This is a genomic window from Pseudomonas sp. LW8, assembly GCF_041956865.1.
GTDB lineage: Bacteria > Pseudomonadota > Gammaproteobacteria > Pseudomonadales > Pseudomonadaceae > Aquipseudomonas > Aquipseudomonas siliginis.
Map to the genome: position 1 here is coordinate 1,141,720 of NZ_CP168138.1, position 224,952 is coordinate 1,366,671.

The window sequence follows — 224,952 nt, forward strand, 5'->3', positions numbered from 1 at the left end:
CATGGTGCTGTTCGGCGGCATGAACGTGCTGGAAAGCCGTGACATGGCCATGCAGGTTTGCGAAGAGTACGTGAAGGTCACCGAAAAACTCGGTATCCCTTACGTGTTCAAGGCCAGCTTCGACAAGGCCAACCGTTCTTCTGTGACCTCGTATCGCGGTCCTGGCCTGGAAGAGGGCATGCGCATCTTCCAGGACATCAAGCAAGCGTTCGGCGTGCCGATCATCACCGATGTCCACGAGCCGGATCAGGCTGCGGTCGTCGCTGAAGTCTGCGACATCATTCAGCTGCCGGCCTTCCTGTCGCGCCAGACCGATCTGGTTGTCGCGATGGCCAAGACCAATGCCGTGATCAACATCAAGAAAGCCCAGTTCCTCGCGCCTCAGGAAATGAAACACATCCTGAACAAGTGCGTGGAAGCCGGTAACGATCAGTTGATCCTCTGCGAGCGTGGTTCGAGCTTCGGCTACAACAACCTCGTGGTCGACATGCTCGGCTTCGGCATCATGAAGCAGTTTGAATACCCGGTGTTCTTCGACGTGACCCACTCGTTGCAAATGCCTGGCGGTCGTTCCGACTCCGCCGGCGGTCGCCGCGCGCAGGTCACCGATCTGGCCAAGGCCGGCATGAGCCAGTCGCTGGCGGGTCTGTTCCTCGAAGCGCATCCGGATCCGGACAACGCCAAATGCGACGGCCCTTGCGCCTTGCGTCTGGACAAACTGGAGCCATTCCTGGCCCAGCTCAAAGCTCTGGACGAACTGGTGAAGAGTTTTCCGACGGTAGAAACCGCGTAACGCTCGATTCTCCGGTAAAGTACCGCACGATTTGTCGCTCATGCCCTCGGGCGTGAGCGTTGTCGTCTGCAAGTCTGCCCGCTGTACTTCGCTTGCCGACGATAAAGATTTCCTCTAGCTGCGTCGTTTTCGTCAACTTTGGAGTGTTTACAACAATGGCAAAAATCGTCGACATCAAAGGTCGTGAAGTTCTCGACTCCCGTGGCAATCCCACCGTGGAAGCGGACGTGCTTCTCGACAACGGCATCATCGGCAGCGCTTGCGCGCCGTCCGGTGCATCCACTGGCTCGCGTGAAGCGCTCGAGCTGCGTGATGGCGACAAGAGCCGTTACCTGGGCAAGGGCGTGCTCAAGGCGGTAGCCAACATCAACGGTCCGATCCGCGATCTGCTGCTGGGCACCGACCCGAGCGACCAGAAAGCCCTCGACCAAGCGATGATCAAGCTCGACGGTACCGAAAACAAAGCGACCCTGGGCGCCAACGCCATCCTCGCCGTGTCCCTGGCTGCGGCCAAGGCAGCTGCGCAGGATCAGGATCTGCCGCTGTACGCACACATCGCCAACCTCAATGGCACCCCGGGTGTGTACTCGATGCCGGTACCGATGATGAACATCATCAACGGTGGCGAGCACGCCGATAACAACGTCGACATCCAGGAATTCATGGTCCAGCCAGTTGGCGCCAAGTCTTTCTCGGAAGGTCTGCGCATGGGCACCGAGATTTTCCATCACCTGAAAGCTGTGCTGAAGGCTCGTGGTCTGAGCACTGCCGTTGGCGACGAAGGCGGTTTCGCGCCGAATCTGGCGTCCAACGAAGATGCGCTGAAAGTGATCTCCGAAGCCGTGGCCAATGCCGGTTACAAGCTGGGCACCGACGTGACCCTGGCGCTGGACTGCGCGGCCAGCGAATTCTACGAAGACGGCAAGTACAACCTGTCCGGCGAAGGCCAGGTGTTCACCGCCGAAGGTTTCGCTGACTACCTCAAAGGTCTGACTGAACGTTACCCGATCATCTCGATCGAAGACGGTCTGGACGAGTCCGACTGGGCTGGCTGGAAGATCCTCACCGACAAGATCGGCGAGAAGACCCAGCTGGTGGGCGACGACCTGTTCGTGACCAACACCAAGATCCTGAAAGAAGGCATCGATAAAAAGATCGCCAACTCGATCCTGATCAAGTTCAACCAGATCGGCACCCTGACCGAAACCCTGGAAGCCATCCAGATGGCCAAGGCTGCCGGCTACACCGCCGTGATCTCGCACCGCTCCGGCGAAACCGAAGATTCGACCATTGCCGACCTGGCTGTGGGCACCTCGGCTGGCCAGATCAAGACCGGTTCGCTGTGCCGCTCCGACCGCGTTTCCAAGTACAACCAACTGCTGCGTATCGAAGAGCAGTTGAACGGCAAGGCCAAGTACAACGGCCGTGCCGAGTTCCGCGGTTAAGCGCAACCTGATCAAAGGACACCGGATTGTGTCGGAAAAGTCGTGACAGCGATGGATTTGCCACTAATCTGATGCCTTAAGCACAAGCCTGGATCTTTCCAGGCTTCGTGCTATCAGATGCTGCAACATTATGCGTGGCTGTCTTTTTTCACTGGATACCTGATATTCGATGCGCAGTCCTTACTGGTTGTTTCTCGTTTTGCTCTTGCTCCTGGCCGGTCTGCAGTACCGCCTGTGGGTGGGCAATGGCAGTCTGGCGCAGGTCGCCGAGCTGAAACAGCAGATCGCCGAACAACATGCCGAGAACGAAGGCCTGTTGGAGCGCAACCGGGTGATGGACGCGGAAGTCAGCGAATTGAAAAAAGGCATGGAGACCGTTGAAGAGCGGGCTCGTCACGAACTGGGCATGGTCAAGGACGGCGAAACCCTTTACCAGTTGGCCCAATGATCGATTCCCTGCCGGCCTTCTGGGCCGTGATTCCTGCCGCGGGCGTCGGTGCCCGAATGGCCGCGGACCGTCCCAAGCAATATCTGCAACTGGGCGGGCGCACAATTCTCGAACACAGCCTCGGCTGTTTCCTCGATCACCCTAGCCTTAAGGGCCTGGTGGTCAGTCTTGCTGTTGACGATCCCTATTGGCCGAATCTGGCATGCGTCAACGATCCGCGCATTCAGCGGGTTGATGGCGGGGCGGAGCGTTCCGCTTCGGTGCTAAACGCCTTGCTGCATCTGCATGCGCAAGGTGCCGACGATGACGACTGGGTGCTGGTGCACGATGCGGCCCGGCCGAATCTGAGTCGCGATGATCTCGACAAGTTGCTTGCCGAACTCGCGGATGACCCGGTCGGTGGTCTGTTGGCGGTGCCCGCTCGCGACACGCTCAAACGCGTTGATAAAAACGGTCGTGTGGTTGAAACGGTGGATCGCAGTGTGATCTGGCAGGCGTATACGCCGCAGATGTTCCGCCTCGGTGCGTTGCATCGGGCGTTGGCCGACAGCCTGGTTGCGGATGCCGTGATTACCGATGAAGCTTCTGCGATGGAATGGGCCGGTCTGGCACCGCGTCTGATCGAAGGGCGGGCGGATAACCTCAAGGTGACCCGGCCGGAAGATCTGGAGTGGTTGCGCCAGCGTTGGGCGAATCGCCGCTGAGATTTGTGGTCGCTGTGGCATTACCTTCGCGAGCAGGCTCGCTCCCACAGAGGGAATGCATTCAGCTGTCGAACTCGGTCAATTGTGGGAGCGAGCCTGCTCGCGAAAGCGGTCGCACGGGCAATCAATAACTCAAAGCTTGTACTCCGGCCTTTCAGCCAGTCCCACCTTCAAAAAATCCACCAACTTGCGCACCTTCGGCGACAGATGCCGCTGCTGCGGATACAGCGCCCACACCGCCGTATTCGGCGGCTGATGCGCCTCCAGCAAGGAAATCAGCGCGCCGCTGTGCAGATGCTCGAGCACGTAATAGTCCGGCAACTGACACAACCCGACACCCTGAAGCGCCGCGTCCAGCACCGCCTGCCCACTGTTGCAACGCCAGTTGCCCTGCACCCGTTGGGAAAATTCCCGCCCGTTCTGTTCCAGTTGCCAGATATCCGAACTGCCAATCAGGCAATTGTGCCGACTCAATTCCGACAAGCTGTGTGGGCGCCCATACCGTTCCAGGTAGGAAGGCGACGCGCACAGGTACATTCTCCGTGGTGCCAGACGTGTCGCGACCAAGCGCGAATCCTGTAACCGACCCAGACGGATCGCCAGATCCAGCCCTTCATGCACCAGATCCAGTTGGCGATTGCTCAGCTCGATATCGATACGCAGCTGCGGGTAAAGCCCCATGAAACGAGTCACCAGCGGCACGATAAAGCGTTCGCCATAGGCCACCGCGCAGGTCATGCGCAGCATGCCTTTCGGTTCACTGGTCAGATCGCCCACCGCGCGCAACGCTTCTTCGCGGCCGTCCTGCAGGCGCTGGCAATGTTGCAGGAAAGTCTGCCCGGCCTCTGTCAGCGTCACCCGCCGGGTGCTGCGGTAGAGCAGCCGCGTCTGCAAACGCTCTTCGAGCCGTACGATTTGTCGACTGATGTGTGAGGAAGAAACCCCAAGACGCTCGGCAGCGGCGGTGAATTGATTGCATTCGGCGACGGCAACGAACTCATCGATGCCTTCCCAGCGGTTTTCCGACACTTGGATTATCCCTGTATGGCAATAATGTTTTGCTTTGGTCCGGATTATTCCTCAGGAAGCGCTGAACTACACTGTCTGTCTGCTTTTTTATTTATTGGGTTCACTGGAGAGTCAGCATGATCAAGTCGCGCGCCGCCGTTGCCTTCGAGGCCAAGAAGCCGCTGGAAATCGTAGAAGTCGATGTCGCCATGCCCAAGGCCGGTGAAGTATTGCTGCGCGTCGTCGCTTCCGGGGTTTGCCACACCGATGCCTACACCTTGTCCGGCGCAGACCCGGAAGGCATCTTCCCGTCGATCCTCGGCCATGAAGGTGGCGCCATCGTTGAAGCGATCGGCGAAGGCGTGACTTCGGTCGCCGTCGGCGATCACGTCATTCCGCTGTACACCCCGGAATGCGGCCAGTGCAAATTCTGCAAGTCGGGCAAGACCAACCTCTGCCAGGCGATTCGCGCCACCCAAGGCAAGGGCCTGATGCCGGATGGCACTTCGCGCTTTTCCTACAAGGGCGAAACGATTTTCCACTACATGGGCACTTCGACGTTTTCGGAGTACACCGTACTGCCGGAAATTTCCGTAGCGAAGATCTCCAAAGACGCGCCGCTGGAAAAGGTCTGCCTGCTCGGTTGCGGCGTCACCACCGGTATCGGCGCCGTGCTCAACACCGCCAAGGTCAAGCCGGGTGACACCGTGGCCATCTTCGGTCTCGGCGGTATCGGCTTGTCGGCCGTGATCGGCGCGGTGAAAGCCAAGGCTGCGCGGATCATCGCCATCGACATCAATCCAGCCAAGTTCGAAATCGCCAAACAACTCGGTGCCACCGATTGCGTGAATCCGAAAGACTTTGATCGTCCGATCCAGGAAGTAATCGTCGACATGACCGATGGCGGCGTCGACTTCTCCTTCGAGTGCATCGGCAATGTGCAACTGATGCGCGCCGCGCTTGAGTGCTGCCACAAAGGCTGGGGCGAGTCGGTCATCATCGGTGTCGCCGGTGCCGGCCAGGAAATCGCTACCCGTCCGTTCCAGTTGGTCACCGGTCGCGTCTGGCGCGGTTCGGCGTTCGGCGGCGTGCGTGGCCGCAGCGAATTGCCAAGCTATGTCGACATGGCCCAGAGCGGCGAAATCCCGCTGGATACCTTCATCACCCACACCATGGGCCTGGAAGATATCAACAAGGCGTTCGACCTGATGCACGAAGGCAAGAGCATCCGCACAGTCATTCATTTCTAAGGAGCAGCGGCAAGCTACAAGCCACAAGCTGCAAGCAGGCGCAATTCCCTCTTGCAGCTTGAAGCTCGCATCTTGCGGCTGAAGTGCTATGAATCTGGAAAACATTTCCTGTCAGAAGAGTTTTGGTGGCTGGCACAAGCGTTATCGCCATCGCTCCGAAGTGCTTGATTGCGACATGGTCTTTGCCGTGTACCTGCCGCCACAAGCGGAGCAGGGCGGCAAGCTGCCGGTGTTGTACTGGTTGTCAGGCCTGACCTGCACCGATGAGAACTTCATGCAGAAGGCCGGTGCGATGCGCATGGCTGCCGAGCTCGGGTTGATCATCGTCGCCCCGGATACCAGTCCGCGTGGCGCGGATGTCCCGGATGATGCCGACAAAGCTTGGGATTTCGGTCTCGGCGCCGGGTTTTATCTGAACGCCACGCAGGAACCGTGGGCGCGGCACTATCAGATGCATGACTATGTCGTGCAGGAACTGCCTGCTCTGGTCGAAGCGCATTTCCCCGCTTCCGACAAACGCAGTATCAGCGGTCACTCCATGGGCGGCCACGGCGCATTGGTCTGCGCGCTGCGCAATCCCGGGCGTTATCAGTCAGTGTCGGCGTTCTCGCCGATTACCCATCCAATCGATTGCCCGTGGGGTCAGAAGGCCTTTTCCAACTATTTGGGCGAAGACCGTTCGAAGTGGAAGGAGTGGGACGCCTGTGTGCTGATCGCAGAGGCGACGGAGAAGTTGCCGTTGTTGGTCGATCAAGGTGATCGTGACGATTTCCTCGCCACCCAGCTGAAACCCGAAGCCCTGCAACACGCCGCAAAACAAGCGGGGCATCCGCTGGAGCTGCGCCTGCAACCGGGCTACGACCACAGCTATTTCTTCATCTCAAGCTTCATTGACGACCACTTGCAGCATCACGCACGCGCTCTGCGCGGTTAATGCAGGTAGAATCACGCCCTGACAAAAATCGGGGCGTTTTTTTATGCGTATTGGCCACGGCTACGATGTGCACCGTTTCGCTGAAGGCGATTTCATTACTCTGGGCGGCGCGCAAATTGCACACAGCTTCGGGCTGCTCGCTCATTCCGACGGTGACGTCCTGCTGCACGCCTTGAGCGATGCCTTGCTCGGCGCGGCGGCGCTGGGTGATATCGGCAAACACTTCCCGGACACCGATCCGCAATTCAAGGGCGCCGACAGCCGTGTGCTGTTGCGTCATGTGGTCAGTCTGATCCACGCCAAGGGCTGGAAAGTCGGCAACGTCGACAACACCATCGTTGCCCAGGCGCCAAAAATGGCGCCGCATATCGAATCGATGCGCGCGCTGATCGCGGCGGATCTTCAAGTTGAGTTGGATCAAGTGAACGTCAAAGCTACCACCACCGAAAAGCTTGGCTTTGTCGGTCGCGAAGAAGGCATCGCCGTGCACTCCGTTGCCTTGTTGCTGCGCGCATGAATGAACTGCAATTACTCGGCTCACGGGCCTATGGCGAACCCCTCGGCACAGCGGTACTGAAAGCCATCGCCGAAGATTTCCAGGTCGATGAAGTGCTGGATATTCCGTTCAGCGGTGACGGCGAACACCTGTGGATCTGGGTGGAAAAGCGCGGCCTCAATACCGAAGAAGCGGCGCGGCGTATTGCCAAGGCAGCCGGCGTGCCGTTGCGTACCGTCAGCTATGCCGGGCTGAAGGACCGTCAGGCCCTGACCCGACAGTGGTTCAGCGTGCAGTTGCCGGGCAAGGCCGATCCGGATCTGTCGGCCGCGGAAAACGACACGCTGAAGATCCTCAAGACCACGCGCCACAAGCGCAAGCTGCAACGCGGTGCGCATTCGGCCAACGGTTTCACCCTGCGCCTGACGCAATTCAATGGCGACAAAGATGCGATTGAACAGCGGCTGCAACTGATCGCCAAACAAGGCATCCCCAATTATTTCGGCGCCCAGCGCTTCGGCCATGACGGCGGCAACGTTGTCGATGCCCGGGCGTGGGCGGCGCGCAAGGCTTTGCCGGAACAGCGCAATGTGCGTTCGCGGTTGCTGTCGACGGCGCGTAGCTTTCTGTTCAACCAAGTGCTCGCGGCGCGCGTCGCCGAAGGCACCTGGAACACCGCACTGGTGGGCGATCTGTTGGCCTTTACTGACAGCCGCAGCTTTTTCCCGGCCGGCGAAGCCGAATGCAGCGACCCTCGTCTGGCGATTCTCGACCTGCACCCGACCGGTCCGCAGTGGGGCGAAGGTGACTCGCCCACCGCTGGCGCAGTCCATGAACTGGAGCAGGCGATCGCCGCCCGCGAAGCGGATCTGCGCGACTGGTTGATCCACGCCGGCATGAGCCATGAACGTCGCATCCTGCGGCTGCCCATTGGCGGGTTGACGTGGCATTATCCCCAACCTGACATTCTGCAACTGGAATTCGTCCTCCCGGCCGGATGCTTTGCCACCGTATTGGTGCGCGAGCTCGTTGATCTGGTGCCGGTGGGGCAGACGGACAGCCCATGCGTATTCTGATTTCTAACGACGATGGGGTAACCGCGCCCGGTCTCGCCGCGCTTTATGCTGCGCTGGCGGATTACACCGAATGCGTGGTTATCGCCCCGGAGCAGGACAAAAGCGGCGCCAGCAGTTCGCTGACGCTCGACCGTCCGCTGCACCCGCAATACCTGGCGAACGGCTTTATCAGCCTCAACGGCACACCGACCGATTGCATTCACCTGGGCCTTAACGGCTTGCTTGAGCGCGAAGCGGACATGGTGGTATCCGGCATTAATCTGGGCGCCAATCTTGGTGACGACGTGCTGTATTCCGGAACCGTGGCGGCAGCGCTGGAAGGACGATTTCTCGAGCGCCCATCTTTTGCCTTCTCACTGGTTTCGCGTCAGGTGGACAATCTGCCGACTGCGGCCTACTTTGCGCGCAAACTGGTCGAGGCCCACGCCGGGCTGGATCTGCCACCGCGCACGGTGCTCAACGTGAACATCCCCAATCTGCCCATCGATCACATCCGTGGCATTCAGTTGACCCGCCTCGGTCATCGCGCCCGCGCGGCGGCGCCGATGAAAGTGGTCGATCCGCGCGGCAAGGCCGGTTACTGGATTGCCGCTGCCGGCGACGCTGAAGACGGCGGCCCGGGCACCGATTTTCATGCCGTGATGCAGGGCTATGTGTCCATCACGCCGTTGCAGCTCGATCGCACTTTCAATGATGCCTTCAGAAGTCTGGATGGCTGGCTTGGAGGGCTGAGCTGATGCGCGAACACGACGACCGCCTGCGCAGCGGCATAGGCATGACCTCCCAACGTACACGTGAGCGACTGATCCAGCGGCTGTATGAAGAAGGCGTGTCGAACGCCAAGGTGCTGGAAGTGATCCGCCGCACGCCGCGTCATCTGTTTGTCGACGAGGCGCTGGCACATCGCGCTTATGAAGACACCGCGCTGCCGATCGGCAACAACCAGACCATTTCCCAGCCTTATATGGTGGCGCGCATGAGCGAGCTGCTGCTGGAGGCCGGCCCGCTGGATAAGGTGTTGGAGATCGGCACCGGTTCCGGCTACCAGACGGCGGTGTTGTCGCAGCTGGTCGAACGGGTGTTTTCGGTCGAACGCATCAAGGTGCTGCAGGACCGCGCCAAGGAGCGTCTGGTCGAGTTGAACCTGCGCAACGTGGTGTTTCGCTGGGGCGATGGCTGGGAAGGCTGGCCGGCGCTGGCCCCATACAACGGCATCATCGTCACCGCCGTTGCCACCGATGTACCGCAGGCTTTGCTCGATCAACTGGCCCCTGGTGGGCGCATGGTAATTCCGGTTGGCTCGGGTGAAGTGCAACAACTGATGCTGATCGTGCGCGAAGAAAATGGCTTTTCCCGACACGTTCTGGGCGCTGTGCGTTTCGTGCCGTTGCTCAACGGGCCACTGGCCTGAGCATTTGCGAGCAGGCGCTGAATTCCTTTCAACGGCGCCGGTCTTACACCGGCAGCCAGAGTTTAAACGCAGCGTACTTGCCCCTGGCAAACGTGTGCGTCCGGTGATTTCGCTTCATTAAAGGTAAAGCCGGTTCGGCCCGTTATACTTGCGACACCTCATGCCGCAATGCGGCATTCAGAATTTTTCAGCCACCACAAAGGGAGCGGCGGGTGAGTCTCACAGTCATTGCGCAGCGTATGGGTAACACGAGCTTTCAGCGCCTGGTGACTGGCCTTGTCTTGAGCACCTTGCTGGTCGGTTGCTCCAGCACCAAATCGAGCAACGTGCGCGTTGTTGATCGCAACAATGCGGTGGCGCAACGTCCTACCGTTACCACCGGGCAGTATGTAGTCCGTCCCGGCGATACCTTGTTTTCGATCGCCTTTCGTTACGGCTGGGACTACAAAACCCTCGCCGCCCGGAACAATATTCCTACGCCGTATACGATCCATCCGGGTCAGACAATTCGCTTTGACGGGCGCAGCGGTTCAACGCCGACAGCCGTGGTGAGCAACTCCAGTTCCTCACCTTCTTCGTCGAGTAAAACCACAGTAATCCGGCGCCAGGCGAATGGCACCACAACCACTACAACCACCGGTTCCAAAGGGGTTGTACCGTCCGTCGCGAGCAAACCTGCACCCGCTCCACTGCCTCCGGCAGGCCCGGCCCCGACCGGCTGGGGATGGCCATCTAATGGCGTTCTGATTGGAAAATTCTCTTCAAACGGTAGTTTGAATAAAGGAATTGATATCGCCGGAGATTTGGGACAGCCTGTTTTAGCTGCGTCTGATGGGACGGTCGTATACGCCGGGAGTGGCTTAAGGGGCTACGGCGAATTGGTCATCATCAAACACAGCGAAACCTACGTCAGTGCTTACGGACATAACCGCAGGCTGTTGGTTCGGGAGGGGCAGCAGGTCAAGGTCGGACAGACAATTGCCGAAATGGGGTCAACGGGTACAGACCGGGTGAAACTGCATTTTGAGATTCGCCGCCAAGGTAAACCTGTGGATCCGCTGCAGTTCCTGCCAAGACGTTGATTTGAAGGCCAGCCTGTTCCGTCGCGTAGAGGGGACAGGCTCCAGCGTTGCCAAGGATAAAGGCGTCGCTTGAGCTTGGGGTCGAACTCACCAAAGGACTATAACAATGGCTCTCAGTAAAGAAGTGCCGGAGTTTGACATCGACGATGAGGTTCTCCTTATGGAGACCGGCATCGATTCGGATTCGATGTTGAATGATGAAGGGGCTGCTCCACCTTCCGTTCGTTCCAAATCCAGACACTCCGCCACACTCAAACAACATAAATACATCGACTACACTCGGGCACTTGATGCCACGCAGCTGTATCTCAACGAAATCGGCTTTTCCCCTCTGCTCTCCCCGGAAGAAGAAGTTCATTTTGCGCGCTTGTCGCAAAGTGGCGATCCTGCCGGGCGCAAGCGCATGATCGAAAGTAACCTGCGGCTGGTCGTCAAGATCGCCCGGCGTTACGTCAATCGGGGGCTGTCGCTGCTGGATCTGATCGAAGAGGGCAACCTCGGCCTGATCCGCGCGGTGGAAAAGTTCGATCCCGAGCGCGGCTTCCGCTTCTCGACCTACGCAACCTGGTGGATCCGTCAGACCATCGAGCGCGCGATCATGAATCAGACCCGGACCATCCGGTTGCCGATACATGTGGTCAAGGAGCTCAACGTCTACCTGCGCGCCGCACGTGAGCTGACGCAAAAACTCGACCACGAACCTTCACCCGAAGAAATCGCCAACCTGCTGGAGAAACCGGTGGGGGAGGTCAAGCGCATGCTGGGCCTCAACGAAAGGGTTTCTTCGGTCGACGTCTCGCTGGGTCCGGATTCGGATAAAACCCTGCTGGACACACTCACTGACGATCGTCCGACCGATCCGTGCGAACTGCTGCAGGACGATGATCTGTCGCAGAGCATCGATCAATGGCTGTCGGAGCTGACCGACAAGCAGCGCGAGGTGGTGATTCGCCGCTTCGGCCTGCGTGGTCACGAAAGCAGCACGCTGGAAGATGTCGGCCTGGAGATCGGCCTGACCCGCGAGCGGGTACGGCAGATTCAGGTGGAAGGGCTCAAGCGCCTTCGCGAGATCCTTGAAAAGAACGGCCTGTCGAGCGAGTCGCTGTTTCAATAAGCGCCTTATCCTCCGCCCGCAAAAGCCCCGGCTGATTCGATCAGTCGGGGCTTTTTTGTTTTTCGCGTGCGGCAAATCGGGCTTTCGGCAGCCACCAGACAAGCGGTCGTCAATTTCTGAATTTGTAGTCTCGCGCTGTAAGCCTTTGCTTACTGTGTCGTAAGTGTTCGTTATTTTTACACTTCGGTGGAAGGCGATCGCGCTCACTCTCAGTGAGCAACCTTCTGATTTTGTTAATTATTTCGTAAATGTTATGTCCTTGTGACAGAGCGCGCGTACGCCGAGGGCCAATTGCTCGTCTCCAGAAACTCTCTAATATCTCAACTGTGTCGACGGACAGACACACCCTTCACGGAAGAGGGGGAACGGACATCGCAGGAGGCGATTCATCAGGACGATGAAAAGGAATACAGGGAATAGGGAAAAAATGTGGGCGGGTCATACCGCCCCTTTTTTCGTCTGCAGAAAAGCAGAATCTGCAAAAGCAAAAAGGCCCGCAAGGGGCCTTTCAGTCGAGCGCGGGGTAGATCAGCGTTCGAGGTGTTTGATCTTGTTCGGCTGGCCATCCCACTCTTCGGCATCCGGCAGCGATTCTTTTTTCTCGGTGATGTTCGGCCAGATATCCGCCAGCTCGGCATTGAGCTCGATGAAGTTTTCCATGCCGCTTGGGATCTCGTCTTCCGAGAAGATCGCCACAGCCGGGCATTCTGGTTCACACAGCGCGCAGTCGATGCACTCGTCCGGGTGAATCACCAGGAAGTTCGGGCCTTCGTAAAAGCAGTCCACCGGACAGACTTCTACGCAGTCGGTGTACTTGCACTTGATGCAGTTGTCGGTGACGACGAAGGTCATTTCTAATTTTCTCCTCAGGCGGCGGCAGCGTTGCCCCTTCACGGTTGGGGTCGCCAGGTTCGGGAGCGATACCTGCTGACCAGGCTATGAGCCAGCAGCATCCCGAACCGCGCGAGATTCTAACAGCTTGAAGCGAATTGCGTTATATCCGCTTCTTCAGTGCTTATATCCGGTTCTTCAGTGCATAGAGCATTTCCAGCGCTCGACGTGGCGTCATGTCGTCCAGATCCACTTTCGCCAATTCGTCCAGCACCGGATGTGGCAGTGAGGCGAACATGTCGCTTTGCTGCGGTGTCGACGGCTTGCCCTTGGCCGCCGGTTTCGGCGCCTCGTGGGGCAGGGCAGTGTCTTCCAGGCGACTCAGATGCTCGCGCGCTCGCAGAATCACCTCGCTCGGCACGCCGGCCAGTTGTGCGACTGCCAAGCCATAGCTCTGACTGGCAGGCCCAGGCAGAACATGGTGCAGGAACACGATCCGTTCGTTGTGCTCGGTGGCATTGAGATGCACGTTAGCGACAAGAGGTTCGGCTTCCGGCAGCACGGTCAGCTCAAAATAGTGCGTAGCAAACAGGGTGTAGGCGCGCAAATGGGCCAAGCGCTCGGCCGCCGCCCACGCCAGCGACAGACCGTCAAAGGTGCTGGTACCGCGCCCGACTTCGTCCATCAGCACCAGACTGCGCTCGGTCGCGTTATGCAGGATGTTGGCGGTTTCGCTCATCTCGACCATGAAGGTCGAGCGACCGCCGGCCAGATCATCGCTTGAGCCGATACGGGTGAAGATGCGGTCGACCAGCGACAGCTCGCAACTGGCGGCCGGCACGAAACTGCCAATATGCGCTAGCAACACGATCAACGCGGTTTGCCGCATGTAAGTGGATTTACCGCCCATGTTCGGGCCGGTGATGACCAGCATGCGCGTATTGTCGTCCAGGCTCAGATCGTTGGCCACGAACGGCGTGGTCAGCACTTGCTCGACCACAGGGTGACGACCCTGGGTGATGCGCATGCACGGCTCGCTGACGAAACGCGGGCAATTGAGGTCGAGATTCAGCGCACGCTCGGCAAGGTTGCTCAGCACATCCAGCTCGGCCAAGGCGCCGGCGGTGTCCTGCAATGGTGGTAACTGGCTGATCAAGTCTTCGAGCAGCGCTTCGTAAAGCATTTTTTCCCGGGCCAGCGCGCGACTCTTGGCCGACAGTGCCTTGTCTTCGAATTCTTTCAGCTCGGGCGTGATGAAGCGCTCGGCGCCTTTGAGCGTCTGCCGGCGGATATAGTCGGCCGGCGCCGATTCGGCCTGCTTGCTCGGCAGTTCGATGAAGTAGCCGTGGATACGGTTGTAGCCGACTTTGAGGTTGGCCAGACCAGTACGGGCTTTCTCCCGGGCTTCGAGATCGATGAGGAACTGGCCGGCGTTTTCGCTCAGTGATTGCAGTTCGTCGAGTTCGCTGTCGTAACCGGTTTTCAGCACGCCGCCGTCACGGATCACCGCTGGCGGATTGTCGATGATGGCTTTTTCCAGCAATGCGGCCAGTTCCGGATAGGTGCTGGTGGTGGCCGCCAGATGCTGCAGGTGCGGCGCTTCCAGATCGGTCATCGCCACTTGCAGTTCGGGCAGTGCGCCGAGAGCATCACGCAGACGCGCAAGGTCACGCGGCCGCGCATTGCGCAGACCGATACGCGCCAGAATCCGTTCGATATCGCCGATTTCCTTGAGCTGGGGTTGCAGCTTTTCGAAGCGGTAGCCGTCGAGCAGGCAGCGGATCGAGGTCTGACGCGCCAGCAACACGGTGAGATCGCGCAACGGTCGGTTCAACCAACGAGTGAGCAAGCGACTGCCCATGGCGGTCTGGCAGCGATCGACCACCGATTGCAGCGTGTTGTCGCGGCCACCGGCCAGATTGGTGTCGAGTTCCAGATTGCGCCGGCTGGCGCCGTCGAGCACCACGGTGTCATCGAGACGTTCGTGACGCAGGCTGCGCAAGTGGGGCAGGGCGGTGCGCTGGGTTTCCTTGGCGTAGGCCAGCAGGCAGCCGGCAGCGCCGATGGCCAGGGTCAGGTTTTCGCAGCCGAAGCCTTTCAGGTCTTGGGTGGAAAACTGCTGGCAGAGACTTTTCAGCGCCGAATCACGCTCGAAATCCCACGGCGCGCGACGGCGTACGCCACGGCGTTTTTCCGCCGGCAGGTCTTTTGGCCAGTCATCCGGAATCAGCAATTCCACCGGGTTGACCCGCTCCAGTTCCGCCAGCAGGTTTTCCCAGCCTTTGATCTCGAGCACGGTGAAGTTGCCGCTGGTGATGTCCAGCACCGCCAGACCGAATAGACGCTCGTCGCCCAATACCGCTGCGATCAGGTTATCGCGGCGTTCATCCAGCAGCGCCTCGTCACTGACTGTCCCCGGCGTGATGATCCGTACGACCTGGCGCTCCACCGGGCCTTTGCTGGTGGCCGGGTCACCGACCTGCTCACATATCACCACCGACTCGCCGAGCTTGACCAGTTTCGCCAGGTACCCTTCCGCCGCGTGGTAAGGAATCCCACACATCGGAATCGCCTGACCCGCCGACTGCCCGCGCGCGGTCAGGGTGATGTCCAGCAACTTGGCGGCTTTCTTCGCATCTTCGTAGAAGATTTCGTAGAAATCGCCCATGCGATAGAACATCAGCTGGTCTGGGTGCTGATTCTTCAGGCGCCAGTATTGCTGCATCATCGGAGTGTGGGAGGACAGGTCGGAGACGGCTTTATTCATCGGATTGTCGGGCAACTCGTTAAAAGATGTAGGGCAAAGCGCGGGCAGTGGCCGGGCTTTTCCGCGATGGGCGCAAGGTTACCATGGCCAGTCTGCCCGACGCAGGCGCTGCGGTCGGGTGAGCATTTATTGACAGGGAAAAGTTGATCTATGCACGATCTATGCAAATCAGCATTTGTCTTCGCGAAAAACTTCAAGCAATATGCGCGTTATGCAAAAACGCAACGTTTCCTCCGTCTTAAGAGCACTGCTCGACCAGCACGGGATCTCCCCCACGGAGCTCCACCGTCGCACCGGCGTGCCTCAATCAACGCTCTCGCGGATTCTCAGCGGGAAGATTGTCGATCCTTCGGATAAACACATCTCGAAGATCGCTGAATATTTCAACGTCAGCACCGATCAGTTGCGCGGGCGCGCGGATGTCGCGCCAACGGCGGCCGGCACGCGCGCTGACGTGCATGCGGAACTCAAGGATATAAGCCTGTGGGACGACGACACCCCTGTCGATGACGACGAGGTGTCGGTGCCCTTTCTACGTGAGGTTGAATTGGCTGCTGGATCAGGAAGATTCGTCATCGAAGAGAGCGAGCGCTCAAGCCTGCGCTTCGGCAAGCGCAGCCTGCGCCACAATGGTGTGCAGTTCGACCAGGCCAAGTGTGTGACAGTACGCGGCAACAGCATGTTGCCGGTTCTGCGCGATGGCGCCACCGTCGGCGTCAATGCCGGCAAGTGCGGCATCGGCGACATCATTGATGGCGACCTGTATGCGATCAATCACAATGGCCAGCTGCGCGTGAAGCAACTCTATCGTTTGCCCACCGGTATCCGTCTGCGCAGCTTCAATCGCGACGAGCATCCGGACGAGGACTACAGCTTCCAGGAAATCCAGGAAGAGCAGATCGTTATCCTTGGTCACGTCTTCTGGTGGGGCATGTACGCCCGCTAGCCCCTTTCGATTCAACTGAAACCTGCCCCTCGGCAGGTTTTTTTACGCCTGCAGAAATCTCCCCACCCCTTGGCCCGCTTGGGTTTCATGCATATGCGCAAATTTAATGCATAAATAAATGCATTTACGCATTGACTGTATATGCATCCATGCATATTCTTGCCACCAAGCCGCTCGACAAAGCGGCTGGCAAGACAAGCTCTTTAGTTCCACAAGAACAGGCAGCGATGAACCGGCCTCAACGGTTCAGAGGGTTGGCAACTGACCCGGGTGTGCAGCGTAAAGCACCAGAAGCAGTTATCCGGCGGGCAGGGACCGCGGTCGGAAAAACAATCTGAATGGACTCGTACCGCGCCAGTAGCGCCGAAAAGTCAGCTTCCTTCTCGAACACAGGATTTGAAGGAAGGCGAAGGAGCGCATTACTGAAAAGCCCGGTGTGCAAGCGCCGGGCTTTTTGGAATGCCTGCCTCAAGAGAAACCGTTGAACCCAGCCCATCACTCATCAATCACCCACGGAGGCGTGACATGACAAACGAGCAACAAGCGTTGGCGGACATGCCGATCTGGCTGGTCATCCTCCTGGCCGTCGTTGGCGGGGTGTCCGGCGAAATGTGGCGCGCCGACAAGGAGGGCGCCCGCGGCTGGTCACTGGTGCGGCGTCTGGCTCTGCGTTCCGGCGCCTGCATGATCTGCGGGGTGTCGGCAATCATGCTGCTGTACGCCGCCGGCATGTCGATCTGGGCCGCTGGCGCGTTTGGCTGCCTGACGGCGATGGCCGGCGCTGATGTCGCCATAGGCCTTTACGAACGCTGGGCGGCCAAGCGTATCGGCGTCTGCGAAGTACCGCCGCGCGACCAGCCTTAACTCTTTACGCATAGCCCTATGCGAGCGAGCCTGCTCGCGAAAGGGACGTCAGCTTCAGTATCGATGTGACTGATCGACCGCTTTCGCGAGCAGGCTCGCTCCCACAGGGATTGCGGCGTTCACTGTAATTTCTCTTACTTCGGAACACCCCCATGAAGATCACCCCGATCCTCACGCAACTGCGTGGGCAATGCCCTGGGCTTGCCAATCATATTTCGGTGGGCCTCGATCTGGCGTTGCTGCAAGGCAACCCCGATCTACCGACACCCTCGGCGCACGTTCTGCTGCTGGCCGATCTGGCCAGTCCTGGCACCACCCAAAACCTCACCACCCAACCAATCCGCGACCGCTTTGAAATCGTCCTCGTACTTGACGCTACCGACGCGACAAAAGCGCTGGATGGGTTGCACGACCTGCGCGCCGAACTGTGGCGCGCGCTGGTGGGGTTCAAGCCCGATGCCGACTACAGCGCCATCGTTTACGACGGCGGCGAGATGGTCTCGATCAACAGCAGCCGTGCCTTCTATCGGCTGCGCTTTTATGCCGAGTTCCAGCTCGGCCGCAATCTGCCAAGTCAGCCTGCGGAGAGTTGGCACGAGCGCGAACTGGACGCTTTGTCGTCCTTTACCGGGATGACGGTGCGGGTCGATGCGATCGATCCGGCCGACCCCAATCTGCAACGCCCGGGTCCGGATGGCCGGGTGGAAATGACTTTCTCTGGAGACGTAACCCCATGAGCAACCGCATCACCGTAGTGCCGGCCGCTGGCCGTGTCGTACCTGACCCGGAGGCCGGCGACTTGCTGCCGGCCGCAGGCCGTGAAGTGCTGGACAGCGCCTGGTGGCGCCGGCGTCTGGCCGACGGCGATATCACACTCAAAACCGCAAAAGCGGCTAAACCACAGGGAGCCAAATAATGGCGATCGGATTCAGTAACATCCCGGCGGACATTCGTGTGCCGCTGTTCTATGCCGAAATGGACAACTCGGCCGCCAACAGCGCGACTTCGGCCATGCGCCGTTTGATCGTCGCGCAGGTCAACGACAATATTACCCCGACTGAAGTCGGCAAACTGGTGCTGGTTTCCAGCGTGGCGCTGGCAAAAAGCATCGGCGGCCAGGGCTCGATGCTCGCTTCGATGTACGAGACTTTCCGCAAGGCCGACCCGATCGGCGAGATCTGGTGCCTGCCGCTGCACAACACTGAAGGCGCTATCGCCAAAGGTGTGTTGACCCTGACCGGCACCGCAACTCAGGCGGGCATGCTCAACCTGTATGTCGGCGGCGTGCGTGTGCAAGCCACCGTGGTCAACGGCGCCACCGCCGCTCAAGCGGCAACCGCACTGGCGCAGAAAATCAACGCCACTGCCGACCTGCCAGTCAGCGCAGCCACTGCCGAAGGCGTGGTCACCCTGACCGCCAAATGGACCGGCGACAGCGGCAACGACATCAGTCTGCAATTCAATCGCCTGGGCAAGAGCAACGGCGAAGAAACTCCGGCCGGCCTGACCAGCGCAATTACCGCCATGGCCGGCGGCGCCGGTGTACCGGATCAGATCGCTGCCGTCGCAGCATTGGGCGATGAGCCTTTCGAATTCATCGCCTTGCCGTGGTCCGATCTGGCCACTCTCAACACCTGGCAAGCGGTCATGGACGACAGCACCGGGCGCTGGTCGTGGGCCAAGCAATTGTTTGGTCACGTCTACAGCGCCAAGCGCGGCACCGTCGGTACGCTGGTTGCCGCAGGCCAGGCGCGCAACGATCAGCACATGACCATCCAGGCGCTGGAACCGGGCGTACCGCAACCGTTTTGGGTACAGGCCGCCGCGCTGGCTGCACGCACGGCGGTGTTCATCTCCGCCGATGCCAGCCGTCCGACCCAAAGCGGCAGCCTGCCGGGCGTCGACCCGGCGCCGGCGAGCGAGCGTTTCACCCTGACCGAGCGTCAGTCGCTGCTCAACTACGGCATCGCCACCGCGTACTACGAAGGCGGTTACGTGCGCATCCAGCGCTCGATCACCACCTACCAGAAGAACGCCTACGGCCAGGCCGACAACTCCTATCTGGACAGCGAAACCATGCACCAGTCGGCGTTCATCGTGCGTCGTCTGCAAAGCGTGATCACCAGCAAATACGGACGCCACAAACTGGCCTCCGACGGTACCCGTTTCGGCGCCGGTCAGCCGATCGTCACGCCTGCGACCATTCGCGGCGAGCTGATTGCGCAGTACGCCAAGCTAGAGCTGGAAGGCCATGTGGAGAACGCCGAGCTGTTCGCCGAGCACCTGATCGTCGAGCGCGACGTGCAGGACCCGAGCCGCGTGAACGTGCTGTTCCCGCCGGATTACATCAACGGCCTGCGCGTGTTCGCACTGCTCAACCAGTTCCGTCTGCAGTACGACGACGCGGCCTGATCCGCGCAGTCGGCGCTAAGCATTCAGCCCACCTCGCGTGGGCTTTTTATTTGAAGGGAGAAACACCATGGGTCAACTGATTGCAGGCACCTGCTACGTCAAGGTCGACGGCGCACAACTGACCATCAATGGCGGCTGCGAAGCCCCGCTGATGGCCGTCAAACGTGAAACCGTCGTGCCCGGTTTCTACAAGGAAACCGACATCGCACCGTCGTTCAAAGTGACCGCGCTGCACACCGCCGACTTCCCGCTGAAGAAGCTGATCGAAGGCACTGATATCACCGTCACCTGCGAATTCAGCAACGGCAAAGTCTACGTGCTGGCCGGCGCCTATCTGGTCGAGGAGCCAGTTTCCAAGGGCGACGACGCTACCATCGAACTGAAATTCGAAGGCATCAAGGGGACTTGGCAATGAGCGGCGCCGTGAAGCTTCAAGTAGCAATCGAAGCCCACGGCGAGCCTCTGACCGAACTCGTTCTGCGCCGCCCGACGGTGCAGGAAGTGCGAGCGATCAAGGCACTGCCGTACAAGATCGACAAGAGTGAAGAAGTCAGCCTGGACATGGACGTGGCGGCCAAATACATCGCCGTGTGCGCCGGCATTCCGCCGTCGTCGGTCAACCAGTTGGATCTGGCTGACCTCAATGCGCTGAGCTGGGCCGTCGCGAGTTTTTTCATGAGTGCGGCGTCGGCGCCATCACCGACCTGATCGCCGTCGCCTATGACCTGGCCTGGTTCTGGAAGGTTGACCCCGAACAGATGATGGCCAGGCCACTGGATGTGCTCCGCGAATCGCTGGAGCACGCGCAACGGATCAATGCGATGCAGCAGGTGCAGTGATGGCAGACGAAGAGAAGAAAACCCCGAAACCGGTGCTGATCACCGGCATCGATGAACTCTCGCCCAAACTGGGCGCCCTGCGCATGAAGGTTGAGAGTTTTAAAAACAATCTCGAGCAGACCGGCCTCGGCAAGCTGGACATCAGTGGTCTGTTCAACGGCGGCAGCGTGATCACGCCGTTTGTAGACGGCATCAAATCGGCCGCAGCGTTCCAGGGCAAATTGAGCGAAGTCAGCGACACGGCGAAAACCGTCGACCTGCCCGCCGCGCCGACAGCAGCGACACAGAACATGAACGTGTTCAGCGCGTCGATGCAAAAGGTTTCGGCGGCGGTGGACGCCGCGCTGGTGCCGGCGGTGGGGGCCTTGGTGGTCGGGCTGGAACCGATGCTGACGCAGGTCGGCAGCCTGCTCGCCGACAACCCGAAACTGGTTGAAGGCCTGGCGGCGGGGGCAATTGCCTTCTCCGCTATGCAAACCGCGGTCACCGGTATGACGCAGGTGATGGACGTCATGAGCATGGTGCTCAAGACCAACCCGATCATGCTGATCGCCATGGGCATTGCCGTGGCGGCCGGTTTGATCGTGGCCAACTGGACGCCGATCAGCGCGTTCTTCACAGGGATGTGGGAGGGCGTGAAAAACATCGGGGCGAGTGCGATGGCGACGTTGCGCTCGGTACTCGACTGGCGACCGCTGGCGGCACTGGCTGCGCTGTGGGAACCGGTCACGGCATTTTTCTCCGGAGTCTGGGACAAGGTGATGGCCGTGACGGCGCCAGTGATCGACTTCTTCAAGTCGGTTTTCTCGTGGTCGCCTGCGGGGATGATCATTGAAAACTGGGGGCCGCTGACCGGCCTGTTCTCGGCGATCTGGGAATTGCTCAAGGCCTTGAGTGTGCCGGTGATGGCATTTCTTAGAAACCTGTTCGATTTCTCGCCGATGCAGATGCTTACCGATGCGTGGGGTGGTGTTGTCGCGTTCTTCGAACCGATGTTCAGCGGCCTGCGAGAAGTCGCGCTACCGGCTAAAGAACTCCTCGTGTCGCTGTTCGACTTCTCGCCAATGCAGATGATCACCAGCGCCTGGGGAGGCATTGTTGCGTATTTCCAGCCGATATTGACGACGCTGCAATCGGCTGTGCAAAGCACCCGGGATACTTTGCGGGCACTGTTCGATTTTTTCCCGATGCAAATGCTCACCAGCGCCTGGGGTGGGATTGTCGGGTTCTTCGAACCGATCTGGATGGCGCTGCAAACGTCTGTGCAGCGGGTCAGAGGCTTTTTCACCAGCCTGTTCGAGTGGTCGCCGCTGGAGCAGATTACTCAGTATTGGCAGCCGATCGGTGAGGTCTTTTCGGCGATCTGGGGCGTCGTGTTGGCGCTTTCCGCGCCGGTCGTGGATTTTCTGCACAGCCTGTTCGAATGGAAACCGCTGGATCAGATCATCGAGAGTTGGGGGCCGATCACCGAGTGGTTCGGCGAGTTGTGGCAAAAGCTGCAAACCGTCATTGCGCCGATCAAGGAGTTGTTCGACGGTGGCTTCGCCGGACTGATCGCCAAGGTCACCGGCAAGGTTGAAACGCTGACCCAAGCGCAACGCGAGACCAATGCCGAAGGCAAGGGTGAGCTCGCACCGGCGTTCTTCGGCGCGAGCGCAGCGACTGCCGGCAACGGCACGCTGCAAAGCGGTTCGTTGCCACACACCTCCAGCGCGCTGATCCAGCAAAGCGCCGCCAACAACCGTACGCAACTTGAAGGCGGCCTGACCGTGCGCTTCGAAAATGCACCGGCAGGCCTGCGTACCGAACAACCGCAAACCAATCAACCGGGCCTGGCCGTGTCTTCACGCATCGGCTATCGCTCGCTGTCGATGGGAGGTTCCCAATGAACTGGCGTGACCGTTTATTGCCGGCATCCTTTCGCGGTGTCGGTTTCTGGATCGACCAGGCGAAAACCCCGGTCGGTCGCAAAGGGCAGTTGCATGAATACCCGCAACGCGACCTGCCGTTTTTCGAGGACCTCGGCCAGCAGGCCAAGACTCACGATCTGACCGCGTTCATCATCGGCCCCGATTGCCTTGAGCAGCGCGACAAGCTGCTCAAGGCGCTGGAGCAGGGCCGTGGCGAACTGGTGCATCCGTGGCTTGGACGCCTGCAGGTCAAGGTCGGCGAATGCGACATGACTCACACCCGCCAGGACGGTGGGCTGGTGACGTTCGCCTTGAAGTTCTATCCCGACCAACCCCTGCCGTTTCCGACCGCCACGGTCAGCACGCAGAAAGTGCTGCTGGCCAAGGCCGACGGGCTGCTGGGTTCGGCGGTGGCGCGTTTCGAACAGGCGATGACGCTGATCAAGGCCGCGCGGATCGGCATCACCAACCTGCGCAACAGCCTTACCGGCGTATATGAAGTGATCAAGGAGCAACTGAAACCTTTGATCGAGCAGTACCGGCAGATCACTGAACTGGTCAAGGCCGTGAAGGAGTTGCCCAAGGAAGTGGCGGCGGAATTCAAGGGTTTGCTCGGCGATATCAAGGAGCTGAAGGCGTTCGCCAAGGAAGGCTACCGGGGCGTGATCGCCGACGTGTCGCAGCAACTCGAAGCGATTCGCAAGGCCGATGCGCCGAAGATCACTACCGGCAAGGACACCAATGCCGCAGCGCAGGCGATGGCCGATCTGGTGCAAGACACGATGCTGGTCAAAGTCGCGCAGTGGGTCGCGTCGATGCCAGTGGCGACCACGCCGGTGAAACTGGCGTCGACACCGTCGCTGGCTCAACAGTCGACGTCGCCGGTGAGTCGTCAGGAAGTCCCCGTCAGCGATGACATGCAAGCGCTGCGCACGGCGGTGACTGCAGCCATCGACCCGATGCTGGCGAAAGCCGGACCTGCGCACTTCCAGGCCATCAACGATGTAAAGGAAGCGCTGGTGGCTCATCTCAAAGCGGTGGCGTCTTCTGGCGTGCGGCAAGTCAGCAAATCGTTTCAGGAAAGCTTTCCGGCAGTGGTCGTGGCCTACAAGCAGTTCGGCGACGCCACGCGAGTCGAAGAAGTGACTCAGCGCAACGCGATTACCCATCCCGGTTTCTCGCCCAACGATGTGAAAGTCTCGCGGGAGTGACGCCATGAACGAGATGGACAATCACGTCACGCTGACGGTCAACAACATGGAATACGGCGGCTGGAAAAGCGTCGAAATCACCGCCGATCTCGAGCGTCAGTTCCGCACCTTCAAGCTCGACATTACCTGGCAATGGCCGGGGCAGGCGGTGAGCAAACCGATTAAACCCGGTGACCCCTGTGAAGTGAAAATCGGCAAGGATCTGGTGCTTACCGGCTACGTGTTCAAGGCGCCGATCCGCTATGACGGGCGGCAGGTCAGCCTGACCATCGAAGGCAGTTCGAAAACCCAGGATCTGGTCGATTGCGCCGCCCGTAATCTGCCCAGCCAATGGCAGCAACAACCCTTGCTGACTATCGTCCGCGATCTGGCGAGCGAATATGGACTGTGGGTCGTCAATGAAATCAGCGACACCACACGCCTGACCAAACACACCATCGTGCCGGGTGAAACGGCATTCCAGTCGATCGACCGATTGCTGTCGCTGCTGCGGGTGTTTTCCACCGACAACGAGCTGGGCCAGTTGGTGTTGGCCAAACCCGGCAGCGGTGGCCGCGCCAGCGATGCGCTGGAGTTGGGCAAGAACATCCTGTCGGCCAATGCGCCAATGGATTTCAGCCAGGTGTTCTCCGAGTATCGGGTGATCGGCCAGCAGAAAGGCTCGGATGCGAAAAGCGGCGCGGCGGTCAGCGAAGTCGAGTCGACGGCGGCCGACCTGAGTTTCAAACGGCGGCGCACCACGGTGATCAACGAAGGCACGCAACTGACCTTTGAGTTGGCGCAGCAGCGTGCCCAATGGGAAAGCGCGACTCGCATGGGCCGTGCGCAGACCACCACCTATCAGGTGCAGGGCTGGCGGCAGAGCAATGGCGATTTGTGGCGCCATAACACGCTGGTCAAGGTCAAGGACCCGGTGCTGGATTTCGATGGCGACATGCTGATTTCCAAGGTCACTTATTCGTTGTCGGCGCAGGGTTCGGTGACCACGCTGCAAGTGGCGCCGCCGCATACCTTTGATCCTGATCCGACGCCCCCGAAGCAATCCCAGGCCTGACGCAGGATCCTGCTGGCGACAATGGCCCCTGTGGGAGCGGGCTTGCCCGCGATAGCGGTCGTGACAACAAATACATTTTTTCCCTGACACACCGCCATCGCGGGCAAGCCCGCTCCCACAGGGTTTGTGTCGACAAAGTCTAAGGAAACCCATGAGCCTACTGACACGCCTGCTGGCGCGCGGCACTGTCGTGCTCGCCAATTCGGCAACCAAGCTGCAATCGCTGCAAATGCGCCTCACCGCCGGTGAAGTCAACGACGACCTCGAACACTTCGAACCCTACGGTTTCACCAGCCATCCGTTGGCTGGCGCTGAAGGGGTCGTCACCTTCATCGGCGGCGACCGTTCCCACGCCATCGCCCTGGTCATCGCCGACCGTCGCTATCGCCTGCAAGCGCTCGCTGCCGGTGAAGTGGCGATCTACACCGACGAGGGCGACAAAATTCATTTCAAGCGCGGGCGGATCATCGACATCGAAACCGCCACGCTGAACATCCGCGCCAGCAGCGCGGTGAACTTCGACACGCCGGTGATAAACCAGACCGGCAAGATCGTTTCCACCGGTGATCAACTGGCTGGCGGCATCAGCCAGATCAAACACGTGCATGTTGGCGTGCAGGCCGGTAACGGTCAGACCGGCGCGCCGGCAGGAGGCCAGTGATGTTCATCAGCCAGAACCTCCACGCCGCGCTGACCCGCGCCGTGCTCATCAGTCTGTTCACCTGGCGTCGCGCCGCTGATGACGACGCCCTCGATGATGAAGAACGCTTCGGCTGGTGGGGCGACAGTTTTCCCACGGTTGCCGACGATCGCATCGGCTCGCGGCTGTGGCTGCTGCGCCGGGTCAAGCTGACCCGGCAGACGCAAATGGACGCCGAATTTTATGCCCGCGAAGCCCTGCAATGGCTGCTCGACGACGGCCACTGCAGCGCCATCGACATCATCAGCGAACGCCTCGACGCCCAGCGCCTCAACCTGCGCACGATCCTCACGCTGGCCGACGGCGAACGTCTGGACATCAACCCCGATAACAGTTGGCAGGTGATCTATGCCGTTTGAAACTCCTTCGCTGCCGGTGCTGATCAAACGCACCCAAAGCGACCTGGCCGGCGATTCGCTGCGCCAGTCCGATGCGCAAGTGCTCGCCCGCACCCTCGGCGGCGCCGCTTATGGCTTGTACGGTTATCTCGACTGGATTGCCGAGCAGATCCTGCCCGACAAAGCCGATGAGTCAACCCTGGAACGCATCGCCGCGCTGCGCCTGAATCAACCGCGCAAAGCCGCGCAAGTGGCTACCGGCAGCGTCAGTTTTACCGCCACTCCCGGCGCCGTGCTCGACGTCGACACTCTGCTGCAAGCGAACGATGGCCGCACCTACAAAGTCACCATGGCGCGCACCACGGTCAATGGCAGCAACAGCACCACGATTGCGGCGCTGGAGGCCGGCAGTCTGGGCAACGCTGATGCGGGTCTGACGCTGACCCCGGTGCAGCCGATTGCCGGGATTGTCGGCAACAGCTTCGTGGTGCTGGCGCCGGGCCTCAGCGGCGGTGTGGCGCGGGAAAGCCTCGAATCGCTGCGCTCGCGGGTCATCCGTTCCTACCGCGTGATTCCCCATGGTGGCGCGGCCAGCGACTACGAAACCTGGGCGCTGGAAGTGCCGGGTGTGACGCGGGCGTGGTGCCGGGGCGGCCTGCTCGGGCCGGGCACGGTGACGGTGTTCATCATGCGTGATGAAGACCCGCAACCGGTGCCGAACGATGAGCAGTTGGCGGAGGTTCAGGAGTACATCGAACCGCTGCGTCCGGTGACCGCGGAAGTGCACGTGCAGCGACCGGTTCAGGTGCCGGTAGTGTATCGCTTCAAGAGCGTCAATCCGGACACCACCGCCGTGCGTGCCGCCGTTGAAGCGCAGTTGCGCGATCTGCACAACCGCGAGGCTGACCTCGGCGTGCCGTTGCTGATCAGCCATATCCGCGAAGCGATCAGCAGCGCCGGCGGCGAATACGATCACACGCTCACTGCTCCAGCCGCTGACGTGCCGGCCGGGCAGAGCGAACTGCTCACCTTCGGAGGCTGCGTATGGGGGGCATAAGAACCGCCGCGCAATACCGGGCGCAGTTGCGCGCCTTGCTGCCCAGTGGCCCGGCATGGGATCCGGAACGGGTGCCGGAACTCGAAGAAGTGTTGCAAGGCGTCGCCGTCGAACTGGCCCGCCTCGACGCCCGCGCCGCCGACCTGCTCAACGAGATGGACCCGGCCGGCGTCAGCGAACTGGTGCCGGACTGGGAGCGGGTGATGAACCTGCCCGACCCGTGCCTGGGCGCCACGCCGTTGTTCGACGACCGCCGCCTCGCCGTCCGCCGCCGCTTGCTCGCGGTCGGCAGCCAGGCGGTCGGTTACTACCTCGACATCGCCAAAAGCCAGGGTTACCCCAACGCCAGCATCACCGAACACGAAGCCCCACGCATGGGCCGCGCCCGGTTTGGTTCGGCGCATTGGGGCACCTGGGAAGCGCAGTTCATGTGGACGCTCAACACCGGCGGCCGCCTGCTGCTCGGCCGCCGTTACGGCGCGAGCTACTGGGGCGAGCGCTTCGGCGTCAACCCAGGCTCGGCGCTGGAATGCCTGATCCACCGCAGCGCGCCGGCGCATACCAAGGTGCACATCAATTATGACTAGGGAGGGATGAGGGATGGATTATCCGAAGAGTGTGCCCAGTGCCGGCTTGGTGAATGGGAAGTTTGTTGATGAGAACCCTATGACGGGGACGCCGGGATCGTTGATTCCGGCGGATTGGGGTAACGGAGTTACCCAGGAAATTCTTAACGTGATCAAGGCGGCGGACCTGACGCCGGACGAGAAGAAATACGATCAGTTGTTGCAGGCGATTCAATCGGTGACGGCCAAGGGCTGGAACCAGGATTTGGCGCTGCCGCTGGCTGCTTTGCCTTTGCCTACAGTTGCCACCGCCGATGCACGTCTGCCGGTCAGTCCGGCTGCGGCCTCAACCAGTGGTGGCCGGGTTTCGATCGCAGCGGGAACCTTTATTAGCCTTGGCCAGGAAGTAGTGGCCGGCCAACTCGGGCGTGCGCGCACCTTCGTGACGACGGCGTGGAGCAGCGCCGACTTGCTGCCCAGCAGCCATTACTTTCTGCGAGCGCAAGTTATCGCCGGGGTACTCACGTTCTACACCCAACGCGGTGGCATTCATGACGTCGTGCCTGACTCACTCAAAGGGACCGTCAACGGCGCTGCCGGCGGCGGTTTTCAGTCCACGTCTCTGGACATGTGTCTGGCGTGGGTGATAACCGGAGCACCCGGTTCGGTGCCGGTTGTGCGGACCCTATACAACCGCGCACGTTTGACCTGGACGCAAACGGTAAACGGCACAGGCGCAATATTTTTACCGCTCGATCCCCACGCGCGTGCGGCACGACTCGTCGCCGGTAACCCAACGCCATCCTCGACGGCGGTCACCTCAGTCGCCTTTCCGTCCACCGGGTGGGCAGGGGGCAACTATTGCTTCCTGTCGCCGATCCTGACAGGCAGTTCGAACAACCCGGGGGGGTGGAACCCGGCAACGGTTTCACCGTGTGTATTGTTCACCAACAACATCGTCAATGACGTCACGGTTTCGACGTTGGCGGCGAGTTTCGATCATGCCAATTTGCGCTCACTGTGGCAGTGCTATCAGGCCGAACACAACTTGGGCCAATCGAATGCCGACAGCGATGAGCTATTGCTGAGCATGGGCATCAAAACCCATCCAATCACCGATTACAGCGTGGGCATTGCCATCAACTTTTCCGACGCGGTGAACGTGCAATTCTCGTGGGAGCTTATTCGATGATCGTCATTCAGGAACTTCATCAGTGCGACGGTGAGTTGCGCCTGCCGCAACCGTCGGCTGCGCACGAGTGGGATGGGCAGAACTGGGTTTTCAATGCAGATATGCAGATTGCTCTGGATCTGCAGGAAGCCGAACGCCTTTGCGCCAAGGTCGACGCCACCGCCGACAACGCTCGCATCGCACTGGCAGGCGACCCGCTCAAGGCCATGGAGTACGCACAGGCAGCCGCAGACGCTCGAGCTTTCAGCGACGCCGGATACCCGAAAAAGGAAGTGCCGCTTTCAGTCGCCGCGTGGGTCGCGAAAGGCCGTACGGCCAAACAGGCCGCCGAGCAGATTCTGAGTAAGGCCGATCAACTGACCGACCATCTGTTGGCGCTGCGTACGTTGCGACTGAAGGCCAAAACGCAGATTCGCGCCCAGGCAGCCAAGGGCAACATGGATCTGGCGCGCAGCTCTGCTGACGAAGCATTTGTCGCCATTCGCGAACTGGTCAACGGTCCATCCAGCTAAATCAAAAACCTCAGTTCTGCGTCACCCAAGCCCACTTCGAAGTGGGCTTTTTTATTTCTGAAAACAGACCGTGAACAGGTAGGCGAAGAACGTTTTGCCGATGCCGATGCCGGTCATTTGTCATTTCAAAGGAGCGAACATCTTATGGATTATCCAAAAAGCGTACCCAGCGTCGGACTGGTCGATGGCCGCTTCGTCGATGAAAACCCGGTGGCGGGGACACCGGGTTCGTTGATTCCGGCGGTGTGGGGCAACAGCGTTACACAAGAGATTCTCAACGTGATCAAGGCGGCCCGGTTGACACCCGATGAGGCCAGAACGGATCAACTCGCCAGTGCGATCGGTGCACTGGTCGATTTCACCAAACTGAAAAATACCCCGACCACATTGGCCGGTTACGGCATCACCGATGCGGTGGGGCGGCTGTTGGCGGTCAGGCAGTTCGAGAAGGTCGGGATTACGCTTTACAAGCCAAACCCCAAAGCCAAGAGGATCCATGTGCGGCTGGTCGGCGCGGGGGGGAGCGGTGGTGGGTGTTCGCCCGTTGCCGCCGGTTATCAGGGTATTGGTGGTGGCGGAGGCTCTGGGGCCTTTGCTCAAAGCCTGTACGACGTGACCCCGGAAATACTTGCAGGCGTGCCCGTTACGCTGGGTGGCGGTGGCGCTGCGAGTAATGTGATGGGGCTGGCCGGCGGAGGTGCTTCGTTCGGCACCTACATGAGCGCTGCGGGCGGTGGAGGCGGGCAGGTCCTTACCGTCGCCGTAACAGCCACAACAGTTGGTTTCGTTCAGGGCGGTGCAGGAGGGCAAGCAGTCACAGGCGGCAATCTTGCGAATGCTCGGGGCGCACCCGGCGAATACGCAATGTACAACGCCAATTGGGGCGTCCTCTCGGGTGCGGGCGGTGCCAGCCCGTATGACGGCGGTGGTACCCGAGTGGGGGTCAACGGGATTGGCATCACCGGCGGACGCGGTTCCGGCGGCAGCGGCTCCTGTTCGACCAACGCTTCGGCTGCCGTACTCAGTGGCGCCGGCGGCAACGCATTCTGTGAAATCTGGGAGTATGAATAATGGCCATTTATGCACGGGTCGAGAACGGCGTGGTCGTCGAACGGATCGACGCCGGTGAGTACGCCATCTGCGAGCTGTTTGCTCCATCCTTCGTCGAGACGATGGTTCGCGTGCCGGAGGGTCAAGAGATCGAGATCGGTGCGCCGATCACCGGGCTTCCGACAGGCGCCGAAGAACTGCCTGCACAGCAGAGCCGTGTGGTAGCTCAGGCTCCCATTGTTGCGGAAGAGGAACCTGCGGCCGCACTTGTCTGGCGCCAAGCCTCTCTGGCCACGACCGAATGGTTAGTCACGCGGCATCGCGATGAACAGGATATGGGACGCGGCACATCGCTCAAGCCCACGCAGTATCTGGAACTGCTTGAGTACCGACAGGCATTGCGCGACTGGCCTGACGCAGCGCTTTTCCCGGCGTTGAATGCCCGCCCTCTGGCACCCGCATGGCTCGCTATCAAAACAGGAGAACAGTAATGGATTACCCAAAAAGCGTCCCCAGCGCAGGGTTGGTGGACGGTAGCTTTGTTGATGAAGACCCGCTGAACGGCAGACCGGGATCGCTGATTCCGGCGAGTTGGGGCAATGGTGTTACCCAGGAAATCCTGAGCGTCGTTCAAGCCGGCGGGTTGACGCCGAGTGAGGCGTCCAACGCGCAATTGCTAGGCGCACTGCGCGGCGCTCAGTTGTTCAAGACCGCAGCACCTTTTGATGTCAGCCGTTCGGCGGCGACTTGCGAGTTTGTTCAGCGAGCTCTTGGCAGCTACGCGGGGGCGCGTGACATCCTTGCTACTACGCAACTGACGCTCGCTGACTTGGGCTGGTCGTTAGGTCTGGGTGGTAACTCGCCTTACACCGTGACCCTGCCGGAAATTGACAAGGTTCCTATGGGCGCCGCCATCGTCTTTCACTGCCGCAGCAATGCTCCTGTCACGATTGCTCACCCGGGTGCCGCAAAAATAAGCCCGCAAGGCGTCTTGTTGAGCTCGATCGTGATCAACAGTGGCGAGAGCGCCACCATCGTGAGGGAAAGTGGAGCCTGGGCGGTACACGGGACGGCGAGTCTGAAATATGCCTCGCTTTTTTCCGGATTGACGAGTGCCCAGGGATATCAAAAACATGCCAGCGGCAATATCGATCAATGGGGCTCAGGTCTGTCGAATGCTGCGGGACTGGTCTACGTGACATTCCCAATCTCGTTTCCGAGGGCCTATTTCTCGCTCGTGGCCACACATGCGGGAGGTGACACCGCAATGATCGTGCTGAATGCCGCCAATCAGCAGGGCTGCACCTTGAAAATTCGCGACGCGAATGCGCAGTTGGCTGCCAATTGCACCGTCAACTATTTTGTAAAGGGCTATTGAATGGACAACTTCAACGTTTTATTCAGCGCCACCACCCGGGGTGTTTACGTACCCGGCATCAACTCGACGGACATCCCCGACGACGTCATCGAAATTCCTCAGGGCTACTGGATCTCGCTGCTGCAGCAACTGGCGGTCAGCGCGAAAATGATCGGGGTGCGTGCGGACAACGGCTACCCGATTCTGGTTGATCCACCTCCACCCTCGGCAAAAGAAGTCGAGGACATGGAGCGTCTATGGCGTGATGCGCAATTGGCAGCCACCGATGGCATGGTTGCACGCGATCGCGATGAACTGGAGGATGGCGGTGGCACGACGCTGACTACTGAACAATATGCTGAACTGCAAGCCTATCGACGTGAATTACGCGATTGGCCGCAAGGGTCCTCTTTTCCCTTCAGCGAACATCGCCCGGTGGCGCCGCGCTGGTTGGTAGCGGCGCTCTGACCCAGCGTCACTTCACGAATACTTTCGCGGAAAACTCCGGAAAACAATGGCTGGCAAGCATCAACCGCCAGCCGTGATTCAATCGGGACAACATCCAGGGAGGATCAAGCATCATGCAATTAACTGAAAAACACCTTGTGGACATCATGCCCAACGCCCGCTCCCAAGCGGGCGTTTTTGTTTCGCCACTCAACACCGCGATGGCCAGGCATCGCATCGATACGCCAAAACGTATCGCGGCTTTTCTGGCACAGGTCGGTCACGAGTCGGGCCAATTGCGTTACGTGCGCGAACTGGGCAACAACCAGTACCTGAGCAAATACGACACCGGCACGCTGGCGCTGCGTCTGGGCAACACGCCCGAGGCGGATGGCGACGGGCAAAAATACAGAGGGCGTGGGCTCATACAAATCACCGGTCGCGCCAACTATCGCCAATGCAGCCTCGGCTTGTTTGGCGATGAGCGTCTGTTGGCATTGCCCGAATTGCTCGAGCAACCGCAATGGGCGGCCGAATCGGCGGCGTGGTTCTGGGCGCAGAAGGGCCTGAACGAACTGGCCGACGCGGACCAGTTCAACACCATCACCCGCCGGATCAACGGCGGGTTGAATGGCTTGCAGGATCGACTCGAGATCTGGGCACGGGCGAGGGCGGTGCTATGTCCGGCTCCTGGCGCGTGATGGGTCTGTTGCTGCTGGTGGCCGGGGCGTTTGCAGCGGCATGGCAGTTTCAGGACTGGCGCTACGGGCGGCAATTGGCCGAGCAGGCGCGGTTAAACGCCGAAACCCTCAATCAACTGACGCAGACCGCCGCCACCGCGCAACAGGCCGAGCAGGATAAACGCCTGGCGCTGGAGCAGCGGCTCGCGGCCAGTGAACAAACCCATTATCGAGCGCTGAGCGATGCCCAACGTGATCAGGATCGCTTGCGCGATCGCCTTGCTACTGCCGATGTGCGGCTGTCAGTCCTTCTCGATGCCGGCGACGTTGCCCACGGCTGTACGGTGCCAGCCGCCGCCGGCACCGGCGGCGTGGATCCTGCAACCGTACGCGCCCGACTTGACCCGGCGCATGCTCAACGAATTATCGCCATCACCGACACCGGCGACCGTGGATTGATTGCGTTGCAGGCCTGTCAGGCCTATGTCAGAGCGCTGGCGCCCGAACATCTTGAATGATTCTGTGTATTGAAAGCGCGTCCGGCTCGTGTACGGTGGAGGCATTCCACACGATCCGGAGCTCGCCGTGAAAGAGACCACCCAACTGGCCGCAGAACTGGGCCGACGTCTGCAAGTGCTCAATGCTCATGTCACTACCGCCGAGTCCTGTACCGGTGGCGGTATCGCCGAAGCGATTACGCGGATTCCGGGCAGTTCGGCCTGGTTTGAAGCGGGGTACGTGACGTATTCCAATCGGCAGAAAACCCGGCAGCTGGATGTGCCGGCTGATTTGTTCGAAACGGTAGGGGCGGTCAGTCGCGAGGTGGTCGAGGCCATGGTGCGTGGTGCGCAGCATCACAGCCTGGCGCATTTTGCCGTGGCGGTCAGCGGTGTCGCCGGCCCCGACGGTGGCACGCCGAACAAACCGGTGGGCACAGTGTGGCTGGCATGGGGTGTGGGCGACGAGGTTTACAGTGAGGTTCAGCACTTCCCCGGCGGCCGTGATGAAGTCCGCCGACAAACGGTGAAGGCCGCGCTAGAGGGGCTTGTGCGACTAGCGGCACGAGAAATCGAAAATCAGGGGTAGGCGATCTTCGAACGCTGTGGAATAATACTGGCTACTTATACAGGTGTTGGCCGTCAGGCCTTATTGATTACGTGAGGACTTTAATGGACGACAACAAGAAGAAAGCCTTGGCTGCGGCCCTGGGTCAGATCGAACGTCAATTCGGCAAGGGTGCCGTAATGCGTATGGGCGATCAGGACCGTCAGGCGATCCCGGCCATCTCTACTGGCTCTCTGGGTCTGGACATTGCACTCGGCATCGGCGGTCTGCCAAAAGGCCGTATTGTTGAAATCTACGGTCCTGAATCCTCCGGTAAAACCACACTGACCTTGTCCGTGATCGCCCAGGCGCAAAAAGCCGGCGCGACCTGCGCATTCGTCGACGCCGAGCACGCCCTCGATCCAGAGTACGCCGGCAAGCTGGGCGTCAACGTTGACGACCTGCTGGTTTCCCAGCCGGACACCGGCGAACAGGCCCTCGAAATCACCGACATGCTGGTGCGCTCCAACGCCGTTGACGTGATCATCGTCGACTCCGTGGCCGCACTGGTACCGAAGGCTGAAATCGAAGGTGAAATGGGCGACATGCACGTCGGCCTGCAAGCACGTCTGATGTCTCAGGCGCTGCGTAAAATCACCGGTAACATCAAGAACGCCAACTGCCTGGTCATTTTCATCAACCAGATCCGTATGAAAATCGGCGTGATGTTCGGCAGCCCGGAAACCACCACCGGTGGTAACGCGTTGAAGTTCTACGCTTCGGTTCGTCTCGACATCCGCCGTACCGGTGCGGTGAAGGAAGGCGACGAAGTGGTCGGCAGCGAAACCCGCGTCAAGGTTGTGAAGAACAAGGTGGCTTCGCCGTTCCGTCAGGCCGAGTTCCAGATTCTTTACGGCAAAGGCATCTACCTCAACGGCGAGATGATCGACCTGGGTGTGCTGCACGGTTTCGTCGAGAAGTCCGGCGCCTGGTACGCCTACGAAGGCACCAAGATCGGTCAGGGCAAGGCCAACTCGGCCAAGTTCCTGGCGGACAACCCGGAAATCGCCGCGAAGCTCGAGAAGCAGCTGCGTGACAAGCTGCTGTCGCCAGCGGTGATCGCGGATTCCAAGGCCTCGGCGGTCAAAGAGACCGAAGACGACCTGGCCGACGCTGATCTCTGATACCAGCGATGACCACCGCCGTACTGGATACCCTCGTCGCGGTGCGGCGAACCGCCATGGACCTGCTCGCACGTCGCGAGCATGGTCGAGTCGAGTTGACGCGTAAGCTGCGTCAGCGCGGCGCCGAGGCGGAGCTGATCGAAACAGCCCTCGACCGTTTGACGGAAGAGGGGCTGCTTTCCGAAGCCCGTTACCTTGAAAGTTTTGTCTCCTACCGCGCCCGTTCCGGCTATGGCCCTCTGCGAATTCGCGAGGAGCTCAGCCAGCGGGGTTTGCAACGTACCGATATCGAAATCGCCCTGCGCGAAAGTGGTATCAATTGGCAGGCGCAGCTTCAGGATACGTGGCAACGTAAGTTCTCCGGACATTTACCGATTGATGCGAAAGAACGGGCCAGGCAAGGCCGGTTTCTGGCGTATCGGGGGTTCTCGATGGAGATGATCAACCGCTTGTTCAGCGGTCGAGGGATGGACGATTAGACCGATTCAACAAAAAAGGCCCGCTATTTTTTAGAAAATAGCGGGCCTTTTTTTTGCCTTCAAATTACGTTGAAAGGCTCGCGTGAGCGTTGTGCAGTGGGCGGTTTTGAATCGGCCCAGTTTTCCGGCAGATTGATAAAGTCCACCAACTCCCTCAGACGACCATGGGTACGGCCATTGAAGGCAAAGGCCAGCCGTGCCAGATGGCTGAACTGCGCATCGTCGTGTTCTTCGCCGCTGTAGGCATGTTGGTGGAACTGGTCGCTCAGGCACAGATCAGCAAACTCCTCCTGCATCCGCGCCAGTGCGTGGTCGCTGAGCTTGTGGTTCATGCGAATCACAAATTGCCGCTTGAGCCAGCGGCTGGAGTGGAAGTTGCTGTAGAACTGATTGATCTCTTCCACCGCTTCTTCAACGCTGTAGACCAGTCGCATCAGCTTCATATCGGTCGGCAGGATGTAGCGGTTTTCTTCCAGCTGATTGCGGATGAAGTCCAGCGCGCCTTGCCAGAACGTCCCGCCCGGAACATCCAGCAACACCACCGGCACCAATGGGCTTTTGCCGGTCTGAATCAGCGTCAGCACTTCCAGCGCTTCATCAAGGGTGCCAAACCCGCCCGGGCACAGCACCAGCGCATCGGCCTCTTTGACGAAGAACAGTTTGCGGGTGAAGAAAAAGTGGAATGGCAACAGATTGTCGGTGCCGTCGACAGTAGGGTTGGCATGTTGTTCGAAGGGCAGGGTGATATTGAAACCCAAACTGTGGTCACGCCCGGCTCCTTCGTGGGCGGCGGCCATGATGCCGCCGCCGGCGCCGGTGATGACCATCATGTCTGCACGCGTCAGCGCTGCGCCGAGTTCGCGGGCCATTGCATACAGCGGATGTTCCACTGGCGTGCGTGCCGAGCCGAACACGGTAACCTTGCGCCGGCCTTTGAATTGTTCGAGCACGCGGAACGCTTGTTCCAGCTCACGCAGGGCTTGCAGGGTGATCTTGGCGTTCCAGCGGTTGTGGTCTTCCTGAGCCATGCGCAGCACGGTCAGGATCATGTCACGGTAGATGGGGATGTTCGGGCTGTTGGTGGAAATATGACTGAGTTGGGCTTCGACCTGGCTGACAAGGTCGCCGCTTTCCTGAAAATGACGGCTCAAGAGGTCGTTCGGTTGATAAGGCATTCAACGTCTCCTTCTGTACAGGGCGGGTAGCCCGGACAACCAGCGTCCGGGTCGCACTGCAAAAACACACAGGGCCGGCAGTTCCATTTCTGCCGTTAACGAATGATCGGGAATACTCTCAATCTAGACCCTCGCACGCATTCGCGCTGACTTGAACAGTGCGCTGTAACGTTTTGTCTGGCAACCGCTTACTGATTTGCGCCAAAGCCCCGCCGCTCGTCTGAACGTATCGCAAAGGGCCATCACTCTGATTTACTCAAATACAGACGTCGCAAGACAACCTTGCGTTTGCGCAAGGCAAGCAATTCAAGGATTCGTGGGTGGCAAGGAGGCGGGATGCATGGTCAGAGTGGTTCTGGAGATCGATACGCAGTTGTATCGAATGTTGCAGGAGTCGGCCGAGACGCATCAATTGAGTCTCGAAGAAGAGTGCTGCCGACGATTGGCCGGCGGCGAGCGTCGCTCGCGCTATCTGCAGGCGCTAGTGGCGGAATTGCGCGCCGAGGATGAGCAGCGGCGCGCCAAGGCTTCGCGCTGATTACTTCTTCTTCGCTGGCGCGGCTTTCGGGCAATCGGATTCCTGGTAACTGGCCGAGCCGATCGCTTTGTTGGTTTTCACTTCGGTGAAGTCGTAACGCATGATCGCGCCCTTGGCCATCAGCTTGCGGTACGACGGGTTGTTGCACACCGACGCGCCCAACTGGAAATACACAGCCTTGGGATCGGCGCGCATCTTGTCGGCGTGGCTCTTTTGCACGCTCAGATGGTTGATCAGCTGCGTGCCTTCGACGGTGTAGCCTTGATCAAGAATGTCTTCATTGATCGCCCGTGGCGTGCCGACGCTGCTTTGGGCGGCGACGTTGCGCAGCTCTCGGTTCAGATTCTGCTCACTCAGGGACGCAGCCTGAGCGGTAAAGGACGACGCCAGCAGAATGGCAGCGGTGGGAACGATAAGGCGCAGCATGAAACTCTCCTGATTCGGTGACTGGTGGTTCGACCCGTCACGGGGCGGTGCGTTCAGTGGCGGCGAATTATAGGGGAGCCGGTCTGGACGGTACAGGCTTGTGGCCGTCGCTCTGGTAAACTGCCGGCCTTTATTGCCCTGCCGAGTGTCGTTCGTGTCGAGTTTCCCTGTCTGCCGGTGTTGCCTGCGATGAACCATGCCCCCAACGCCGTGGCCCGCCTGCGCGATCAGCGCGAAGACGAAGGCATCAAGCCGATTCAGGCGCGCGGCTTTCGCTCCGAGCGTTGCCGCGATTGCCGGGTCATCATCAGTCATTGCCTGTGCGCGTGGCGGCCAAGCGTCGACACCCGCTCCGGCGTGTGCCTGATCATGACCGGCAAGGAAGTGTTCAAGCCAAGCAACACCGGTTGGCTGATTGCCGATGTGGTGCGCGACAACCATGCGTTCATCTGGTCACGCACCGAGCCCGACCCGCAGATGCTTGCACTGCTCAACGATCCGCAATGGCAGCCGTACCTGGTGTTTCCGGGCGAGTATGTCGAACCGTCGCGGGTGACCAACACGGTGACAGTCGATAGCAGCAAGCGCCCGCTGTTCATTCTGCTCGATGCGACCTGGACGGAGGCGCGCAAGATCTTTCGCAAGAGTCCGTATTTCGACCGCTTGCCGATCCTCAGCCTGCTGCCCGACAAACTCTCGCGCTATCGCTTGCGCCGTTCGACCCGCAGCGAGCACCTGTGCACCGCCGAAGTCGCGGCGTTGTGCCTGGAACTGGCCGGTGACAGCGAAGCCGCTTCGGCGCTGGACGCCTATTTCGATGTGTTCAGCCAGCATTACCTCGGTGCCAAGCAGCAACTGGACATGAATGAATCGACGCCCGCCCATGCCGAGCTGCTGCCCTATATACGAAAGCCGCAGCCGGCGTTGGCCCGATAGTGGCCCATACTGTCGACAGCGCTGGCCATCTTGCTTGACCACCCCGGCTGCGCTGGGCATGCTTGGCGCCGATTAGGGTGCGGCCAAGGTTTGAGACGCCGTGTTTGCTGTTGATTGGCGTCGAACGTGCCCCTGTGGATATCGCTTCCAAGCGTTGTCTCGAGTTGCTTTGGCCAGACCGGAATCTACCGCGTCTGCCATCAAAAACAGGATCATTTGAAAAATGGCCACATACGACATCCTGATTGCCGATGATCACCCCCTGTTTCGCAGCGCCCTGCACCAAGCGGTGACGCTGGGCCTTGGCCCGGACGTGCGACTGGTGGAGGTGGCGAGCATTGCCGAACTGGAAGCTCGCCTGACTGAAAAGGCTGACTGGGATCTGGTCCTGCTGGACCTGAACATGCCCGGCGCCTACGGTTTTTCCGGGCTGGTGCTGCTGCGCGGGCAGTATCCGCAGATTCCGGTGGTGATGGTCTCTGCCCAGGAAGAAGCCTCGGTGATGGTCAAATCCCGCGAGTTCGGCGCCAGTGGTTTCATTCCCAAGTCCAGCGATCTGAGCGTGATTCAGGAAGCGGTGCGCAAGGTGCTCGATGGCGACGTGTTCTGGCCGCCGCAAGCGTTCGAAGCAGTCAGCGTGTCGGATGAGGCCAAAGCTGCCAGTGATGGCCTCGCCAGCCTGACGCCGCAACAGTTCCGGGTGCTGACCATGGTCTGCGAAGGTCTGCTGAACAAGCAGATCGCTTATGAGCTGAGCGTGTCGGAAGCGACCATCAAGGCCCACGTCACGGCGATCTTTCGCAAATTGAACGTGCGCACTCGCACGCAAGCGGCTTTACTGCTGCAACAACTTGAGTCAATTCCGAGCCAGTGATGGCTGGCGGTTTCACGCTTTTTTGACTTTCGTTGATCTAGCTTCCCCACACCTTTTTGGCTGGTTTCTTTCTTATGTCACCTTTCAAGGGCCAGACCGGCCTGAAACGCATCCTCAACGCGTCCGGCTATTCGCTCGATGGCCTGCGCGCCGCCTTCACTGGCGAAGCGGCATTCCGCCAACTGGTGCTGCTCAACGTGGTGCTGATTCCGCTGACATTCTTCCTCAATGTCAGCCGGGTCGAGCAGGCGGTGTTGATCGCGGTTTGCTTGCTGGCGCTGATTGTCGAGCTGCTCAATTCGGCGGTGGAAGCGGCCATTGACCGCATCTCGCTGGAATTGCACCCGCTGTCGAAGAACGCCAAGGACATGGGCAGCGCCGCGCAGTTCGTGGCGCTGAGCATGATCGGACTGGTGTGGGCGGTGATTCTGCTTTAAGCGATGGTCGGCAAGACGATCTCGTCGCTGCGCTGCACCCCGGCGGTGAACGCGCGACACAGCTCGAGAAACTCGCGCATGGCCGAGGTCTGGTATTTCTGTTTGTGCCAGATGAAATAGAACTGCCGGGCCAGGTCCAGATCCGGCGTCTCCACCGGCACCAGACTGCCGCGCCGGAAGGCATCGCGCAGCGCCAGCCGCGAAATGCAGCCAATCCCCAGCCCTGATTCCACTGCGCGCTTGATCGCTTCGGTGTGTTCCAGCTCGAGACGAATATTCAGCGCGCTGCGATGGTGACGCATAGCCTGGTCGAAGGTCAGCCGCGTGCCGGAACCCTGTTCCCGCAGAATCCATGCCTCATGGGTCAGCTCTTCCATTGTCGCACTGCCGCGTTTGGCCAACGGATGCTGCGGCGCGCAAAACACCACCAACTCATCCTCGACCCAACTCTGCACTTCGATGTCCGGGTGGCCGCAATCGCCTTCGATTAGACCCAGATCAATTTCGTAGTGGGCGACCTGTTGCACGATATTGGCAGTGTTCTGCACGTGCAGCTTGACCTGACTTTCCGGGTGGCGCTGCATGAAGCTGCCGATCAGCAGGGTGGCCAGATAGTTGCCTATGGTCAGCGTCGCCCCCACTGATAGAGAGCCGAAACCGGATTTGCCATTGAGCAGGTCTTCGATTTCCTTGGCCTGGTCGAGCAGGGCCACCGCTTGCGGCAACAGTTGTTTGCCGAGGGCGTTGAGGCTCAGGCGTTTGCCGGCGCGGTCGAACAGCTGGCAGCTGGACTGGCGCTCGAGCTCGGTGATCGAAGTGCTGGCCGCCGATTGCGAGAGGTTGAGCAGACCCGCAGCACGGGATACGCTTTCCTGCTGGGCGACGGCAACGAAGACTTGCAGTTGACGGAGAGTAAATCGCATATCGATATAACCGATAACCCTTATCTTAATAATCCAGTTAACAGATATTGTCGTCGCTATTAGAATGCGATGCAATTGCGCACGTTAAGCCTCATTGAGCCGCGCAGACCAATCTCCAGGAGTCAAACGTACATGAGCAACATGAACCACGAGCGTGTCCTCAGTGTTCATCACTGGAACGACACTCTGTTCAGCTTCAAGTGCACCCGCGATCCGGGCCTGCGCTTCGAGAACGGTCAGTTCGTGATGATCGGCCTGCAACAGCCCAACGGCCGCCCGCTTATGCGCGCTTACTCGATCGCCAGCCCGAACTGGGAAGAGCATCTCGAGTTCTTCAGCATCAAAGTGCAGGACGGTCCGCTGACCTCCCAGCTGCAGCACTTGAAGGAAGGCGACGAGATCATCATCTCGAAGAAGCCTACCGGTACGCTGGTTCTTGATGACCTGAACCCGGGCAAGCACCTTTACCTGCTGAGCACCGGCACCGGTCTGGCGCCGTTCATGAGCGTCATTCAGGACCCGGAAACCTACGAGCGCTTTGAGAAAGTGATCCTGGTTCACGGTGTGCGTTACGTCAACGAAGTCGCCTACCGCGAATTTATCACCGAGCATTTGCCACAGAACGAATTCTTCGGCGAGGCGCTGCGTGACAAGCTGATCTACTACCCGACCGTGACCCGCGAGCCGTTCGAGAATCAGGGCCGCCTGACTGACCTGATGCGCAGCGGCAAGCTGTTCAGCGACATCGGCCTGCCACCGATCAACCCGCAGGACGACCGCGCGATGATCTGCGGCAGCCCGAGCATGCTCGACGAGACCAGCGAAGTGCTCGACAGCTTCGGCCTGAAGATCTCGGCGCGGATGCGCGAGCCGGGTGATTACCTGATCGAGCGTGCATTCGTCGAGAAGTAAACGCCACAAAAAGCCCCCATTGCCTTGGCAGGCAATGGGGGCTTTTTTATGCCCGAAGCATTTCCTTCATGCCTGCCACGATCCAAGGAGCTGCCGAAGGCTGCGATCTTTTGATCTTGCTTTTTAAAATCAAGATCAAAAGATCGCAGCCTTCGGCAGCTCATACACTGGGCGTGGTTTCAGGCTGTGGCCGGGATGACTTCCAGCACGCGGATCTGTTCGGGCGTCGGGTAATGCCAGCGCACGTCCAGATCCCAGAACTGCGCACCATATTCACGTTCCGGCGCCGGTGTCTGATACGCCGGACGCGGATCCTGAGCTAGGCACTGTTCAATCAGCTCAACCAATGGCTCTTCAAGCCGCTGAGCGTGGGTGTGCGCTTGTTTCAAGGCTGAATCCGCCCACTGCACGTCGATCAAGTGCGGCGCCGCGCTGGCGATGTCATTGGTCGCCCCAGGGATGATGTCGGCGTACGGCACGTACGGTTTGATATCCAGCACCGGTGTGCCGTCGAGAAGATCGATCCCGGAGATAAACAGCCGATTACCTTCGACCCTGTCCAGCTTCACCACCGACTGGCCAATGCCGTTCGGCCGGTGCGTGGCGCGGGTGGCGAACACGCCCATCGACTTGTTGCCGCCCAGGCGTGGCGGGCGCACTTTCAGTCGCGGTTTGTCTTCCAGGGCTTGGTGGAACAGAAACAACAGCCACACATGGCTGACCTGCTCCAGCCCCTGCACGGCGTCACCCTGGTCGAACGGCGCGACCAGTTCCAGCACGCCACGGGCGGCCGGGGCCAGTTGTGGCTGGCGGGGGATGGCGAACTTCTCCTTGAAGCAGGAGCGCACGAAGCCGATGGGAGAGACGCTGTAAGTCATGGTCTGGGATCGAAGCGGGGTAGGGCGGGCATGATAACCCGGCTCGCTTCAAGTCTGGTGGTGACAGGGCGGACGCCATCGCTGGCAAGCCAGCTCCCACAGGTTTTTGAGTGAACCTGGATTGTTCAAACACCCAAGAACCCTGTGGGAGCTGGCTTGCCAGCGATAGTCACAACACCGATGTCAGAGGCTGAACCCACCATCAAGAGGAATGATATTCCCGGTCATATAAGCCCCCGCCGTACTCGCCAGGCTGATCGCCAGCGCCGCCATCTCTTCCTCACGCCCCCAGCGCTTCATCGGAATCAGCGCAGTATCCTCAGCCAATGCCTGTTCATCATTACCAATATGGTGGGTCATCTTGCTCGGAAAGCGACCCGGCGCAATCACGTTGACGTTGATGTGCTGGCTCACCAGTTCTCGCGCCAGAATGCGCGACAACTGATGCAGAGCGGCCTTGCTCGGCCCATAGGCATATGCCTGCTCGCCAAACGAAGAAATCCCCGCCACCGAACCGATATTGATGATCCGCGCCGGATTCGCCGCCGAACCAGCCTTGCGCAGTAACGGCAGAAACTGCTGGATGCAACTGAACACCGACGTCACGTTGAGCTGCATGACCTTTTCCCAGCCCTTGACCGGATAGCTCTCCAGCGGCGCGCCCCACGTGGTGCCGGCATTGTTCACCAGAATGTCCAGATGAGTGATCTGCTCACCCAGGCGCGCGGCCAGTTCCTGCACGCCTTCTTCAGTGGCCAGATTCGCCGCCACGCCGTGGCAAGTGCCGAAGGCACTGAGTTCTTGCGCCGTTTGATGACAGGCTTCGGCGTCGCGGGAGCAGACGAACACTCGGGCGCCAGCCTCGACAAAGGCCTTGGCGATCATTTTGCCGATACCACGGGTGCCGCCGGTCACCAGAGCGGTGCGGCCTTGCAGGGAAAAGTACGGGTGCATGGCGAATCCTGAGGGCTAGGGGTCAATACACCCTAGTCGCCAGCCGCAAAAAACGGAGCCACTATTTTCGAAGGGAATGAACGGTCATGCGCTGCGGTGGCGACCATCAGTCGCCACCGCAGAAGGGCATCAGGCCGGGCGAACGCGCAGGGTCAGACCCTTGAGGAAGTTACGCAGCAACTGATCGCCACACGGCCGATAGTTGGTGTGGCCGACCTTGCGGAACAGCGCGCTCAGTTCAGGCTTGGATACCGGAAACTCGGCGGCCTTGAGGATCGCGTGCATGTCGTCTTCTTTCAGTTCGAAGGCCACACGCAGTTTTTTCAGGATGATGTTGTTGGTCACCGGCACTTCGATCGGCTGCGGCGGACGGCTTTCGTCCTTGCCGCGTTTGAAGATCACCAGACCGTCGAGGAAGTGCGCGATGACTTCGTCCGGGCAGCGTACGAAGCCTTCTTCGTCTTCTTCTTTCTTGTCGAGCCAGGTGATGACATCGGCGAGCGTGACGTCCATGCCGCCCAGTTTGATGATCTCGACAACTTTCTTGTCGCTGATGTCGAGCATGTAGCGCACGCTGCGCAGTACGTCGTTATGAACCATGTCGGTATTCCTGATGCGTTGTGGGCAGCGCTCGCGGGCGCTGCCGGAATGTGTGGCGGCAGTGGAAGTTCTAGAACTTCTCTTTGCCGGACAGGTAGCGCCATTGGCCAACCGGGACCTTGCCGATCGACACGCCGCCGATGCGGATACGGCGGATGCCGATGACCTTCAGGCCGACCGCTTCGCAGAACTGCGCGATGATTCCCGGCTGCGGGTTTTTCATGGCGAAGCGCAGGCGGTTTTCGTTCTGCCAGCTGGCCTTGACCGGCGGCAGCTCCTTGCCCTTGTGCGTCAGGCCATGTTGCAGGCGGTTGAGGCCGTGGGCAGCCATCTCACCTTCGACTTCGACGATGTATTCCTGCTCGATCTTCGCCGCGTCGGCGGTGAGTTTGCGCAGGATTTTCCAGTCCTGGGTGAACACCAGCAGGCCGCTGGCCTTGGGCTGCAGGTCGGCGCTGGCGGTCAGGCGCAGGAAATGTCCGCGCAACGGACGCTTGCCGTAGCGATGCTCTTCGCTGAGGGTTTCGGCGCTGAGCGATTGCATGGCGCTGTCGACATCCATGCCGGCGGGCGCGTTAAGCAGGATGGTCACCGGCTCCGGCGCGGTGGCCTTGGCGTCCTCGTCGAGCTCGACCTTTTGCTCGCCGACCTTGAATTGCGGCTCATCGATGACTTCGCCGTCCACAGTGACCCAGCCGCCCTCGATGAACAGCTCGGCCTCCCGGCGGGAGCAACCGACCAGTTCGATGAGGCGTTTGGAGAGGCGGATCGGGTCAGTCATGACGGGGCCGTAACAAAAAAGGGGTGGGCATTGTACCTGTGTGGAAGCGGTTAAGCCCGGTTCCATTTGCAGGGTGTTGGTATTCCCTGTGGGAGCTGGCTTGCCTGCGATGGTATCAACTCGGTATTTCTCGTACACCGCGGCGTCTGCATCGCTGGCAAGCCAGCTCCCACAGGGTTCCAGGTTGTGTCAGGCATGGTTCGCGCGCTGTTGGGACTGCCGCAAGCGCATATGCAGCAACGGATACGGCTGGCCCATGCCGTCGACCTCGGAGCGGCCGATCACCTCGAAGCCCTGTTTCTCGTAAAAACCCAAGGCTTGCGGATTTTGTTCGTTGACGTCGAGTTCATCGGCGTTGAGCCGTTCGATCGCATAGCGCAGCAACTGCTTGCCCAAGCCTTGACCACGATGATCAGGATCGATGAACAGCATTTCAATCTTGCCCGCCGCCACACCGGCAAACCCGGTGATGCGCTGCTGGCGGTCCTTGGTGCAGATCAGCATTACCGCGTCGAGATAGCGGGTGAGCACCAGATTGCGCAGCAGCTCGATATAGCTGTCCGGCAGGAACTGGTGAGTCGCACGGACCGAGGCCTCCCAGACCCGGGTCAGTTCTTCGTAATCGCTGATTTTCGGTGTGTGGATGACCGAATGCTGACGCATGTGCGTGTGCCTCTTGTGCGGTTCAAGGGAGTCCGTCCCCCGCTAAACGATAGCCGCAAAAAAGCCCCGTATCTCGGAAAAGAGCGGGGCTTTTTGGATTTGTTGCGGTGTCTGGCTGGCTATTTCTGTCGCCAGCAAGATCTCTCCCCTCACCCCAACCCTCTCCCCCAGAGGGGGCGAGGGGGAAGGGAGCTGAACTTCGTGCTTTTCAAACCTGAGTTCGACCGGATAGCTCAGGTCGATGTACCTAGAAAGAACAACACGGTCAGCCCCCTCTCCCTCTGGGAGAGGGCTGGGGTGAGGGGCTTTTGATCTTCAGATCAGATCTGCTCAGCCCACAGATCATATTCGTCAGCGTCAGTCACCTTGCACCAGACCTTGTCGCCCGGCTTCAGGTTGCTGCCGTTGTCGATAAACACGTTGCCATCGATTTCCGGGGCGTCGAAGAAGCAACGGCCGACCGCGCCTTGCTCGTCCACCTCGTCCACCAGCACTTCGATCTCACGACCAATGCGCATCTGCAGACGTGCCGAGCTGATCGCCTGCTGGTGCGCCATGAAGCGCTCCCAACGATCCTGCTTGACGTCGTCCGGGACCACTTCCAGATCCAGATCGTTGGCCGGTGCGCCATCCACCGGCGAGTACTGGAAGCAGCCGACGCGGTCGAGCTGGGCTTCGGTGAGCCAGTTGAGCAGGTACTGGAAGTCTTCTTCGGTTTCGCCCGGGAAGCCGACGATGAAGGTCGAACGGATGATCAGGTCCGGGCAGATTTCGCGCCAGTTCTTGATGCGGGCCAGGGTCTTGTCTTCGAACGCCGGGCGTTTCATCGACTTCAGGACTTTCGGGCTGGCGTGCTGGAACGGGATGTCCAGGTACGGCAGGATCTTGCCGGCGGCCATCAGCGGGATCAGCTCGTCGACGTGCGGGTACGGATAAACGTAGTGCAGGCGCACCCAGACGCCCAGCGTGCTCAGTGCTTCGCACAGTTCGGTCATGCGGGTTTTCACCGGCGCGCCGTTCCAGAAGCCGGTGCGGTATTTCACGTCGACGCCGTAGGCGCTGGTGTCTTGCGAGATCACCAGCAGCTCTTTGACTCCGGATTTGACCAGGCGCTGCGCCTCGTCGAGCACATCACCGACCGGACGGCTGACCAGTTTGCCGCGCATCGACGGGATGATGCAGAACGAGCAGCTGTGGTTGCAGCCTTCGGAAATCTTCAGGTACGCGTAGTGGCGCGGGGTCAGTTTGATGCCTTGCGGCGGCACCAGGTCGATCAGCGGGTTGTGATCCTGACGCGGCGGCACCACTTCGTGCACGGCGTTGACCACTTGCTCGTACTGCTGCGGGCCGGTCACGGCCAGCACGCTCGGGTGTACGTCGCGGATGTTGCCTTCTTCCACGCCCATGCAGCCGGTAACGATGACCTTGCCGTTTTCCTTGATCGCTTCGCCGATCACTTCCAGCGACTCAGCCTTGGCCGAATCGATGAAACCGCAGGTGTTGACCACCACGACGTCGGCGTCCTGATAGGTGGACACCACGTCATAGCCTTCCATGCGCAGCTGGGTCAGGATGCGCTCGGAGTCGACCAGTGCTTTCGGGCAACCCAGAGATACAAAGCCAACCTTTGGATTGGCCGGCGCAGGAGTGGTGGACATGTCTAACCTCGGTGTTTTGTGACGTCACTTGCTTGGTGCGCAAGCCGACGGATGGGCGCTTAGGGCGCGCCTCTGATCAAAAAGTGCGCAATTCTAGCGGCGGGCAACGCACTTGACCAGCTTTATACGGGGAAATACGACGAGTGCTGCGCTATGCTTCGCGCCGTTGAGCTTTACCGATTTCGTGCAGTCAATCATTGGTCTGTAACAACAGGTAAAACAGCGCATGCTGCAACTCAAAGCATAGTGCTTCCTTCAAAGAAGCCGGTATCGAGATCAGGAGTGTTGGATGGGTCAGGCAAGTAGTCATGCGGCGGGCGCCGAGGGTTCGGCAAGCAGACCGCTGAGCATGCTGGTCGCGGCGGTCGGGGTGGTTTATGGCGACATCGGTACGAGCCCGTTGTACACCCTCAAGGAAGTGTTTTCCGGCGGTTACGGCGTGCCGGTCAATCACGACGGCGTGCTCGGCATTCTGTCGTTGATCTTCTGGTCGCTGATCTGGGTGGTCTCGATCAAGTACATGATGTTCGTCCTGCGCGCCGACAACCAGGGCGAGGGCGGCATCATGGCCCTGACCGCACTGGCTCGGCGGGCAGCGGCTGGGCGCAAGCGCCTGCGCACGCTGTTGGTGGTGTGCGGGCTGATCGGCGCGGCGCTGTTCTATGGCGACAGCATGATCACCCCGGCCATTTCGGTGCTGTCGGCGATCGAAGGCCTTGGCCTGGCGTTTGACGGCATTGATCACTGGGTGGTGCCGCTGTCGCTGGTGGTGCTGGTCGCCTTGTTTCTGATTCAGCGCCACGGTACCGCGCGGATCGGTATTCTGTTCGGGCCGATCATGGTTACCTGGTTCCTCGTCCTCGGCGCGCTCGGTGTGTACGGCATCAGCCACACGCCGGAAGTGCTGCATGCGCTTAACCCGATGTGGGCGGTGAATTTTTTCGTCGTGCACCCAGGCATGGGCGTAGCGATCCTCGGCGCGGTAGTGCTGGCGCTGACCGGCGCGGAAGCGCTGTACGCCGACATGGGCCACTTCGGCCGCAAGCCGATCGCCCGTGCCTGGTTCCTGCTGGTGCTGCCGGCGCTGGTGCTCAACTACTTCGGCCAGGGCGCATTGCTGCTGGAAAACCCGGAAGCCGCGCGCAACCCGTTCTATCTGCTGGCGCCGAGTTGGGCGCTGATTCCGCTGGTCGGCCTGTCGACCCTGGCCACGGTGATCGCTTCGCAAGCGGTGATTTCCGGCGCGTTCTCCCTGACCCGTCAGGCGATCCAGCTCGGTTACATCCCGCGCATGTACATCCAGCACACCTCCAGCGACGAACAAGGCCAGATCTACATCGGCGCGGTGAACTGGGCGCTGATGGTCGGCGTGGTGCTGTTGGTGCTGGGCTTCGAATCCTCCGGTGCACTGGCCTCGGCCTACGGCGTCGCAGTGACCGGCACTATGCTGATGACCACCATTCTGGTGTCGGCGGTCATGCTGCTGCTGTGGAAATGGCCACCGATCCTTGCGGTGCCGGTGTTGATCGGCTTCCTGTTGGTGGATGGTCTGTATTTCGCTGCCAACGTACCGAAGATCGTCCAGGGCGGCGCTTTCCCGGTGATCGCCGGTATCGCGCTGTTCGTGCTGATGACCACCTGGAAGCGCGGCAAACAGCTGCTGGTCGAACGCCTCGACGAAGGCGCGCTGCCGCTGCCGATCTTCATCAGCAGCATCCGCGTGCAACCGCCGCATCGGGTGCAAGGCACCGCGGTGTTCCTCACCGCACGCTCCGACGCCGTGCCGCATGCCCTGTTGCACAACCTGCTGCATAACCAGGTGTTGCATGAGCAAGTGGTGTTGCTGACCGTGGTCTACGAAGACATCCCGCGCGTACCGCCATCACGGCGTTTCGAGGTTGAAGCGCACGGCGAAGGCTTCTTCCGGGTGATCCTGCACTTCGGTTTCACCGACGAGCCAGACGTGCCGCAAGCGCTGAAGCTGTGTCATCTGGATGATCTGGACTTCAGTCCGATGCGTACCACCTACTTCCTCAGCCGCGAGACGGTGATTGCTTCGAAGCTGGAAGGCATGGCGCGTTGGCGTGAGGCGTTGTTTGCGTTCATGTTGAAGAATGCCAATGGCAATTTGCGGTTCTTTAATTTGCCGTTGAACCGGGTGATTGAGTTGGGGACGCAGGTGGAGATGTAAGCCTGGCCTCAACTGAAAAGCCCCCGTCAGCCTAGTGGCTGGCGGGGGCTTTTTTGTGCCTGTGCCCAATCCCTCAAACCACCGCTGATTCCCTGTGGGAGCGAGCCTGCTCGCGAAGGCGTAGTGTCAGTCGAAGCATGTGGTGGCTGAACCACCGCATTCGCGAGCAGGCTCGCTCCCACAGGGTATTGGGTTGAATCAAGAGGTGCGTTCAGACAGATCAGCTTCAGATTCAGTCTTCGTCCGCGCGGGTCGTGGGATCAGCGCTTGGATCACGTCATCAACCAAGGCTTTGCCCATCACCGTCAGGTAATGCGCAGCCCAGGCATGGCGGTCGGTGTCTCTATTGAAAGCAGCGTCTTCTGCGAAGGATTTGGCGAGGGACAGCAGGTCGGAGGATTGGGACAAGGCATTGATGATCGGGACGCCGGAGCGGACATTGAAGAACGCTTGATCCGAGTTGTAGAGGAAAGGGGTGAAGCCGATGGTTTTAAGATCAGATGGATTGCTCATTGTCAGTTCCCTTGATTTCGAGAGCTGCCGCATCCGATACCAAGCGAATGGGTGGCAGCTGTGCGCAGGTTGGTAAACCGGGGAACCAAGGAAACCGGCACGCTCGAAAGCGTCCCACACACAGCTGCCATAACACAGGGGCTCGGACGGGATTTCGCCTGAGTCGTGTCGGGTGCGCTGTTGCGCCTTATTCCACCGGGTTACCAAGCCCGATCGCTGAATGGGTCAGCGACGTCCGGAGAGTATCCCGTCAAAAAACAGCGCAATAGAGCGGCAAAGCGCCCCAACAAGAGTTTCGGAGTTTGCCTACAAGGTCTGTGGGCGTCATCTGATATTGCGAGACCGGAAGTAAACGAAACTAAACGTTGCTGGCGATTTTGTGGGTATTTGTTCGGTAGATGAATGAGTGTGGAGTTGACGATTCGATAATGCCAATTAAGCAGGTGTCCACGTTTTATGGAATGTGGACATTTGGTGATTTTAGTTTCCTGAAGAGTCAAGAAATTTACGAGCCTTGCCACAAAACCGCTGAATCCAGCGCAATTCCCCTGTGGGAGCGAGCCTGCTCGCGAAGGCGTAGTGTCAGTCGCCGAATCTGTAAACTGACCCACCGCTTTCGCGAGCAGGCTCGCTCCCACAGGGATTTTGGTGGCTGTTGGGATGTAAAAAGCCCCCGCAACCGTGAAGTTGCGGGGGCTTTTTGTGGATGCGCTTCAGATCACTCTTCGGCGACCGAGTCCTTGCTCTGGCGCTTCTGAATCAAGTCCACCAAACGCTTGGCCAGCGCTGGATAGTTCTCATCGAAGTGATGCCCGCCGGGCAGTTTCACCGCTTCGCCGACAGCAGTCTTGTCGGTGCAGCCACTTTCATCCGTCTCTTCTTCGCCATAGATGCACACAACCTTGGCCGCTGGCAGCTTGGCCATTTCCGGGCCGGTCGCGGCTTCTTTGCCGGCGTTGCCCAGCCAGCCTTCGACTTCGATTTCGAAGCTGCCGGTGCGGGCGAAGGCGAGCAGGATGATCGCGTCGACGCGTTGCTGTTCGTTCTCTGGCAGGCGGTTGTAGATCGCCGGCAGGACGTCAGCGCCGAACGAATAGCCGGTGAGGATGAAGCGCTTGGTGCCCCATTTCTGCCGGTAGTGCTGCATCAGTTCGGTGAGGTCGAGTGCGCTTTGCTCCGGGCTCTTGTGCTGCCAGTAGTAGCGCAGGGTGTCGATGCCGACCACCGGGTAGCCGATCTTGGCCATTTCGCCCGCCACGTCGCGGTCGAGGTCGCGCCAGCCGCCGTCGCCGGAGAGGAACAGGGTGACGGTGTCGTTGGCCTGACCGGCCGGCACTTCAACTACCGGGATCGCCAGGCCGCCGTTGGCCTTGTCGCCACCGACGAGGATTTTGCGCAGTTCGTTGTTCAGCACTTGCGACAGGTTGATGTCGTAGTCGCTGATGCTGGTTTCGGCGTTCGGCTGATCGCGCACGAAGCCTGCGCTGGCATCGTCCGGGTTGTCGTTCCACGCCACCAGCCAGTGGCCGTGGGCGGCGGATTTCGGCAGCAGGTGGGTGCAGCCGGGTTTTTCCAGGGCCAGATCGACGGAGACGGCCTGGGCCTTGTCGTCTTTCTGTTCCGCCAGCCAGCGCCACGCCAGCACAGCGCCCGGGCCGATGCCGCTGACCAGGGTGGCCGGGCCATTCAGTTCACGCAGGCCCGACTGCAGGGCGCGGCTTTGCAGCAGGCAGTCCTTGGGCAGAATCACCTGAACGATCTGCGCCGAAGCGCTGCGGCTGAGGGTGGTCAGTTGTTTCTCGGAAAGCTTCTGTTCGTCGGTGACGGCCACCAGCACCTGAGCCTTCGGCTTGTTGCCGGGGATCACGCGGGTCATGGCCGTGCCATCGGCGGGTTTCAGTTGTTCGACGGTCGGTTCCGGTGCCGGACGTTTGAGGTACCAGTAACCGCCGCCGGCAATCACGGCCAGCACCAGCAGGGCGGCCAGGATGTACTTCAGGGAGCGTTGAATCATCAGCGTTTCACCAATCCAGTCAAGCCGCCCGCGATCAGGGCGGCAGTGTCGGCCAGCGCCACGAGCGGATCGAGTCCAGCGGGCACGGCCATATAACGGGGTTCCCAGTCAGGCTGGAACTTGTCTTTGAAACGGCGCAAGCCTTGGAAGTTGTACAGCTGCTCACCACGGCGGAAGACCATCGAGCCCAGGCGCTGGGTCAGCGGTGCGCCGCGCCGGGGTTGCAGCCCCGACAACGGCACCATGCCCAGGCTGAAGCGCGCGTATCCGTGACTCTTATAGTGTTGAATCAGGCCGACCATCATGAATTCCATGGTCAGCTTCGGCGCTTCCGGGTGCGCGCGCATCAGGTCGAGACTGGCCAGATCGTGGCTGTAGGTCTCGAGCAGATTGGCGAACGCCACCGGGCGGCCTTCGAAGCGAATCACCGCAATGCGGAAATGCTTCAGGTAATCGTCGCTGAAACGGCCGAGGGAGAAGCCTTTCTCGCGCACGTTCTTGCCGGTCAGCCAGGCATCGGAAATCACTTTCAGCTCGTCCATCGGCGCCTGGCCCGGCTCATGGATTTCCAGCGACAGACCATCGCGAGTGCCACGGTTCCAGGTGTAGCGCAGATCCTTCATCTCCTTGCCCTTGGCTTCCAGGTCGAAGCGTTGCAGATCGACCCTGGCTTCTTCGCCGAGCTTGATCGCTGTCAGGCCGATGTCCATGTAGTACGGCAGATTCTCCGCGCGCACCTGATAGAACACGGGGCGGGTGTGATGGATGTCGCAGAGATCGCGGAACTGCCAGATCATTTCCGCGCGTTGCTGGCTCGGCCCGATCGGGTCGTACAGCGCCACCAGACTGCGGCCACGGCGGGCGTACATCAGGAACGCCTCATCGTTGGGGTGAAACAGCAACGCCTTGTCACCGGTCAGCGCGAGGCCGCCGTCGGGTTGCGACGAGGCCATGAGGATTTTCGCCGCGCGATCCAGTTCGTCCGGCGTCGGCAAATGAATCACCGGGCGCGCCGTGCGCAGCAGCCAGGTCAGCGAGATGATCACCAGCAACACCGCCGCACCGAGCAGCGAGCGCAGACCGCGCGGCGCGTCAGCGTCGAGGGTGAACTGCCACCACAGCTGATGGCTGTAGGGTACGTCCTGATAGGCAAACAGCAGCAACCAGGCCGAAGCGCCCAGTACGCACAGGCTGGCGACCAGATACAGCGGCGAAAACGGCAGTTCGGTCAAACGGCTCGGACGGTAGAAGGAGCGGCGGAACACGCCGAGCAGCGCGGCCGTCAACGTCATCAGCGTGGCTTCTTCCCAGTCGAAGCCTTTGAGCAGCGAGAGCAGGGCGCCAACCAGCAGCAGAATGGTGGTCAGCATCCACGCCGCCGACAGGCGTCGACGCAGACCTTGGGCGAGCAACAGACAGAGGACGCCGATCAGGCTGGCGCCGAAGTGCGAGGCGTCGACCAGGCGATGCGGGATCAGAAAACCGATGTGCTCCAGGCGCGTGTCGATTTCCGGGGTCGCGCCGGAAAACAGCAGCACCACGCCAGACAGGAACACCAACACCGCCAGAACCGGCGCGGCCAGACCGGACGCCGCGCGCATGGTCTGGGATTGAAACAGGCGCTGGCCTTCGTTGATCAGCAGTAATACGCAGGCGACCAGCAGCGGCAGCACCACGTAGATCAGGCGATACAGCAGCAGTGCAGCGGCCAGCGGCGCGGCGCCAAGCTTGTCGGCAAATGCAGCAAGCAGAATCGCTTCGAACACACCGACGCCGCCCGGCACATGACTGAGCACGCCGGCGGCCAGCGCCAGCAGATACACCAGCAGGAACGGCGCAAACGGCGGCGCTTCCGGCAGCAACAAGTAGAGAACGGTGGCGGCAGCCGCGACATCGAGGGCGGTGATCACCAGTTGCAGAAAGGTCAGGCGTCGACCCGGCAGGCGCAGGGTGCGCCGCCCGGCACGGACCAGCAGATTGTCGGGGTAGGGTTGTTCCGGCAGACGACGACGATAGATGCCGATCGCCAGCACCGTACCAAGGATCAATACGGCAGCGGCGACCGAGCCCAGCAAGATTTCGGACAGCCCCAGCGCTTGCGAGGCGGCGGGCAGGTTGCTCAGGGTGGCCAGCGCTGCCAGTGGCGGCAGGGCGCAGCCCAGCGAGAGACTGGCGAACAAGGTCATGTGCGCGACTTCCGACGCACCGACGCCCAATCGCGCATATAAACGATAACGAACCGAGCCGCCGGACAGCAGCGACAGGCCGATCGCATTGCCAATCGCAAATGCGGTGAAACCGCCGAGCGCGAGGGTGCGCGGCGGCAGTTTCACACCAGCGTAGCGGCTGGCCGACCATTCATAGCCGAGCAGAATGATGAACCCGACCACGGTCGCACCGATGGCGCCGAGCAGGGCAGGTTTGGGCACGTCCAGAATCGAGTCATGCAGCGCGTCGAGATCGAGCTCGGCGAGCAGATGGCGGCAGGCAATCAGGGCAATGGCAAACAGCAGCAACGTGACGGCCAGACCGATCGGCTGACGGTATTTGCTTAATCGATCCAGCCAGCGCAAACGCTCGGGTTTGATCGGTTGTTCTGCTGTAACGGTGTCTTGTGGATCAGACGAGTTGGCGCGCATCAATCACCTCTTGGATTGTGCGCGACAGGATGGAGGTATCCAGCCAAGTTACCAATCCCTGTAGAAAAAAATAATCACAAAATACTACGCCTCTCGTCGGGCATCGGCGAGGGCAGTTCCTGGATTGCAGAAACCCTGTCTGCGACTCAAGCATAGTCGCAAGTCAGTGGTTCTGATGATCCCCAGCGGTTCACTGCACAGTGACAGATCATTGTTGCGAAAGGACTTTTTCAACAGATACAAAAAAGGCCACTCTTTCGAGTAGCCTTTTTTGATGTTTGGTTGCGGGAGCCGGATTTGAACCGACGACCTTCGGGTTATGAGCCCGACGAGCTACCAGACTGCTCCATCCCGCGTCTGTGTGGCGGCATTCTACAGGCGAACGACGAGGTGTCAACCGCTAATCCTGGAATGGGCCAAATAACTGCGAAATCGCGGCGAACGGTCGCAGGTAATGCGTAAGTTTCGGAAATGCAACGAATTGCCGTTTCGCTAGCGATTGAGCGGGGCGCCCGTTTGCAAAACAGACGCGCACAAAAAAGGCCACTCTTTCGAGTAGCCTTTTCTGATGTTTGGTTGCGGGAGCCGGATTTGAACCGACGACCTTCGGGTTATGAGCCCGACGAGCTACCAGACTGCTCCATCCCGCGTCTGTGTGGCGGCATTCTACAGAGGTTCGCGAGTGTGTCAACCGCCGATCTGGATAAATCTGTTGAGGTTCAAGCGCTTAGCGTCTTTTCCGGGCGGGCGACCGGCGCGCAGGGCAAGTGGCGCAAGGGTTTCAGCTCTATTGCGCGCTGATCTGTGATTGAAAAAATAAATTCATCGGAAATCTCCTACGGTCGGAAAAGAACATTCAACCACTGGTGCTATATACAGGTACCAATGAGATACTGCCGCTCCGGCTTGCCACGTTGTCTTTTTCCGACATGACCCAGCGAAAAATCATCCACATCGACTGTGACTGTTTCTACGCCGCCATCGAGATGCGCGATGATCCGCGTCTGGCCGGCAAGCCGTTGGCGGTGGGTGGTTCGGCGGATCGGCGCGGGGTGATCGCCACCTGCAACTATGAAGCCCGCGCCTATGGTGTGCGCTCGGCCATGGCTTCCGGTCACGCGTTGAAATTGTGCCCGGACCTGACCATCGTCAAGCCGCGTATGGAGGCTTATCGGGAAGCGTCGAAGGAAATTCATACGATCTTCGCCGACTACACCGACCTGATCGAGCCGCTGTCGCTCGACGAGGCCTATCTGGACGTGTCCGACAGCGCGCACTTCGGCGGCAGCGCCACGCGCATCGCCCAGGACATTCGCCGCCGGGTCTCCAACCAATTGCACATCACCGTCTCGGCTGGCGTTGCGCCAAACAAATTTCTGGCGAAGATCGCCAGCGACTGGAAAAAACCCAACGGTTTGTTCGTGATCACCCCGGATCAGGTCGAGGAGTTCGTCAGTGGTCTGCCGGTGAGCAAGCTGCACGGCGTCGGCAAGGTCACCGCCGACAAGCTCGGCAAGCTCGGCATCGTTGACTGCCAGCATCTGCGCGAGTGGGGCAGGCTGGCGCTGGTGCGCGAATTCGGCAGTTTCGGCGAGCGCTTGTGGAATCTGGCCCGTGGGATCGATGACCGTCTGGTGCACAACGACAGCCGCCGTCAGTCGATCAGCGTGGAAAACACCTACGACGTTGATCTGCCGGACTTGCGCAGCTGCCTGGACAAATTGCCCGAGCTGCTCGATACCCTGAAAACCCGCATGGCGCGGATCGACAGCAGTTATCGACCGGGCAAGCCGTTCGTCAAAGTCAAATTTCATGATTTCACCCAGACCACGCTGGAGCAGGCCGGGGCAGGGCGGGACCTTGGCAGTTACCAGTTGATGCTGACGCAGGCGTTCAACCGCGGCGGCAAGCCGGTGCGGCTGTTGGGGGTGGGAGTGAGGCTGGAGGATTTGCGCGGCGGGTTTGAGCAGATGGAGTTGTTTGAGCGGTAGATTTGCGGCGTATTCAGATAATCATCGCGGGCAAGCCCGCTCCCACACTGATCGATGGTGAAACACATATTGTGTGAACACCCATAAACCCTGTGGGAGCGGGCTTGCCCGCGATGCCTTTAGCTTTTAATTCGGTCCCGGATCTGCAACCAGGCGCCCGGCATCCTTGGCCAGAGACTTGAGAAACTCAGTCTGCAACTCAGGATCATTGCGGGTCAGTTCGATCAGGCTTTGTTCCAATTCGCTGGCTTCTTCTTCCAGGCCCAGCTCCGACAGGCGTTTGACCCGGTGTACCCACTGGCTCACCTCATCATCTTCCAGGTCGTCATAAATCAGCCCGTGCGCCTCAATCAACTTGCCGCGCAGGTGGCCGCTGAGCATCAGGGTCGAGTCGGAATGCACATCGTCCTTGGCGTCTTCGACACTGATTTGCAAGCGGCCAACATGGTTGAGGTCATGTTCGGCGAAAGGGCTGTCGAGCAGATTCAAGCGCAGCACGCCGTTGCGGTCGGTGGTCATGTCGAATGTCTGCTTGCCGGCCTTGACCTGCACCGGTCGTTCGCTCCACGGCAGGCTCGAATACTCCGTGCGCTTGTCGCGCTGGACTTCGTCGATGCCCGCGAGGTTTTGCTGCGCGCGACCATTGGACTGCACGTTCATGAACGGGTTGAGCCCGGCGAAACCGTAGCTCAGCCAATCCTTGGTGACGCTATCCGGCAGGTTACCGAGAGCGAACACGTTGACCACGTTCGCACCGACACCGCCGACCACGGCCACCGCGCCCAGCGGAATCTCGTAGACTTCGCGCCAGGGTTGGTAAGGCGTGTAGCGGTCGTAACGACGGGTGACCTCGAACTCGGTGACTTCGAAAGTCTTCTGCTCGTTGATCTTCACGCGTCGCTGCGGCAGCTCGAGCACCTTGGGCTCGCCGACATCGATCTGCAGGCTGTGATCGAGCAGTTTTCGCTCGACCCGCTCTTCGTGCTCGCTGCGTTGCGACATGTGATTGGCGCAGCCGCTGACCAGCAGGGCGCCGCACAGGGCGGCGCCACCGAGGCCTAAGGTGTTTCGCTTGAACATGACGTCTCTATCTGGTTTCAGCGGCGGATACGGGCCTGAAGGAAGGACACAACATCGGCCACCGGCAGTGCTTGCGCCTCTGCTTCGGAACGACTCTTGTATTCCAGGTTGCCTTCGGCGAGGCCGCGGTCGCTGACCACGATCCGGTGTGGAATGCCGATCAGCTCCATGTCCGCAAACTTGATGCCCGGGCTGGTTTTCTTGTCGCGATCGTCCAGCAGCACTTCGAAGCCGGCCGCCGTCAGTTCGGCGTACAGCTTGTCGGTGGCTTCGCGCACCTGCTCGGTTTCATAGCGCAGCGGTACCAGAGCGATCTGGAATGGCGCCAGGGTGTCGCTCCAGATAATGCCGTTGGCGTCGTTGTTCTGCTCAATCGCTGCGGCGACCACGCGGGAAACGCCAATGCCGTAGCAGCCCATTTCCAGGGTCACTGGCTTGCCGTTTTCGCCCAGCACTTCGCACTTCATCGCCTTGCTGTATTTGTTGCCCAGCTGGAAGATGTGGCCGACTTCGATGCCGCGCTTGATTTCCAGCGTGCCTTTGCCGTCCGGGCTTGGGTCGCCGGCGACGACGTTGCGCAGGTCGGCAACGGTCGGAACTGGCAGATCGCGCTCCCAGTTCACGCCGAAATAGTGCTTGTCGTCGATGTTCGCGCCAATGCCGAAGTCGCTCATCATCGCGACCGAGCGGTCGATGATGATCGGCAGCGGCAGGTTCAGCGGGCCGAGCGAGCCGGCGCCGGCGCCAATCGCGTCACGCAGTTCGGCATCGGAGGCCATCACCAGCGGGCTGGCCACGCCAGGCTGGTTGGCAGCCTTGATTTCGTTCAGTTCGTGGTCGCCACGAATCACCAGCGCGATCAGCTTGCCTTCTTCTTCGGCATGGACGATCAGGGTCTTGATGGTCTTTTCAATCGGCAGATTGAATTTTTCCACCAGCGCCGCGATGGTTTTCGTGTCCGGTGTGTCGACCAGACGCAGTTCTTCGGTTGGCGCAGGGCGCGAGGTTTCCCGTGGCACCGCTTCGGCTTTTTCGATGTTCGCCGCGTAGTCGGAGCCGTTGCTGAAGACGATATCGTCTTCGCCGGACTCGGCCAGCACGTGGAATTCGTGGGAACCGGCACCACCGATCGAACCGTTGTCGGCTTCTACCGGGCGGAATTTCAGGCCCAGACGCGTGAAGATGTTGCAGTAGGCTTCATGCATGCGGTCGTAGGTGACCTGCAGCGACGCCTGATCGGCGTGGAAGGAGTAGGCGTCCTTCATGATGAATTCGCGGCCGCGCATCAAACCGAAGCGTGGGCGGATTTCGTCGCGGAATTTGGTCTGGATCTGGTACAGGTTGATTGGCAGCTGTTTGTAGCTGCTCAACTCGTTGCGCATCAGATCGGTGATCACTTCTTCGTGGGTCGGGCCCGCGCAGAAATCACGACCATGGCGGTCTTTGATGCGCAGCAGCTCAGGGCCGTATTCTTCCCAGCGCCCCGATTCCTGCCACAGCTCGGCCGGTTGGGTGCTCGGCATCAACACTTCCAGAGAACCGGCAGCGTTCATCTCTTCGCGAACGATGGCTTCGACCTTGCGCATGACCCGCAGGCCCATCGGCAGCCAGGTGTACAGGCCCGAGGCAAGCTTGCGGATCATGCCGGCGCGCAGCATCAGCTGGTGGCTGATCACGACCGCGTCGGAAGGCGTTTCTTTCTGTGTGGCGAGCAAAAATTGACTGGTGCGCATGGTTGGCCGTTGTCGGTTGCTATGACTGGAAATGACGGAGCAGTGTACCGGCGAGTTTTGCTGACGTACAGAAGTGTGGCCGGCGGAAGGCGCCAGCGGCGGGATTCCTCCCGCCATTGGCGAAGCGTCCTACGATTCTTCGGTGACGGGCGTCGGTGCAGGCTCGGGCGTCGGTGTTTGTCCTTCGCGGCGGCGCTCCTGGAACCAGTGCAGCGCGATCAGTAGCAGCGTCGGTACGCCGAGCAGGGCGGTAATGAGGAAGAAGCTGTGATAACCGAACTTCTCGACCAGCACGCCGGAATAGCCGCCCATCAGGCGCGGCAGCAGCAACATGATCGAGCTGAGCAGGGCATATTGCGTAGCGGAAAACTTCAGGTTGGTCAGGCTCGACAGGTAGGCAACGAACGCCGATGTCGCCAGGCCCGAGCTGAAGTTGTCGAGGGAAATGGTCACCACCAGCATCTGCAGGTTCGGGCCCATGTCCGCGAGCATGACGAACAGCAGGTTGGTCGCTGCCGAAGACACACCACCGATAAACAGAATCGGCAGAATGCCGAAACGCACGATCAACAGGCCACCCATGCCGGCGCCGACGAGGGTCATGATCAGGCCGAAAATCTTGCTGACACTGGCGATCTGATCCTTGGTGAAACCCTGGTCAATATAAAACACGTTGGCCATGACGCCCATTACCGTGTCGGACATCCGGTAAGTGGCGATCAGGCCCAGCAGCAGCAGCGCCTGCCAGCGATAACGCAGGATGAAGTCATTGATCGGCGTCAGTACCGGCGCCAGTCCGCGCCGGCCCATGGCCGACAGACACATCCCCGTCAGCAACGTATAGAGGATGGCACGCAGGAAGGCGCGGTCTTCGAGCAGCAAATCGAGTGGGCTCATGTCGCCGAACAGCACGCCGGCGAAGTCGGTGTTGTATAGCTGGGTGAACATCGCCGGTACGGAAACCAGCAGAACGATCAGCACGAACACCGACATCAATTGATGCATGAACGTGTAGCGCCCGGCCTGCAACTGCGTGCGCAGCGGTACGGGTGGTTCACGCATGAACAGCGTGGTCAGCAGCGCGGGCACCATCAATGCGCCGAACAGCACATAGGTGCCGGTCCAAGCTGCGTGCTTATAGTTGAAGCCGGTGGAGCCGAAACCTTCGGCGAAGAATAGCGCGCCGGCGGTGGCGAGCAGGGCGGCGACGCGGTAACCGGACATGTAGCTGGCGGCGAGAGCGGCCTGGCGGCTGTCATCGGCGATTTCCAGGCGATAGGCGTCGACCGCGATATCTTGCGTGGCGGAGGCGAAGGCAACCACGACGGCAATGGCGATCAGCCAGGATAAATGCTTCTGCGGATCACAGAAACCCATGCCGATCAGGCCGAGAATCACCAGTGCCTGGGAGAGCACCAGCCAGGAACGGCGGCGGCCGAGTTTGCCCAGCAAGGGCAGGCGCCATTGATCGAGCAGCGGCGACCAGACCCATTTGAACGCGTACGCCAGGCCGATCAGGCTGGCATAGCCAATGGTTTCACGGGCCACGCCTGCTTCACGCAGCCATACGGAGAGCGTCGAGAACACCAGCATGTACGGCAGGCCGGCGGCAAAACCGAGCAACAACAGCACGAGCGTCGAAGGACTGGCATAGGCGGCGAGCGCGGCGCGCCAGGTTTTACGGGGCATGGGCTGAAGTCTGCCTCAAAATTGCGAAAACAAAGCGCGCACTCTAACCGCTGTGCTCTACCGGACGCCAGCCATGGCGCCGAATATCCACACGATTGTTCTGGACGGTGATGCCTTCCATGCGCAATCGCGCACGTTGTTCGTCACCGGAAGGGCTGCCGACCGGCAGGCTGATGCGTCCGCCGGCGCCGAGCACGCGGTGCCAGGGCAGCCTGGTGTCGCCGGGCAACTGGCTCAAGGTCCGTCCGACCCAGCGCGCGGCGCGGCCAAGTCCGGCGAGTTCGGCCAACTGGCCATAACTGACGACTTTGCCTTCGGGCACTTGTGCGAGCGTCGAGTAGAGTGCCGTGCGTCGGATTTGCGCATCGTTTTCGACGCTGTCGAGCGGGTCTTTCACGTACGCGGCTCCTGAGCATTGGTGTGATGATGGCGACAAGGGTAATCGCTCGTGGCGCAGTTGAGAAATGAACTCAATTGAAATAGTCCGGTCAGTCCTTGTCATGGGCAAAATCCTACGGATAATGCCGACCCTTTTCGCCAACTCTGAGCCCCCGATCTGCTTATGTTCCCCAGAACCCTGTTGTGCCTTGCTGTTTTCAGCGCGTCCACGCCCCTGCTTGCCGACACCGTCTGGTTGAAAAACGGCGACAAGCTGAGTGGCACTATCATGGTTTTCGACGGCGGCAAGCTGTTGATCCAGACCAAATACGCCGGCGCAGTGGCGATTGACTGGAAAGAGGTCAAGACCCTCGACAGCGATCAGCATCTGCTGGTGAAGCAGGACGCCTATGCCGGTGAAGTATCGAAGTCGCTGACGGCGGCCGACGATGGCAAGGTCACCCTGGCCAACGGCGAGGCGCCGAAGACGGTCGAGCTGGCGAGCATTCAGCAGATCCTCAAGCCCAAGCCGATCGTCACCGACCTGGTGTGGAAGGGTAACGTCGATCTGGCGCTGGACTATCAGCGCGCCGAAAAGGACACCGACGATTACGACGTAGCCTTCAAGACTTCGGCTCGCCATGGTCGCTGGCGCCATACCGGCGAGGGCGAGTACAACCGCGAAGTGCAGGATACGGAAACCACCACCAACAACTGGCGCGCCGAATATTCCCTCGACCGCTTCCTTACCGATCAGTGGTTCTGGCAAGGGCGCATCAACTACAAGCGTGATCACATCGAAGAGCTGGCGCGTCAGCGTGTGGTCGGTACCGGTCCGGGTTACCAGTTCTGGGACGATGAGCTGGGTGCGTTCTCGCTGGGCTCGTTGCTCAACCGCACCGACTATGAATACCGCGATGGCAGCAAGGACAACTTCTACTCCGTCGCGATGAAGTGGGACTACAACCGCTACCTGATCGGCAAGAAGGTCGAGTTCTTCACCAATGGCGAAGTCGGCAAGCCGCTGTCGGGTGTTGCCGATTACGCACTGGATGCCGAGCTGGGCCTGCGCTACAAGGTCACCGACTGGGCATCGCTCAACCTCAAGGCCGAGCGCGACATCATCAGTGGCACCAACGATGCGGATCTGAACAAGACCCGTTATACCGCAGGGTTTGGCGTCGCCTGGTAAGGGCAGAAACAAAAAATCGCGGCCCAAGGGGTCGCGATTTTTTTTGCCAGCGCAAAACAGGCGCCCACAAAAAAGCCCCGCTTTTAAGGGCGGGGCTCTTTTCTAAAGAAGCTACAAGTTAGATAACTTGTACTTCTTCAGCTTGCATGCCTTTCTGACCGCGGGTAGCGATGAAAGAAACCTGTTGGCCTTCTTTCAGGCTTTTGAAGCCGTCGGATTGGATAGCTTTGAAGTGAACGAACAGGTCGTCACCGGATTGTGGAGTGATGAAGCCGAAGCCTTTTTCATCGTTGAACCACTTAACGGTACCGGTTTGGCGATTAGACATGGTGTAACTCCTTGAACAAAGATAACTGCGACTCAGGAAGAACCCTGGCCGAGACTGAGTGCAAAGAGCAGGAAAAATTCTTGTAGATGGTTGGATCGAAATTCAACATATCGTGTAGAGATTCTCAGTGACACAAGCAACACAGTGACGCCACCTTAACCCTTTTTCCGGAACGTGCCAATGTTTCTTGCAAAGGATTCTGTGTTTTAGGGATCGGCGGTGCGACGGTTCGTCGCCACATCGCGTAAATACGGGGTGTTCGCCGAGAATTGCGTTGCGCACTTTGAACGAGACGACGCGCCCGGTAAGATGCCGGACAGAATTTTTCCACCTCGCTATTCAGGACAAACCCGCCATGAGCATCAAATCGGACAAGTGGATTCGCCGCATGGCGCAGGAACACGGCATGATCGAACCGTTCGTCGAGCGCCAGATGCGCGGCAGCGACGACAGCCGGGTGATTTCCTACGGCGTGTCGAGCTACGGCTACGACGTGCGTTGCACCAACCACTTCAAGGTGTTCACCAACATCAACTCGGCCATTGTTGACCCGAAGAACTTCGACGCCGGCAGCTTCGTCGACATCCACAGCGACGTCTGCATCATTCCGCCGAACTCCTTCGCGCTGGCTAGCACCGTCGAATACTTCCGCATTCCGCGCAACGTGCTGACCATCTGCCTGGGTAAAAGCACCTACGCGCGCTGCGGCATCATCGTCAACGTCACTCCTCTCGAGCCTGAGTGGGAAGGTCATGTGACCCTGGAATTTTCCAACACCACCAACCTGCCGGCGAAAATCTACGCCAACGAAGGTGTGGCGCAGATGCTCTTCCTCGAATCCGATGAAGAATGTGAAGTTTCCTACAAGGATCGTGGCGGCAAGTACCAGGGCCAGCGTGGCGTGACCTTGCCGCGTACCTGATCGACCATCCGACGGATGTCGGGAATTCTTTGGCGGGCAGACACTCTATGGGGTGTACTGCCCGTTTTTGTTACACACAGATTCGGGCCTTCACTGAGGAGTGCCCTATGAAGATCGACCCGCGAATCAGCGCTGAACTGGCAAGGCTTGAGCCCAATCAGATAGGCGTTCTGGCCTGGTCGTTACTGGCGAATCCGTCTTTGAGCCTGTCCGGCGGCGTGCCCGGCCAGCCCGATCCCGATACTCCCAACGAACAACCGACCGAACCAGGCGAACCGACGCTGCCGGACGAGCCGCCTCCGGCGCCTGTGGCCTGATCCACTGTCATGAATATGGCCCGTCAGTCTGATCGATTTGCGATCTAGCTGATGGGCCATATTTCGTTGTCGCCGATCACGAAGACTTTGCAACTGTCGTCGCGCTCGACCTGATAGCCGCCGGTGAACGCACCGAATGCCGGCATCAGGCTGATGCGCTCACCGAGTCTGAAACAGGCCAGGCGCAGGCTCTGCCGACCTTTGCCGTGCAATCGATAAACCGGATGCACGTGGCCCGCGAGCACGTGCCGCTCGGGATGCGGATCGGGCTCATGCTGCAGGGCGAATGGCCCGAGTAACAGCGGCTCTGGTACCACGCGAATATTCAGCGAGGCTGGTGGGTCGCCTGCGCGTTTATCGTGGTTGCCGCGAATCAGTGTCATCGGCAGGTCAGCGTGCCGTGCGCGCCACTCTGCCAGCGCATTCAGCGTGGTCGGGACATGTGAACCAGGCCCATGCAGAAAATCCCCGAGGAAGATCAACTGGCGACACGGCAACCGCGCCAGCAACGCGTCGATTACCTCGATGTTGCTCGCCGTCGTGCCATGCGGCACCGGCTGGCCGAGGCTGCGATAGGCCGCCGCCTTACCGAAATGCACATCGGCGATCAGCAATGCTTCCTGCGCTGGCCAGTACAGCGCTTTCTCCGGCAGCAGCCACAACTCCTCACCGGCCAAACGCACCGGGTACGCACTCACGACGATTTCCCGTTATCAGCGGTTTTTTCCAGGTCACCGACCATTCTTCTGATCCTGTCAGCCAGTTTTTCCGAACTCATGCTCTCGCGCATCCGCTCCACCAGCAGCGGAAAGCCCAACGGTGTAGGACGTTTAACCTGATGCACATCCAGTTTCATCTGATTGATGCGCTCCAGTGTCTGTTCCAGACGGCGAATATCCAGCTCTTCGCGTAGGACTTCTTCCCCAGCCTGGGCCAGCAGCAGGTTGTCGGCGTCATATTGTTTGAACACCTGGAAGAACAAGCCACTCGACGCCTGCACCTGGCGGGTGCTTTTTGGTGCGCCCGGATACCCGGCGAACACCAGCCCGGCGATCCGCGCGATTTCGCGGAAGCGGCGCAACGCCAGTTCACCGGCATTGAGGCTGGCGAGCACGTCCAGCAACAGGTCATCGGCATTGAACAGGTGCGCGTCCAGATGCGTGGCCCAATCCACCGGCGTGGCGCTAAGCAGTTCCAGGCCGTAATCATTCACGGCAATCGAGAAGGTCACCGGCTGGCGCTGACTGACGCGCCACGCCAACAGGCTCGCCAGTCCCAGATGCACTTGTCGCCCGGCGAACGGATAGAGAAAAAGATGCCAGCCTTCGCGGGATTTCAGCACTTCGGCCAGCAGATTTTCCGTGGTGGGCAAGCCGGACCAGCGTATCTGCGTCTCCAGCAGCGGCCGCAACGCGTGCATTTCCGGGCCTTTGAATTGACCTTGAGCAGCGGCGCTGAAGCGCGTGACCACCGCTTCGGCCAGTTCGTTGGATAACGGCATGCGTCCGCCATTCCAGCGCGGCACGGCAGCCTTTTTCGCGGTGCTGCGTTTGACGTAGGCGGTCATGTTTTCCACCCGCACCAGTTCCAGCAGGCGCCCGGCGAAGAGGAAACCATCGCCCGGTTTCAGCCGGGCGATAAAGCCTTCCTCGACGCTGCCCAGCTGTTTGCCGCCGCCGCCCTTGCTCCAGAATTTCAGGTTGATGCTCGCGTCGCTGACGATGGTGCCGATGCTCATGCGATGGCGCCGCGCCAGACGCGCATCCGGCACACGCCAGACGCCGTGTTCGTCCGGCTCGACCCGGCGGTAATCCGGATACGCTGTAAGAGACATCCCGCCATGGCGTACGAACGCCAGCGCCCAGGCCCAGTCTGCCGCTGTCAGGTCGCGATAGGCCCAGGCGCCTCGGACTTCTTCGTACAAGTCTCCAGGAATAAAGCCACCGCCAAGGGCCATGCTGACCAAATGCTGGACCAGCACATCCAGCGGCTTGAGCGGTGACAGGCGCGGCTCGATGCGCCGTTGCTCGACGGCATCGCGTGCGGCAACCGCTTCGATCAGTTCCAGGCTGTGGGTCGGTACCAGCGTCACCCGCGAGGTGCGCCCCGGTGCGTGGCCGGAGCGCCCGGCACGTTGCATCAAGCGCGCAACGCCTTTGGCCGAGCCGATCTGCAGCACGCGTTCGACCGGCAGGAAATCTACGCCCAGATCCAGGCTCGAGGTGCACACCACCGCTTTCAACTGGCCATTCTTCAACGCCTGCTCGACCCAGTCGCGGGTATCGCGTGACAGTGAGCTGTGATGCAGCGCGATCAATCCGGCCCAGTCCGGCCGCGCTTCCAGCAGCGCCTGATACCAGATCTCCGATTGCGCGCGGGTGTTGGTGAACACCAGGCTGCTGGCGCAGGCATCAAGTTCGGCGACCACTTGCGGCAGCATCTTCAGACCGATGTGGCCGGCCCAGGGAAAACGCTCGATGGCCGGTGGCAGCAGGGTGTCGACTTGCAGGGTTTTTTCGCTTTTGCCTTGGACACTGACGCCGCCGCCCTGTGGGATCAGCACTTGCTCTGCGTGGGATTGATTACCGAGGGTGGCGGATACCCCCCAGACAATCAGTTCCGGCTGCCAATGACGCAGGCGGGCGAGGGCCAGTTGCAATTGCACGCCGCGTTTGTTGCCGAGCAACTCGTGCCATTCATCCACGACGATCATGCGCAGGCTCGACAACGCGGTGCGCGCATCGGCGCGGGCTAGTAGCAGAGTGAGGCTTTCCGGGGTGGTGATCAGCGTCGTTGGCAAACGCCGGCCCTGACGCGCGCGTTCGCTGCTGCTGGTATCGCCGGTGCGCAGGCCGATGCTCCACGGAATCTGCAATTCATCGACCGGGCTTTGTAAAGCGCGGGCGGTATCGGCGGCGAGGGCGCGCATCGGCGTGATCCACAGCACCGTCAGCGGTTCGGCCGGCGGTTTGCGCTTGCGCGGTGTAGCCACGGGCGGTTGCAGGCGGGCGAAGCGGTTGAGCGCAGCAAACCATACCGCATAAGTTTTGCCGGCGCCGGTGCTGGCGTGGAGCAACCCGGATTCGCCGTTTTTCACCGCCGCCCACACCTGTTTCTGAAAGGCGAACGGCTTCCAGTCGCGGGCGCTGAACCAGGTTTTTGCAAAGTCGGGGGATTTCGCCATGCCGGCTGCGTGCGCTCTGGAGGTGTTGTTTCAGAGACAGCGAAGCGGGGCGACAAGTTTAACTTTGTCGGTCGATGGATTCCCCCTGTGGGAGCGAGCCTGCTCGCGAATGCGATTGCACATTCAACATTGATGTTGACTGATAAACCGCTTTCGCGAGCAGGCTCGCTCCCACACAGGGGTGGGTTGCCAACCTTATTTAAGATTGCCGCTGAGGAACTGCTTCAGGCGTTCACTCTTGGGATTGCCCAGCACTTCTTCGGGCGCACCTTCTTCTTCCACCAGACCCTTATGCAGAAACAGCACCTGATTCGACACCTTGCGCGCAAAACTCATTTCGTGGGTGACCATGATCATCGTCCGGCCTTCCTCGGCCAGACCCTGAATCACTTTCAGCACTTCGCCGACCAGTTCCGGGTCGAGTGCCGAGGTCGGTTCGTCGAACAGCATCACTTCCGGCTCCATCGCCAGTGCCCGGGCGATCGCCACGCGCTGTTGCTGACCGCCGGAGAGAAACGCCGGGTATTGATCGGCGACCCGCGCCGGCAAGCCGACTTTGTCCAGATAACGTCGGGCGCGATCCTCGGCTTCCTGTTTGCTGCAGCCCAGCACCCGGCGCGGGGCCATGGTGATGTTTTCCAGCACGGTCATGTGGCTCCACAGGTTGAAATGCTGGAACACCATCGCCAGCCGCGTGCGCAGGCGTTGCAGTTCATCGGCGTCGGCAACGTGCATGCCGTGGCGGTCGGTGACCATGCGGATCGCCTGGCCATCAAGGCTCATGGCGCCGTCATTCGGTTGTTCAAGGAAATTGATGCAGCGCAAAAAGGTGCTTTTGCCCGAGCCGCTGGCGCCGATCAGGCTGATCACGTCGCCGGTTTTGGCCTTGAGCGAAACGCCTTTGAGCACCTGATGATCGCCATAGCTTTTGTGCAGGCCTTCAACGGTCAGTTTGTACATGGACGAGCATCCTCAAGGCGAAAGTAGGTAGCCGCTGCGATAGGCCTGGGCGCCCGCGACGTGGGCGATGACCATGCCGGCAGTGGCCATGCGCCGCAGCGAGCGCGCATACAGCAGGCCGGGGGCGGTGCAATGAATGGGGGTGACCTTGTCGTGGACCGGGTCGATGATTTCTGCGATCTGCTGGCCGGCTTCCAGGTATTGGCCGGGCGTGGCGCAGTACACCAGCAGGCCGCCGACTGGTGTGGTCACCGGTTCGACCCCGGCCAGCGGCGTGGCAGGGTACGGCAGTGGCGGTTGCGGCTTGGTCTCGCCGACGATGGCATCGAACTGGATCAGATAGTCGATCAGCGCCTGACAATCGCGGCTGGCCAGCGGGTGATTGACGTCGCCCTGGCCGCGCAATTCGACGGTCACCGAGAAGCTGCCCAGCGGAATCTCGAACTGTTCGCCGAAGCGTTCGCGTAGTTGCCACCAGAGCAGGGTGAAGCACTCGTCGAACGACTGCCCGCCAGAGTCTGTAGCAAGCAGGCTGGCCTGCGCTTCCATGTAGCGCGCCAAGGGCTCGACCTGTGGCCACGCCTCGGGCGTGGTGTACAGGTGCACCACCGATTCGAAGTCGCAGTGCAAGTCCAGCACCATGTCGGCATCGCAGGCCAGGCGTTGCAGGGTCAGACGCTGGGATTGCAGTTGTGTGGTCGGCTTCTGACGGTCGAGGGCGTTGCGCAGGCTGGCACGGATCAGTTCGAGGTTGTGCTGCGCATCGTCGTTGAGTTGGCCTTCGATGGCGTTGCCGATTTCTTCGCTGAGGTCGACGAACCAGCGATTGAAGTTCTGCCCGCTCTCCAGGTCGTAACGGCCCAGCGGCACGTCCATCAGCACTTGTTCGAGGCCGACCGGGTTGGCCACCGGCACCAGGACGATTTCGCTGCGCAGGCGGCCGGCAGCTTCCAGTTCGGCCAGACGCTGTTTCAGGTGCCAGGCGACCAGCATGCCCGGCAGTTCGTCAGCGTGCAGCGACGCCTGGATGTAAACCTTGCCCTTGGCCTGCGGTGGGCCGAAGTGGAAGCTGTGAATCTGCCGTGCGGTCCCCGGCAGCGGGGCCAGCAAGTCATGGATCTGGTGGCGCATTGTTATCTCTTTTTTTTCAAACCGGTGCTAGTGAGTCGGCCCGAGGAAGGCCAGCCAGCGGCGTTCGGCGAGGCGGAACAGACCGACCAGCGCAAAAGTAATGGTCAGGTAGATCAGCGCGGCGATGCCGAACGACTGGAAGGTCAGGAAGGTCGCCGAGTTGGCATCCCGCGCGACTTTCAGGATATCGGGAATGGTCGCGGTGAACGCCACGGTGGTCGAGTGCAGCATCAGGATCACTTCGTTGCTGTAGTAGGGCAACGAACGGCGCAATGCCGACGGCATGATCACGTAGGCATACAGCTTCCAGCCGGTCAGGCCATAAGCCTTGGCCGCTTCGACTTCGCCATGGTTCATGCTGCGAATCGCCCCGGCAAAAATCTCCGTGGTGTACGCGCAGGTATTGAGAGCGAAGGCGAGGATCGTGCAGTTCATCGCGTCGCGAAAGAAGCTGTCGAGGATCGGCTGTTCGCGCACGGCGGCGAGGCTGTAGATGCCCGTGTAGCAGATCAGCAGCTGGATATACAGCGGCGTGCCCCGGAACAGGTAGGTGTAGAACTGCACCGGCCAGCGGACGTAGAAGTGCGGCGAGACGCGGGCAATCGACAATGGGATCGAGACGATGAAGCCGATGCAGATCGAGGCGGTCAGCAGCCACATCGTCATCGCCAGCCCGGTGATGTTCTGGCCGTCGGTATAAAGGAAGGCGCGCCAATATTCCTGGAGAAGTTCGATCATCGTACGGCCTCCCGGGCACCGGCGGCGTAGCGGCGTTCGAGCCAGCGCAGGATGAAGTTCGAAGCACTGGTGATCAGCAGATAAATCAAGGCGGCGAGGACCAGAAAGTAGAACAGTTGATAGGTGCTTTTACCGGCGTCCTGGGCAGCCTTGACCAGATCGGCGAGGCCAATGATCGACACCAGCGCGGTGGCCTTGAGCATGACCATCCAGTTGTTGCCGATGCCCGGCAAAGCGAAGCGCATCATTTGCGGAAACACCACGAAGCGAAAACGCTGGCCACGTTTGAGGCCATACGCGGTGGCGGCTTCGATCTGACCACGCGGCACCGCGAGGATGGCGCCACGGAAGGTCTCGGTGAAATACGCGCCATAAATGAAGCCCAGCGTCAGCACGCCGGCGCTGAACGGGTCGATTTCAATATATTCCCATTCCATATAGTCGGTCAGCGACGTCAGCCAGGTTTGCAGGCTGTAGAAGATCAACAGCATCAGCACGAGATCCGGCACGCCGCGAATCAGCGTGGTGTAGAGCTGCGCGGGCAGGCGCACCAGTTTGACTTTCGACAGTTTGGCACTGGCGCCGAGCAGGCCGAGCAACACGGCCACCAGCAGCGACATTGCCGATAATTTGATGGTCATCCAGGTGCCTTGCAGCAGCAACGGGCCGAAGCCCTGCAGACTGAACGAGGCCAGCCCCAGATTTTGCAGGAGGGTTTCAAACATAAATCAGCAACCTGAGCGGATGGAAAAGGCGCCCATCGAGGATGGGCGCCGGGGCATTATTTGCCGCTGTACAGATTCAGGTCACCAAAGTGTTTCTTTTGAATCTCGGCGTATTTGCCGTCGTCGTGTAACGCTTTGATACCTTTATCCAAAAGTGCTTTCAGCTCAGTGTTACCTTTCTTGATACCGACAGCGGTTTTGGCTGGCAGCAATTCGCTGTCGACCGGCTGGCTGATTTCATAATCAGCGCCTTTTGGCGACTTCAGAAAGCCCAGTTCGGCTTGCAGCATGTCCTGGATACCGGCGTCGAGACGACCGGAGGTCAGGTCGGAATACACCTGATCCTGGTTCTGATAGGCCTGGGTTTTCACGCCAGCCTTGTCCAGCACGGCTTTGGCGTAGGCTTCCTGAATGGTGCCTTGCTCGTAACCGACGGTTTTGCCCTTGAGTGAAGTGACGTCGGCGGTGATGCCGGAGCCTTTCTTGAACACGTAAGCGGTCGGGCCGGAAAACAGTTCGCTGGAGAAGTCGATGACCTTCTCGCGAGCCGGGGTCACGGTCATCGACGAGATCACACCGTCGAACTTGTTGGCCTTGAGGCCCGGAATCATGCCGTCGAAATCGCTTTCGACCCATTTGCACTTGACCTTCAGTTCGGCGCAGATCGCGTTGCCCAGATCGATATCGAACCCGACCAGGCTGCCATCGGCCGCTTTCGACTCGAACGGTGCGTACGAAGGGTCAACGCCAAAGCGCAGCTCTTTGTATTCCTTGGCCAGCGCGGAGCCGGCGGCCATGCACAACGCCAGTGCAGAAAGGGTCAGCAATGCTTTTTTCATTATTCAATCCCTAAGAACCAATATGAGCGCTTGTGGCGCAGAATTATTGTTACTGCAACGCTTACGACCTATAGAAAGTAGCAATTTCCGAACCAGAGTGCCGAACAGGTGTTTTAAAAGGTTGAGCGGAGAGAGGCAAGGGTAGTTGAATGCACGGAAACGGGCATTGCTGTTTGCATGCACTGTTTTGGTTCAAACGCGTAGCTCAGAGCAGGGAAAAACTGTGGCGAGGGAGTTGTCCCCGATCGGCTGCGCAGCAGTCGCAAAAACCTGAGTGCACGATTTCAGGTGGGAATTGCTGGGGGCCGCTGCGCAGCCCAGCGGGGATAAATCCCCTCGCCACATGGTTCTGCGATGTGTCGAGAATGAATCAGGCCAATAAGTCTTGCAAAGTCGCGAGGCTGTCCGCTTCTTCGACGGTCTTGTCCTTGCGCCAGCGCAGCATGCGCGGGAAACGCACGGCGATGCCGCTCTTGTGCCGGCGCGACAGGGCGATGCCTTCGAAGCCCAGTTCGAACACCAGGCTCGGTTTCACGCTGCTGACCGGGCCGAATTTCTCCACGGTGGTCTTGCGCACGATGCTGTCGACCTGACGCATCTCTTCATCGGTCAGCCCCGAATACGCCTTGGCGAACGGCACCAGCGAGCGTTGACTGGATTCCGGCGGGCCGTCCCACACGGCGAAGGTGTAATCGCTGTACAGACTGGCGCGACGGCCGTGTCCGCGCTGGGCATAAATCAGTACCGCGTCGACGCTGAACGGGTCGACCTTCCACTTCCACCACACGCCCATGTCCTTGGTCCGGCCGACGCCATACAGCGAATCGCGCGCCTTGAGCATCATGCCTTCGACGCCGAGTTTGCGTGACGCTTCGCGCTGGCGGCCAAGGTCGAACCAGTCCTCGCCGGTCAGTACCGGGGAGGGCAGCAGTACCGGGCTGTTGCAGCGCGCGATGACTTCCTCGAGTTGCGCCCGTCGCTTGACCTGCGGCTGGTTGCGCCAGTCCTCGCCCTGCCATTCCAGCAGGTCGTAGGCCAGCACTACCACCGGCACTTCTTCGAGAATCTTCTTGTCGAGCGTCTTGCGACCGATGCGTTGTTGCAGCAGGGCAAACGGTTGCACGGCCGGCGGTTCATCGGATTGCGGATCGAAGGCATCTTCAGTAGTCGGATGGGTGCTCTTCCACACGACGATTTCGCCGTCGATCACCGTCCCGTCGGGCAAGCCGTGGACCAGCACATCGAACTCGGGGAAGCGCTCGGTCACCAATTCCTCGCCGCGTGACCACACCCACAGCTTGCCGTCGCGCTTGACCACTTGCGCGCGGATACCGTCCCACTTCCATTCCACCTGCCAGTCGCTGGCGGGGCCGAGCAGGGCTTCGAATTCCTCGACCGGTTGCGCCAAGGCATGGGCGAGAAAAAACGGGTAGGGCTGACCGCCGCGCTGGGCATGTTCGTCTGCGGATTCCGGGGCGATGAGTTTCAGGTAACTCGCGGCGTTGGGCCGGTTCGACAGATCGGTGTAACCGACCAGACGCTGAGCCACGCGTTTGCTGTCGAGGCCGGCCATCGAGGCGAGGGCGCGAGTGACCAGCAACTTCGACACGCCGACGCGGAAACTGCCGGTGATCAGCTTGATGCACAGCATCAGGCTCGGCCGATCCAGTTGCGCCCACAACATCGGCAGTTGGCGCGCCAGATATTCCGGGGTTTCACCGCGAAGTGGCAGCAGCTTGTCTTCGATCCATTCGGCTAGACCGGCCTCGGAGCTGTGGGAATTTTCCGGCAGCACCAGAGAAATGTTCTCGGCCAGATCGCCGACGGCCTGATAGCTTTCTTCGAACAGCCACGGCTCCAACCCTGAAACTTCTACCGCCAGCTCACGGAGGATGCGCACCGGCACCAGTTGACGAGGCCGACCACCGGAGAGGAAATACACCGCCCATGCGGCATCTTCCGGCGCGGCCTGCGCGAAGTACACCTGCATCGCCGCCAGCTTGGCGTTGCTCGACGTGGTGGCGTCGAGTTCGGCATATAACTCGGCGAACGCTTTCATGGGGACGTCTCGGCAACGGTGGGTTCGGTGGCGATGTTGTCGTCTTCGTCATCGCCGTATTCAGTGGTGAAGCCTTGTGCATCAAGACCCTGTTCGCGCAGATGACGTACGAGCACGCCGATCGAGCCATGAGTGACCATCACCCGCTCCGCGCCGGTCTGGTTGATCGCCCAGAGCAGGCCGGGCCAGTCGGCGTGATCGGAGAGGACGAAACCGCGATCGACGCCGCGCCGCCGCCGGGTCCCGCGCAAGCGCATCCAGCCGCTGGCGAAGGCATCGCTGAAGTCGCCAAAACGGCGCATCCACGTGCTGCCGCCCGCCGACGGCGGAGCAATGACCAGCGCCTGGCGCATGATCGGATCGCTTTTTTTCACGTCGCCTGCGTAAATCGTCGGCGGCAGGTATACGCCGGCATCGCGGTAGACGCGGTTCAACGGTTCGACTGCGCCGTGGCTGAGGATCGGCCCGAGGGTTTCGTCGATGCCGTGGAGGATGCGTTGGGCCTTGCCGAAGGAGTAGCAGAACAGCACGCTGGCCTTGCCGGCGGCGATATTGGCCGCCCACCACTGATTGATCTCGGCGAAGATCTGCGCCTGCGGCTGCCACCGATAGATCGGCAGGCCGAAGGTCGATTCGGTGATGAAAGTGTGGCAGCGCACCGGTTCGAATGGGGCGCACGTGCCATCCGGCTCGACCTTGTAATCCCCCGACGCGACCCAGACTTCGCCGCCGTATTCCAGGCGCACCTGCGCCGAACCGAGGACATGCCCGGCGGGGTGAAAGCTCAGGGTCACGCCGTGATGGGTCAGGCGTTGGCCGTAATCAAGGGTTTGCAACTGGATGTCCTGACCCAGGCGCGCGCGCAGAATCCCGGCGCTGGCGCTGCTCGACAGGTAGTGCTGATTACCGGTGCGCGCGTGATCGCCATGGGCATGGGTGATCACCGAACGCTCGACCGGCCGCCACGGATCGATATAGAAATCTCCGGCGGGGCAGTAGAGACCTTCAGGTCGGGCAATAACAAGATCCATGTCGTGACCGGAATGGGGGGCTTGTTAGCTATGAGGCGGGCGTGAGGCTGGAAGTTCGATCGGCTTTGAAGCGCTACCCTCACCCCAGCCCTCTCCCAGAGGGAGAGGGGGCCGACCGAAGTGTCTGGTTAGGTACATCGACCTGGGGGACCGAGTTGAATATGGATCCGGCACAGCCTTGAGCCTGATCCAACGTTGGATTCACCTCGCTTTGTAGAGGGGCCGACCGAGGTGTCTGGTGAGGTACATCGACCTGGGGGACCGAGTTGAATATGGATCCGGCACAGCCTTGAGCCTGATCCAATGTTGGATTCACCATCTCTCTTTCAGGTCGGCGCAAGACCCAAGCATCCCCCAATCAGTCCCCTCTCCCTCCGGGAGAGGGCTAGGGTGAGGGGCTGTTGATCTTTGCTCTATTTCCCGGGGGTGAGGGTCAAGCGGGTCTTGCCATACACCCGATCAAAGTTCTGCGGCTGCATCGGCAGGCCGATGTACTGACCTTTCAGCCACGCATCGATCCCGTTCAGGTAGTTCGGACTCAGCGGGTTGCCCGACTGCCCCGTACCGTTCTGCGCCATCAGTGGCTCGCTCTGGCCGAAGTCGACGATAAAATGCATCGACGGCGCGCGCGTGGTGACGAAGTCCTGGCCCCAGGCAAACGCCGAGCTGTTCAGCGTGGTGTGATCGCCTCCAGCCGCCAGCGGCCCGCGTACAGTCTGACCGTTGCTGTTTTTCCACGCATAGCTGTGCAGTTTGCCCCACTGCCAGGCGCGATGATCGCCGCCCAACTGGCTGTCGCCCGCTGTAATCGCTGCAGCGAGACTGCGGGCGAGAATCACCGCTTTGTCTTCCTTCTGCGGCGTGCGCAGGTCATCCCAGAACGGACTGTCCTCACGCCCCAAGAGATGATCGGCCTGCGCCGCGTAGGACAGATCGCCATTGGCGACAAAGGCCTTCCACGCCGGGCTCGACTCAGGACCCAGTTCATCGAGGAAGATCTGCTTCATGCTTTCCTGCAGAAACAGTTCATAAATCGCCGCATCCGCCGAGGTCGGGCTGAGCTTGCCGTCGAACGCCATCAAGCGCGTGAAGGCTTCGCGGGCCTTGCTGCGTTCGGCTTCCGGCAGGGCGTCGATCGCCTGTTTCAGCGGTTGCTTCATCCCCGGTGCTTCGAAGACTTTTTTCAGCTTGGCGGCGAACGTGGTGGTCTGGTCGTACTGCATGGCGATCACGCTGCGGCTGTCGTGCTTGCCGCTGCCGGCCATTTCCGCCAGGCGCTCGCCGCGCTCCGGTACCGCCCAGGATTTCGACAACTGCATGCCGTAGCCGTCGGGAATTACACGCTGGTTGGCGGTGCCGAGCCAGCCTTGTGCCGGGTCCTGATCGTAGGGGTGCAGCATCGGGTCGGCGTAACCGTCCCAGTCGTAGCGACCGTCCCAACCCGGCGAGGGCAGCAGGCCTTCACCTTCGCGACGGTTGGGGAAGCGCCCGGTGACTTGCCAGCCGATATTGCTTGCATCGGCAAAGACCAGATTCAGGGTAATGGCGCGGATTTCACGGCTGGCGTCTGAGGCGCGCTCGACGTTCTGCGCGCGGGTCAGGTCGAAGAAGGCATCCAGGGTTTTGTCGTCAGTGAAGCTTGGCGTCTGCAAGGCGAGGCCGAAACCGTTGCCTTGCGCCGCTGCCTGGGCACTGTTGAGCAGCGCGCCGTGGCGGGTTTCGTACACGGCTTCGCGAATCGGCCGCTGGCCTTTGACGAAATAGGTTTCGTTGCGCACGCCCAACGGCTGCCATTTGCCGTTGACTTCATAAGTGAGGCTGCTGCCCTGACGGCGGATTTTCTCGAGGAACAGGTCCTGATTGTCGCCGAGCACGCTGGTCATGCTCCACGCCACTTTGCCGTTGAAGCCGCCGAGCACCATCGGCAGACCGGCAACCGTGACGCCGGCGGCCTGATATTTCGGCGCGCGGATCTGCACGAAACTCCACAGAGACGGTGCGGCCAGCGGCCCGTGCGCATCGCTGGCCAGCAGGCTCTTGCCGCTGCGGCTGCGTTGCGGGGCGATCGCCCAATTGTTCGCAGTCGGTGTGGCGAGCAGGTTCAGCGACGACAGTTGCTGGCTGGCGCTGCTCAGTTCGGTCAGCCCCGGAATCTGCCCATTGAGCTTGAGGCCTTGCAGCTTGTCGGCTTCAGCCACTGGCAGGTTTTCATCAGGCGCCGACGGGCTCAGCCAGGCGAGTTTGTCAGTGGTCACGGTTTGCGCGAGCACCAGTGACTGGATTTCCTCCGGCAGGTTGGCCGACTGGCTGAAATTCAGCAGGGCAAAAATCAGCGCCGAATCTTCCGGTTTCCAGTATTCGGGCTTGTAACCGCTGGCGGCGAGGTCGCCCGGCAACTTGTCGGCGTAGCGGAACAGGTAGGCGTTGACGCCCCGTGCATACACTTCGAAGAAGCGCTTGAGCCGTGGCGACGAGGCCTTGTACAGCTCGCCGGCGCTCTTCTTCAGATTGACCGCGCGCATGTAGCGGTCGGCATCGAGCATCGACGCGCCAGACATTTCCGCCAGCCGGCCCTGAGCCAACAGGCGCAGGGTGACCATCTGGTTGATGCGGTCGCTGGCGTGGACATAGCCGAGGCTGAACAGCGCGTCATGGAAGCTGTTGCTCTCGATCAACGGCATGCCCATCGCATTGCGCCGCACTGACACGTTCTGCGCCAGGCCCTTGAGCGGTTGCACGCCGGAGGTCGGCGGCAGGCTGTCCTGGGCGTTCCAGGTCTGGCAACCGGACAGGCCGAGGACACCGGCCACTGCTGCGGCAACGCCGAACCGGGGAAGAAAATGTGTAAGGGCTGGCGAGGCCATGGCGAAGCTCCTGCGGGGGTATAAGGCTGGGGGCGCAATAAAGCCGCTACGTTAGTGAGGGCGCGAGGGCCGCGCAAGCGGGGCGAGCGGTTATTTGTGCTGTTGTCGGCTGATCGGTCAGAGCTGTGACAGTTGCTTGTGGGAAAGCGCTGATGTTGAACTGCGGAATGAGTCCCGAGACCTGTCAGGAGAAAGATCGCTATGGAGCTTCAAAGCAACGCTGCGCTGATCATCATCGACCAGCAGAAAGGCATTCTGCATCCGCGTCTGGGGCGGCGGAATAATCCTCAGGCCGAAGAGCGAATGCTTGAGTTATTGGCGCTGTGGCGCCTGCGCGGGCGCCCGGTGATTCACGTGCAGCACTTGTCGCGCTCACCTGACTCGGTGTTCTGGCCGGAGCAGGACGGAGTCGAGTTTCAAGAGCGTTTTGTCCCTCAGGGCGGGGAATGGCTGATCCAGAAACAGGTGCCGGACGCGTTTTGTGCCAGTGGGCTGGAGGCGCAGTTGCGTGAGGCCGGGATCGGGCAACTGATCATCGTTGGTGTGGCGACCAATAACTCTGTTGAGTCGACGGCGCGCACTGCGGGCAATCTGGGTTTCGACACATGGGTGGCAGAGGATGCGTGCTTTACCTTCGACAAGGCCGATTATTTCGGCAAACCGCGTACCGCTGAAGAGGTGCACGGGATGTCGCTGGGCAATCTGCATGGGGAGTATGCGACGGTGGTCGGCTCTTCACAGATTCTGGCGGCGGGCTGAAATTTTGTAGCGTATGTGCCGCCGCCTTCGCGAGCAGGCTCGCTCCCACATTCGAGCGCATTTCGTCAGAAGGAATGCAATTCACTGTGGGAGCGAGCCTGCTCGCGAAGCGGTGTGTCAGGCGAAGAAGATCTTCGCCCGTGACATCAAGCGCCGTGGCACTTCTTGAATTTCTTGCCGTTGCCGCATGGGCAAGGGTCGTTGCGGCCGACGTCTTTCAGGGCGTTGCGCACCGGTTCCTGGTGGGCGTGGCCGCAGTTCGGGCCGTGGACATGGCCATGGTCGTGATCATGATGGTGGTCATGATCGTGGTTGCAGTCAGGGCCATGGACATGGGGTTGCTGGGTCATCGAGGTCACTCCGGAGTTAGATCGGCGGGGATTATCACGCCATTGCGCTCAAGGTGCACGTAGTGGGCGATGAATAAACCGGTTTCCATTTCCCCCTGCAATCGATAGGGAATCTGCTGGTTCGGATTTTTCAGCAGTTTCACCACCTGTTTGACCTTCGGCCACAGGTTGGTGCGGATCGGCACTTTGAAGTAAGCGCTGCGCTTGGGTCCCACGGTAAACCAGTGCTCATGCTCGCCCTCGGTGAGCAGCATGTCCGCCAGGTGAATCCGGTATTCGAGGCCGCGCACGGTCAGATCGCTGTCGTTGGGATTGTCGACGCGAAAGTGCAGGATGAATTTTTGCTCGAGCAGTTTGGCCCGCACCACCTCGACTTTCACCAGATGCACGGCAGGCTCGACGCTGTCATCGCTGAACCACGAGGCACAGCCGCCGAGGTTTACGATCAGCATCAACAGCAGAAAATGTAGTGTGCGCCGACGACCGAGCATGAAATTGACTCCCTTTGTGCCCAGTCTAGACCTTAAAAGATTTCAGCCTTCGGCTAATCCCGTGGAGCTGCCGAAGGCTGCGATCTTTTGATCTTGGCTTTCAAGCGCCGAAATAACCCGAACAACACTTCTTGAACTTCTGCCCGCTGCCGCAAGGGCAGCCGTCATTGCGCCCCAGCTTCATCTGCACCGTGGGATCGATGAAGTACCAGCGCCCGCCGTTCTGCACAAACGAAGAGCGCTCGCGATGGCTGTGCTCGCCCTGGCTGTCATGCCAGCGCGCGGTGAAGGTCACAAAAGCGTGTTCCGGCTGGCCGCCGAACACCTCCGAGCTTTCCACCTCAAGGCCGAGCCAGGTACTTTGCGCACTCCAGTCGCTGATCGATTGTCTGTTCAGCCCCGCCTGTTGCGCGGGCAGGGTGGTCGCCACCAGATAGTCGATCAGCCCCAGCACATAAGCGCTGTAGCGCGAACGCATCAAGGCTTCGGCACACGGTGCCGGGTGGCTGTCGTGATAAGGGCCGCAGCAGGCATCCAGCAGATTGCCGCTGCCGCAAGGGCAAATGGCTGTACTCATTGCATTACCACCAGTATTTCCCGAAGTTTTCCGGATTGGCCCAGAAGCGTGAATTGAGCCAGTCGGGGACTTGTTTGTAGTCAAGCAGATCGTAGGTAAACAGGGTCAGCACCTGCTCGTCGCGCTGGAAACGCTCGCTGGCCTGCAGTGCCAGCGAATAGAAATCGGTTTCCTGCCAGCCGCTGGCCGCCAGATCCGCCAGCACTGCGATGCGACTGGTGTTGAGATTGCGGATGCCGCCCAACAGATTCAGGCCATCGCGTTTGGGCAAATGTTCCAGGCAATCGACCACCAGCGCCAGATCGAAGCGTTGCGCGGCCAGTTCGGCGGGCAGACCGCCGGGTGCGGCATGGGCGACCACGGTATCTGGATGCGCGTCCTTGAAAGCGCTCAAGGCGGGAAACTCGCTGGCGCCGATCAGCAGCAGTCGGGCCGGGGCGTAGCGATCCAGCAAAGCGGCCAACGCCTGTTGTGGCGTGCGCGAAGAAATGGCGACGTTCATCGAAGCTCCTCAGTCAGACCGCCAAGACTAGCCTGCCAGACTGCGTCGGCAAAGCGCCCGGTGGCGGTGGTTTTCGCCAAAAGAGGCAAACCCCTGTGAACACGGTCGCAAACAGCGGTGGCCTATTGCTGGCGGAGATTAAAACTCCGGTCTTTACTCCCTGAATCGGTTTTAAGCCGATCCCTCAGGAGAAAACTAGATGAGCATAGTTCGGACAGCATTACCCTTGGTTCTGCTAACCAGTGTGTTGACTGGTTGCGCAGGTTTGCAGAAAACCGACTGGCCGACCTGTGCGGCGGTCGGCGGTGTGGTCGGTGCCGGTCTCGGCGCGACGGAAAGCGCATCGTGGGCTGGCTACGGTGCACTGATCGTCGGCGGTACGGCAGCGGCTTACTGCTGGGTGCATGGCGATGGCGATGAAGACGGCGATGGCGTGCCGGACAGTCGCGACAAGTGCCCGGGCACGCCAAAAGGCGTGCAGGTCGATGCTGACGGTTGCCCGCCACCGACGCCTGCGCCAGTGGTCGAAGAAGCGGTTGTGGTCAAGGAAGAAACCATCGTCATTCGTGATGTGCATTTCGAGTTCGACAAAGCCACGCTGACCGGCCCTGACAGGCAAGTGCTGGACAAGGTCGCCGATCGCCTGAAACAGGAATCCTCTACCGCGCAACTGACCGTGACCGGTCACACCGACAGTGTCGGCAGCGATGCCTACAACAAGAAACTGTCGGATCGTCGTGCGCACTCGGTGGTGGAATACCTGATCCAGCAGGGCGTGCCACGTGCCAGCTTCGTTTCGGTGTCGGGCCTTGGTGAAAGCCAGCCTGTGGCTGACAACAAGTCGGCTGATGGTCGTGCACAGAACCGTCGCACCGAAATCAAAATCGTCCGCTAGCCCCTCTCGCATCCGCGGCTTGTGCAGTCGCGGATGCGGGTCTTTACTCCTGTGTAACCGGTATGGGCCGGTACACAGGAGCGTTCACAAATGCGTCTTTTCTCAAGGTCCGTCTTGCCGGTGCTGCTGCTTGGCAGCTTGCTCACCGGTTGTGCCACTCACAGCGATGGCACCGCCCCCCTCAATCAACGTACGTGGCCGATCTGCAGCCTGCTTGGCGGTCTGGTCGGCGGCGGTCTTGGCGCCATTGAAAGCGCCGGCTGGGCCGGCGGCGGCGCGGCATTGGGTATCGTCACCGGCGGGCTGATCTGTTACGCCCAGGATGGCGACGAAGACAGCGACGGCGTCTTCGACCGCCGCGACCGCTGCCCGGACACTCCGGAAAACACCGAAGTCGATCACCGTGGCTGCCCGCTGCCGCAATATCCGGTGGCAGTCAAACCGGTCGAACCGGCGCCGCAATCTGAAGTGATCACCTTGAGCGATGCCGGCAACGTGCTGTTCGATTTCGACAAGTCCGATCTGACCCCGGCGGCCAAAGCCCAGCTCGACACCTTGATGGACAAGCTGCGCAATGCCGATGTGGTCAGCATCAAGGTCATCGGGCACACCGACAGTAAAGGCTCCGACGCCTATAACCAGGCTTTGTCCGAGCGGCGCGCGAGCAGTGTCGCGGCGTATCTGTTGAGTCAGGGGCTGGCGCCGAACAAGCTCACCAGCGAGGGCCGAGGCGAGAGTGAGCCGGTCGCCGATAACGCCAGCGATGAAGGCCGCGCGGAAAATAGACGGGTCGAGCTGCACATCAATCGTTAGCAACCGTCTGTAGTACGCAGGCTAGAGCTGCCGGGTCGAGATCGTCGCCCCGGCAGCCATTTCATCCGCGTTTGCACAAATTTCATTTTTCCCTCTGGCTTATCCCCCGCAGAAGCCGGTACTGTGCGTGCAAAGAATAATTCGCAACACGGGGGAGCGTATGAAGGTGTTCTGGGGGCTGGGGCGTTTGCTGACCCTGCTGTTCTGCTGCGTGGTACTGGCCAATCAACTGGTGCCGTTTGTTCATCCGCTGCATCTGCTGGTCAATCTGGCCGGCGCTCTGTTGTTGCTGATTCATCTACTCGAAGTGCTGCTGTGCAATCGCAGCCTCAAGGGTCGTCCGCACCCTTGGCGTGATCGTGGCCGCATTCTGTTGTTCGGCGTTTTCCACCTGCAAACCATCCCGGCCCCGGCCGCTCCGGAGGCTTCTTCCCATGCGTAAACTCTGCCTGCTCGCTGCATTCATCAGTCCACTGGCCTGCGCCCAGGTGGTCAACGTGCAAAGCAATTCTTTGATGCGCTTGCCCAACACCACCAGCACGCTGCAACTGGAGAAACTGGAAGTCGCCGATTACGGCACCTTGCTGATCCCGTCCAACGTGACTGAATTGAACATTGATGAACTGCGTCTGGGCCACGAAGCACGTATTGCTATCGTTCCGGCTGAACAGGCGCTGGAAGTGAAGGTCAAGCGCGCTGAATTGAGCGAGGGCAGCCAGATCACCGCGCGCGGCGCCCCCGGCACTTATGAAAAAGCGGCCCGGGCCGGGCGCAATCTGAACCTGCAATTTCAGGCCCTGAGCGCGCCGCAACTGACGGTCGATGCCCGTGGCGGCAGGGGCGCGCCGGGTTTCGTCGGCCTCGACGGCGGCAACGGTGAAGATCCGGGCTGCACCTATGGCTCGGCCGGCCACGGTGCCGATGGCAGTGACGGCAGCGATGGTCAGCCAGGCGCGCCGGGTGCGCTGGTGCGCCTCGCCGTACCACGGGATTTCCCAGTCGAGCTGATCAAGGTCAACGTGGCTGGCGGTGCCGGCGGACCGGCGGGTGTCGGCGGCAAGGCGGGCAAGGGTGGCAAGTCCAAGGGCTGCCTGGTCTATCGCGCTGATGGCGGCAAGAACGGCAAGGCCGGCGCGGATGGCCAGCCTGGGCCGGTGGGGGCGGCGGGTTCGGTTACCGTGCAACGGCTCTAAAACTGCGACCCGCTCTCTGATCAATAAAATGCTTTGGTGAGTGAAGATCTTTGGTGAGTGAAATTATGTGGCGAGGGGATTTATCCCCGCTGGGCTGCGTAGCAGTCCCGCTTTTGATTTTTAGAGCGGGGCCGCTTCGCGACCCAGCGGGGATAAATCCCCTCGCCACAACTGTGTTCACAGCAGAACAAGAGTGCGATTCAGAGCATCGGTCTCGCCGCCGCCACAGCCACCAACACCAACCCGACCAGCAGATTAACCCCCACCACCCGGCGAATCCGCCCCAGCACCGCCGCACCCGCCGGCCAATCCTTCGCCTCAACCGCCTTGCGCAACTCCGGCAGCATCAGCCCTTGAATGCGGATGAACAGCGCCGTCATCACCACGTACAAGCCGATCATCACCTGCACATACTTCGGCGCGGTCTCGAAGCCGACCTGCTGCAGATGCAGCATGCCCACGCCGCTGATCGGCAACAGGATCACCGCGACCCAGACCCAACGGAAAAAACCTTGAAACACTTCCACCCACAGGGTCAGGCGAGCGGGGCCGTCCAGAGCCTTCACAGCCGCAGGGCGCAAGACCATCCAGGCGAAAAACATACCGCCGACCCACACCAGAGCGGCGAGGACATGCAGGGGGTAAACGAGGCTAAAAGGTGTCATTGGGTCACTCCGTTCTGCGCGGGATCGATTAGCGGGGTATGATAGCCGCCGAATCAAACCACTGAAAATTTATCCAGCGTTTTGCGCCCGACACTCAATGATCAGCACTGAACTCAAAACCACGATCCAGGGCGCCTATTCGCGTTTTCTAGAGGCCAAGAGCCTCAAGCCGCGTTACGGCCAGCGCCTGATGATCGCCGAAATCGCCAAGGTCCTCGGGGATATCGACACCGATGACGAAGGCCGGCGCAGTGGCGACCCCGCGATCGTCGCGGTGGAAGCCGGCACCGGTACCGGCAAGACGGTGGCCTACAGCCTGGCGGCGATCCCTACGGCGAAACTGGCCGGCAAGCGTTTGGTGATAGCCACCGCGACCGTCGCCCTGCAAGAGCAGATCGTCTACAAGGATTTGCCTGACCTGATGCGCAACAGCGGGCTGAATTTCAGTTTCGCCCTGGCCAAGGGCCGTGGCCGCTACATGTGCCTGTCCAAGCTCGACATGCTGTTGCAGGAAGGCCACGCACAAACCGCCACCGCGCAGCTGTTCGAAGAAGAAGGCTTCAAGATCGAAGTCGACGAGGCCAGTCAGAAGCTGTTCACCAGCATGATCGAAAAGCTCGCCGGCAATAAATGGGACGGCGACCGCGACAGCTGGCCGACCGCGCTGGAAGACGCCGACTGGGCGCGCCTGACCACCGATCACAGCCAGTGCACCAACCGTCATTGCCCGAACTTCGGCCAGTGTGCCTTCTACAAGGCCCGCGAAGGCATGGGCAAGGTTGACGTGATCGTTACCAACCACGACATGGTCCTGGCGGATCTGGCACTGGGCGGCGGCGCCGTGTTGCCGGATCCGCGCGACACCATTTACGTGTTCGACGAAGGTCACCACCTGCCGGACAAAGCCATCGGCCACTTCGCCCATTACACGCGCCTGCGCTCCACTGCTGACTGGCTGGAAACCACCGCAAAGAATCTGACCAAACTGCTGGCCCAGCATCCGTTGCCGGGTGATCTCGGCAAGCTGATCGAGCAGGTGCCCGAGCTGGCACGGGAGATCAAGACCCAGCAGCAGTTCATGTTCACCGCCTGCGAGCAGATCGCCGATTTCAAACCGGGCGAAGACGTCGAAGGCCGCGAGCGCCCGCGTCATCGCTTTGTCGGCGGGGTGATTCCGGAGGACATGCGCGAGATGGGCATCGAGCTGAAAAAAGGCTATTCGCGCCTAAACGACCTGTTTCAACGCCTGACCGACCTGCTCAAGGAGGGCATGGACGGCGAGGTCAACATCGGTATCGCCAGCAATCAGGCCGAAGAATGGTATCCGCTGTTCGGCAGCCTGCTGTCCCGCGCTTCCGGCAACTGGGAATTGTGGACCGCGTTCACCGCCGAAGACCCGGAAGACAGCCCGCCCATGGCACGCTGGCTGACCCTGGCCGAAAGCGGCTCGCTGTTCGACATCGAGGTCAACGCCAGCCCGATTCTGGCGGCGGAAACCTTGCGTCGCAGTTTGTGGAACGTCGCTTACGGCTGCCTGGTGACGTCGGCGACGCTGACGGCGCTGGGCACCTTCGACCGTTTCCGCATGCGCGCCGGTCTGCCGAAAAAAGCCGTCACCGCCGTAGTGCCGAGCCCGTTCCATCATGCCGATGCCGGCGTGTTGCGTGTGCCGGACCTGAAGGCCGACCCGCGCGATGCTGCTGCTCACACGGCGGCGATCATTCGCGAACTGCCGGATCTGGTCGACGGTTCGCGTGGCACGCTGGTGCTGTTCTCCTCGCGCAAGCAAATGCAGGACGTATTCGACGGTCTCGACCGCGACTGGCGCAAGCAAGTGTTCATTCAGGGCAACCTGTCGAAACAGGAAACCCTGAACAAGCACAAGGCGCGGGTCGATGGCGGTGATTCCAGCGTTCTGTTCGGGCTGGCCAGTTTTGCGGAGGGTGTCGATTTGCCGGGTGCCTACTGCGAGCACGTGGTGATCGCCAAGATTCCGTTCTCGGTGCCCGATGATCCGGTCGAGGCCGCGTTGTCGGAGTGGATCGAGGCGCGCGGCGGCAATCCGTTCATGGAAATCTCAGTGCCCGATGCCTCGCTGAAACTGGTTCAGGCCTGCGGGCGTCTGCTGCGCACCGAAGAAGACCGCGGCACCATCACCTTGCTCGACCGGCGTCTGGTCACTCAGCGCTACGGCAAGGCGATCCTCAATGCGTTGCCTCCTTTCCGTCGTGAAATATCCTGAGACACGGGTGGGCCGATTGGCCCGCCGCGTTGTCTATCTCTCTGCCACCGCTTTTCCACTGGCCTTGACTGGTCGTTAGGGAGAACTCCGTTCTTATGATCCGCCGTTCGTTGCCCGCTGTTTTCGCCTTGATCTTTGCCGCGCCGTTGCTGGCTGCGCCCGCCGGTCAGCAGACGCTGTTCAACTTCGTACGCCCGGCCGACGTGGTCAAGGTCGCCACGGAAAACGCCGACCTGCCACAGGCCAATGCCGAACAGACCGCGGAAGGTGAAGTGCTGCGCCGGGTGACGTTCAACCCGGTCGCCCGCCCGACCTTGCGCCTGACCCCGCAGACCGGCGCTTGGGACTGGTCGCAGTCCGACATGATGACTTTGCGTCTGCAAAGTGCGATGAGCTGGGCGGTAACAGTCTATGTGCAGATACAGAGCAACGATGGCCGCACTCTGGTCAGCCGCGTCGATCTGCCGGCCGGCCCCGCGCAGACCTTGCTGGTGCCGCTGGTGGCTTCGACGCCGCTGAGCCAGGGCATGAAAGCCGGGCCGCCGATGCCGATGACCGTCGATGGCCAACGCATCCTGCTGGCCAGCAGCACTGGCGAGATCGACCGCAGCCAAGTGGTCTCGGTGAGTCTGTCGCTGGATCAGCCGAAAGTTGCGCAGAGCCTGTTGCTCGAGCGGTTCGGCGTGCAGGACGGCGAATCGGTGACGCGGGCGGTGTACGGCAATCTGGTCGACGCCTACGGTCAGTCAACCCGTAGTAAATGGCCGGAAAAAGTCAGCAGCGACGAACAACTGAAAAGCGCCGCCAGCAAAGAGCAGCAACAGCTGAATACGTGGCTGGCCGAGCGTGAAAAGGCTTCGCTGGACAAGTTCGGCGGCTGGAACAAAGGCCCGGCGTTCAAGGCCAGCGGATTCTTCCGCACGGAAAAACGCGATGGCCGCTGGTATCTGGTGACTCCTGAAGGCCACCCGTTCTATTCGCTGGGCGTCAATACAGTCAGCCCGCAGGTCAACCAGACCTACGTCGCCGGCCGTGAATACATGTTCGAATCGTTGCCGAAGAACGACGACCCGCTGGCCGCGCATTTTGGCGAGGGTGACAACCGTGGCGGCAATGGCGCCGACCAGGGGCGTGGCTACGGCAACGGCCGCTGGTACGACTTCTATGGCGCCAATCTGCAACGCCTGTACGGCGAACCGTGCAAGGCCGACAGCGACAACAAGGCCGGAATTGCCGAAGCGGCAAAGGCGGGCGCGGCTGAGGCCAATTCGGTGCAGGCTGCTGAGACTGCGGCGGTGCCTGCCGAGCCAAAATCCGGAATTGCCGAAGCGGCGCAGACTGACGCGGTGCAAGCGTCCAGCACGGAAATAGCTCCGTGCACAGCCAGGATTGATGAACAGCGCTGGACCCGGCATACCCTCGATCGGCTGCAAGCCTGGGGCTTCAACACAGTGGGCAACTGGAGCGCGCCGTCGCTGGCGGATGCTGAGCGCGTACCGTACACCTTGCCGCTGTCGATCGTCGGCGATTACACCAGCATCAGCACCGGCAGCGATTGGTGGGGCGGCATGCCGGATCCGTTCGATCCGCGTTTCGCCATGGCCACCGAGCGTGCCGTGGCCATTGCCGCCCGCGATCACCGTGACGATCCGTGGCTTATCGGTTATTACGCCGACAACGAACTGGCCTGGGCTGGCCCTGGCGACGATCCAAAGGCTCGCTACGCACTGGCCTACGGCACGTTGAAAATGACCACCGACGTGCCGGCCAAACGCGCCTTTCTCAAGCAATTGCGCGACAAGTACCGCAATCAGGCCGGACTGTCCAAGGCCTGGGGCATCGAGTTGCCGGCGTGGGAATTGATGGAAGACCCTGGCTTCGTGCCGCCACTGCCGAACCCGGAGCATCCGGAGATCGAAGCGGATTTCAAATACTTCCAGAAGGTCTTCGCCGATACCTATTTCAAGACCATTTCCGATTCGCTGAAATGGCACGCGCCGAACCAGATGCTCCTTGGCGGTCGCTTCGCCACCAGTACGCCTGAAGCCGTGGCGTCCTGCGCACAGTATTGCGATGTGTTGAGCTTCAACATGTACACGCTCAAGCCGCAGGACGGCTACGACTTCGCCGCGTTGGCGGGGTTGGACAAGCCGGTGCTGATCACCGAATTCAACTTCGGCTCGGCTGACCGAGGCCCGTTCTGGGGCGGCGTGACGCAGCTGGCCAAAGAGGAAGATCGCGGCCCGGCCTATGCCAACTTCCTCAAACAGGCGCTGAGCGAACCGTCGATTGTCGGCGTGCACTGGTTCCAGTATCTCGACCAACCGGTGACCGGGCGTTTGCTCGACGGCGAGAATGGCCATTTCGGTCTGGTCGGTGTGACCGATCTGCCGTATCAGGGCTTTGTCGAGGCGGTGCGCAAAAGCAATCTGCAGGCGCTGGAGCAACTGGGCAAGGAGGCGCAGAAAACCCCGGCTGCGGAAGTTGAAGGCGGGCGCAAGGGCGAGGCTGGCAAAGCGCCGGGGGCTGCACAGGCGGGTGGGCATTCGGGGAATGGTCACTAGGTTTCAGACCGCGTTATCGTTCTTCGCGAGCAGGCTCGCTCCCACACTGGATATCAACAGCAGCGGAGATCCCCTGTGGGAGCGAGCCTGCTCGCGAAGGGATCGCCACAAATTGCCGATCAACCGTCTGGCCCGCGCCTGTTCCCAAATCCCTCAAGGGCTGGAACAATGCGGACCACTTTGTAGAGCGTTTTCGCGGGGGAGTTGCGGGTGCAGATTCAGGGACATTACGAGCTTCAATTCGAAGCGGTGCGCGAGGCTTTCGCCGCACTGTTCGACGATCCCCAGGAACGCGGCGCAGCCCTGTGCATCCAGGTCGGTGGAGAAACCGTCCTCGACCTCTGGTCCGGTACTGCCGACAAGGACGGCGCCGAAGCCTGGCACAGCGATACCATCGCCAACCTGTTTTCCTGCACCAAGACCTTCACCGCCGTTACCGCGCTGCAACTGGTGGCTGAAGGCAAGTTGCAACTCGATGCCCCGGTTGCCCGCTACTGGCCGGAATTCGCCGCCGCCGGCAAAGAATCCGTCACCCTGCGCCAATTGCTCTGCCATCAGGCCGGCTTGCCGGCGCTGCGCGAACTGCTCGCCCCTGAAGCCCTTTACGACTGGCAAACCATGGTCGACGCCCTCGCCGCCGAAGCGCCATGGTGGACGCCGGGCACCGGTCACGGTTATGCCGCGATCACCTACGGCTGGCTGGTCGGCGAATTGCTGCGCCGCGCTGACGGGCGTGGGCCGGGCGAGTCGATCGTCGCTCGGGTCGCCAAACCGTTGGGCCTGGATTTCCATGTGGGCCTGGCCGACGAAGAGTTTCATCGCGTGGCGCACATCGCCCGTGGCAAGGGCAACGCCGGCGACGCTGCGGCGCAGCGCCTGCTGCAAGTGACCATGCGCGAACCGACTGCCATGACTACTCGCGCCTTCACCAATCCGCCGTCCGTGCTGACCAGCACTAACAAGCCGGAATGGCGACGCATGCAGCAACCGGCGGCCAACGGCCACGGTAACGCGCGCAGTCTCGCCGGGTTCTATGCCGGCCTGCTCGATGGCAGCCTGCTCGAGAGCGAGATGCTCGAAGAGCTGACCCGCGAGCACAGCCTCGGCGACGACAAGACCTTGCTCACGCGCACCCGTTTCGGCCTCGGCTGCATGCTCGATCAACCGGACGTGCCCAACGCCACCTATGGCCTCGGCCCGCGCGCGTTCGGCCATCCGGGAGCGGGCGGCTCGATCGGTTTTGCTGATCCTGAGCACGATGTGGCTTTCGGTTTCGTGACAAATACCCTGGGGCCTTACGTTTTGATGGATCCGCGCGCGCAAAAGCTGGCGCGGGTGCTTGCCACTTGTCTGTAAAGCTTCAACAGAGGTTCCAGGGTCGGAACCTCGAAGGGATTTTCGTTTCAAAACGGCTGTTTATCCGGGCGAAAGTGCTCTGATTTTTCATTACTTCATTTTGTGGATTTTCAATGTCATCTAAAAAGACCCTCGCCCTGGCCCTGTGTGTAGCGATTACCGGTTGCGCACAGACTCCGAAAAACGATGCAGATGGCGGCAGTTGGTGGCCGTTCGGTTCTTCCGACAAAGTCGCGGCCAAAGATTCGACTTCGGCTCCAGCTCCTTTGAAACCTGCGGCGACCGCGCCAGTGGCCAAGGCTGAGAGCAGCAACCGGTGGTACTGGCCGTTCGGTTCCAGCGATGAAGCGGTCAAGGCTGATCTGAAAGCCGAGGTCAAACCCGAAGCCAAACCGGTCGAGGTGGCCAAAGCCGAGGCGCAGTCCAATGGCAAATGGTGGTGGCCGTTCGGCGGCAAGGATCAGCCAACCGTCAAAGCCGTGCCGATGCCGGATCCGAAGGTGACTCAGGCCTGGCTGGATGACTACGAACCGCGTCTGCGTGAAGCGGTGAAGGACAGCAATCTGCAACTCGAGCGTCGCGACAACGTACTGGTGGTGACGGCGCCGGTCGAAGGTTCGTTCAACCCGGACCGCCCGGCGATGCTGCTGCCGGTCACCCTTGGCCCGTTCACTCGCGTGGCGAAAATCCTTGAAGCCGATCCGAAAACCGCAGTGCTGGTGCTCGGTCACAGTGACACCAGCGGTGCTGCGCCGGCCAACGTCAAGCTGAGTCAGGAACGTGCGCAATCGGTGGCAGCGATCTTCCGCCTCAGCGGCTTGCAACGTGATCGCCTGATGCTGCGCGGCATGGGTTCCGAAGCGCCGCGTGCGGCCAACGACAGCGTTGAAGGCCGCGCCTTGAACCGTCGTGTCGAACTGCTGGTGACTCCGCAAAACACCATGGTTGCGCTGCTGAGCAAATACAACATGCCGGCACCGAAGCCGGTGACGATGGTTGCTGCGCAAGACGTCAAGCCAGTGGCCAAACCGGTTACCCCGGCGCCTGCGGCGAAAAAAGCCGCTGTGCCGGCGGCGAAAAAGGCGCCAGCCAAGAAAACCGCCGCCAAGGCTCCTGCGAAGAAGGCACCGGCCAAGGCTCCAGCGAAAAAAACTGCACCAGCCAAAGCCGCCGCGACCGACAAGAAAGTCGCCGCAGCCGACGCCGCTAAAAAGTGATCCGCTAACGAAAAGGAATCCGCCATGACCCAGGCTCTGGCCGATATGCGTCGCGACTACACCCGTGACGGTTTGACCGAGGCGCAAGCCCCGGCCGAGCCGTTTGCGCTGTTTCACCAGTGGTTCGCCGATGCGGTGAAAACCGAGCAGGCGCCGGTAGAAGCCAATGCCATGACCCTGGCCACGGTCGATGCCAACGGTCGTCCGCATTGCCGCATTCTGTTGCTCAAGGGCCTGGACGAGCAGGGCTTCACCTTCTTCACCAACTACGACAGCGCCAAGGGCCAGCATCTGGCGGCCAACCCGTTTGCCGCCATGACTTTCTTCTGGCCAACCCTGGAGCGTCAGGTGCGCATCGAAGGGCGGGTGGTCAAGGTCACGGCGCAAGAGTCGGATGCGTATTATCAGGTGCGTCCTCTGGGCAGTCGTCTCGGCGCCTGGGCCTCACCGCAGAGCCGGGTCATCAACGGTCGTGGCGAACTGGAAGATTTGCTCAAGGCCACCGAGCAACGCTTCAGCGACACTCAGCCGCACTGCCCGGAACATTGGGGCGGTTACCGCTTGTTGCCCGAGCGCATCGAGTTCTGGCAAGGCCGTCCGAGCCGCCTGCACGATCGCCTCAACTACCGCCTCCAGGGCGCCGAGTGGATTCTGGAACGTCTGGCACCCTGAGCAGTCTACCGAGCGAGATAAACGCGGATGGCGCAGGATCGTTGATTTGACGCTACCTTGAGTGGACGCTCGCGGGCATCTGTACCAGGCCTGAATGGAAGCCAATTTTATCCGGATGGTGTCGTGACAGGCGCCAGGCCACGGGGTTTAATGAACACATGTTCTTTTGGAGTTGATGCTATGCGTAAGTCTGTTCTGCTGGTTGCTTCCTTTTCGACGATGGCGATGTTGCTGACCGGCTGCCAATCGAGCCTCACCGGCGACTCCTACTCCCGTGACGAAGCGCGTCGTGTGCAGACGATTCGCATGGGCACCATCGAATCCCTGCGACCGGTAAAAATCGAAGGCACCAAGACCCCGATCGGCGGCGCAGCAGGCGCAGTGGTCGGCGGCGTCGGCGGCAGCGCTATCGGCGGCGGCAAGGGCAGCATTGTGGCTGCGGTCATCGGCGCAGTGGCCGGCGGCCTGCTTGGCTCGGCCACCGAAGAAGGCCTGACCCGCACCCAGGGCGTGGAAATCACCGTCCGCGAAGACGACGGCAGCATGCGCGCCTATGTGCAGCAGGTTCAGGAGAATGAAGTATTCCGCGTTGGCGAGCGGGTGCGGATTTCCACCGTTGGCGGAACCAGCCGCGTTTCGCACTAAGCGGGAAGCCGGGTAAAAGAAAACCCCGATCAGGAGACTGATCGGGGTTTTTCTTTGCTTGTGAATTGCTCATTCAGTATGTGGCGCAGGTGCCCATGAAGTATTCGAGGCCCCTGTATTTGCTAAGTCATTGGTCTTCAGTGGATAGATATAGGTCAAGGTGTCGAGGCAGTTTTACGGCGCATGCTTGTTCAATATCAGTGATCTGTTGCTCCGTCAGCTTGTAATCGTAAAGAAGGTCTTCTTCCGTACTCCAACCCATAATGACTTTCAAATTGGACGTGGGGATGGAGAGCGCTTGCTCAAATACAGCAGAGTCGTCACCTTTTACTACGCCCATGATTCGATGCTTCACGGTTCTATCCTTCTTGTAGGATCTGCTGGTTTCGTTTGTTCGCCTGTTTCATGGTTGTATTCCCCGAGATGCCTTCCACGCTTTGTATATTTCTCAATGGCGCCATGTCGGAAATCCCATTCGTAAATTATTCCCTCTCTATCTTTCCAGCGTGGCCGTAATCCTCCGCCACCCTTTATTGGTGTTTTTGGGGTAGCCCATCGAGCATCCGGATATGCAGGCAAATTTTTGGGTTTTTGATGGTAATTTCCCTGCGAAATACTGGCCACTATATAGAGCGGCCTCATGCCTGCTGCCGCAGGGAAGACCAAAATAAAATCCCGATACTCCGGCGGATAGACCGGATTCACCAGTATCCCGTCCGCCGCCTTCGTCGGTGGATACACCCAGATATGCGGTGCCTGCGGTGCGGCCTCCAGCGCTGGAATGCCTAGGATGTCCGAGCCATCCACCGCCGGGGTCCAGAGCAGTTCGACGCCTTCACCCAGATCGGCAACAAACCGGTCGCCGCGCGCAATGAACTGCACGACATCGACCATTTCCCAGTCGCGGTTCTTACCGGTGTAGAAACCGTAACCCTTGAGGCTGCCATCGGCCTGTTGCTCGACGCGCAGGCGCACGCGGGTTCGGGCTTGTTTGAGTGTGCTCAGTTGCTCATCGGTGTAGAGCGCGCTGTCGCCCAGGCTGGATGGCATCAAAAGCGCAATCAGCCCCACCAAAGTCGCAGCCGCCGCAGGGGAGGCGAGCGCCGGTAGCACTTCAAAAGCCGAGCCTGCCAAGGCCAGACTGCCGAACCCGACCGGGATGGTGTTGGCGCTGATTTTCTTGAGAGGAATGCCGCCGCTTGCGTCGGCTTCGCGAGCGCCGAGCAGGATCAGCTCGCCGTAATCCTTCAGGCTGTCGGTCGGCACCATGCCGGAAGGATTGCTGTAATCGATAATCGCATCCGGCAACTTGCAGGACTTGGCGAATACACAGCCGGCACGCACGGCTTCAGGTTTTTTCGCAGCCACTTCACGGCTGTGCTCGAAAGCCTCCTGCCGCGCCAGCATCGCGTCGTAAGCGTTTTGCCCGGCTTCGCGCTCGGCCAGTTCTGCGGCCGTCATATACCGCCAGGTAACGTGATGCCCGTCGCCCTGCGGTGGGTTTTGCACCCGGGGAATGTCCTTGTTCCGCGCCACTGATCGTCCCTTCGTTCATCATCGACAGCCCCTCGGAAAGGGGCTGCACGACGTTATCGAAGCGGAGAAAGTGTGGCTGTAGGACGGGTCGCTAATGACGTGGGGATTGTTCGCTGCGTAACTGTCAGGCGGAGAATCTGTGGCGAGGGCCAAGCTCCCTCGCCACAGGGGTCATTGCAGTTGTGAATTCTTGCGACTCGCCGCCGCCGTCACCGCATAACCAATCACCGCCGCGAGAATCGAGCCGGTGAGGATGCCCATGCGATCCATGCCGGCGTAATCACTCACGCCGGGTTCGAAGGCCAGCGAGCCGACGAACAGGCTCATGGTGAAGCCGATGCCGCAGAGGATTGCCACGCCGAGGACCTGGCCCCAGTTGGCGCCTTGGGGCAGGGCGGCGATGCCGATCTTGACCGCCAGCCAGGTCAGGCCGAACACGCCGACGGTCTTGCCCAACAGCAGGCCGATGGCGATGCCCATCGGTACGTCGTGGGTGAAGCTTTCGACGGTGACGCCGCTCAGTGACAGGCCGGCGTTGGCGAAGGCGAACAGCGGCAGGATGCCGTAGGCGACCCACGGGTGCAGCGCGTGTTCGAGGGTCAGCAGCGGCGACGACTCGGCGTTTTTCGTGCGCAGGGGAATGCAGAAAGCCAGGGTCACGCCGGCCAGTGTCGCGTGGACACCGCTCTTGAGCACGCAGACCCAGAGGATCAGGCCGATGATCATGTACGGCCCGAGCTTGACCACGCCGAGCCGGTTCATCGCCACCAGCGCGGCAATGCACGCAGCCGCCAGGCCAAGGGAAAGGGTCGAGAGTTCGCCGGAATAGAAGATTGCGATGATGACGATGGCGCCCAGGTCATCGATGATCGCCAGGGTCATCAGGAACAGTTTCAGCGACACCGGAACGCGTTTGCCGAGCAGGGCCAATACGCCGAGGGCGAAGGCGATGTCGGTGGCGGTCGGAATGGCCCAGCCACTCAGGGCGGCGGGGTTGTCGCGGTTGAGGAACCAGTAGATCAGCGCCGGCACCAGCATGCCGCCGATCGCCGCTGCGCCGGGCAGGACGATCTGCGAAGGCTTGGACAATTGGCCGTCGAGCACTTCGCGTTTGACTTCCAGACCGATCAGCAGGAAGAACATCGCCATCAGGCCGTCATTGATCCACAGCAGCAGAGGTTTGGCGATTTTCAACGCGCCGATCTGCGCCACCACCGGGGTGTCGAGCAGGCCGGTGTACAGCCACGACAGCGGTGAGTTGTTGATGATCAGCGCGAGAACGGCTGCGGCGATCAATAGCAGACCGCTGGCGGCTTCCAACTGAAAGAAACGCGTGAAAGTGCTACGCAGAGGCAAGGTCGCTCTCCATCGAATCAAGAAAAAGGTGAAACACCCTAACCCGTACCGTTAGTTGTTAAAACAAAAGTTATATTCTTTTTTGTTATATGTCGTTACAGGCTGTCTGGCTCGGGCAGCACTGAGCCTAGCAGTTGCCTGACACATTGAGACTCAGCTGTATCTTTGCCGCCTGCGGGATTTTTCCTAAGCTTGCGGCAGACCTTTTTCAGAAGACCGATCTTCTGGCTGATTCAACGAGAACCGAAACCATGAGCGACAACCGACAGTGGGCACGCGAAGCCATCCGCATCATCGAGGCGGACTTCCAGCGCAGCGCCGACACCCACCTGATCCCTTTGCCGCTGCCCGGTTTTGCCGGCATCGAGTTGTATTTCAAGGACGAATCCAGCCACCCGACCGGCAGCCTTAAGCATCGCCTGGCACGTTCGCTGTTCCTTTACGCGCTGTGCAACGGCTGGCTCAAGCCCGGCGCGCCGGTGATCGAAGCGTCCAGTGGTTCGACGGCGATTTCCGAAGCGTATTTCGCGCGCATGCTCGGTTTGCCGTTTATCGCAGTAATGCCGGCGACCACCTCGAAAGAGAAGATTGCCCAGATTGCTTTTTACGGCGGGCAGAGTCATCTGGTGCAGGATCCGACGCAGATCTACGCCGAATCCGAGCGCTTGGCCCGCGAGCATGGCGGTCACTTTATCGATCAGTTCACCTACGCCGAACGTGCCACCGACTGGCGGGCGAACAACAACATCGCCGAGTCGATCTTCCAGCAGATGCGCTACGAAAAACACCCTGAGCCGACCTGGCTGATTTCCAGCCCCGGCACCGGCGGCACCACCGCGACCCTCGGTCGCTACGTGCGCTATCGCCAGCACTGCACCCGCGTGTTGTGTGCCGATGCCGAGCGTTCGGTGTTCTTCAATTTCTATCAGAGCGGTGATGCCAGCCTGCGTCTGGATTGCGGCTCACGCATCGAAGGCATTGGCCGGCCTCGGGTGGAAGCGTCGTTCCTGCCCAAGGTGATCGATGCGATGGTCAAGGTGCCGGACGCCCTGTCGCTGGCGGCCATGCATTATCTGGCGCAGCGTTTAGGGCGGCATGTCGGCGGGTCGAGCGGGACCAATCTGATCGGTGCGCTGATGGCGGCGCAACAGATGAAAGCGGCGGGGCAGTCGGGGTCGATCGTGGCGATCCTGTGCGATGGCGGCGAGCGTTATGCCGACACGTATTACGATCAGCAATGGCTGAAGGCGCAGGGTTATGAACTGGGTGACTTGATTGCAGCGGTGGCGGCAAGTGCCGAGCGCGGAGAGGCGCTCCCGACCTCGGTGCTGCGCGCCAACATCTGAAGAAACGCAAAAACCAATGTGGGAGCGAGCCTGCTCGCGAAGGCGGAATCACATTCAACAACTTCGTTGAGTGACAGACCGCTTTCGCGAGCAGGCTCGCTCCCACAGGGTTTTGTGTTGGGTCAGCTGATGCTGATCAGGCTTCCAGGCCGAGGATATCGCGAGCCACTGCCTCGGCAATGCGAATCCCGTCGACACCCGCCGAGAGAATTCCGCCGGCATAGCCCGCGCCTTCACCGGCCGGGAACAGGCCCTTGACGTTCATGCTCTGCAGCGACTCGTTGCGGGTGATGCGCAGCGGCGATGAAGTGCGGGTCTCGATCCCGGTCAACACGGCGTCATGCAGGGAATAACCGCGAATCTGCTTCTCGAACGCTGGCAAGGCTTCACGGATCGCCTCAATGGCAAAGTCCGGCAGTGCCAAGGCCAGATCGCCCAGCGCCACGCCCGGCTTGTACGACGGCTCGACTTCGCCCAGTTCGGTCGATGGAATGTCGTTGATGAAGTCGCCAACCAGTTGCGCCGGAGCCTTGTAGTCGCTGCCGCCAAGGATGAACGCGTGGGATTCCAGGCGTTCCTGCAACTCGATACCGGCGAGCGGGCCGCCCGGATAGTCGACTTCCGGGGTAATGCCGACGACGATGCCGGAGTTGGCATTGCGCTCGTTACGCGAGTACTGGCTCATGCCATTGGTGACCACGCGATTCGGTTCCGACGTCGCCGCGACCACGGTGCCGCCTGGGCACATGCAGAAGCTGTACACCGAACGGCCATTCTTGGCGTGGTGCACCAGTTTGTAATCGGCCGCGCCAAGTTTCGGGTGGCCGGCGTACTTGCCCAGGCGCGCGCGGTCGATCAGCGACTGCGGATGTTCGATGCGGAAACCCACCGAGAACGGCTTGGCTTCCATGAACACGCCACGGCTGTGGAGCATGCGGAAGGTGTCGCGGGCGCTGTGGCCGAGGGCCAGAACCACGTGTTTGGAATGCAGGGTTTCGCCGCTGGCCAGTTGCACCCCCACCAGTTGGCCGTCTTCGATCAGCACGTCGCTGACGCGCTCCTGGAAGCGCACTTCACCGCCCAGTTCGCGGATCTGCTCGCGCATGTTTTCGACCATACCGGTCAGGCGGAACGTACCGATGTGCGGCTTGCTGACGTAGAGGATTTCTTCCGGCGCGCCGGCCTTGACGAACTCGTGCAGGACTTTGCGGCCGAGGAATTTCGGGTCCTTGATCTGGCTATACAGCTTGCCGTCGGAGAACGTGCCCGCGCCGCCTTCGCCAAACTGCACGTTGGACTCGGGATTGAGCACGCTTTTGCGCCACAGGCCCCAGGTGTCTTTGGTGCGCTGACGGACTTCGGTGCCGCGTTCGAGAATGATCGGTTTGAAGCCCATTTGTGCCAGCAGCAGGCCGGCGAAGATGCCGCACGGGCCGAAACCGATGACGATCGGCCGCTGACCCGGATCGCTCGGTGCCTGACCAACGAATTTGTAGCTGACATCCGGCGCCACGTTGACGTTACGGTCGTCGGCGAACTTGCCCAACACTCTGGCCTCGTCGCGTACGTTGAGGTCGATGGTGTAGATGAAGCACAGTTCGGAGGACTTTTTGCGCGCGTCATAGCTGCGCTTGAACAAGGTGAAATCGAGCAGATCATCGCTGGCGATGCCCAGACGCTGCACGATGGCGGCGCGCAGGTCTTCTTCGGGATGGTCGATTGGCAGCTTGAGTTCAGTGATTCGTAACATGGCGGGGATCCGGATTCGCGGGGCGCACAACTGCGCCAGGGCGTTTGAAGGCGGCGATTATAAGCCGCCGCGAGCGGATCCGTGGGGGAAAAACGATCAGTCGTTGCGCGCGCCGCCGAAATAGCCGCAGCCGCGCTGGACCTGACCGTCGATACGCAACTCGGCGCTCATGTGCTGCACGCTGCCGGTGCTGCTGTCGACGCAGCGCTGTGGCGCCACCCACAATTCGATGCGCTGGTTGTTGGCTTCGCTGCTGAGATTGAAGCGGCCGTCGCCCAGTTGCTCTTCCACATACGGCACGGCCAGCGGGGGCTGGCCGTCGCGCTCGATGACCATGCCTTTGCCGCTGACCTTGACGTTCCATTCCGGGCCATGGCCGGCAGCGCGCAGGATCAGCAGTTTGAAATTCGGATCGTCGCAGGCCGTGCCCGAGCGCTCGACGCGATACAACTGGCCGAGGTCGAGACGGTCGCCGGAGACCTTGCCGCGCACATCGGCAAACAGCTTGCCCTGCTCGTCGGCAAGGGTGGCGGCCTCTTGCAGGACGCTGGTGCCGCCGATGTCGTTGACCACCAGTTGCCGCTGATCCTGGCACGGCTGGAACACCAGTTTGCCGTCGGCGGCGGTCAGTTGCCCCTGCACTCGCGTTTGCCCAGCATGGGACACACTTTCACGCTGGCCGTCGAACAACTGGCAGGCGGCAAACATCGGCAGCAGGGCAACGAGGACTAACGAACGGGCAACACGCATCTTTGGCTCTCCAGACAAGTGCTGCCACGTTACGCAGCCTGACCGCTCATCACAAGGGCCTTAACCCACGTGAAACGTCTGACCGGTTTGCAGGCCTTCGACACTTTTCGCGTAGGCCAATGCCACTTCCGCTGCAGGAACCGGCTTGAAGCCACGGAAGTAGGGCGCGTATTTGCCCAGGGCTTCGGTCAGTACGGTCGGGCTCACCGAGTTCACCCGCAGGCCACGCGGCAGTTCGATGGCGGCGGCGCGGACGAAGCTGTCGATGGCGCCGTTGACCAGCGCTGCCGAGGCGCCGCTACGAATCGGGTCGTGGCTGAGCACGCCGGTGGTAAACGTGAACGAAGCTCCATCGTTGGCGTACTCGCGGCCGATCAGCAGCAGGTTGATCTGGCCCATCAGTTTGTCTTTCAGGCCGAGGGCGAAGCTGTCCTCAGTCATGTCGTCCAGCGCTGCAAACGTCACGTTGCCCGCCGCGCAGACCAGCGCATCGAACTTGCCGGTCTGTTCGAACAGTTTGCGGATCGAGGCGCTGTCGCTGATATCCACTTGCAAGTCACCGCTGTTACGACCGATACGAATGACCTCGTGGCGTTGCGACAATTCTTTGTCCACCGCTGAGCCGATGGTGCCGCCTGCGCCTATCAACAGAATTTTCATCGTGCTGTACCCCATGTGTGTGAATGAGGTTTCAGTCTAGGGTGGTTTTTTTTGCGGATAAGCGCACTAATAGGCAACCTTTGGTTTTCAATTGGAAACAATCCATGAGCGAAATGGATCATCTCGCCGCGTTCGCTGTGCTGATCGAGGCCGGCAGTTTCACCCTTGCGGCGCAGCAGTTGGGCTGCAGCAAGGGCCAGTTATCCAAGCGCATCAGCCAGCTCGAAGCGCAGTTCGGTGTGGTATTGCTGCAACGCACCACCCGGCGCTTGAGCCTGACGGCGGCGGGGGCGGCGCTGCTGCCGCAGGCCCAGGCGCTGGTGGTCCAGGTCGAACGCGCACGGCAGGCTTTGGCGCGGTTGAAGGACGACATGGCCGGCCCCGTGCGCATGACGGTTCCGGTGTCGCTCGGCGAGACCTTCTTCGATGGCTTGCTGCTGGAGTTTTCCGGGCAATACCCCGAGGTGCAAATCGAGCTGGAGCTGAACAACAGCTATCGCGATCTGTCGCGCGATGGCTTTGATCTGGCGATTCGCGCCGAAGTGGCCAATGACGATCGGCTGGTGGCCAAGCCGTTGTTGGCGTGGCACGAAATGACCTGCGCCAGCCCGGCCTACCTCGAGCGCTTCGGCGAGCCGGCGACGCCCCATGCCTTGGCCGAGCATCGTTGTCTGCTCAACAGCCATTACAGCGGTCGCGAAGAATGGCTGTATCACCAGCAGCACGAGTTGTTGCGGGTGCGGGTATCCGGTCCATTTGCCAGTAATCATTACAGCCTGTTGAAGAAAGCAGCGCTGTCCGGCGCCGGCATCGCCCGTTTGCCTTCGTATCTGCTGCAAGCGGAACTGGCTGACGGCCGCTTGCGCTGGTTGCTGCGCGATTACCAGACCCGACGCATGCCGATGTATCTGGTGCACCCGTATCAGGGGGGATTGCCCAAGCGCACGCAGGTGTTGGCGGATTATTTGATGGGCTGGTTCAAGCGCAGTGGCGAGGCGCTGGATCGACTCCAGCGCTGACACCGAACCTGTGTAGGAGCTGCCGAAGGCTGCGATCTTTTGATTTTTAGAAGCAAGATCAAAAGATCGCAGCCTTCGGCAGCTCCTACAATTTCAGGTCAGCCTTGGAAACGGCGGGCAATCAGCTGATCGATCGACAATTTGCCGGGCCCGGTCGCCATCAGGTACAGCAACACCGCCGCCCAGGTGCCGTGGGTCGGGTAGGCATCCGGGTAGACGAACAGTTGGATAGTCAACGTCATGCCGAGCAATGCCAGCGCCGAAAATCGTGTGGCGAAGCCGAGCAGGATCAGTAGCGGAAACACATGCTCGGCAAACGCCGCCAGATGCGCGGCAATTTCCGGCGACAGCAGCGGCAGGTTGTACTCGCTCTGAAACAGCGGAATCGTCGAATCGGCCAAACGTGGCCAGCCCAGTTCAAAAGTGCCGTCAATCAAATCGACGGCCAGTCCTTCGACCTTGGTTTGCCCGGATTTCCAGAACACCGCAGCGATGGAAAAACGCGCGATGAGGGCAATCAGGCTGTGCGGGATTTTTTCCAACAGCGCGATGACGCGCAGGATAAAGGCGTTCATGGCAACTCCTTGTAATTCAGCTGGGTGATCGCGTTATGCGCAATCAGTAAGGCGAGGGTTTGCGCGAGATCGAACGGCGGGCTGTTTTCTGCCGCCGCGAGCAACGGCGAGCCCTGAAGCAGATGACCAATGAACACGCTCGCACCCGCCTCAAGAGCGAACACCTCAACGTCGAGACCGTTGCGCAGCACCAGGGCATGCTGGCCTTGATGGAGGCCAATGCCCGCCAGACTTGGCTCCTGCTGATGCGCGGCCCAGATCGCCACCACCGCGAAAGCAGAGTCGAGCAGGTGCAGCGAGGGATGCAGTTCGAAACACAGTTCACTCAGCGACTGCGGATCGGCCAGCGCGGCACTGACTTGTTCAGGCCGGATCGGCTGCGCATCGGCGGCGTGGTAAGCAACAGTGCGCAAATGCTCGAGTCGCGCGACATCAGCGACATAAGGCACGCCGGCGATGGGTTCAAACTCTGCGATGAAGTCGGCGAAATTCTCGCCATAGCGGCTCATCAACGGACTGTGTGGCGGCTGACTCTGGACGAAAATCGCCGCCATGGCGCGGAAGAATTCCTCGCCGACCAATTGCAGTACCACCGGATAGCTGTCGGCCAGGGCATTGATCAGCGAGCTCTGCACGTTGTTGCGATACACCGCAAAACGTCGCGACGGATCGGCGCCATTACGGCTGCACAGGCCCTTGGGATGCGGCAGTTGCGCATTGAGCAGGGCGGCGGCGAAATCCGCTTGCGTGCTCATGCCGCACGCTCCGCTTGGCGCAACAGCGTCTCGGCTTGCTGCGCTTCGGCGAGCAAAACGGCGAAGGCCGGCACCTGATTATCCCGTTCGATCAACGTCGCCACCGGGCCGATACGGCGCAGCACTTGCCGGTACAGATCCCAAACGGCCTGATCAACCGGCGCGCCGTGATCGTCAATCAGCAAGCGGTCGCCGAGGTTGTCGCAATCTTCAGCGAAGCCGGCCAGATGAATCTCGCCGACTGCGTGCAGCGGTAACGCATCAAGGTAGGCCGACGGATCGCGCTGATGATTGATGCACGACACGTAGACATTATTGACGTCGAGCAACAAGCCGCAGCCGCTGCGGCGGATTACTTCGGCGATGAACTCGGCCTCGTCGATCGTCGAATGCTCAAACGCCAGATACGTCGCCGGGTTTTCCAGCAGCATCGGTCGTTTCAGAGTGTTCTGCACCTGGTCGATGTGCGCACAGACGCGGTTCAGCGTCGGCGTGTCGTAAGCCAGTGGCAGCAGGTCATTGAGGAACACCGGGCCGTGGCTCGACCATGCCAGGTGTTCGGAAAAGGCTTGCGGTTGATAGCGCTCGATCAGCTCGGCGAGGCGTTTGAGGTGCTGGCTGTCCAGCGGGCCTTCGCCACCGATCGACAGTCCAACGCCATGCAGTGACAGCGGGTACTGTTCGCGAATCAGACCGAGAAAATGATGAAACGGGCCGCCGGCCACCATGTAGTTTTCGGCGTGGACCTCGAAGAAACCGAGGTCCGGTACGGAGCCGAGCACATCAAGGAAGTGCCCGGTCTTGAGCCCCAGCCCGGCGCGGGCAGGGAGCTCGGTGCGAGCTGCCTGAGTGCGCGGCAGGGACGGTTCGTGATGACTGAACATGGGCGTCACTCAGGCAGGCCGTGGATCAGGACTTGGCTTTGAAGGCTTCGAGCTGACCGAAACCGGTCGGCGAGGTTTTGCTCTCGGTGGTGGCGCAGGTGCCCTTCGGAACGAGCTTCCAGGCGTTGGCCTGATAGTCCATTTTCGCCGTACCGGCGCAGGTGGTGCCGGCACCTGCGGCGCAATCGTTCTTGCCTTTCAGGGCTACGCCGAAGCATTTTTCCATGTTGGCATCGGCTGCCTGGGCGGTGGAGACAGTGGCGATGCTCAGAGCGGAACCGAGAGCCAGAACCAGAGCGGTGGCGGACAGGGTACGGGTAGTCGCAGTCATGATGTTTCTCCAGGTTTATCAGGGTTTCTGCAAGTGCTGTTGCGCTTGCTTGTCCCTCTAGAGAACGGGTGGCGGGATGCGTTACAGGTGGGGCGAGAAATTTATAAAAAATTTCGGATTCAGCAGTATCCCTGTGGGAGCGAGCCTGCTCGCGAAGGCGGTGTGACATTCAACATTATTGGTGCGTGATACATCGCTTTCGCGAGCAGGCTCGCTCCCACAGAGGATCGGTGTTTTTCGTTTGGGCATAAAAAACGGCCCGAAGGCCGTTTTTTTTGTGCAGCGATAACACTCAACCGCCGAGGTACGCCTCGCGTACTTTCGGGTCGGTCAGCAGCGCTTCACCGGTGCCTTGCATGACCACGCGGCCGTTCTCCAGAACGTAGGCGCGGTCAGCGATTTTCAGTGCCTGGTTGGCGTTCTGCTCGACCAGGAACACCGTCACACCGTCCTTGCGCAGCTGTTCGATGATGTCGAAGATCTGCTGGATGATGATCGGCGCCAGACCCAGCGACGGCTCGTCGAGCAGCAGCAGCTTGGGCTTGCTCATCAGTGCACGGCCGATGGCGAGCATCTGCTGTTCACCGCCGGACATGGTGCCGCCGCGCTGGTTGAAACGCTCTTTCAGGCGTGGGAAAAGTCCGAGGACCTTGTCCATCTGTTCCTGATAGTCGCCCTTGTCGGTGAAAAATCCGCCCATCGACAGGTTTTCTTCCACGGTCAGACGGGCAAACACTCGACGACCTTCCGGGACCACGGCGATGCTCTTGCGCATGATCTGCGACGAGTCCTGGCCGACCAGTTCCTCACCCATGTAGCGGATGCTGCCGCTGTGCGCCTGCGGCGAACCGCAGAGTGTCATCAGCAGCGTGGATTTGCCGGCACCGTTGGCGCCGATCAGTGTCACGATCTCGCCCTGACGGACTTCGACGTTGACGCTGTGCAGGGCCTGAATCTTGCCGTAGAAGGTGGAAACGTTTTCGAACTGCAGCATTTACGCTTCCCCCAGGTAGGCTTTGATCACTTCAGGATTGTCGCGGATCTGTTCCGGCGTGCCGTCGGCCAGCGGCGTGCCCTGGTTGATCACGACGATGTGGTCGGAAATGCTCATGACCAGTTTCATGTCGTGTTCAATCAGCAGCACGGTAACGTTGTGCTCTTCGCGCAACACACCGATCAGCGCCTTCAGGTCTTCGGTTTCCTTGGGGTTCAGGCCGGCGGCCGGTTCGTCGAGCATGAGGATTCGCGGGCGGGTCATCATGCAGCGGGCGATTTCCAGACGCCGTTGCTGGCCGTAGGCGAGGGTGCCGGCGGTGCGGTTGGCGAACTCTTTGAGGTTGACCTTTTCCAGCCAGTACTCGGCAAATTCCATCGCCTCGCGCTCGCTTTTGCGGAACGCCGGGGTCTTGAACAGGCCGGACAGGAAGTTGGTGTTCAAGTGACGGTGCTGGGCGATCAACAGGTTCTCGACCGCGGTCATGTCCTTGAACAAACGCACGTTCTGGAAGGTACGCACCACGCCTTTGAGGGCGATCTTGTGGCCCGGCAGGCCCTGGATCGGCTCGCCGTCGAGCAGGATGCTGCCGCCGGTAGGCTGATAGAAACCGGTCAGGCAGTTGAACACGGTGGTCTTGCCGGCGCCGTTCGGGCCGATCAGGGCAACCACCTGTTTTTCCTTGACGGTCAGCGCCACGCCGTTGACCGCTAGCAAGCCGCCGAAGCGCATGCTCAGATTTTCGACTTTAAGGATCTCGCGGCTCATTTGCGCAACTCCATGTGTGGGCGTTGCATCGGCAGCAGACCTTGTGGACGCCAGATCATCATCAGCACCATCAGCGCACCGAACATCAACATGCGGTACTCGCTGAACTCACGCATCATTTCCGGCAACAGGATCATCACGATCGCCGCCAGAATCACACCCAATTGCGAGCCCATGCCGCCCAACACGACGATGGCGAGGATGATCGCCGACTCGATGAAGGTGAACGACTCCGGCGTTACCAGCCCCTGACGTGCAGCGAAGAAGCTGCCGGCGAAACCGGCGAACGCAGCGCCCAGGGTGAAGGCGGAGAGCTTGATCACGGTCGGGTTCAGGCCCAACGCGCGGCAGGCGATTTCGTCTTCACGCAGTGCTTCCCACGCACGGCCGATCGGCATACGCAGCAGACGGTTGATCACGAACAGCGCGGCCAGTGCAAGCAACAGCGCAACCAGGTAAAGGAAGATCACCTTGTTGATCGAGTTGTATTGCAGGCCGAAATACTCGTGGAACGTCTGCAGGCCTTCGGCGGCTTTGCGCTCGAAGGTCAGGCCGAAGAACGTCGGTTTTTCGATGTTGCTGATGCCGTTCGGGCCACCGGTGATGTCGGTCAGGTTACGCAGGAACAGACGGATGATTTCGCCGAAACCCAAGGTCACGATCGCCAGATAGTCGCCACGCAGACGCAACACCGGGAAGCCCAGCAGGAAGCCGAACGTCGCCGCCATCAGGCCGGCAATCGGCAGGCAGATCCAGAAGCTCAAGCCGTAGTAATGCGACAGCAGCGCGTAGCTGTAGGCGCCGACGGCGTAGAAACCGACGTAACCGAGGTCAAGCAGACCGGCCAGACCGACAACGATGTTCAGGCCCAGACCGAGCATCACGTAGATCAGGATCAGCGTTGCGATATCCACCGCGCCACGGGAGCCGAAGAACGGCCAGACCAGGGCGATCAGAATCAGCGCAATGATGAAATAGCGCTGGGTGGTTGGCAGGGTCAGAAAGTTGCTGGCCTTGGCCGGGATCAGCGGCATGCCCGGCGAGGAGCGCCAGACCTTGCTGATCTGCTGGTTGAACAGCACGCGCAAGAACATCAGCACCGAGCAGATCGCGATGGTCGCGAGTACCGCAGGGCTGGTGTTGTGCACTTCCAGATTGATGCCGACGATGGTCAGTTTCAGACCCAGTACCGGGTAGGCCACCGCCCACACCAGCAAGGCACTGAACAGTGCCTGTTTAAGATTCCTAGTCATACTTTCTCAACCTCCGGACGGCCCAGAATGCCGGTCGGACGGAACAACAGCACCAGAACCAGCAGGCCGAACGCAACGACGTCCTTGTACTGGTCGCCGAAGATATCGGCACCGAAAGCTTCCGCTACACCGAGCACCAAGCCGCCGAGCATTGCCCCGGGGATGCTGCCGATGCCGCCCAGTACCGCAGCGGTGAAGGCCTTGAGGCCGACGAGGAAACCGGCGTTGGGGTTGATCACGCCGTATTGCATGCTCAGCAGCACCGCGGCAACGGCGGCCAGCGCAGCACCGATGACGAAGGTCAGGGCGATGATGTTGTTGGTGTTGATGCCGAGCAGGTTGGCCATCTTGATGTCCTCGGCACAGGCGCGGCAGGCGCGGCCCAGACGGGAACGGGAGATGAACAGGGTCAGGCCGAGCATGGCGATCAGGGTCACCACGAACACCACGATCTGCATGTAGGAAATCAGCACTTCTTGTGCGCCACCCGGACCGAAGGCGAAGTTGCCCGGGATCAGGTTGGGGATAGCTTTGTCCTTGGAGTCTTGCGCCAGCAGAACGGTGTTCTGCAGGAAGATCGACATACCGATGGCAGAAATCAGCGGGATCAGACGGTTGCTGCCGCGCAGGGGGCGGTAGGCGATCCGTTCGATGCTGTAACCGTAGGAACTGGTGACGACGATGCTGGCGATGAACGCCGCGGTCATCAACAGCGGGACACTGTCGAGTCCCATCATGGTCAGCCCGGCGATGGCGATGAAGGCCACGTAGGAACCGATCATGTACACCTCGCCGTGGGCGAAGTTGATCATTCCAATGATGCCGTAGACCATCGTGTAGCCGATGGCGATCAGGGCATACATGCTGCCAACGTTGAGGCCGTTAACCAGCTGTTGGAAGAAGTGATAGAGGTCAGGCATTACAGCGCTCCTAAAAACCTGTACGCATTTCACTGGTGGAGTCATTTTCCCGCCCGGCCCCGTGGATCTCTATCCACTTCGAATCCGGGTTTTGCCAGCGAACCGCTGATGACGGTTTTGAGATTTTCAGGTGGGTCGACTGGCGGATCACGCCAGCGCGGCCCATACATTCGCAAAACAAAGCCCACGGCACGCCGTGGGCTTTATTGGCAGTCAGTCGGGCAAGGCCTTACTGAGGCGAAACTTCGGTTTTAGGTTTGCCGTTGTGCCACTCGTACACGACAAATTTGAAGTCCTTCAGGTCGCCCTTGTCGTCGAAGCTCAGGTCGCCGGTCGGGGTCTTGAACGAACCGGCGTGGATGGCTTCAGCCACTTTGGTCGCGTCTTCGGACTTGGCCGCCTTGATGCCTTCGGCAATCACGGTCACTGCCGAGTAGGACGGGAACACGAACGGACCGCTCGGATCTTCCTTCTTGGCTTTGAACGCGTCAGCCAGGGCAACGTTGGCCGGATCCTGGTCGAAGGATTTCGGCAGGGTCACCAGCAGGCCTTCGGACGCGTCCTTGGCGATCTGGGTGATCGAGTCGTTACCCACGCCTTCCGGACCCATGAAGCGGGCTTTCAGGCCTTTTTCCTGAGCCTGACGCAGGATCAGGCCCAGCTCCGGGTGGTAGCCGCCGTAGTAGACGAAGTCGACGCCGGCTTGCTTGAGCTTGGCGATGATTGCGGAGAAGTCCTTGTCGCCAGCGTTGACGCCTTCGAAGACGGCAACCTTGGTGCCTTTCTTCTCGAGGGTCGATTTCACCGCGGTGGCAATGCCTTCACCGTACTGCTGTTTGTCGTGCAATACGCCAACGACTTTCGGTTTCACGTGATCGGCGATGTAGTTGCCGGCGGCAGGGCCTTGGGCGCTGTCGAGACCGATGGTGCGGAAGATCATTTTGTAGCCACGGGCGGTGATGTCCGGGCTGGTGGCAGCCGGGGTGATCATGATCACGCCTTCGTCTTCGTAGATGTCCGAAGCTGGCTGGGTGGAGCTGGAGCACAGGTGACCGACCACGAACTTGACGCCGTCGTTGACGACCTTGTTCGCTACCGCTACCGCTTGTTTCGGATCGCAGGCATCGTCGTATTCAACGGCTTCGAGTTTCTTGCCGTCGACGCCGCCCTTGGCGTTGATCTGCTCGATGGCCATCTTCGCGCCACTGAACTGCATGTCGCCGTACTGGGCTACTGGACCGGTTTTAGGACCGGCGATACCGATTTTGATGGTGTCAGCTGCGAACGAATGGCTGGCAACCCCGGCCAGAACCATAGCGGCAAACAGTTTGGAAATCTGCTTAGTAGCCTTAGTCATAGTGCTCCACTCTTACTGTTGTATTTTTTAGAGTTCTGGCGCCGTAGCAGCAGAACCGGGTCAGATATCTTTGCGATACCCTCCGGAAAATGCCCCGGCAACTGTACCGGTACAGTGTAGAGCGCCGCTTGATCAACTGGGAAGCGGGCGCCACGGGGCAAAACTTGGGGGTGTCGCATTTTTGAATGAAAGAGACAGAATTGCGGCGGGGCAATCGGGGGCATATATCCCAAAAGGCAGCATTCCCTGGCGTTCCTGCTCTTTTCGTTCGGTGCAGCGATTTGCAACCGGGTTTTTCTGACGGACCACCGACGTTATCATTCGCGTCGATTTCTTTTCCGGACAGCTCCCATGAATCAAGAACCTAGCACCCTCTATGCCAAGCTGCTTGGTGAAACGGCATCTATTACCTGGAAAGAGCTGGAGCCGTTCTTCGCCAAGGGTGCCCTATTGTGGGTCGACCCTGACCTGGATTTGATCGCCGCCGCCGAGGCCGTGGCCTCGGATGAAGGCGAGAAAGTCGCGGCCTGGCTGGCCGACGACAAGGTCGCCAAGCTGTCTGAAACGCGGGCGCTGGATATTTTCGAACGTGATCCGCAGCTGTGGGCCGTGGTGGTTTCGCCGTGGATTCTGATCCAGGAAAGGGCGGCCGTTTAATTGTCTGCACCCTTTTGGTGCCTCGATTGCCGCACCGCAAGTGTGTAGCGGAGTAGCGTGATGGCACCTTGCCGTGGAGAAATGCCACGCCTCACGGTGACGTAAACGTAACGGGAACAGTTTATTGAGCGGCCTGAGGGTCGCTTAATTGTTTCTGGATGTTCGCAAAGCGGGAATTTGTCGGTGAAGTCGAGGGCGCCTTCGCGAGCAGGCTCGCTCCCACACTGGAATGCATTTCCCTGTGGGAGCGAGCCTGCTCGCGAATGGGGCAACTCGGTGCTGGATCAGACCGAGAACGTCTTCCCAGTATGGTTATTCAGCGAAATCACCTTGGTCTTGCCAATCCGGTGGCGGTAGATCTCGCGCAGGTACTTGATCGACTTCTTCACGCAATCGCGTGACAGGCGAATGTCATTGATCGAGACGAACTTGTCCTTGTCGTTGATCAACTCGCGGTATTTCTTTTCGTACATCGGTTTGATCGCGTACCAGTTGGTATCGAGGATCTTCGCCGGGTTTTCGAATTCGTTGAGCAGGTCGTCGATCCGCTCTTCGTCGAAGTCTTCCTGAATGATGAAGTCGAGAATCGAGTTATCCAGCGTCTCGTCGAAACGGTACGGATTCTTCGCGAAGCAGCGCTTGATGAACGCCACGATCAGCGTGAGGAAGTCGTCCGACAGGCACGGGCTCTTGGCGATCAGGGTGGTCAGCGACAGGTTGGCCGAAGCGCCGATCACCAGCGCATAGCGCTTGAGCGTGGTGTTGGGGAACAGGCTGTTGAGGTGGGTCTTCAACCGGTTCAGATCCATGTACGACAGTTTGTAGTCTTTCGGCAGCGAGACGATCGAGACCACCGACGAGCAATTCTTGAAGAAGTGCAGGTCGTGCAGCGCGGCGGCGTCGTAGCCGGAATTCTTGTACTGCTCCAGCGAAGCGCGATAACGCTTGGATTCGATTGGCAGCAGGCTGATGCCTTCGATCGCCTGAGTGACCTTGTTGAAGTGCGGCAGGTCGATCGAGCGGAAGAACAGGTCGTCGATGTTCAGGCGCTGCGGCTCTTTATCGAAGACCTTGAACTTGTCGCTGCTCGGCGGCGGGGTTTCCGGCACTACCGATTCAGCGTAGGCAATCGCCACCGGGCCGGCCAGACTCATGAACAGGTCGTTGGCATCCAGGCGGATGGTTTCGCCGATGTCGATGCCGGCGCGGCGGAAGTAGTTCTGGTCGTAGTCAGTGGTGACTGCCTGCGCCGTCAGAATGTTGAAGATCTGCTGCGAGATGTACTGGTTGGCGTGTTTCTCCATGGCATTGACATCAATGTTCTGGATGTTGCCGTCATCGCTTTCTTCGGCGTAACGCATGATGTCGTTGGAGATCAGCATCATCGCGTTCCACGGGCGGATACGCCCCATCACGCTGGCTTCGCTGCTGTCTTCGTTGGCGAAGTTGTAGGAGAAATCCCATTCCTCCGACAGGTATTTGCACAGCAGGCGCCCGGCGTTGATGTGCAGCGCTTCGGACATTTCGCTGCGGTGGTCGGAAATGTTCGGCAGCACGCAGATGCCGCTGGTGAAGATCGGCTCAAAGACAAACGAATGACCGCTCTTGCCGTCATGCTCGTCCATCGGCTTGGTGTCGAAGGTCTTGTTCATGTACGAGTGCTGCTGCGCCAGACCGAACTCCGAGGCCATGCCCGAACCGGTACCGCCGCCGGCACTGAAGATCGAGAAATACAGGCGCGACTGGTTGGCCTTGATTCCGCAGCTGTCGATCAGGTACGAGTGGATCATTTTCCAGTCGGGGCTGGAGAAGCGCTGGGTATCCTTGTTGAGGATGATCTTCGCCAGATACTGGCCGAGGATCGGCGCGTTACCGGCGCCACCGGCGTGGACTTCGGACAAGTCCATGATCTTCATTTTGCTGTAGTCGCGCAGGAAGCCGCTTTTCTCGCCCTTGCGCGAGAAACGGATGCGCCCGGCGATGTCCTTGTCGAGGTCGCCAAGCATCACCAGCGGTTCGACCAGAAACACCGGTTTGGTCGATTTGCTGGTGCCGATGCGCAGATTGTTCTTGATCCACTGCGCTGGGCTGTAGCCCTTGTCGGCCAGGCGTCGGTCGCTCGGGCGGTCTTCGTTGTTGAATTCGTTGAGGTAGAACTTGCGCGCGTTGTACACCAGCTCCGCCACGTCGAGGGCGATGTTGGAGCCGCAGCGACCGAGGCCGATCAGGCACACCGAGGGAAATTCCTGGTCGTTGTGCTGCTCGTTGTCGCCTTCCTGATGCGCCGGGCGCGGGAACACCGAATCGCGCAGGCCGTCGAGGTTATCGAGGATGCGGTCAGTGTTGGTTTCGGTGAAGTACAGGTATTGCTGGGTCGACAGCGGACGCGAAGGCGGCGTCGGCCTGGATGATGACGCGCTGTTCGCGGCGGGGCTCAGGGTCAGATCGGCTGTTGCACTGGCGGGGTTGTTTTTAGAGGTCATGGTGCGCCATTTACCTGGACTGGGTTGGCCCGCCGAACAGTGCCGGCGAACCTCACGGAATAAGATCTCGCGTCTTGTGTGCGCGAATACGGCCCGGGCGTCGTAGTGCTGGCTGGTCTGATCGCCGGGCGGAATCCTTTCCTGATCGTTGATGAATCGGCCATGATTCGGTGATCTTTAATCGAAAAGAGGCGAAATGATGTCAACGCTACCTTCGTTGGGGTTTGCCGGAATCGGCCTGATGGGCCTGCCGATGTGCCGGCGTCTGCTGGCGGCGGGTTACCCGCTGGCGGTGTGGAACCGCAACCCGGACAAGTGCGCACCGCTGGTTGCGGCCGGCGCCCGCCAGGTATCGAGCCCCGCCGAACTGTGCGCACACGCCGACATCGTTATGCTGTGCCTGGCCGATACCGCCGTGGTGCGTGAAGTGGTGTTTGGCACTGGCGGTGTTGCCGAAGGTGCGAAAAACGGCCAGCTATTGGTGGATTTCTCCAGTCTTGAACCGACCGCGACTCGCGAGATGGCCGCAGCGCTGGCCGAGAAAACCGCCATGGGCTGGCTCGATTCACCAGTGTCCGGCGGCGTGGTGGGCGCCGAGGCCGGCAGTCTGGCGATCATGGTTGGTGGTGCAGCGGCAGATCTTGAGCGCGTACGCCCGGTGCTGCTCAGCCTCGGTCAGCGCGTCACGCACATGGGCGGCGTTGGCGCCGGCCAGGTGACCAAGGCCTGCAACCAGATGATCGTCGCGTGCAATGCGCTGGTGATTGCCGAAGTGGTGGCGTTGGCCGAACAGGCCGGGGTCGATGCCAGTCTGATCGCCGAGGCGCTGGCCGGTGGCTTTGCTGATTCCAAGCCCTTGCAGATACTTGCCCCGCAAATGGCCGAGAGCCGTTTCGAACCGGTCAAGTGGCACGTGCGCACGCTGCTCAAGGATCTCGACACAGCAGTGAAATTTTCCCGCGAGCAGGGCTCGGCGACGCCAATCAGCGGATTGGCCGCACAGTTGATGCGCCTGCATGGGGCGCAAGGCTTTTTAGCGAAGGATCCAGCGACGCTGGTGCAAATGTATCGCGCGCCAGACTCAACGGATTGACCCCGAGCACGGGTTTGCGCTGGTTGATTTCATCGAGCACCGCGCGCAATTCGTCCAGCGGCACCGGGCGGCTGAGCAGATAACCCTGAATGAAGTCGCAGCCCGAACGTTCGAGAAACTCATATTGCTCCAGGCTCTCGACGCCCTCGGTGACCACCTGCAGATGCAGGGTGTGGGCCATGACGATGATCGCCTGCACGATCTCCATGTCCGCCGTGGCGGTGGGAATGTCGAGGATGAACGAGCGGTCGATTTTCAGGGTGTTCAGCGGCAGGCGCTTGAGGTAGGCCAGCGACGAATAGCCGGTGCCGAAATCATCGATCGACAGCGACACACCGAGGGCGCGGATTTGCCGCAGCAGCACCAGAGTGTCGGCGATATTGCCCATCAAGGCGTTTTCGGTGACCTCCAGTTCCAGGCGTTCCGGGGCAACGCCCGCCGTGTGCAAGGCGTGCTCAATCTCCTCGGCCAGCTCTTCGCGCGCCAGATTCAGCGGCGAGCAGTTCCAGGCGATTTTCAATTCGGCACAACCATGCCGCGACAGCTCGCCAAGATCCTTGCAGGCGCGGCGCAGCACCCAATTGTCCAGTTCGGCGATCAAACCGTTGTTCTCGGCGATACCTATGAAGCGATCCGGTGTGAGCAAACCGTGAACCGGATGCTGCCAGCGAATCAGCGCTTCGAGCTTGGTCACGCGTCCGGTTTTCACTTCGAAGATCGGCTGGTAGTAGAGCATCAGCGCGTTGTCTTGCCGTAGCGCACTGCGCAGTTCTTCTTCCAGTTGCAGCTCGAAACTGGCGCGGGTCTTCAGGCTGGAATTGAAGAAGTGCAGACCGTTGCGCCCGGCGCCCTTGGATTGGTACAGGGCCAGGTCGGCGTGTTTGAGCAGCTCTTCGCAGGTAGTGCCGTCTTCGGGAAACAGGCTGATGCCGATGCTGGTGGTCATCACCATGCGCCGGCCGGCCAGTTCGATCGGCTCTTTCATCTTGTGCATGATGCGCTGCGCCATACCGCGCGCCTCTTCGCGGTCGCGCAGGCTGATGAGGATGCAAAACTCGTCGCCGCCGAACCGCGCGACCACGTCTTCGTGGCTGCGCACCGAGCTCTTGATGTGCTGGGCGATGACTTTGAGCAGCGCGTCACCGGCATCATGGCCGAGGCTATCGTTGATGCGCTTGAAGTGGTCGATGTCGAGAAACATCACCGCGAGCATGCCGCCTTCGCTGGTTTTCTGGCTGAGTTTTTCGGCGAACATCTGGTTGAAACCACGGCGGTTGATCAGGTTGGTCAGCGCGTCGTAATTGGCCGCTTGCTGCAAAGACATGCGCGCCTGATCGAGTTGGCTGAGCAGGGCGTTGACCCGGCGCAGGTCGTTTTCCTTGTTCTGCAGTTTCTTGTCGGCGAGGGCGGCGCTGATCGCACTGCCGAGAATCAACAGGATGATCAGCGCCACGGTCAGGCCCAGTTGCAAATGCCCGGTTTCACTGCCGCTCGCTGCCAGGGCACCTTCGGGAAGCACCAGATCCAGCGCAGCCATGCCGGTGAAGTGCATGCTGATGATGCCGGCACCGAGAATCAGCGCCGCGCTGTACTTGAGCAATTGATGCGCGACCCCGCTGCCTTCGCTGAGATAGCGCGCCACCCAGAGCGCGGTGAAACTGGCGCCGATGGCAATCAGCACCGACAGCGCGAACAGCCCTGGCTGATAGTAGGCGGTGGCGCTCGACTTCATCGCGGCCATGCCGACGTAATGCATGCCAGCGATGCCCAAACCGATGACACACGCGGTCTTCAGGCAATGCAGCGCGCTCGGCTGCACCTCACTGAGGGTATGCATGGCCAGCCACGAGGCGAGCAGGGCGATCAGTAACGACAAGAGGGTGATGCCGAGGTCGTACTGAATATCGATGGGGGTCTGGAAGGCCAGCATGCCGATGAAGTGCATGGCCCAGATGCCGCCGGCCAGGCAGGTCGCGCCGATCCAGCGCCAGATCCGCCGCGACCCCGGATCTTCGGCATGCACCAGGCGCTCTGCCATGTCCAGGGTGGCGAAACTCGCCGCGCAGGCGACCAGATAGGCCACCATCACCAACAAAGGGTTGTGGCTGCAATCGAGGAGAATCTGCCCGCTCGCCGGCAGCTCGGCAACAAACTGCAAACCAAGCCACTCCATAGCATGCCCCGTCTCGGATTCATCTGGCCCTTGCGTCAATCAACGCAGGCGAATGAAAGCAGTATAGAGGCGGTTTTCCGGCTGCAAGCCGTAGTGGCATATTGGTGGTAATGATTTTGCCATTAGCCTCATAGCGATTTGCGCTAAGGCTCAGGCAATGCGCTCCAGCGGCAGATCATTCCAGTGTGGCGGCAAGGGGGGCAGGCCGTGGGCGGCGCGGGCCTTGTCGCAGTCGGGATTGTGCTCGCCGTTCTCCCACGACGCCTCGAACTCGCGGCAGGTGCTCGAGCGCTTGTCATAGATCGTGCAGGCCACGGCACTGCCGACCTCACCCGCCAGGGACATGCAACGCGCCGGTTTGCGATCGGTGCCGATCATTGCCACCCGGCTCGGGGTGATCTGCGCGACCAGTTCATCGGGCACCGTCCCGCCAGAGGATGAGCACTCACCCCAGAAAAAAGACACGCGAAAATGGGAACAGCAGGCACCGCAATTCAGACACGGACTGGCTTCGGACATGGGCGGGGGTATCAAAGGGATTGATCGGAAGATCCGGACGGATCCGGTGGCCATTCTAGGCTTTGCCATGGCGTTGGGAAGGGGGGCGCGAAACTATTTTTTTGTCGCCGGATTTTGCCGCGAAAGCCCCGTATGGCGGGGGATTCCAGAGTTATCAAGGGCTTACGTTTCGTTACAGTGCGATGGGTCGATATCAGGCTGACGAATGATGACAGACAGCCCCCGCGCGGCTGACTAGATTGCAGGTTCCGGGCTCGACGCGCTGGCAGTGAAGCCCTCATAACAATAAAGAGACGGACCCATGCAGAACTCGACCCAAGCGGCGAATGCCTGGCGCATTCTGTTCCTGCTGTTCCTCGCCAACCTGTTCAATTTCTTCGATCGCACCATCCCGGCGATCATCATCGAACCGATCCGCATGGAGTGGCACCTCAGCGACTTTCAGCTGGGCATCATCGGCACTGCGTTCACCATTGTTTACGCCATTGCCGGCCTGCCACTCGGGCGCATGGCCGACACCGGTTCACGCAGCAAGCTGATGGGCTGGGGCCTGGCCACCTGGAGTGCGCTGACTGCGGTCAACGGTATGGTCGGCAGTTTCTGGAGCTTTTTGATCGTGCGCATGGGCATCGGCATCGGCGAAGCCAGTTATGCACCAGCGGCCAACTCGCTGATCGGCGATCTGTTTCCGGCGCACCGTCGGGCGCGGGCGATGGGTATTTTCATGCTTGGCCTGCCGCTGGGGCTGCTGCTGGCGTTCTTCACCATCGGCGCGATGGTCAAGGCGTTCGACAGCTGGCGCGCGCCGTTCTTCATCGCCGCCGTGCCGGGGCTGATCCTCGCGGTGTTCATGTTCTTCATCAAAGAGCCGAAACGCGGCGCGGCTGAAACCGTGCAGGTCTCGCAGGAGAAAGTCGACAGGCCTATCCGCCGCGTTCTCGCTGTGCCGACCTTCCTGTGGCTGGTGATGGCCGGGCTGTGCTTCAACTTCGCGACCTATGCCTGCAACTCGTTTCTGGTGCCGATGCTGCAACGCTACTTTCTCATGCCGTTGCAGGAGGCGGCGGTGGCAACCGGGTTGATCGTTGGCGTGACGGGATTGGTCGGGCTGACCCTTGGCGGCTGGATCGCCGACAAGATCCACCAGCGCTTCGCCAGTGGGCGGCTGCTGTTTGCCGCGTTCAGCCTGATCATTTCAACGTTGTGCACAGCCTGGGCGCTGCATGCCGGGCGCATTGAGATCGGCGTGTTCGTCGCGGTGTTCAGCGTCGGCTGGCTGTTCGCGTACAACTTCTATACCTGCGTGTACACGGCGATTCAGGATGTCGTCGAACCGCGCCTGCGGGCGACGGCGATGGCGTTGTTCTTTGCCGGTTTGTATCTGCTCGGCGGCGGGTTGGGGCCGGTGGTCGTGGGTGGTCTGTCGGATCACTTCGCGCACACGGCGATGCTGGCGGCAGGGGCTGAGCAGATGACCGAAGCGTTCAAGGCTGTCGGCCTGCACGACGCTATGTACCTGATCCCCGTAGCGCTGTTCCTGACCATGGTCTTTCTGTTTCTGGCATCGCGGTGTTTTGTTCGCGATGCACGGCGGATGAAGGAGGGGTTGGTGGCGGTGGTTGAGCCTGAAATTTCTGCGGCGACTGCCTGACCGTTTTCGCGAGCAGGCTCGCTCCCACATGATCGTTCCCACGCAGAGCGTGGGAACGATCGGCCCGCATCACTGCGGGCCTCTTGGTTTTCAGCGGTGGAGCGGGGCGGTTAGCCCGCTACCAGCACCCGAATCGCTTCCAGGCGCAACGCCGCTTTGTCGAGCATCGCCAGACCTTGCTCACGCTGAGTGCGCAACGCCTCCAGTTCGCTGTCGCGCACGGTCGGGTTGACCGCCTGCAACGCGGTCAGGCGCGCCAGTTCTTCGTCAGTGTCGGCGGCCAGACGACGGCGCGCTTCAGCCACACGCTCGGCGTGACGCGGGGCGATCTTTTCTTCGCCGGCGTTGATTCGTGGCGTCAACTGATCGCGCTGAGCCTGGATGAATTTGTTGGCACTGGCGCGGGGCACGCTTTCCAGCTGATCGTTGAGGGTTTCGAACGACACCCGTGGCGACAAGTCGTTGCCATTGGCATCGAGCAGGCAACGCAGCGCCGCCGGTGGCAGGTAGCGACCCAGTTGCAGCGAGCGCGGTGCGACCACTTCGCTGACGTAGAGCAATTCCAGCAACACAGTGCCCGGCTTCAACGCCTTGTTCTTGATCAGCGCGACGGCGGTGTTGCCCATCGAACCGGACAGCACCAGATCCATGCCGCCCTGCACCATCGGGTGTTCCCAGGTGATGAACTGCATGTCTTCGCGCGACAGCGCCTGGTTGCGGTCGTAGGTGATGGTCACGCCTTCGTCGTCGCCCAGCGGGAAACTGGCGTCGAGCATCTTCTCGCTCGGCTTGAGGATCAGGGCGTTTTCCGAATGGTCTTCGCTGTCGATGCCGAAGGCGTCGAACAGGGTTTCCATGTAGATCGGCAGGGCGAACTGATCGTCCTGCTCGAGAATCGCCTCGACCAGCGCTTCACCTTCGCCAGCGCCGCCGGAGTTCAGTTCCAGCAGACGGTCGCGACCGGTGTGCAGCTCGGCTTCGAGACGCTCACGCTCGGCGCGTGCTTCGTCGATCAGCGCTTGCCACTCGCCGTCATCGGCTTCTTCGAGCAGCGGCAGCAGGCGTGGGCCGAACTGATGCTGCAAGGCGTTGCCGGTCGGGCAGGTATTGAGGAAGGCGTTGAGCGCTTCGTGGTACCACTGGAACAGGCGCTCTTGCGGGCTGGTTTCCAGGTACGGCACGTGCAGTTCGATGATGTGCTTCTGGCCGATCCGGTCGAGACGACCGATACGCTGCTCGAGCAGGTCCGGGTGCGACGGCAGATCGAACAGCACCAGATGATGAGCGAACTGGAAGTTGCGACCCTCACTGCCGATTTCCGAGCAGATCAGCACTTGCGCGCCGAACTCTTCATCAGCGAAGTAGGCGGCGGCGCGGTCACGCTCGAGGATGTTCATGCCTTCGTGGAACACCGTGGCCGGGATGCCGGAACGCACGCGCAACGCGTCTTCCAGGTCCATCGCGGTTTCGGCGTGGGCGCAGATCACCAGCACCTTGGTGCGCTTGAGCATTTTTAGCTGATCGATCAGCCACTCGACGCGCGGATCGAATTTCCACCAGCGCTCTTCTTCACTGGCTTCCGGCTGCGCCTGGAAGCTGACTTCCGGGTACAGCTCGGCGTGTTCGCCCAGTGGCAGTTCGAGGTATTCGTCCGGGCACGGCAACGGGTACGGGTGCAGTTTGCGCTCCGGGAAACCCTGCACAGCGGCGCGGGTATTACGGAACAGCACGCGGCCGGTGCCGTGGCGATCGAGCAGCTCACGCACGAGGCGGGCGCTGGCTTCAGTATCGCCATCGTTGACGGCGGTGAGCAGGGCTTCGCCTTCATTGCCGAGGAAACCGTGAATGGTCTTGTGCGCTTCGGCGGAGAGACGGCCCTTGTCGAGCAGTTCCTGCACCGCTTCGGCGACCGGGCGATAGTTGTCGCTCTCGGCGCGGAACGCGGCCAGGTCGTGGAAACGATTCGGGTCAAGCAGGCGCAGACGGGCGAAGTGGCTGTCCTGACCGAGTTGTTCCGGGGTGGCGGTGAGCAGCAGCACGCCGGGAATCACTTCGGCCAGTTGCTCGACCAGCGAATATTCCGCGCTGGCCTTGTCTTCATGCCAGACCAGGTGATGCGCTTCGTCCACCACCATCAGGTCCCAACCGGCAGCGAACAAGGCGTCCTGCGCCTTCTCGTCGTCGACCAGCCACTCCAGCGCGACCAGCGCCAGTTGCGTGTCTTCGAACGGGTTGGTGGCATCGCTTTCGATGAAGCGTTCTTCGTCGAACAGCGCGACCTGCAGATTGAAGCGGCGGCGCATCTCCACCAGCCACTGATGCTGGAGGTTTTCCGGGACAAGGATCAGCACGCGGTTGGCGCGGCCCGAGAGCAGTTGGCGGTGGATGACCAGACCGGCTTCGATGGTTTTACCCAGACCCACTTCGTCCGCCAGCAATACGCGCGGGGCGATACGGTCGGCGACTTCGCGGGCGATGTGCAACTGGTGCGCGATCGGTTGCGCACGCACGCCACCCAGACCCCACAGCGAGGACTGCAACTGGCGGCTGGTGTGTTCAAGAGTGTTGTAGCGCAGGGAGAACCACGGCAGCGGGTCGATCTGTCCGGCGAACAGGCGGTCGCTGGCCAGACGGAACTGAATGAAGTTCGACAACTGGGTTTCCGGCAGGGTGACGACTTCGTTCTGCCCGTTGAGGCCGTGATAGACCATCAGCCCGTCGACGTCGTCGACCTGCTGCACGGTCATCTTCCAGCCTTCGAAATGGGTGATGGAGTCGCCCGGCGAGAACCGCACGCGGGTCAGGGGCGCATTCCGTAGCGCGTACTGGCGGGTTTCGCCAGTGGCCGGGTAAAGCACGGTCAGCAAGCGGCCGTCCTGTGCCAGAACGGTGCCTAAACCAAGCTCTGCTTCGCTGTCACTGATCCAGCGTTGCCCCGGTTGATACTGCTGCGCCATGCTGCCTGACTCCCACCTTGAAAAAGCGGGCTATCTTAACGGAATGAGGGCTTCAGGGCCAAAGATTACTGGCGTAGGAGCAGCCGAAGGCTGCGATCTTTTGATCTGTGGGAACACTTGGGTTTTGCGTTGTCCCATGAAAGATCGCAGCCTGCGGCAGCTCCTTCGGGTGCGAGGTGCATCACACAATTACGACAGGCGGCTCAAGGCGCCTGCACCCCAGCCGATAGCCTGCAGACAGGAGACCTTTATATGTTGCCACCGATGCTCCCCTTGAGCGCCGTGCCGATCACTTCCCAGCAGGATCCGATCCGCCAGCGGCCGGACATCCCGCCGGTGGTGCCGGTGCAGGAAAGCTCCAACGAAAGCACGATCGATCTGCAGAAGCGTGATCCGGAAGAGGATCGTCTGCTGGCGCGAGAAGAACAGCGCCGCCAACAGGAACGTGACCGCCGACGTCGCGAGGCCGATGAGGATCCGGAAGAGCATCTGGCCGTGCCGGGCACTGAGCTCAATGCCGATAACACCGTGCCGGTGGTGCCGCTGATAGACGATCAGCCGCGTCAGGGCTTGTGGGTCGATATCGAGATTTGAACAGTGACTGGTCAGCGCCTGCGCCAGGCGGCATGATTGGCGCAATCCTGTCGGTGACGGCAGCTGTGATCTCTTCTGCGATGTGCCGGACGCCATGAGCCAAGACGACAAACTGATCGACCTCAGCACTGAACGCGCCAAGCGAGTGCATGACCTCAACGAAAAGCGCCTGAACGAAGTGCGCCAGGCTTTCGAGCAGGCGATGCCGTTGGGAAAAGCCAAGAAAAAGTCGAAGAACAAACCGAAAAAGCGTTGATCTCCCGCTGCATTGGTTGATGCAGATCAGTTATTTCCCCTCCTTTATTTCCCTTCGTTGCGGATATTGATCCTGATCAATATGTGCGCCTGTGTGTTTGTTAATTTGAGTCCATCGCAGCAAAGCAAAGCAAAGCAGGGCCGGGAGGTCAGTCATGTTTTTCGATAACGTGGTGTTTGCCGGGGTTCTCACGGTGGGGCTCATGGTGCTGTTTTTTGCAGGGTTTGGATTTTTTATCTGGAAGGATGCGCATAAGCGGCGCAAGTGAGTTCTTCTGGATTGATGGGCACGCAAGGCATTTTGGGGCGACTTCGGTTGCCCCTTTTTTTGTGCCTTGGCGGCCTTTGGGCCGACTAGGCTGTTGGGGGTTTGGGTGAATATCCGTTGCTTCGGTAGCGGCTGCTGGCGGTTTCGCCTGACGGCGACTTACTTTTTTACAAGCGCCTAAAAAAGTAAGCAAAAAACGCTAGCTCCTGCGTTCGGCCCTCGCAGGCTCGGGTCCCTTCGCTCCGGGACTGATCCGGGCGCAGCGGCTACGGTTTGCTTCGCTGCACCTCCTTCCGCTGTGTCTGGCTGCGCCAGACGGTCGCTGCGCTCCCACGCCCGGATCAATCCCTCCGCTCAGCCTTCCGACGTCGCCGGTGGATCAAGATCAAAAGCGTTACTCGAGCTTGCGCTCATTGTTGAGTGGTTAGAAGCGTCGCATGGCTTGAGATTTTCGGTGGATTCGCCCCTCACCCCAGCCCTCTCCCGAGGGAGAGGGAGCCGATTTTTGCGGTGTTCAAAACCTGCATTCGACTCGGTATCGCAAGTCGGCGTGTTTCGCCCAAACACCTCGGTCAGTCCCCTCTCCCTCTGGGAGAGGGCTAGGGTGAGGGGCTCTTGATCTGGCTTTGGCTTTTGCTTTTGATCTTTTGCCCCTTCGGCAGGCTTCGTTACGGGATCGATCCGGGGGTGGGAGCGTAGCGACCGTACGACGCAGTCGTACACAGCGAGTGTAGGTGCAGCGAAGCCAACCGGAGCCGCTGCGCCCGGATCGGTCCCGTAACGAAGGTACCCCGAGCCCCAGCGAGCGGGCCGTACGCCGGGGCAAAGCCTTTTGGGTTACCTTTTCGGCGTTTGGAAAAGGTGACTCGCTGTAAGAGCGAAACCGCCAGCGGCAGCACCCGCAGCAACGGATATGCCCCCAATCCAAAAAACAAAAAAGGCGCGATTCCAAAGAATCGCGCCTCCTTCACAAGCAACAATCGATCAACTACCCAAAGCCTTCGAAGCCAACCAGAACAACCCGGCCGACAGCGCCACGGTCGCAGGCAAGGTCAACACCCAGGCCAGCAGAATAGTCTTGACCGTGCCACCCTGCAGGCCGCTCTTGTTGGCAACCATGGTCCCGGCCACACCCGAAGACAACACATGAGTGGTCGACACCGGCAGGCTGAAAATGTTGGCCATGCCGATCAGGCTGGCGGTGGTGATCTGCGCCGACATGCCCTGGGAATAGGTCATGCCCTGCTTGCCGATCTTCTCGCCAATGGTCAGCACTACGCGCTTCCAGCCGACCATGGTGCCCAGGCCCAGTGCCAGGGCGACCGCCAGAATCACCCAGAACGGGGCGTATTCAGTGGTGGTGGTCAGGTCTTTGCGCAGCTTGTCGAGGTCAGCCTTTTCACGGGCTTCCAGGCCTGGCAGCTTGCCGACTTTCTTCGCCGTGTCGTCCAGGCAGAGCAGGTAGCGACGCACTTCGATGCGGCTGTCCGACGACAGCGAATGGTAGTCCGCTACACCTTTGAGGGTATGCAGCAGGGCGGTGATGGTCGGTTCGGTCTGCTGCGGGTTGCAGCGGAATTTCTCCGGCAGGTCGCCTTCCACGCTCTTGCCCAGGGCCAGGAACTCACCCAGCGAATCGGCGTTGCGCTGGTAGAACTGGCTCAGGTGCAGGGTCGCGTCGCGGGTGCGTTCGATCTGGTAGGTGGTGCTGTTCAGATCGAGTACGAACTGCGCCGGGACGATACCGATCAGCACCAGCATGATCAGGCCGATGCCTTTCTGGCCGTCGTTGGAACCGTGCACGAAGCTCACGGCCATGGCCGAGATCACCAGGACCAGACGGTTCCAGAACGGCGGGTGCTTTTTGTCGTCGATCTTGCGGCGCTGTTCCGGCGTCTTGTGCATCTTCGACAGCGGGCGCCACCATTTCAGGCCGATCAGCACCAGCGCGGCGATGAGGAAGCCGGCCATCGGCGAGAACACCAGCGAGGCGCCGATGTCGATCGCTTTCTGCCAGTTCACGCCATCTCTCAACGGAATGTCGTTGATCAGTGCGTTGGCCAGACCGACGCCGAGGATCGAGCCGATCAGGGTGTGCGAGCTGGAAGCCGGGATACCGAAGTACCAGGTGCCCAAATTCCAGGCGATTGCCGCGGCGAGCAACGAGAACACCATCGCCAGGCCATGGCCGGTGTTCACATTGATCAGCAGTTCAACCGGCAGCAGGTGGACGATGGCATAAGCCACGCCAACGCCGCCCAGCAGCACGCCGAGGAAATTGAACACACCGGAAAAGAACACCGCCAGGTGTGGCGGCATGGCTTTGGTGTAGATAACAGTGGCTACCGCGTTAGCGGTGTCATGAAATCCATTGATGAACTCGAAGGCGAGGACAAACGTCAGGGCGAGCAAGAGGCTCACAAGCACCCAAGCATCCAGTCCGCTGAATAAATCGATCATGAAGGTTTTCTGACCCGGTCGTAAGGGGGCGCGATTATGCCAGAAAAGACAGGAAATCGATGCCCCGTCTGCTCACTGGTCACACCCTTCTTCGATTTAATTTGTTGCAGGGCGTGAAAACCAAGCAGCACGCAGGGTTTTTCAACTACTTGATTTTATTGAATAAACTATATTTTCGAGCCGTTTTTTCAGACATCGCAAAGGCTCAAACGCTTGTCTGAAATATCTCTGAAACCTGTGGGACGCTCGTTCATAAGCCGTAGAACAGCGATGCAGCCGCTGCCCGCGGTTAGCGGGCGCGCGAGGTGTCGTCTTCCACCGCGCTGTGGCTCAGGCGGACGCCGACTTTCGAATGCTCAACCGCCGTGGCTCATGGCTCTTCGGCTTTGAGTTCCTTTTCGATCTTTTCGATTTCCTGCTTGAACACCTGATCCTGAACAGTAGGGCGCTTGCGCCATGCCTTGCGTTCCGGTTCCGGCTGAGCGGCGTAGGTGGTGACTTCCCCGCCGTAAACTTCCTTGTAACGTTGTTCCTGGCGCTCTAGTTCCGCGCGCAGTTCGTCTTTCGTCACGGTGCTACCTGTATGAGTTGAATTGAATATCCGGTGAAACACACTGCAACGAGTCAATTGAGCGAACCCGCCAGTCATCCACAGCCCGATCAGGCGCGGAGACATTGCAGAGGCGATCAAGACTTCCGTGTTACAGGCGGCTACGGCACCAGATAAAAACTGACGCAGCATCAGTTTCCTGTTTCAGCGAGCGCTGGCGTTGCATGTGTGATGGGCGCCGGGCGCTGGCCGGAGCTGAGACGAAGGACCTCGTTTCAGCAAGTCACGGGCTTTTGATTAAAGCGCCGCGACTAGGGTGCATTATAGCGGCCGATTCGGGAATGACTATCTTTGCCAAGTTAAAAACGGTTCTGAATGTGTGAGGGTTTTGTTACCGACAACTTTTACCGCTAGTTAAGTGTAAAGACCGCGTTATAGAACAGGCGTTCTGTTTTTGGCGCCATTAACTGGAACAACTAAGTTGCGAGCAGAATCGCTAAAGCTGCCTCAAGGATGAAGAGGAGGGCGGGTGGCTGGATTGCGATTATCGGTCGGCGGTTCGATAATCGCCCAATGTTGGCGCCGCGATGCTTGTGCATCGCGCGGCGAGCCGTTTGACTAGGCATCGATGCGTGCCGGACAAGGACAAGAAATGAACGATCAAATGCGCAACTCCTTCACGTCGGTGGCGCCGCCCATCGTCGCTTCGCCGGCCAAGCGCATTCAGGCGCTGACCGGTGATCCGGATTTCATGACCTCGCTGGCCCGTGGTCTGGCGGTGGTGCAGGCGTTTCAGGAGCGTAAACGCCACCTGACCATCGCGCAGATCAGTCATCGCACGGAAATTCCCCGCGCCGCCGTACGCCGTTGCCTGCACACGCTGATCAAACTCGGCTACGCCACCACTGACGGGCGCACCTATTCGCTGCTGCCGAAAGTGCTGACCCTCGGCCACGCCTATCTGTCCTCAACCCCGCTGGCCGTTTCCGCACAGCCGTATCTCGACCGTATGAGCGAGCAACTGCACGAAGCCTGCAACATGGCGACGCTGGAGGGCGATGACATTCTCTATATCGCTCGCTCGGCAACCACGCAGCGGCTGATTTCGGTGGACCTGTCGGTGGGCGGTCGTTTGCCGGCGTACTGCACGTCGATGGGGCGGATTCTGCTAGCGGCACTGGATGACACCTCCCTGGGCGAATACCTGGACCACGCCGAACTGGTGGCCAAGACCAGCCGCACCATTCATACCCCGGACGCGTTGCTCGAATGTTTGCAGCAGGTGCGTCAGCAGGGCTGGTGCATTGTCGATCAGGAACTGGAACAGGGCCTGCGCTCGATCGCTGTGCCGGTGTACGACGCCTCCGGGCAAGTGGTCGCCGCGCTGAATGTCAGCACCCACGCCGGGCGAGTCAGCCGCGCCGAGCTGGAGCAGCGCTTCTTGCCCGGCCTGCTCAGCGCTAGTCGCGACCTCAGTGCGCAGTTGTTCGCCTGAGGAAGCTGTTCGATAAACGCACAGTGTTGCGTTTATCGAATTGACGCTAAAACCCTCGGATCATTAATGTCGCGGCAGCGTCATCCGGCGCTGATGTGAATGAGCTCGCCGGACTGTCGACCCCATAATAATGACAAGAGGCAACTCACCATGCGCTCGCTCCCCGACTGTCTGTATCCCACCCGTTGTTGCCGGGTTCACCGCAACGCCTGATAACAACCTTCTATTCTTGTGACCGTGCCTTCCTTTGGCCGGCCGCCGTTCGACTGCGTTTTTTGCGTGGAATAAAAATAATGAACCAGCCTCAGTCCGCTGTGGGTAACTGCCTCGATGTGCAGACCTTTATCAACGCCCAACCGATCTCGCGCTATCAGTGGCGAGTGGTGATCCTGTGTTTCCTGATCGTATTTCTCGACGGCCTCGACACCGCCGCCATGGGCTTCATCGCCCCGGCGCTGTCGCAAGACTGGGGCATTGATCGCGCCAGCCTCGGCCCGGTGATGAGTGCCGCGCTGATCGGCATGGTCTTCGGCGCGCTCGGCTCCGGCCCGTTGGCTGACCGCTTCGGGCGAAAAGTCGTACTCGTCGGTGCGGTGATTCTGTTCGGCGGCTTCAGCCTGGCTTCGGCCTACAGCACCAACGTCGAACAACTGCTGGTGTTGCGCTTCCTCACCGGCCTCGGTCTCGGCGCGGGCATGCCCAACGCCACGACGCTGCTCTCGGAATACACCCCGGAGCGCAAGAAGTCGCTGCTGGTGACCAGCATGTTCTGCGGCTTCAACCTCGGCATGGCCGGCGGCGGTTTCATCTCGGCAAAACTGATCCCGGCGTTCGGCTGGCACGCGCTGTTGATGATCGGCGGGATCCTGCCGCTGATCCTCGCCGTGGTATTGGTGTTCTGGCTGCCGGAGTCGGCGCGCTACCTGGTGGTACGCAACCGCGGCACCGACAAAGTTCGCAAGACCTTGGCACCGATCGATCCAATTACCGTCGCCCAGGCTGCGAGCTTCAGCGTGCCGGAACAGAAAACCGTCAAGGCGCGCAATGTCTTCGCGGTGATCTTCTCCGGCACTTACAGCACCGGCACGCTGCTGTTGTGGCTGACCTATTTCATGGGCCTGGTGATCGTCTACCTGCTGACCAGTTGGCTGCCGACGCTGATGCGCGACAGCGGCGCGAGCATGGAACAGGCCGCGTTCATCGGTGCGTTGTTCCAGTTTGGCGGCGTGTTGAGCGCGGTCGGGGTGGGCTGGGCGATGGACCGCTTCAATCCGCACAAGGTCATCGGCATTTTCTACCTGCTGGCCGGGGTGTTTGCCTACGCGGTAGGGCAAAGCCTGGGCAACATCACCTTGCTGGCGACGCTGGTGCTGGTGGCAGGCATGTGCGTCAACGGCGCGCAATCGGCGATGCCGTCATTGGCAGCACGCTTCTACCCGACGCAAGGCCGCGCGACCGGGGTGTCGTGGATGCTCGGCATCGGCCGCTTCGGCGCGATTCTTGGCGCGTGGATGGGCGCAACCTTGCTCGGCCTGGGCTGGAATTTCGAGCAAGTGCTGACCGCGCTGGTGATCCCGGCGGGGTTGGCGACGGCGGCGGTGTTGATCAAGGGCATGGTCAGTCATGCGGATGCGACCTGAATCGGGCGCAGATCGTTATTGAACAGGCTGGCCCCTTCGCGAGCAGGCTCGCTCCCACATTCTGGAATGCATTCCAAGGTGGGAGCGAGCCTGCTCGCGAAGCTTTTGATCTGATTGTTAGCTGAACAACAATCCGTTCGATAAACGAACACTCAGTCGATTATCGGATTGTTTGGCGATTTTCCCGAGCTTAATCTTCAGTGACTCCGGCGCTGAACCTCGCGCCTTTTTATCACTGGCGATTCCTTACAAGAACAGGAGCCCGCTCCATGGCTGAGATCCTTTCGCTGCACGACGCGGTGAAGCAATTCGTCAACGACGGCGATACCGTCGCCCTCGAAGGCTTCACTCACCTGATCCCTACGGCAGCGGGTCATGAAATCATTCGTCAAGGCAAGAAAGATCTGACGCTGGTGCGGATGACGCCTGACCTGATCTACGACCAACTGATCGGCGCCGGTTGCGCGCGCAAACTGATTTTCTCCTGGGGCGGCAACCCGGGCGTGGGCTCGCTGCACCGTCTGCGTGACGCGGTCGAGAAACAATGGCCGCATCCGCTGGAAATCGAAGAGCACAGCCACGCCGACCTCGCCAACGCCTACGTTGCCGGCGCGTCCGGCCTGCCGTTCGCGGTGCTGCGTGCCTACGCCGGCTCCGACCTGCCGAAGGTCAATCCGCTGATCAAAACCGTGACCTGTCCGTTCACCGGCGAAGTGCTGGCGGCAGTGCCATCGGTGCGCCCGGACGTCACCGTGATCCACGCGCAAAAGGCCGACCGCAAAGGCAACGTGCTGCTCTGGGGCATTCTCGGTGTGCAGAAAGAAGCCGCGCTGGCGGCCAAGCGCTGCATCGTCACGGTGGAAGAGATCGTCGATGACCTCAACGCACCGATGAACGCTTGCGTACTGCCGACCTGGGCCTTGAGCGCGGTCTGCCACGTGCCGGGTGGCGCGCATCCGTCCTACGCCCACGGTTACACCGAGCGTGACAATCGTTTCTATCAGGCGTGGGACCCGATCGCTCGCGACCGTGAGACGTTTACCGCGTGGATCAACGAATACATCCATGGCTGCGCTGACTTCAGCGAATTCCAGGCCAAATTGGCCGCTGCTTCGGAGGCCAAGTAATGACTTACACCACCAATGAAATGATGACCGTCGCGGCGGCCCGGCGCCTGAAGAACGGCTCGGTATGCTTCGTCGGCATCGGCCTGCCATCGAAAGCCGCCAACCTCGCGCGCCTGACTTCATCGCCGGACGTGGTGCTGATTTACGAATCCGGCCCGATTGGCGCCAAGCCGAGCGTACTGCCGCTGTCCATCGGTGACGGTGAGCTGGCCGAGACCGCCGACACCGTGGTGCCGACCGGTGAGATTTTTCGCTATTGGTTGCAGGGCGGGCGCATCGACGTTGGCTTCCTCGGCGCCGCGCAGGTCGACCGTTTCGGCAACATCAACACCACCGTGGTCGGCGACTACCACGCGCCGAAAGTGCGCCTGCCGGGTGCCGGTGGCGCGCCGGAGATTGCCGGTTCGGCGAAAAGCGTGCTGATCATCCTTAAACAGTCGGCGCGTTCGTTTGTCGACAAGCTCGATTTCATCACCTCGGTCGGTCACGGCGAAGGTGGCGATTCGCGTAAACGGCTGGGCCTGCCGGGCGCTGGGCCGGTGGGCATCATCACCGACCTGTGCATCATGGAACCGGAGGAGGGTACCCACGAATTCGTGGTCACCGCGCTGCATCCGGGCGTGACCCGCGAGCAAGTGGTCGCCGCCACCGGTTGGGCGATTCGTTTTGCCGACTCTGTTGAAACCACCGCTGAGCCGACCGAAGTCGAGCTGACGGCGCTGCGTGATCTTGAAGCGCGCACCGCTGCCGCCCACGGTCAGGCACCGGGAGAAGCATGATGCGTGACGTGTATATCTGCGACGCGATTCGCACCCCCATTGGCCGCTTCGGTGGCGCATTGTCCGCCGTGCGCGCCGACGACCTGGCCGCCGTGCCGATCAAGGCCCTGATGGAGCGCAATCCATCGGTGGACTGGAATGCCGTCGATGAGGTGTTCCTCGGCTGCGCCAACCAGGCCGGCGAAGACAACCGCAACGTTGCGCGCATGGCGCTGCTGCTGGCGGGTCTGCCGGACAGCGTGCCCGGCGTTACGCTCAATCGCCTCTGCGCTTCGGGCATGGACGCGATCGGTACGGCATTCCGCGCCATCGCCAGTGGCGAGATGGAGTTGGCAATTGCCGGTGGCGTTGAGTCGATGTCCCGCGCGCCATTCGTGATGGGCAAGGCCGACGCGGCGTTCTCGCGCAACATGAAACTGGAAGACACCACCATCGGCTGGCGTTTCATCAACCCGCTGATGAAGGCGCAGTACGGCGTAGATGCCATGCCGCAGACCGCTGACAACGTCGCCGACGACTACAAGGTTTCGCGCGCAGATCAGGACGCCTTTGCCTTGCGCAGTCAGCAACGTACCGCCGCCGCGCAGGCCGCCGGTTACTTCGCCGAAGAAATTGTTGAAGTACGGATTGCCCACAAGAAGGGCGAAACCGTGGTCAGCCAGGACGAACATCCGCGCGCCGATACCACGATTGAAGCGTTGACCAAGTTGAAACCGGTCAACGGCGCGGACAAAACCGTCACCGCCGGCAATGCCTCCGGGGTCAATGATGGTGCTGCTGCGCTGATTCTGGCGTCAGCCGAAGCGGTGAAAAAACACGGCCTGACTGCTCGCGCAAAAGTGCTCGGCATGGCCAGCGCCGGCGTCGCACCACGGGTGATGGGCATCGGCCCGGTGCCGGCGGTGCGCAAACTGACCGAGCGCCTCGGCGTGGCGGTCAGCGATTTCGACGTGATCGAACTCAACGAAGCGTTTGCCAGCCAAGGCTTGGCGGTGCTGCGCGAGTTGGGTCTGGCCGACGATGCGCCGCAGGTCAACCCGAATGGCGGCGCGATTGCCCTCGGTCACCCGTTGGGCATGAGCGGTGCGCGGCTGGTGCTGACCGCCCTTCATCATCTGGAAAAGACTGGCGGCAAGAAAGGTCTGGCGACCATGTGCGTTGGTGTTGGCCAGGGTCTGGCCCTGGCCATCGAACGTGTCTGACGCGCTGCGGCACTTACAAGAACTGAGGAAAGCGAAATGACTGACAAGCCTGGTTACCGTCGCCCACAGGCAGGCACTCAGCCTGACTACCTGCACCCGACGTATCAATCCACCAACCTGCGCTCGCCGTCCAAGCCGTTGGTGCACCTGCCCCATTCACTCTCGGAAATCACCGGGCCGACCATCGGCGCCGAACACGTTGCCGAGAAGGACAATGACCTCACCGCTCAGCACGACGGCGAGCCATTGGGCGAGCGCATCATCATACACGGCCGTGTGCTCGACGAAGACGGCCTGCCGGTGCCGGGGATTCTGGTGGAGATCTGGCAGGCCAATGCCGCCGGCCGCTACAACCACGCCCGCGACCTGCACGACGCGCCGCTGGACCCGAACTTCACCGGCACCGGCCGCACCGTCACCGATGCCGATGGCTGGTACCAGTTCCAGACCATCAAGCCCGGCGCCTATCCGTGGGGCAACCACCACAACGCCTGGCGCCCGGCGCACATCCACTTTTCCCTGTTTGGGCCGAGCATTCTTACGCGTCTGGTCACGCAGATGTACTTCCCCGGCGACCCGCTGCTGGCGTATGACCCGATCTACAACTGCGTGCCGGACACTTCGGCCAAGGAACGCCTGATCGCCAGTTTCGATCTGGAAAAAACCATTCCGTCCTACGCCCTCGGTTACCGCTGGGACATCGTGCTGCGCGGCCGTGAAGCCACGCCGATGGAGAAATAAGATGACGCTCTATGCGACCACGTCCCACACCGTCGGGCCGTATTACCACATCGGCCTGACCTGGCTGAACCGCGAAACCCTGGCCAACGAGCTGACCCTCGGCGAGCGCGTGGCAATCACCGGCCAAGTGGTGGATGGCAATGGCGATGTCGTCAACGACGCCATGCTCGAAGTCTGGCAGGCCAACGCCGCCGGCAAGTACGACCACCCGGAAGATCAGCAGGACAAACCGCTCGACCCGAATTTCGAAGGCTTTGGCCGGGTACCGGTGGACGCTGAAGGGCGCTTCCGTTTCACCACGATCAAACCGGGCACCGTGCCGGGGTTGAAAGGCTCGACCCAAGCGCCGCATCTGGTGGTGCTGGTGTTTGCCCGTGGTCTGGTCAAGCATTTGCTGACGCGGATTTATTTCGAGGGCGAACCGGCAAACGTTGCTGACCCGTTGCTCGAGTGCGTGCCGGCGGAGCGTCGCCAGACGTTGCTGGCCAAGGCGGATGCGTCGGGTGTGTACCAGTGGAATGTAGTTCTGCAGGGCACCGATGCCGAGACGGTGTTCTTCGATTATTGAGAGAACACCCCAAATCCCCTGCAGGACAGAGTCCCTGTGGTGAGGGGATTTATCCCCGCTGGGCTGCGAAGCAGCCCCAAAAACCAGTCGGCGCGGTATTCAGATGAACCGCGTGTATCTGATTTGCGAGTGCTTCGCACTCGAGCGGGGATAAATCTCCTCGCCACAAAGGCTGATCCAGACGTGGGTGATGATCCGATGCGGAACGGGACTGTTGCAAAGTATGTCTAGACTGTGACTGTCCCTATCGAGTGAAAAACAATGACAACCACCACCTCCCACTACACCGGCGAAGAGCGCAGCAAGCGCATCTTTGCCATCGTCGGCGCTTCGTCCGGCAACCTCGTCGAATGGTTCGACTTCTACGTCTACGCCTTCTGCGCGATCTATTTTGCCCCGGCGTTCTTCCCTTCCGATAACCCCACCGTGCAACTGGTCAACACCGCTGGCGTATTTGCCGCCGGGTTCCTGATGCGGCCGATTGGTGGCTGGATTTTCGGCCGGGTCGCTGACAAGCACGGGCGCAAGAACTCGATGCTCATCTCGATTCTGATGATGTGCTTCGGCTCGCTGCTGATTGCCTGCCTGCCGACCTACAAGGACATCGGCGTCTGGGCACCGGTGCTGTTGCTGTTCGCGCGTTTGCTGCAAGGTCTGTCGGTCGGCGGCGAGTACGGCACCACCGCGACTTACATGAGCGAAGTCGCGCTCAAGGGTCAGCGCGGATTCTTCGCTTCGTTCCAGTACGTGACGCTGATTGGCGGACAACTGCTGGCGGTGTCGCTGGTGGTGGTGCTGCAACAGTTCCTCACTGAAGAAGACCTGCGTGCCTACGGCTGGCGGATTCCATTCGTGGTCGGTGCAGTGGCGGCGCTGATTTCGCTGTTCCTGCGTCGTTCGCTGAAGGAAACCACCAATAAGGAAACGCGTGCGCATAAAGACGCCGGCAGCATCACTGCACTGTTCCGCGATCACAAAGCGGCGTTCATCACCGTGCTCGGCTACACCGCTGGCGGCTCGCTGATTTTCTACACCTTCACCACCTACATGCAGAAATACCTGGTGAACACCGCCGGGATGCATGCCAAGACCGCCAGCTACATCATGACCGGCGCGCTGTTCCTGTATATGTGCATGCAGCCGTTGTTCGGCATGCTTGCCGACAAGATCGGCCGACGGAACTCGATGCTCTGGTTCGGCGCCCTCGGCACGCTGTTCACCGTGCCGATTCTGCTCAGCCTGAAAAGTATCAGCAGCCCGTTCCTCGCCTTCGTGCTGATCACCCTGGCGTTGGCGATTGTGAGCTTCTACACCTCGATCAGCGGTCTGGTAAAAGCCGAGATGTTCCCGCCGGAAGTCCGCGCGCTTGGTGTCGGCCTGGCTTACGCGGTGGCGAATGCAATCTTCGGCGGTTCGGCGGAATTCGTTGCCTTGAGCCTCAAGGCTGGCGGCATGGAAAACGCCTTCTACTGGTACGTCACGGCGATGATGGCGGTGGCTTTCCTGTTCAGCCTGCGTTTGCCCAAGCAGGTGAAGTATCTGCACCACGATCTGTAAACCCATGTGCGCGGGCTGCGAGGCCCGCGCCGGCAAGGACTGTTTATGACTCAGCGACCGGGCAATCAATTGTTCGATGCCTACTTCACCGCCCGCGATATGCGCGAAGTGTTCTGCGATCAGGGCCGGGTGCAGGCGATGCTCGATTTCGAAGCGGCGCTGGCTCGGGCCGAGGCGCGGGTCGGGCTGATTCCTTTATCCGCTGTGGCGCCGATTGCCGCAGCGTGCGACGCCGGTCTGTATGACTTCGCAGCGCTGGGCGAGGCGATTGCCACGGCCGGCAATTCAGCGATTCCGCTGGTCAAGGCCTTGGGCAAGCAGATCGCCTCGAGCGATGCCGAAGCCGAGCGCTATGTGCATCTGGGCGCGACAAGTCAGGACGTGATGGATTCCGGGCTGGTCCTGCAATTACGCCAGGCGCTGGCGCTGATCGAAAACCAACTGGCACAACTGGCCGACTCGCTCGCCACTCAGGCACAACGTTTCGCCACCACGCCACTGGCCGGTCGCACCTGGCTGCAACACGCGACGCCAGTGACCCTCGGGATGAAAATCGCCGGATGGCTGGGTGCCGTCACGCGCAGCCGTCAGCGTCTGCAACAACTCAAGCCACGTCTGCTGGTGCTGCAATTCGGTGGCGCCTCCGGCACGCTCGCGGCGCTGGGGGAACAGGCGTTGCCGATTTCCGAAGCCTTGGCCGAGGAACTGCAACTGACCCTGCCCGAGCAACCGTGGCACACCCAGCGTGACCGCATCGTCGAGTTCGGCGCGGTGCTTGGCCTGATCGCCGGCAGCCTCGGCAAATTCGGCCGCGACATCAGCCTGTTGATGCAGACCGAAGCGGCGGAAGTGTTCGAGCCCGCCGCACCGGGCAAGGGCGGTTCTTCGACCATGCCGCACAAACGCAACCCGGTCGGCGCGGCGGTGCTGATCGGCGCGGCCACGCGGGTGCCGGGGCTGGTGTCGACGCTGTTCAGCGCGATGCCGCAGGAACACGAACGCAGTCTCGGTTTGTGGCACGCCGAATGGGAAACCTTGCCGGAGATCTGCTGCCTGGTGTCCGGTTCGCTGCAACAGGCGCGTTTGCTGGCCGACGGTCTGGAAGTCGACGCGGCGCGCATGGCCCGCAACCTCGAACTGACCCAAGGCCTGGTGCTGGCCGAAGCGGTGAGCATCGTCCTCGCCCAACGCGTCGGCCGCGACACCGCGCATCATCTGCTCGAACAGTGCTGCAAACGCGCGGTGGCCGAGCAGCGCCATCTGCGTGCGGTGCTCGCTGACGAGCCGCAAGTCACCGCCGAACTCAGTGGCGCTGAACTCGATGATCTTCTGAACCCCGCGCATTACCTTGGCCAGGCGCAAGCCTGGGTCGAGCGCGCGGTGGCTGAACACAACGCTTTGACTGTCTGAAGGAGAGGGCTGTGGCTTTCGTTCAACTCGCCGATGGCGAACTGCACTATCAAATAGAAGGCCCGGCCGCTGCGCCGGTGCTGGTGCTGTCCAACTCGCTGGGCACCGACCTGCACATGTGGGACGCGCAGATGCCGGCGTTCACCGAGCATTTCCGCGTGCTGCGTTTCGACACGCGCGGCCATGGGCAATCGCTGGTCACCGAAGGGCCGTACAGCATCGAGCAGTTGGGCCATGACGTACTCGGTCTGCTCGATGCGCTGCATATCGAGCGCGCGCATTTCTGCGGACTGTCGATGGGCGGGCTGATCGGTCAGTGGCTGGGGATCAACGCAGGCCATCGTCTGCACAAACTGATCGTGTGCAACACGGCGGCGAAAATCGGCGATCCGTCGGTATGGAATCCACGCATCGAAACCGTGTTGCGTGACGGCCCGGCGGCGATGGTCGCACTGCGTGATGCCTCGATTGCGCGCTGGTTCACCCCAGACTTTTCCGCAGCGCATCCCGAGGCGGCGAAGAAGATTACCGACATGCTCGCCGCGACCAATCCACAAGGTTATGCGGCCAACTGCGCGGCCGTGCGAGATGCCGATTTTCGTGAACAACTGGCTTCGATCAACGTGCCGTTGCTGGTGATTGCCGGCAGCGAAGATGCGGTGACGCCGCCGTCCGGCGGGCACTTCATTCGCGACCATGTGCGCGACGCCGAGTACGCCGAGTTCCATGCGGCGCATTTGTCCAACGTGCAGGCCGGCGCCGATTTCAGCGACCGTGTGCTGGCGTTTTTGCAGGCTCAGTGAGGAAGATTTTGTGGACGAGAAACAACGTTACGACGAAGGCATGCAAGTCCGCCGCGCGGTGCTGGGCGATGCCCACGTTGATCGCAGCCTGACCACGCTGACCGAGTTCAACTCGGAATTCCAGGAGATGATCACCCGCCACGCATGGGGCGACATCTGGACCCGCCCGGGCCTGCCCCGCCATACCCGCAGCCTGATCACCATCGCCATGCTGATCGGCATGAACCGCGAGGGCGAACTGAAACTGCACCTGCGTGCGGCGGCCAATAATGGTGTGAGCCGTGGCGAGATCAAGGAAGTGATCATGCAGAGCGCAATCTACTGCGGCATACCGGCGGCGAACGCGACGTTTCATTTGGCCGAATCGGTGTGGGATGAACTCGGGGTTGAATCCCGCGAGTGAGGTTGTTGCACTGACGCCTTCGCGAGCAGGCTCGCTCCCACATTGGAATGCATTTCCCTGTGGGAGCGAGCCTGCTCGCGAAAGCGGTAGCGGCCGTAACGAATCACACCCTGGCGACAATAAATATTCGCTTGAATGCAAACAACGTATGCCCATCCCCCTCTTGCGGATAATGCTCATGCACCCGCATCAGGTAGTGATAGATAAACCGCGCCTGTTCCGCTGAACTCAACGCCTGCATCACCGGCCGCAGCGCCGAGACCTTCACCCAGTCATACACCGGCGACTTGCCGTCAACCACCTGCAACTGCTCGGTCTCCCAGATATCCAGCGACGTAGTCATGGGCGCGAGCAACCGATAGTAATCCTCCAGTGCCAATAACGGCCGCGCCGCCATGCGCTGGCGCAGTTCAGGCGTGCCCAGTGGTGTGCCACCGGGGCCGCCGTTTTCGAGGGTGTCGAGCATCAGCCGATACCACAGCGCATCGCGCCAGTCCGGCATGTGCGCCGCCAGACAGCCGCCGGGATTCAGATAACCGAGCAGGCGCGGCAGCAGTTTTTCATGGCCTTCGATAAAGTGCAGCACGGCGGCCGCGAACAGCAGATCCGCCGGCTGCTCAGGTTGCCAATCAAGCAGGTCGCAATGTTTCCACAGCGCCCGGATCGGCAGGCAGCGTGCCTCATCGAGCATCTGCGCGGAGCTGTCGACGCCCTGCAACTGCGCGCGCGGCCAGCGTTTGGCCAACAACTGCGTGGCAATGCCGGTGCCGCAGCCCAGATCGTAAATGCGTTGGGGGTTTTGCAGTTCGATACGGTCGAGCAATTCGTTGACCGGACGTTGTCTGAGACGGGAAAACTGCTGGTACGCCTTGGCGTCCCAATCGGGTGCAGTGGTGCGGCGCGTGATCATGAGGTGATCCTCCGGTGATCAAATGGTGTCTTCCGATGACAACCTGGTGCACAGCTGGAGACCGACTACGAAACGGAAGCGTGAAGGGGTGGAGCACCTGAGTTTTTCAGGTTTGCTCACTGTAACTGCCGCCCGCAAAAGCGCTACATGGCCTGACCAATGACATGCATCTGTGATGGGAATCAAATGTGGGAGCGAGCCTGCTCGCGAAGGCCATTTCATATTCGACACAGATGTCGACTGAAGCAGCGCTTTCGCGAGCAGGCTCGCTCCCACAGTGGAGCATGTTTGGTTAAAGCAGGCTGATCGGGTAGCTGACGATCAATCGGTTCTCGTCGAACTCGTTGTTGCTGAAGTCGCGGCGCATGGTCGAGTTGCGCCATCTGACGTTCAAATCCTTCAAAGTCCCGCTCTGCACCGTGTAACCGAGTTCCGATTCGCGACCCCATTCCTTGCCGTCGGTGATCGTCCCGGTGTGCACGTTGTCGCCGCTGATGTAGCGGTTCATCAGGGTCAGGCCGGGGATGCCCATGGCGGCGAAGTTGTAGTCGTGACGCAACTGCCAGGAGCGTTCCTGAGCGTTGTCATAACTGGCGTTGTAGCTGTCGTTGGCCAGAGTCCCGCCACTGGTGCCGTTGACGCGCATCCAGGCGCTGTCGCCGGTGAGTTTTTGCAGGCCGAGGTAGAACGTGTTGCCGCCGTACTTGGCCGAAAACATCCCGTACCAGGTCTTGTTGTCCAGATCGCCGGCACGCGCGCTGCCATCTTCCTTGCCGTAGAAAAAGCCGAGGTTGGCGCCCAGCGTCCAGTCGCCGAGCGGCTGACTGTGCAGCACATTGAGGTACTGCTGGCTGTAGATGTCCTTGAGTTGCGCATTCCATAAGCCGATCTGTGTGCGCTTGTCGTTGAACAGGTATTCGCCGCCCTGGAAGTTGAAACGGTCAGAGGTGAACGCGGCTTTGCCGGTCATCGACATGTCGCTCATGCTGCTGTCGTCGCGCGGGCTGTTGGCGCGGAACTGGCCGCCATAGAGGGTCAGGCCGGCGACTTCCTTGGAGGTGATCTGGCCGCCACGGAAGGTTTGCGGCAGCGAGCGACCGTCGTCCGAACGCAGAATCGGCAATACCGGCATCCACTCGCCGACCTTGACCTCGGTCTGCGAAAGTCTTGCCTTGAAGGCGACGTTGGTGCGACCGAAGTTGTCCGCCGGGCGGCCGTCATGGTCCAGCGGCAACAACTGCGTGCCGCCCGTGCCTTTACCGCCATCGAGCTTGATCGAATACAGCCCGAGTACGTCCATGCCGAAACCGACGGTGCCTTGGGTAAAGCCGGATTTGGCGTCGAGGATGAAACTCTGCGTCCATTCTTCAGCCTTGCCCTGGGTTTTGGTCGGGTTGGTGAAGTTGCGGTTGATATAGAAGTTGCGCAGGTTGAGGTTGACCTTGGCGCCTTCGATGAAGCCGGCTTCTTCGGCGCTTGCCGGCAGGGCCAGACCGGCGATGGCCAGGGCGATCACAGCGGGCAATGCGTAGGGCACAGGGAAAACTGTCATGGACTTGGGTCTCTCTTGTTTTTTTAGGGCGAACGGCTGCGCTGTCGCGGCGGGTGCGGCGCAGGCAACGTGATGCAGGTCTGAGATGCAGCGGTGGCGGTCAGCCGGGCGGGGCAGGGCGCTGGAGCATGGTGTCGAACCTTGTTGTTATTGGTTTTCTGGTTCGAATGGTGAAGGGACTGTGTGTTCAGGTTCAATTGCTGAAAGCGGGTTTTGGGCGGTTATCGAACGCAAGATTCATGCGGATTTGTGGTGAGTGTGAGGTCCTCTTCGCGAGCAGGCTCGCTCCCACAACTGGAATGCGTTTCCCTGTGGGAGCGAGCCTGCTCGCGAAGAGGCCAGTTCGGCCGCGAAACCTTTGCGACAGGCAACAAAAAGCCCACCAATAAGGTGGGCTTGATGTAGTCAGCCGATGATCAGAACAGCTTCATCTTCGGCGCTTCTTCTTTCAGCGCTTCGTTCTGCGCGGTCTGCGCATTCCAGCCACCGCCCAGGGCCTTGTACAGGTTGACCGCACTGGTCAACTGCGCGAGGCGGTCGGTGATCAGCGCTTGTTGTGCGCTGAACAACTGACGCTGGGCATCGAGGAAGGTCAGGTTGCTGTCGACGCCGATGCGATAGCGACGTTCGGCCAGGCGGTAGTAATCCTGGTTGGCCTGCACGAAGTCACGCTGCGCTTGCAGCTGCTCGGTGTAGGTCTGGCGCGCGGCCAGGCCGTCGGCGACTTCCTGGAAGGCCGTTTGAATCGACTTCTCGTAGTTCGCCACGCCAATGTCCTTCTGGATCTTGGCGTAGTCGAGGCTGGCGCGCAGGCTGCCGGCGTTGAAGATCGGCAGGTTGATCTGCGGCTGGAACAGCCACGTCCCCGAGCCACCCTTGAACAGACCGGACAGATCCGGGCTCAGGCTGCCCGCGTTGGCGGTCAGGCTGATGCTCGGGAAGAACGCTGCACGGGCCGCGCCGATGTTGGCGTTGGCCGCCTTCAGGTTGTACTCGGCTTGCAGAATGTCCGGACGACGTTGCAGCAGGTCCGAAGGCAGACCGGCCGGTACGTCGCTGAGCAGGTCATCAGACAGCGGTTTGGCCGTTTGCAGATTGGCCGGAATACCGGTGCCGAGCAGCAGGGTCAGGCTGTTTTCGTCCTGCGCGACCTGGCGGGTATAACGCGCCAATTGTGCCCGGGCGTTTTCCACGGAAGTGCGCGACTGTGCCAGATCCAGCGCCGAGGCCACACCGACTTCGTTGCTGCGGCTGGTCAGCTTGTAGCTTTCTTCGAAGGCACCGAGGGTGTCCTGCGTCAGCTTGAGCAGTTCCTTGTCCGCTTGCCAGGTCAGGTAAGCATTGGCGACGTTGGCGACCAGACTGATCTGCGTACTGCGGCGTGCTTCTTCAGTAGCGAAGTACTGTTGCAACGCTTGCTCGCTCAGGCTGCGCACCCGACCGAACAGGTCGAGTTCGTAGGCGCTGACGCCGACGGTAGCCGAGTAGGAGCTGCTGATCATCGACTCGCCGGTCTGCGAGGCACGGGCCGGCAGACGCTGGCGGCTGCCGGCGGCATTGGCCGACACTGCCGGGAACAGGTCGGCGCGCTGGATGCGGTACTGCGCCGCGTAAGCGTCGATGTTCAGCGCCGCGACACGCAGGTCGCGGTTGTTTTCCAAGGCGACCTGGATCAGCTGTTGCAGGGCAGGGTCATGGAAAAACTGCTTCCAGCCCTGTTCGGCAGCGGCTTGCGCCGGAGCCTGGGCCGGCGAATATGCCGGCCCCTGCGGGTACTGACCTGCGACCGGAGCCTCAGGCTGCTGATAGTCAGGTATCAGCGAGCAACCGCTCAGCACGAAGGCGGCGACTGCGATGGAGAGTAGCGACTTGCTCATTGGCCAGCCTCTTTAGGAGTTTCAGTAGTCTCATCCGCGTCGGTCTTTTTACGCTGACCGATGGACGACACAGTAACGAAGAACAGTGGGACCCAGAAGATCGCCAGGATCGTGGCCGTGAGCATACCGCCAATCACGCCGGTACCGATCGCGTGCTGACTGCCTGAACCGGCGCCGGTGGAAATCGCCAGCGGCACAACACCGAGAACGAAGGCCAGCGAGGTCATGATGATCGGGCGCAGACGCATGCGGCAGGCTTCGATTGCCGCCTCGCGCAGGCTGCGTCCCTGTTCATGCAGTTCCTTGGCGAATTCGACGATCAGAATGGCGTTTTTAGCCGCCAGACCGATGGTCGTCAACAAGCCCACCTGGAAGTACACGTCGTTGGACAGACCGCGCAGGCTGGTAGCCATCAGTGCACCGATGATCCCCAGCGGTACCACGAGCATGACCGCGATCGGAATCGACCAGCTCTCATACAGCGCCGCCAGACACAGGAACACCATCAGCAGCGACAGGGCGTACAGCGCTGGCGCTTGCGAGCCGGACAGACGTTCCTCGTAGGACAGACCGGTCCAGGAGATACCGACACCGGCCGGCAGCTTCTTGGCAATCGCTTCGACTTCAGCCATCGCTTCACCGGTGGAGTAGCCAGGCGCCGGAGCCCCGAGGACCTCGACCGCTTCCACACCGTTGTAACGCGCCAGTTTCGGCGAACCGTAGACCCACTCACCCTTGGCGAACGCCGAGAACGGAACCATGGTGCCTTCGGCGTTGCGAACGTACCACTTCTTCAAGTCTTCGGGGCTCATGCGCGAATCCGGCTGGCCCTGCACGTAGACTTTCTTCACCCGACCACGGTCGATGAAGTCGTTGACGTAGCTACTGCCCAGTGCGATCGACAGGGTGTTGTTGATGTCGCTGATGGTGATGCCGAGGGCACTGGCCTTCTCGTCGTCGATTTCCAGCTGGAACTGCGGCTCATCGTTCAGGCCGTTCGGACGCACCTGGGTCAGCACCTTGCTTTGCGCCGCCATGCCGAGGAACTGGTTGCGCGCTTCCATCAGTTTTTCGTGACCGATACCGGCGCGGTCCTGCAGGAACACGTCGAAACCGGTGGCGTTACCCAATTCCAGAACCGCTGGCGGGGCGAAGGCAAACACCATCGCGTCGCGGAAGCTGAAGAAGTGTTGCTGGGCACGCGCGGCGAGCTTGAACACGCTGTTGTCGGCGTTACGCTCGCCCCACGGTTTGAGCATGATGAACGCCATACCCGAGCTCTGCCCACGGCCGGCGAAGTTGAAGCCGGTCACGGTGAACACCGAAGCCACCGCGTCCGCCTCACCACCGTCCTTGTTCGGACGCAGCAGGTACTCACGCATTTCATCCACGACCACCTGCGTGCGCTGGGCACTGGAACCGGCCGGGGTCTGAACCTGGGCGAACAGTACGCCCTGGTCTTCTTCCGGCAGGAACGCGGTCGGGATGCGGGTGAACAGCCAGATCATGCCGACGACGATCAGCAGATACGCCAGCAGGTACGGCGCCTTGCGGGTCAGCATGTTGCCGACGCCGCGCTCGTAGCTGCGTACGCCACGGTCGAAGTTACGGTTGAACCAGCCGAAGAATCCTTTCTTCGGAGTACCGTGCTCGCCTTTCGGAATCGGCTTGAGCATGGTCGCGCACAGCGCCGGGGTGAAGATCAGGGCAACCAGTACCGACAGGGCCATGGCCGACACGATGGTGATCGAGAACTGCTTGTAGATCACACCAGTCGAGCCGCTGAAGAATGCCATCGGCAGCAGTACCGCCGAGAGTACGAGGGCGATACCGACCAGTGCGCCCTGGATCTGGCCCATGGATTTCTTCGTCGCTTCCTTCGGTGACAAGCCTTCTTCGCTCATCACCCGCTCGACGTTTTCCACCACGACGATGGCATCGTCCACCAGCAGACCGATGGCCAGCACCATGCCGAACATGGTCAGGGTGTTGATGCTGAAACCGGCGGCGGCGAGGATGCCGAACGTACCGAGCAGTACCACTGGCACGGTCATCGTGGTGATGACGGTGGCGCGGAAGTTCTGCAGGAACAGGAACATCACCAGGAACACCAGCGCGATCGCTTCGACCAGCGTGTGCACCACGCCTTTGATCGACTCGGTCACCACCGGAGTGGTGTCGTACGGGAACACCACTTCCATGCCTTGCGGGAAGAACGGCTTGAGGCTGTCGATGGTGTTGCGCAGCGCTTTGGCGGTATCGAGGGCGTTGGCGCCGTTGGCCAGTTTCACCGCCAGACCGGAAGCCGGGCTGCCGTTGAACTGGGCGCTGATCGCGTAGTTCTCGCCGCCGAGACCAACTTCAGCCACGTCTTTGAGGCGAACCTGCGAGCCGTCCTTGTTGACCTTGAGCAGGATTTCCTTGAACTGCTCGGCGGTCTGCAGACGGGTCTTGCCGATGATCGTCGCGTTCAGTTGCTGGCCCTGCACGGCAGGCAAGCCACCGAGCTGACCGGACGACACCTGGACGTTCTGCGCAGCAATGGCGTTCTTCACGTCGACCGGGGTCAGGTTGAAGTTGTTCAACTTGGCCGGGTCGAGCCAGATACGCATCGCGTACTGCGCACCGAAGACTTGGAAGTCACCGACACCGGCGGTGCGCGAGATCGGGTCCTGCATGTTCGACACGATGTAGTTGGACAGGTCGTCCTTGGTCATGCTGCCGTCGCGCGACACCACGCCGATCACCAGCAGGAAGTTCTTCACTGCCTTGGTCACGCGGATACCCTGTTGCTGCACTTCCTGCGGCAGCAGCGGGGTAGCCAGGTTCAGCTTGTTCTGGACCTGGACCTGCGCGGTGTCGGAGTTGGTGCCTTGCTCGAAGGTCGCGGTGATGGTCATGCTGCCGTCGGAGTTACTTTCCGAAGACACATAACGCAGGTTGTCGATACCGTTGAGCTGTTGCTCGATGACCTGCACCACGGTGTCCTGCACGGTTTGTGCGGACGCGCCCGGGTAGGTCACCTGGATCGCAATGGCCGGTGGCGCAATGCTCGGGTATTGGTTGATCGGCAGTTTCAGGATCGAAAGTGCCCCGACCAGCATGATCACCAGGGCGATTACCCAGGCGAAAATCGGACGGTCGATGAAGAATTTTGACATGGGTTACTCCCCTTTGCCGCCGGCGGCTTTGTCAGCTGCCTGTGCGGGGGCCGGGTTCTTGGTGCCGACGTTAGTCGCTTCGGTCGCTTTGACCTCAACGCCCGGTTTGACGTACTGCAGCCCTTCGGTGATCAGACGATCGCCGGCTTTCAGGCCGTCTTCGATCAGCCACTGGCTGCCGACGGTGCGGCTGGCCTTGAGCTGACGCAGCTCGACCTTGTTGTCGGCGCCGACGACCAATGCGGTCGGGGTGCCTTTGAGGTCGCGGGTCACGCCTTGCTGCGGCGCGAGAATCGCTGCGCTGTTGACGCCGGCTTGCAGCTGGGCGTGGACGAACATGCCTGGCAGCAGGGTGTGATCGGGGTTGGGGAACACGGCGCGCAGGGTCACCGAGCCGGTGGTCTGGTCAACCGAGACTTCGGAGAATTCCAGCTTGCCGTCGAGCTTGTACTGGCTGCCGTCTTCCAGGGTCAGCTTGACCGCAGCGGCGTTGTCGCCAGCCTTCTGCAGACGGCCGCTTTCCAGTTCGCGGCGCAGTTCCAGCAGTTCCACCGACGACTGGGTGACGTCGACGTAGATCGGATCGAGCTGCTGAATCACTGCCATTGCATCGGCCTGGCCATTGCTCACCAGTGCGCCTTCGGTGACCGAAGAGCGGCCGATACGGCCGGAGATCGGCGCATAGACCTTGGTGTAACGCACGTTGATCTGCGCAGTCTGAAGCGACGCTTCCGATTGCAGGCGGTTGGCCAATGCGGTGTCGTATTCCTGACGGCTTACGGCTTGCTCATCGACCAGTTGCTTGTAGCGGTCGGAGATCGACTTGGTCGAACGCAGGTTGGCTTCGGCACTTTTCAGCGTCGCTTCATAGACCGACGGATCGATCTGATAAAGCTGCTGACCGGCTTTGACGTCGGCGCCTTCCTTGAACAGGCGCTTGAGAATGATGCCGTTGACCTGCGGGCGAACTTCAGCGATGCGGAACGCACTGGTGCGGCCCGGAAGTTCCGAGGTCAGGGTAAAGGCTTGTGGTTGCAGGGTGACGACGCCGACCTGAGGGGGCGGAGCGGCTGGGGCCGCTTCTTCCTTTTTACATCCGCTGAGCAGCGATGCCAGGGCGACGGCAGTGACCAGAGCGGTAACAGCTGGCTTGAATTGCATGAAGATCCTCGGGTCAGGCGCGCATGAAGCGCACAAGAAGTGTGAAAGAGTAAAAATCGGGCACCGGGTGGATAAGTAGCTTGCTAAGTAATATACTTACGTTCATGGTTGTTTGTAAACACCTGCGCCGCGTACCCACCCTGTTACAAAAGTCGTCGCAAGGTTTGAAATTGTAGGCCGGGGAGTCGATTCACGAGAGATCGCCCCCTCTTTATTCAGCGGATATTCAGCCATCCCTGAAACATCCTGTTTGAGGTTTTACTGCCATGGTCCGTCGTACCAAAGAGGAAGCTCAGGAAACCCGCAGCCAGATTCTGGAAGCGGCCGAGAAAGCCTTTTATGAAAGGGGGGTTGCCCGCACCACCCTGGCGGACATCGCGACCCTCGCCGGCGTGACGCGTGGCGCCATCTACTGGCATTTCAGCAACAAGGCCGATCTGGTCCAGGCGATGCTCGACAGCCTGCACGAACCGCTGGATGAACTGGCCAAGGCCAGCGAAAGCGAGGACGAACCGGACCCGCTGGGCTGCATGCGACAGTTGCTGATTCATTTGTTTCATCAAGTTGCACTGGACCCGAAAACCCGGCGCATCAACGAAATTCTGTTTCATAAGTGCGAGTTCACCGATGAAATGTGCGATCTGCGCCAGCAGCGCCGGACGGCCAGTCTCGATTGCAATCTGCGCATCGGCCTGACCCTGCGTAATGCGGTGAATCGCGGCCAGTTGCCGGAAGACCTCGACACTGCCCGCGCGGCCATCAGCATTCATGCCTACATCGACGGCCTGCTGTACGGCTGGCTGCTGGCCCCGGACAGCTTCGAACTGCATGCCGAGGCTGAACGCTGGGTCGACACCGGGCTGGACATGCTGCGCCTGAGCCCAAGCCTGCGCAAATGAAACAAAATGCGCAATGGCCCGGCAGGATGTCAATCAGCCGCCATGGCTGATGATCGCGGCGGGGAGTTTAATCGTAGCGAGTCGCAGATTTTGTAGGGAAATTGTGTCGCTGTTGTTAAACGGTGTTTGCTTGCGCTTGTCCTGCGCCAATAGCAAAAAGCCCCTGACTCTCAAAAGTCAGGGGCTTTTTCATTTCTGCGCTACAGCGTGATTACAAGGTCGGATAGTCGATATAACCGACCGGACCCTTGCCGTAGAAAGTCTCCGGATGCGGCTCGTTCAGCGGCGCATCAGCCTGCAAACGTGCCGGCAGGTCCGGGTTGGCAATGAACGGCACGCCGAACGCTACGGCGTCTGCCTTACCGCTGGCCAGCCACTCGTTGGCGCTTTCCTTGGTGAACTTCTCGTTGGCGATGTACGGGCCACCGAAAGCTTCTTTCAGTTGCGGGCCGAGGCTGTCGGCGCCTTCTTTTTCGCGCGAGCAGATGAACGCGATGCCACGCTTGCCCAGTTCACGGGCGACGTAGGTGAAGGTCTCGGCAAGATTGTCATCGCCCATGTCATGGGAATCGGCACGCGGTGCCAGGTGCACACCAACGCGGCCAGCGCCCCAGACTTCGATCGCGGCGTCGGTCACTTCCAGCAGCAGGCGCGCACGGTTTTCCAGCGAGCCGCCGTACTGGTCGGTGCGCTGGTTGGTGCTGCTTTGCAGGAACTGGTCGAGCAGGTAGCCGTTGGCGCCGTGGATTTCCACGCCGTCGAAACCGGCGGCCTTGGCGTTCTCGGCACCGGTGCGGTAGGCGTCGACGATGTCGGCGATTTCAGCGGTTTCCAGAGCGCGCGGGGTAGGGTAGTCGGCCAGTGGGCGAACCAGGCTGACGTGACCCTTTGGCTGAATGGCGCTTGGGGCCACCGGTGCTTCACCGTTCAGGTACGAAGGGTGGGAAATGCGGCCAACGTGCCACAGTTGCAGGAAGATCTTGCCGCCGGCGCCGTGAATCGCCTTGGTCACGTTGGCCCAGCCACGCACTTGATCGTTGGACCAGATGCCTGGGGTGTCCGGATAGCCGACGCCCATCGGCGTTACCGAAGTGGCTTCACTGAGGATCAGGCCGGCCGAGGCGCGTTGTACGTAGTATTCGGCCATCAGCGCGTTCGGCACACGGCCTTCGTCGGCGCGGCAGCGGGTCAGCGGGGCCATGATGATGCGGTTGTTCAGCTCGATGTCGCCGAGTTTGATCGGGTCGAAAATAGTCGCCATGTCTAAAAGCCTCTCTTTAATAAAGGAAGTTGATCAGTTGGAAGCAGGGGCCAGCTCGGCATTGCCGTTCTGGCGGAAGGTAATCAGGGTTACCAGCAGGGCCAGTACAGCCAGCGCGGCGGCGGCCAGTGGCACGCTGGTCAGGCCGTAGCCGTGGGCGATGACGCTGCCGCCGACCCAGGCGCCAAGCGCGTTGCCGACGTTGAAAGCGCCGATGTTCAGGGTCGAAACCAGGTTCGGCGCAGCCTTGCCGAAGGTCACCACGTTGACTTGCAGCGCGGGCACAGCGGCGAAACACGCGGTGGCCCAGAGGAACAGGGTGATTTCAGTCGGGATCAGCGCGACGCTGGTCCAGCTCAACACCGTGGACACCACGGCCATGGCGATGAACACGCCGATCAGCGTGGCGGCCATGCCTTTGTCGGCGAGTTTGCCGCCGATGATGTTGCCGACCGTCAGACCGAGGCCGATGAGCATCAGTGTCCAGGTCACGCCACGCGGCGACACGCCAGTGACTTCGCCGAGCAGCGGCGCAACGTAGGTGAACAGGGTGAAGACCGAGGCGGCGAACAGCGCGGTCATGCTCAGCGACAGCCAGATGCCGGCGCCCTTGAGGGCGGCGAGTTCGGCGCGCATGTCGAGTTTCTCTTCGTCACGCTTGGCCGGCAGAAAGCGGATCAGGCCGATCAGCGCGATCACACCGATGACGGTCACCGCCCAGAAGGTCGAACGCCAGCCGGCTTCCTGACCCAATGCGGTGCCCAGCGGTACGCCGAGCACGTTGGCCAGGGTCAGACCGGTGAACATCAGGGCGACCGCCGAGGCACGTTTGTTTGGCGCGACCAGATTGGCCGCCACCACCGAGCCGATGCCGAAGAATGCACCGTGGCACAAAGCGGTGACTACCCGGGCAAACATCAGCACGTTGTAGTCGCTGGCGATGGCGCAGAGCAGGTTGCCGACAATGAAGATGCCCATCAACGCCACCAGCGCGGCCTTGCGCGGCAGCTTCGCGGTGGCCAGCGCCATGAACGGTGCACCGATGGCCACGCCCAGGGCGTAACCGGTGACCAGCCAGCCGGCGCCGGGAATCGACACACCGAGATCCGCCGCCACGTCGGGCAGCAGGCCCATGATGACGAACTCGGTGGTGCCGATGGCGAAGGCGCTCAGGGCGAGGATGAGAAGCGAAAGGGGCATGCAGGTTTCCTTGTCGGCTGGCTGACGTTAAGGGTCAGAGCTCTTTACTGAGGGTGCTGAGAAACGCCTGGATGACGTCCTCGTTACGTTTGAAGAAATGCCACTGCCCGGCCTTCTGGCTGCTGATCAGCCCGGCCCGTTGCAACGTCGCCAGGTGGGCCGACACGGTCGATTGCGACAGGCCGCAACGCTGATCTATCTGCCCGGCGCAAATACCGTATTCGTGGTTGTGCAACTGCTCGGGGAATTCGCCTTTCGGGTCTTTCAGCCAGTTGAGGATGTCTCGCCGTACTGGGTGCGCCAGGGCTTTTATTATTTCGTCGAGGTCGAGGTTCATGGCTTGGGCTCGTGGTGGCAGTGGCGATATATCGCGATGGAGCGAACTTTAAATCGTTGGATCGCGATATACCAATATGAATTCGGTCTGACGACCGCATAAATCGTTATATCGGGTTATAACGATACGAGGATGCTGGAGGAGCGAACGCAGTGCTAAGCTGCGCCCATGAACTATCTCGCGCATTTGCATCTCGGCGGCCAGCGCCCTGGTCAGTTACTCGGCAGCCTGTATGGCGACTTCGTCAAAGGTCGGCTGCAAGGCCAGTTCGACCCCGAGGTAGAGGCGGCGATTGCGCTGCATCGGCGCATCGACGTGTTCACCGATCGGCATCCACTGGTGGACACTGCCCTGGGCCGCTTTACCGAAACGCGCCGACGCTATGCCGGAATCGTCCTCGATGTGTTTTTCGATCATTGTCTTGCGCGGGACTGGACGCTGTACGCCGACCGACCGCTGGAGCAGTTCACCGCAGACGTCTATCAGGTGCTGTCCCGCGAACGGCAATTGCCGGAGCGGCTGGCAAAGATCGCCCCGCACATGGTCGCCAACGACTGGCTGGGCTCGTATCGCGAATTTGAGGTGCTGGAACAGGTGCTGCGCGGGATCTCGCGACGGCTGACCAGGCCGGAGGAATTGGCGGGGGCAATGGCGGAGTTGCGGCGGTTGTATGAGCCGTTGAGTGAAGACTTCAGCTTGTTCTACCCGCAATTGCAGGATTTCGCACAAAACTCTGATCCACTGAAGATCTGAATGTGGGAGCGAGCCTGCTCGCGAAGGCGTCCTGTCAGTCAATATATTCGGCGACTGACAGGTCGCATTCGCGAGCAGGCTCGCTCCCACAGGGGATTTGTATTTTCAGGCGGCGATCAAATCGCCTGCGCGACGCGGTTCGGCAGGTTTCGCCACCTCACCAAACAACACCTTCTGCACCGCCTGCTGCGCTTCGAACGCCAGCGCCGCGCGCTCGCGGCCCTGACAGGCAATCGGCTTGAGCAGATGCACCTCGACATCGCCGCAGTCATGGCTGAACAGGCGCATCAGGTGCGAGAGCAAATCATCGTCACCAATGAACGGCGCCAGCGTATCGATTTCGCCGTCGCGCAGATAACGAATCGCCACCGGTTGCAGCATCACTTCGGAATCGATCGCCGCCGACAGCAGGCGACCATGAAAGGTGCGCAGCGAACGGCCATCGGTGGTGGTGCCTTCGGGGAACATCAGCAGTGCATGTTCAGTTTGCAGATGGCGGGTCATCTGCTTGCGGATCAACTGACTGTCGCCCGACCCACGGCGGATGAACAGGCTGCCGGCTTTGGCTGCGAGCCAGCCGGCCACCGGCCAGGTGCGCACTTCGGCCTTGGACAGAAACGACAGCGGCGTGAGCATGCCCAGCAGCGGAATGTCGGTCCACGACACGTGATTGCTGACCCACAGCATCGGCTGTTTTGGCAGCTCGCCATGGACGCTCACGCGAAAGGGCAGGGCATTGCTCAAACGCGCCATGAAAAAACGCGACCAGCGCTGCCGCCGCTCCATCGAGTGCGCCAGACCAATGCGCTCGAACACGCCGAAGACGCTCGCCATGGTCAGCCCCAGCGTCACCACCAGCAGCACTCGCGCGATTCGCGCGTACACCCGCAACCGGCTCATCACACCGCCGCCTTGAAGTGTTTGGCGTAGCGCGGGCAGAGTTCGTCGCGCTTGAGCAGGATGAACACGTCGGCCACCTGGAAGTCTTCGTCCCAGCACGGCTCGCCGCAGATCTTCGCGCCGAGGCGCATGTAGGCCTTGAGCAGCGGCGGCATTTCGGCGATGACGTTGGACGGAATATCCAGCGTCGGCAGAGGATTTTTCGGCTCGGCGCGCAGGTGTTCGGTGCACAGATAACGTTCGCGCAGACGCTGCATGATCGCGTGGGCCTGAATGCCGCCGTCCTGCATCGGGATGCTCGCGCAACCCATCAGGTAGCTGTAGCCGCCCTGATTGAGCACTTCGGCCAATTCGCCCCAGAGCACGGCGATGGTGCCGCCGTTGCGGTACGCCGGATCGACGCAGGTGCGGCCGATTTCCAGGATCGGGCCTTGCAGATGGGCGAGGCCGTGCAGGCTGAATTCTTCTTCGCTGTAGAACTTGCCGAGGCTGCTGGCGGCAGTGTGATCGAGCAGACGCGTGGTGGCGACCAGGCGCCCGGTGTTCAGGTCACGCACGCCGATGTGGCTGCAGTGAACATCATAATCATCCATGTCCAGACCCAGTTCGGCGCCTTTCAGTTTGGCGTTGAACTCGCCGCTGAAGACGGCGAAGCGCAGGGCCTGGGCTTGCTGCAAGGCTTCGGCGCCGATCAGGCGTTCGGCTTGCAGGCGGCGTTCATTGCCGGTGTCGCTGATGCGGGCGATTTGCGTCATGTGAATCTCCGTACGGGCCTTTAACCCGTCGTGGGTTGCAGCCGATCGACTTTCTTTATGCAGCCGTGTTGTGCAAAGTCAGGCTATGTAGCCCCGGTGTCATCGCCATGAACGTTCGGTGATGCTTATATGACAGCCCACAAGGAGGCGCCCATGCCCTGGCCAGATCTGCTGCACCGCCGTGAACGCTTGCCCGCCGCAGCTGATCTGGCCGAGGGCTTTGCAACGTTGTTGCAGACGCTGGGCAACGTCACGCCGTTCGAATTGGCGGTGGCCGGCGGGCGGCGGATGGCGACGCCGGGGCTGGCGTTTCTGGTCGGTTATCAGGCGGCGCTGCGCATGTTGTGGCCGAGCGCGCCGCTGAGCCTCGGCGCCTTGTGCGCGACCGAGCAACGCAGCCTGCGTCCGGCCGATATGCAAACGCGGCTGCGCGATTTGCGCTTGAGTGGGCGCAAGGATTTCGTCACCGCAGGCGACGCCGCCGATTGGTTACTGGTGGCTGCGCGCAGTGAGGAGCCTGGCGAAACACCGCGCCTGAGTCTGGCGGTGGTGTATCCCGGCGAGCCCGGCGTGAAGGTGGAAAAACTTCCGGCGTTGCCGTTGATGCCGGACATCAGCCACGGTCGCCTGTACCTCGACGGCGCCCTGTGCGAATTGCTCGCTGGCGATGGCTGGGACGCCTACGTCAAACCGTTTCGCACCCTTGAAGATGTCTACGTGCTCAGCGCCATGACCGCGTGGTTGTACGGCGTCGGCCAGGACAGCGACTGGCCGCAGGCCCTGCAACTGCGATTGCTGGCGCTGCTGGCCGGGTGCGCCGAGGCCAGCCGGCAAGCGCCGAACAATCCGCCCGGGCATGTGCTGCTGGGCGGGTTGTTTGCGCAGTTTGAAGCGCTGGCGGGGGAGGTGGACCAGGCATTGGGCAATGGCCCGGTGGAGTGGGCGCAGATGTGGCAGCGGGACAAGGGCGTGATGCAGTTGGCGGCAGGGGCGAGGGCGAAGCGGTTGGCCAAGGCTTTGGCGGTGACCTGAGCGGCCCCTTCGCGAGCAGGCTCGCTCCCACAGGGACGGTATTCTTCAATTGAAATGCGATCAACTGTGGGAGCGAGCCTGCTCGCGAAGGCGGCCTCAAAATCACCATACATCTGTCATAAACCCCGACTAGTCTCGACAGGTTCATTCCCAGAGCGCCCACCATGTTCAAAGGCCTGTCCCTGTTCCTGCTGCTGATCAGCCTCACCGTCCGCGCCGAACAATGGCCCGGCGAGCAATGGCCCATCGCCCCGCAGATCACCGGCCCGGCCGTCGAAGCGCTGGAAAACTACGCCTTCGCGCCCCGTAACGACGCCACCCGCGACGGCATCCGCACCGACGCCTTGCTGATCATCCGCGACGGCCAGATCATTTACGAACGCTACGCCGCTCCGACCACTGCACAGACACCGCATCTGACCTGGTCGATCAGCAAAAGCCTGCTGGCAACGGTCCTCGGCGTGGCCTACGGCGAAGGCCGGTTCAAGCTCGACGATCCAGCGCTGAAGTTCTACCCGGCGCTGGAAAAACACCCGGCGATCACCCTCGGCCATCTGCTGAACTGGGCCTCCGGTCTCAATTGGCAGGAGGACTACGAATTCGCCCCGCTGAAATCTTCGGTGGTGGCGATGCTCTACACCCGCGGCCATCGCGACATGGCCGCGTTCACTGCGGACCACGACGCCTACGCCGCGCCGGGTCAGGCTTTCCGTTATTCCAGCGGTGACAGCAATCTGCTCGCCGCTGCCCTGAAAACCATGGTCGGCGCAGAGCGTTATGCCGATTATCCGTGGACAGCATTGTTCGAGCCGTTGGGCATTCGCCACGCCGTGTGGGAAAGCGATGCCAGCGGCACCTTTGTCGCCTCGTCCTATGCCTATCTCACCGCGCGGGATCTGGCGCGGGTCGGTCTGCTGATGGCGCGCGGCGGGCGCTGGAACGATCGGCAGTTGCTGCGCGAGGATTGGCTCGCGTTCAACCTCACACCGTTTGCCGGCTACAAGGCGCATCAGGACGAAGCCATACCCGGCGGCCATTGGTGGCTCAATCGTCCTGTCGACGGCGCCACATCACCATGGCCCGACGCCCCACCCGACACCTTCGCCGCCCTCGGCCACTGGGGCCAGGCGCTGTACGTGATGCCCAGCCAGAAGCTGGTGATCGTGCGTTACGGCGATGACCGCGATGGCAGCTACCGGCACAACGAACTGCTCAAACGCGTGTTGCAGGCGGTGCGGCGATGAAGCGCTTTCTATTGTTGCTGCTGATCGTGCTGCTCGGCTGGGGATGGTATGAACGCGAGAATCTCTGGGCTTTCCCGGACATCATCAGCGCCTACACCGCCAAGGAATATTGCTCGTGTCGTTATGTGATGAACAACGATGCCGGGTATTGCCGTGGCTATGTGAAGCAATGGCTGCCAACCAGCCGTTTTACCGATGACGCTTCGAGCAAAACCATCACCGTCAGCGGCATGGGCCGCAGCAACAGCGCGCAGTGGCTGAGCGAACGCCAGGGCTGTCGCCTGAATCCTTGAATTATCTGGTCTCCCCTGTGGGAGCGAGCCTGCTCGCGAAATCGTCGCAAGCCGCAATACATGCTGTGCGGGGAGCATTGCATTCGCGAGCAGGCTCGCTCCCACAGGGCTTGCAATAACTTGGCGGGCGGTTAAGGTTCGTGCAGGTTTATCGCCCCCACGAGTGTTCAATGTTCAACCGCTCCCTCTATACAACCTTCGCCAGTCTGCTGTTGACCGCCGTTGCGCTGCCGGCCCAGGCCAATTGGTATCTGGATGGCGAGTCGTCGCGGCTGTCGTTCGTCAGCACAAAAAATGCCAGCGTGTCGGAGGTGCAGCGCTTTCTGGTGCTGCACGGCAAGGTCGATCCCAACGGTCGCGCCGAGGTCGAAGTCGAGCTCGAATCGATCAACAGCGGCATTCCGCTGCGCGATGAGCGCATGCGCAAGGAGCTGTTCCAGATCGAGCAGTTTCCCGCAGCCACCATCACTACCCAGATCGACCTGCGTCCGATCAACGATCTGGCCCCCGGCGCGCAGCTGGAGTTGCGCCTGCCGCTGACCGTCAGCCTGCACGGCAAGCAGCACGAATACCCGGCCGAGTTGCTCGCCACTCGTCTCGATGACCGGCGTTTTCAGGTGGTCACGCTGGAGCCGCTGGTGATCAATGCCGAGGATTTCGATCTGGCGCCTGGCCTGGAAAACCTGCGCAAACTCGCCGATCTGTCGGCGATCAGTCTGTCGGTGCCGGTGGGTGCGGTGCTGATTTTCACGGCGCGCTGACATGCGCGGTGCGGTGTTCCCTTGGCGTGACGGCAACCGTTTCGAACTGTTGATCGACGGCCCGCAGTTCTTTCCGCGCATGCTCGAGCACATCGCTGGAGCTACAGAACAGATCGAACTGGAGCTGTACCTGGTCGAGGCCGGCGCCTGCGCCGAAGCCATCGTCCAGGCGCTGGTCGCGGCGGCCGAGCGCGGAGTGCGCGTGCGTTGCCTGTTCGATGATTACGGCAGCCTCGCGTTCACGCTGCATCTGCGCCAGCGCCTGACCCAGGCCGGGGTCGAGCTGCGTTTCTACAATCGCCTGAGCTGGCGGCGCTGGGTCGGCAATTTCTATCGTGACCACCGCAAGTTGCTGCTGGTCGACCAATGCCTGGCAGTGGTCGGCGGCACCGGCGTGACCGATGAATTCTGGACGCCGGGCCATGATGTCAGCGAGTGGCACGAGGTGATGGTCGAGATCAGCGGCCCATTGGTGATCGATTGGCAATTGCTGTTTGATCGCCAGTGGATCGCCAACCGCTACCGCCGCGCCTGGCGCCAGGCGCGGCCGGGCGCCAACCGCTACCGCCGCGCCTGGCGCCCGGCCGCGCATTTCGGCTTGCCGCGCCTGCCGCGTGTGCCGGACAAGGGCGAAGGCATGGGCCGCGTGGCGTATGCCGATGCCCGTCAACATCGCGACATTTTGCAGTCGTTGTTCCGTGCGTTGAACAGCGGGCAAAAACGCATCTGGATGGCCACGCCGTACTTCCTGCCGACCTGGAAAATCCGCCGCTCGCTGCGCAAGGCTGCCGCGCGCGGCGTCGATGTGCGCTTGCTGCTGACCGGGCCGCGCACCGATCACCCGTCAGTGCGCTACGCCGGGCATCGCTACTACCCGCGCCTGCTCAAGGCCGGGGTGCAGATCTTCGAATACCAGCCGTGCTTCCTGCACCTGAAAATGGTTCTGGTCGACGAATGGGTAAGCATCGGTTCGTGCAACTTCGATCACTGGAATCTGCGTTTCAATCTGGAGGCGAATCTGGAAGCGCTGGACCCGGCGTTGACGGCAGCAGTGGAGGCGAGCTTTGTGAAGGACTTCGGCTTGAGTCAGCTGGTGAGCCTGGAGGAATGGCAGCGCCGACCGTTGTGGCGGCGGGTCAAGCAGCGGGTGTGGGGCTGGGTGGATCGGTTGGTGGTGAATATTCTCGACCGTCGCGGATAACCACGATTTTGAATACACCTTGAATCCAATGTGGAAGCGAGCCTGCTCGCGAAAGCGGTGTGTCATTTGATCGTTCCCACGCTCCGCGTGGGAATGCCTCTAGGGACGCTCCGCGTCACTGGACGCGGAGCGTCACGGGCTGCATTCCCACGCAGAGCGTGGGAACGATCAGTGCAGGGGGGGCGGTGTGCTTGCTGTTACAGCAATTCAAAGCTCTGCTGCGTCACCGCCTGCGAATCCAGGCCGATCTGCACGTTGAACTTGCCAGGCTCGGCTGCGTATTTGAGCTGGGCGTTGTAGAACTTCAGGTCTTCCTCGGTGATGGTGAAGTGCACGACCTTCTGTTCGCCGGCCTTGAGCATGATTTTCTGGAAGTTCTTCAGTTCTTTCACCGGGCGGATCATCGAACCGGTGACGTCCTGGATGTACAACTGCACCACGGTTTCGCCGTCACGCTTGCCGGTGTTCTTGACCATGACGCTGGCGTCGAGTTTGCCGCTGGCGTTGAGGGTGGTCGATGACAGCGCCATATCGCTCAGGGCGAAGGTGGTGTAGCTCAAGCCATAACCGAACGGAAACAGCGGGCCGGTGGTGTCATCGAAATACTGCGAGGTGTAGTTGCCCGGTTTGCCCGGCGTGAACGGCCGGCCGATGCTCAGGTGGTTGTAGTAGGTCGGGATCTGGCCCACGGAACGCGGGAAGGTCACCGGCAGTTTGCCCGACGGGTTGTAGTCGCCGAACAGCACGTCGGCGATGGCGTTGCCGCCCTCGGTGCCGCTGAACCAGGTTTCCAGAATCGCATCGGCCGACTGGTTCTCTTCGAGAATCGTCAGTGGGCGGCCGTTCATCAACACCAGCACCAACGGCTTGCCAGTGGCTTTCAGCGCGCGGATCAATTCGCGCTGGGTTTCCGGGATGTTCAGGTCAGTGCGACTCGAGGATTCGTGGGACATGCCACGGGACTCGCCCACCGCTGCAACGATCACGTCAGCCGCTTTCGCCGCTTTCACTGCCTCGTCGATCAGCACGTTGGCCGGGCGCGGGTCATCGACCACTTCCGGAGCATCGAAGTTGAGGAAGTTCAGGTAGTCGAGGACCTTCTTGTCGCCCGTGATGTTGGCGCCACGGGCGTAGATCAGGTTGGCCTTGTCGCCGATCACGGAATTCATGCCATCGAACAGCGTGACCGATTGCGCCGGGCGCCCGGCGGCGGCCCAACTGCCCATCATGTCGATCGGGGCTTTCGCCAATGGGCCGACCAGCGCGATTTTCGCGTCTTTCTTCAGCGGCAGGGTTTCGTTGTGGTTCTTCAGCAGCACCAGACTGCGACGTGCCACTTCGCGGGCCTCGGCGCGGTGCAGGCGACTCTCGGCGTAGGTGTCGGCCGGGTCATCTTCAGCTTTGCCGATGCGCAGGTACGGGTCCTTGAACAGGCCCATGTCGTACTTGGCCGCGAGCACTTCGCGCACAGCGTTGTCGATGTCTTTCTGTTCGATCTCGCCGGACTTGAGCAGCCCCGGCAGCTCTTTGCCGTAGAGGGTGTCGTTCATGCTCATGTCGATGCCGGCCTTGATCGCCAGCTTTGCCGCTTCGCGACCGTCGCGAGCGACGCCGTGCTTGATCAGTTCGAAAATCGCGCCGTGATCGCTGACCGCCAGGCCTTTGAAGCCCCAGTCCTTGCGCAGCAGGTCGTTCATCAGCCAGGTGTTGGCCGTGGCCGGAATGCCGTTGATCGAGTTCAACGCCACCATCACACCGCCAGCGCCGGCATCGATCGCAGCGCGGTAGGGCGGCAGGTAATCCTGGTACATCTTCACCGGGCTCATGTCGACGGTGTTGTAGTCGCGACCGCCCTCGACCGCGCCGTAAAGGGCGAAGTGCTTGACGCTGGCCATGATGCTGTCGGCGGCGCTTGGGGTCTCGCCCTGATAGGCTTTGACCATGACTTTGGCGATGCGCGAGGTCAGGTAAGTGTCTTCGCCGAAACCTTCGGAGCTGCGGCCCCAGCGCGGATCGCGGGAGATATCCACCATCGGCGCGAAGGTGATGTCGAGGCTGTCAGCGGCGGCTTCTTTCGCCGCAACGCGACCGGACTGGCCGATGGCGTCCATGTCCCAGCTCGACGCAAGGGCCAGCGGAATCGGGAAAATCGTACGGTGACCGTGGATCACGTCGTACGCGAAAAACATCGGAATCTTCAGGCGACTGCGCATGGCCGCGTCCTGCATCGGACGGTTTTCCGCGCGGGTGATCGAGTTGAACGTGCCACCGATGTTGCCGCCGGCAATTTCCTTGCGGATCAGTTCGCGGGGCATTTCCGGGCCGATGCTGATCAGGCGCAACTGGCCGATCTTCTCGTCGAGGGTCATTTGTTTCATCAGGTTGCTGATGAAAGCGTCCTTGTTTTCCAAAGGTACCGGGGTCGTGGCGGCCAGTACCTGATGACTGGCCAGGCTGACGAACAGACCCAGCAAACACAGCTTCTTCATGAATTTTTTCTCTAGAGCCCAAACGGTGATGTAACACCGGCCAGCCAAAATGTAGGGAGCGACTATTGTTGTTCGGGTGCCGGCGCAAAATCCTGAGCCGGAAAACCGCAGCCGACAGCGGCAACGTGAACGCGAAGGGCACTTTTTAGCCGATTAACCCGTCGCATGCCAGTGGCGGCGCCGATTATGCCCCAACCGCTGGCCGGGAATGCCCAGCGCTCGGTTTTTAAATCAAATGTGTCATGGAGCATCACTGCAATGAATATCAGCTCAACCTCCCGTTCACGGCTACAGATCGCCACGTTGCTGGTGTTCGCCACGCTGTTGACCGCGTGCGGCATCAACAATATCCCGACCCTCGACGAACAGGTCAAAGCCGCCTGGGGCCAGGTGCAGAACCAGTATCAGCGCCGCGCCGACCTGATCCCCAATCTGGTGGAAACCGTGAAGGGCTATGCCGCCCATGAGCAGGAAACCCTGACCGCCGTGATTGAAGCGCGGGCCAAGGCGACGTCGATTCAGGTCGATGCCAGCACCCTCGACAATCCCGAGAAGCTCAAGCAGTTCCAGCAGGCGCAGGATCAACTGACCGGCGCATTGAGCCGTTTGATGGTGGTCTCCGAGCGCTATCCGGATCTGAAGGCCAACCAGAACTTCCTCGCCCTGCAATCGCAACTTGAAGGCACGGAAAACCGCATAGCCGTGGCGCGTCGCGACTTCATTCTGGCGGTGCAGAAATACAACACCGAGATCCGCACCTTCCCCGGTCGCCTGTGGCACAGCGTGATGTACAGCGATCTGCCGATGCGCGAAACCTTCGAAGCCACCACGCCCGGCGCGGAGAAGGCCCCGGAAGTGAAATTCTGACTCGAGGTCGCCCATGCGTGTGTTGAAACTGAGCCTGGTGCTGCTGCTCTGGCTGTTCGCCGTCAGCGCCCGGGCCGAACTGACGTTTCCGCCGCTGAGCGGGCGCGTGGTCGATCAGGCGCAGATGCTCGAGCCATCGATTCGCGCGCAACTGAGCCAGCAATTGCAGGCGCACGAACAGGCCACCGGCGAACAATTGGTGGTGGTCACGTTGCCCGATCTGCAGGGCACCACCATCGAGGATTTCGGCGTTCAGCTCGGTCGGCACTGGGGCATCGGTCAGAAGGACAAGAACAACGGCGCCTTGCTGATCGTCGCGCGTGACGAGCGCAAATTGCGCATCGAAGTCGGCTATGGCCTGGAGGATCGCCTGACCGATGCGCAGTCGTCGGTGATCATTCATCAGGTCATCACGCCGGCGTTCAAGGCCGGCAATTTCAGCAAAGGCATCAGCGACGGCGTTGCGGCGATGCTGGTGGTGCTCGGTGGCAATCCGCTGGACGAACCCTCAACCGTGTACGAATCCAGCGGCGACCCGGCGGATGATTTCATCTCGCGGCACCCGGCGCTGTTCGTGTTCCTGGTGATGTTGTTCATCGTGACGGTGTTTGTCTGCCAGATGCTCGGTATCCTGCCTGCCGGCCGGGGCGGCTCCGGAGGAGGGGGCGGCTTTGGCGGTGGCGGCGGATTCGGCGGCGGTGGCGGTGGCGGCTTCAGCGGTGGCGGGGGCAGTTTCGGCGGCGGCGGTTCGTCCGGCGGCTGGTGAGATCAAAAGAATAATGAGCAGGCACTTTTCGACATGGCATTACTGACTGAACACGAACAACGCAAAGTCGCCGAGGCCATCGCCCGGGTCGAGCGCGACACCGACGCCGAACTGGTCACGGTGCTCGCTGCCCGTGCCGACGATTACGCATACATCCCGCTGCTCTGGGCCAGCCTGCTGGCGCTGGTGTTGCCGGGCATCGTCCACTACCTCACGGGCTGGCTGACCCTGCGCAGTCTGCTGCTGGTGCAATGGGGCATGTTCATCGTCCTGTGCCTGCTGTTTCGTCTGCCGAAAATCACCACGCATCTGGTCCCGCGCCGCGTGCGCCACTGGCGCGCCTCCAACCTGGCGCGGCGGCAGTTTCTCGAACAGAACCTGCACCACACCGTGGGCAGCACCGGCATGCTGATTTTTGTCTGTGAGGCTGAGCGCTATGTGGAGATTCTGGTGGACGAGGGGATTTCCAGACGGCTGGATAACAGCAACTGGGACGCGATTGTCGCAGCGTTCACCGAACAGGTCCGCCAGGGCCGCACGCTTGAAGGGTTTGTCACGTGCGTGGAGGCGTGTGGTGAGTTGTTGAAGGTGCACGTGCCGGTGACGCAGGTGCGGAACGAGTTGCCGAATCGGTTGGTGGTGTTGGGGTAGATCAAAAGCTCGCAGCCTTCGGCAGCTCCTAAAGGAGAATGCATTCCAATTGTAGGAGCTGCCGAAGGCTGCGATCTTTTGATTTTCGCCGTTGGGTAAATAAGAGGGTGTCCCCAACCCCCATCCCCCCTAAAATACCCGCCATTCCCGATTCCGCCCGTCCGAGGCCGCTTGTCCATGTCCGTTTCCGCTGCTTCCGCGCCGTCCGCCAAACCGGCCGCCGATCACCACGCCCAGTTCATCGAGCTGCTGCAAGCCAGCCTCGACGACAGCGGTTTCATCAAACTGGTGCTGGCCAAGTACGTCGGTGAAGAGGCGGATCTGCAACGGGTCATCATCAAACCGGTGACGGTCAAGGCGCAGCCGTGCCTGTCATTTGTTTATCGCTACAAGACCCGCGACATCACCAAAAATCTGCCGCTGAGCGAAGGCGTGGCGCTGATTGCCGGGCTGCTGCCGACCTCGTTCAAAAATGCGCATTTACTGGCGCTGACCGACGAAGCGCAGCTGGAATACAGCAAAAAGGGCAAGAGTTCGCTGTTCAAGAGCAAACCTCAGCAATTGCGTGAAGCGCCGTCCGCCGAGCACAACCGCGAGAAAAACCGCTTTCTCGAACTGAGCCGCCCCTTCCTCAAGGACCTCGGCGTGACCAATGCGCAACACGAGCTGATCCCGGCGATGTCGCGCAAGTGGAAGCAGATCAACAAGTTCATCGAAGTGTTCAGCCATGCCCTGACCTCGTCGCCGCTGGCGCTGGACAAACCGGTGCGGGTCGCCGATTTCGGTTCGGGCAAGGGCTACCTGACGTTCGCCATTCACGACTACCTGCGCAACACGCTGAAGGCCGAGGGCGAAGTCACCGGCGTCGAGCTGCGCGAAGAAATGGTCAGCCTGTGCAACGCCGCAGCGGCCAAGCTCGAGCATCCGGGGCTGGTGTTCAAGTGCGGTGACGTGCGTACGGTGGCGCCGAGCGAACTGGACGTGATGATCGCCCTGCATGCCTGCGACATCGCCACCGATTACGCGATCCACACCGGCATCCGCTCGGGTGCGTCGATCATCATGTGCTCACCGTGCTGTCACAAACAGATCCGCCTGCAGATCCAGAGCCCGGCGCTGCTCAAGCCGATGCTGCAATATGGCTTGCACCTCGGCCAACAGGCGGAAATGGTCACCGACAGCTTGCGTGCACTGTTCCTCGAAGCCTGCGGTTACGAGACCAAAGTCTTCGAATTCATTTCGCTGGAACACACCAACAAGAACAAGATGATTCTCGCGGTGAAACGCGCCGAGCCGGTCGATCCGACGCAACTGTTGGCGAAGATCGCAGAGCTGAAAGCGTTCTATCACATCAGCGAACACTGCCTGGAAACCCTGCTGCGCGCTGACGGCTATATGCCTTAACAGGCAGCTGCAAGCTTCAAGCGGCAAGCTGCAAGTTGAAGCATGACGCTGGTGTGCCTGATTTGGGTGATCCTGCTTTTTCTTGCAGCTTGCAGCTTGCAGCTTGCAGCTTGCAGCTTGCAGCTTGAAGCTTGCAGCTTGCAGCTCAATTTGGGTCTACCTTGAATACTCCCCAGACCTTTCCCCGAGGAGTTTTCCCATGGCCGCGAAAAAGATTCTGATGCTGGTCGGCGATTACGTCGAAGACTACGAAGTGATGGTGCCGTTCCAGGCCCTGCAGATGGTCGGCCACACGGTCCACGCCGTGTGCCCGGACAAGTCCGCCGGCAGCACCGTGCGCACGGCGATTCATGATTTTGAAGGTGATCAGACTTACAGCGAAAAACCCGGTCACTTGTTCGCCCTCAATTTCGATTTCGCCAAGGCCAGCGAAGTCGATTACGACGCGCTGCTGATTCCCGGCGGTCGTGCGCCGGAATACCTGCGGCTGAACGACAAAGTCCTCGAACTGGTGCGCGCGTTCGACAACGCCGGCAAGCCCATCGCAGCGGTGTGCCATGGCGCGCAACTGCTCGCGGCGGCGGGTGTGCTCGAGGGGCGTGAGTGCAGCGCGTATCCGGCCTGCGCCCCGGAAGTCCGGTTGGCGGGCGGCACCTACATCGACATACCGGTGACCGATGGCCATGTTCAGGGCAATCTGGCCAGCGCTCCGGCGTGGCCGGCGCATCCTAAATGGCTGGCCGGTTTCCTCGGTCTGCTCGGTACGAAAATCACCTTGTAGTCGAGGCAGGCGACAGATCGCAGACGCTGGTCTTTACTCTGAAGCGCGAATTCTCTCAATCGCCCCCAGGAGAAACAGACATGTCCGGATGGTACGAAGTGAGCAAAAGCAGCAACGGCCAATTCAGGTTCGTGTTGAAAGCAGCGAACGCCGAAACGATTCTGACCAGCGAGCTCTACAGCACCCGCGCCGGTGCCGACGGCGGCATCGCCTCGGTGCAGGCCAACAGCCCGCTGGACGAACGTTACGAGAAAAAATCGACCAAGGATGGCCACCCGTACTTCAACCTCAAGGCGGCCAATCACCAGATCATCGGCAGCAGCGAGTCGTATTCATCGGATGGCGCGTGCGACAAGGGCATCGCCAGCGTGAAGGCCAACGGCCCGACGAAAACCATCAAGGACAAGACCCTGCCTGTCCTCTGAAATCCGACATCAACCTGTGGGAGCGAGCCTGCTCGCGAAGGTGTCAGCCCGGCCAATATCAAACCTCAACCGGTACCGACAACTGCGGATCGCCCAGGGCATGGCTCTTGGCATCAAAGAACCGCAACTCAACCCCGGTACCTTCAAACACCTTGGCGTAGTGACGCTTCTGATGCTGGATAAACGCAGCGCTGCGCGGGTAAATCGAGATCGCCACGCACTTCGGTCTGGCCAACCGCAGCGCCCGCACCAGATGTGCATCCTGCTCGCCCAGCGCATGGCCGAAGATGCACAGGCTGTCGCCATGGGCCAGTAACTGCTCGTAGCAGAACGACAGATAATCCGAGCTGCGGATGGTCTTTAGCTTATCGGCGCTCGGCCCTTCGGTAACGAACAGGGGCACGTCGTCCAGGGTCTTGATCGTATTGTTGATGGCGAAACTGCCGAGCAGGGTGCCCTGGGTCGAGGTCAGTTTGCGCGCGGTGCCGTCCTGATTGCGCACCAGATGCAGACCACCGTGCAGGTAGAGCAGGCGCGGTTTGTTGGTGGCGCTCTGGCTCAGATCGAAACTTGCGTCCGCGCTGTTGAACAGATCGTCGATGGCCTCGCCGGGGTGTTGCAGCGCCCAGTAATTGAGCAGGTCGTAGTTGGTGGTGAACACCGTGCGATAGCGCGCCAGTTCTGCATTGAGCACCGACAGTGTCGAAGGCTGCACCAGCCGCCACGGGATGTGCACCGCGTGCACCGTGTTGATCAGCGCTTCCTTGATTGCGTAATAGCGATTGCGCGGCGCCGCCGAGCTGACCGCCAGCGCCTTGTTGACCCGGCTGGTGGTCTTCAGGGCGCCCAGCACTTGTTCGAAGCTGCGGGTTTGCAGCGCGTCGAACACCGCCAGTTCCGATGGGCTCAGCGGTTTCTCTTCGACCGTACGGGCGTTTTCGAACAGCGAGTCGTAGCCGAAGTCATCCCACACCGCGCGGCTGGCGCCATTGCCCACCAGCAAACCCTGGAAATCGTTCGCGGCGCGCAGGGCGTTCCAGTCTTCGAGGGTGGCGTCGACATCGAGAAAATCGGTCATTGCGTGGGCGGTCTCAAAACAAAGGGCAGATGGACGGCGACTTTATCACGAGCGGACATTGAGCCAGATCAACATTGCTCGTGACCGATCGGTCGATCCTGTGTGCACCCGCCGAATCGAGGCAGTCGATCCGGCTCCAGTCAGGAGACACACGATGAGCAGCACCTTCTTCATTCCGGCGGTCAACATCATGGGCAGCGGCTGCCTCGACGAAGCCATGGTCGCGATTCGCAATTATGGCTTTCGCAAGGCGCTGATTGTCACCGATACCGGGCTGGCCAAGGCGGGCGTGGCCGCAATGATCGCCGAGAAACTGGCGATGCAGGACATCGATTCGGTGATCTTCGATGGCGCCAGACCGAACCCGACCACGGCCAATGTCGAATCCGGGTTGGGGCTGTTGAAGGAAAGCCGTTGCGATTTCGTCGTGTCGCTGGGTGGCGGCTCGCCACACGATTGCGCCAAGGGCATTGCCCTGTGCGCAACCAATGGCGGGCAGATTGGCGATTACGAAGGCGTCGACCGCTCGAGCAAGCCACAATTGCCGCTGATCGCCATCAACACCACCGCCGGCACTGCCAGCGAAATGACCCGCTTCTGCATCATCACCGACGAATCGCGCCACGTGAAAATGGCCATTGTCGACCGCAACGTCACGCCGCTGCTGTCGGTCAACGATCCGGAACTGATGGTCGCGATGCCCAAAGGCCTTACCGCCGCCACCGGCATGGACGCGCTGACCCACGCTATCGAAGCCTACGTCTCGACCGCCGCCAACCCGATCACCGACGCCTGCGCTTTGAAGGCCATGAGCCTGATCAGCAGCAATCTGCGTCTGGCCGTGCGCGACGGCAGCGACCTGGCGGCGCGGGAGAACATGGCTTACGCGCAGTTCCTCGCAGGTATGGCGTTCAATAACGCCTCACTTGGATTTGTCCACGCCATGGCGCATCAGCTCGGCGGCTACTACGACTTGCCCCACGGCGTCTGCAATGCCGTGCTGTTGCCGCATGTGCAGAGTTTCAATGCGCTGGTCTGTGCTGATCGACTCAGGGATGTCGCCCACGCCATGGGCGCGGATATTCGTGGTTTCAGCGCAGAGGAGGGCGCGCAGGCGGCGATCAATGCCATTCGCAACCTTGCCAAGGACGTCGAGATTCCCGGCGGACTGCGTGAGCTGGGCGCGAAACTCAGCGACATCCCGGTGCTCGCCACCAACGCCTTGAAGGACGCCTGTGGACTGACCAATCCGAGGGCGGCGGATCAGCGCCAGATCGAAGAGATTTTCCGCAATGCGTTTTGAATGAAGGCGCGCAGGCGAGCGAAGTCGAACAGTCCTTCGCTTGCTTCTGCGACCACGGCAAAAGTCCGCACTCGGCCCCAATCTGAAACTTGACCGGCAATGTTGTGGACAGCGCAGATACGGTACTGCCCGACCGCCAATGAGTGTGCAGCCGGGGTTTGCCATTTCCGGTCGCTTTCGACCGCTGCTCTGGCAATCTCCAGGCCAGTGTCCAGATCGAAAATACTGACGAAACCCTCGGCTCGCATGACATCTCCCGAAAAGATCAGAGGCGTATCGACCTGCGCGCCCTCAATCGGTTCGACAACGACCGGGACGTCGATCTCGGGCCGCAGTCGCACCTCATATCCGCGCTCTTCGCTCCATTCGGACGTGATGCCTGCATAGGTCTGGTGGGCGTGAATCCTCTGCTGACCCTGGGCCTGAACGCCGGTGATGCTGAACGCCCATCGTCCATTTGCGCTGACCAGCCCTTCGCCAAGCGAATGGGTGTTTTCAATGTTCCAGACCTGCACAAGAGCATTGGGTATGCCGCTGCCGAGCAACAATGTCGCAGGTCCCGTCGTGCTGGCCTCCTCGGGATAAGTGATGGTCGGGGCCGGTTGTGAAATTTGCTCGTCGCGAGTGCTCATCATACTTCTCGTCCATGGCTGATTTGAACGCTGAGGTTGGCATGACGTACCTGAATTCGAACCTGTAAGAACTACCAGTCATTCAGTCTTTTTTACACAGTAGGTAATTTCTTTTTCTTCTAAAAAACTGTCATTTCTGTCAGTTGTCCGGCGTGGCGGCCTGGGGTCGAATGCTCGCTACGAGGGGGTCGACGTCGATCTCTTGAGGAGCATACGAACATGTCGGAATCTATCGCGCCATTGTCCCCAAACGTGCAGTCAGCCGGGGAGCTGGATGCGCTCTTTGGTCTGCGAGCGCTGAAATTCCCAGGAGCGGGCAAGACCATTGCCAAAGGCGTGGCGATCACGCCTTCGGAGCAGATCATGGTCAGCGCTACCGTCGAGCAATCGGGCCATTCGTACTACGGCCTTGCGCGCCTGGATGCCGATGGCAATCCGGATCCGGCTTTCGGCACCGGCGGATATCTCAGCGGCCAGTTCGGCACAGGCTCGCTCACGCAAGGCGGGCCATTGATTGTTGATGCGCTGGGACGGATCTGGATGTGCGGTGTGATTGGCGTCGTCAAAGACCAGACTCTTGAATACCAGCAAGTCATCGCCCGGTTTCTGCCCGACGGCTCGCCGGACATCGAGTTCGGCGGCGACAGAAATGGCTACCGGATTGTGCCCATGCGGATTCCGGCACTCTTTGGGGCCACGCATGGGCAACTGCTGCTGGCCAAATCCGATCCGCAGCTTGCGCAGCCGGACAGGCTGCTGTTCGTGACGGCGCAAAAGGGCAGTGGCCTGTTGACGCGGTTCAATCTCGATGGCTCGGACGATTTATCGTTCGCCAGCAACGGTTGGCTGCCCCTGTCACTGCCAGGGGTGGCCATTTCGCTGTCCGGGATCATCCAGCTCGACGATGGGCTGATTCTGCTGCATGGCAAAACGGAAGTAACCAATCAGGGACTGGTCATGGCGTTCGACCACAGCGGGAAAGTTGCGCAAGCGTTCGGCGACAAGGGGGTACTGCTGTTGAACATTCAGCGCGATGGCCAGCCGCTCGAAAGCAGCGTGACGGACATCGCGGTGCAAACGGCGCAGCGCCTGCTTCTGCTCGGTTCGGCGGTCGAGTCAACGCAAGGCAAGAAACTGCAACACGGGTTCATCAGTGGTATTACCTACGCCGGCCAAATGGATGACGCGTTCAACAATCCTGTCCTCACCCCGACGGCGCAGGAGCGGGATCTGAGAGGTTGGCAAGCAGGGTTTGCGCTGGATGACATCGCCGGTAAACGGATTGTGGCGGTCGGACAGACCTCGGGCAGCGCACGAGGCTTGTTGACGGCAGGCTTTCTGGTCGATGGCGCAGTGGATGATTCGTTTGATGTCGAGGGCGCGAAGGACATTTCATGGCCAGCCATCGATGCCTGCCTGCAAGGCTTATCGATCCTGGTGTTGGGTCGCAGGGACGACAGCGCGCAGCTGGTTCGCTTGCTGACCGCGCCTGTCACAAAACAGCGCGCCAGCATGAGCAACTGAGCAGTCAGCGGTAAAACCGGGCTATCCTGCCGGCTCGGATGAACCCTGCCTTCGAGCCCACCATGCTGCAAAAAAGCCTGATCCGCCGTCTCGACCTGATCACTCTGCAACTGTTCGTCGCCGTCCACGAGGAAGGTACGTTGACCCGTGCGGCTGCGCGCGAAGCCATCGCGGTGTCGGCGGCGAGCAAGCGCCTGATGGATTTGGAGGAGGCGCTGGGCATCGCTTTGTTCGTGCGCCAAGCCAAAGGCATGATCCTCACGCCGGCCGGTGAGACCCTGCTGCACCATGCGCGGCAGATGCTCTTCAACGTGGAAAAGATGGGCCTGGAACTGGGCGAGCACAGCCACGGTGTGCGGGGTTACGTGCGCATGCTGGCCAATCTTTCGGCGATCATTCAGTTCCTGCCCGAAGACTTGCGCGACTTCTCCGCGCGGCAGCCGCAGGTCAAGACCGACCTTGAAGAACGCCCCAGCGCCGGGGTGATTCAGGGCGTGCTCGATGGCGTCGCCGACCTCGGCATCTGCTCCGACGACAGCGACACCAAAGGCCTGCACAGCGTGTTGTACCGCCAGGACAAACTGGTGGTGGTGATGCTCCCGGAGCATCCGTTGGCTACGCGCGCATCGGTGACTTTCGATGAAACTCTCGACAGCGATTACGTCGGCTTGCACGCAGCCAGTTCGATCAACATGCGTACCCATGCGGCGGCGCGGCAGGCCGGCAAAGTCCTGCGCATCCGCATTCATGTGCCGGGATTCGATGCGGTGTGCCGGATGGTCCAGGCGAACATGGGCATCGGCATTCTGCCGCAGCGAGCCTATGAGTTGTTTGGTCAGGCACTGGGCTTGCGTGCGGTGCCGCTGACCGATGCCTGGGCGGATCGCGCGCTGATTGTGGTGGTGCGCGATGAGGCAGGGTTGTCGCCGGTGAGCCGGATGTTGTTTGAGCATTTGCGCGGGCGGTAGATCTTCATTGCGGCTGATGGCCTCTTCGCGAGCAGGCTCGCTCCCACATTGAACTTGTGTGAACACAGAATCTGAAACCACTACAGATCCTTGTGGGAGCGAGCCTGCTCGCGAAGGCGGCCCTGAATTCACCACGCAATCACAGAGGAGCATTCGCATTTCGCGAACGCCCATTGCCGAGAGACGGCTGGATTCGCTGACGATCGTTCCTCTAGCCTTGGCGACATATTCCAAGAACAAGAGGTACCCGCGATGACTGCCCCTTTGAGTGCAATCAAAGTGATCGAGATCGGCACCCTGATCGCCGCGCCGTTTGCCGCGCGCATGCTTGCCGAGTTCGGCGCCGAGGTGATCAAGATCGAAGCCATGGGTCAGGGCGACCCGCTGCGCAAATGGCGCAAGCTGCACGAAGGCACATCGCTGTGGTGGTACCTGCAATCGCGCAACAAGAAATCCCTGGCGCTCAATCTCAAATCCGCTGAAGGCATCGAACTGGTCAAGCAACTGGCCGGCGACGCCGACGTGATCATTGAAAACCTGCGCCCCGGTGCGCTGGAAAAACTCGGTCTGGGTTGGGACGTGCTACATGCGCTGAATCCGAACCTGACCCTGGTGCGTATCTCCGGCTACGGCCAGACCGGCCCTTACCGTGACCGGCCCGGTTTCGGTGCGATTGGCGAGGCCATGGGCGGCATCCGCTACACCACCGGCAATCCCGATTCGCCACCGGCGCGGGTCGGCGTCAGCCTCGGCGATTCGCTGGCCTCGCTGCACGCGGTGATCGGCGCGCTGATGTCGCTGTTGCGGGTCAAGACCGGGCAGGGCGGTGGACAGATCGTCGATGTGTCGCTGGCCGAAAGCGTGTTCAACGTCATGGAAAGTCTGGTGCCGGAATACGACATGCTCGGCCATGTCCGCGAGCGCAGCGGCGGCGCCTTGCCGGGCATCGCGCCCTCCAATACTTACCTCACGTCCGACGGCGCTTATGTGGTGATTGCCGGCAACAGCGACCCGATCTACAAGCGCCTGATGCACACTATCGGCCGCGCTGATCTAGCCGAGGCAGAAGAATTCGCCCACAACGACGGCCGCGCGGCGCAGAGCGGTTTGCTCGATGCGGCCATCACACACTGGACCAGCAGCCTGCCGATCGACGAGGTACTGGCTGCTCTCGAAGCTGCCGAAGTGCCGGCCGGGCGCATCTATTCGGTGGCTGATATCGTCGCCGATCCGCACTATCAGGCGCGGGACATGCTGCTCGATGCCGAGTTGCCCGGTGGCGCAACGGTGAAGATGCCCGGCATTGTCCCCAAACTCTCGGAGACCCCCGGCGGAGTGAACTGGTCCGGGCCGAAACTGGGCCAGCACACCGACGCTATTCTCACCAATCTTGGCCTGACTGAACTCGACATCGAACGCCTGAAAAACCAAGGGGTGGTGCAATGATCACTGACTATTCGCAAACCCTGATCGTCCAGGAAGTCTCACCCCGCGACGGTTTGCAGATCGAGCCGACGTGGGTGGAAACCGCTGACAAGATCGCCCTGATCAATCAATTGTCACAGGCCGGATTCAGCCGCATCGAGGCCGGCTCGTTCGTCTCGCCCAAAGCCATTCCGGCCCTGCGTGACGGCGAGCAAGTGTTCAACGGCATTCAGCGCCAGCCGGGTGTTATTTACGTGGCGTTGATCCCCAACCTCAAAGGCGCGCAACGTGCATTGGCAGCGAATGCCGATGAGTTGAATCTGGTGATGTCCGCCAGCCAGACCCACAACCTGGCCAATATGCGCATGCGTTGCGAAGAGTCGCTGGCGGCATTCGCTGACATTGTTGCGTTTGTCAGCGGCTCAGGTGTGCGCCTCAACGGCAGCATCGCCACCACGTTCGGTTGTCCGTTCGAAGGCCGGATCGATGAGGATCGCGTACTGCAGATCGTCGACGCTTATCAAGAGCTCGGCATTCAGGGCATCAGCCTCGCCGATACCACCGGCATGGCCAATCCGCGTCAGGTCGATCGCTTGGTGCGGCGCGTTTTGCAGCGGGTTTCGCCGGCCGATCTGACCCTGCATTTCCACAACACCCGCGGCCTCGGCCTGTGCAATGTGCTGGCCGCTTACGAGGCCGGCGCGCGGCGCTTCGATGCGGCGCTGGGTGGCCTCGGTGGCTGTCCGTTTGCGCCGGGGGCGTCGGGCAATATCTGCACCGAAGACCTGGTGAACCTGTGCGCTGAAGTCGGCATTCCCACGGGGATCGATTTGCCGCTGCTGCTGAAGCTTTCGCGCGGCTTGCCGGCGCTGTTGGGCCACGATGTCCCCGGCCAACTGGCCAAGGCCGGGCGCAACTGCGATCTGCATCCGATGCCCACCTGAGAAACACCAGTACCCCTGTGGGAGCGGGCTTGCCCGCGATGACGGCAGCAAATTCAACGAAAGCGTTAGCTGAACTGACGCCATCGCTGGCAAGCCAGCTCCCACACAAAAGCGCTCCACAGGGAGCGTCATCACCAGACAACAAAAACAATCGGACGCCCATCGGCAGTCCGCCTGGAGAAAATCTATGAGCCTCAATGTAATGGAGGCGGGCGTGAATCCGTCCGTCGATCACGACGCCGAAAAAGCCCTGGTCAGCAAAGTTGCCTGGCGCCTGATGCCGCTGATCATGGTCTGCTACCTGTTCGCCTTTTTCGACCGCATCAACATCAGCTTCGCCAAATTCCAGTTGCAGACCGACCTGAGTCTGAGCGACACCGCGTATGGCTTGGGCGCCGGGCTGTTCGTGGTCGGTTACGTGCTGTTCGAAGTGCCGAGCAACATGATGCTGTACAAGGTCGGCGCGCGGCGCTGGATCGCGCGGATCATGATGTCGTGGGGCGTGGCGACGGCGGCGATGGTCTTCGTCAACAGCGAATGGCAGTTCTATGCGCTGCGCTTCGTCATCGGTGCGATGGAAGCCGGGTTTGCTCCGGGCGTGCTGTATTACCTGACGCTGTGGTTTCCGCAGCACTTCCGTGGCCGCATCACCTCGATGCTGTTTCTCGCCTCGGCGTTTGCCGGGCTGGTCGGCGCACCGTTCTCAGGGCTGGTGTTGCAACACCTCGATGGCGTATTGCAGATGCGCGGCTGGCATTGGTTGTTCCTGCTCGGAGGCGTGCCGTGCATCGCGCTGGGTTTTCTGGTGCTGACGCAGCTGAAGGACCGCATCGAGGATGCGCACTGGCTGACGGCTGACGAGAAGAAATTGCTCTCCAGTCGCATCGCTCATCACGAACCACACAAGAGCGGCGGCTCATTGCTCGCGGCGCTGAAAATTCCCGGGTTCCTGACGTTGGGTTTGATCTACTTCCTGATTCAGGTCGCGTCCTACGGTTTGAATTTCTGGGCACCGCAATTGATCCGCAGCGCCGGCACCGAAAGCCCGGTGATGATCGGCCTGCTGACCGCCATTCCGTACATCTGCGGGGCGATCAGCATGGTGGTGATTGGACGCTTGTCCGACGCCACCGGTGAACGGCGCAAGTTTGTCGCCGGGCTGGTGATCGTCGGCGCGATCGGCTTCTTCAGCGCGGGAATCTTCGCCAGCCACACGACCTTCCTGATCGTCGCGCTCGGCCTGCTCGGCGCCGGCATCATCGCTTCGATTCCGAGCTTCTGGACCCTGCCACCGAAACTGCTGGCGGGCGCAGGTGCCGGCGCGGCGGGCGGGATCGCAGTGATCAATACCCTGGGGCAGTTCGGCGGGATCGTCAGCCCGGTCATGGTCGGACGCATCAAGGACCTCACCGGCAGCACCACCCCGGCGCTGTACGTCATCGGCGTCGCCGCGCTGATTGCGGCCGCTTTGCTGCTGTGGGGCTTGCCGCAGAAGTTGCGTACGCTGGACAAGTATTGAGATTGGCGGCGTCGGCGATGACGCCTTCGCGAGCAGGCTCGCTCCCACTTTGGAATGCGCTTTCCTGTGCGAGCGTGCCTGCTCGCGAATTCCGACTTCAGACACATGAGAAGATTCGCTGGCCAGATCTGTTGAATCCTCCGATGCAGAAAGGGATAGTGCGCGCCTGGAAATATCTTCAAGGAGCGGGAAGTGACAATGAAGTCCACGTGGATCAGCGCTGCCGCGCTCTGCGGGTGGTTGATGGCTGGGCAGGCGTGGGCAGATTGCACGCCGCCGGCGGTCAGCGCGGAAGCGGATTTCTCGCTGTGCAAAGAATGGCCGGCTTATCCGCAGCTGACGACGCGCTATCGACGTTCGTGCCCGATCCCGTCTATGGCCAAGACGGCAGCGTGGGCTCGTACGATCTGGATCTGGCTGTCATCGCGGCCGGCAGCCCCAAACCGCTGGCAACCTATCATCAGCCGTCGGTGTTTCTCTCCGATGCCATCACGCTGGAGAATCTGGAACTCGACACGGCGCGTTATAAACTCACGCCCGACCTTCGTGCATTCGGCGTCCGCGCCCATTTCAAAGGCTCGTCGCGCGTCAATCCGCTGGATGAAACCCTGCTGTCGCTCTACGTGAAAGAGGGCGACAAACTGCGCCCGGTGCTGGATCGCTTGGTCGTCTACAGCTTCAGTGGCGAGTGGGATGGCAATTGCGCCGGAGAGCGCTCGGAGACGGTGCGTACGCTTGAGATGGGCAAAACCAGTTCCCATGGTTACGCCGATATCATTGTCCGCTCAGTCACCATGGGTCTGGTCGGCGAGGGTTCACCCGACACCTGCGAGTCGAAGACCACTCACGAAAAGCCGGTGCTGACCACGTTGCGCTATGACGGACAGCAATATTTCGTTCCCGAAAATCTGAGAGGCTATTGAAGGCGCGTCGTTCTACTTCCTCGATCCCGACGGGCACAAGCTGGAAGTCCACGTCGGCGATTTGCAATCGCGGCTGGACGCATGTCGCCAGAAACCGTACCCCGGCATGCGTTTTCACGACGCGCAGTGATCCGCCGTGACCCTCTGATATAGACTGGCCGCCAAGTATTCTGGCGCTTGCAGGTTTCTCATGACTCCATCATTGCTGTTGGCCGTTCTGGCTTCGGGTTTCATCTACGGGATCACGCCCGGGCCGGGCGTGCTGGCGGTGTTCGGGATTGGCGCGGCCCATGGCCGGCGCGCCGGGGCAGGTTTTCTCTGCGGGCATCTGCTCGGCGATGTGATCTGGTGCAGCACCGCGCTGGTGGCGATTGTCGGTGCGCGGGAAATCGGCAGCGCCGCGTTCGATGTGCTCGGCGTGCTCAGCGCGTTGTACCTGTTCTGGCTCGGCTGGCGTGCGGTGCGTGCCCAACGCCGCAATGGCGACGAGGCGCAAGGGGCGGCGCGGCAGCCGTTCTGGCACGGCATCGTCTTCGGCCTGACCAATCCCAAGGCCTATCCGGTGGCGGTGGCGACCTTTACGGCGCTGTTGTCGAGCCGCGCCGAACTGCTCAACTGGTCGATGCTACCTGCACTGATCGCCCTGAGTTTCATCGGCGGCGCCCTGGCCTACGCTATCCTCATCGGCGTGGTCGGCGCACAGCGAGTGCGCATGGTGTATCAGCGGCATGAGCTGCTCATCACGCGTTTATGCGGCGTGATGTTTATCGGCTTCGCCATCAACGCGTTGATGCACGCGCTGCCGGGGCTGCTGCCGAACAAGACTTGATGGAATGGGCAGGGACGCGCAATCACGATCATGGATGATTGAAATCGCTGCACTGCGCGGACACCCCGTAGAACCATGCAAAGCCCCAACCCTGCGCCGCTGGCGAGCTACATTGACCTGTTGCTGGATGCCGTTTGCGCGGTCGACAAACAGGGCCGTTTCGTTTTTGTCAGCGCTGCCTGCGAGCGGATTTTCGGTTACACGCCTGACGAACTGATCGGCCGCTCGATGATCGAGCTGGTGCACCCGGCTGATCGCCAGCGCACCCTTGCGGCCGCTGGCGAAATCATGGGCGGCGACCCAAAGCACAATTTCGAGAACCGCTATCTGCGCAAGGACGGCAGCGTCGCGCACATTTCCTGGTCGGCGCGCTGGTCGGAAGTCGATCAACTGCGCATCGCCGTCGCCCGCGATATCACCGAGCGCAAGCAGGCCGAGTCGCGGCAAGCGGCGTTGTACGCGATTTCCGAAGCGGCGCACGCGGCGGAAGATTTGCTGGCGCTGTTCAAACGCATCCATCTGCTGATTGGCGAGTGGCTGCCGGCGCTGAATTTTTCCGTGGCGCTGTACGACGAACACTGCGCGCAGCTGAATTTTCCCTATCACGTCGACGATCACGAATTGCAGCCCGAGCAGCCCGGCACCGTCATCGGACGGCTCTGCGCGCAAGTGATCCGCAGCGGCCAGCCAATGTTGCTGACGCCGGACAGCGCCGATGCCACGCCCGATTTTGCTGAGCTGGTGGCGGAACAAAACGCGCCTTGCTGGCTCGGTGTACCACTGAACTCAAAAAACGGCACCATCGGCGCCTTGATCGTCAAAAGCCTCGCTGGCGGGGAACGCTACACCGAGCAGGACAAGGAACTGCTGCAATATGTCTGTGCACAAGTCGCCACGGCCATCGAGCGCCAGCAACTGCACGCGCGGCTCAAGCGCATGGCGCAATACGATCAACTGACGCAACTGCCCAATCGCGAACTGCTCCGTGATCGGCTCAGGGCTGCGCTGGCCGATGCGCGAACCCTGCACGGCCACATGGCGCTGCTGTATGTCGATCTGGATCGCTTCAAACAGGTCAACGACACCCATGGCCATGCCGTCGGTGACATGCTCCTGCAAACCGTGGCCAACCGGCTGAAAGGCTGCGTGCGTGAAACCGACACGGTGGCGCGTATCGGTGGCGATGAATTCGTCGTGCTGCTGCACAGCGTGCATACCGCCGACGATCCCGACAGCGTCGCCAGAAAAATCCGACAGGTGCTGGCGCAGCCCATGCGCCTCGACGGGCATGACTTGTGGATCGAATCGAGCATCGGCGTGGCGCGCTTTCCTGAACACGGCGAAGAAGAACAGCAACTGTTTCGGCATGCCGATCAAGCCATGTATGCGGCCAAACGCCTGAATCATCGGGCCTTGGGCAGCTGAAGCGAGCGCGCCGTTCGTCGCGGTTCAGGCAGATTTTCTAAACCTTTGACCGCTAAAGCATTCCTAACTGAGGCGGACAATTGTCCGCCGCGACATTTGAGCAGCGGGCGAATCACGGCCCGTTTGAATTTTCCACGAAGGAGGGCGCGACCATGAGCCGGATGGCCACCCGTTTACGTAACGTCAGTTTTGCAACCCTGCTGGGCCTGTGCGCCAGCACTGCGTTCGCCCAGTCGCCTGCCGAATTCATCAACGATGCCTCTGCCAAAGGCATGGCCGACATCGAAGCCAGTCGTCTGGCCCACGGCAAGACCGAATCGAAAGAGGTCAAGGATTACACCATCGTTGTGATCAACGACCGCACTACAGCCAACCAGCATCTGGCGAAAATCGCCAAGAAACTCGACCTGCCGGTTGCCCCCCGCGAAGAACTCGCCGACAAGGCCAAAGAGCTGATGCCGGAAGTGAAGGACGGCACCACATTCGATCAGGCTTACGCCGCCAGTCAGGTCAAGGCGACCGAAGAGGCCATTACCCAGATCGAGCAACAGGCACAGACCACCGACGTGCCGGAAATCAAAGCGTTTGCCGATGAGACTTTGCCGAAACTGCAAAGCCATCTGGAGAAAGCTCGAGCGTTGCAGGCCAGTCGCTAACTTCGCCTTGTTGTTGCAGCGCGAGCGAAACCTTCAGTTGAAATGCGATGCTTACCCTGTGGGAGCGAGCCTGCTCGCGAAAGCGGTGTGTCAGTCAATGATGTTTTGACCCTGCGTCTTCGCGAGCAGGCTCGCTCCCACAGGCTGTGTTTACTTGCTCAGCACTCATTCAAATCCTGTTTTGGCTTGCTCTTGTCGCCAAGCCCCTCAAGATCAAACACCTGATTCTCACCCAGCGCGCGGTAATGCCGGCGCAGCGCTTCGAGCTGCTTCAGATCCAGCGCCTCCAGCCCGAGCATCGCGTTCTGCGCTTCCTTGTTCACTCGCAACAGCTCATCGAGTTTCAAATGCAGAATGTCGGTATCGCGGTTCTGCGTGTTCTGAATCAGGAACACCATCAGGAACGTGATGATCGTCGTCGAGGTATTGATGATCAGCTGCCACGTGTCGTTGTAACCAAAAATCGGCCCGCTCAACCCCCACAACCCGATCAGAATCAACGCCCCCATGAACGTTTTCGGGCTACCGGCCCACAGGGCAAGTTTCTGGGCAATCTTTGCGAATTTCATGATGGAAGTCCTTGTTTTGAGAGCTTGAAATTCAGACATCGGTGTTGTGCTGAAAATTCTAATTACAAATAACCGGGCCGGACGCCGGAGGCGGGGCGAGCTCATCGGCCTTATCGCTGTATGGTATGGGCAGCTGCACTTCCCGGTTTCAAGCCATGCCCCGACAGGAGAACGCAATGAGTTGGTCTGCCAAGCAATACGTCGCTTTCGAAGATGAACGCACCCGCCCGGCCCGTGATCTGTTGGCGGCGATACCCACCGCGCAGGCCCGGGCGGTGGTGGACATTGGTTGCGGACCGGGCAATTCCACCGAATTGCTGGTGCAGCGTTTTCCCGATGCGAGCGTCAGTGGCCTCGACAGTTCGGCGGACATGATTGCCGCCGCGCGCAAGCGCTTGCCTGACGTGCAGTTTCAGGTGGCCGAGGTCGACAAATGGGCTGACCAGGGGCCGTTTGATGTGATCTTCGCCAATGCGGTGCTGCAATGGGTGCCTGATCACGCTTCGTTGCTGCCAGCCCTGGCGAGCAAGCTTTCAGATGGTGGCAGCCTGGCGATCCAGATGCCGGACAACCTCAACGAACCGTCCCACCGCTTGATGCGTGAAGTCGCCGCCAATGGGCCGTGGGCGAGCAAGCTCGCAGACGCTGCCGGGCAGCGCACCGACATGGCCAGTGCCAGTGAGTATTTTTCAATGCTGCGGCCGCACTGCGCGCGGGTCGATGTGTGGCGCACCACCTATCACCACCAACTTCGGGACGGGGCGGCAGGGGTGGTGGAGTGGTTCAAGGGTAGCGGGTTGATTCCATTCCTGAGCCCATTGACCGAGGAGGAGCGGGCGCAGTATCTGCAGCGGTATCTGGCGGAAGTTGCCAAGGCTTATCCGGCCTTGGCTGACGGCTCGGTGCTGTTGCCGTTTCCACGCTTGTTTATTGTTGCAACCCGCTGAAAATATTCATTCGCCTAGCTCGTTTTTTATCGTGAGTTCGACGCATTGGTTCAGGTCGGCGTAACTCGCAAGAACAACCCGATCGGTCCCCTCTCCCTCGGGAGAGGGTTAGGGAGAGGGTTAGGGTGAGGGGCTTGCTGGGGCAGTGATCGGGTTTAGCAGCCCGGCCAGGATTGATCAACGGTTGCACATGTGCCTTCCAGTCAGGCTTCGCCTGCACTTGATGGTGGCTGTGCGCATGGCACCCTCGGGTGCGCCGGGTTTTGGACTTCCTACCGGTCTGCTAACTTGCGTACAGCTGCCACCCTTTCGTATAGCAGCGGGATGGTTGCAGTTACCACTACAGGAAGATTCCATGTTCAAGGTAACGCCAAATCCGCCGGAAACCGATCCGGCTTCTCCGTACGAGTCCCTCGATTCGAAAAAACTCCACGAAGCCGCCGAACGCGCTCTCGACCACTATCTCATCCCGCCGCAAACCAGCTCACCGCCATACCAGGCCAGCAGCATGTTCATGGTCAATCCAGGCACCGACACCGAGTCGCTATTGGTCAACGCCAGCGAATCCCTCGGCTCGGCCAGCGTCATGCTCGGCGACTTCGCCGCCTTGCTCGACGGCAGCCAGCGCAAACCCTGCTCGGCATCGCCCAGGTCGTCATGCTGGGCGAGCTGGCGGTGAATCAGGTGTTGGATAATGTGGTGCCGGTGGGTTAGCCGGCGTTGATTTCCGAGTAAAAAGTAACCGGTCGTTGCGACCGGTTTTTCGGCTAGTGCAGCGTCAAAACCGCTGATCAATACCAGGTTTGTCCTCTTGAAAGGGCTCGGAAGGGGGAATCGGGAATTGCTGCTCCTCATACTCGCCCACCCGCCGAGCGAGAATTTCCAATTCATCGCCTTCCGGCGAGTTCATCTCAGCGCCCCAAATCTGCTCGATACGCAGCAATGCTGCGGACAAGTCTTCAGTGCTCCGAATGGGTTTGATGTTCATAAATGATGTCCGCTTTGGTAACCACATGAGCGGCGATCTTGAACGGCACAACAAACGCTGTGTTCATCATTACGTTGCCAAATATGACTGCATTGCGGAGAGTCAGATTCGCGGTGACAAAAGCGGCCACGCGTGACCCAACCGCGTAATCCTCAATGTCAGCTGTGTAGCAATCAGAAGATCTCTATTGCTCCACGAAATTAGTGAAATTTTTCAAAAATGGTCATATCTGATCTTTAAGGGAGGTTAGATGGCTACAATGGCTCTATTAAGATCCTTAAGAATTGGAAGGGTTTGCCATGTCATTCATGCATTTGCTTCACTCGCCGGCTGAGATCGCTAGAAATGTCGGAGAAAACGCCAAAATCCTGCGGCTCTCCAAAAACCTTTCCCGCAAGACGCTCGCAGAAAAGGCGGGGGTTTCCGAATCCACCATCAAGCGATTCGAAGCGACCGGCCTCGTGACGTTGGAGGCTTTGATCCTGATAGCCACTGCGCTTGATGAACTCAACGCTGTGACCAGGCTGTTCAAACCAGAGCAACCGAGCTCGCTGGATGAGCTGAAGAATGCCAGGCGCAAGAGAGGGATGCGCTGATGATCAAGCCTTTCAAACACACAGAAGCGCTGGATGTTTTGAAAGAGGGCGCCAAGGTTGGTGAGCTGGTCAGAGTCGCGGGCCGGGGGATTTACTTCGCTTACGATCCGGGTTGGCTTGCCACTGGCTACAATCTTTCGCCGCTGACAATGGCTTGGGACGAAAAGCCCCAGTTGGCCAGGAACACCAGCCTCTTCGAAGGGCTACACGGACCGTTCGCCGATTCACTGCCTGACGGCTGGGGCATGCTGCTGATGGATCGATATTTCGACAGCACCTTCGGTGACGGCACCCACCTTACCCTCACAGCGCTTGATCGCCTTGCTTATATGGGCGAGCGCAGTATGGGGGCGTTTGAATATCAGCCGAAGGCGGAAAAAACAGAGCTCACAGGCCCTTTGGATATTTGCCAACTCTACGAAGCTTCAATCGAAGTTCAAGAGGGTGAGACCCCTGCTGTGCTTACCAAATTGCGACTGGCCGGTGGCTCACCGGGGGGCGCACGACCGAAGGCAATCGTGGCGCTGTCTGCCGACAAAAAACACGCAATTTCGGCCTTTGATGCCCTGCCCGAGGGCTATGCACATTGGATCGTGAAGTTCAGGGCATTGTACGAACCGATTGAAACCGGCGGCATTGAACTCGCCTATGCCGAGATGGCTCGTGCCGCCGGAGTGACCATGGCTGAATCGGATCTTCTGGATGTGCAGATGCCTGGCGGCGAGGTTGAGCGTTTCTTCGCAACCAAGCGCTTCGACCGCGACGGCGAGCGCAAGATTCACATGATGACCGTCTCGGCGCTCATGTACGCGGACTACCGCGCATTGTCATCCATCGACTACCCGAACCTGCTCAAGCTCACTCAGGTGTTGACCAGAAGCTCCGTCGAAGTGGAAAAGATGGCCAGGTTAATGATCTTCAATGCGCTGTCTCACAACCATGACGACCATGCGAAGAACTTTGCCTTTCTCTGCCACAATCCTGAAAAAAAAGGCGAGAAAGAAACCTGGACGCTGTCCCCGGCATACGACCTGACTTTCGCAAACGCCATGGGCGAGCACACCACTGACTTCGGTGGCCGCACTCCCGGCACGCCTACGCGCAAGCGAATCATGGAGATCTGCAAGGATTACAAATACCTCAAGGCCGAGGAATACATCGAGCAGACTCTCGCAGCGCTCGCCGACTGGAAGAAAGTATTCACTCGATTGAATGTCCCGCACAAAGCCGGGGAACCGATCTTCAATGTACTGGCGAGGCTGCATCAGGATTTCGAGAAGTAATCCGGGGAGGAGGGGCTCAGCGATCTTCTGGAAGTCTTCACCGCCAACACGCTTCAACTTCCAGACACAAAAAAACCGGCCATCAAGGCCGGTTTTTCATTTCTGCATCCCCCGTCGGACAACACAACGCGAGATCAATATTCGGTGGAGCGGGTAGAGGGAATCGAACCCTCATCTAAAGCTTGGGAAGCTTTCGTTCTACCACTAAACTATACCCGCTCAGAGCGGCTGACTTTGTACCAGACTCGGCCACGGATTTGAAGTTTTCTTTTCTCTGCGAGGGCTTTGCCACGCAGAAAACGGTCGATCGCGAGCAAGGGCTGCGCCGGTGCAACAGGCACTTCAAGCTTGCAGCCTTGCCCGCGATGACGCTGTTTCAAATGGCCAAAGCATGTTGATCCTGCACAAACGAGTAGCGCGTTCGGCTGGCTTGCGGCGCAGGTTTCAGAAAGCCGAGCAGGGCGTTCTGGCTGTCGCGGCAGGCGGCCTTGTGCTCCATGTCGAGAAAGTGTCCGGTGGCTTGCAGGGTGGTGAAGCTGCTGTGGGCAACGTGATTGCCGAACAGTCGCGCATCCTCGGCGGCGGTGTATTCGTCCCATTCGCCGTTGAGAAACAGCACCGGCACGTTGATCTTTTTCGCCGCATTCAGATAGCACTGGCGATCGCTGTGCAGCACGTCGTTGATATGAAAATGCATCTGTCCGTATTCATGCTCGGCGAGACTGCTGACGTGGCGGTAGTTGAAACGCTTGAACAGCGACGGCAGGTGTTTGCCGATGGTGTTGTTGACCAGATGGCCGACCCGGTCGCCGTCGCGGCTGCCGAGGTAGTCGACGCCGCGCTCGAGGTAATCGAGCATGTGCGCATTGATCACCGGTGAGAACGAGCTGATCACGGCTTTTTCGATGCGCCGCGGTTGCTGGGCGAGGGCGACCAGAGTGGCGGCGCCGCCCCAGGAGAACGACAGCACGTGTTCGGCGGCGAAGTGATCGATCAGCTCCAGCAGAATCTGCCCTTCGACTTCCTTCGTCAGATGTTTCTCATGCCGGTTGTGGGCTTTTGAGCGGCCCGCGTAGGGCTGGTCATAGCAGACCACGTTGAATTGCGGGTGCAGGTTTTTCACGGTCTGTGCAAACGACGCAGTCGTGGCCATCGAGCCGTTGACCAGAATGATGGTCTTTTCTGCGGCGTCTGCGCGATAGAACTCCGTGTAAACCCGATACTGACCCTGTATATCCAGCACAGCGATTTCTGGCCTCATGTCATAAGACTCCTGGCAAGCAAGCGGGTATGCGCGCAATCGAGATTGCACGAGCTTTGTGACAGGTAGGCATACGCCTGAAATTTGCTGGCCCATGTCGATCCGGTACGGCAGGTCGACGGGTGTTGTTATTGGCGGGCAGATTGCCGGCTGAGGCGCAGCCCTTGAGGGCAGACGACCGACAAAAAGTTTCTTGGAAGTATGTGGTGACTCATCGGTCACATTTCGGCCGACGTCCTGATTCAAGCAGGGGACTCAGGATCACGCAAGTGCCGTCGGCGAATTGTTCGACAACTTCGGCTGAGCGGTCGCCGGCTTAGAACAAATGAATCTCTTCGGTGCGCAAAGCGCGGTACTCGCCCGGTTTTAGCGCGTGATCGAGGGTCAGTTCGCCGATGGATTCGCGGTGCAGGCGCAGGACTTTGTTGTTGAAGAACCCAAACATGCGCTTGACCTGATGGTAGCGGCCTTCAACGATGCTCAGCCGTGCCGAGCGTGGGCCGAGCAGCTCAAGCTGTGCCGGTTGCGTGGTCAGATCTTCGAAAGCGAAGTAGATGCCCTCGGCAAATTTCAGCGCGTAGCTCGGGTCGATGTCCTGTTCGGTTTCGACGTAATAGACCTTCGGCAGTTTGGTTTGCGGCTGCGTCAGGCGCCGCGACCAGGCGCCGTCATTGGTGATCAGCATCAGCCCGGTGGTGTTGAAATCCAGACGTCCGGCGATGTGCAGATCGTCCTTGTGCGGTTCGTCGAGCAGGTCAAGCACGGTCGCATGCTGCGGATCGCGGGTGGCGCTGACGCAACCCGGCGGTTTGTGCAGCATGAAATAGCGCGCCGGTTTACCGCTCTGCAGCACCTCATCGTCGACTTCGACCCGGCTGAATTCCAGCACATCACTGTGCGGGTCGCTGACGACTTTTCCGTCAATCCGCACGCGCTTTTCCACCAGCAACAGGCGAACCTGCTGACGGTTGTAGCGGGGCAGATTGCTGAGGAAGCGGTCGACGCGCATGGTCAGGATTCAACGGACAAAGGGCCGCGCATCTTACGGGATCGGCCGCCGGTCTGCTTGCAACTGCGCTTCGACCTGGGCGCAACGCGGGCACAGGCAGGCTTGATTGCGCAGCGCGGCCGGCAGCGCTTCGAGCACCGCCGGGTCGATGGTTACGCCATAGCACCAGCATTCGCGGTCGGCGGTGCGCGGGTCGGCGAGGCTGCAATCGTTGCGGGCGCCGCAGGCCGGGCAGTGGTCGGGTTTGACGTCGTTATCAGGCATAGGTCGAGTGCGGCATTTCCATGCAGGTGCGGTTGCGCCCGGTTTGCTTGGCGCGGTACATCGCATGATCGGCCCGCGACAGCAGGGTGTGCAAGGTGTCATCGTGTTGCACGGTGGTGGCGCCGATGCTCACGGTCAGATGCAGGCTGTGGCCATCGTAGGCATATTCGTGTTGCTCGACGTGCTGGCGGATCTTCTCGGCGATTTTCTGCCCGGTCTCGCCGTCGGTGTCTTTCAACAGAACGATGAACTCTTCACCGCCCCAGCGGCAGACGATATCGGCGTGACGCAGGCAACTTTGCAGGTCGCGGGCGAAACCGATCAACACCTGATCGCCAGCCATGTGCCCGTAGGTGTCGTTCAAGGCTTTGAAGTGGTCGAGGTCGAGCAGCAACGCGGTCAGCGGCTTGGTTTCCCGTTGGGCCTCGTGCAGCGCTTGCGCAGCGAGGATGTCGAAGCCGCGTCGGTTCGGCAGTTCGGTCAGACTGTCGAGGGTGGCGTGCGCCTGGATCTTCGCCTGGAAGCGCTTGATCACCCGATTGAGCAGCGCCAGTACGATCAACGTCACCAACAGGCAGATCAGCAGATTGAGATACAGCGACTGGCGGATCTCGCTCAGCGCGCCGTCTTCGCGTTTATCGACGAACAGGTACCAGTTCAACTCGGGGATAAACCGCACGTTGAGAAAATGTCCCTGGCCGTGGGTGGAGTATTCGTAGCTGCCGCTGTGCGGCTTGGGCAACTGGCTGACCAGACTTTTCATGCTCTCCAGTTCGCCAAGACTCTGGCCGATGTGCGCGCCTTCCGGACCACCCTCGGCACCGGTCAATACGAGGCGGCCGAAGGTGTCGACGAAGTACACGCTGCGTTGATAGCGCTGTTGATACTTGTCGATCAGCTTGATCACCGCGTCCACGGTCAGGCCCACGCCCGCCGCGCCGATGAAGCGGTTGTGGTAGTCGTAGACCTTGTAGTTGATGAAGAACGTCAGGTTGTCCTTGTTGGCGAGATCCGGGTCGACGTTGATCTCGTACGGGTCCTGCATGTCGCGCACGCGGAAGTACCAGGTGTCGCGCGGCTCATCGACTTTGACCTGCTTGAGCACGCCTTTGGCGTGGTAGTAGGTGAGCGTGGCATTGGAAACGAAGAACGCCGTGTAGGCGCCGTAATGGGTCATGACCTCGTCGAGATAGCGGGTCATCTGCTCGGGATTCTGCTCGCCATTGACCACCCAGTCGCGCATGAACGTGTCGCGGGACATCATCGAGGAAATCAGGATCGGCCGGACCAGGTCTTTCTGAATTTCCGAATAGACCGTATCGGAGGTCAGTGGCAGTTCAGTGTTGACGATGTTGTCGCGGATCGACTCGCGGGACGCGAAATAGCTCAACAGCGAGGTGGCGAGAAACCCGGCGCCGAGCAGGGCGACCAAGGTGAGCACCAGTGAACGTTGCGAGTACAAGGGAGAACGAAGCGGCATGGCAGATCCGTTGGCAGTGGCCCGATGGGATGCATTCTAGTGGGATGGTCGGGAAAACACTGCGGGATTTGTGCCTGAAATGGCGGGGGATATGACGTAGCGGTGTGTCAGGGAAATCGCAGCCCCTCACCCCAGCCCTCTCCCGGGGGAGAGGGAGCTGGATTGAGGGTGATGGAAAATCTGTGATCGACTCGGTATCAGCCAATGGCAACCGATGGACAGTCACCTCGGTCAGTTCCCTCTCCTGGGGGAGAGGGCTAGGGTGAGGGCGAGCTTTCGGATCAGCCCCGGGATGCCAGATACGCCCGCCATCCCCCCAAATGACTGATATCCACCGCACCCTCCAGGCCATACGGCTCGCAGATAAACCCGCTCTCCCAGCGCCCATCCGCCAGTTGCACCTTGCCCAACCCGAGCGGCGCCGGAATTCCGGTGAGAAACGAGCCCAGCTCGCTGCTCGGCAATTCCCAGACCTCCACGGCAATCGCCACGCCGCCGTCCTTGACCCGCACCATCCCCGGACGCAATGGCGGGCCGCCGGCGAGGGCGTGCAGTCGATAGTCCGGCGAACTGAACGTGGTTTCCAGCAAGCGCCCGCCACGCTGGGTCAGTTGCCAATTCAACGCCAGCCCTTGCAGGTGCGCGCCGCATACCACCAATCGAGCGCGGTCATTGCGCGCAGGGTTCGCCGGAGCTGGCAGGGCACTGTCCTGCTGGCGTTGCAAGGCATCGGCCACGCTCAACAGATACTGATCGGTAAACACCCGCCCGAACAACGTCACGCCCCACGGCAAACCGTTGCTCATGAACGCGGTCGGCACGGCGACGGCGGCGTAGTCGAGCAGGTTCATGAAGTTGGTGTAATAGCCAAGTTCGGAATTGCGCAGCACCGGTTCCGCCTCAAGTTCGGCCAGGGTCACTGGACGGCCGATGGTCGGTGTCAGCACGCAGTCGAGATTTTCCAGGGCTTCGTCGCACAGGGCCTTCAGCGCCTGCAATCGATATTGCGCGCGGAAGGTCTGCACGCCAGTCACTGCCGGAGCCCTGGCCAGCACCGCACGGATCACTGGCAGCACCGCTTCGGGATTCTGCTCCATCAGCTCACCGGCGACGCTGTAGCGCTCGGCCACCCATGGCCCGTCGTAAAGCAACCGCGCTGCTTCCAGAAACGGTGACAGGTCCAGCTCGACGGCTTCGCCACCCAAGGCCTTGAGCCGTTCGATGGCGGCTGCGAACAACTGTGGCCCCTCGTTGCAGCCGAAAAATTCAAGGTCCTGTGCCCGTGGCACGCCGAAGCGAAACGGCCGTGGCGCGCCAAATGCCGAGCCGTCGTTCCATGCCGGATTGCCTCGGCTGTATTCATCGCGAGGATCGTGTCTGGCCGTCAACGCCAGCAACTGACTGGCCTCACGGGCGGTCGCGGTGAAGGTGGTTACACAGTCCAGCGTGCGGCACGCCGGCAGCACGCCAGCGGTGGAAATCAGGCCTTTGCTCGCCTTCAATCCCACCAGATTATTCAGCGCCGCCGGCACCCGCCCGGAACCGGCGGTGTCAGTGCCCAAGGCAAAACTCGCCACACCCAGCGCTACCGCCAGGGATGAACCCGCGCTGGAACCGCCGGACGGATACTCCGCCAGTACACTGTTCGGGCACGCGCCGTAGGGCGAGCGGCTGCCATTGAGGCCGGTGGCGAACTGATCGAGATTGGTCTTGCCCAGCGGAATCGCCCCCAGCGCCAACAGTTGCTCGACGATGGTGGCCGACTGCTGCGGCACATAGGCAAACGCCGGGCACGCAGCGGTGGTGGGAATGCCGGCCAGATCGATGTTGTCCTTGATCGCGAATGGCACGCCATACAGCGGCAGACTGTCGAGGTCACGACCGTCGAGGGCGGCGAGGTACGGCTCCAGTTCATCGACGCTGAGCAAGTGAATGAACAGGTGATAGTCGGGATTCAGCGCAGCGGCTTTTTCGCGCAATTGCAGCAGCAGTTGGCGCGGTGTGGTGTCGCCATTGCGATAGGCCTGGCGCAGTGCATCGAGTTGCAGATTCATCGGTTGATCCTTATAAAAATGGCTTCAGTCGAGTTCCAGCACCACCACCCGTTGTCCGGCGCGCACCGCCGAACCGGGTTGCACGCGGATCTCTCGCACCACACCGGCCAGCGGCGCGAGCACAGGGATTTCCATCTTCATCGACTCGAGAATCACCAGCACGTCGCCCGCCGCGACACGCTGGCCGGCCTCGACCTGCACCTGCCAGAGATTGCCGGCGATGTGGCTGTCGACGCTGTGTTCACCGCTTTCCAGCGGTGCTTCTTCGCTGGCGTCAGGCACGGCTTCTTCACTGTCGAAATGCGCTTGGCCGCTGGCGATCCAGCGTTCGCGTTCAGCCTTGAACGCGCCCTGTTGCTGCGCGCGGAAGGCGCTGATGCCCGCGGCTTCCTGACTGAGAAATGCCTGATAGTCGGCGAGGTTGAGCTGGCTGTGTTCGATGTTCAGATCAAAGCGCCCAAGGGGGAAATCGCGGCGAATGCGCAGCAGTTCTTCGGCGCTGACCGGGTAGAAACGGATCTGATCGAAGAAGCGCAGCAGCCACGGTTTGCCGTCGAACGCGGCGACTTCGCGATAGCGATTCCACATCTGCAGGGTGCGCCCGACAAACTGATAACCGCCCGGGCCTTCCATGCCGTACACGCACATGTAGGCGCCGCCGATGCCGACCGAATTCTCGGCGGTCCAGGTACGTGCCGGGTTGTACTTGGTGGTCACCAGACGATGACGCGGGTCGAGCGGCGTGGCCACCGGCGCGCCGAGATAGACGTCGCCAAGGCCCATCACCAGATAGCTCGCATCGAACACCGTGCGCTGCACTTCGTCGAGATTCGGCAGGTCGTTGATGCGCCGGATGAACTCCAGATTGCTCGGGCACCACGGCGCGTCCTTGCGCACGGTGGTCATGTATTTCTCGATCGCCAACTGACAGGCCGGGTCGTCCCACGACAGCGGCAAGTGCACGATGCGCGAAGGCACCTGCAAGTCCTTGGCGGCGCACACCGCGTCCCATTCGCCAGCGATGGTGCCGAGCAGATCGGCCAGCGGCAGTTGCTCGGGCTGGTAGTGCACTTGCAGCGAGCGAATGCCCGGGGTGAGGTCGATCACCCCATGCAGGGCCTGGCTTTCCAGCGCCTGCATCAGCGCGTGGGCGCGAAAGCGCAGGACCAGATCAAGCTCCGGCGCGCCGATCTCCAGCAGTAAATGAGTGTCGCCAGAAACCCGCCCGACAAGCCGCCGATCCCCCTGACCCAACTCAAGAACCACAGGCGACACAATCCCTTGTGGGAGCTGGCTTGCCAGCGATGAAGTTGATGCGGTGTCAGATCGGGCACCATCGCTGGCAAGCCAGCTCCCACAGGGTGCATCCCATTTCAGGGCGAGATCGCGGGCGGTGCCGAGGTCGACGGGAATGAACTGAATTTTATCGCCCGCCTTGAGCTGCCCCAGCTGCCACAGGTCCGCCTCAATCACCGTCACCGGGCAGACAAACCCACCCAGGCTCGGGCCATCCGGGCCGAGAATCACCGGCATGTCGCCAGTGAAGTCCACCGCACCAATCGCATACGGATTGTCATGGATGTTCGACGGGTGCAGACCCGCTTCACCGCCATCCTCACGCACCCACTCAGGCTTCGGTCCGATCAGGCGCACGCCGGTGCGGCTGGAATTGAAGTGCACTTCCCACTGGGTCGCGAAGAACGTGGCGATGTAGTTTTCGCTGAAGTATTCCGGTGCGCCGTGCGGACCGTAGATCACCCGGATCTGGCGCACGCTCGGCAGCGTGGTGATGTGCTGTTCGGCCAGTTGCTGGCCGGCGCTGCGCTCGGTCAATGCCGGCACATGCAAGACGTCACCGGCCCTTAACGCCCGTCCGCCATGCCCGCCGAACTGGCCGAGAGTGAAGGTACTTTTGCTGCCCAGATAATCCGGCACCTGCAAACCACCGCGCAGGCACAGATAACTGCGCGCGCCGGCGCCGCTGATGCTGCCCAGTTGCAATGTCGCGCCGGCCGGGATCAGCAGCGCGGTGTTCATCGGCACCGGTTCAGCGTCAAGGGTCAAGGCAATCGGCGCGCCGGTCACCGCGACCACCGCGTCACAATTGAAGCGCAGGATCGGCCCGCTCATGGTGATTTCCAGTGCGGCGGCGCCTTGTTCATTGCCGAGCAGGCGATTGCCCAGACGCAGCGCTCGGCTGTCCATCGGCCCCGAGGGTGGCACGCCGACGGCCCAGTAACCGAGGCGGCCGGGATAGTCCTGCACGCTGGTCTGCGTGCCGGCGCTGAGCACTTCGAAGGTATTGGCGTGATAGAGCAGATTTTCCAGGCAACGGGTCCACGGCTGGCCGCTGGCGAATGGAGTATCGAGGAGAATCTGCCGCAGGTAATCGCGGTTGGTTTCCACGCCATACAGCAGGCTATCGCCCAGTGCCTGATGGAGTTCGGCGCGAGCCTGTTCGCGGCTCGGCGCCCAAGCGATGAGCTTGGCAATCATCGGGTCGAAATACGGCGGGATTTCCACACCGGCTTCGACCCAGGTGTCGATGCGCAACTCAACGCCGTTGGCTGGCGGAAACTGCACAGCGGTCAGCAGGCCCGGGCTCGGCTGGAAATCACGCCCCGGATCTTCCGCGTACAGACGTGCCTGAATCGCATGGCCCTGCGGTTCCAGGCCTTGATACAACTCGTTCAGCGGCGGCAGATCACCGGCGGCCAACTCGATCATCCAGCGCACCAGATCCACGTCCCACACCAGTTCGGTGACGCCGTGCTCGACCTGCAAGCGCGTGTTCACTTCGAGAAAATAGAAGCGCTGGCCCTCGCTGTCGAAAACGAATTCGACGGTGCCGGCGCTGCGGTAATTCACCGCTTGCGCCAGTTTGATCGCCGCTGCGCACAGCTCATCGGCCATGCCTTCTGGCAGGTTTGGCGCCGGGGTTTCTTCGAGGACTTTCTGGTTGCGCCGCTGCACCGAACAGTCGCGCACACCGAGAGCGATGACTTCACCGCAGCCGTCGCCGAACACTTGCACTTCCAGATGCCGCGCGCGTTCGATGTACTTCTCGATGAACACCCCGGCGTCGCTGAAGTTGTTCTCACCGAGGCGTTTCACCGCTTCGAATGATTCGCTCAATTCACTGGCGCTGCGGCACACGCGCATGCCGATGCCACCACCGCCAGCGGTGCTTTTCAGCATCACCGGGTAGCCGACCTGTTCGGCGGCACTCAGCGCGCAATCGAGGCTGTCGAGCAGGTCGGTGCCTTCGAGCATCGGTACGCCGTGCTGTCTGGCCAATGCGCGAGCAGTGTGCTTGAGGCCGAACACCCGCAATTGCTCCGGCGTCGGGCCGATGAAGGCGATGCCCTGCGCTTCGCAGGCTTCGGCGAACGCTGCGTTTTCCGAGAGAAATCCGTAGCCGGGATGAATCGCCGTGGCGCCGCTTTGTTTGGCGATAGCGAGGATTTTATCGACGGCCAGATACGTCGCGGACGCCGCGCCTTCGCCGAGGCTGTACGCTTCAGCGGCCTGGGAGATGTGCAGGCTGGCAGCATCGGCTTCTGAGTACACGGCGACGCCTTGGGCCTTCAGCACGTTGATCGTGCGCAGGATGCGACAGGCAATCGCGCCACGGTTGGCGATCAGGATTTTTTCGAACATGGCATAACCCCTGAAGGGGGAGCGGGCCGTCCCGCTGTTTTTCGACAGACATCCGGGCCGTCCCGGATGGAAAAAACACACTTCACTCAAACCCACCACAAACTCCTGTGGGAGCTGGCTTGCCAGCGATGAGGTCGGCACATCCAACATTGTTGGTGACTGAAACACCGCAATCGCTGGCAAGCCAGCTCCCACAGGACTATCAGTGCCTTGAAGGTTTCAGGCACTGCCCGGAACGCGCCTGGCACAGGGCAAAAAGCCAACGGCGTAAACGGCTGATGGTCAGTTCCATACGAGCAACTCCGCCGGGGTCGGGTTGTAGGCATTGCACGGGTTGTTCAACTGCGGGCAGTTGGAAATCAGCACGATCACGTCCATCTCGGCGCGCAAGTCGACATACTTGCCCGGCGCCGAAATACCGTCCTCGAAAGTCAGCCCGCCGTCCGCCGTCACTGGCACGTTCATGAAGAAATTGATGTTCGGCCCGATGTCGCTCTTGCTCAATCGGCCGTCGTGGGCGCAGGCGCGCAGGTAGTTGTCGCGGCAGCTGTGCATGTAGCGTTTTTCCAGGGCGTAGCGCACGGTGTTGCTCTCTTGCGCGCAGGCGCCGCCGAGGGTGTCGTGGCGCCCGCAGGTGTCGGCAACGATGGTCAGCATCGGCTGGCCGAGGTTGGAATACAGCACGCTGCCGGTGCTCAGGTAGACGCTGTTCTGCCGGCGCAAGGTGCGTTGCACGTCGTAGCGTTCCTTCGGGTTGGCGAGGCTGTAGAACAAAGTGTCGACTGCCTGATTGCCTTCCAGATCGAGGATGCGCAGGGTCTGCCCGGCCTTGACCTCCATCAGCCAGGGCTCGCCGGCGGGAATGGTCGCGCGGTAGATCGCGCTGTCGGCTTGCTTGTGCGAAGTGGCGATTGCGAGTGACATGGCAGCGATCCTCAGGCGAACAAACGGTCGGTGTTGATAAAGCCGCGCTCGTTTTCCGGGCGCGAAGTGCGGCAGTGTTCGGCGACGCTGGCGTCGGCGTTCATCCAGCTCAGCTTCAAGGGTTTCGGGGCGTATTCGGGTGACGGGTCCATCGGATGTTGCAGGGCGGTGAGCACCACCAGGGTGTCCATCGGCGCGTACAACTCGATGTAGTCACCTGCCTTCGAATTGCCCTCGACGAAGTGGAAACGCCCGGCCTCATCGACGTTCACGCGGCTGAACAGATTCAGGGTCATCAGCAGGTCGGACAGGCCCAGGCCCCACTTGCCGAGTTCCACCAGCAGGTTGTCGGTGCCGTTGCGAAAGAAGCCGTTGCGCAGTTCCTGGTAGCGGCCCTGGCCGTACTTTTCGGCGACTTCCTGTGCGCAAAGCACACCGCCGAGGCTGTCGCTCCAACCGCAGGTGTCGCCGGTGATCGCGGCGAGTACGCGGCCCATGTCCGAGTACAGGCAGTGGCCGGCGGTGAGCTTGGCGGTGTGTTGGCATTTGAGGCTGTCGGGCAGGTTCAGCCGCTCGGTTTTTTCATGGGCATTGAGCAAGGTCAGGCTGGCATTGGCGCCGCCGCGCAGGTCGGTCAGGCGCAGCAATTGGCCGCGCTTGAGCACGAACGAACGGTGGCCGCCGCCCGGCAGCAGTTCTTCAGCGAAGGGTGGGAAGAGTTGGATTGAATCAGTCATTGCAGCAGTCCTCTCAAGCAGTGCGAAGGGTGCCCGCCAGCGGCAGCGGCAGGGCCTCGACGGCGGCGCGCTGGGCGCGGCGGTCGCTGTTCAACGGGATGTCGTAAGTGATGCGGGCGCCATAGGCGCCGGGGGCGTGCGGGTCGAGGCGCACCTTGTCGAACACCAGCAGACGCGTGCCGAGGCTGAAGCCTTCGGACAGGTCGTGGGTGACCATGAACACCGTCAGTTGCGTCTCGCGCCACAGCTCCAGCAGCAGCGCGTGCATGTCTTTGCGAATGCCCGGATCGAGTGCGCCGAACGGCTCGTCGAGCAGCAACACGCGCGGCTTCATGATCAGCGCCTGGGCGATGGCCAAGCGTTGCTGCATGCCGCCGGACAGCTGTGCCGGGTACTTGTCCAGCGCATGGCCGAGCCCGACCTTGCTCAGCAGGGCTGCAGCCTGCTCGCGCGCCTCGCGTTTGGCGTTGCCGAACAGTCGGCCGAGCAAGGGCGCGCGCGGCAATTCGAGACCGAGGGCGACGTTGTCGAGCACGCTCAGATGTGGGAACACCGAGTAGCGCTGAAAGACCACGCCACGGCTGGCATCCGGTTCGCCGGCCAAGGGCTGGCCGTCGAGCAGAATCTCCCCGCGACTGGCGCTTTCCTGGCCGAGCAACAGGCGCAGGAAGGTCGATTTGCCGCAACCGGAGGCGCCGACCAAGGTGCAGAACTCGCCTTCGTTGACGTTCAGGTTCAAGCCTTCCAGAACCACTTGATCGGCGTACTGCTGCCAGACGTTTTTTACTGTGATGAAGCTCATTTCGCCGCTCCCTCGTACCAAGGGAAAGCGCGCTGGGTCAGCTGTTTCAAGCCCCAGTCCATCAGCCAGGCGAGCAGGGTGATCCACACCACGTAGGGCAGGATCACATCCATCGCCAGGTAGCGCCGCACCAGAAAGATCCGGTAGCCGAGGCCATCGGTGGAAGCGATCGCTTCGGCAGCAATCAGGAACAGCCACGCCGAACCGAGCATCAAGCGCAGCGAGATCAGCAAGCGCGGCAACAACTGCGGCAATACCACGCGCAGCATCAGTGTCCAGGTCGAGGCGCCGAGGGTCTGCGCCTTGATCAGCAGTTCGACCGGAATGTCGCGGGCACGCTGTTCCAGATCTCGGGCCAGCGCCGGGGTGATGCCGATTACGATCAGCATGACTTTCGATAACTCGCCCAGGCCGAAGACGATGAACAGAATCGGCAGGATCGCCAGCGGCGGCACCATCGACAGCACCGTCAGCAACGGCGACAACGGCGCGCCGAACAGCGGCAGGGTGCCCGCCGCGATACCGAGGCAAAGACCCGCCAGCGCCGCGATGCCGAGGCCGATGGCCAAACGGAGCAGACTCGACGCGGTGTCTTGCCACAACAGATATTCACCGGTGCGGCTGTCGGCGTTGAAGGCCAGGCGTTTTACCGCGTCGCTCATCTGCACGGCGCTGGGCAGCAGTTTGTCGTTGGGGTTGTCCGCCAGGCGCTCGGCCGAGCCTGTGAAGTAGGCGAACAGCACCAGCGCGAACGGCAGGATCACCAGCAACAGGCGACTCGGGCGATCAGGGTGGCGATTGATCAGGGGCATGGCCAAATCCTCCGTGGCTTACAGCTTGGCGTCGGCGGCCATCTGCACGTAGGTCGGATCGAAACGCAGCTTGAGATTGGCGGTGTCGCCGCTGGTCACGCCGTTGGCGAAGGACATGCCCACCGCGCTCGGGTCCTTCGCGCCTTCGCCGAGCAGACCATGCTCGAAGGAGAATTCGGCGACATTGCGCATGGTGTCCGGCAGTTGTTTGCTGGTGGCGAAATTCAGCGCTTCGCTCGGCGTGGCGAACAGTTTTGTGGTGTCCAGTTGCGCCTGGAAGCCGGCGAGATCAGTTCCCGAGGCCTTGGCCATGTGCTCCAGCGCAGCTTTGCTCGCGGCACTTTTCGCGTTCATCAAAGCGACCACTTCGAACCACGCCCCGGTCAGCGCTTTGCCCAGCGCCGGGTTGTCTTTGAGGGTGGCGCTGTTGACCACCATCATGTCCATTATCTCGCCGGGGATCTGGCTGGAATTGAACACTTCGGTGACGCCGGGTTTGGCTTTGATATCCGAGAGCATCGGGTTCCAGGTGGTCACGGCGTTGACGTCGTCGGTGTTGAACGCGGCGGCAATGTCGGCGTCGGAGGTGTTGACGACCTTCAGGTCTTTCTCGGTCAGGTCCACCGAGTCCAGTGCCCGGGCCAGCAGGTAATGCGAGACCGACAGTTCGACCAGATTGACGTCCATGCCTTTCAGATCGGCGACTTTTTTACCTTCGCCTTTGAGCACGATGCCGTCGTTGCCGTTGGAGAAATCGCTGACGATCAGCGCGGTGCTGTCGACACCACCGGCAGCCGGAATGGTCAGCGCATCCATGTTGGTCATGGTGCAGCCGTCGAACTGGCCGGCGGTGTACTGGTTGATCGATTCGACGTAGTCGTTGAGCTGCACGACGTCGATCTTGATACCGTATTTCTTCGCCCATTTGTCGACGATGCCCTGGCTGCCAGCGTATTCCCATGGCATCCAGCCGGCGTAGATCGTCCAGCACACGCTGAAGTGGTCTTTCTGGGCGGCGGAAGATTGCGTGCTGATGAGCGCGGCGAAGGCGGCGGCGAGCAGGGCGGGGAAACGTAGTCGGATCATTGCGGATTCTCCAGTTGATCGAGGGCGGACAGGAAGGCAACGCGGCACCGCGAACGGTGGCTTGTCTCCCGGGCTTTTGTCCCGCCGTGTAACCTCAACTGGAGGTCGCCAACTCTCGGACCAGCCACTCGCGATTGCGAGCCGGAACCCTAGTCAGCCATTGCAAATTGTGGTGCCGCGAACCTGTGATGACTCCTGCACGGGTTTGCTAAAGCGAGAGGCGTGCCAAGTCGGGCCGAGGCCTCTGCGGCGGGGATCTGCTGGATTGCCGAGGTGAGCGGGGCGAGCGACAGCGCATCGTGGTGGTGCGTGGTTGCACCGTCATGCAGCGCGTTTACGCATCACTGATCGCTGATTTTGCGGATAAACAAGATTTCATAATCACTTGTTTCAACTTGTTGCAGGAACGCACCAGATTCCGAAACCGCTGTCTGATTCTTCGACAGTCACGCAATTGCTGACGGTCGCCTGCCAGCGTCGCTGGTGTGGCCAACCCGCGGTCCAGGAGGCCGCCATGTATCGCCGAATCGTACTGCTTGCCGTGATGCTTTTTTCCCTTGGCGGATGCGTTCCTTATTCCTATGGAGACAGCTACTACAGGTCAGAGGTCTACACATCACCCGCACCGGCCTATTACAGCGGTGGCGGCTCCTATTACCGCAGCGGCGGCACCTATTACACCCAGCCGCGGTACTACCAGCAACCGCGTTATTACCAGGCGCCGCGGCACTACCAACCGGCCCCGCGTTACTACGAAAGCCGTCGCTGGCACGGCAATGATCGCGGACGCTGGGACGGCCACCGTCGCGGCGGTTGGGACAATGACCACCGCGGTCGCGGCAACTATGATCGCCACAGCGGTCGGCGTGACTACAACGGCCGTGGCAACCGCTGGTAAATCACCGCAACGAACAAGCGGCGCATCAAGCGCCGCTTTTTTTTGCCCGTCGAAAAGTCCTTTCGTTGGCCATCTCCTAGGACAATCCCGGAAGCGTCCTACAGTTTCATTTCGTGGTGTTTGTTAGCGTTCGTGGATGCCGAACGAGGCGAGCAATCCTCAGCTCGATAGCGGCGAAAAATGGACGTTCAGCGCTATGAAGCTACTGGTTATTCATCAAAATTTTCCCGGTCAGTTCCGTCATGTGGTGCTGGCAGCGCTGGAGCGCGGTGATGAGGTTATGGCGATAGGTCGGGACACTGCACCGGGCGTCGCCGGGGTGGAAATCCATCGATATCGAGCGACGGGGCGAGCGCCCGGCAATATTCACCCGTATCTGATCCGCTACGAACAAGCGGTGATCGACGGGCAGAAAGTTTTTGAAATCCTGGGCAGGCTGAAACGTTCGGGCTATCTGCCAGACGTGATTCTTGCTCATCCCGGATGGGGAGAGACGCTGTTTGCCAAGGACGTCTATGCCGATACGCCGCTGATTCACTATTGCGAGTATTACTATCGAGCGCAGGGCGCCGATTGCGGGTTCGACCCTGAATACCGTCGAGCCGCAAGGGAGTCGTCACGGCTGCGGGTGCTCAACTCGCTGCATCTGTTGAATCTTCAACAATGCGATATCGCAATCGCGCCTACGCAGTGGCAGCGCAGCCTGTTTCCGGCCGCTTACCGGTCGGCGATTCGGGTCATTCACGAAGGTGTGATTCAAAATTCTGACCTGGCGAAAGTCGGGGCAGTCAGACTGCCCAATGGAATCGAGCTCAAAGCCGGACAGCCTATCGTTACCTATGTCGCCAGAAACCTTGAGCCTTATCGCGGCTTTCACAGTTTCATGCGAGCTATTCCGCTTATTCAGGCCGAGTGCCCCGATGCGCAGATCATCGTGGTTGGCGGTGATGGCGTCAGTTATGGGAGTAGGCCGGTCGGGTACCCGGATTGGCGCAGCAGGATGGAGGCGGAGGTCAGTTTCGATCACTCCAGAGTGCATTTCACAGGGAAACTTCCTTACCAGACTTACCGTGCGGTTCTCGCATGTTCCAAAGTCCATGTCTATTTGACGTATCCGTTTGTCTTGTCGTGGTCGTTACTGGAGGCGATGGCGTCCGGTTGTGTGGTTGTTGCGTCGGATACGGCTCCGGTAAGGGAAGTCATTGTCGAGGGGGCTAATGGAATATTGGTGGATTTCTTTGACCATCAAGAAATTGCCAGAAGTGTAAGCAAGGTTTTGAAGTCGGCAGGTGAGTACGGTGGTCTTGCCAGCGCCGCGAAGTTGACGGCAGGTCGGTTCAGTGTGGAATCGGGCGTGAGCCAATATTTTGAGGTTTTTGCAAGCGCGATATCCGGGCATAGCGACATACCAACCGTTCCGCAGTTTGAGCGGGAGGTTTGAAATGTCCAGGAAGTCGCGTAAGCAGGCGATCAAGTGGTTTAAAAGGTTGTTGAAGTATGGATTGTTCTTTTATGTCTGTTACTGCGTAGCGGAATTTTATATTCGCAAAGAACAAACTGCCGAGTCGGCGGCTATTCACCAGGCAAACGAGAAAGCTTGCCAGAACAAGCTGGCGAGCATGCAGCAAGTGCCGATATTAGGCGGCGCCTATATAGATAAGACGCTGGTCCCTGAGTTTTACGTAGGCATGCCTGAAATGGTCAACAAGAAAGCGTGTCTGGCGATTGCTCTGAAGGGGCTTTTCTGGTGGACCGGGACGGGGCTGCACCGGTACCAGGATCAGCGCGCAGAGTCGATCCCCAAAAGTTGGCGGCTCTATAAATTGAACGCCGGACTTTTTACCAGGAAAGAAACCACCGAACCCCATGAGCGGGGTTATCGGCACGTCAACTGGCCGGATGAGTTGATTGTGAAACTAAAGAATTATCCGGGGCTGGAGATTTGGCTCGATGCACCTCCGCCGCATTTCAAGAATGAAGATTCGGTTAGAACGTTTGTCATTACTGGCTGGCCGCGGCGAGATGGAACCCCTCGGTTGATCAACTGTGACGGCTTGATTCGCCCGGCTTCGGAGGAAAAGCTGACTGACGAGAAACTGGCAAGGTTCAGCAGAACTGAATTGGAAAATCTTGATTTCGACAAACTGAATTTCTTCTGCGCTATCAATCTGGATAACTTCGACTTCGCTGGTGGGCACGGTGGCGTAAAACTCGGATTAGCGTCATTACGCGAAGCACCTGAGATGCTCAAGTATCTCAGTGGTTATCTTTCACGGGCTGTTATTACAAGGAAGTAACAATGAGTTATGTTTTTAGCGACATGGAAAAATCAGAGATTTTCAACGCGGCTAATATTTGCAAAGGAATGAGGCTGAGCTCAAAACGAATTCAGTACGATGCGCTGAAAATAGCAGGGGCAAGCTGCGCCCCCCTGTACCAAAAGCTATTCGACATTATTGGTGAAAAAGTTTCTGACGTTGTAACTGCCGATAAAGAGGCCGGAGAAGTGCTGAAAAGCGCCAGACTCTGGCTTGCCGTGGCCATTGATGCCAACGGTGGAAACGGTGCCTACTCTGCCCTGATTCGTGGTTACACCTCCCGCCAGGGTGAACTCAGACTGAATACAATTTTCAGTGAAGACCTGATGCAGCTTTCATCCAACCAGGTTGCCGTCAATTTCATCAATACCCTGATCAACGGATCCCTTGCCGGTCAACTGGCACCCTGGACTGTTCCGTCAATCAGCCAGATCGCAGAAATCGACGCCAGCGCGATTGGCGAGGCCCTGTTCAAGGAGGTTTGCGGGGAGGACGATACCGCCGTGAAACGCAATGCCGGCTGGTCTGGAACAGTCGGATTCAGCCTGTTGGGCGGTAAACCTCCCTATGAAACGTGGAGACTGATCTCTGCTGGCGACCCGAATGCGGAAGATGACGGCCCACCCACTCAGGCAAAACCCAACCGGCTCGACGACTATAAAAACATTCTCTTCGCCATCGACGCCTACAGCGTCGGCCTGCGAGCGGCGATCAGTAATTTCGGCGTCAATCCACTGCAAAGTCTGCTTTCAGTGGTTCCGGAGCAAATCAATATCGCGCTGGCCAGTGGCAGTGTGAATCCGCTGATTCAGCATGTAGTCAAAGGCACGCCCGTTGCCGCCGTGGTCGAGCTGATCTTGCGCTACGGCCAGAACGAATTTCTCGACATGTTCAAGCGCACTTACGACGGCGATTCTGCTGCCATACCCACTACCAACGACACTTTCGCCAGCAACGCTTACGCCTTCTTCTCGGCATTCTCCCCAGAGCAGTCGCAAAGCATCGTCACCCGGACAATAAGCGAGTTCGGCAATGCCAATGCATGGGCGAAACTGGCAGCCGAGGCGACGCCGCTCGGTCTGGCGTTGCGCAACTCTTTGCAGCAACTCAGTGAAGTCGTCATAGAGCGAGCCGACGGTTATCCCGACCGCAACCTCGAGCTTTACGATCCGCACACTGGCGAAGGCTTTATCACCGCGCAGTGGCTGGCGGATCGTGCGCAGATGCTCGCCCGTTTGATTGCCCGAACCCAAGGCTCGTTTGGAGAACACTCGCTGCAGCAGTTTTCCTACTCCGATCTCGCCTCCGGCAAACAGGCGCCGATGACCACCGGAGTGCTGAACTCGTTGGCCATGTTCGGTGATGACGGCGGGCGATCTTTCGCTGGTGGCGCCAATGCCGATCATCTGTATGGCGGCGAGGGCAATGACTCCATCGATGGGATGGCCGGTCACGATGTCATTGAAGGTGGTCGCGGCAATGACTCGCTAACCGGAGGTGACGGCAATGATGTGTTGTACGGGATGGCCGGTGATGATGTTCTGATCGGAGGAAAGGGGAACGATTCTTTGATCGGGGGCGAAGGCAACGACCGTTATGAATTCGCCAGCGGCGATGGCCTCGACGAGATTCTTGATGCCAATGCCAATGGGCAGCTGTGGATCAATGGCGCACCGATTCCCGCACTCAAACGCCGCGCGCCTCTGAGCAACATCTGGTCTACCGAGAATCGGTCCATCACCCTGGCGCTTGTTGAAAACACCCTCAACATCAAATACGGCCAGGGCGATCTGGTGGTGATCAAAAACTTCCAGCCCGGGATGCTTGGCATCCGCCTCCCTGAATACGAGGGGCAGCCGCTCACTGCTGCGGATCTGACGCTTCAGGGCGACTGGAAAGCCAAAGACGCCGATCCCACTGTCCCCGGCGATCAGCCCTCCTTTGATGAGCTGGGCAACGTGGTGCTGCTGCCCAAGGTCAAACAGCGCAACAAGGCCGACGTACTTTACGGTTCCGCCGCAGACGACGTCATTCTCGGCCTGGGCGGTTCTGATCGATTGTTCGGCAAGGCTGGAGACGATCGGTTATTCGGCGACAAGCAGACGACGCTCGAAAATGCTATGGCCGACGGTGACGCCAAGGGCAAGGCAAGTCGCGGAGACTGGCTCGACGGCGGGCAAGGTGACGATTTGCTTATCGGTACGGCATCCCGAGATGTTCTGCTCGGTGGCAATGACCGGGATACCTTGATCGGTGGTGCTGGCGACGATGTGTTATCCGGAGACGAAACCACCGGTGCGCTGGAGCAGGGTTGGGCGGTCAAACACGCTACCTTCACTATTGCTGGCGGTGTGACGAGTCACCGAACGGTCTTTTCAAAGGCCTCGATAAACAGTGCCTCCGAGGGCGGTGACGACGTGCTGTACGGTCAGGGTGGCAAGGACTTTATCGACGGCGGCTGGGGGGAGGACCTGCTTGACGGCGGAGCTGACAACGATTTTCTCAAAGGCGATCAAGGTAACGACACCCTGACCGGTGGCAGCGGCAACGACGTGATGCTTGGTGACAACCTCGATTGGGGCGGTGGCCTGCCCAGCAGACACCATGGCAACGATGTGCTGGACGGCGGCAGTGGTGATGATTCACTCGGCGGTAACGGTGGCAGCGACGCTTTGTATGGCGGCCCTGGCAACGACATTTTGCAGGGTGATGACGGCGTACTGGACGGCGTCGAAGGCGATGCCGCGCATTTTTTTGGCGATGATCTGCTGGACGGTGGCCTCGGCGATGACACGCTCTGGGGCGGCGGTGGCGATGATTTGCTCTTCGGCGGCGAAGGCCATGACGATCTGATCGGCGACAGCCCTGACCATCCGGTTCGTTATCACGGCAACGACTTTCTCGATGGCGGCGCGGGGAATGACACCCTGCGCGGCATGGGTGGCGCGGATACGCTGGTGGGTGGCGCAGGGGCTGATTTCCTCGATGGCGATGTGTCTGACCTGCAACCGGGCGGGAGCAACAACGACGTGCTTCAGGGCGGCGAAGGAAACGATACGTTACAGGGTGGTTTCGGTGCCGACACGCTGTACGGCGGCGCGGGTGACGACATCCTTGCCGGCGATTACGAAAACAGCGCTGAGGCCGAGCAGAATGCCGATTATCTACACGGTGGCTCAGGTAACGACACGTTGCTCGGTGGCGTCGGCAACGACACATTGCTGGGCGGAGAGGGGACGGACTACCTTCGCGGCGATTCTGGCGACAACGTGTTTGATGGCGGTCCAGGTGCTGACGTGCTGGATGGCATGGATGGCGCCGACATCTACTATTTCGGCGCTGGCGACGGCCTGGATATCGTCACCGATGCCGGCGGCCGCAACATCATCAGGTTCGGTGCAGGGTTTTGCGCGCAAAGCCTGAAGGCCGACGTTATCGAAGTTACCGTCGGCACGGTTTTGCGACTGGCCAATGGCACGGGCGACGCGATACTCATCAAGAATCACGAGCGGTGGAAGGATTCCACATTCAATTTCAGCGACGGCGTGGTACTTGATTACGCAGATGTCCTGCGCAAAACATTGCCACCGATAGAGATGTCCGAGCCACCCGTACCGGAACCTGTCACCGCCCCGGCAACCCCTGAAAGCAAAGTTGTGGATCCGGTTAAGCCAGACGATGGAACCGCTGCGGCGCAAGGCCTGGTGGCATCTGTTCAAGCGGTCAACTGGACCGATGAGTTCCTCGCGCAAATCAAGTCAAAACGCTCCGCCCGCAGACACGCCACAGGTTTTACCTTGAATGAGGAAGGCGTCTGGGTTCGCAGCCATATCACTACCAGCGACACCGGTTACACCACTCACACCGAGCTGATCGATGGCAGCGTCGAAGCGGGGACACTGTCTGAAACGCCGCCATGGATGAAGGTTGATGCAGGGCACGCCGTGGTCAGTGAAAGGCAGTCGACAACCACAACCCGTGTCGAACATAAACCGGTGAAAGCCGAGGGAGCAATGCCTTCCTCTGCTCAGGCGCCTCGCTATTATCGATCCGGTTCGGCCAACGGGTTTTCATTCAATACGGGCGACGTATTGGTTGAGGGCCGAAAGGAATCCGGCGCGCTTGAAGGCTGGTACGTCTATCCGGCGGCAAGCTTCAGTTCGGGCGCAACAGTGCCCAAGGCGTTTCGCTGGGATGTCACAACTGAAACGATCAAACGCAAAATCGTCCATGGCAACGATGCCGGCGGGCGAGTCAACGTCGAAGTGGAAAACGTTTTCCACGGCGGCGCGGGAGACGATCTGATTGTCGCTTATGCAGGCTCCCCACTTGACTACGGCACTGTCGGCGACAGAACACCGGGCGCGTTTTTATCCGCAGGTGCAGGTGACGATACCTTGCTGGGCGCCGAGGGCGCCGACTATCTGGTCAGCGGGGCAGGGGATGACTGGCTTTACGGCGAAGACGGCGCCGACACCTACATCGTGCAAGCGCACGCCGCAGCGACCACCACGATTGCGGATGTGCCGAACCCTGTTTTCCACCGCGCAGAAGTAGGCGTAGCGGGGTGGAAAGATGAGTACGGATTGATCGATCAGGACACGGTCGTTCTTCCAGCAGATGCGCAGCGCGATGCACTGCAATTGAGCTGGAGTGCTGCGCTGATAGAGACCACCCATGTCGAGCTGGAGCCCAACCCGGATCGCGCGGCTTACCGCAACCCGCCGAGAGCGAAAATGCTTCATCCGACACTCGATATCCAATGGGGCGGGACACAGAAAGTCCGCATCGTCTGGCCCCACAGCGGTGAACTTGAGGGCGCCGGTATTGAGCTCGTCAAGTTCGCCGATGGGTCGGTCGCAAGTTTGAAGCAGCTCCTGGAATCAAGTCAGCTGGGACCTGCGCCCGAGACTTTTCATAAGGGTGTCATCGTCAACCATCCCACCTGTTCAACTTCCTTGCGAGACGGACGAGCGCTGCCACTCGTGGGCGGTCGCGGCAATGACACGATAAGCGGCGCGGGGGAGATCCGAGGGATGCAGGGGGATGACGTGCTCACGGGCAGCCCCGGGGATGATCTGCTGCTGGGTGGGCCGGGCAATGACACGCTGGCCGGCGGCGCGGGAAATGATATCTACCGATACGATGGCCTCGGCAGAGACGTGATCATCAACAACGGAGGCGGCCTGGACGGGATCGATTTTTCCGAGCGCATGCTGACGATCGACAACCTGAAGTTTCACCGTGAGCGTGATGATCTGGTGATCGTGGTCGACTACGGCATGGCACCGAAAATCCGGGTTTCCAGGCATTTTGCCGAAGGTGAAAACGCTATTGGCTTCATAAGAGTCAGCGAAGGAACAGCGACTCAAGACTACAGCGCGACGCAGATTGCCGAGCGCCTGCACCCGCTTCCGCCATTAAGGGATGTCGAGGATATTTTGATAAAGGGCGACGATGAAGCGCAGCGGGCCATGAAGGAATTCATTGAGTTCTACGGACTGAATGTCTGACAAGACGACCGATTGAGCCGGCCCGCGATGGCAATCCAGTCGCCATCGCGGGCCTCGCGTCACCTCAATACTGGGTCAGATCCGCCAACGGATGCCGTCCCTCCCAGACTTTATGAAAGTGTGCCTCGACCACCGCATCCGGCACGCTACTGATATCCGGCCAGTGCCAGTGCGGCTTCTGATCCTTGTCGATCAACCGCGCACGCACGCCTTCGCTGAATTCCGGATGGCGGCAGCAATTGAGGCTCAGGGTGTATTCCATCTGGAATACTTCGGCCAGCGACATGTGCCGCGCGCGGCTGATCTGTTCCCAGACCAGATGCGCGGTCAGCGGCGAGCCCTCGGTCATGGTTTTCGCCGCTCGGGCGATCAATGGATCGCTGCTGTCGCGGTGCAGACTGATGGCTTTCCACGCACAGGTGACGTCGCTGACGTCGAGCAGTTCGTCGATCAGCTGGCGACGCGGCAGCCACTGCGCTTCGGGCATTTGCTCAAGTGCCTCCTGCTGCAGAGCCTTGAGCAGGCTGTTGAGCTGCATGGCGGTCTGTTCCTGCCAGTTCAATTGCAGCAGGCCTTCGATCAATTGCGGTTGCTGTTCGTCGAGCAGGAAGCGATCGGCCAGGTCCAGATCCAGCGCATCACGGCCGTTGATGTGCGCGCCGGTCAGGCCGAGAAACAAGCCGAGCTTGCCCGGCAATCGGGCGAGAAGCCAACTGGCGCCGACGTCCGGATACAGTCCAATAGTGATTTCCGGCATCGCCAGACGGCTGCTCGGCGTGACGATCCGCGTGCTCGCGCCCTGCAACAGGCCCATGCCGCCACCGAGCACATAACCGTGACCCCAGCAGATCAGCGGTTTCGGATAGGTATGCAGGCTGTAATCGAGGCGGTATTCCGCGCTGAAAAACTGCGCGGCCAGCGGCGGGACTTCGCCGGGGTGAGCGCGGCAGGCTTCGACCAGGCTGCGCACCTCACCGCCGGCGCAGAAGGCTTTGGCGCCGTTGCCGCGCAGCAGCACGCAGACGATTTGCGGGTCATTGGCCCAGGCGTTCAATTTGTCGCTGAGGGCGTTGATCATCGACAGTGACAGCGCGTTCAACGATTTTTCGGCATCCAGGCTGGCGATGCCGATGCGTGCGCCGTCGGTGCCGGTAAGTTCTTCGAAGTGCAGATTCATCGTGACCTCGATCGGAAATTTGAGCGATCAGTATGATCGCTATGGGGGAAAGTGCCGGATCTGCGTCAGATCAATTGACAAGCGTGGTCGGCTTTCCTAGGGTTCGCCCCATTGTTTTTGCCGGAAATGACCATGACTGCTGACGACCGTATCAAACTCGAACCGAGCTGGAAGGAGGCACTGCGTGCTGAGTTCGACCAGCCTTACATGGCAGAGTTGCGCAGCTTTCTGCAGCAGGAGCGGGCAGCCGGCAAGGAGATCTATCCGCCGGGACCGCTGATTTTCAACGCACTGAACTCAACGCCGCTGGACAAGGTGAAAGTGGTGATCCTCGGCCAGGACCCGTACCACGGCCCGGGCCAGGCCCACGGTCTGTGTTTCTCGGTGCAACCGGGCGTGCCGGCGCCGCCGTCGCTGGTCAACATCTATAAAGAGCTGAAACGCGACCTCAATATCGACATTCCCAACCACGGCTACCTGCAGAGCTGGGCCGAACAGGGCGTGCTGCTGCTCAACACCACCATGACGGTTGAGCGCGCCAACGCCAACGCGCACAAGGACAAGGGCTGGCAACACTTCACCGACCGCATCATTGAGGTGGTCAGCGAGCGGCAGCCGCATCTGGTGTTCATGCTCTGGGGCGCCCATGCGCAGAGCAAGCAGAAGCTGATCGACGCGACCAAGCACCTGGTGCTGACCTCGGTGCATCCGTCGCCGTTGTCGGCCTATCGCGGGTTTTTGGGCTGTGGGCATTTCAGCCGGACCAACAAGTTTCTCGAACAGAATGGCGAAACGCCGATCGACTGGCGCTTGCCACCGATTTGATGTGTCGACCGGGTTGGCCCCTTCGCGAGCAGGCTCGCTCCCACAGGAATTGTGTGCAAGCCACAAACCCCCTGTGGGAGCGAGCCTGCTCGCGAAAAGAGCGACCCGATCTCGCAGACTTAGGCGGGATGACGATTCCAGTATTTGAACAACGGCTCCGCCAGAAACAGCACAAACAACAGCCGCATCACCTGCATCGCCGTCACCAGCGGCACCGACAGTTGCAGGGTCTCCGCCGTCAGACTCATTTCGGCAATCCCGCCCGGCATCATGCCCAGGGTCAGCGAACGCAGATCCAGATGGGTCAATGCACTCAAGCCCAGCGCCGCCAGCGACGCGATCAACATGGTCAGCGCCGTGCCGATCAACGTCCGGCCCATGAACGACGGCGCGCGGCGGAAGAACTGCCGATTGAAGTGACAGCCCAGACCGCTGCCAATCAGCCATTGGCCGATCTGACTGCCGCCATTGGGCAAACCGATGTGCAGATCCCACGTAATGCTCACCGCCGCACTGACCAGTAACGGCCCGAACAGCCATGGATTGGGTTGGCGCAGACGCTGCCAGAGCCAGGCAAGCAGGGCGCCCGCCGGAAACAGAATTGCCAGCCAGCGCCAATCGACGCTGCCTGCATGAGAAATCGGCGTGCCGTCACCGAGCAGATACTTGAACGCCGCCGGCACGCACAACACCACCACCAACACCCGCAGACTCTGCCCGGCCGCGACATGGCTGAGCAGTGCACCGTTACGCGCGCCGAGGTTGACCATCTCCCCGGAACCACCGGGCATGCTTGAGAAAAAAGCCGTGGCGCGATCCTCGCCGGTGCGGCGCATCAGCCACACGCCGACCACCGCCGACAGGCTGGTGACCAATGCACCGAAGAAGATCAAACCGAAATGACTGAGCACCTGTTCCATCACCAACGGGGTGAAGTGCAGGCCGATACCGATGCCGACGATCCACTGGCCGCACTTGCGCCCGCCAGGGATTTCCGCCAGTTGCCACGGCGTCAGGCAGCGCACCAGGATGATCGCCAGCAACGAGCCGACCATCCACGGTAGCGGCCAGCCGATCTGGCTGGCGATGAAACCGCCAAGCAGACCGACCAGCGGGGTGCCCCACCAGGCTTTCAGGGACAAGCGATCAAACATCGGCAATGACGCGCCGTGCCGCCGAACGTTTACGCCAGATGCGAATCAGCGGCATCAGCAGCATGATCGCGGTGAGGATCCAGCAACCGAAGGTGATCGGACTCGACCAGAGAATCTCCAGCGCGCCATTGGAGATCGACAGCGCGCGACGCAGGTTCTGCTCCATCAAGCCACCGAGGATGAAGCCCAGCAGCAGCGGCGACAGCGGGAAATCCAGCTTGCGCAGGATGTAACCGAAGATGCCGATACCGATCATCAGGAACAGATCGAAGGTGGTCGCGTGCACAGCGTAAACGCCGATCCCGGTGATGATCGCGATGATCGGCACCAGCGCCCAGTTCGGCACGGCGAGGATGCGAGTGAATACGCGGATCATTGGGATGTTGAGGATCACCAGCATCACGTTGGCGATGAACAACGACGCGATCAGACCCCAGACGATGTCCGGTTGCTGTTGGAACAGCAGTGGACCCGGGGTGATGTTGTACAGCGACAGCGCGCCGATCATCACCGCAGTGGTGCCCGAACCCGGAACGCCGAGGGTCAGCATCGGAACGAGAGCGCCGCACGCCGCGCCGCCGATTGCGGTCTCTGGCGCGGCCAGACCACGCGGATCACCTTCACCGAATTTGCCGCTGGTGCCAGCGATGCGCTTCTCGGTCATGTAGGCCACGGCACTGGCGAGCGTTGCGCCGGCACCGGGCAGCACGCCCATGATGAAACCGAGCACGCCGCAGCGCACGTTGACGACGAAAACCGACGCCGCTTCCTTGAAGTTGAACATCATCCGGCCGGTGGCTTTCACCGCTTCCTGGCCGTGGTGGGTCTTTTCCAGCAGCAGAAGGATTTCGCTGATCGAGAACAGACCCAGCACCAGCACGACGAACTGGATGCCGTCGGTCAGGTGAATGTTGTCGCCGGTGAAGCGGTACACGCCACTGTTGGCGTCGATGCCGACGGTGGAAAGGAACAGGCCGATCAGCGCCGCAATAAAGGTCTTCAATGGTCGATCACCGGCCATGCCGCCGAGACAGACAATCGCGAATACCATCAACACGAAGTATTCCGCCGGTCCGAAGGCAATCGCCCATTTCGCCAGCAGCGGCGCAAACAGGACCATGCCGCAGGTGGCGATGAACGCGCCGATGAACGAACTCCACGCCGACAGTGACAGCGCGACACCGGCCATGCCTTTGCGGGCCATAGGGTAGCCGTCGAGGGTGGTCATTACAGTCGAGGCTTCACCCGGAATGTTCAGCAGGATCGAGCTGATCCGGCCGCCGTATTCGCAGCCCAGATAGACCGCCGCGAGCAGGATCAGCGCCGACTCCGGCGGCAGGCCGAGTGCGAACGCGATCGGAATCAGCAACGCCACGCCATTGATCGGACCAAGGCCCGGCAACAGGCCGACGACGGTGCCGATCAGGGTGCCGCACAGTGCGGTCACCAGGTTGTACGGGCTCAGCGCGACGCCGAAGCCCTGACCCAAATAGCCAAGGGTATCCATATCAGTTCTCCAGGACGCTGAGCAGGCCGAGGGGCAGCGGAACATCCATCAAGCGATCGAACAGCAGATAGAGACCAACCGCCATCAGGCTGATGATGACCACGCTCGGCAGCCAGCGGCCGCCATAGAGACGGGCCATCGGTACGCCGGTAATGATGCTGGCCACGATGAAGCCAAGGGGTTCGAAGGTGCCGGCAAACACCAGCAACAACACCACGCACAGACCTATCTTGGTCAGGGTTTCGCGATCCAGCGGCGGCTCATCCGGGTTGTGTTTGATGGGTGCCGGGCGAACCACCATGTACAGCAGCGCCAGGCCCATCAGGCCGAGCATCAGCAGCGGAAAGGCGCGTGGGCCGACGGGTTCATAGGAAAAAGCCGCTTGGTACGGCCACGCCATCAGTGCCAGGCCGGCACACACCAGCAGCAACACCGAGGCGAAAATGCGTTGAATAAGCATGGGAGCTCCTGTGCTGCGTCCCCGCGTAGGAGACGCAGCCACTAGACAGAGACGATCACTGGATCAGGCCGAACTCTTTGGCCAGCACTTTGTAGTCGGCGACCTGCTTCTTCACGTAGGTGTCCAGTTCCGGGCCGGTCATGGCGAACGGGAACAGCTCACGCTGATCGCGCAGCTTGGCGAACTCGTCGGAAGCCAGCAGTTTGTCGAACGAGTCTTTCCACCAGGCGTAGTCTTCGTCGCTGACTTTTGGCCCGAGGTAGAAGCCGCGCACCACCGGCCAGACGATGTCGTAGCCTTGCTCGCGAGCGGTCGGGATGTCCTTCATTTCCGGTTCGTCGAGACGCTTGTCCGAGAACACCGCGAGCAGGCGCATGTCACCGCTCTGGATGTGCGGCATGGAGTCGGAGATGTCGGTACTGCCGACCTGGATGTGGCCGCCGAGCAGGGCCGTGGCGATCTCACCGCCGCCTTCGAGTGCCACATAACGCAGCTCGCGCGGGTTGATGCCGGCGGCCTTGGCGATCAGTGCGGTCTGCATCCAGTCCTGGCTGCCGACGGTGCCGCCGGAGCCGATAACCACCGAGCCTGGATCTTTCTTCAACGCCTGGACGAGATCGTCGAGGGTCTTGTAGGGCGAATCGCTTTTCACTGCGATGGCGCCGTAGCTGGTGCCGACGGCCGCGAGCCAGCGCACGTTGGTTTCATCGAAGCGGCCGAACTTGCCCTGGGCCAGGTTCAAAAGCGAACCGCTCGACCACGCGACCAGCGTGCCGGCATCCGCCGGACGTTGCGCGACCACCGCGTTGTACGCCACCGCGCCGACACCGCCGGGCATGTAGGTGACGCGCATCGGCTTGCTCAGCAACTTCTGGTTGACCAGTGCGCTCTGCACCAGTTTGCAGGTCAGGTCGAAACCACCGCCGGGGGAGGCGGGGGCGATGCATTCCGGACGTTTTGGCTCGGCCATGAGTTGGCCGGCAAACAGCATCGCGCCAGCGGCGAGAGCAACTTTACGCAGTGATACGTTCATTTGAGTCTCCAGAGGAGTTGTTGTTATGGATGGACCGAATGACCAAAGGGCAACGCGAAAACCTAGCGGCAGGCGCAGTTTTCTCGCGGCGCGCGCGCAACGACTGAAACAACGGAGGGGAAACTGGACTGCGGCGAGAAGCCGACGGTGCAACGGTGGAATCGAGCTAGGCGAGCAGGCATTACAGCCTCGGTGCGCATGGAGGGCATGCTGGGGTACTCCGTTATTGTTCTTATGAGTCGAAAACGCTTCATGGCGTTTTGCGTTGCGCTGTGTGGCGGCAGCGGCGACAGTCGAAACTGTCCGTGGGCCGACTCTAACCGGCTAACCTTTCAACAACCTTTCAGTTGTCTTTCACGGTTTTCGGGCTTCACAGCGGCGGTTGCGGCTGTAAACTCCGCGACAAAGCGTGGCGTTGGCCAACCCTGAACGAGGTAAAAAACCATGCGTGTCCTGCTCGTCGAAGACCATTTGCAACTGGCCGAAAGCGTCGCTCAGGCGCTCAAGAGCACCGGTCTGACGGTGGATGTGTTGCACGATGGCGTGGCCGCCGACCTGGCGTTGGGCAGCGAGGAATACGCCGTGGCGATCCTCGATGTCGGTCTGCCGCGCATGGACGGTTTCGAGGTGCTGGCGCGGCTGCGTGCTCGCGGCAAAAACCTGCCGGTGTTGATGCTGACTGCGCGCAGCGACGTCAAGGATCGCGTGCATGGCCTCAATCTCGGTGCTGACGACTACCTGGCCAAGCCGTTCGAACTGACGGAACTGGAAGCGCGGGTCAAAGCCTTGCTGCGCCGTAGTGTCCTGGGCGGCGAGCGTCAGCAGCGCTGTGGCGTGCTGGCTTACGACCTCGATACGCGGCGCTTCACCCTCGGCGACGAACTGCTGACCCTCACCTCACGCGAGCAAGCCGTCCTCGAAGCGTTGATCGCGCGGCCGGGGCGAGTGATGAGCAAGGAACAACTGGCCGCGCAGGTGTTCGGCCTCGATGAAGAAGCCAGCCCCGACGCCATCGAAATCTACGTGCACCGCTTGCGCAAGAAACTCGATGGCCAGTCCGTGGCCATCGTCACCTTCCGTGGCCTCGGCTATCTGCTGGAAAGCCGCGATGCATAAGCCCAGCAGCCTGCGCTGGCGGTTGCTGTGGAACCTTGGATGGTTGCTGGTGGTGCTGATGCTCGCCAGCGGCTTGAGCGCTTACTGGAACGGTCGCGAAGCCGCCGACACCGCGTATGACCGCACGCTGCTGGCCTCGGCACGCACCATCGCTGCCGGGTTGTCGCAGCGTGATGGCAGCCTCAGCGCCGATGTGCCTTACGTGGCGCTGGACACCTTCGCCTACGACAGCGCCGGGCGCATCTATTACCAGGTCAACGACATTCACCAGAAGCTGATTTCCGGCTACGAAAATCTTCCCGGGCCACCGCCCGGCACGCCGCGTACCGACAGCTATCCGGCGCTCGCGCGCTTTTACAACGCGAAGTACAACGGCCAGAACGTGCGTGTGGTCAGTCTGCTCAAGGCCGTAAGCGAGCCGAACATGAACGGCATGGCGGAAATCCGCGTGGCCGAAACCGACGAAGCGCGAGTCAGTATGGCGCGCAGTCTGGCGGCCGATACGTTGCTGCGCCTGGGCATGCTGGCCGTGGGTGCATTGCTGCTGGTGTGGTTCGCGGTGAGTGCGGCGTTGCGCCCGCTGGAGCGGTTAAGAACCGCTGTTGAGGAACGCCAGCCCGACGACTTGCGGCCACTGCCGTTGGTGGAAGTGCAGCATGAACTGGGACCCTTGGTCCGCGCGCTCAATCATTTCACCGAAAGGCTACGCGGCCAGTTCGAGCGGCAGGCGCAGTTCATCGCCGATGCCGCTCACGAGTTGCGCACGCCGCTGGCGGCACTCAAGGCACGCCTGGAATTGGGCCTGCGCTCGAACGAGCCGGAGACTTGGCGCACCACGCTGGAATCATCCGCACAAAGCACCGACCGCCTGACCCATCTGGCCAATCAGCTGCTGTCGCTGGCCCGTGTCGAAAACGGTGCGCGGGCGATTGCCGAGGGCGGCGCGCAGTTGCTCGATCTGAGTCAATTGGCCCGAGAGCTGGGCATGGCCATGGCGCCTTTGGCGCACAAGCGCGGCGTGGCGCTGGCGCTTGAAGCGGATGAACCGGTGTGGCTGCGCGGTGAGCCGACGCTGCTCAATGAGCTGCTGAGCAATCTGGTCGACAACGCGCTGGCGCATACGCCATCGGGCGGCAATGTGATTCTGCGGGTCACGGCCCCGGCGGTGCTTGAGGTTGAGGACGACGGGCCAGGCATCCCGCTGCACGAGCGTGATCGAGTGTTCGAACGGTTTTATCGGCGCAATCAGCAGGTTGCCGGTTCAGGTCTGGGCTTGGCGATTGTCGGCGAGATCTGTCGCGCGCATCTGGCGCAGATCACCTTGCATGATGGCGAGCAGGCAGGGTTGAAGGTGCGGGTCAGTTTTATTGCCGGGTAATACTTTTGTGACCAGGGGTTTTTGTGGCGAGGGGATTTATCCCCGCTCGGCTGCGCAGCAGTCGCGGTTCGGATCGCAGAGTCTAGGGTCGCTTCGCAACCCAACGGGGATAAATCCCCTCACTACAGGTCAGTAGAACATCGACCGCGATTCTTCCAGATCCGCGCAAAATTGCTTGTTCTCCGGATCAATCCCCAGCTTCCTGAACGCCGGCACGCTAAACGGGTCAATCCGCGCAAACGGATGATCGGTGTCCTTGCGGCAATACAAATTGGCCACTTGCACGACATCGACGTAATCGATGCGCGTCGAGTCGCGGCTGAAGTCTTGATACAGCAACGGCAAATGCACCAGGCGCTCGGGAAACTCCCAGACCCGCAGCAATTTCTCGCCGAGCAATGGGTGAATCTGCTCGATCACATGGGTCAGGCTGACCGCATCAGAGAGCAGTTCATTGTGGTCTTCGGCGTAAGTCAGAATCGGCAGCACGCCAATCTGATGCACCAGCCCGCCGAGTGCCGCCTGATCGGGTTTGAGCTGAGTGTGACGACGACACAGGGCATAGCTGACGCCAGCGATTTCCAGACTGCTGCGCCAGACTTCGCGCATCTTCTGTTCGACCACCTCGGAGCGGGCATTGAAGATCTGCTCCATCACCAGACCGATCGCCAGGTTGCTGCTGTAGTTGATGCCCAAACGGGTGATGGCGGTGTGCAGGTCGGTGACTTCCTGCGCAGCGCGCAGCAGCGGACTGTTGACCACTTTGATCAGGCGCGCCGACAGCGCGGTGTCGCGGCCGATGACTTTGCTCAGATCGCTGACGCTGATTTCCGGATCCTCGGCGGCCTTGCGAATCTGCAGGGCCACTTCCGGCAACGTTGGCAGAACCAGGTCATCGTTATCGATGGCCGCAACCAAATCCTGTTGGACCTTTTCCGCCAGTTCGCTCATTTGGACTCTCTAGGGTGTTGCAACAATGCTGCGATCAACGCTGGATTTCGCGGTCGCGATCCAGTTCGTAAGGCAGGTCGAGCACGTGCAACGCGGGGCCTTCGAGGGCGCCCAGACGCAAATCACCGGCTTCGGCAGCTTCGGCCTGCAACACGGCCAGGAGTTCAATGTTTCCCTCGGCATTGGCCGCCAGCACCACTTCGCCGATCGAGCTGTTGTGGCTGGGCGCGAACAACTGAGTGCCGGGCTCCGGCAACTCGGCCGCGTCGAGGCGCAGGCGGTACAGGCGCCGCTTGAGTTTGCCCAGGTACTGCATGCGCGCGACGATTTCCTGGCCGGTGTAGCAGCCTTTCTTGAAACTCACGCCGCCGACCGCCTGCAAATTGAGCATCTGCGGGATAAACAGCTCGCGAGTGGAAGGCATGACCTGGCCGATACCGGCGCGGATCTGGCCCAGCAGCCATTGATTCAGTTCGGCCTCAGGCAGGGCGGTCGACAGTTGGCTTTGCACGCTTTGCGCCTGAGCGGCAGGCACCCAGAGTTCGGCGCGCTCGGGCGAAACGCGAATTGCGATCAGGCCTTCATGGCGCACAACGCTGTCGGTTTCGGCGGGCAATGCCAGACCGAGGCTGGTCAGGGCTGCATCGCCATGTGCCAGACCGAAGCGCACCCAGGCGGCGCTTTCATCGGTCAGTTTCGATTTGGAGAACACCGCGTACTTTTTCAGGTCGGCCAGTTGCGGCTCGAGCAGCTCGCTGGCCATCGCCATCACCACGCCGTCACCTTCAAGCAGAATACGGAAGCTCGACTGCATCCGGCCTTTCTGTGTGCAGCGGGCGCCGAGGCTGGCGCGGGTGTCGCTCAGGTAATTGATGTTGCAGGTCAACTGGCCTTGCAGGAATTTTCCGGCGTCCGCACCGCGAACCGCGAGTACGCCTTCATGAGACAGGGTGCAGAAAAAAGCAGAATCGGCCATGGGTCATCGCAGGGTAAATAGACTGGGGCACATCATAAGGGGGCAGGGTTGAAATGGGTAGTTGATAAAGGATCAGGGGGCCCCGACCAAAGCCGACTGTGCGGCCCGCGCCGGGGCTGTATACTGCCCGGCAAATTCGAGGAGGGCTCCATGGTCGAACAAGTTGAACTGAATCGCCTCTTTTGGCACAGCCGTCGCGGCATGCTTGAGCTTGACGTGCTGCTGGTGCCGTTCGTGCAGGAGGTTTACGCGACGTTGAATCAAGTGGATCGCGATCTGTACGTGCGTTTGCTGACCTGTGAGGATCAGGATATGTTCGGCTGGTTCATGGAGCGCAGCGAGTCGGAAGATCCGGAGCTGCAACGCATGGTCCGGATGATTCTGGATCGTGTCCAGCCCAAGTAATACGTTCGAATGCCGCTGGCATGCCTCACGGCAGTTGCTGGCGGCGTATCTGTTGGCCCAGGCGTTCGCCATGGGTTCGCTGTGTCTGCTGTCGATTCCGCTCTGGGCCAGTCTGCTCGGCGCTTGCGCCTGTGCGCTGCACGGTTTTTGGATGCTGCCACGGCAGATTCTGCTGAACCATCCGCAAGCATTTTGCGGGTTGCGGCGCGATGGCGATGGCTGGCAGGTGTGGAATCAGGCTGATGGCTGGCAAGCAGTGCAATTGCGCCCGGACAGTCTGGCGCTGCCATTGATCGTGGTGCTGCGCTTTCGCCTTCGCGGAGAGTGGCGGGTCAGGTCGATCTGCGTGCCACGTGACTCGCAGGCGGCGGATCTGCACCGACGCCTGCGAGTGCGGCTCAAGTTCAGCCGGCGTAGGTGGGCGGCACCAGAATAGTGTCGAGCGCTTCGGGCAGCATATCCGGGTAGTCGAGGGTGTAATGCAGGCCACGACTTTCCTTGCGTTCCATGGCTGAGCTGATCATCAATTCGGCAACCTGTGCCAGATTGCGCAGCTCGATCAGGTCGCGGCTGACTTTATAGTTGCTGTAAAACTCATCGATCTCATCCAGTAGCAGACGCACCCGGTGCTGCGCCCGTTGCAGGCGCTTGTTGGTGCGCACGATGCCGACGTAGTCCCACATGAATCGGCGCAACTCGTCCCAGTTGTGCGCGATGATCACGTCTTCATCCGAGTCGGTGACCTGGCTGGCGTCCCAAGCGGGCAGGGCGTTTGGCGCCGCGACCTCATCAAGTTGCGCAAGAATGTCCGCTGCTGCCGAACGGGCATAAACGAAGCATTCCAGAAGCGAATTGCTGGCCATGCGGTTGGCGCCGTGCAGGCCGGTGAAGCTGGTTTCGCCGATGGCGTAGAGGCCGGGCACGTCGGTGCGACCGTGCTGATCGACCATCACTCCGCCACAGGTGTAGTGCGCGGCGGGGACCACCGGGATCGGTTGTTTGGTGATGTCGATGCCGAAGCCCAGGCAGCGTTCATAAACAGTCGGGAAGTGAGTTTTTACGAACGATTCTGGCTTGTGGCTAATGTCGAGATATACGCAGTCGACACCCAGGCGCTTCATTTCATGGTCGATGGCCCGCGCGACGATGTCACGAGGCGCCAGCTCGGCGCGTTTGTCGAAGCGATACATGAAGCGCTCTCCGTTGGGCAGCTTCAAATGCGCGCCTTCGCCACGCAACGCCTCAGTGATCAGGAAACTCTTGGCTTGCGGGTGATACAGGCAGGTCGGGTGGAACTGGTTGAATTCCAGGTTCGCCACCCGGCAACCGGAGCGCCAGGCCATGGCGATGCCGTCACCGCAGGCGCCGTCGGGGTTGCTGGTATAAAGGTAGACCTTGGCTGCGCCGCCCGAGGCCAGAATCACGAAACGTGCGCCGTAGGTGTCGACTTCGCCCGTGGCGCGGTTCAGCACGTAAGCGCCCAGGCAGCGATCGCCTTCCATGCCCAAGCGGCGCTCGGTGATGAGATCAACGGCCACCCGCTGTTCCAGCAGTTCGATGTTCTCGCGCTCTTTGGCCTGGGCCAGCAAGGTTTTGAAGATCGCGGCACCGGTGGCGTCTGCAGCATGGATGATGCGCCGATGACTGTGGCCGCCTTCGCGTGTCAGGTGAAATTCGAAACCACCATCTTCAGTGCCGGACTGTTCGTCGCGGGTGAACGGCACACCCTGGTCAATCAGCCATTGGATGGCTTCGCGGCTGTGCTCGACGGTGAAACGCACAGCGTCTTCGTGACACAAGCCGCCGCCGGCGTTGAGGGTGTCGTCGACGTGGGATTCGACAGTATCGGTATCGTCGAGCACGGCGGCAACGCCACCCTGGGCCCAGAATGTCGAACCGTTGGCGAGATCGCCTTTGCTCAATACGGCAATGCGCAGATGACCGGGCAAGGTCAAAGCGAGAGTCAAACCGGCAGCACCGCTGCCAATCACCAGAACATCGTGTTGGAACTGTTGGCTCATTTCAGGATTCCGCTCAAAGCGACCCGGGTCGGGGTTGGCGCAAGACAGCTGGATCGGCGAGTCAAGACAGCCACACAGCCCACTAGTATATAGAGGGGTTGGGCGGCACAATAGCCAGGCCCAGATGGCATTGTGAGACTACTGCGCGGTAAAAAGCGCTGTGCTTCGTCGGAAGTTTTTTTGCCGGTTTGGGAAAAAGACACCTGTATCGGCGCTGAAACAGACTTTTCCGAGCAGGGTTGCGCAATGTCAGGTGGGTACGGCTATAAATAATTGGAACTTTTGCCAAAGGCCCAAGATCAATAGACGGTGCCAGAAACCAGGGACAGTGTCGGCTTCAGTGCGGAATCTGCGTTTGGATTCCTGCCGGCGAAACCGATAACAAGATTATTCGCGCAGCCGGTTTATCCCGCGCTGCGTTTTTCGTGCGTGCCAAATCAGAGCCCGCAGGAAACTTGCTTGGAGGGGGAGAACTTTTGCGAAAAGCCCGAGTCTATGTTTGCAAGTCTGGTCGTTTAGTAATGCAAGTCTCCTCCGGGCTTATCGAGGAGTGTTCATGCTAACCCAGGAAGAGGATCAGCAGCTGGTCGAACGCGTACAGCGTGGCGACAAGCGAGCTTTCGATCTGCTGGTGCTGAAATATCAGCACAAAATTCTCGGGTTGATCGTGCGTTTTGTGCACGACACCCATGAAGCCCAGGACGTTGCTCAGGAAGCCTTTATCAAGGCGTATCGGGCACTTGGAAATTTCCGCGGTGACAGTGCGTTTTATACGTGGCTGTACCGTATTGCCATTAACACGGCAAAGAACTACCTGGTTTCCCGCGGCCGTCGGCCGCCGGATAGCGATGTAAGTTCGGAGGATGCGGAGTTCTATGATGGCGATCACGGCCTCAAGGATCTCGAATCACCAGAACGTGCATTGCTGCGGGATGAGATCGAAGGCACCGTCCATCGGACCATCCAGCAACTGCCAGAGGATTTGCGTACGGCTTTAACTTTACGTGAATTCGATGGTCTGAGTTACGAGGACATTGCGAGCGTCATGCAGTGTCCGGTGGGTACCGTGCGCTCCCGGATTTTCCGCGCTCGGGAGGCCATCGACAAAGCCCTGCAACCGTTGTTGCAGGAAAACTGAGACAGCGGCGACAGCCAAGAGAGGAACGCCATGAGTCGTGAAGCCCTGCAGGAATCGCTGTCCGCAGTGATGGATAACGAAGCGGACGAACTGGAATTGCGTCGAGTGCTTAGCGCACTGGATGATGTTGATACCCGTGAGACCTGGGCTCGTTACCAGATCGCTCGGGCAGCCATGCACAAGGATCTGCTGCTTCCGCGTCTGGATATCGCTGCGGCAGTGTCCGCTGCGCTGGAAGACGAAACGGCTCCGGCCAAAGTATCCCGCAGCCCATGGCGTAACCTGGGTCGCCTCGCTGTTGCCGCTTCGGTAACCGTGGCCGTTCTGGCCGGTGTTCGTCTGTACAATCAGGACGAAATCGCTGGTGTTGAACTGGCACAGCAGTCGAATCAGCCAACTCTGGCCACTCCACAGGTCAAGGGTCCGGCAGTTCTGGCTGGTTACAGCGAAAGCTCGGAAGCGACTGGTCCTATGGCTAACGGCGTTCTGCAAGGACAGCCAGGCTGGCATGATCAGCGTCTGCCAGGCTATCTGCGTCAGCACGCTCAGCAGGCTGCACTCAAAGGAACTGAAAGCGCGCTGCCATACGCACGTGCCGCAAGCCTGGAAAACCGTTAAGGAGGATCATGCGCGCCATCCCTCTACTTTCGCTTCTGCTCAGTGGCTGGTTCATCGTTCCAGCCCACGCTGACGAGGCCCAGGACTGGTTGACCCGTCTGGGCCAGGCCGAGCAGCAGCAAAGCTTTCACGGTACTTTCGTTTACGAGCGCAACGGCAGTTTTTCCACGCACAACATCTGGCATCGTGTCCAGAATGGCCAGGTCCGCGAGCGGTTATTGCAGCTCGACGGTTCGGCTCAGGAAGTCGTGCGCATTGATGGACGTACTCAATGCGTCAGCGGCACCCTGATTGCGGGACTGGGTGATTCACCCAATGCTGCCGCCCGTGCGCTGGACCCCAAAAAGCTGAAGAATTGGTATGACCTTGCTGTCATTGGCAAGTCGCGCGTGGCCGGTCGTGATGCGGTGATCGTGTCGCTGACCCCTCGTGATCAGCACCGATACGGTTTCGAGCTGCATCTGGACAAGAAAACCGGCCTGCCGCTCAAGTCGTTGCTGTTGAACGATAAAGGGCAATTGCTCGAGCGCTTTCAGTTCACCAGCCTCGACACCGATGAAGTCCCGTCGGACAAGGATTTGATGGCAGACGCCGATTGCAAGCCGATCAACATCGCAAGCGACAAGGCTTCTGCGGCGAAGACCGTGCAAAACTGGCGTTCGGACTGGCTGCCGCCCGGCTTCGAGCTGACCAGCAGCAGTTCGCACAAGGATGCGCAGACCAAGACCCAGGTCAGCAGCCTGATGTATGACGATGGCCTGGCGCGTTTCTCCGTGTTCCTTGAGCCGTTGAACGGTGCAACCGTCACCGATACCCGTACCCAGTTGGGCCCTACCGTCGCGGTATCCCGTCGTTTGACTACACCGCAAGGTGAAATGATGGTCACGGTGGTTGGCGAAATCCCGATTGGCACCGCCGAACGAATCGCTCTATCGATGCGTAACAACGATGGCGCTGCGACCAGCAAGCAGTGAGCTGATTTCAGTCATTTCCACCTCGTCGTCGAGACGTCGAAATGTTTGCTGAGCATTTTCATTTGCAAAACCCCTGAAAATTTTTTATAGGTCAGAGCCTCACGGCTCTGGCCTTGTTTGTTGTTCCCGGAACAAAAATACCGGTCTGTGGTTTCCGGTGTTCCTTTGCTCCATATCGCTTAACCCTGCTCGTCGTAACGGGAGCTGTATGTCGATACCTAGTTTGAAGTCTTATCTTTCCATCTTCGCCACCGTGCTGTTGCTCGGTCAGGCGGTCCCTGCTGCGCAAGCGGCCGATCTGCCTGATTTCACCCAGTTGGTCGAACAAGCGTCGCCAGCGGTAGTGAATATCAGTACCACGCAGAAACTGCCGGACCGTCGCGTGAATCAGCAGATGCCGGATCTGGAAGGTCTGCCACCGATGCTGCGCGAATTCTTTGAGCGCGGCATGCCGCCTCAGCAGCGTTCGCCGCGTGGCGACGGGCGTCAGCGTGAAGCGCAATCGCTGGGTTCGGGGTTCATCATTTCGCCGGACGGCTACATCCTCACCAACAACCACGTGATCGCCGATGCTGACGAAATCCTCGTCCGCCTGGCTGACCGCAGTGAGATGAAAGCCAAGCTGGTCGGCACCGATCCACGTTCCGACGTGGCGTTGCTGAAAATCGAAGGCAAGGATCTGCCGGTGCTCAAGCTCGGCAAATCCCAGGATCTGAAGGCTGGCCAGTGGGTCGTCGCGATCGGTTCGCCATTCGGCTTTGACCACACCGTGACCCAAGGCATCGTCAGCGCCGTCGGTCGTAGCCTGCCAAACGAAAACTATGTGCCGTTCATTCAGACCGACGTGCCGATCAACCCGGGCAACTCCGGTGGCCCGCTGTTCAACCTGAATGGTGAAGTGGTCGGCATCAACTCGCAGATCTACACCCGCTCCGGTGGCTTCATGGGCGTGTCGTTTGCCATCCCGATCGACGTGGCGATGGATGTTTCCAACCAGCTCAAAAGCGGTGGCAAAGTCAGCCGCGGCTGGCTGGGCGTGGTCATTCAGGAAGTGAACAAGGACCTCGCCGAGTCATTCGGTCTGGACAAGCCGGCCGGCGCTCTCGTTGCACAGATCCAGGATGACGGCCCTGCGGCCAAGGGCGGCCTGCAGGTTGGCGACGTGATCCTGAGCATGAACGGTCAGCCGATCGTCATGTCTGCCGATCTGCCGCATCTGGTCGGCGCGCTGAAGGCTGGCGCCAAAGCTAATCTGGAAGTGATTCGAGAAGGCAAGCGCAAGAACGTCGAGCTGACTGTCGGCGCAATTCCGGACGAAGACAAAGAGCTGGACGCACTGCCGAAATCCGGCGCGGAAAGCAGCAGCAACCGCTTGGGTGTTGCGGTCGGCGAATTGACCGCCGAGCAGAAGAAAGCCTACGACCTCAAAGGTGGTGTGGTGATCAAGGAAGTGCAGGACGGTCCTGCGGCCCTGATCGGTCTGCAGCCGGGTGATGTGATTACTCACCTGAACAACCAGGCCATCGGCTCGGCCAAGGAGTTCACCGACATCGCCAAGGCGTTGCCGAAGAACCGTTCGGTGTCGATGCGCGTGCTGCGTCAGGGCCGTGCCAGCTTCATCACCTTCAAACTGGCTGAATAAGCCTGCAACAAGGTAAAAAAGAAACCGCCTCGAAAGAGGCGGTTTTTTTGTGTCTGAAGTTTTTGTCTTGTCTGGAAAGACTCAGCCCATCATGTCCTTGACCATACGCTCCTGTTCCATCAGCTCACGCTGGCGGGCATCGATGCGCGAGGACAGCGGGAAGTTGTTGCCAGCCTTGCGCTTGGCGAAGTCCAACTGCTGAATGGCCTGGCGGTAATCGCCGACCAGCGCAAAATACTCGGCTCGCGCCTGGTGCAGGCCGATGATGTTGCCCGACAAGCCACGGGTTTCAGCAACCTGATACCAGACGTCCGGATCATCCGGGCGGGACTTGAGCAGGCTGTCCAGCGCCTTCTCGGCATCGGCGGCGCGATTCTGTTTCAGCAGCAGATCGACACGCACCTGATTCAGCGGATAGTTGCCCGGGAACTGCGTGAGCATGCGGTCGACCCGTGACTGCGCATCGGGCAGGCGATTGTTGGTGATGTCCAGATCGACCTGAGCGAGGTTGTAGATAATCTCGTTGGGCGACTTGGCCAACAATTGCTTGAGATTTTCGCGGGCTTCGTTCAGCTGGCCACCCTTGATTTGCGCGATGGCGAGGCCGTATCGCGCGACATCGTTTTTCGGGTTTTCATCGAGCAGGGCGCGGAAACGCTTGGCGCCCAGCCCCGGGGTTTCCTCGTAGATCAACTGCACCCGCGCGCGAATCAACTGGTAGCGCATGCTGTCTTCGATGCCGCCCGGTTTCGCCTGCTCGGCGCGGTTGCGGGTGTCGGCGATACGCGATTCGGTAACCGGGTGGGTCAGGAGGAATTCTGGCGGTTTGGCGTCAAAGCGGTACTGGCGCATCAGGCGTTCGAACATGGTCGGCATCGACCGCGGATCGTAACCGGCCTTTTCCAGGTTGAGGATGCCGATGCGATCCGCCTCCTGTTCGTTTTGTCGCGAGAAGCGCCGTTGCTCCTGCAACGCCGCAGCCTGGGTGCCAGCGATGGTGGCGATGCCGGCATCACCGCCGCCGGCCGCCGCAATGACAATGCCGGCCAGCAACGCGGCCATCATCGGCACCTGCATTCTTTGTGAGGCTTCCACCCCGCGAGCAAAGTGGCGTTGCGACAAGTGCGCCAATTCGTGAGCGAGCACCGAGGCGTACTCACCCTCGGTCTGGGCGTTGAGGAAAAGACCGCCGTTGACCCCGACCACTCCGCCCGGCGCTGCAAAGGCGTTGAGTTGCGGGCTGTTGATCAGGATGAATTCCAGACGTCGGTCGGAAACCTGACTGGTCTCGACCAGCTTGTACACGCTGGATTCGACGTAGTCCTTGAGCTGCGGATCGTTGAGTTGGGAAACCTGACTGCGCAGCATGGCCAGCCATGCGCGGCCGAGCTGGTATTCCTGTTGCGGCGAGACAATGGCAGAGCTGGCGTCGCCGAGTGACGGCAGATCGTCGGCAAAGCCTGGTGAGGCGAGCAGGCAAGCGAGCGTCAGCAGGGTAGGGCGCAGAAAAGTCATGCACAAAGCCTTGGAGGACAAAGACCTTACTGTAGCCGGACACCGAAGCCGCGACCAGATATTCTAGGCAGCTCGACAACGAACCGGAGTGACGCAATGACTGACGCTGTAGCCCATGACGTGGAACTGGACGCCAGTGGCCTGAACTGTCCGTTGCCGTTGCTCAAGGCAAAAATGGAACTCAACAAACTGCACAGCGGCGCTGTGCTCAAGGTGATCGCTACCGATGCCGGCTCGCAACGCGACTTCCGTACCTTTGCCAAACTGGCCGGTCATGCGCTGTTGCGCGAAGAAGACGAGGCTGGCGTCTACCGTTACTGGTTGAAAAAAGCCTGACGCGAGCGCGTTAACGATCGAAGGGATTATTGATGTTCAAAGTGTTACGCGACTGGATTCAGCGCTACTTCTCCGATGAAGAAGCCGTGGTGCTGGCGGTGCTGCTGGTTCTCGCCTTCACCGCCGTGCTTACCCTCGGCGGCATGCTCGCGCCCGTATTGGCGGGCATGGTGCTGGCGTATCTGATGCAAGGCCTGGTGGTGACGCTTGAGCGGCTGCGTGTGCCCGGCGGGGTGGCGGTGGGGCTGGTGTTTGCGCTGTTCATGGGCGCGCTGATGCTGTTTATTGTCGTGGTGCTGCCGCTGCTGTGGCATCAGTTGATCACGCTGTTCAACGAGTTGCCGGGCATGCTCGCCAAGTGGCAGTCGCTGCTGCTTCTATTGCCAGAGCGCTATCCGCATCTGGTGTCTGACGAGCAAGTCTTGCAAGCGATCGAAGCGGCGCGGGGCGAGATTGGCAAGTTTGGCCAGTGGGCACTGACTTTCTCGTTGTCGAGTTTGCCGCTGCTGGTGAACATCATGATCTACCTTGTGCTGGTGCCGATTCTGGTGTTTTTCTTCCTCAAGGATCGGGCCATGATCGGCGAGTGGGTGCGTGGCTATCTGCCTCGCGAGCGCGCGCTGATCACCCGCGTCGCGCAGGAAATGAACCGGCAGATTGCCAACTACATCCGCGGCAAAGGTATCGAGATCGTGATTTGCGGCGGCGTGACCTACATCGCCTTCATCGCGCTGGGCCTGAATTACGCGGCGCTGCTGGCGTTGCTGGTGGGGTTGTCGGTGGTGGTGCCGTATGTCGGTGCAGTAGTGGTGACGGTGCCGGTGCTGCTGATTGCGCTGTTCCAGTGGGGCTGGAGCGATCAGTTCATCTACCTGATGGCGGTCTACGGAATCATTCAGACGCTGGACGGCAACGTGCTGGTGCCGTTGCTGTTTTCGGAAGCAGTGAACCTGCATCCGGTGGCGATCATCTGCGCGGTGTTGTTGTTTGGCGGATTGTGGGGATTCTGGGGTGTGTTCTTTGCGATCCCGCTGGCGACGCTGTTCAAGGCTGTGCTCGATGCGTGGCCGCGCAAGGAGCCGGTGGTGGCGCCGTTGCTTTAAATCGGGGTGAGGCTTTTGGCCTCATCGCTGGCAAGCCAGCTCCCACAGGTTTTGTATGTGCTGAACCCTGTGGGAGCAGGCTTGCCAGCGATGGCGTCGGTGACGACGCAGCAAAAACATCAGGCTTTATTCAGAGCCTCAGCCGCCGCCAGCACGGCATCAACATGCCCCGGCACTTTCACGCCACGCCATTCCTGACGCAGCACACCGTCCTTATCAATCAGGAAAGTGCTGCGATCAACGCCCAGGTATTCCTTGCCATACAGCTTTTTCAGCTTGATCACGTCGAACAGCTGGCAAACCGCCTCGTCCTTATCGCTGATCAGCTCGAAGGGGAATTCCTGTTTGCCTTTGAAGTTTTCGTGCGACTTCAAGCTGTCGCGGGAAATGCCGAAGACTTCGGTGTTGGCAGCCTTGAATGCCGCATATTGATCGCGAAAGCCCTGGCCTTGAGTGGTGCAGCCCGGGGTGCTGTCCTTCGGGTAGAAATAGATCACCACTTGCTTGCCCTTGAGTTCGGACAGGCTGAAGGTCTGCCCGCTGGTCGCAGGCGCGGTGAAATCCGCAACCGGTTGGTCGATGACAACGGCCATGAAAGCTTCCTTACATTGGGTTTTGTGGGCGCCAAGGCTCGATCAGGGCATCCAGGTTCATCGCGTCGGCGAAATCGAGGAACTGATCGCGCAGCCAGCTGATCTGCGTGTTGGCCGGCAGGGTCACGGTGAACGTGGCGTTAAGCATGGTGCCGCCGGTCTGGGGAGCCTGGTAAGTGTCGCAGGTGAGGTTTTCCAGTTCGACGTTATGGTCCATGAAGAACTGGCACAGCTCATTGATGATGTCCGGGCGATACGCCGAGCTGACGTAAGCCACGTAAGGCAGCGCTTGCGGACGATTTTCCAGAGCGGCGCTGCGCACCACGTTGACGGTGAAAGCGTGACGCTTGGCCAGCAATGGCAGGCTGCCTTCGAGGCGCGCGAGGGCGTCCCAGCTACCGGAAACTTCCAGCACCAGAGCGCTGCACTCGCCGTGGCGGGTCAGGCGAGAGGTGACGACAGCGCAGCGGTTTTCATGGCTGGCGCGGCACAGGACGTTGGTCAGCTCCATGGGGTTGGCGCCGAGGGCACTGATGACAAGGAATTGTTCGCGAACTGTGGGGGTGGACATGCAGCATTCCTAAAGCGATGAGCGGTCGGTAGGTTGACGGGCATTGGTGGCCGGGCGTGCCTGTTCTGGCGGTCCGTATAAAGAGCCCCGGCCAGCGTTCGCGGCTCGCTCCACTGTGCGGGAGCGCGTCGATGCGACGCAGGAACGGGGCCTGGGAGGCCGAAAGGGGAGGCTGAAACCCGGCGTACAAGCTGATCTGTACCGATCAAAGTCTGAAGGGTAGCGAAAAGCGGCGCCAAGGGGAATGGCGGCGGCGCTGTACTTCGCTTGTGCAAGCATCTTGGCGCCAGTACCATTA

At 60.5% G+C, this 224,952-nt stretch carries 210 protein-coding genes, 3 tRNA genes, 3 pseudogenes and 1 riboswitch (1 of these 217 only partly in view); of the genes and pseudogenes, 120 read left to right on the forward strand and 96 right to left on the reverse strand.

Features of this window, described 5'->3' with window-relative positions; genetic code table 11:
• From kdsA to ispD, 4 genes are all read left to right on the forward strand, one after another.
• On the forward strand, positions 1-793 hold the 3' portion of the coding sequence (gene kdsA / locus AB9L16_RS05090; RefSeq protein ID WP_007954807.1) for a 3-deoxy-8-phosphooctulonate synthase. The gene continues 53 nt to the left of window position 1, outside the view; 793 of the gene's 846 nt are visible here — the last part of the coding sequence; its start codon lies beyond the left edge, outside the window; it ends in the stop codon at positions 791-793.
• 155 nt (positions 794-948) lie between these two features.
• Positions 949-2,238 carry a phosphopyruvate hydratase gene (eno, locus tag AB9L16_RS05095; protein WP_041478121.1) on the forward strand — a complete coding sequence of 430 codons (1,290 nt, stop codon included), beginning with the start codon at positions 949-951 and terminating at the stop codon, positions 2,236-2,238.
• 169 nt (positions 2,239-2,407) lie between these two features.
• Entirely contained in the window at positions 2,408-2,686 is a 279-nt protein-coding gene (gene ftsB / locus AB9L16_RS05100) for a cell division protein FtsB (RefSeq protein ID WP_016771460.1), read from the forward strand.
• The gene (gene ispD / locus AB9L16_RS05105) at positions 2,683-3,390 is read left to right on the forward strand and encodes a 2-C-methyl-D-erythritol 4-phosphate cytidylyltransferase (protein ID WP_041478120.1); all 708 of its coding nucleotides are present in this window, start codon (positions 2,683-2,685) and stop codon (positions 3,388-3,390) included. The genes ftsB and ispD overlap by 4 nt, the downstream gene beginning before the upstream one ends.
• Positions 3,391-3,522: 132 nt before the next feature.
• Here the strand turns inward: ispD and AB9L16_RS05110 are convergent, their stop codons facing one another.
• Entirely contained in the window at positions 3,523-4,419 is an 897-nt protein-coding gene (locus AB9L16_RS05110; protein WP_130930197.1) for a LysR substrate-binding domain-containing protein, read from the reverse strand.
• 116 nt (positions 4,420-4,535) lie between these two features.
• Between AB9L16_RS05110 and AB9L16_RS05115 the strand changes: the two genes are divergently transcribed.
• The 8 genes from AB9L16_RS05115 to rpoS all read left to right on the forward strand — a co-directional run bounded on the left by AB9L16_RS05115 (position 4,536) and on the right by rpoS (position 11,761).
• Positions 4,536-5,648 (forward strand): S-(hydroxymethyl)glutathione dehydrogenase/class III alcohol dehydrogenase, encoded by a 1,113-nt coding sequence (locus AB9L16_RS05115; protein WP_041478118.1) that lies wholly within the window; start codon positions 4,536-4,538, stop codon positions 5,646-5,648.
• An 88-nt stretch (positions 5,649-5,736) separates the two neighbouring features.
• Positions 5,737-6,582: an S-formylglutathione hydrolase gene (gene fghA / locus AB9L16_RS05120; protein WP_056783229.1), complete on the forward strand. Its 846-nt coding sequence runs from the start codon at positions 5,737-5,739 to the stop codon at positions 6,580-6,582.
• Positions 6,583-6,625: 43 nt separating this feature from the next.
• Positions 6,626-7,099, forward strand: a complete 474-nt coding sequence (ispF, locus tag AB9L16_RS05125) for a 2-C-methyl-D-erythritol 2,4-cyclodiphosphate synthase (RefSeq protein ID WP_375123192.1) — start codon at positions 6,626-6,628, stop codon at positions 7,097-7,099.
• Positions 7,096-8,154 carry a tRNA pseudouridine(13) synthase TruD gene (gene truD / locus AB9L16_RS05130; protein ID WP_375123193.1) on the forward strand — a complete coding sequence of 353 codons (1,059 nt, stop codon included), beginning with the start codon at positions 7,096-7,098 and terminating at the stop codon, positions 8,152-8,154. The genes ispF and truD overlap by 4 nt, the downstream gene beginning before the upstream one ends.
• Entirely contained in the window at positions 8,142-8,891 is a 750-nt protein-coding gene (gene surE / locus AB9L16_RS05135) for a 5'/3'-nucleotidase SurE (RefSeq protein ID WP_024011837.1), read from the forward strand. Before truD ends, surE begins: the two co-directional genes overlap by 13 nt.
• A gap of 38 nt (positions 8,892-8,929) precedes the next feature.
• The gene (locus tag AB9L16_RS05140; protein WP_172828219.1) at positions 8,930-9,565 is read left to right on the forward strand and encodes a protein-L-isoaspartate(D-aspartate) O-methyltransferase; all 636 of its coding nucleotides are present in this window, start codon (positions 8,930-8,932) and stop codon (positions 9,563-9,565) included.
• Between the two features lie 212 nt (positions 9,566-9,777).
• Entirely contained in the window at positions 9,778-10,647 is an 870-nt protein-coding gene (locus AB9L16_RS05145) for a peptidoglycan DD-metalloendopeptidase family protein (protein ID WP_041478115.1), read from the forward strand.
• Between the two features lie 106 nt (positions 10,648-10,753).
• Complete coding sequence (gene rpoS / locus AB9L16_RS05150) at positions 10,754-11,761, forward strand: RNA polymerase sigma factor RpoS (protein WP_016771451.1); 1,008 nt, start codon at positions 10,754-10,756, stop codon at positions 11,759-11,761.
• A 528-nt stretch (positions 11,762-12,289) separates the two neighbouring features.
• Here rpoS and fdxA read toward each other — a convergent pair.
• Positions 12,290-12,613 carry a ferredoxin FdxA gene (gene fdxA, locus AB9L16_RS05155; protein WP_056783233.1) on the reverse strand — a complete coding sequence of 108 codons (324 nt, stop codon included), beginning with the start codon at positions 12,611-12,613 and terminating at the stop codon, positions 12,290-12,292.
• A gap of 163 nt (positions 12,614-12,776) precedes the next feature.
• A complete protein-coding gene (mutS, locus tag AB9L16_RS05160) occupies positions 12,777-15,359 on the reverse strand; it encodes a DNA mismatch repair protein MutS (protein WP_056783236.1) in 2,583 nt (860 codons plus the stop codon).
• A gap of 202 nt (positions 15,360-15,561) precedes the next feature.
• Here mutS and AB9L16_RS05165 point away from each other — a divergent pair, with 202 nt between their 5' ends.
• The 25 genes from AB9L16_RS05165 (at position 15,562) to recX (ending at position 35,201) form a co-directional block, all read left to right on the forward strand.
• Positions 15,562-16,305, forward strand: coding sequence for an XRE family transcriptional regulator (locus AB9L16_RS05165; protein WP_056783238.1), 744 nt, complete (start codon positions 15,562-15,564; stop codon positions 16,303-16,305).
• Positions 16,306-16,830: 525 nt separating this feature from the next.
• Positions 16,831-17,169 carry a phage holin family protein gene (locus tag AB9L16_RS05170; RefSeq protein WP_024011844.1) on the forward strand — a complete coding sequence of 113 codons (339 nt, stop codon included), beginning with the start codon at positions 16,831-16,833 and terminating at the stop codon, positions 17,167-17,169.
• Between the two features lie 152 nt (positions 17,170-17,321).
• Positions 17,322-17,906 (forward strand): hypothetical protein, encoded by a 585-nt coding sequence (locus AB9L16_RS05175; RefSeq protein WP_375123194.1) that lies wholly within the window; start codon positions 17,322-17,324, stop codon positions 17,904-17,906.
• Positions 17,903-18,085, forward strand: coding sequence for a DUF2635 domain-containing protein (locus AB9L16_RS05180; protein ID WP_024011856.1), 183 nt, complete (start codon positions 17,903-17,905; stop codon positions 18,083-18,085). The genes AB9L16_RS05175 and AB9L16_RS05180 overlap by 4 nt, the downstream gene beginning before the upstream one ends.
• Positions 18,085-19,581: a phage tail sheath subtilisin-like domain-containing protein gene (locus AB9L16_RS05185; protein ID WP_375123195.1), complete on the forward strand. Its 1,497-nt coding sequence runs from the start codon at positions 18,085-18,087 to the stop codon at positions 19,579-19,581. Before AB9L16_RS05180 ends, AB9L16_RS05185 begins: the two co-directional genes overlap by 1 nt.
• 67 nt (positions 19,582-19,648) lie before the next feature.
• On the forward strand, positions 19,649-19,996 hold the full coding sequence (locus AB9L16_RS05190) for a phage tail tube protein (RefSeq protein WP_007908779.1): 348 nt from the start codon (positions 19,649-19,651) through the stop codon (positions 19,994-19,996).
• Positions 19,993-20,289, forward strand: coding sequence for a phage tail assembly protein (locus AB9L16_RS05195; protein ID WP_007908778.1), 297 nt, complete (start codon positions 19,993-19,995; stop codon positions 20,287-20,289). Before AB9L16_RS05190 ends, AB9L16_RS05195 begins: the two co-directional genes overlap by 4 nt.
• Positions 20,290-20,419: 130 nt before the next feature.
• On the forward strand, positions 20,420-22,309 hold the full coding sequence (locus tag AB9L16_RS05200) for a phage tail protein (RefSeq protein ID WP_375123196.1): 1,890 nt from the start codon (positions 20,420-20,422) through the stop codon (positions 22,307-22,309).
• Entirely contained in the window at positions 22,306-23,541 is a 1,236-nt protein-coding gene (locus tag AB9L16_RS05205) for a DNA circularization protein (protein WP_136492063.1), read from the forward strand. The genes AB9L16_RS05200 and AB9L16_RS05205 overlap by 4 nt, the downstream gene beginning before the upstream one ends.
• Positions 23,542-23,545: 4 nt before the next feature.
• Positions 23,546-24,595, forward strand: coding sequence for a phage baseplate assembly protein (locus tag AB9L16_RS05210; protein ID WP_375123197.1), 1,050 nt, complete (start codon positions 23,546-23,548; stop codon positions 24,593-24,595).
• A 151-nt stretch (positions 24,596-24,746) separates the two neighbouring features.
• Entirely contained in the window at positions 24,747-25,256 is a 510-nt protein-coding gene (locus AB9L16_RS05215; RefSeq protein WP_056783277.1) for a phage baseplate assembly protein V, read from the forward strand.
• The gene (locus AB9L16_RS05220; RefSeq protein WP_041478092.1) at positions 25,256-25,654 is read left to right on the forward strand and encodes a phage GP46 family protein; all 399 of its coding nucleotides are present in this window, start codon (positions 25,256-25,258) and stop codon (positions 25,652-25,654) included. Before AB9L16_RS05215 ends, AB9L16_RS05220 begins: the two co-directional genes overlap by 1 nt.
• Entirely contained in the window at positions 25,644-26,690 is a 1,047-nt protein-coding gene (locus AB9L16_RS05225; RefSeq protein ID WP_041478091.1) for a baseplate J/gp47 family protein, read from the forward strand. Before AB9L16_RS05220 ends, AB9L16_RS05225 begins: the two co-directional genes overlap by 11 nt.
• On the forward strand, positions 26,678-27,277 hold the full coding sequence (locus AB9L16_RS05230) for a YmfQ family protein (RefSeq protein WP_056783283.1): 600 nt from the start codon (positions 26,678-26,680) through the stop codon (positions 27,275-27,277). Before AB9L16_RS05225 ends, AB9L16_RS05230 begins: the two co-directional genes overlap by 13 nt.
• A 13-nt stretch (positions 27,278-27,290) precedes the next feature.
• On the forward strand, positions 27,291-28,448 hold the full coding sequence (locus AB9L16_RS05235) for a phage tail protein (protein WP_256810411.1): 1,158 nt from the start codon (positions 27,291-27,293) through the stop codon (positions 28,446-28,448).
• Entirely contained in the window at positions 28,445-28,960 is a 516-nt protein-coding gene (locus AB9L16_RS05240; protein ID WP_256810413.1) for a phage tail protein, read from the forward strand. Before AB9L16_RS05235 ends, AB9L16_RS05240 begins: the two co-directional genes overlap by 4 nt.
• Positions 28,961-29,104: 144 nt before the next feature.
• On the forward strand, positions 29,105-30,031 hold the full coding sequence (locus AB9L16_RS05245) for a hypothetical protein (protein ID WP_375123198.1): 927 nt from the start codon (positions 29,105-29,107) through the stop codon (positions 30,029-30,031).
• Positions 30,031-30,501 carry a hypothetical protein gene (locus tag AB9L16_RS05250; RefSeq protein WP_375123199.1) on the forward strand — a complete coding sequence of 157 codons (471 nt, stop codon included), beginning with the start codon at positions 30,031-30,033 and terminating at the stop codon, positions 30,499-30,501. The genes AB9L16_RS05245 and AB9L16_RS05250 overlap by 1 nt, the downstream gene beginning before the upstream one ends.
• Positions 30,501-31,388 (forward strand): hypothetical protein, encoded by an 888-nt coding sequence (locus AB9L16_RS05255; RefSeq protein WP_056783294.1) that lies wholly within the window; start codon positions 30,501-30,503, stop codon positions 31,386-31,388. The genes AB9L16_RS05250 and AB9L16_RS05255 overlap by 1 nt, the downstream gene beginning before the upstream one ends.
• A complete protein-coding gene (locus tag AB9L16_RS05260; RefSeq protein ID WP_236168043.1) occupies positions 31,389-31,835 on the forward strand; it encodes a phage tail assembly chaperone in 447 nt (148 codons plus the stop codon).
• Positions 31,836-31,948: 113 nt separating this feature from the next.
• A complete protein-coding gene (locus AB9L16_RS05265; protein ID WP_375123200.1) occupies positions 31,949-32,515 on the forward strand; it encodes a glycoside hydrolase family 19 protein in 567 nt (188 codons plus the stop codon).
• Complete coding sequence (locus AB9L16_RS05270) at positions 32,494-33,012, forward strand: lysis system i-spanin subunit Rz (RefSeq protein ID WP_375123201.1); 519 nt, start codon at positions 32,494-32,496, stop codon at positions 33,010-33,012. The genes AB9L16_RS05265 and AB9L16_RS05270 overlap by 22 nt, the downstream gene beginning before the upstream one ends.
• 67 nt (positions 33,013-33,079) lie before the next feature.
• Complete coding sequence (locus AB9L16_RS05275) at positions 33,080-33,580, forward strand: CinA family protein (protein ID WP_252887403.1); 501 nt, start codon at positions 33,080-33,082, stop codon at positions 33,578-33,580.
• 83 nt (positions 33,581-33,663) lie between these two features.
• Positions 33,664-34,722 carry a recombinase RecA gene (recA, locus tag AB9L16_RS05280; protein WP_024011876.1) on the forward strand — a complete coding sequence of 353 codons (1,059 nt, stop codon included), beginning with the start codon at positions 33,664-33,666 and terminating at the stop codon, positions 34,720-34,722.
• Positions 34,723-34,730: 8 nt separating this feature from the next.
• Positions 34,731-35,201 (forward strand): recombination regulator RecX, encoded by a 471-nt coding sequence (recX, locus tag AB9L16_RS05285; RefSeq protein ID WP_041478085.1) that lies wholly within the window; start codon positions 34,731-34,733, stop codon positions 35,199-35,201.
• Positions 35,202-35,260: 59 nt separating this feature from the next.
• Here the strand turns inward: recX and AB9L16_RS05290 are convergent, their stop codons facing one another.
• Positions 35,261-36,376, reverse strand: coding sequence for a TIGR00730 family Rossman fold protein (locus tag AB9L16_RS05290; RefSeq protein ID WP_236168040.1), 1,116 nt, complete (start codon positions 36,374-36,376; stop codon positions 35,261-35,263).
• A 340-nt stretch (positions 36,377-36,716) separates the two neighbouring features.
• Here AB9L16_RS05290 and AB9L16_RS05295 point away from each other — a divergent pair, with 340 nt between their 5' ends.
• Entirely contained in the window at positions 36,717-36,914 is a 198-nt protein-coding gene (locus tag AB9L16_RS05295; RefSeq protein WP_016770569.1) for a hypothetical protein, read from the forward strand.
• Here AB9L16_RS05295 and AB9L16_RS05300 read toward each other — a convergent pair whose 3' ends face one another.
• The gene (locus AB9L16_RS05300; protein WP_007908738.1) at positions 36,915-37,340 is read right to left on the reverse strand and encodes a PA3611 family quorum-sensing-regulated virulence factor; all 426 of its coding nucleotides are present in this window, start codon (positions 37,338-37,340) and stop codon (positions 36,915-36,917) included.
• 189 nt (positions 37,341-37,529) lie between these two features.
• On the opposite strand from AB9L16_RS05300, the gene AB9L16_RS05305 reads away from it, so the two are divergent.
• The 3 genes from AB9L16_RS05305 to AB9L16_RS05315 all read left to right on the forward strand — a co-directional run bounded on the left by AB9L16_RS05305 (position 37,530) and on the right by AB9L16_RS05315 (position 39,587).
• Positions 37,530-38,276, forward strand: a complete 747-nt coding sequence (locus AB9L16_RS05305) for a tRNA-uridine aminocarboxypropyltransferase (protein WP_041478083.1) — start codon at positions 37,530-37,532, stop codon at positions 38,274-38,276.
• 223 nt (positions 38,277-38,499) lie between these two features.
• Positions 38,500-39,150, forward strand: coding sequence for a response regulator transcription factor ErdR (gene erdR / locus AB9L16_RS05310; RefSeq protein WP_016771412.1), 651 nt, complete (start codon positions 38,500-38,502; stop codon positions 39,148-39,150).
• A 74-nt stretch (positions 39,151-39,224) separates the two neighbouring features.
• Positions 39,225-39,587, forward strand: coding sequence for a diacylglycerol kinase (locus AB9L16_RS05315; protein WP_016771411.1), 363 nt, complete (start codon positions 39,225-39,227; stop codon positions 39,585-39,587).
• Here the strand turns inward: AB9L16_RS05315 and AB9L16_RS05320 are convergent.
• A complete protein-coding gene (locus tag AB9L16_RS05320) occupies positions 39,584-40,510 on the reverse strand; it encodes a LysR family transcriptional regulator (protein WP_353188721.1) in 927 nt (308 codons plus the stop codon). The two genes, AB9L16_RS05315 and AB9L16_RS05320, sit on opposite strands and share 4 nt — an antisense overlap.
• 132 nt (positions 40,511-40,642) lie before the next feature.
• Between AB9L16_RS05320 and fpr the strand changes: the two genes are divergently transcribed.
• Positions 40,643-41,422 carry a ferredoxin-NADP reductase gene (gene fpr, locus AB9L16_RS05325; RefSeq protein ID WP_007908723.1) on the forward strand — a complete coding sequence of 260 codons (780 nt, stop codon included), beginning with the start codon at positions 40,643-40,645 and terminating at the stop codon, positions 41,420-41,422.
• A gap of 179 nt (positions 41,423-41,601) precedes the next feature.
• Here the strand turns inward: fpr and tsaA are convergent, their stop codons facing one another.
• The 6 genes from tsaA to rimO form a co-directional block, all read right to left on the reverse strand.
• Positions 41,602-42,300 carry a tRNA (N6-threonylcarbamoyladenosine(37)-N6)-methyltransferase TrmO gene (gene tsaA / locus AB9L16_RS05330; RefSeq protein ID WP_252885460.1) on the reverse strand — a complete coding sequence of 233 codons (699 nt, stop codon included), beginning with the start codon at positions 42,298-42,300 and terminating at the stop codon, positions 41,602-41,604.
• A gap of 183 nt (positions 42,301-42,483) precedes the next feature.
• Positions 42,484-43,254 (reverse strand): SDR family oxidoreductase, encoded by a 771-nt coding sequence (locus tag AB9L16_RS05335; RefSeq protein ID WP_252868891.1) that lies wholly within the window; start codon positions 43,252-43,254, stop codon positions 42,484-42,486.
• Between the two features lie 129 nt (positions 43,255-43,383).
• A complete protein-coding gene (locus tag AB9L16_RS05340) occupies positions 43,384-43,854 on the reverse strand; it encodes a DUF1456 family protein (protein WP_056783315.1) in 471 nt (156 codons plus the stop codon).
• A gap of 70 nt (positions 43,855-43,924) precedes the next feature.
• Positions 43,925-44,635 (reverse strand): rRNA pseudouridine synthase, encoded by a 711-nt coding sequence (locus AB9L16_RS05345; protein ID WP_375123202.1) that lies wholly within the window; start codon positions 44,633-44,635, stop codon positions 43,925-43,927.
• A gap of 189 nt (positions 44,636-44,824) precedes the next feature.
• The gene (locus AB9L16_RS05350) at positions 44,825-45,298 is read right to left on the reverse strand and encodes a GNAT family N-acetyltransferase (RefSeq protein ID WP_071174578.1); all 474 of its coding nucleotides are present in this window, start codon (positions 45,296-45,298) and stop codon (positions 44,825-44,827) included.
• A gap of 320 nt (positions 45,299-45,618) precedes the next feature.
• The gene (gene rimO, locus AB9L16_RS05355) at positions 45,619-46,956 is read right to left on the reverse strand and encodes a 30S ribosomal protein S12 methylthiotransferase RimO (protein ID WP_024011887.1); all 1,338 of its coding nucleotides are present in this window, start codon (positions 46,954-46,956) and stop codon (positions 45,619-45,621) included.
• 349 nt (positions 46,957-47,305) lie between these two features.
• Here rimO and AB9L16_RS05360 point away from each other — a divergent pair, with 349 nt between their 5' ends.
• Complete coding sequence (locus tag AB9L16_RS05360) at positions 47,306-49,147, forward strand: potassium transporter Kup (RefSeq protein ID WP_370695135.1); 1,842 nt, start codon at positions 47,306-47,308, stop codon at positions 49,145-49,147.
• A 198-nt stretch (positions 49,148-49,345) separates the two neighbouring features.
• Here the strand turns inward: AB9L16_RS05360 and AB9L16_RS05365 are convergent, their stop codons facing one another.
• The 5 genes from AB9L16_RS05365 to AB9L16_RS05385 all read right to left on the reverse strand — a co-directional run bounded on the left by AB9L16_RS05365 (position 49,346) and on the right by AB9L16_RS05385 (position 54,963).
• The gene (locus AB9L16_RS05365; RefSeq protein WP_252887406.1) at positions 49,346-49,660 is read right to left on the reverse strand and encodes a DUF3077 domain-containing protein; all 315 of its coding nucleotides are present in this window, start codon (positions 49,658-49,660) and stop codon (positions 49,346-49,348) included.
• A 718-nt stretch (positions 49,661-50,378) separates the two neighbouring features.
• A complete protein-coding gene (locus tag AB9L16_RS05370; RefSeq protein WP_150743344.1) occupies positions 50,379-51,674 on the reverse strand; it encodes a virulence factor family protein in 1,296 nt (431 codons plus the stop codon).
• Positions 51,674-54,313 carry a bifunctional lysylphosphatidylglycerol flippase/synthetase MprF gene (gene mprF, locus AB9L16_RS05375; protein WP_150636380.1) on the reverse strand — a complete coding sequence of 880 codons (2,640 nt, stop codon included), beginning with the start codon at positions 54,311-54,313 and terminating at the stop codon, positions 51,674-51,676. The genes AB9L16_RS05370 and mprF overlap by 1 nt, the downstream gene beginning before the upstream one ends.
• Before the next feature lie 279 nt (positions 54,314-54,592).
• A tRNA-Met gene (locus AB9L16_RS05380) sits at positions 54,593-54,669 on the reverse strand.
• 217 nt (positions 54,670-54,886) lie between these two features.
• Positions 54,887-54,963, reverse strand: a tRNA-Met gene (locus AB9L16_RS05385).
• Positions 54,964-55,242: 279 nt separating this feature from the next.
• On the opposite strand from AB9L16_RS05385, the gene dinB reads away from it, so the two are divergent.
• Positions 55,243-56,304: a DNA polymerase IV gene (dinB, locus tag AB9L16_RS05390; protein ID WP_076567795.1), complete on the forward strand. Its 1,062-nt coding sequence runs from the start codon at positions 55,243-55,245 to the stop codon at positions 56,302-56,304.
• Positions 56,305-56,430: 126 nt separating this feature from the next.
• Here dinB and AB9L16_RS05395 read toward each other — a convergent pair whose 3' ends face one another.
• The 4 genes from AB9L16_RS05395 to AB9L16_RS05410 form a co-directional block, all read right to left on the reverse strand.
• On the reverse strand, positions 56,431-57,384 hold the full coding sequence (locus AB9L16_RS05395) for a hypothetical protein (protein ID WP_016771393.1): 954 nt from the start codon (positions 57,382-57,384) through the stop codon (positions 56,431-56,433).
• A 17-nt stretch (positions 57,385-57,401) separates the two neighbouring features.
• Positions 57,402-59,117 (reverse strand): proline--tRNA ligase, encoded by a 1,716-nt coding sequence (locus AB9L16_RS05400; protein WP_041478071.1) that lies wholly within the window; start codon positions 59,115-59,117, stop codon positions 57,402-57,404.
• A 129-nt stretch (positions 59,118-59,246) separates the two neighbouring features.
• Complete coding sequence (locus tag AB9L16_RS05405; RefSeq protein WP_041478070.1) at positions 59,247-60,806, reverse strand: AmpG family muropeptide MFS transporter; 1,560 nt, start codon at positions 60,804-60,806, stop codon at positions 59,247-59,249.
• Between the two features lie 43 nt (positions 60,807-60,849).
• Positions 60,850-61,203, reverse strand: a complete 354-nt coding sequence (locus AB9L16_RS05410) for an MGMT family protein (protein ID WP_071174585.1) — start codon at positions 61,201-61,203, stop codon at positions 60,850-60,852.
• Positions 61,204-61,368: 165 nt separating this feature from the next.
• Between AB9L16_RS05410 and AB9L16_RS05415 the strand changes: the two genes are divergently transcribed.
• The gene (locus tag AB9L16_RS05415; protein ID WP_375123203.1) at positions 61,369-62,376 is read left to right on the forward strand and encodes a DUF481 domain-containing protein; all 1,008 of its coding nucleotides are present in this window, start codon (positions 61,369-61,371) and stop codon (positions 62,374-62,376) included.
• Positions 62,377-62,494: 118 nt separating this feature from the next.
• On the opposite strand, the gene AB9L16_RS05420 is transcribed toward AB9L16_RS05415, so the two are convergent.
• On the reverse strand, positions 62,495-62,704 hold the full coding sequence (locus AB9L16_RS05420) for a cold-shock protein (RefSeq protein ID WP_002554837.1): 210 nt from the start codon (positions 62,702-62,704) through the stop codon (positions 62,495-62,497).
• Between the two features lie 355 nt (positions 62,705-63,059).
• Between AB9L16_RS05420 and dcd the strand changes: the two genes are divergently transcribed.
• Together dcd and AB9L16_RS05430 are read left to right on the forward strand one after the other, a co-directional pair.
• Positions 63,060-63,626: a dCTP deaminase gene (gene dcd / locus AB9L16_RS05425; RefSeq protein WP_007940589.1), complete on the forward strand. Its 567-nt coding sequence runs from the start codon at positions 63,060-63,062 to the stop codon at positions 63,624-63,626.
• A 107-nt stretch (positions 63,627-63,733) separates the two neighbouring features.
• Entirely contained in the window at positions 63,734-63,943 is a 210-nt protein-coding gene (locus AB9L16_RS05430) for a hypothetical protein (RefSeq protein WP_016771389.1), read from the forward strand.
• Positions 63,944-63,987: 44 nt separating this feature from the next.
• Here the strand turns inward: AB9L16_RS05430 and pdeM are convergent, their stop codons facing one another.
• The 10 genes from pdeM to AB9L16_RS05480 all read right to left on the reverse strand — a co-directional run bounded on the left by pdeM (position 63,988) and on the right by AB9L16_RS05480 (position 77,474).
• Positions 63,988-64,641, reverse strand: a complete 654-nt coding sequence (gene pdeM / locus AB9L16_RS05435) for a ligase-associated DNA damage response endonuclease PdeM (RefSeq protein WP_310214578.1) — start codon at positions 64,639-64,641, stop codon at positions 63,988-63,990.
• Positions 64,638-67,127 (reverse strand): ligase-associated DNA damage response DEXH box helicase, encoded by a 2,490-nt coding sequence (locus tag AB9L16_RS05440; protein ID WP_375123204.1) that lies wholly within the window; start codon positions 67,125-67,127, stop codon positions 64,638-64,640. Before AB9L16_RS05440 ends, pdeM begins: the two co-directional genes overlap by 4 nt.
• Positions 67,128-67,322: 195 nt before the next feature.
• Positions 67,323-68,087: an ATP-binding cassette domain-containing protein gene (locus AB9L16_RS05445; protein WP_310214583.1), complete on the reverse strand. Its 765-nt coding sequence runs from the start codon at positions 68,085-68,087 to the stop codon at positions 67,323-67,325.
• A 12-nt stretch (positions 68,088-68,099) separates the two neighbouring features.
• Positions 68,100-69,218 (reverse strand): succinylglutamate desuccinylase/aspartoacylase family protein, encoded by a 1,119-nt coding sequence (locus AB9L16_RS05450; protein ID WP_353188892.1) that lies wholly within the window; start codon positions 69,216-69,218, stop codon positions 68,100-68,102.
• Positions 69,219-69,245: 27 nt separating this feature from the next.
• Positions 69,246-69,956 carry an ABC transporter permease gene (locus AB9L16_RS05455; RefSeq protein ID WP_041478064.1) on the reverse strand — a complete coding sequence of 237 codons (711 nt, stop codon included), beginning with the start codon at positions 69,954-69,956 and terminating at the stop codon, positions 69,246-69,248.
• Complete coding sequence (locus AB9L16_RS05460; RefSeq protein ID WP_256810476.1) at positions 69,953-70,681, reverse strand: ABC transporter permease; 729 nt, start codon at positions 70,679-70,681, stop codon at positions 69,953-69,955. Before AB9L16_RS05460 ends, AB9L16_RS05455 begins: the two co-directional genes overlap by 4 nt.
• Positions 70,682-70,737: 56 nt before the next feature.
• The gene (locus tag AB9L16_RS05465) at positions 70,738-71,520 is read right to left on the reverse strand and encodes a transporter substrate-binding domain-containing protein (RefSeq protein WP_041478063.1); all 783 of its coding nucleotides are present in this window, start codon (positions 71,518-71,520) and stop codon (positions 70,738-70,740) included.
• 370 nt (positions 71,521-71,890) lie between these two features.
• On the reverse strand, positions 71,891-73,579 hold the full coding sequence (locus AB9L16_RS05470; RefSeq protein WP_375123205.1) for an ATP-dependent DNA ligase: 1,689 nt from the start codon (positions 73,577-73,579) through the stop codon (positions 71,891-71,893).
• A complete protein-coding gene (locus tag AB9L16_RS05475; protein WP_041478061.1) occupies positions 73,576-74,610 on the reverse strand; it encodes a ligase-associated DNA damage response exonuclease in 1,035 nt (344 codons plus the stop codon). The genes AB9L16_RS05470 and AB9L16_RS05475 overlap by 4 nt, the downstream gene beginning before the upstream one ends.
• Positions 74,611-75,023: 413 nt before the next feature.
• Complete coding sequence (locus AB9L16_RS05480) at positions 75,024-77,474, reverse strand: penicillin acylase family protein (protein WP_375123206.1); 2,451 nt, start codon at positions 77,472-77,474, stop codon at positions 75,024-75,026.
• 201 nt (positions 77,475-77,675) lie between these two features.
• Here AB9L16_RS05480 and AB9L16_RS05485 point away from each other — a divergent pair, with 201 nt between their 5' ends.
• Positions 77,676-78,233, forward strand: coding sequence for a cysteine hydrolase family protein (locus AB9L16_RS05485; protein WP_305382340.1), 558 nt, complete (start codon positions 77,676-77,678; stop codon positions 78,231-78,233).
• A gap of 146 nt (positions 78,234-78,379) precedes the next feature.
• Here AB9L16_RS05485 and AB9L16_RS05490 read toward each other — a convergent pair whose 3' ends face one another.
• The 4 genes from AB9L16_RS05490 to AB9L16_RS05505 form a co-directional block, all read right to left on the reverse strand.
• Positions 78,380-78,583 (reverse strand): SEC-C metal-binding domain-containing protein, encoded by a 204-nt coding sequence (locus AB9L16_RS05490; protein WP_003198420.1) that lies wholly within the window; start codon positions 78,581-78,583, stop codon positions 78,380-78,382.
• Positions 78,584-78,588: 5 nt separating this feature from the next.
• On the reverse strand, positions 78,589-79,074 hold the full coding sequence (locus AB9L16_RS05495) for an LEA type 2 family protein (RefSeq protein ID WP_024011906.1): 486 nt from the start codon (positions 79,072-79,074) through the stop codon (positions 78,589-78,591).
• A gap of 100 nt (positions 79,075-79,174) precedes the next feature.
• A complete protein-coding gene (locus AB9L16_RS05500; protein WP_375123207.1) occupies positions 79,175-79,651 on the reverse strand; it encodes a YchJ family protein in 477 nt (158 codons plus the stop codon).
• A gap of 4 nt (positions 79,652-79,655) precedes the next feature.
• Positions 79,656-80,153: a DUF6231 family protein gene (locus AB9L16_RS05505; protein WP_375123208.1), complete on the reverse strand. Its 498-nt coding sequence runs from the start codon at positions 80,151-80,153 to the stop codon at positions 79,656-79,658.
• A 199-nt stretch (positions 80,154-80,352) separates the two neighbouring features.
• On the opposite strand from AB9L16_RS05505, the gene AB9L16_RS05510 reads away from it, so the two are divergent.
• The 4 genes from AB9L16_RS05510 to AB9L16_RS05525 all read left to right on the forward strand — a co-directional run bounded on the left by AB9L16_RS05510 (position 80,353) and on the right by AB9L16_RS05525 (position 83,054).
• Complete coding sequence (locus tag AB9L16_RS05510; protein WP_056783352.1) at positions 80,353-81,048, forward strand: OmpA family protein; 696 nt, start codon at positions 80,353-80,355, stop codon at positions 81,046-81,048.
• A 90-nt stretch (positions 81,049-81,138) separates the two neighbouring features.
• On the forward strand, positions 81,139-81,861 hold the full coding sequence (locus AB9L16_RS05515) for an OmpA family protein (RefSeq protein ID WP_150636395.1): 723 nt from the start codon (positions 81,139-81,141) through the stop codon (positions 81,859-81,861).
• 160 nt (positions 81,862-82,021) lie between these two features.
• A complete protein-coding gene (locus AB9L16_RS05520; RefSeq protein ID WP_016771375.1) occupies positions 82,022-82,303 on the forward strand; it encodes a DUF1145 domain-containing protein in 282 nt (93 codons plus the stop codon).
• A complete protein-coding gene (locus AB9L16_RS05525; protein ID WP_150636396.1) occupies positions 82,296-83,054 on the forward strand; it encodes a collagen-like protein in 759 nt (252 codons plus the stop codon). The genes AB9L16_RS05520 and AB9L16_RS05525 overlap by 8 nt, the downstream gene beginning before the upstream one ends.
• A gap of 200 nt (positions 83,055-83,254) precedes the next feature.
• Here the strand turns inward: AB9L16_RS05525 and AB9L16_RS05530 are convergent, their stop codons facing one another.
• Positions 83,255-83,719, reverse strand: a complete 465-nt coding sequence (locus AB9L16_RS05530; protein ID WP_150636398.1) for a CopD family protein — start codon at positions 83,717-83,719, stop codon at positions 83,255-83,257.
• Between the two features lie 97 nt (positions 83,720-83,816).
• Between AB9L16_RS05530 and dinG the strand changes: the two genes are divergently transcribed.
• The 6 genes from dinG (at position 83,817) to AB9L16_RS05560 (ending at position 92,415) form a co-directional block, all read left to right on the forward strand.
• Positions 83,817-85,961, forward strand: coding sequence for an ATP-dependent DNA helicase DinG (gene dinG, locus AB9L16_RS05535; protein WP_375123209.1), 2,145 nt, complete (start codon positions 83,817-83,819; stop codon positions 85,959-85,961).
• A gap of 95 nt (positions 85,962-86,056) precedes the next feature.
• The gene (locus AB9L16_RS05540; RefSeq protein WP_375123210.1) at positions 86,057-88,525 is read left to right on the forward strand and encodes a beta-galactosidase; all 2,469 of its coding nucleotides are present in this window, start codon (positions 86,057-86,059) and stop codon (positions 88,523-88,525) included.
• A 210-nt stretch (positions 88,526-88,735) separates the two neighbouring features.
• Positions 88,736-89,881: an EstA family serine hydrolase gene (locus AB9L16_RS05545; RefSeq protein ID WP_024011913.1), complete on the forward strand. Its 1,146-nt coding sequence runs from the start codon at positions 88,736-88,738 to the stop codon at positions 89,879-89,881.
• Positions 89,882-89,994: 113 nt separating this feature from the next.
• Complete coding sequence (locus AB9L16_RS05550) at positions 89,995-91,098, forward strand: OmpA family protein (RefSeq protein ID WP_375123211.1); 1,104 nt, start codon at positions 89,995-89,997, stop codon at positions 91,096-91,098.
• Between the two features lie 24 nt (positions 91,099-91,122).
• The gene (gene pdxH / locus AB9L16_RS05555) at positions 91,123-91,770 is read left to right on the forward strand and encodes a pyridoxamine 5'-phosphate oxidase (RefSeq protein WP_375123212.1); all 648 of its coding nucleotides are present in this window, start codon (positions 91,123-91,125) and stop codon (positions 91,768-91,770) included.
• 180 nt (positions 91,771-91,950) lie between these two features.
• The gene (locus AB9L16_RS05560) at positions 91,951-92,415 is read left to right on the forward strand and encodes a glycine zipper 2TM domain-containing protein (RefSeq protein WP_016771369.1); all 465 of its coding nucleotides are present in this window, start codon (positions 91,951-91,953) and stop codon (positions 92,413-92,415) included.
• A gap of 127 nt (positions 92,416-92,542) precedes the next feature.
• On the opposite strand, the gene AB9L16_RS05565 is transcribed toward AB9L16_RS05560, so the two are convergent.
• The 3 genes from AB9L16_RS05565 to nhaA form a co-directional block, all read right to left on the reverse strand.
• Positions 92,543-92,770, reverse strand: a complete 228-nt coding sequence (locus AB9L16_RS05565) for a hypothetical protein (protein ID WP_056783366.1) — start codon at positions 92,768-92,770, stop codon at positions 92,543-92,545.
• Positions 92,767-93,951, reverse strand: a complete 1,185-nt coding sequence (locus AB9L16_RS05570; protein ID WP_056783368.1) for a colicin E3/pyocin S6 family cytotoxin — start codon at positions 93,949-93,951, stop codon at positions 92,767-92,769. Before AB9L16_RS05570 ends, AB9L16_RS05565 begins: the two co-directional genes overlap by 4 nt.
• Positions 93,952-94,122: 171 nt before the next feature.
• A complete protein-coding gene (gene nhaA / locus AB9L16_RS05575; protein ID WP_122505756.1) occupies positions 94,123-95,307 on the reverse strand; it encodes a Na+/H+ antiporter NhaA in 1,185 nt (394 codons plus the stop codon).
• Positions 95,308-95,558: 251 nt separating this feature from the next.
• On the opposite strand from nhaA, the gene AB9L16_RS05580 reads away from it, so the two are divergent.
• The gene (locus tag AB9L16_RS05580) at positions 95,559-96,653 is read left to right on the forward strand and encodes a PLP-dependent cysteine synthase family protein (protein ID WP_258707700.1); all 1,095 of its coding nucleotides are present in this window, start codon (positions 95,559-95,561) and stop codon (positions 96,651-96,653) included.
• Between the two features lie 136 nt (positions 96,654-96,789).
• Here AB9L16_RS05580 and AB9L16_RS05585 read toward each other — a convergent pair whose 3' ends face one another.
• From AB9L16_RS05585 to AB9L16_RS05595, 3 genes are all read right to left on the reverse strand, one after another.
• Complete coding sequence (locus AB9L16_RS05585; protein WP_375123213.1) at positions 96,790-98,403, reverse strand: NAD(P)/FAD-dependent oxidoreductase; 1,614 nt, start codon at positions 98,401-98,403, stop codon at positions 96,790-96,792.
• 96 nt (positions 98,404-98,499) lie between these two features.
• Positions 98,500-99,153, reverse strand: a complete 654-nt coding sequence (locus tag AB9L16_RS05590; RefSeq protein WP_375123214.1) for a COG3650 family protein — start codon at positions 99,151-99,153, stop codon at positions 98,500-98,502.
• A gap of 60 nt (positions 99,154-99,213) precedes the next feature.
• A complete protein-coding gene (locus tag AB9L16_RS05595; RefSeq protein WP_252879555.1) occupies positions 99,214-99,813 on the reverse strand; it encodes a short chain dehydrogenase in 600 nt (199 codons plus the stop codon).
• A 104-nt stretch (positions 99,814-99,917) separates the two neighbouring features.
• Here AB9L16_RS05595 and AB9L16_RS05600 point away from each other — a divergent pair, with 104 nt between their 5' ends.
• A complete protein-coding gene (locus tag AB9L16_RS05600) occupies positions 99,918-100,832 on the forward strand; it encodes a LysR family transcriptional regulator (RefSeq protein WP_375123215.1) in 915 nt (304 codons plus the stop codon).
• 98 nt (positions 100,833-100,930) lie between these two features.
• Here AB9L16_RS05600 and AB9L16_RS05605 read toward each other — a convergent pair whose 3' ends face one another.
• From AB9L16_RS05605 to AB9L16_RS05645, 9 genes are all read right to left on the reverse strand, one after another.
• Complete coding sequence (locus AB9L16_RS05605) at positions 100,931-101,407, reverse strand: DoxX family protein (protein ID WP_375123216.1); 477 nt, start codon at positions 101,405-101,407, stop codon at positions 100,931-100,933.
• Complete coding sequence (locus AB9L16_RS05610; RefSeq protein ID WP_236168015.1) at positions 101,404-102,162, reverse strand: DUF2063 domain-containing protein; 759 nt, start codon at positions 102,160-102,162, stop codon at positions 101,404-101,406. Before AB9L16_RS05610 ends, AB9L16_RS05605 begins: the two co-directional genes overlap by 4 nt.
• Positions 102,159-103,046, reverse strand: coding sequence for a DUF692 domain-containing protein (locus tag AB9L16_RS05615; RefSeq protein ID WP_236168014.1), 888 nt, complete (start codon positions 103,044-103,046; stop codon positions 102,159-102,161). The genes AB9L16_RS05610 and AB9L16_RS05615 overlap by 4 nt, the downstream gene beginning before the upstream one ends.
• Positions 103,047-103,071: 25 nt before the next feature.
• Complete coding sequence (locus AB9L16_RS05620; protein WP_041478029.1) at positions 103,072-103,377, reverse strand: DUF2282 domain-containing protein; 306 nt, start codon at positions 103,375-103,377, stop codon at positions 103,072-103,074.
• A gap of 292 nt (positions 103,378-103,669) precedes the next feature.
• Positions 103,670-104,371: an ABC transporter ATP-binding protein gene (locus tag AB9L16_RS05625; RefSeq protein ID WP_003222380.1), complete on the reverse strand. Its 702-nt coding sequence runs from the start codon at positions 104,369-104,371 to the stop codon at positions 103,670-103,672.
• A complete protein-coding gene (livG, locus tag AB9L16_RS05630; RefSeq protein ID WP_016771357.1) occupies positions 104,372-105,139 on the reverse strand; it encodes a high-affinity branched-chain amino acid ABC transporter ATP-binding protein LivG in 768 nt (255 codons plus the stop codon). It abuts the gene before it with no gap.
• Entirely contained in the window at positions 105,136-106,392 is a 1,257-nt protein-coding gene (locus AB9L16_RS05635; protein ID WP_375123217.1) for a high-affinity branched-chain amino acid ABC transporter permease LivM, read from the reverse strand. The genes livG and AB9L16_RS05635 overlap by 4 nt, the downstream gene beginning before the upstream one ends.
• Entirely contained in the window at positions 106,389-107,312 is a 924-nt protein-coding gene (livH, locus tag AB9L16_RS05640; RefSeq protein WP_016771355.1) for a high-affinity branched-chain amino acid ABC transporter permease LivH, read from the reverse strand. The genes AB9L16_RS05635 and livH overlap by 4 nt, the downstream gene beginning before the upstream one ends.
• Positions 107,313-107,541: 229 nt before the next feature.
• The gene (locus tag AB9L16_RS05645) at positions 107,542-108,669 is read right to left on the reverse strand and encodes a branched-chain amino acid ABC transporter substrate-binding protein (RefSeq protein WP_016771354.1); all 1,128 of its coding nucleotides are present in this window, start codon (positions 108,667-108,669) and stop codon (positions 107,542-107,544) included.
• A 351-nt stretch (positions 108,670-109,020) separates the two neighbouring features.
• On the opposite strand from AB9L16_RS05645, the gene AB9L16_RS05650 reads away from it, so the two are divergent.
• Positions 109,021-109,326 carry a DUF2288 domain-containing protein gene (locus AB9L16_RS05650; protein ID WP_016771353.1) on the forward strand — a complete coding sequence of 102 codons (306 nt, stop codon included), beginning with the start codon at positions 109,021-109,023 and terminating at the stop codon, positions 109,324-109,326.
• 284 nt (positions 109,327-109,610) lie between these two features.
• Here AB9L16_RS05650 and AB9L16_RS05655 read toward each other — a convergent pair whose 3' ends face one another.
• On the reverse strand, positions 109,611-111,809 hold the full coding sequence (locus tag AB9L16_RS05655; RefSeq protein WP_150636431.1) for a hypothetical protein: 2,199 nt from the start codon (positions 111,807-111,809) through the stop codon (positions 109,611-109,613).
• Positions 111,810-112,005: 196 nt separating this feature from the next.
• Here AB9L16_RS05655 and AB9L16_RS05660 point away from each other — a divergent pair, with 196 nt between their 5' ends.
• Positions 112,006-112,902, forward strand: a complete 897-nt coding sequence (locus tag AB9L16_RS05660; RefSeq protein WP_252887421.1) for an NAD(P)-dependent oxidoreductase — start codon at positions 112,006-112,008, stop codon at positions 112,900-112,902.
• On the opposite strand, the gene AB9L16_RS05665 is transcribed toward AB9L16_RS05660, so the two are convergent.
• Both AB9L16_RS05665 and AB9L16_RS05670 read right to left on the reverse strand, forming a co-directional pair.
• Entirely contained in the window at positions 112,793-115,075 is a 2,283-nt protein-coding gene (locus AB9L16_RS05665) for a bifunctional diguanylate cyclase/phosphodiesterase (RefSeq protein ID WP_150636432.1), read from the reverse strand. The genes AB9L16_RS05660 and AB9L16_RS05665 overlap by 110 nt on opposite strands.
• Before the next feature lie 150 nt (positions 115,076-115,225).
• Entirely contained in the window at positions 115,226-115,594 is a 369-nt protein-coding gene (locus AB9L16_RS05670) for a YkgJ family cysteine cluster protein (protein ID WP_024011928.1), read from the reverse strand.
• Positions 115,595-115,895: 301 nt separating this feature from the next.
• Here AB9L16_RS05670 and AB9L16_RS05675 point away from each other — a divergent pair, with 301 nt between their 5' ends.
• Positions 115,896-117,245 carry an MFS transporter gene (locus AB9L16_RS05675; protein ID WP_315435949.1) on the forward strand — a complete coding sequence of 450 codons (1,350 nt, stop codon included), beginning with the start codon at positions 115,896-115,898 and terminating at the stop codon, positions 117,243-117,245.
• Between the two features lie 110 nt (positions 117,246-117,355).
• Here AB9L16_RS05675 and rapA read toward each other — a convergent pair whose 3' ends face one another.
• Complete coding sequence (gene rapA, locus AB9L16_RS05680; protein ID WP_041478023.1) at positions 117,356-120,202, reverse strand: RNA polymerase-associated protein RapA; 2,847 nt, start codon at positions 120,200-120,202, stop codon at positions 117,356-117,358.
• Positions 120,203-120,454: 252 nt separating this feature from the next.
• Here rapA and AB9L16_RS05685 point away from each other — a divergent pair, with 252 nt between their 5' ends.
• The 3 genes from AB9L16_RS05685 to ccoM all read left to right on the forward strand — a co-directional run bounded on the left by AB9L16_RS05685 (position 120,455) and on the right by ccoM (position 121,320).
• Positions 120,455-120,796, forward strand: coding sequence for a hypothetical protein (locus AB9L16_RS05685; RefSeq protein ID WP_024011931.1), 342 nt, complete (start codon positions 120,455-120,457; stop codon positions 120,794-120,796).
• Between the two features lie 94 nt (positions 120,797-120,890).
• Positions 120,891-121,052 (forward strand): hypothetical protein, encoded by a 162-nt coding sequence (locus AB9L16_RS05690; protein WP_016771347.1) that lies wholly within the window; start codon positions 120,891-120,893, stop codon positions 121,050-121,052.
• 154 nt (positions 121,053-121,206) lie between these two features.
• Positions 121,207-121,320, forward strand: coding sequence for a cytochrome c oxidase subunit CcoM (gene ccoM, locus AB9L16_RS05695; protein WP_016771346.1), 114 nt, complete (start codon positions 121,207-121,209; stop codon positions 121,318-121,320).
• A gap of 983 nt (positions 121,321-122,303) precedes the next feature.
• On the opposite strand, the gene AB9L16_RS05700 is transcribed toward ccoM, so the two are convergent.
• Together AB9L16_RS05700 and AB9L16_RS05705 are read right to left on the reverse strand one after the other, a co-directional pair.
• Positions 122,304-123,779 carry an inorganic phosphate transporter gene (locus AB9L16_RS05700; RefSeq protein WP_016771345.1) on the reverse strand — a complete coding sequence of 492 codons (1,476 nt, stop codon included), beginning with the start codon at positions 123,777-123,779 and terminating at the stop codon, positions 122,304-122,306.
• A gap of 370 nt (positions 123,780-124,149) precedes the next feature.
• Positions 124,150-124,350, reverse strand: a complete 201-nt coding sequence (locus AB9L16_RS05705; protein WP_008080067.1) for a hypothetical protein — start codon at positions 124,348-124,350, stop codon at positions 124,150-124,152.
• 631 nt (positions 124,351-124,981) lie between these two features.
• Between AB9L16_RS05705 and pcaR the strand changes: the two genes are divergently transcribed.
• The 11 genes from pcaR (at position 124,982) to pcaC (ending at position 136,054) form a co-directional block, all read left to right on the forward strand.
• Positions 124,982-125,824 (forward strand): pca regulon transcriptional regulator PcaR, encoded by an 843-nt coding sequence (gene pcaR / locus AB9L16_RS05710; RefSeq protein ID WP_016771343.1) that lies wholly within the window; start codon positions 124,982-124,984, stop codon positions 125,822-125,824.
• A 293-nt stretch (positions 125,825-126,117) separates the two neighbouring features.
• Positions 126,118-127,464 carry an MFS transporter gene (locus AB9L16_RS05715; RefSeq protein ID WP_041478919.1) on the forward strand — a complete coding sequence of 449 codons (1,347 nt, stop codon included), beginning with the start codon at positions 126,118-126,120 and terminating at the stop codon, positions 127,462-127,464.
• 269 nt (positions 127,465-127,733) lie between these two features.
• Complete coding sequence (locus AB9L16_RS05720) at positions 127,734-128,591, forward strand: CoA transferase subunit A (protein ID WP_073475850.1); 858 nt, start codon at positions 127,734-127,736, stop codon at positions 128,589-128,591.
• On the forward strand, positions 128,591-129,370 hold the full coding sequence (locus AB9L16_RS05725) for a CoA-transferase subunit beta (RefSeq protein ID WP_016771341.1): 780 nt from the start codon (positions 128,591-128,593) through the stop codon (positions 129,368-129,370). The genes AB9L16_RS05720 and AB9L16_RS05725 overlap by 1 nt, the downstream gene beginning before the upstream one ends.
• Positions 129,367-130,572, forward strand: a complete 1,206-nt coding sequence (gene pcaF, locus AB9L16_RS05730) for a 3-oxoadipyl-CoA thiolase (protein WP_177434204.1) — start codon at positions 129,367-129,369, stop codon at positions 130,570-130,572. Before AB9L16_RS05725 ends, pcaF begins: the two co-directional genes overlap by 4 nt.
• Positions 130,573-130,608: 36 nt before the next feature.
• Entirely contained in the window at positions 130,609-131,313 is a 705-nt protein-coding gene (gene pcaH, locus AB9L16_RS05735; protein ID WP_041478916.1) for a protocatechuate 3,4-dioxygenase subunit beta, read from the forward strand.
• A gap of 1 nt (position 131,314) precedes the next feature.
• Positions 131,315-131,881: a protocatechuate 3,4-dioxygenase subunit alpha gene (gene pcaG, locus AB9L16_RS05740; RefSeq protein ID WP_076566302.1), complete on the forward strand. Its 567-nt coding sequence runs from the start codon at positions 131,315-131,317 to the stop codon at positions 131,879-131,881.
• 261 nt (positions 131,882-132,142) lie between these two features.
• A complete protein-coding gene (locus AB9L16_RS05745; RefSeq protein ID WP_375123218.1) occupies positions 132,143-133,438 on the forward strand; it encodes an MFS family transporter in 1,296 nt (431 codons plus the stop codon).
• A gap of 45 nt (positions 133,439-133,483) precedes the next feature.
• Positions 133,484-134,848, forward strand: coding sequence for a 3-carboxy-cis,cis-muconate cycloisomerase (locus tag AB9L16_RS05750; protein ID WP_375123219.1), 1,365 nt, complete (start codon positions 133,484-133,486; stop codon positions 134,846-134,848).
• Positions 134,849-134,859: 11 nt separating this feature from the next.
• On the forward strand, positions 134,860-135,651 hold the full coding sequence (gene pcaD, locus AB9L16_RS05755) for a 3-oxoadipate enol-lactonase (RefSeq protein ID WP_310214661.1): 792 nt from the start codon (positions 134,860-134,862) through the stop codon (positions 135,649-135,651).
• Positions 135,652-135,661: 10 nt separating this feature from the next.
• Positions 135,662-136,054, forward strand: a complete 393-nt coding sequence (gene pcaC, locus AB9L16_RS05760) for a 4-carboxymuconolactone decarboxylase (RefSeq protein WP_007917093.1) — start codon at positions 135,662-135,664, stop codon at positions 136,052-136,054.
• A gap of 103 nt (positions 136,055-136,157) precedes the next feature.
• Here pcaC and AB9L16_RS05765 read toward each other — a convergent pair whose 3' ends face one another.
• The 5 genes from AB9L16_RS05765 to emhA all read right to left on the reverse strand — a co-directional run bounded on the left by AB9L16_RS05765 (position 136,158) and on the right by emhA (position 144,715).
• Positions 136,158-136,964 carry a methyltransferase domain-containing protein gene (locus AB9L16_RS05765; protein ID WP_150636444.1) on the reverse strand — a complete coding sequence of 269 codons (807 nt, stop codon included), beginning with the start codon at positions 136,962-136,964 and terminating at the stop codon, positions 136,158-136,160.
• A 292-nt stretch (positions 136,965-137,256) separates the two neighbouring features.
• Positions 137,257-138,516 (reverse strand): OprD family porin, encoded by a 1,260-nt coding sequence (locus tag AB9L16_RS05770; protein ID WP_375123220.1) that lies wholly within the window; start codon positions 138,514-138,516, stop codon positions 137,257-137,259.
• 416 nt (positions 138,517-138,932) lie between these two features.
• Positions 138,933-140,393, reverse strand: coding sequence for an efflux RND transporter outer membrane subunit EmhC (emhC, locus tag AB9L16_RS05775; RefSeq protein ID WP_016771333.1), 1,461 nt, complete (start codon positions 140,391-140,393; stop codon positions 138,933-138,935).
• Positions 140,390-143,554, reverse strand: coding sequence for an efflux RND transporter permease subunit EmhB (gene emhB, locus AB9L16_RS05780; RefSeq protein WP_252879566.1), 3,165 nt, complete (start codon positions 143,552-143,554; stop codon positions 140,390-140,392). The genes emhC and emhB overlap by 4 nt, the downstream gene beginning before the upstream one ends.
• A 3-nt stretch (positions 143,555-143,557) precedes the next feature.
• Complete coding sequence (gene emhA, locus AB9L16_RS05785) at positions 143,558-144,715, reverse strand: efflux RND transporter periplasmic adaptor subunit EmhA (protein ID WP_039762673.1); 1,158 nt, start codon at positions 144,713-144,715, stop codon at positions 143,558-143,560.
• A gap of 266 nt (positions 144,716-144,981) precedes the next feature.
• Here emhA and emhR point away from each other — a divergent pair, with 266 nt between their 5' ends.
• A complete protein-coding gene (emhR, locus tag AB9L16_RS05790) occupies positions 144,982-145,614 on the forward strand; it encodes an efflux system transcriptional repressor EmhR (protein ID WP_016771330.1) in 633 nt (210 codons plus the stop codon).
• Between the two features lie 211 nt (positions 145,615-145,825).
• Here the strand turns inward: emhR and AB9L16_RS05795 are convergent, their stop codons facing one another.
• From AB9L16_RS05795 to AB9L16_RS05805, 3 genes are read right to left on the reverse strand one after another with little or no spacing between them, the layout of a single operon-like run.
• Complete coding sequence (locus AB9L16_RS05795; RefSeq protein ID WP_016771329.1) at positions 145,826-146,875, reverse strand: alkene reductase; 1,050 nt, start codon at positions 146,873-146,875, stop codon at positions 145,826-145,828.
• Between the two features lie 33 nt (positions 146,876-146,908).
• Positions 146,909-148,075: an MFS transporter gene (locus AB9L16_RS05800; protein WP_016771328.1), complete on the reverse strand. Its 1,167-nt coding sequence runs from the start codon at positions 148,073-148,075 to the stop codon at positions 146,909-146,911.
• A 34-nt stretch (positions 148,076-148,109) separates the two neighbouring features.
• Positions 148,110-148,412, reverse strand: a complete 303-nt coding sequence (locus AB9L16_RS05805) for a helix-turn-helix transcriptional regulator (protein ID WP_016771327.1) — start codon at positions 148,410-148,412, stop codon at positions 148,110-148,112.
• 168 nt (positions 148,413-148,580) lie between these two features.
• On the opposite strand from AB9L16_RS05805, the gene AB9L16_RS05810 reads away from it, so the two are divergent.
• The gene (locus tag AB9L16_RS05810; protein ID WP_041478906.1) at positions 148,581-149,165 is read left to right on the forward strand and encodes an ACP phosphodiesterase; all 585 of its coding nucleotides are present in this window, start codon (positions 148,581-148,583) and stop codon (positions 149,163-149,165) included.
• Between the two features lie 105 nt (positions 149,166-149,270).
• Here the strand turns inward: AB9L16_RS05810 and AB9L16_RS05815 are convergent, their stop codons facing one another.
• Complete coding sequence (locus AB9L16_RS05815) at positions 149,271-150,065, reverse strand: 1-acyl-sn-glycerol-3-phosphate acyltransferase (RefSeq protein ID WP_122691696.1); 795 nt, start codon at positions 150,063-150,065, stop codon at positions 149,271-149,273.
• The gene (gene olsB / locus AB9L16_RS05820; RefSeq protein ID WP_016771324.1) at positions 150,065-150,820 is read right to left on the reverse strand and encodes an L-ornithine N(alpha)-acyltransferase; all 756 of its coding nucleotides are present in this window, start codon (positions 150,818-150,820) and stop codon (positions 150,065-150,067) included. The genes AB9L16_RS05815 and olsB overlap by 1 nt, the downstream gene beginning before the upstream one ends.
• A 153-nt stretch (positions 150,821-150,973) precedes the next feature.
• Here olsB and AB9L16_RS05825 point away from each other — a divergent pair, with 153 nt between their 5' ends.
• The 5 genes from AB9L16_RS05825 (at position 150,974) to AB9L16_RS05845 (ending at position 155,351) form a co-directional block, all read left to right on the forward strand.
• Positions 150,974-151,852, forward strand: coding sequence for an acyl-CoA dehydrogenase family protein (locus AB9L16_RS05825; protein ID WP_252868924.1), 879 nt, complete (start codon positions 150,974-150,976; stop codon positions 151,850-151,852).
• A gap of 164 nt (positions 151,853-152,016) precedes the next feature.
• Positions 152,017-153,096 (forward strand): serine hydrolase domain-containing protein, encoded by a 1,080-nt coding sequence (locus tag AB9L16_RS05830; protein WP_375123221.1) that lies wholly within the window; start codon positions 152,017-152,019, stop codon positions 153,094-153,096.
• Entirely contained in the window at positions 153,093-153,389 is a 297-nt protein-coding gene (locus tag AB9L16_RS05835) for an amidase (protein WP_375123222.1), read from the forward strand. The genes AB9L16_RS05830 and AB9L16_RS05835 overlap by 4 nt, the downstream gene beginning before the upstream one ends.
• 170 nt (positions 153,390-153,559) lie before the next feature.
• Complete coding sequence (locus AB9L16_RS05840; protein ID WP_016771320.1) at positions 153,560-154,150, forward strand: YceI family protein; 591 nt, start codon at positions 153,560-153,562, stop codon at positions 154,148-154,150.
• A gap of 1 nt (position 154,151) precedes the next feature.
• Positions 154,152-155,351 carry a phosphatidylserine/phosphatidylglycerophosphate/cardiolipin synthase family protein gene (locus AB9L16_RS05845; protein WP_375123223.1) on the forward strand — a complete coding sequence of 400 codons (1,200 nt, stop codon included), beginning with the start codon at positions 154,152-154,154 and terminating at the stop codon, positions 155,349-155,351.
• A gap of 197 nt (positions 155,352-155,548) precedes the next feature.
• Here AB9L16_RS05845 and bglX read toward each other — a convergent pair whose 3' ends face one another.
• A complete protein-coding gene (bglX, locus tag AB9L16_RS05850) occupies positions 155,549-157,840 on the reverse strand; it encodes a beta-glucosidase BglX (RefSeq protein WP_375123224.1) in 2,292 nt (763 codons plus the stop codon).
• 258 nt (positions 157,841-158,098) lie between these two features.
• Here bglX and AB9L16_RS05855 point away from each other — a divergent pair, with 258 nt between their 5' ends.
• The 6 genes from AB9L16_RS05855 to AB9L16_RS05880 all read left to right on the forward strand — a co-directional run bounded on the left by AB9L16_RS05855 (position 158,099) and on the right by AB9L16_RS05880 (position 162,734).
• Positions 158,099-158,707 carry a LemA family protein gene (locus AB9L16_RS05855; protein ID WP_095180575.1) on the forward strand — a complete coding sequence of 203 codons (609 nt, stop codon included), beginning with the start codon at positions 158,099-158,101 and terminating at the stop codon, positions 158,705-158,707.
• 13 nt (positions 158,708-158,720) lie between these two features.
• The gene (locus tag AB9L16_RS05860) at positions 158,721-159,473 is read left to right on the forward strand and encodes a YgcG family protein (RefSeq protein ID WP_252887435.1); all 753 of its coding nucleotides are present in this window, start codon (positions 158,721-158,723) and stop codon (positions 159,471-159,473) included.
• A gap of 33 nt (positions 159,474-159,506) precedes the next feature.
• Positions 159,507-160,124, forward strand: a complete 618-nt coding sequence (locus AB9L16_RS05865; protein ID WP_095180577.1) for a TPM domain-containing protein — start codon at positions 159,507-159,509, stop codon at positions 160,122-160,124.
• A 177-nt stretch (positions 160,125-160,301) separates the two neighbouring features.
• A complete protein-coding gene (locus AB9L16_RS05870) occupies positions 160,302-161,528 on the forward strand; it encodes an SAM-dependent methyltransferase (RefSeq protein WP_375123225.1) in 1,227 nt (408 codons plus the stop codon).
• Between the two features lie 199 nt (positions 161,529-161,727).
• A complete protein-coding gene (locus AB9L16_RS05875; protein WP_122505785.1) occupies positions 161,728-162,309 on the forward strand; it encodes a DJ-1/PfpI family protein in 582 nt (193 codons plus the stop codon).
• Positions 162,310-162,389: 80 nt separating this feature from the next.
• The gene (locus AB9L16_RS05880; RefSeq protein ID WP_076566339.1) at positions 162,390-162,734 is read left to right on the forward strand and encodes a YegP family protein; all 345 of its coding nucleotides are present in this window, start codon (positions 162,390-162,392) and stop codon (positions 162,732-162,734) included.
• Between the two features lie 58 nt (positions 162,735-162,792).
• Here AB9L16_RS05880 and AB9L16_RS05885 read toward each other — a convergent pair whose 3' ends face one another.
• Entirely contained in the window at positions 162,793-163,812 is a 1,020-nt protein-coding gene (locus tag AB9L16_RS05885) for a DUF4917 family protein (protein WP_375123226.1), read from the reverse strand.
• A gap of 154 nt (positions 163,813-163,966) precedes the next feature.
• On the opposite strand from AB9L16_RS05885, the gene yiaY reads away from it, so the two are divergent.
• Positions 163,967-165,115, forward strand: coding sequence for an L-threonine dehydrogenase (yiaY, locus tag AB9L16_RS05890; RefSeq protein WP_041478894.1), 1,149 nt, complete (start codon positions 163,967-163,969; stop codon positions 165,113-165,115).
• Here yiaY and AB9L16_RS05895 read toward each other — a convergent pair.
• On the reverse strand, positions 165,076-165,747 hold the full coding sequence (locus AB9L16_RS05895) for a hypothetical protein (RefSeq protein ID WP_375123227.1): 672 nt from the start codon (positions 165,745-165,747) through the stop codon (positions 165,076-165,078). The two genes, yiaY and AB9L16_RS05895, sit on opposite strands and share 40 nt — an antisense overlap.
• Positions 165,748-165,966: 219 nt before the next feature.
• Between AB9L16_RS05895 and AB9L16_RS05900 the strand changes: the two genes are divergently transcribed.
• The 10 genes and pseudogenes from AB9L16_RS05900 (at position 165,967) to AB9L16_RS05945 (ending at position 175,960) form a co-directional block, all read left to right on the forward strand.
• The gene (locus AB9L16_RS05900; protein WP_375123228.1) at positions 165,967-167,271 is read left to right on the forward strand and encodes a hypothetical protein; all 1,305 of its coding nucleotides are present in this window, start codon (positions 165,967-165,969) and stop codon (positions 167,269-167,271) included.
• A 62-nt stretch (positions 167,272-167,333) separates the two neighbouring features.
• The gene (locus AB9L16_RS05905; RefSeq protein WP_056783458.1) at positions 167,334-168,239 is read left to right on the forward strand and encodes a LysR family transcriptional regulator; all 906 of its coding nucleotides are present in this window, start codon (positions 167,334-167,336) and stop codon (positions 168,237-168,239) included.
• A 252-nt stretch (positions 168,240-168,491) separates the two neighbouring features.
• Positions 168,492-169,685, forward strand: coding sequence for a CaiB/BaiF CoA-transferase family protein (locus AB9L16_RS05910; protein ID WP_150636481.1), 1,194 nt, complete (start codon positions 168,492-168,494; stop codon positions 169,683-169,685).
• A complete protein-coding gene (locus AB9L16_RS05915) occupies positions 169,682-170,608 on the forward strand; it encodes a hydroxymethylglutaryl-CoA lyase (RefSeq protein WP_056783466.1) in 927 nt (308 codons plus the stop codon). The genes AB9L16_RS05910 and AB9L16_RS05915 overlap by 4 nt, the downstream gene beginning before the upstream one ends.
• Positions 170,609-170,795: 187 nt before the next feature.
• A complete protein-coding gene (locus AB9L16_RS05920) occupies positions 170,796-172,127 on the forward strand; it encodes an MFS transporter (RefSeq protein ID WP_016771305.1) in 1,332 nt (443 codons plus the stop codon).
• A 192-nt stretch (positions 172,128-172,319) separates the two neighbouring features.
• Positions 172,320-173,050: pseudogene (locus AB9L16_RS05925) on the forward strand (hypothetical protein).
• Positions 173,049-173,180 (forward strand): annotated as a pseudogene (locus tag AB9L16_RS05930) (glutathione transferase); the annotation flags it as partial. The pseudogenes AB9L16_RS05925 and AB9L16_RS05930, both read left to right, overlap by 2 nt.
• Positions 173,181-173,240: 60 nt before the next feature.
• Positions 173,241-173,879 carry a LysE family translocator gene (locus tag AB9L16_RS05935; RefSeq protein ID WP_375123229.1) on the forward strand — a complete coding sequence of 213 codons (639 nt, stop codon included), beginning with the start codon at positions 173,241-173,243 and terminating at the stop codon, positions 173,877-173,879.
• A 75-nt stretch (positions 173,880-173,954) separates the two neighbouring features.
• Positions 173,955-175,304 (forward strand): diguanylate cyclase domain-containing protein, encoded by a 1,350-nt coding sequence (locus AB9L16_RS05940; RefSeq protein WP_375123230.1) that lies wholly within the window; start codon positions 173,955-173,957, stop codon positions 175,302-175,304.
• 152 nt (positions 175,305-175,456) lie between these two features.
• Positions 175,457-175,960 (forward strand): DUF4142 domain-containing protein, encoded by a 504-nt coding sequence (locus tag AB9L16_RS05945; protein ID WP_375123231.1) that lies wholly within the window; start codon positions 175,457-175,459, stop codon positions 175,958-175,960.
• A gap of 158 nt (positions 175,961-176,118) precedes the next feature.
• Here AB9L16_RS05945 and AB9L16_RS05950 read toward each other — a convergent pair whose 3' ends face one another.
• Complete coding sequence (locus AB9L16_RS05950) at positions 176,119-176,529, reverse strand: low affinity iron permease family protein (RefSeq protein ID WP_016771301.1); 411 nt, start codon at positions 176,527-176,529, stop codon at positions 176,119-176,121.
• Between the two features lie 176 nt (positions 176,530-176,705).
• On the opposite strand from AB9L16_RS05950, the gene tam reads away from it, so the two are divergent.
• Both tam and AB9L16_RS05960 read left to right on the forward strand, forming a co-directional pair.
• Positions 176,706-177,476 carry a trans-aconitate 2-methyltransferase gene (gene tam / locus AB9L16_RS05955; RefSeq protein WP_375123232.1) on the forward strand — a complete coding sequence of 257 codons (771 nt, stop codon included), beginning with the start codon at positions 176,706-176,708 and terminating at the stop codon, positions 177,474-177,476.
• Positions 177,477-177,831: 355 nt separating this feature from the next.
• A pseudogene (locus tag AB9L16_RS05960) lies at positions 177,832-178,190 on the forward strand (DUF6124 family protein).
• A 64-nt stretch (positions 178,191-178,254) separates the two neighbouring features.
• Here the strand turns inward: AB9L16_RS05960 and AB9L16_RS05965 are convergent.
• Positions 178,255-178,464: a hypothetical protein gene (locus AB9L16_RS05965; protein ID WP_375123233.1), complete on the reverse strand. Its 210-nt coding sequence runs from the start codon at positions 178,462-178,464 to the stop codon at positions 178,255-178,257.
• A 299-nt stretch (positions 178,465-178,763) separates the two neighbouring features.
• On the opposite strand from AB9L16_RS05965, the gene AB9L16_RS05970 reads away from it, so the two are divergent.
• Entirely contained in the window at positions 178,764-179,060 is a 297-nt protein-coding gene (locus AB9L16_RS05970; protein ID WP_095180586.1) for a helix-turn-helix domain-containing protein, read from the forward strand.
• Positions 179,060-180,343 (forward strand): type II toxin-antitoxin system HipA family toxin, encoded by a 1,284-nt coding sequence (locus tag AB9L16_RS05975; RefSeq protein WP_095180587.1) that lies wholly within the window; start codon positions 179,060-179,062, stop codon positions 180,341-180,343. The genes AB9L16_RS05970 and AB9L16_RS05975 overlap by 1 nt, the downstream gene beginning before the upstream one ends.
• A gap of 145 nt (positions 180,344-180,488) precedes the next feature.
• Here AB9L16_RS05975 and AB9L16_RS05980 read toward each other — a convergent pair.
• The 12 genes from AB9L16_RS05980 to AB9L16_RS06035 all read right to left on the reverse strand — a co-directional run bounded on the left by AB9L16_RS05980 (position 180,489) and on the right by AB9L16_RS06035 (position 194,432).
• Positions 180,489-180,562 (reverse strand) — tRNA-Gly (locus AB9L16_RS05980).
• Positions 180,563-180,719: 157 nt separating this feature from the next.
• Positions 180,720-181,604 (reverse strand): alpha/beta fold hydrolase, encoded by an 885-nt coding sequence (locus AB9L16_RS05985; protein ID WP_041478884.1) that lies wholly within the window; start codon positions 181,602-181,604, stop codon positions 180,720-180,722.
• Between the two features lie 316 nt (positions 181,605-181,920).
• Positions 181,921-182,613: a pseudouridine synthase gene (locus AB9L16_RS05990; RefSeq protein WP_375123234.1), complete on the reverse strand. Its 693-nt coding sequence runs from the start codon at positions 182,611-182,613 to the stop codon at positions 181,921-181,923.
• Between the two features lie 33 nt (positions 182,614-182,646).
• Positions 182,647-182,877, reverse strand: a complete 231-nt coding sequence (locus AB9L16_RS05995; RefSeq protein WP_041478882.1) for a cysteine-rich CWC family protein — start codon at positions 182,875-182,877, stop codon at positions 182,647-182,649.
• Positions 182,870-184,357, reverse strand: coding sequence for a diguanylate cyclase (locus tag AB9L16_RS06000; RefSeq protein WP_375123235.1), 1,488 nt, complete (start codon positions 184,355-184,357; stop codon positions 182,870-182,872). Before AB9L16_RS06000 ends, AB9L16_RS05995 begins: the two co-directional genes overlap by 8 nt.
• Positions 184,358-184,638: 281 nt before the next feature.
• Positions 184,639-186,411, reverse strand: coding sequence for an allophanate hydrolase (atzF, locus tag AB9L16_RS06005; protein WP_375123236.1), 1,773 nt, complete (start codon positions 186,409-186,411; stop codon positions 184,639-184,641).
• A 24-nt stretch (positions 186,412-186,435) separates the two neighbouring features.
• Positions 186,436-190,071 carry an urea carboxylase gene (gene uca / locus AB9L16_RS06010; RefSeq protein ID WP_375123237.1) on the reverse strand — a complete coding sequence of 1,212 codons (3,636 nt, stop codon included), beginning with the start codon at positions 190,069-190,071 and terminating at the stop codon, positions 186,436-186,438.
• A gap of 282 nt (positions 190,072-190,353) precedes the next feature.
• Entirely contained in the window at positions 190,354-190,995 is a 642-nt protein-coding gene (locus tag AB9L16_RS06015) for an urea amidolyase associated protein UAAP2 (protein WP_016771291.1), read from the reverse strand.
• 11 nt (positions 190,996-191,006) lie between these two features.
• Positions 191,007-191,732 carry an urea amidolyase associated protein UAAP1 gene (locus AB9L16_RS06020; RefSeq protein ID WP_375123238.1) on the reverse strand — a complete coding sequence of 242 codons (726 nt, stop codon included), beginning with the start codon at positions 191,730-191,732 and terminating at the stop codon, positions 191,007-191,009.
• Between the two features lie 13 nt (positions 191,733-191,745).
• A complete protein-coding gene (locus AB9L16_RS06025) occupies positions 191,746-192,534 on the reverse strand; it encodes an ABC transporter ATP-binding protein (protein ID WP_041478877.1) in 789 nt (262 codons plus the stop codon).
• A complete protein-coding gene (locus AB9L16_RS06030; protein WP_375123239.1) occupies positions 192,531-193,346 on the reverse strand; it encodes an ABC transporter permease in 816 nt (271 codons plus the stop codon). Before AB9L16_RS06030 ends, AB9L16_RS06025 begins: the two co-directional genes overlap by 4 nt.
• 18 nt (positions 193,347-193,364) lie before the next feature.
• Entirely contained in the window at positions 193,365-194,432 is a 1,068-nt protein-coding gene (locus AB9L16_RS06035) for a putative urea ABC transporter substrate-binding protein (protein ID WP_375123240.1), read from the reverse strand.
• A 63-nt stretch (positions 194,433-194,495) separates the two neighbouring features.
• Positions 194,496-194,596: riboswitch (guanidine-I (ykkC/yxkD leader) on the reverse strand.
• A 350-nt stretch (positions 194,597-194,946) separates the two neighbouring features.
• On the opposite strand from AB9L16_RS06035, the gene AB9L16_RS06040 reads away from it, so the two are divergent.
• The 4 genes from AB9L16_RS06040 (at position 194,947) to AB9L16_RS06055 (ending at position 203,161) form a co-directional block, all read left to right on the forward strand.
• Positions 194,947-195,330 (forward strand): hypothetical protein, encoded by a 384-nt coding sequence (locus AB9L16_RS06040; protein ID WP_375123241.1) that lies wholly within the window; start codon positions 194,947-194,949, stop codon positions 195,328-195,330.
• Positions 195,331-195,526: 196 nt separating this feature from the next.
• Complete coding sequence (locus AB9L16_RS06045) at positions 195,527-196,771, forward strand: glycosyltransferase family 4 protein (protein ID WP_375123242.1); 1,245 nt, start codon at positions 195,527-195,529, stop codon at positions 196,769-196,771.
• Between the two features lies 1 nt (position 196,772).
• The gene (locus AB9L16_RS06050) at positions 196,773-197,627 is read left to right on the forward strand and encodes a hypothetical protein (protein ID WP_375123243.1); all 855 of its coding nucleotides are present in this window, start codon (positions 196,773-196,775) and stop codon (positions 197,625-197,627) included.
• A gap of 2 nt (positions 197,628-197,629) precedes the next feature.
• Positions 197,630-203,161 (forward strand): calcium-binding protein, encoded by a 5,532-nt coding sequence (locus AB9L16_RS06055; RefSeq protein WP_375123244.1) that lies wholly within the window; start codon positions 197,630-197,632, stop codon positions 203,159-203,161.
• Positions 203,162-203,225: 64 nt separating this feature from the next.
• Here the strand turns inward: AB9L16_RS06055 and AB9L16_RS06060 are convergent, their stop codons facing one another.
• Positions 203,226-204,338, reverse strand: a complete 1,113-nt coding sequence (locus AB9L16_RS06060; protein ID WP_375123245.1) for an enoyl-CoA hydratase/isomerase family protein — start codon at positions 204,336-204,338, stop codon at positions 203,226-203,228.
• A 132-nt stretch (positions 204,339-204,470) separates the two neighbouring features.
• Here AB9L16_RS06060 and ung point away from each other — a divergent pair, with 132 nt between their 5' ends.
• The gene (gene ung, locus AB9L16_RS06065; RefSeq protein ID WP_252877641.1) at positions 204,471-205,163 is read left to right on the forward strand and encodes a uracil-DNA glycosylase; all 693 of its coding nucleotides are present in this window, start codon (positions 204,471-204,473) and stop codon (positions 205,161-205,163) included.
• 119 nt (positions 205,164-205,282) lie between these two features.
• On the opposite strand, the gene AB9L16_RS06070 is transcribed toward ung, so the two are convergent.
• The 4 genes from AB9L16_RS06070 to AB9L16_RS06085 are packed head-to-tail and all read right to left on the reverse strand — an operon-like array spanning position 205,283 to position 209,317.
• Positions 205,283-206,317, reverse strand: a complete 1,035-nt coding sequence (locus AB9L16_RS06070) for an AbrB family transcriptional regulator (RefSeq protein ID WP_056783516.1) — start codon at positions 206,315-206,317, stop codon at positions 205,283-205,285.
• Positions 206,310-207,824 (reverse strand): tripartite tricarboxylate transporter permease, encoded by a 1,515-nt coding sequence (locus AB9L16_RS06075; RefSeq protein WP_016771277.1) that lies wholly within the window; start codon positions 207,822-207,824, stop codon positions 206,310-206,312. The genes AB9L16_RS06070 and AB9L16_RS06075 overlap by 8 nt, the downstream gene beginning before the upstream one ends.
• 1 nt (position 207,825) lies before the next feature.
• Positions 207,826-208,284, reverse strand: a complete 459-nt coding sequence (locus AB9L16_RS06080) for a tripartite tricarboxylate transporter TctB family protein (RefSeq protein WP_095180598.1) — start codon at positions 208,282-208,284, stop codon at positions 207,826-207,828.
• Between the two features lie 55 nt (positions 208,285-208,339).
• Positions 208,340-209,317: a tripartite tricarboxylate transporter substrate binding protein gene (locus AB9L16_RS06085; protein ID WP_024011991.1), complete on the reverse strand. Its 978-nt coding sequence runs from the start codon at positions 209,315-209,317 to the stop codon at positions 208,340-208,342.
• A gap of 444 nt (positions 209,318-209,761) precedes the next feature.
• Between AB9L16_RS06085 and AB9L16_RS06090 the strand changes: the two genes are divergently transcribed.
• Entirely contained in the window at positions 209,762-210,433 is a 672-nt protein-coding gene (locus tag AB9L16_RS06090; protein WP_252885513.1) for a response regulator, read from the forward strand.
• Positions 210,426-211,811: a sensor histidine kinase gene (locus tag AB9L16_RS06095; RefSeq protein WP_024011993.1), complete on the forward strand. Its 1,386-nt coding sequence runs from the start codon at positions 210,426-210,428 to the stop codon at positions 211,809-211,811. Before AB9L16_RS06090 ends, AB9L16_RS06095 begins: the two co-directional genes overlap by 8 nt.
• A gap of 129 nt (positions 211,812-211,940) precedes the next feature.
• Here the strand turns inward: AB9L16_RS06095 and AB9L16_RS06100 are convergent, their stop codons facing one another.
• Positions 211,941-212,762, reverse strand: a complete 822-nt coding sequence (locus AB9L16_RS06100) for an HDOD domain-containing protein (protein ID WP_016770675.1) — start codon at positions 212,760-212,762, stop codon at positions 211,941-211,943.
• A 34-nt stretch (positions 212,763-212,796) separates the two neighbouring features.
• Positions 212,797-213,738 (reverse strand): folate-binding protein, encoded by a 942-nt coding sequence (locus AB9L16_RS06105; protein ID WP_341638682.1) that lies wholly within the window; start codon positions 213,736-213,738, stop codon positions 212,797-212,799.
• A gap of 150 nt (positions 213,739-213,888) precedes the next feature.
• Here AB9L16_RS06105 and AB9L16_RS06110 point away from each other — a divergent pair, with 150 nt between their 5' ends.
• Both AB9L16_RS06110 and AB9L16_RS06115 read left to right on the forward strand, forming a co-directional pair.
• On the forward strand, positions 213,889-214,143 hold the full coding sequence (locus AB9L16_RS06110; RefSeq protein ID WP_007911418.1) for a succinate dehydrogenase assembly factor 2: 255 nt from the start codon (positions 213,889-213,891) through the stop codon (positions 214,141-214,143).
• A complete protein-coding gene (locus tag AB9L16_RS06115) occupies positions 214,127-214,579 on the forward strand; it encodes a protein YgfX (RefSeq protein ID WP_071174669.1) in 453 nt (150 codons plus the stop codon). Before AB9L16_RS06110 ends, AB9L16_RS06115 begins: the two co-directional genes overlap by 17 nt.
• On the opposite strand, the gene nadB is transcribed toward AB9L16_RS06115, so the two are convergent.
• Complete coding sequence (nadB, locus tag AB9L16_RS06120; protein ID WP_150742396.1) at positions 214,548-216,164, reverse strand: L-aspartate oxidase; 1,617 nt, start codon at positions 216,162-216,164, stop codon at positions 214,548-214,550. The genes AB9L16_RS06115 and nadB overlap by 32 nt on opposite strands.
• A 556-nt stretch (positions 216,165-216,720) precedes the next feature.
• Here nadB and rpoE point away from each other — a divergent pair.
• The 4 genes from rpoE (at position 216,721) to AB9L16_RS06140 (ending at position 220,536) form a co-directional block, all read left to right on the forward strand.
• Positions 216,721-217,302 carry an RNA polymerase sigma factor RpoE gene (gene rpoE / locus AB9L16_RS06125; protein WP_003172477.1) on the forward strand — a complete coding sequence of 194 codons (582 nt, stop codon included), beginning with the start codon at positions 216,721-216,723 and terminating at the stop codon, positions 217,300-217,302.
• A 30-nt stretch (positions 217,303-217,332) separates the two neighbouring features.
• The gene (locus AB9L16_RS06130) at positions 217,333-217,920 is read left to right on the forward strand and encodes a sigma-E factor negative regulatory protein (protein ID WP_008077804.1); all 588 of its coding nucleotides are present in this window, start codon (positions 217,333-217,335) and stop codon (positions 217,918-217,920) included.
• Positions 217,921-217,928: 8 nt separating this feature from the next.
• Positions 217,929-218,894: a MucB/RseB C-terminal domain-containing protein gene (locus AB9L16_RS06135; RefSeq protein ID WP_236167974.1), complete on the forward strand. Its 966-nt coding sequence runs from the start codon at positions 217,929-217,931 to the stop codon at positions 218,892-218,894.
• A 208-nt stretch (positions 218,895-219,102) separates the two neighbouring features.
• Entirely contained in the window at positions 219,103-220,536 is a 1,434-nt protein-coding gene (locus tag AB9L16_RS06140; RefSeq protein ID WP_150742398.1) for a DegQ family serine endoprotease, read from the forward strand.
• 81 nt (positions 220,537-220,617) lie between these two features.
• On the opposite strand, the gene AB9L16_RS06145 is transcribed toward AB9L16_RS06140, so the two are convergent.
• Positions 220,618-222,051, reverse strand: a complete 1,434-nt coding sequence (locus AB9L16_RS06145) for a M48 family metalloprotease (RefSeq protein ID WP_024011999.1) — start codon at positions 222,049-222,051, stop codon at positions 220,618-220,620.
• Between the two features lie 96 nt (positions 222,052-222,147).
• On the opposite strand from AB9L16_RS06145, the gene AB9L16_RS06150 reads away from it, so the two are divergent.
• Both AB9L16_RS06150 and AB9L16_RS06155 read left to right on the forward strand, forming a co-directional pair.
• Positions 222,148-222,387 (forward strand): sulfurtransferase TusA family protein, encoded by a 240-nt coding sequence (locus AB9L16_RS06150; protein ID WP_041478863.1) that lies wholly within the window; start codon positions 222,148-222,150, stop codon positions 222,385-222,387.
• A gap of 32 nt (positions 222,388-222,419) precedes the next feature.
• Entirely contained in the window at positions 222,420-223,490 is a 1,071-nt protein-coding gene (locus tag AB9L16_RS06155; protein ID WP_041478862.1) for an AI-2E family transporter, read from the forward strand.
• A 119-nt stretch (positions 223,491-223,609) separates the two neighbouring features.
• On the opposite strand, the gene AB9L16_RS06160 is transcribed toward AB9L16_RS06155, so the two are convergent.
• Together AB9L16_RS06160 and AB9L16_RS06165 are read right to left on the reverse strand one after the other, a co-directional pair.
• On the reverse strand, positions 223,610-224,083 hold the full coding sequence (locus tag AB9L16_RS06160; RefSeq protein ID WP_056783542.1) for a peroxiredoxin: 474 nt from the start codon (positions 224,081-224,083) through the stop codon (positions 223,610-223,612).
• Positions 224,084-224,093: 10 nt separating this feature from the next.
• Positions 224,094-224,654 carry a glycine cleavage system protein R gene (locus AB9L16_RS06165; protein WP_024012001.1) on the reverse strand — a complete coding sequence of 187 codons (561 nt, stop codon included), beginning with the start codon at positions 224,652-224,654 and terminating at the stop codon, positions 224,094-224,096.
• Positions 224,655-224,952 lie beyond the last annotated feature (298 nt).

Excerpts from the sequence above, each read along its gene's own strand:
- pdxH (WP_375123212.1), top strand. The coding sequence starts at position 91,123 with ATGACCCAGGCTCTGGCCGATATGCGTCGCGACTACACCCGTGACGGT.
- AB9L16_RS05605 (WP_375123216.1), bottom strand. The coding sequence starts at position 101,407 with ATGAACGCCTTTATCCTGCGCGTCATCGCGCTGTTGGAAAAAATCCCG.
- AB9L16_RS06135 (WP_236167974.1), top strand. The coding sequence starts at position 217,929 with ATGCGCGCCATCCCTCTACTTTCGCTTCTGCTCAGTGGCTGGTTCATC.
- AB9L16_RS05910 (WP_150636481.1), top strand. The coding sequence starts at position 168,492 with ATGACTGCCCCTTTGAGTGCAATCAAAGTGATCGAGATCGGCACCCTG.
- AB9L16_RS05525 (WP_150636396.1), top strand. The coding sequence starts at position 82,296 with ATGCGTAAACTCTGCCTGCTCGCTGCATTCATCAGTCCACTGGCCTGC.
- AB9L16_RS05855 (WP_095180575.1), top strand. The coding sequence starts at position 158,099 with ATGAATATCAGCTCAACCTCCCGTTCACGGCTACAGATCGCCACGTTG.
- tam (WP_375123232.1), top strand. The coding sequence starts at position 176,706 with ATGAGTTGGTCTGCCAAGCAATACGTCGCTTTCGAAGATGAACGCACC.
- AB9L16_RS05675 (WP_315435949.1), top strand. The coding sequence starts at position 115,896 with ATGCAGAACTCGACCCAAGCGGCGAATGCCTGGCGCATTCTGTTCCTG.
- AB9L16_RS05920 (WP_016771305.1), top strand. The coding sequence starts at position 170,796 with ATGAGCCTCAATGTAATGGAGGCGGGCGTGAATCCGTCCGTCGATCAC.
- AB9L16_RS05225 (WP_041478091.1), top strand. The coding sequence starts at position 25,644 with ATGCCGTTTGAAACTCCTTCGCTGCCGGTGCTGATCAAACGCACCCAA.
- AB9L16_RS05370 (WP_150743344.1), bottom strand. The coding sequence starts at position 51,674 with ATGATTCAACGCTCCCTGAAGTACATCCTGGCCGCCCTGCTGGTGCTG.
- AB9L16_RS05495 (WP_024011906.1), bottom strand. The coding sequence starts at position 79,074 with ATGCTCGGTCGTCGGCGCACACTACATTTTCTGCTGTTGATGCTGATC.
- AB9L16_RS05805 (WP_016771327.1), bottom strand. The coding sequence starts at position 148,412 with ATGAACCTCGACCTCGACGAAATAATAAAAGCCCTGGCGCACCCAGTA.
- AB9L16_RS05935 (WP_375123229.1), top strand. The coding sequence starts at position 173,241 with ATGACTCCATCATTGCTGTTGGCCGTTCTGGCTTCGGGTTTCATCTAC.
- AB9L16_RS05165 (WP_056783238.1), top strand. The coding sequence starts at position 15,562 with ATGCGCGTTATGCAAAAACGCAACGTTTCCTCCGTCTTAAGAGCACTG.
- AB9L16_RS06085 (WP_024011991.1), bottom strand. The coding sequence starts at position 209,317 with ATGAACGTATCACTGCGTAAAGTTGCTCTCGCCGCTGGCGCGATGCTG.
- rpoE (WP_003172477.1), top strand. The coding sequence starts at position 216,721 with ATGCTAACCCAGGAAGAGGATCAGCAGCTGGTCGAACGCGTACAGCGT.
- AB9L16_RS05795 (WP_016771329.1), bottom strand. The coding sequence starts at position 146,875 with ATGGCGACTATTTTCGACCCGATCAAACTCGGCGACATCGAGCTGAAC.
- bglX (WP_375123224.1), bottom strand. The coding sequence starts at position 157,840 with ATGAAGAAGCTGTGTTTGCTGGGTCTGTTCGTCAGCCTGGCCAGTCAT.
- AB9L16_RS05900 (WP_375123228.1), top strand. The coding sequence starts at position 165,967 with ATGTCGGAATCTATCGCGCCATTGTCCCCAAACGTGCAGTCAGCCGGG.
- ispD (WP_041478120.1), top strand. The coding sequence starts at position 2,683 with ATGATCGATTCCCTGCCGGCCTTCTGGGCCGTGATTCCTGCCGCGGGC.
- AB9L16_RS05170 (WP_024011844.1), top strand. The coding sequence starts at position 16,831 with ATGACAAACGAGCAACAAGCGTTGGCGGACATGCCGATCTGGCTGGTC.
- AB9L16_RS05190 (WP_007908779.1), top strand. The coding sequence starts at position 19,649 with ATGGGTCAACTGATTGCAGGCACCTGCTACGTCAAGGTCGACGGCGCA.
- AB9L16_RS05615 (WP_236168014.1), bottom strand. The coding sequence starts at position 103,046 with ATGTTCAGTCATCACGAACCGTCCCTGCCGCGCACTCAGGCAGCTCGC.
- pcaF (WP_177434204.1), top strand. The coding sequence starts at position 129,367 with ATGATGCGTGACGTGTATATCTGCGACGCGATTCGCACCCCCATTGGC.
- AB9L16_RS05235 (WP_256810411.1), top strand. The coding sequence starts at position 27,291 with ATGGATTATCCGAAGAGTGTGCCCAGTGCCGGCTTGGTGAATGGGAAG.
- AB9L16_RS05490 (WP_003198420.1), bottom strand. The coding sequence starts at position 78,583 with ATGACCCAGCAACCCCATGTCCATGGCCCTGACTGCAACCACGATCAT.
- AB9L16_RS06150 (WP_041478863.1), top strand. The coding sequence starts at position 222,148 with ATGACTGACGCTGTAGCCCATGACGTGGAACTGGACGCCAGTGGCCTG.
- AB9L16_RS05975 (WP_095180587.1), top strand. The coding sequence starts at position 179,060 with ATGATCAAGCCTTTCAAACACACAGAAGCGCTGGATGTTTTGAAAGAG.
- AB9L16_RS05505 (WP_375123208.1), bottom strand. The coding sequence starts at position 80,153 with ATGAACGTCGCCATTTCTTCGCGCACGCCACAACAGGCGTTGGCCGCT.
- AB9L16_RS05860 (WP_252887435.1), top strand. The coding sequence starts at position 158,721 with ATGCGTGTGTTGAAACTGAGCCTGGTGCTGCTGCTCTGGCTGTTCGCC.
- pcaG (WP_076566302.1), top strand. The coding sequence starts at position 131,315 with ATGACGCTCTATGCGACCACGTCCCACACCGTCGGGCCGTATTACCAC.
- AB9L16_RS05895 (WP_375123227.1), bottom strand. The coding sequence starts at position 165,747 with ATGAGCACTCGCGACGAGCAAATTTCACAACCGGCCCCGACCATCACT.
- fdxA (WP_056783233.1), bottom strand. The coding sequence starts at position 12,613 with ATGACCTTCGTCGTCACCGACAACTGCATCAAGTGCAAGTACACCGAC.
- dinB (WP_076567795.1), top strand. The coding sequence starts at position 55,243 with ATGACCCAGCGAAAAATCATCCACATCGACTGTGACTGTTTCTACGCC.
- AB9L16_RS06105 (WP_341638682.1), bottom strand. The coding sequence starts at position 213,738 with ATGGCCGATTCTGCTTTTTTCTGCACCCTGTCTCATGAAGGCGTACTC.
- AB9L16_RS05770 (WP_375123220.1), bottom strand. The coding sequence starts at position 138,516 with ATGACAGTTTTCCCTGTGCCCTACGCATTGCCCGCTGTGATCGCCCTG.
- AB9L16_RS05990 (WP_375123234.1), bottom strand. The coding sequence starts at position 182,613 with ATGCGCGTCGACCGCTTCCTCAGCAATCTGCCCCGCTACAACCGTCAG.
- AB9L16_RS05580 (WP_258707700.1), top strand. The coding sequence starts at position 95,559 with ATGAGCGACAACCGACAGTGGGCACGCGAAGCCATCCGCATCATCGAG.
- AB9L16_RS05650 (WP_016771353.1), top strand. The coding sequence starts at position 109,021 with ATGAATCAAGAACCTAGCACCCTCTATGCCAAGCTGCTTGGTGAAACG.
- AB9L16_RS05350 (WP_071174578.1), bottom strand. The coding sequence starts at position 45,298 with ATGCGTCAGCATTCGGTCATCCACACACCGAAAATCAGCGATTACGAA.
- AB9L16_RS05415 (WP_375123203.1), top strand. The coding sequence starts at position 61,369 with ATGTTCCCCAGAACCCTGTTGTGCCTTGCTGTTTTCAGCGCGTCCACG.
- AB9L16_RS05825 (WP_252868924.1), top strand. The coding sequence starts at position 150,974 with ATGCCCTGGCCAGATCTGCTGCACCGCCGTGAACGCTTGCCCGCCGCA.
- AB9L16_RS05815 (WP_122691696.1), bottom strand. The coding sequence starts at position 150,065 with ATGAGCCGGTTGCGGGTGTACGCGCGAATCGCGCGAGTGCTGCTGGTG.
- AB9L16_RS05585 (WP_375123213.1), bottom strand. The coding sequence starts at position 98,403 with ATGTTACGAATCACTGAACTCAAGCTGCCAATCGACCATCCCGAAGAA.
- AB9L16_RS06165 (WP_024012001.1), bottom strand. The coding sequence starts at position 224,654 with ATGTCCACCCCCACAGTTCGCGAACAATTCCTTGTCATCAGTGCCCTC.
- AB9L16_RS05510 (WP_056783352.1), top strand. The coding sequence starts at position 80,353 with ATGAGCATAGTTCGGACAGCATTACCCTTGGTTCTGCTAACCAGTGTG.
- AB9L16_RS05560 (WP_016771369.1), top strand. The coding sequence starts at position 91,951 with ATGCGTAAGTCTGTTCTGCTGGTTGCTTCCTTTTCGACGATGGCGATG.
- AB9L16_RS05240 (WP_256810413.1), top strand. The coding sequence starts at position 28,445 with ATGATCGTCATTCAGGAACTTCATCAGTGCGACGGTGAGTTGCGCCTG.
- AB9L16_RS05600 (WP_375123215.1), top strand. The coding sequence starts at position 99,918 with ATGAGCGAAATGGATCATCTCGCCGCGTTCGCTGTGCTGATCGAGGCC.
- atzF (WP_375123236.1), bottom strand. The coding sequence starts at position 186,411 with ATGAATCTGCAACTCGATGCACTGCGCCAGGCCTATCGCAATGGCGAC.
- AB9L16_RS05260 (WP_236168043.1), top strand. The coding sequence starts at position 31,389 with ATGGACAACTTCAACGTTTTATTCAGCGCCACCACCCGGGGTGTTTAC.
- AB9L16_RS05265 (WP_375123200.1), top strand. The coding sequence starts at position 31,949 with ATGCAATTAACTGAAAAACACCTTGTGGACATCATGCCCAACGCCCGC.
- AB9L16_RS05690 (WP_016771347.1), top strand. The coding sequence starts at position 120,891 with ATGAGCCAAGACGACAAACTGATCGACCTCAGCACTGAACGCGCCAAG.
- AB9L16_RS05550 (WP_375123211.1), top strand. The coding sequence starts at position 89,995 with ATGTCATCTAAAAAGACCCTCGCCCTGGCCCTGTGTGTAGCGATTACC.
- AB9L16_RS05255 (WP_056783294.1), top strand. The coding sequence starts at position 30,501 with ATGGATTACCCAAAAAGCGTCCCCAGCGCAGGGTTGGTGGACGGTAGC.
- AB9L16_RS05295 (WP_016770569.1), top strand. The coding sequence starts at position 36,717 with ATGGTCAGAGTGGTTCTGGAGATCGATACGCAGTTGTATCGAATGTTG.
- AB9L16_RS05885 (WP_375123226.1), bottom strand. The coding sequence starts at position 163,812 with ATGACCGATTTTCTCGATGTCGACGCCACCCTCGAAGACTGGAACGCC.
- AB9L16_RS05485 (WP_305382340.1), top strand. The coding sequence starts at position 77,676 with ATGGAGCTTCAAAGCAACGCTGCGCTGATCATCATCGACCAGCAGAAA.
- eno (WP_041478121.1), top strand. The coding sequence starts at position 949 with ATGGCAAAAATCGTCGACATCAAAGGTCGTGAAGTTCTCGACTCCCGT.
- mutS (WP_056783236.1), bottom strand. The coding sequence starts at position 15,359 with ATGAATAAAGCCGTCTCCGACCTGTCCTCCCACACTCCGATGATGCAG.
- AB9L16_RS06050 (WP_375123243.1), top strand. The coding sequence starts at position 196,773 with ATGTCCAGGAAGTCGCGTAAGCAGGCGATCAAGTGGTTTAAAAGGTTG.
- AB9L16_RS05620 (WP_041478029.1), bottom strand. The coding sequence starts at position 103,377 with ATGACTGCGACTACCCGTACCCTGTCCGCCACCGCTCTGGTTCTGGCT.
- AB9L16_RS05610 (WP_236168015.1), bottom strand. The coding sequence starts at position 102,162 with ATGAGCACGCAAGCGGATTTCGCCGCCGCCCTGCTCAATGCGCAACTG.
- AB9L16_RS05645 (WP_016771354.1), bottom strand. The coding sequence starts at position 108,669 with ATGACTAAGGCTACTAAGCAGATTTCCAAACTGTTTGCCGCTATGGTT.
- livH (WP_016771355.1), bottom strand. The coding sequence starts at position 107,312 with ATGCCTGACCTCTATCACTTCTTCCAACAGCTGGTTAACGGCCTCAAC.
- AB9L16_RS05230 (WP_056783283.1), top strand. The coding sequence starts at position 26,678 with ATGGGGGGCATAAGAACCGCCGCGCAATACCGGGCGCAGTTGCGCGCC.
- AB9L16_RS05625 (WP_003222380.1), bottom strand. The coding sequence starts at position 104,371 with ATGCTGCAGTTCGAAAACGTTTCCACCTTCTACGGCAAGATTCAGGCC.
- AB9L16_RS05750 (WP_375123219.1), top strand. The coding sequence starts at position 133,484 with ATGACTCAGCGACCGGGCAATCAATTGTTCGATGCCTACTTCACCGCC.
- AB9L16_RS05395 (WP_016771393.1), bottom strand. The coding sequence starts at position 57,384 with ATGTTCAAGCGAAACACCTTAGGCCTCGGTGGCGCCGCCCTGTGCGGC.
- ftsB (WP_016771460.1), top strand. The coding sequence starts at position 2,408 with ATGCGCAGTCCTTACTGGTTGTTTCTCGTTTTGCTCTTGCTCCTGGCC.
- fpr (WP_007908723.1), top strand. The coding sequence starts at position 40,643 with ATGAGCAACATGAACCACGAGCGTGTCCTCAGTGTTCATCACTGGAAC.
- AB9L16_RS06130 (WP_008077804.1), top strand. The coding sequence starts at position 217,333 with ATGAGTCGTGAAGCCCTGCAGGAATCGCTGTCCGCAGTGATGGATAAC.
- AB9L16_RS06020 (WP_375123238.1), bottom strand. The coding sequence starts at position 191,732 with ATGACTGATTCAATCCAACTCTTCCCACCCTTCGCTGAAGAACTGCTG.
- AB9L16_RS05665 (WP_150636432.1), bottom strand. The coding sequence starts at position 115,075 with ATGGAGTGGCTTGGTTTGCAGTTTGTTGCCGAGCTGCCGGCGAGCGGG.
- AB9L16_RS05305 (WP_041478083.1), top strand. The coding sequence starts at position 37,530 with ATGAACCATGCCCCCAACGCCGTGGCCCGCCTGCGCGATCAGCGCGAA.
- nadB (WP_150742396.1), bottom strand. The coding sequence starts at position 216,164 with ATGAGCCAACAGTTCCAACACGATGTTCTGGTGATTGGCAGCGGTGCT.
- AB9L16_RS05405 (WP_041478070.1), bottom strand. The coding sequence starts at position 60,806 with ATGCCCCGTAAAACCTGGCGCGCCGCGCTCGCCGCCTATGCCAGTCCT.
- AB9L16_RS05140 (WP_172828219.1), top strand. The coding sequence starts at position 8,930 with ATGACCTCCCAACGTACACGTGAGCGACTGATCCAGCGGCTGTATGAA.
- AB9L16_RS06080 (WP_095180598.1), bottom strand. The coding sequence starts at position 208,284 with ATGCTTATTCAACGCATTTTCGCCTCGGTGTTGCTGCTGGTGTGTGCC.
- AB9L16_RS05115 (WP_041478118.1), top strand. The coding sequence starts at position 4,536 with ATGATCAAGTCGCGCGCCGCCGTTGCCTTCGAGGCCAAGAAGCCGCTG.
- AB9L16_RS05430 (WP_016771389.1), top strand. The coding sequence starts at position 63,734 with ATGAAGATCGACCCGCGAATCAGCGCTGAACTGGCAAGGCTTGAGCCC.
- uca (WP_375123237.1), bottom strand. The coding sequence starts at position 190,071 with ATGTTCGAAAAAATCCTGATCGCCAACCGTGGCGCGATTGCCTGTCGC.
- AB9L16_RS05865 (WP_095180577.1), top strand. The coding sequence starts at position 159,507 with ATGGCATTACTGACTGAACACGAACAACGCAAAGTCGCCGAGGCCATC.
- AB9L16_RS05400 (WP_041478071.1), bottom strand. The coding sequence starts at position 59,117 with ATGCGCACCAGTCAATTTTTGCTCGCCACACAGAAAGAAACGCCTTCC.
- AB9L16_RS05180 (WP_024011856.1), top strand. The coding sequence starts at position 17,903 with ATGAGCAACCGCATCACCGTAGTGCCGGCCGCTGGCCGTGTCGTACCT.
- pcaH (WP_041478916.1), top strand. The coding sequence starts at position 130,609 with ATGACTGACAAGCCTGGTTACCGTCGCCCACAGGCAGGCACTCAGCCT.
- AB9L16_RS05480 (WP_375123206.1), bottom strand. The coding sequence starts at position 77,474 with ATGGCCTCGCCAGCCCTTACACATTTTCTTCCCCGGTTCGGCGTTGCC.
- pcaR (WP_016771343.1), top strand. The coding sequence starts at position 124,982 with ATGAACGATCAAATGCGCAACTCCTTCACGTCGGTGGCGCCGCCCATC.
- AB9L16_RS05880 (WP_076566339.1), top strand. The coding sequence starts at position 162,390 with ATGTCCGGATGGTACGAAGTGAGCAAAAGCAGCAACGGCCAATTCAGG.
- AB9L16_RS06040 (WP_375123241.1), top strand. The coding sequence starts at position 194,947 with ATGTATCGCCGAATCGTACTGCTTGCCGTGATGCTTTTTTCCCTTGGC.
- AB9L16_RS05185 (WP_375123195.1), top strand. The coding sequence starts at position 18,085 with ATGGCGATCGGATTCAGTAACATCCCGGCGGACATTCGTGTGCCGCTG.
- AB9L16_RS05945 (WP_375123231.1), top strand. The coding sequence starts at position 175,457 with ATGAGCCGGATGGCCACCCGTTTACGTAACGTCAGTTTTGCAACCCTG.
- AB9L16_RS05315 (WP_016771411.1), top strand. The coding sequence starts at position 39,225 with ATGTCACCTTTCAAGGGCCAGACCGGCCTGAAACGCATCCTCAACGCG.
- AB9L16_RS05875 (WP_122505785.1), top strand. The coding sequence starts at position 161,728 with ATGGCCGCGAAAAAGATTCTGATGCTGGTCGGCGATTACGTCGAAGAC.
- AB9L16_RS05455 (WP_041478064.1), bottom strand. The coding sequence starts at position 69,956 with ATGATCGAACTTCTCCAGGAATATTGGCGCGCCTTCCTTTATACCGAC.
- AB9L16_RS06095 (WP_024011993.1), top strand. The coding sequence starts at position 210,426 with ATGCATAAGCCCAGCAGCCTGCGCTGGCGGTTGCTGTGGAACCTTGGA.
- AB9L16_RS05950 (WP_016771301.1), bottom strand. The coding sequence starts at position 176,529 with ATGAAATTCGCAAAGATTGCCCAGAAACTTGCCCTGTGGGCCGGTAGC.
- AB9L16_RS06015 (WP_016771291.1), bottom strand. The coding sequence starts at position 190,995 with ATGTCACTCGCAATCGCCACTTCGCACAAGCAAGCCGACAGCGCGATC.
- AB9L16_RS05500 (WP_375123207.1), bottom strand. The coding sequence starts at position 79,651 with ATGAGTACAGCCATTTGCCCTTGCGGCAGCGGCAATCTGCTGGATGCC.
- AB9L16_RS06145 (WP_024011999.1), bottom strand. The coding sequence starts at position 222,051 with ATGACTTTTCTGCGCCCTACCCTGCTGACGCTCGCTTGCCTGCTCGCC.
- dcd (WP_007940589.1), top strand. The coding sequence starts at position 63,060 with ATGAGCATCAAATCGGACAAGTGGATTCGCCGCATGGCGCAGGAACAC.
- AB9L16_RS06160 (WP_056783542.1), bottom strand. The coding sequence starts at position 224,083 with ATGGCCGTTGTCATCGACCAACCGGTTGCGGATTTCACCGCGCCTGCG.
- AB9L16_RS05715 (WP_041478919.1), top strand. The coding sequence starts at position 126,118 with ATGAACCAGCCTCAGTCCGCTGTGGGTAACTGCCTCGATGTGCAGACC.
- AB9L16_RS05970 (WP_095180586.1), top strand. The coding sequence starts at position 178,764 with ATGTCATTCATGCATTTGCTTCACTCGCCGGCTGAGATCGCTAGAAAT.
- AB9L16_RS06060 (WP_375123245.1), bottom strand. The coding sequence starts at position 204,338 with ATGAATCTGCACTTCGAAGAACTTACCGGCACCGACGGCGCACGCATC.
- AB9L16_RS06055 (WP_375123244.1), top strand. The coding sequence starts at position 197,630 with ATGAGTTATGTTTTTAGCGACATGGAAAAATCAGAGATTTTCAACGCG.
- AB9L16_RS05215 (WP_056783277.1), top strand. The coding sequence starts at position 24,747 with ATGAGCCTACTGACACGCCTGCTGGCGCGCGGCACTGTCGTGCTCGCC.
- ispF (WP_375123192.1), top strand. The coding sequence starts at position 6,626 with ATGCGTATTGGCCACGGCTACGATGTGCACCGTTTCGCTGAAGGCGAT.
- AB9L16_RS06025 (WP_041478877.1), bottom strand. The coding sequence starts at position 192,534 with ATGAGCTTCATCACAGTAAAAAACGTCTGGCAGCAGTACGCCGATCAA.
- AB9L16_RS05335 (WP_252868891.1), bottom strand. The coding sequence starts at position 43,254 with ATGCACCCGTACTTTTCCCTGCAAGGCCGCACCGCTCTGGTGACCGGC.
- AB9L16_RS05300 (WP_007908738.1), bottom strand. The coding sequence starts at position 37,340 with ATGCTGCGCCTTATCGTTCCCACCGCTGCCATTCTGCTGGCGTCGTCC.
- AB9L16_RS05870 (WP_375123225.1), top strand. The coding sequence starts at position 160,302 with ATGTCCGTTTCCGCTGCTTCCGCGCCGTCCGCCAAACCGGCCGCCGAT.
- AB9L16_RS05470 (WP_375123205.1), bottom strand. The coding sequence starts at position 73,579 with ATGAAAGCGTTCGCCGAGTTATATGCCGAACTCGACGCCACCACGTCG.
- ccoM (WP_016771346.1), top strand. The coding sequence starts at position 121,207 with ATGTTTTTCGATAACGTGGTGTTTGCCGGGGTTCTCACGGTGGGGCTC.
- AB9L16_RS05540 (WP_375123210.1), top strand. The coding sequence starts at position 86,057 with ATGATCCGCCGTTCGTTGCCCGCTGTTTTCGCCTTGATCTTTGCCGCG.
- AB9L16_RS06035 (WP_375123240.1), bottom strand. The coding sequence starts at position 194,432 with ATGATCCGACTACGTTTCCCCGCCCTGCTCGCCGCCGCCTTCGCCGCG.
- AB9L16_RS05450 (WP_353188892.1), bottom strand. The coding sequence starts at position 69,218 with ATGCGCCACCAGATCCATGACTTGCTGGCCCCGCTGCCGGGGACCGCA.
- surE (WP_024011837.1), top strand. The coding sequence starts at position 8,142 with ATGCGTATTCTGATTTCTAACGACGATGGGGTAACCGCGCCCGGTCTC.
- rimO (WP_024011887.1), bottom strand. The coding sequence starts at position 46,956 with ATGTCCACCACTCCTGCGCCGGCCAATCCAAAGGTTGGCTTTGTATCT.
- AB9L16_RS05460 (WP_256810476.1), bottom strand. The coding sequence starts at position 70,681 with ATGTTTGAAACCCTCCTGCAAAATCTGGGGCTGGCCTCGTTCAGTCTG.
- AB9L16_RS05445 (WP_310214583.1), bottom strand. The coding sequence starts at position 68,087 with ATGTACAAACTGACCGTTGAAGGCCTGCACAAAAGCTATGGCGATCAT.
- AB9L16_RS06140 (WP_150742398.1), top strand. The coding sequence starts at position 219,103 with ATGTCGATACCTAGTTTGAAGTCTTATCTTTCCATCTTCGCCACCGTG.
- AB9L16_RS05420 (WP_002554837.1), bottom strand. The coding sequence starts at position 62,704 with ATGTCTAATCGCCAAACCGGTACCGTTAAGTGGTTCAACGATGAAAAA.
- AB9L16_RS05210 (WP_375123197.1), top strand. The coding sequence starts at position 23,546 with ATGAACGAGATGGACAATCACGTCACGCTGACGGTCAACAACATGGAA.
- AB9L16_RS06155 (WP_041478862.1), top strand. The coding sequence starts at position 222,420 with ATGTTCAAAGTGTTACGCGACTGGATTCAGCGCTACTTCTCCGATGAA.
- rpoS (WP_016771451.1), top strand. The coding sequence starts at position 10,754 with ATGGCTCTCAGTAAAGAAGTGCCGGAGTTTGACATCGACGATGAGGTT.
- AB9L16_RS05995 (WP_041478882.1), bottom strand. The coding sequence starts at position 182,877 with ATGCCTGATAACGACGTCAAACCCGACCACTGCCCGGCCTGCGGCGCC.
- fghA (WP_056783229.1), top strand. The coding sequence starts at position 5,737 with ATGAATCTGGAAAACATTTCCTGTCAGAAGAGTTTTGGTGGCTGGCAC.
- AB9L16_RS05205 (WP_136492063.1), top strand. The coding sequence starts at position 22,306 with ATGAACTGGCGTGACCGTTTATTGCCGGCATCCTTTCGCGGTGTCGGT.
- AB9L16_RS06045 (WP_375123242.1), top strand. The coding sequence starts at position 195,527 with ATGAAGCTACTGGTTATTCATCAAAATTTTCCCGGTCAGTTCCGTCAT.
- AB9L16_RS05635 (WP_375123217.1), bottom strand. The coding sequence starts at position 106,392 with ATGACTAGGAATCTTAAACAGGCACTGTTCAGTGCCTTGCTGGTGTGG.
- AB9L16_RS05290 (WP_236168040.1), bottom strand. The coding sequence starts at position 36,376 with ATGCCTTATCAACCGAACGACCTCTTGAGCCGTCATTTTCAGGAAAGC.
- AB9L16_RS05345 (WP_375123202.1), bottom strand. The coding sequence starts at position 44,635 with ATGACTGACCCGATCCGCCTCTCCAAACGCCTCATCGAACTGGTCGGT.
- AB9L16_RS05845 (WP_375123223.1), top strand. The coding sequence starts at position 154,152 with ATGCGCGGTGCGGTGTTCCCTTGGCGTGACGGCAACCGTTTCGAACTG.
- mprF (WP_150636380.1), bottom strand. The coding sequence starts at position 54,313 with ATGCGCGCCAACTCGTCTGATCCACAAGACACCGTTACAGCAGAACAA.
- emhA (WP_039762673.1), bottom strand. The coding sequence starts at position 144,715 with ATGCAATTCAAGCCAGCTGTTACCGCTCTGGTCACTGCCGTCGCCCTG.
- AB9L16_RS05830 (WP_375123221.1), top strand. The coding sequence starts at position 152,017 with ATGTTCAAAGGCCTGTCCCTGTTCCTGCTGCTGATCAGCCTCACCGTC.
- recX (WP_041478085.1), top strand. The coding sequence starts at position 34,731 with ATGACCACCGCCGTACTGGATACCCTCGTCGCGGTGCGGCGAACCGCC.
- AB9L16_RS05965 (WP_375123233.1), bottom strand. The coding sequence starts at position 178,464 with ATGAACATCAAACCCATTCGGAGCACTGAAGACTTGTCCGCAGCATTG.
- AB9L16_RS05200 (WP_375123196.1), top strand. The coding sequence starts at position 20,420 with ATGGCAGACGAAGAGAAGAAAACCCCGAAACCGGTGCTGATCACCGGC.
- AB9L16_RS05465 (WP_041478063.1), bottom strand. The coding sequence starts at position 71,520 with ATGAAAAAAGCATTGCTGACCCTTTCTGCACTGGCGTTGTGCATGGCC.
- tsaA (WP_252885460.1), bottom strand. The coding sequence starts at position 42,300 with ATGACTTACAGCGTCTCTCCCATCGGCTTCGTGCGCTCCTGCTTCAAG.
- AB9L16_RS05245 (WP_375123198.1), top strand. The coding sequence starts at position 29,105 with ATGGATTATCCAAAAAGCGTACCCAGCGTCGGACTGGTCGATGGCCGC.
- AB9L16_RS05440 (WP_375123204.1), bottom strand. The coding sequence starts at position 67,127 with ATGGCGAAATCCCCCGACTTTGCAAAAACCTGGTTCAGCGCCCGCGAC.
- AB9L16_RS05940 (WP_375123230.1), top strand. The coding sequence starts at position 173,955 with ATGCAAAGCCCCAACCCTGCGCCGCTGGCGAGCTACATTGACCTGTTG.
- erdR (WP_016771412.1), top strand. The coding sequence starts at position 38,500 with ATGGCCACATACGACATCCTGATTGCCGATGATCACCCCCTGTTTCGC.
- AB9L16_RS05520 (WP_016771375.1), top strand. The coding sequence starts at position 82,022 with ATGAAGGTGTTCTGGGGGCTGGGGCGTTTGCTGACCCTGCTGTTCTGC.
- AB9L16_RS05250 (WP_375123199.1), top strand. The coding sequence starts at position 30,031 with ATGGCCATTTATGCACGGGTCGAGAACGGCGTGGTCGTCGAACGGATC.
- AB9L16_RS06030 (WP_375123239.1), bottom strand. The coding sequence starts at position 193,346 with ATGCCCCTGATCAATCGCCACCCTGATCGCCCGAGTCGCCTGTTGCTG.
- AB9L16_RS05340 (WP_056783315.1), bottom strand. The coding sequence starts at position 43,854 with ATGGTTCATAACGACGTACTGCGCAGCGTGCGCTACATGCTCGACATC.
- AB9L16_RS06070 (WP_056783516.1), bottom strand. The coding sequence starts at position 206,317 with ATGTTTGATCGCTTGTCCCTGAAAGCCTGGTGGGGCACCCCGCTGGTC.
- AB9L16_RS05475 (WP_041478061.1), bottom strand. The coding sequence starts at position 74,610 with ATGGATCTTGTTATTGCCCGACCTGAAGGTCTCTACTGCCCCGCCGGA.
- dinG (WP_375123209.1), top strand. The coding sequence starts at position 83,817 with ATGATCAGCACTGAACTCAAAACCACGATCCAGGGCGCCTATTCGCGT.
- AB9L16_RS05840 (WP_016771320.1), top strand. The coding sequence starts at position 153,560 with ATGTTCAACCGCTCCCTCTATACAACCTTCGCCAGTCTGCTGTTGACC.
- AB9L16_RS05915 (WP_056783466.1), top strand. The coding sequence starts at position 169,682 with ATGATCACTGACTATTCGCAAACCCTGATCGTCCAGGAAGTCTCACCC.
- AB9L16_RS05515 (WP_150636395.1), top strand. The coding sequence starts at position 81,139 with ATGCGTCTTTTCTCAAGGTCCGTCTTGCCGGTGCTGCTGCTTGGCAGC.
- recA (WP_024011876.1), top strand. The coding sequence starts at position 33,664 with ATGGACGACAACAAGAAGAAAGCCTTGGCTGCGGCCCTGGGTCAGATC.
- AB9L16_RS05220 (WP_041478092.1), top strand. The coding sequence starts at position 25,256 with ATGTTCATCAGCCAGAACCTCCACGCCGCGCTGACCCGCGCCGTGCTC.
- AB9L16_RS06100 (WP_016770675.1), bottom strand. The coding sequence starts at position 212,762 with ATGAGCGAACTGGCGGAAAAGGTCCAACAGGATTTGGTTGCGGCCATC.
- AB9L16_RS06075 (WP_016771277.1), bottom strand. The coding sequence starts at position 207,824 with ATGGATACCCTTGGCTATTTGGGTCAGGGCTTCGGCGTCGCGCTGAGC.
- AB9L16_RS05655 (WP_150636431.1), bottom strand. The coding sequence starts at position 111,809 with ATGACCTCTAAAAACAACCCCGCCAGTGCAACAGCCGATCTGACCCTG.
- AB9L16_RS05270 (WP_375123201.1), top strand. The coding sequence starts at position 32,494 with ATGTCCGGCTCCTGGCGCGTGATGGGTCTGTTGCTGCTGGTGGCCGGG.
- emhB (WP_252879566.1), bottom strand. The coding sequence starts at position 143,554 with ATGTCAAAATTCTTCATCGACCGTCCGATTTTCGCCTGGGTAATCGCC.
- AB9L16_RS05590 (WP_375123214.1), bottom strand. The coding sequence starts at position 99,153 with ATGCGTGTTGCCCGTTCGTTAGTCCTCGTTGCCCTGCTGCCGATGTTT.
- AB9L16_RS05320 (WP_353188721.1), bottom strand. The coding sequence starts at position 40,510 with ATGCGATTTACTCTCCGTCAACTGCAAGTCTTCGTTGCCGTCGCCCAG.
- AB9L16_RS05765 (WP_150636444.1), bottom strand. The coding sequence starts at position 136,964 with ATGATCACGCGCCGCACCACTGCACCCGATTGGGACGCCAAGGCGTAC.
- AB9L16_RS05725 (WP_016771341.1), top strand. The coding sequence starts at position 128,591 with ATGACTTACACCACCAATGAAATGATGACCGTCGCGGCGGCCCGGCGC.
- AB9L16_RS05595 (WP_252879555.1), bottom strand. The coding sequence starts at position 99,813 with ATGAAAATTCTGTTGATAGGCGCAGGCGGCACCATCGGCTCAGCGGTG.
- AB9L16_RS05720 (WP_073475850.1), top strand. The coding sequence starts at position 127,734 with ATGGCTGAGATCCTTTCGCTGCACGACGCGGTGAAGCAATTCGTCAAC.
- AB9L16_RS06090 (WP_252885513.1), top strand. The coding sequence starts at position 209,762 with ATGCGTGTCCTGCTCGTCGAAGACCATTTGCAACTGGCCGAAAGCGTC.
- AB9L16_RS05745 (WP_375123218.1), top strand. The coding sequence starts at position 132,143 with ATGACAACCACCACCTCCCACTACACCGGCGAAGAGCGCAGCAAGCGC.
- AB9L16_RS05670 (WP_024011928.1), bottom strand. The coding sequence starts at position 115,594 with ATGTCCGAAGCCAGTCCGTGTCTGAATTGCGGTGCCTGCTGTTCCCAT.
- yiaY (WP_041478894.1), top strand. The coding sequence starts at position 163,967 with ATGAGCAGCACCTTCTTCATTCCGGCGGTCAACATCATGGGCAGCGGC.
- AB9L16_RS05700 (WP_016771345.1), bottom strand. The coding sequence starts at position 123,779 with ATGATCGATTTATTCAGCGGACTGGATGCTTGGGTGCTTGTGAGCCTC.
- AB9L16_RS05530 (WP_150636398.1), bottom strand. The coding sequence starts at position 83,719 with ATGACACCTTTTAGCCTCGTTTACCCCCTGCATGTCCTCGCCGCTCTG.
- AB9L16_RS05660 (WP_252887421.1), top strand. The coding sequence starts at position 112,006 with ATGATGTCAACGCTACCTTCGTTGGGGTTTGCCGGAATCGGCCTGATG.
- AB9L16_RS05905 (WP_056783458.1), top strand. The coding sequence starts at position 167,334 with ATGCTGCAAAAAAGCCTGATCCGCCGTCTCGACCTGATCACTCTGCAA.
- AB9L16_RS05835 (WP_375123222.1), top strand. The coding sequence starts at position 153,093 with ATGAAGCGCTTTCTATTGTTGCTGCTGATCGTGCTGCTCGGCTGGGGA.
- AB9L16_RS05365 (WP_252887406.1), bottom strand. The coding sequence starts at position 49,660 with ATGAGCAATCCATCTGATCTTAAAACCATCGGCTTCACCCCTTTCCTC.
- AB9L16_RS05685 (WP_024011931.1), top strand. The coding sequence starts at position 120,455 with ATGTTGCCACCGATGCTCCCCTTGAGCGCCGTGCCGATCACTTCCCAG.
- emhR (WP_016771330.1), top strand. The coding sequence starts at position 144,982 with ATGGTCCGTCGTACCAAAGAGGAAGCTCAGGAAACCCGCAGCCAGATT.
- AB9L16_RS06000 (WP_375123235.1), bottom strand. The coding sequence starts at position 184,357 with ATGCCGCTTCGTTCTCCCTTGTACTCGCAACGTTCACTGGTGCTCACC.
- olsB (WP_016771324.1), bottom strand. The coding sequence starts at position 150,820 with ATGACGCAAATCGCCCGCATCAGCGACACCGGCAATGAACGCCGCCTG.
- rapA (WP_041478023.1), bottom strand. The coding sequence starts at position 120,202 with ATGGCGCAGCAGTATCAACCGGGGCAACGCTGGATCAGTGACAGCGAA.
- livG (WP_016771357.1), bottom strand. The coding sequence starts at position 105,139 with ATGAGCCGCGAGATCCTTAAAGTCGAAAATCTGAGCATGCGCTTCGGC.
- AB9L16_RS05195 (WP_007908778.1), top strand. The coding sequence starts at position 19,993 with ATGAGCGGCGCCGTGAAGCTTCAAGTAGCAATCGAAGCCCACGGCGAG.
- emhC (WP_016771333.1), bottom strand. The coding sequence starts at position 140,393 with ATGAGCAAGTCGCTACTCTCCATCGCAGTCGCCGCCTTCGTGCTGAGC.
- AB9L16_RS05175 (WP_375123194.1), top strand. The coding sequence starts at position 17,322 with ATGAAGATCACCCCGATCCTCACGCAACTGCGTGGGCAATGCCCTGGG.
- ung (WP_252877641.1), top strand. The coding sequence starts at position 204,471 with ATGACTGCTGACGACCGTATCAAACTCGAACCGAGCTGGAAGGAGGCA.
- AB9L16_RS05800 (WP_016771328.1), bottom strand. The coding sequence starts at position 148,075 with ATGCCCCTTTCGCTTCTCATCCTCGCCCTGAGCGCCTTCGCCATCGGC.
- AB9L16_RS05985 (WP_041478884.1), bottom strand. The coding sequence starts at position 181,604 with ATGAGGCCAGAAATCGCTGTGCTGGATATACAGGGTCAGTATCGGGTT.
- AB9L16_RS06110 (WP_007911418.1), top strand. The coding sequence starts at position 213,889 with ATGGTCGAACAAGTTGAACTGAATCGCCTCTTTTGGCACAGCCGTCGC.
- truD (WP_375123193.1), top strand. The coding sequence starts at position 7,096 with ATGAATGAACTGCAATTACTCGGCTCACGGGCCTATGGCGAACCCCTC.
- AB9L16_RS05360 (WP_370695135.1), top strand. The coding sequence starts at position 47,306 with ATGCTGGTCGCGGCGGTCGGGGTGGTTTATGGCGACATCGGTACGAGC.
- AB9L16_RS05810 (WP_041478906.1), top strand. The coding sequence starts at position 148,581 with ATGAACTATCTCGCGCATTTGCATCTCGGCGGCCAGCGCCCTGGTCAG.